We start from the raw sequence: 230,686 nt of genomic DNA, 5'->3' as shown, positions 1-230,686 counted from the left end.
CTCCATTTTTGCATTGCGAGTTCGAACAGCACCAAACTTGGTTAACATACGCGAAACTTTGGATTGGTTGATGCTTTCAAAACCTTCGTGTTTGAGGGCGTCAACAATTTCACCTTGCGAACCAAAACGTTCTTCTTTTAATAGAGCTTTAAAAGCGCGAACTAAGTTGTCTTGTTTTTCTGTATTGCGCATATGTCATTCTTATTCATTAACAAAGATATTTGCATATTCTCGCATACATATTCAATTTTAGCCAAAGTATCCCAGTAATTTGTTAGTCATATCACTGTAAATTTTTAATAGAATAATGTGTTATTTGCGACGAGTTATTTTGTTATTTCAGTCGATTATCGCCATAATGCGAACTCGCTGTGTAGCACGGTTTTATTGACTTGCGCGAAGTCGCAAAGCTGGCGTTAATTGATTGTAATCACTTTGTGATTAATATAGTTTTTTAACGATAATTTAGCTTTTTAGCCTTAATCTAGCTCAAGAACTACCCTACAAAGAATTTATAAGAGAAAGCTCTCAAGGAGAATAACAATGAAAGTAGCTGTTATTGGTGCCGCTGGTGGCATCGGTCAAGCCCTAGCCCTATTACTTAAGAACCGTCTACCTGCTGGTTCAGATCTTGCACTTTACGACATTGCACCGGTAACACCGGGTGTAGCTGCCGATCTTAGCCATATCCCAACCCCTGTTTCGATCAAAGGTTATGCGGGCGAAGATCCAACACCAGCACTAGAAGGTGCGGATGTTGTACTTATTTCTGCGGGCGTAGCTCGTAAGCCTGGTATGGATCGTGCGGATCTTTTCAATGTTAATGCTGGCATTGTTAAGTCTCTAGCTGAGAAAATTGCAGTTACTTGTCCTACAGCTTGTGTTGGTATCATTACTAACCCAGTAAACACAACAGTGCCAATCGCTGCTGAAGTACTTAAGAAAGCGGGCGTTTACGACAAGCGTCGTTTATTCGGTATTACGACTCTTGATGTGATTCGTTCTGAAACGTTCGTTGCTGAGCTTAAAGATAAAGATCCAGGCGATGTTCGTGTTCCTGTTATCGGCGGTCACTCAGGTGTTACGATCCTTCCTCTTCTTTCTCAAGTTGAAGGCGTAGAGTTCACTGATGAAGAGATCGCAGCGCTAACGACTCGTATCCAAAATGCAGGTACTGAAGTTGTTGAAGCTAAAGCGGGTGGCGGTAGTGCTACTCTATCTATGGGTCAAGCGGCTTGTCGCTTCGGTCTTGCTCTAGTGAAAGCGCTTCAAGGCGAAGAGAACGTGATTGAGTGTGCATACGTTGAAGGCGAAGGCGAGCACGCACCATTCTTCGCACAACCAGTTAAACTTGGCAAAGAGGGCGCAGAAGCGATCCTTAGCTACGGTGAGTTGAGCGACTTCGAACGCAACGCACTAGACAGCATGCTAGAAACGTTAAATGGCGATATTGAGATTGGTGTTGAATTCGCTAAATAAGTGATAGATAACTAAACTCTGCTAAAAAGACAGTTAACGAAAGCCGATCATTGTGATCGGCTTTTTTGATCCTTTAGCTCAAGCGATTCGTAACGGTCTCTATAGCTAAGTTAGAGGAAAAGTTATGTCTAGTGTTCAAAAAGGAATGAATGTCGAATATTTAGGGCGTTTGGGGAAAATATTGGTTATTGATGAACAAGAACAATTTGCCCTAGTGGAGACTTACAGCGGACAATACCAGTACGCAGTGCCAATGGCTGAGCTTGAAGAAATTGAAACTGAGCAGCCGTTATCTCTAGAGTCGAGCAGATATTGATTGGCTTTAACTCGCACAAGACGCTAAAACCAAAAAAGAGCCCTGAGGCTCTTTTGTCTATTTATAGCGTGTCGTTATTCTACTGCTAATGACGTCGGAATCACTTACTACGTTTAACAGCAAGATGTGCGAGCGTAATTAATGCTTGCTTATATTCTGAGTCAGGAAGCACAGCAAGCTCAGTTATGGCTTTATCTGCTTCTTCATAAGCTTTATTTGTAGTGTACTCCAAAGAACCTGTTTCTCTCATAACAGCCATAATATCGTCAAGACGTTCCATGCCATTGGCTTTTTCAATAGCCTCACGAATCATACTTGCTTGTTCTGGAGAGCCATTATGCATTGCGTAAAGTAGAGGCAGTGTTGGTTTGCCTTCGGCAAGATCGTCACCAACGTTCTTACCCATCTCTTTACCATCAGCTGTGTAATCCATCACATCATCAATCAGTTGGAATGCGGTACCTAGATATTTACCGTAGTTCTGCATTGCTGTTTCGATTTCAGGTGACGACTCTGTGAGAATTGCGCCGATTTGTGTTGCAGCTTCAAACAGGCGAGCTGTCTTAGAGTAGATGACTTGCATGTAGCTTTCTTCTGTGGTGTCGGGGTTGTTACAGTTCATCAATTGTTGAACTTCACCCTCGGCAATCACGTTTACCGCTTCACTCATTAGCTCGAGGATCTTTAAAGATCCTAGCGTTGTCATCATCTGGAATGAGCGAGTGTAAATAAAATCTCCAACTAAAACGCTAGCGGCATTACCGAAAGCAGCATTGGCTGTCGCTTTACCACGTCGCATGTCCGATTCGTCGACGACATCATCATGAAGCAAAGTTGCTGTGTGAATAAATTCAATAAAGGCCGCAGAGGTGATATGAGCTTCACCTTGATAACCAAGAGCACGAGCAGATAAAAGAGCAAGCAAAGGACGTAGGCGTTTGCCACCGCCGCTAACGATATAAAAACCAAGCTGGTTGATTAAACTTACGTCAGAATTAAGTTGGGCTTGAATTGTTTCATTCACTTTTGCCATATCATTGGCAGTAAGCGTTTGGATAGCTTTAAAATCCATTGTTCATCCGGCTGAAGTTAGACCCTGTAAGGCTTATACGTTGTATTTAATTGTTGAATAATACACTAAAAAACGTTGATTAATACATCACTTAAGGGCATCATTGCCGCACTTTTCTTTGGCGAACATGTTTTCGCCAATATTTTAAAAATATGGCTTGTCATAGCGCCATGATTCCCGTAGAATCTGCGCCCTATTGATTAGTTTAGCGCACACCCGAGTTGTACAATTAACAACCATAGGCTGTGCGGAAAAAGCGGAGTAAAATATGTACGCTGTTTTCCAATCTGGTGGCAAACAACACCGAGTAAGCGAAGGTCAAACACTTCGTTTAGAGAAATTAGACGTTGAAACTGGTGCAACTGTTGAATTTGATAAAGTTCTTCTTGTTGCTAACGGCGAAGAAATCGCTGTTGGTGCACCTCTTGTAGAAGGTGGTAAGGTTACTGCGGAAGTAGTACAACACGGTCGTGGCGATAAAGTAAAAATCGTTAAGTTCCGTCGTCGTAAGCACTCTCGCAAGCAAGCTGGTCACCGTCAGTGGTTCACAGAAGTGAAAATCACTGGCATTAACGCTTAAGTATTAGGAGAGTTTAACAATGGCACATAAAAAAGCTGGCGGTTCTACTAATAACGGCCGCGATTCAGAAAGCAAACGTCTTGGTGTTAAGCGTTTTGGTGGTGAATCTGTTCTTGCAGGTAACATCATCGTTCGTCAACGTGGTACTAAATTCCACGCTGGCACAAACGTTGGCATCGGTAAAGACCATACTCTTTTCGCTCTTACTGAAGGTAAAGTGAAATTTGCAGTAAAAGGTCCTAAAAACCGCAAGTTTGTAAGCATCGAAGCTGAGTAATTTAATCTTTAACTAGATTATTTATACTAGCTTTCAAGCTGAATTCAAAAGCCCTGCCGATTCGGCAGGGTTTTTTATTTATAGCGAGAATAAAAAAGTAGACGCTCTGGCTTGGGTTTTGAGAAGCTGTATGCCTTTTTGATAAACAGTTCGGTTTTTAAAAAGTAGCTTGGTTTTTAAAACACTTAAAGCAAAGAACCTCTCCTTATTTGTTCCTTGATTGCAGATCGATCTAGATCTTAGGTGATCGATCTAAACTCGGATCTGCTAGAATTTATATCACTCCTTGATGAGTGGTAACGCAACGTAAGTGCGGAGTTAAAAAATGAAATTCGTTGATGAAGCATCAGTAAAAATAGAAGCCGGTGATGGCGGTAATGGTACAGTCAGCTTTTGGCGCGAAAAATTCGTTGCTAAAGGTGGTCCTGATGGCGGTGATGGTGGTGACGGCGGTGATGTTTACATCCAAGCTGATGAAAACTTAAATACACTGATCGATTATCGTTTCCAACGTTTTTACAGCGCTGAACGTGGCGAGAATGGCCGCGGTGGCAACTGTACTGGTAAACGTGGTAAAGATATTACACTGAAAGTACCTGTAGGTACTCGTGCTGTTGACATTCACACTAATGAAATCGTTGCTGAAGTTGCTGAACACGGCAAGAAAGTAATGGTTGGTAAAGGTGGTTGGCATGGTCTTGGTAACACCCGCTTTAAGTCGTCTGTTAACCGTGCTCCTCGTCAAAAGACAATGGGTACTAAAGGCGAAGTTCGCGAACTACGCTTAGAGCTTCTTCTATTGGCTGATGTTGGTATGCTTGGCTTACCAAATGCAGGTAAATCTACCTTTATTCGCTCAGTATCTGCTGCGAAACCAAAAGTGGCTGATTACCCATTTACTACGTTGATCCCAAGTTTGGGTGTGGTGAGTGTCGTTCCTGAGAAGAGTTTCGTTGTTGCCGACATTCCTGGTCTAATCGAAGGCGCAGCTGATGGCGCAGGCCTTGGTATTCGCTTCTTGAAACACCTTGAGCGTTGTCGTGTTCTTCTGCATATGATCGATATTCTGCCGATTGACGGCTCTGATCCTATTCAGAATGCATTGACGATCATTGATGAGCTTGAGCAATACAGTGAAAAAGTTGCACAGAAACCACGTTGGTTAGTGTTTAACAAAGTTGACTTAATGCCTGAAGAAGAAGCTGACGAAAAAATTCAAGAAATCGTTGAAGCTTTAGGTTGGGAAGGCGAGTACTTCAAGATTTCTGCAGTGAACAAAATCGGCACTAAAGATCTTTGCTTTAAACTGGGTGAGTTCATGGAGAACCTACCTCGTGAAGTTGAAGCAATTGAAGAAGAAGAAAAAGTTAACTTTATGTGGGATGACTACCATAAAGATGCAATGAGCGGTAAGAACGTCGTAACTGAAGATGACGACGACTGGGATGATTGGGATGACGAAGAAGATGACGGTCATGTTATCTACGTTCGTGACTAATCCTCGCTGTTTCTTATGCGCACTTTAGTCACTTTTTCTAAGATACGCTGATAGTTTTATTAAACCGCAATGAAAATTGCGGTTTTTTTGTATCTAAATCATGACGTCTCGCTATTTTTTATGCAAAATTTATCTTTAGATAATTAACGCCTATGGGAAGGAAATCATGGCATCGAAGCAAAGAGCGATCTCAAGACTCGTCGCTCAATCAGGACAAATGTTATTAGCACATGGTGCAGAGAGCACATTAGTCGGCGATATTATGCGCCGTATCGGTATCGCTTGTGGGGTGAATGAGGTTGAAGTTGCACTGTCAGCCAATGCGTTGGTCGTGACAACAGTAATGGATGATCATTGTATAACGACAACTAGAAGCTGTGCTGATCGTGGCATTAATATGCAGGTGATAACAGAGATTCAACGTGTTTGTATCATGATGGAGAAAGGGATTCTTGATTATGATTTAGCTTACAAGAAGATCCAAGGGATCAGCCCTGAACGTTATAACCGTTGGCTGGTTGTAGTGATGATTGGATTATCATGTGCTTCTTTTAGTCATCTTGCTGGCGGCGATTGGCACGTGTTCATCATGACCTTTATTGCATCCGCTTGCGGCATGATCGTAAGACAAGAGATTGGTCACCGTCACTTTAACCCACTACTAAATTTTGCCATTACGGCATTCGTTACTACGACCATCTCTGCTCAGGCGGTGCTCTACAATATTGGTGGTCAACCCACCATCGTGATGGCTTCGTCAGTATTGATGCTAGTGCCCGGTTTTCCCTTGATTAACTCTGTTGCGGATATGCTTAAAGGCCATATCAATATGGGTTTGGCTCGTTTTACCATGGCCAGTCTATTAACCCTAGCGACAAGCTTAGGTATTGTTGCAGCGATGAGCCTTTCAGACGTGTGGGGGTGGGCAAGCTAATGACTATCTTTGAATTATTGGTAGGCCTTCTGAACGATATGTTTTTTGCGGCGATACCTGCCGTCGGCTTTGCATTGGTCTTTAACGTACCACAACGTGCGTTGATCTACTGTGCTCTCGGAGGGTCTATTGGCCACGGTAGCCGTTATTTAATGATGCATTTCGGCATACCTATTGAATGGGCGACGTTCTTCGCGGCTACACTGGTAGGGATGATTGGAGTCCATTGGTCACATAAGCTCTTGGCACACCCTAAAGTGTTTACCGTCGCAGCGCTGATTCCCATGGTACCTGGTGTGTTTGCCTTTAAGGCGATGATTGCCATGGTTGAAATTAACCGGGCAGGATACAACCCGGAGTTATTGGCTTTGTTGATGGAGAACTTTTTGAAATCGATGTTTATTATCGCAGGGCTTGCGGTTGGCTTAGCGGTGCCAGGGCTGCTCTTTTATAGAAGAAGACCGATAGTATAATCGCATAATGATTTACCCTATGAGGGAAATCGGTATAATCTGTGTCTCAGAAATTACAGAGGTATAGAGTTGTGAAAATTAGCTTAATTGCAGCTATGGCTCATGGTGGGAAAATTGACAAGGAAAATGGTTTTTATTTACCTGAAGCTGGTGACAGAATTATTGGTAAAGAGAATGCCATGCCATGGCACTTACCTGCTGATTTTGCTTGGTTTAAAAAACACACTCTAGGAAAACCAGTAATTATGGGGCGCAGAACTTATGATTCTATAGGTCGCCCTCTTCCTGGAAGACAGAATATAGTTATCAGTCGTGATCCTGGGTTATCCATCGACGGGGTAACAACAGTTACATCTACAGAGGAAGCTCTGAAAGCTGTTGGAGACGTTGAAGAGGTAATGGTTATAGGTGGTGGTTCTATATATGAATCTTACCTTCCTATAGCAAATAAACTATATTTAACATTTATTGAAGCTGAAATTGAAGGTGACACTCGCTTTCCTAGCTGGGGAAGTGAAGGTTGGACTTGCGTATACAGTAAAGATTATATGAATGATGATAGAAATAGCTTTGATATGCACTTCGTTATTCTAGAGCGTTAATTATAATGAATGCTTGCTATCAATTGGTAGCAAGCATTTTAGTAGCTAACAAGTTATAACGCTTTCTGTGTGAAAAACTGTCTGTCTTCCCAGCGCAGTGCCGTCAATTGTCCTCCCCAAACACACCCTGTGTCTAAACCAATCACATCTTTCCCTGAGTAGCCTTCTAATGCAGCCCAGTGTCCAAATAAAACCGTCTTATCCAGTTCTATACGTTGTGTAAGGTCAAACCAAGGTACCAAAGGCTCAATGGTAATTTCGTTTGGTGGAAGTTTACAGGCCATATCAAGTCGACCATCAGTAAAGCAAAATCGCATTCTAGTCAGACTGTTGATCGCATAGCGATAGCGCTCAATGCCTTCTAAATCTTGATGCCATAAATCAGGCGTATTGCTGTACATATTCTCGATAAGCCATTGCCATTGTTCTGATTTTAATAAGTCAGCTATTTCTCGGCTTTCGATACGTGCTCGTTCTAAATCCCATTGCGGTGAGATACCTGCATGAGACATTACGAACTCTGAATGTTCCTGAATTAAAGGTTGTTGCCTTAGCCACTCAAGTAACGTCTCCCTATCTTCTGCATCAAGGATCGTTTGAGTTTTATCTTTTGGCTTAGCCGAAAATAGCCCTAAGGAAACCGCAAGTAGATGCAAGTCATGATTGCCTAATACAACCTTAGCTGCGTCACCAAGGTTGCGAATAAAGCGTAGTGTCTCCAATGATTTAGGACCTCGAGCGACTAAATCACCAGCGACCCATAAAGTATCTTTGTGTTTATCAAAACTGATAGTTTCAAGCAGCAACTGAAGTTCGTCGAAGCACCCTTGAATGTCTCCGACAATGTAATTCGACAAAATAATTTCCTGTAAGTAGTAGAGGTGTGTACTAATTAAGAATGTTAGGGATGGCGAGCCTGAACGGGTCGACTTCAGTTATGAAATCGATGCCTTTGTGATCAGTCATAACATAATGACCTTGCATAACACCCACAGGAGTTTCGATGACGGTACCACTGGTGTAAGTATATTCATCGTTGGCTTCAATCACAGGTTGTTGCCCAACCACACCATCACCTTCAATAGTGAGTTGTTTACCGTTGGAGTCAGTAATTAGCCAGCGACGTGACATAAGTTGTACCGTTGTTTTACTGAGGTTTTTGATGGTAATGATGTAAGCGAAGACGTAGCGGTTCTTCGTAGGTTCAGATTGTTCCTCTATGTATTTAGAGTGAACCTGACATTTGATACAAGGCGTAGATATATCCATATTCGCACCTTTTGTTGTTGGTATGCTAAGGGCAAAAGACCCTATAAAAGTTTTACATAAAAAACAGGCCCCTCACCGTAGTGTAGGAGCCTTTTGACTTATTTTTCAGTGCTGTGACTGTCATGCAACCAGTTCGCCATATCGACAAACTGTTCGAGCGTCAGGTTTTCAGGGCGCATGCCAGGGTTTACCCCTAACTCTTCAAGCACCTCTTTACTGATTAAGCTTTTGTAGCAGTTACGTACTGTCTTGCGACGTTGGTTAAAACCTTCGCGACATACGCGGTCCAACCATTTAAGATCTTTTGCCGGATAAGGCAGCACTTCATATGGCTGAAGGCGTACGACAGCAGAATCTACTTTTGGTGGCGGAACGAATGCTGTTGGTGGTACTTCTAGCACTGGTGTCACTTTACAGTAGTATTGAGCCATGACTGTTAGACGGCCATAAGCTTTAGTGCCAGGGCCTGCTGCTAGGCGGTTCACCACTTCTTTTTGAAGCATAAAGTGCATGTCTTGCACATCTTTATGGAACTCAAAAAGATGGAACATCAATGGTGTAGAGATGTTGTATGGCAAGTTACCGAAGATACGTAGCTTGTTGTTTGGCTTAACAAGTTGTTCGAAATCGAACTTCATTGCATCACCTTCATAGATCGTTAACTTCTCAGCAAGATCAGGGTGATTACGCAGACGTTCAGCAAGATCTCTATCCAGTTCAATTACTGTGAATTTATCGACAAGTTTGCCAACAGGCTCTGTAATAGCACCAAGACCAGGGCCAATTTCTACCAAGTTTTGGCCTGGTAGTGGGTTAATACTCGATACGATGCCATCTATAATGTATGGATCGTTAAGGAAGTTTTGACCAAAACGTTTACGCGCTTTGTGCCCTAAGTGGACATCATTTCTCATTGCTTTTTCTCTACTAATTCAATGGCGTGCGTGAGCGCTGTTCTAAAGCTCCCTGTATCGGCTTGGCCTTTCCCTGCCAAGTCTAAGGCGGTACCGTGATCGACTGATGTACGAATAAACGGTAAGCCTAGTGTGATGTTCACTGAGCGACCAAACCCTTTGTATTTCAATACAGGGAGTACTTGGTCGTGATACATACCTAAAACAGCATCTGCATCTTGCAAATATTTTTCATTAAAGATGGTGTCTGCTGGCAATGGGCCAACTAAATTGATGCCATCTTTCTGGCGAATTTTTTCTAGCGTAGGGGTGATGGTTTCTATTTCTTCACGGCCTAAACAACCATCTTCACCTGCATGTGGGTTTAAGCCACACACGTAGATAGTTGGTTTCTCTATTGCAAACTTTTCGACCAAATCTTTATTCAGAATCGCAATAATTTGCTCTAATCTGTCTTCGGTCACAGCTTGAGATACATAAGCTAGTGGGATGTGCGTTGTGACTAATGCAACACGCAGCCCTTCAGTTGCCAACATCATCACCACGAGTGGTGTATTGGACTTCTCTGCAAAGAACTCGGTATGACCGCTAAAAGCAACGCCAGCTCGGTTAATTACACCCTTGTGAACAGGGCCGGTGACAATAGCATCAAATTCGTCATTCATACAGCCAATTGCGGCGGTTTCTAAAGTATTTAATACGTAATGACCGTTAGCTTCGTTGAGTTGGCCTGCGATGGCGCTTTCAGCTAATGGAACGTGTTTCACTACTAAAGTACCAGAGCGTTGGGGTTGCTTAGGCGCCATTGGGTCGTAATCCAACAGCTCAACTTCAATCCCTAACATTTCCGCTCGCTGCGCGAGTAAATTTTTATCGGCACACACCACGAGTTGATGAGGCCAACTTTCTTGAGACAAAGCCAGAGTTAAATCTGGACCTATCCCTGCGGGTTCACCTGCGGTAATGACAAGGCGTTTAGTTGTCATTTTGGTCGTCCTCAACCATTTCAACAAAGGCACTTGCTCTTACTTCTTGTAGCCAAGCGCCAGCTTCTTCATTGAACTTGCGGTTAAATAGTATTTGGTAAGCTTTGTTCTTCAAAGCAGAATCCGTACGATCAACTTCTCTGCGGTCTAATACTTCAACAATGTGCCAACCGTGAACCGTTTTAAATGGTGCGCTGATTTTCCCTTCAGGAAGAGTTTCTACTTGGTGTTTGAACTCTGGAACATATAAATCAGGCGTTTGATAACCTAGTTCGCCATCTTGAACTGCAGAACCTGGGTCTTGGCTGTACTGCTGAGCAAGCTCTCCAAAGGTCGCTTCACCAGCGTTCACGCGACGAGTGATTTCTTCAAGTTGTTCTTTGGCACCGTCATCACTCAGGATTACGGTAGGTTTAATCAGGATATGACGTGCATTAACTTCGGTAACAGCAACGGTTTCTAAGCCTTTTACGTCTTCAATTTTTAAAATATGGAAGCCAACACCGCTGCGGAAAGGACCGATAATGCTGCCTTTGTTTTGCATTTTGATTTGGTCTGCAAAAATGGTTGGCATCTCTTCTTTTCGCATCCAACCCCAATCACCACCTTGTAGTGCTTTCGGGCCTTTAGAGTAAGTATAAGCCATGGTGCTGAAGTCTTTACCTGAGTTTAGCTCTTCAACTAAATCGTTAGCTTGAGCTTCTAGCTCTTCCTTTGTTTGGTCATCGTTAAAGCGAAGTTGAATGTGTCCAATTTTGTATTGAACGGTCGCGTTAGTTTCTTGCGCTAAGATGTCTGCTAGGTTATCGACTTCAGCTGGAAGAATGTTGATGCGGCGACGAACTAAGGCGTTACGAGCTTCACTGGCTGCAATTTCTTTTCTTACTTGCTCACGGAATGCATTGTAGCTAAGGCCCTCTTCTGCAACCGATGCGGTAAGTTGCTCTACCGTTTGATTGTTGTCTTTCGCGATACCTTCAATTGCCTGGTCAAGTCGAGCGTCATCGATACGAACGCCAATACGTTCCGCTTCTTGAGTTTGAATCGTATCAATGATTAATTTTTCTAGAACTTGTTCATTCAACACGTCTTGTGATGGTAATGTTTGACCGCTTTTCTTCGCGTTTGCACGTAACGTCTTCATTGAAGCGTCGATATCGCTTTGTAAAATTACGCCTTCGTTAACGATCACTTTTACGCTATCGAGTTCAACTGGCGCAGCATAGCTTACAGATAAAGTACAAGCCGATGCGATAGCGATTAATGTGCGTTTCCACAATGTCATGTGTAGTCCTTTAAATTTACTGATGTTTTATCAATAAAGAGAATTAATTATTTAAGAAGAATGGGCGACCGTAACTTAGAGAGTTGTCTGAACTACTATCCCCAACTGCGCCTGAATCAGAGCCTAGATTAGTACCAAAGCCAACAATACCGAAATTCACACCAAAGTTATTTTCATATTCAGGTGTAGTATTTGGATCACTAATATTATTTGTCAACTGGTTGCTATACGTAAATCCGATATACCAACAATCCGATTTATAGTTCAAGCGAGCCAACCACTCTAGATTCTCTTGTGTCGTTAAATCATAGAAGTATTGAGCACTGGCATTCCACTTCCGCGAAATTTGATAAGCACCAAGCAAACCGGCTTGAGAGATACCATCACGAGTTATTGACCCAACATCGATACTTTCGCCTACATTATCCTCAATATATTCTTCCGTAACATAGCGATAGTTGGTTTGTATATAACCACCAGCAAAGCGGTATTCAAGTGTACTGTTGGCAAGTTGCATTGAAGCTGAGTCAATGTCGTATTGCACGCCACCATGGTAGAACAGATAATCATCGTAGTTGAAGTCCATTTCAATAGCCCAAGATGAATAATTGGTTTTTTCGCCCGAGTCTTCGCTGCTGCTCAGAGCTTGCTTTGTGTCTTTGTCGAAATAAAAAATTTGACCAAAAGAGATATTAAGACGTTCTTTATATTCGTCATCAAAGAATCGAGATGACGCGCCATAACTTATCTGGTTTGCCGCTGCAATACGATCTACACCACTGTATTTACGGCTTCTGAATAGGCCGTAGTAATCGGTCTGTAGTAGCGTTGTATCGTAAAGGCCAATATCGCTTTGATCTTGTTCGGGAACATACAGGTACTGTACTTGTGGCTCGAGTGTTTGAGTGTAGTTGTTGACTATCTTGGTATCTCTTTCTAGAACGATACCAGCGTGACTTCTAAACTCAGGAATCACTCGACTTACCGATTCCTCTAGGCCTTCGTAATCGGAACCAGAACCAGTGTCAACACCATCAAGATCCTGTTGATAATAAGTACCAAGTAATCGAGCTTCTGTTGTCCACGTACCCCAGGTGTTGCCGACAGGAATCGTAATACCAGGTTCAACGTGGACACGAGTTGCGGATGGCTTGCCCGAGGCGTCTGTATCGAATAATGAAACATGACTGATTAAATCGAAGTCTAGGTAATCCATCACCTCAGGAGCATAATAGTTATACTCAAGTTGTGGCATTAAGCGATAAGGCAAGTTATTACTTGTTGTGAGGACTTGGAAGTCTCGGACCAATACTGATGCATCCCAGTTTTGAGAACGGTAAGTTGCTTGCCCTTCTTGAAGTAATTGTCCGTCTTCACGACTACCGATTCCTGAACTCATATCCGTAAAATAATCAATATCACTGACTTTAGAGTAATCGACTTCGAACAACCAAGATTGCTGAAATATTCCTGAATGTTCTAGTTGGAAACCCCAACGATCGCCTTTGTCTGTGTACTTTTGATCGTCTGGTAAATATTCAGACTCGAGGCTGCCTGAACCGAAGTCACTCAAGTATCTGAATTTACTGTTAAGTTGAGTGCCACGCTCTTGCATATACTTGAAGGTGGTTTCCAAGTCGTAGTCTGGAGCTAAGTTCCAATAAACAGGAATCTCCGCTTCAAAACCATCGCTAGAACCGTATGACACGGTTGGATACAAGAAACCGGTTTTACGTGTATCACCGACTGGTACGGTTAAATACGGTAAGTAAAAAACAGGGACACTTTGGATCTCAAAGCGTGGATTATAAAAAGTAGCTTGTTCTTCGTTCTGGTCGACGCTGATACTTGATGCTCTTAGGCGCCAGGCGTTGTCGCCAATAGGGCAAGAGGTAATGGAACCGTCTTCGATTTCATAAACTGCTTTGCCCGTCTTAGATACGTAGACTGCATTACCGCGCCCTGGCTCGCAAAGAAATTCGTAATCGGTATTTTCTAGCGTCATTTCATCTGTAGTCAGATTATTCGTTGCTCTGTCTGACACTGACTTGATTTGACCATCACTAAAGTTTACGTTGCCTTCAGCTACAACGATGTTTTCTTGTTGGTGTAGAGTTACATTGTCAGCAAGAATGGTTTTATTTCCTTGCGTAACTCTTACATCTCCTGAATATATTGCTTTGTCACCATTGATAGCTTCTAAGCGATCTGACTCAACATGAGCGGGTAGCTGTGTCTCGTTTTCTGCAGCGGGCTCGATCAAGCATTGATCTATAGAGGGCATTTCCTGCACACTACTATCGGTAATTGTTTCAGCTTGAGTTGTCGACACGTATAACGCTGTCGTTATCGACGCGGCTAACAAGGTGCGGGAAAAACATTGCATGAAGTTGAACTATCCTGTGTCACTAGATGAAGGGTTGATCTAGTATCAATCCAATTAATAAACCATTTTCCTTATGATAAAGGAAATATTAGCATTCAGCATCATCAGACAGCATTACTCAGACAAAATTCATAGATAGAGAACACATAATGCAAATATTTGGCAAAATTTTGGGCGCTTTTTTTGGCTTTCTATTTGGAGGGCCGCTTGGTTTAGTTTTTGGCCTATTTTTAGGGCACCAATTCGATAAAGCTCGCCGATTGAACCAATCTGGTTTCAATAGTTCTGGTTTTGGTCGAGGTCCAAGCCAAGCAGAAAGACAGAACGAGTTTTTTAAATCCGCCTTTGCGGTTATGGGGCACGTTGCTAAAGCGAAAGGGCAGGTAACGCCGGAAGAGATTCAACTCGCTTCTACCATGATGGAACGCATGAACCTGCATGGCGAACAGCGCAAAGCGGCGCAAGATGCATTCCGAGATGGAAAAGAGAGCGACTTCCCTCTGAGCGACGTACTTGAGCGTGTAAAAATCTCATCGGGTGGTCGTTTTGATCTTTTGCAGTTCTTTTTAGAGCTACAAGTCTCTGCTGCGTTTGCTGATGGAAGCTTGCACCCGAGTGAGCGTCAGGTTCTGCATAAGATAGCTCAAGGCCTAGGGTTTTCGGCAGAGCAACTAGAGCGCCGCTTGCAGATGCAGGAAGCAGCGTTCCGTTTCCAACAGCAAGGTGGAAGCTTTGGGGGGCATCAAGGCCATGGGCAATCATCAGGTTGGCAACAGGCTTCGCAACAGAACCAGCTTGGCGATGCATATAAGGTTCTTGGTGTGAGTGAAAGTGCTGATGGTAAAGAGGTGAAGAAAGCCTACCGTAAATTGATGAATGAGCATCACCCAGATAAACTGATGGCGAAGGGCTTACCGCCTGAGATGATGAATGTTGCGAAAGAAAAATCGCAAGAAATTCAAAATGCTTATGACCTGATAAAGAAGGTCAAAGGTTTTAAGTAATCGAACACCAAACCGAGTAATAACAAAGTTACTCGGTTTTTTATTGAAGGGAATTATATGACGTTAACGTATCAGAATGTTCTAGAGTTTTGGTTCGATGAATTGACGCCTAAAGATTGGTTTACTGGCGGCGCCGAAATTGACGCTTTGATAGCGTCTCGTTTTTCTGAACTGCACAAAGCCGCCATTCAAGGTGAGTTATTTGAATGGCGTCAGACAGCAGAGGGTCGCTTGGCTGAGATTATCGTGCTTGACCAGTTTTCTCGGAATCTTGGTAGAAATAGTCCAGATGCGTTTACTGCAGATCCTATGGCGTTGGTTCTAGCTCAAGAAGCGGTAGCGAGTGGCTTTGATCACCAACTCAATCAACAACAGAAAAGCTTCCTCTACATGCCTTATATGCACAGCGAATCTTTGCTGATGCATGAACAAGCGGTGCTGCTTTTTTCCCAGACAGGGCTAGAGAATAACCTTGATTTTGAGTTTAAGCACAAGGTGATCATTGAGCGTTTTGGTCGTTACCCCCACCGCAATGAAGTACTAGGTCGAACTTCGACTCCTGAGGAAGTTGAGTTCTTACAGCAACCAGACTCAAGCTTTTAATTGTTGATATACGGTCAAAGAATTGATAAGAGGCTAGTGGTTAATAAAACCTCTAGCCTCTTTTTTTGTTTAGCTTTAGTGATTAACTTTCGCGTTAGAACTAGTTTGCTTGGTTAAGTGACCAATCATAGTCATAACTTATTTTTCCCGTGTACGTTACCGGCTTTGTTCTGTATTTATCTAAGTGTTTAATCAGTTGTTGTTGGTTGCCAAAATCAACAGCAAACCATTCGTAAATCGATGACAATTGAAGCTGGTTGTTGTTAACCAATACACCCTTATCACTATTGATATACTCAGCTGCAGCGAGTTCTAGCAACATTTCTGTATTATCAGAAGTAAATGCTTGAGATTGTAGATTAGGACAACCTAGACTTGCACAGTTCACCGCGTAATGAGTGCGAGGGTCTTGCCAAATCGGTCTTAAAATTCGATGTTCGATATCATTGAGTGTCAGTGTCTTTCCATTAACTGCAACTACATCATCTCCCCAAGGTCCAAAACTGAATAGTCCGCCGAGCTTAGTGATAGATTTAATTGGGTATGCATTAAGAATCAAATCAACAGTCACTGCATTGTATAGGTTAACCCAATAAGCATACTGTTCAGCTTTTGGATAGTCGAGAGGGTCAATCTGTTCAAGTCGGCTTATGTACTGCTTCAGTTTGGTTTTGTCTGAAGAACTCACCGTTTGATATCTAACTAAGGCGTGTTGACCTTGTTTTACTAAATAGTTATCGAGGAATTGTTGCCAATCTTGATGAGAAACTTGCTCAGAGTTGGCTTCATTACTTTGATTCCAGTAAGGCCAAAGTTCGGACTTAGGCGCAGACCACGCGAAGGTTGAGAAAAGTAGGCTGATAATAACAAGTAGTTGTTTCATGGCATTCTCCTGATGACTGACTACTAAGACCTTGTGGCTTACTATTTTCTTTCATAGCTCTTCAGTTAAACCACAGAGTTGAGTTAAATGAAGAAGTTGAATCGAATAAAAAAGGTTGGCACTGGGCCAACCTTTAGGTGTTATTGAAAACGCTTACTCTATTTCTAGACTGTGCTATTTCATGGTTCTTTATTTCAGGAAGCTAGGAATCTTTGCTTCAAATTCTGAGATTTTATCGGCGTGCTGAAGTGTAAGGCCTATGTTGTCTAAACCATTCAGTAAGCAGTGACGACGAAACTCATCAATTTCAAACGAGTATTCTTTACCATTAGCACTGACTTTCATCGCTTCTAAATCAACAGTGATTTCAGCGCCTTCATTCGCTTCTACGAATTGGAATAGCTCATCTACCTCTTGCTCAGTCAATCGAACTGGCACCATTTGGTTGTTGATCGAGTTACCATAGAAGATGTCTGCGAAGCTTGGCGCGATCATCACTTGAATACCATAATCAGCAAGCGCCCAAGGTGCATGTTCACGAGATGAACCACAACCGAAGTTTTCACGAGCTAGGAGAATTGAAGCACCTTTGTAGCGAGGAACGTTCATTACAAACTCTGGGTTTGGTTGTTGGCCTGCATCATCTAGGAAGCGCCAATCGTGGAATAAGTGCTTACCAAAACCGATGCGGTTTACTTTCTGTAGAAACTGCTTTGGAATGATCGCATCCGTATCGATGTTGGCCGTATCTAGAGGAACGACTAATCCGGTGTGTTGTTGAAAACCTGACATGTTAAATCCTCTAATTAAAGTTCACGAATATCGACAAAGTGACCAGCGATTGCTGCTGCGGCTGCCATTGCTGGGCTAACTAGGTGCGTACGACCATCACGGCCTTGGCGACCTTCAAAGTTACGGTTTGATGTAGAAGCACAGCGTTCTTGTGGACCAAGGCGGTCGTTGTTCATTGCAAGACACATCGAACAACCTGGCAAGCGCCATTCGAAGCCGGCTTCTTTAAAGATTACATCTAAACCTTCAGCTTCTGCTTGTGCTTTAACTTGCTCTGAGCCCGGAACGATCAATGCTTGAACATGTTTCGCTACTTGTCGGCCTTTCGCTACCGCAGCGGCTGCGCGCATATCTTCGATACGAGAGTTAGTACAAGAACCCACGAAGACCTTATCGACGTTGTATTCAGATAGAGATTTACCTGCTTCTAGCCCCATGTAAGCCAACGCTTTTTCAGCCGATGCTTTTTCAACAGGATCTGCGAAGCTTTCTGGTGCTGGGATTGGAGTGTCTACTGAAATAACCTGACCTGGGTTAGTACCCCAAGTGACTTGTGGTTTGATTTCAGCTGCTTCTAGCGTGACAACTGCATCGAATTCTGCGTCAGCATCGGTTTTCAATGTGTTCCAGTATTCGATTGCCGCTTCTAAGTCTTCGCCCTCTGGAGAGAACTTACGACCTTTTATGTACTCGTATGTGGTTGCATCTGGAGCGATTAGACCCGCTTTCGCGCCTAGCTCGATTGCCATGTTACATACTGTCATACGACCTTCCATTGTAAGGTCTGTAATTGCCTCACCACAGAATTCAACTACATAGCCTGTTCCGCCTGCAGCTGTTGTCTTGCCGATGATCGCGAGCACGATATCTTTGGCTGTAATACCTTCTGCGACTTTGCCTTTTACTTCGATCTTCATGGTTTTAGCGCGCGCTTGTTTTAGCGTTTGAGTCGCTAGAACATGCTCTACTTCTGAAGTACCGATACCGAATGCTAATGAACCAAATGCACCGTGTGTCGCCGTGTGTGAGTCACTACATACGATGGTCATACCCGGCAGAGTAATACCTAGCTCAGGCCCCATTACGTGCACAATACCTTGGTATTTGTGGTTTAGGTCGTAAAGCGTGACACCAAACTCTTCACAGTTCTTCGATAGCGTTTCCATTTGGATACGAGCCATCTCACCAGAAGCGTTGATGTCTTTGGTTTGTGTCGATACGTTGTGATCCATGGTCGCGAAGGTTTTGCCTACTTGGCGAACTTTACGACCTTTTTCTCGCAGGCCATCAAAGGCTTGTGGCGACGTTACTTCGTGGACTAAGTGGCGATCGATATAAAGAATTGGCGTTTCGCCCTTCGCTGCAACTGCAACGTGAGCGTCATAAACTTTTTCGTATAAGGTTTTTGCTTGCTGGTTTGTCGACATAGCTTTTCTTCCTTGGGAGCATCAGTCCCAGTGTTTGTTTCGAGCCAAGTCATGCGGTTTAAGCAGACTTGGCTTGATATTATTCTTATGTACTTGCTTCTAATCTAAGCATCTCGCTTATGAAGCTAAGATGTACTCAGCGATCTTGTCACCCATTTCTGAGGTAGTCAGTGCTTGGTTCTTACCTGCAAGGTCTGCCGTTAGCTCGCCTGCAGAAAGTGCTTTCGATACCGCTGCTTCGATGTCTTGTGCTGCTGCTTCTTCGCTTAGGCTGTAACGAAGCATTAGTGCTGCAGAAAGAATTTGCGCGACTGGGTTTGCAATGTTCTTACCTGCGATATCTGGTGCGCTGCCACCTGCTGGTTCATATAGGCCGAAGTTGCTTTCGTTTAAGCTTGCAGAAGGAAGCATACCCATCGAACCCGTGATCATTGCACACTCATCAGAGATGATGTCACCAAAGATGTTTGAACATAGCATTACGTCAAACTGAGATGGATCTTTGATTAGCTGCATGGTCGCGTTGTCGATGTACATATGGTTTAGCGTAACATCTGGGTAATCTTTTGCGATCTCTTCAACCACTTCACGCCATAAGATAGAGCTCTGCAGAACGTTCGCTTTGTCGATTGAGTAAACATTTTTGTTACGTAGACGTGCAGATTCAAACGCAATCTTTGCAATACGTTCGATTTCGTAACGGTGGTAAACCTCTGTATCAAAAGCTTTCTCAGTTGAGCCTTCGCCTTCACGACCTTTAGGTTGGCCGAAGTAGATACCGCCGGTTAGTTCACGAACAACAACGATGTCGAAACCATTACCTGAAATGTCAGAGCGTAAAGGAGAGAAAGACTCTAAACCCTTGTGGATTTGCGCAGGACGTAGGTTACAGAACAGTTGGAAGTGCTTACGTAGAGGAAGTAGGGCACCACGCTCTGGTTGATCGTTTGGTGGAAGGTGTTCCCACTTAGGACCGCCAACCGAGCCAAATAGTACTGCGTCAGATTCTTCACAGCCTGTTACTGTCGTTTCTGGAAGTGGACAGCCGTGGTTATCAATGGCGATACCACCAACATCATACTCTTCACGAGAAAAGCTAATCGCGTGCTTCTTTTCAATCGCGTCTAGCACTTTGTGTGCTTGCTGCATTACTTCTGGGCCAATGCCATCACCAGGTAGTACGGCAATTTTGTATGATTTATCTGTCATGTTAATCCTTTAATTCTTGTTACTGAGCGGTTTGGCTCGTTTTAAATTTTGTCCCTAAAGCCAACAACATCGGCTCTAGGGCTCTGTTATTGGGTATTAAACTGTTGCGAATTTTTGTTGTTTCATTTCAGCGATAGTGTCTGCACGTTGAATACTATTGATAACATGCAGTAACGCTTGACCAGAAGCTTCAACGATATCTGTTGAAACACCTGTGCCGTGGTACTTACGGCCTTTATAATTCGCAATGATATCCGCTTGGCCTAAGCCATCTTCGCCTTCACCTTTTGCAGTAAGGTCGAATTTATCCAATGCAATTTCGTAACCCGTTAAGCGGTAGATACATTGGTATAAAGCATCAACAGGGCCGTTACCTACAGCCGCTTCGCATTTTTCTTCATCACCACATTGCAATTTGATGCTGGTGGTAGACATAACACTACCAGATTGTACGCTTAGGTAGTTAAGTTTATAGAAGTCATCTTCGTCACGTAGATTGGCGAAGTGCATTAATGCTTCTAGGTCGTAATCGAATACTTGACCTTTACGGTCAGCTAGCTTCAAGAAGTCTTCGTACAATGAATCTAGGTTGTACTCATTATCTTTATAACCCATTGCGTCCATATGGCTCTTAACAGCCGCTCGGCCACTACGACTTGTTAGGTTCAATGCCTTGTTTTTCAAGCCAATAGACTCAGGTGTCATTATCTCGTAAGTGTTCTTATTCTTAAGCATGCCATCTTGGTGAATACCTGAAGAGTGACTGAATGCGTTGGCACCGACGATAGCTTTATTGTCTTGAATTGGCATGTGGCAAAGCTGGCTCACCAACTTACTTGTACGGTGAATCTCTTTATGATCTAAGCCGGTATGAACCCCCAAAAACTCTTGGCGAGTTTTGATGATCATTGCGATTTCTTCTAAAGAACAGTTACCCGCACGCTCACCAATACCATTGATTGTGCCTTCAATTTGTCGAGCACCCGCTTGAACGGCAGCGATTGAGTTAGCAACCGACATACCCAAGTCATCGTGACAGTGAACAGAGATGATTGCTTTATCGATGTTGGGTACGCGATCAAATAGTGTTTGGATAATGCCACCGAATTCATTCGGTACTGTGTAGCCAACGGTGTCTGGAATGTTGATGGTTTTTGCGCCTGCGTTAATCGCGGCCTCAACCATACGACATAGGTTGTCGATAGGGGTGCGACCAGCATCTTCACAAGAGAACTCAACATCGTCGGTGTAGTTACGTGCATGTTTTACTGCTTTCACTGCCATCTCTACGACATCATCGTAGCTACGGCGTAATTTGTCTTGTACGTGAACCGTTGATGTTGAGATGAAGGTATGAATACGGAACTGGTCAGCTACTTTTAGTGCTTCTGCAGCGGCGTCTATATCTTTTGCAACGGCACGAGAAAGCGCACAAATACGGCTACCTTTAATGTGTTTAGCGATGGTTTGTACGGACTCAAAATCACCTGGAGAAGAGATAGGGAAGCCAGCTTCGATAACATCCACACCCAGTCTCTCAAGAGCGTAAGCGATCTGTAACTTCTCTTTTACTGTCAGGCTTGCAGCCAATGCTTGCTCGCCGTCACGTAAGGTCGTATCAAAAATTATTACTTGATCGTTCATGGGTGCTTCCTTATATCGATAATGAATCGATTGCTATCCAAATTATTATTAAGAATGATGTTCTTTTAAAAGTGCCAGTTACAAAAAAACCCGCTCAGCGCGGGTTTTAATATTTGTGTAGTTCTTGACCCACAACTTACCCGCGCGATTGGTTCACGATAAGGAGAAGTTTCAGCAGTCGAGAAGAAGAAAAAATCATTACACAAATATCCGTAAATAAACTGTTAACACCATATTTACCGCAATTTATTCTAAGCGTCAAACAAGAAAATCCAATATCAGTGTGCATCGCTGGTGTTTTTGTTTGGTTTATGCTGTTTTTGTCCCTTATGTTGGTTTATTCATTTGTTTGTTGGTTTTGTGTTGGCGGGTTAGTTTATCGATTGGCTTATGTATAGGTTAAAACTTTGTAGTAAATCTTTTTGTTGGAACGATTCACCAGCAAAATCGAATGTGCGGCGAAATTAATTAATCAATTGATTAAATAATGAGTAATTAATCTTCTACAGTTGTGCTTGTTTATCTCTATAATTAATCAAACGATTAATTATAGAGCAGGTCAAAGCAATGACAGTACGTAAAGCCGGGCGACCTCAGCAGAACCTTGATGTGCGGCAACTACTCATTGAACACGCTCGGGATCTGTTCGTTGTTCAATCCTACGATAAAGTATCGACACGCCTAATTGCAGAGCGTGCTGGAGTAAACATTGCCATGATCCGTTATTACTTCGGTAATAAAGCGGGGTTGTTCGAGGCGATGCTGCGGGAAACGCTTCGTCCGATGCAGCTACAAATGCAGAAGTTAGTTGAAGAAAGCAGTCATGAGAACTTTCTCGATTTAATGCGGACTTACTACAAAGAGATGGTTAAAGTGCCCAAGTTTCCTCGGTTGATTGCCCAGGTAATGAATATGCCGCCATCGGAAGTGCAAAGAGAGTTGCTCGAAAAGGTCTTCCTCGATGTTGCCAAACCGGCGCAAGACGTCATTTTTGAAAAGCTTGTTGAACAGGGAATATTGAAACAAAACATGGATCCAAAACTGTGTCGTGTTTCGTATATAAGCTTGATGGTTTTCCCCTTTATTGCACCACCTCCTTTACTAGCGATTCATGGTATTGAGCTTAATGAAGAGTTTCTAAATCGTTTAATCGAACACAACATCCAATTGATGAGCGAAGGCTTTATTAATGTAGAGAGCACTTCGACCTTGCAGGAACCAAGATAATGAAAATAAGTAAAAAACTCCTCTTTTTTCCAGCGTTGGCAGTTGGTGTTATTGGTCTGGTGGTTGCGATTAATTTGAAGCCGGATCTTCCAACTAAACCTGCGGGTGACCGAGCTCGTTTAGTGGAAACTCTAAGCTTAGAACAGCAACTGATAGCGCCATTAGCGGTTGGCTTTGGCAAAGTGGTGCCAAAAGTCGAATGGAAAGCGATTGCTGAGGTGACAGGACAGATTGTGTATCGACATCCGGATCTTGATAAAGGCCAAGTGATCCCTGCTGGGACGGTTGTACTCAAGGTCGATCCTTTGGATTACGAGCTGAAGCTGATACAAGCGGAAGCGGATCTTAAATCAAGCCAAACTTCGCTAGCAAAATTGAATCAAGAAGAAGACAACCTGAATCAGACTCTAAAGATCGAAAAGAATCGCTTAGTGATCAGCAATAAAGAGCTGCAACGTAAACAAGATCTACGTAAGAAAGGGCTGACATCTCAATCGGATGTCGACCTCCAACAACAAAGCGCGTTGTCTCAACAGAAGTTAGTGTTAGATATTGCTAACCAAATTACCTTGATGCCTGATGAAAAACGCGTCGCGGAGGCCGTGATTAAGGTGAACGTGTCTAAGGTGAAAGAGGCACAACGCTCTTTGGATAAGACGACCATCACTTTGCCAAGAGCGATGCGAATTGCTCAAGTCGATATAGAACAAAACCAAGTAGTTAATCTTCAGCAAGAAATGTTTGTTGCTCATGGGATTAATATTATGGAAGTTGAGGCACAACTTTCTATTCACGACATGCAAACTTTAGCTTCAAGTTTTACTCAATTCCCTCGCGATGCTGCTGGAATTCCAACCCCTGACCAAGCACCGATCAACGCGAGTGTTCAACTGAATAGTGGCAGTTTGAATCTGAGCTGGCCTGCAAAGGTAGCGAGAATTAGTGAAACCGTTGATGAAAACCAAGCGACGGCGGGGATTATTCTCGAGATCGCTCAAGACTATTCACAACTGCAGCCAAGCAATGCGACCCCTTTGGTCAACGGTATGTTTGTAAAAGCTGAGATTGAAGGTGTAGCAAATCTAAGTTGGGTGTTGCCTGAACGAGCGCTACATGGTGACAAAATTTATCTAATGGACGATAACTCTCGTCTGAAAATGGTGAATGTTGAAGTGCTTTATCGTAGAGACAACCAAGTGGTTGTGAACGGGGAGCTTCAAACGGGCGACAAACTGGTTCTCAATGACTTATTACCAGCCATTGAAGGCATGTTACTCAAAGAATCGGGCTCAAAAGAAGTGGCACTTGAACCTGATACTCAGGAGAGTGCGTCATGATCAAGTTTTTCTCTAGGCACCCAACAGCAGCGAACCTGTTGATGCTTGGGTTGTTGATTATGGGCTTAACCTCATTATCAACCATTAAGCGTGAGACTTTCCCTGCCTACGACCCACCTTACATCATGGCGGCCATTGTTTATCCCGGAGCTTCCCCACAAGAAGTGGAAGAGAGCTTATGTGTACGAATGGAAGATGCTGTTGATGGCCTAGCCAACATTGAAGAAACTCAGTGTGAGGCGATTGAAGGCAGCGCGCGTTTAATTCTGAAGCTCAATGAGAAAGCAGACATCGGTCGAATGCTGGTGGACGTGCAAACTCAGATCAATTCGATCAATGATTTTCCGAGCGAGATTGAATCTCCGGTTGTTCAAGAGCTGGATTGGAATGAACCGGTTGTTGATATCGCGATTACAGCAGAAACGTCATGGCCGGAACTTAAGGCCTATGCGGAAGACTTAAAACGTACCATGAAGCTCGATTACGACGTTTCATTGGTCGAAGTCAGTGGATTCTCGGATCACCAATATCGTGTGGAACTGGATACCCAAGCCATTCGTCAGTTAGGTTTGAGTGTCGGTGATATTGCGGACCAAATCGGTCGTCAGAATGTAAAGCTACCGAGCGGCAATGTTGAAACGCCAGACAAAAACTTCCTGATTCGTTTTGATGAGAGACGCATCACTCCGGTTGAATTAGAGAGTATCGTGGTGGGTTCTGCGCCGAATGGTTCAGTGATCCGTTTGAGGGATATTGCCAAGATCACCGATCGCTTTGAACTGGATGAACAGAAGGTTCTGTTTGATGGTAAGCCTTCTGCGCTATTGAAGATCAGTAAAAACAAAGAAGATGATGCGCTACGAATCAAAGAGAACGTTACTCGATTCGTGGAAGATCAAAGCACGATTGCACCCGATGGCGTGACGCTACAAATGACCAATGATCTATCATCGGTACTTTGGGATCGTCTAACCATGATGGTACGCAACGGCTGGCAAGGTATTGTGCTGGTGTTTGCTACTATGTGGTTGTTCTTCAGTTTGCGATATTCATTCTGGGTTGCGGCAGGTTTGCCCGTAGCCTTCCTTGGTGGCTTGTTCTTAATGGCGAACCTTGGCCTATCGATCAACATCATGTCACTGGTCGGCTTATTAATGGCGATTGGTATTATGATGGATGACGCCATCGTGATTGCCGAATCGATAGCCTCCCATTTAGATAGGGGGCAAAACGTTGATGATGCGGTGTACAACGGTGTTAAGAAAGTGCTCCCCGGGGTGTTATCTTCTTTTTTAACCACGGTGTGTATTTTCGGTAGCTTACTATTCCTTGATGGGGAAATGGGCGCGGTGCTTAAAGCGGTGCCTCAGGTACTTATCTTGGTGTTGTCTCTGAGTTTAATCGAAGCGTTTCTTATTTTACCCAATCACTTATCTCATTCATTACACAAAGAAAAAAATGATAAGCCAGCGCTGCGCTTCAAAGTGGTGTTGCTTGAAAAATTTGAGAACTTCCGCAATACAACTTTGATGAACATGGTCGAGAAGGTCGTGACGTTCCGCTATGCATTTATGGGCGGAGTACTGACACTGTTGTTGCTTTCTATTGCCTTGATTGCGGGTGGTGCTGTTAAGTTCCAACCTTTTCCCGAGTTGGATGGAGACATTGCTGAAGCGCGTATCATTCTTCCGCCGGGGGCGTCATTGTCTCAAACCGAGAGAGTCGTCGATAAAATAGTCGCGTCTGCTGAGCGTTTGAACGTGCGGTGGAGTGAAGAGGTCGAAGAGGGCAATGAGTTGGTGGAACACATCACGAGCCAATTTAATGCTAATGCTGATGCCAGCGAATCTGGACCGCATCTCGCGACTGTCCGTTTAGATCTGCGTGGTGCAGAAAGTCGAAACACGGTGATCGATGATTTCATTGATGCATGGCGAGAAGATATCGGTGACTTGGCAGATCCTATCTCGTTAGTTTTTAAACAACCCACCATGGGGCCTGGCGGTCGTGCTATTGAGATCCGCGCTAAACATGATGATCTTGCAGCGTTGAAATCGGCTTCTTTGGATATTCAGGAATACCTCAATCAGTTTGATGGCGTGCATGGTGTTCTAGATGACATGCGCATGGGTAAAGAGGAGATCTTAGTGAAGCTGCGCCCAGGAGCCGAAACCTACAATGTGAATGGGCAGATGATTGCTTCTCAGTTGCGTGCTGCATTCTTCGGGCAAACGGCGGATGAGATTCAAATCGGTGTTGAGAATATCTCGATAGAGGTGCGTCTTGATAAGGAACAAGCGGGCGACATACAGCAGCTGGCTAACTTCCCGATCATTACCGCCGACGGCAGTCAGATCCCGTTAGCAACGTTGGCGACATTAGATTTCCAACGTAACTACGTGCGAATTCAGCGTATTGATGGACTGAGAACTATCAGCATCTTTGGTGATATTGATAATAAGAAGGCGAGCTCGTCGGCGATTTTGGCTCAGTTCCAAAAAGAAGAAGCAGCCAAGCTCATTCAAAAATACCCAGGCTTGCGCTTTGATTTTGAAGGTGAAGCCAAAGATGCCGCTAAGACAGGAGCATCAATGGGTAAAGGGTTCTTACTCGGCTTATTCGGTGTGTTTGCGATTCTTAGCTATCAGTTCCGAAGCTACTTAGAGCCTGTGGTCGTGATGTTAGCCATTCCACTCGCCTTTATTGGCGTGGTTGTTGGTCACTGGATACTTGGGCACGCTTTGAGTATGCCAAGCATGATGGGCTTTGTGTCGCTGGCCGGAATCGTGGTCAATGATTCTATTTTGTTAGTGCAATACATTCGCCATCACGTCGATGAAGGCGATAGCGTACATGACTCAGTGGTGAAAGCGAGTCGCGAGCGTTTCCGAGCAGTATTTTTGACTTCAATGACCACAGCAGCAGGTTTGCTACCACTGCTAACAGAAACCAGCTTGCAGGCTCAGGTTATCCAACCGCTGGTGATATCAATTGTGTTTGGTATTTTTGCTTCGACCTTGCTAGTGCTGTTTATGATTCCGGCGGCTTACGCGATACTGGCGGACTTTGGTTTAGTGAAAAAGCACGAGCCACTCGAATTATAGACGTTGTATTGACTCCTTTATAAAGGAGCGAAATCGATTTAAAACAAAGCGACCTAGTGTCGCTTTTTTATTGGTTGAGTCTTTGTCTATCTGAGTTAACTTGCTGGGTGCGATTCTTCGTGTACATCCTTGGCCTTTCGGATGGGACAGTGGCAACACAGTCTCTAGAACAAATTTCATTTTACTTCATTCAAAACGTCACTTAACTGTCATTTGTGAGGCATAACTTGAGCCTTAACTGAATAAGGATTGTTAAGGAGATCGTATGCGTACTATCGAACCTATTGTCCGCTGGGATGTGGCATTTTCTGTTTTCTGTTTGAAGAGTCGTTATAGCGGGCAACATGCAACGCTGAGTAAAGCGATATCTCATACTGGAGATGGACACCTTTACATTTTGATTGCTCTGGTCGCGCTGTTGGTGGATAGCAATGCTGGCCGAGATTTTCTCTTGGTGGGCTTAACTGCCTTTGCAATCGAGTTACCTATTTACTGGTTTGCCAAAAATACCCTCAAGCGTCGCAGACCAGCTGAGTTCTCTTCACTGCTTTACTCCCATATCGTTCCATCTGACAAATACAGCCTTCCATCTGGACATTCGGCTGCTGCTTTTGTTATGGCGACCTTAATCGGACATTTCTATCCAAGCTTGTATCTCTTTAGTTTGATTTGGGCTGCAGCGATTGCGGGATCGCGAATCTTGCTTGGTGTGCACTTTTTAACGGATGTGCTAATTGGCGCTGTCTTGGGGATAGCTTGTACTAGCCTAGCCATCAGCTTCATTTTGTAATCACTTTTGTCAGTCGTTGCCGAGCTTAAGCTCAAACCTAAAGGAACACCCATGAAAATATTATATGGCGTACAAGGTACAGGGAATGGTCATATCGCTCGTGCAAGAGCAATGGCGGTGGCTTTTCGCCAACAAAATATCGATGTCGACTTCCTATTCTCAGGACGAGATGAGAGCAAGTACTTCTCAATGGAAGAGTTTGGGAACTATCAAACCCGCGATGGCTTAACTTTTTTCAGTGAGCAAGGGCAGGTTAAGTACGGTAAAACATTCATCAAGAATAATATCTGGCGATTTATGCGTGAAATTAACCAGATCGATTTGATGCCTTATGACTTAGTGCTTAATGACTTTGAACCTGTGACTGCATGGGCGGCTAAGAGACAGGGTGTACCATGTATTGGCATAAGCCACCAAAATGCGTTCCGCTACGATGTGCCTAAAGAAGGAGGAAACTGGATTGAACACTCAGTGATTCAGTACTTCGCGCCAACAGAGCACTCTATTGGTCTTCATTGGTATCACTTTGAGCAACCCATATTACCTCCTATAGTTCACACGCTGACTCACCATGAACAAACGACAGCGCCACAAAATTTCACTTTGGTTTATTTACCGTTTGAAGATCTTGAGGCGATTTCGGAGTTGTTGATGAAGTTCATTTCTCATCATTTTATCTGTTATCACCCCAATGTTATTGAGCACAGTCGAGTCGAAAATATTGAGTTCAAACCACTCAGTCATGCAGGCTTCCAATTTGACCTGAATCAGTGCTCTGGTGTGGTCGCTAACGGTGGCTTCGAATTGCCATCAGAAGCCTTAACTTTGGGTAAAAAGTTGCTTCTCAAACCGCTTGATGGGCAGTTCGAACAACAGAGCAATGTCGCCACGCTAGAAGCCCTGGGGTTGGCACAAACGATGAGCTTTTTAGATGCGGCTATTTTACGTAGCTGGCTCAATGAAAAACAGGCAGAAATAGTGACCTATCCCGACGTGGCAAGTGCACTCGTTGAGTGGGTTTTAGCGGGGAATTGGTCTGACCAAGATGCCTTAAGTAAACAGCTTTGGGATAAGGTGGATTTTCCTAGTTATGCATCGTTAACCTGATTCATAAGTGGAGTTTTTGAATTAACTAGCTAAACAATTCATGAGTTCAATAAATTGTAACAAATGTAACTGAACGATAGAACAGCTAAATAAGTCGAAATGAAACTCATAAATGTCTTATTTTATGTTTTTTTATAACTCCATAAATGCATGATTTTAAAGTGTTATTTAATCATTAAGGTAAAATTAAATTATTCTTTATCAATCTTGTTGGTAGCTCGAGATGTATTGGTTAATAGTAATGGCAATCCGAAAAGTATCGGTCTGGTAAATATAAGAATTAGTGGTTATCTATTGCCATACCATTACCAATTTAACGCTGTCGAAGCGACTAGAGGCAACTTGAATGTTAGAGAAAAAAGACGCAATGAGTGCAATTGCAAGCTACAGAATGGAAAGCACACTTCGTGGAGTCGACTTAAATCTTTTGACTGTATTTGATGCAGTTATGCAAGAGCAAAACATTACACGTGCAGCTCACAACCTGGGCATGTCTCAGCCTGCTGTAAGTAACGCTGTTGCTCGTCTAAAAGTGATGTTTAACGACGAACTATTCATGCGTCAAGGTCGTGGTATTCAACCAACTCAACGTGCTCGTCAACTGTTTGGCCCAATCCGCCAAGCACTGCAGTTAGTACGCAACGAACTACCAAGTTCTGTGTTCTCGCCAGAGTCGTCTTCTCGCCTGTTCAAACTTGCGATTTGTAGCCCTTGTGATATGCGTTTTGCTCCTAAGATTATGTCGACAATCAACGACCAAGCACCTAGCGTTAAGCTGCATATGGATGCAGAGTTCGATCGTCAGCTTTCTGAGCGTATGCGTTACCAAGAAATCGACTTCGTGATTGATTACGCTCGTTTTGATGAGCAAGGTTTCTCAAGCACTGAAATCTTCCAAGATGAATTGGTTGTGGTTGCTTCTGCTTCTCACCCTCGAATTAATGGTGAAGTTTCAGCAAGTGAGTTGTTGAATGAAAAGCACGCAAAATTGTCTCGCATTCACGGTCAACGTAGCTTCTCTGAGCAAGCTTACCGTGACCTAGATTGCACGCCTTTCTACGAAGGTACGAGCTTGAGCAACGTTCTTTACGTTGTTGGTCAATCTGAATTAGTGACGATTGCACCTCGTTGGATGGTAGAACATGCAGCAAATAAAGAGCAGCTTCAGATTCTAGATTTCCCATTCGATAATGCGGCAATTTCAGGCTTCCTAAGCTGGCACGAATCAAGTGAAAAGGATAAAGGACACATTTGGTTACGAGATCAGTTAATGATGATCTGTGGCGAAGTAGTGGCACTTAACTAGACACTAATCCCTATGATTTATAAGCCCTGAGCTGGGAGTCTGGCTTAGGGCTTTTTTGTACCTGCTATTTTTGTTGATAGAAAACTTAGCGTGAGACGTACTATTACTTATAACTTTGAGCTTCGTCAGTTGCCTTTTCTATGATCGGAGGTACACTTGTGCGCTCAAAAAAGCTTACAGGTGTAAGCCAAAGGTAAAGAGATGGCCAATTTAGATTTTCATATCGTAAAAAGACTTCGTGACCAAATTGCCCAAGGCGGCAACCGTACAGCTTTGAAGCACAAAGTCGACAATGTATGGCAAGGTATTAGCTGGGAGCAGTTTGGACAGCAGATCGATACGCTTTCATTAGCACTATTGGCTCAAGGATTGAGAGTTCAAGATAAGATCGGTATCTTTTCCAACAATATGCCTCAGTGGACTGTGGCAGATTTCGCATCTTTGCAGGCTCGTCTTGTCACTGTGCCGATTTATCCAACTAATACTGCTGCGCAGTCTTCTTACATTATCCAAAATGCGGATGTGAAGATCTTATTCGTTGGTGAGCAAGCTCAATTCGATGCTGCAGTTAGCCTCTTTGAAGAGTGCGAACAGCTGGAAGTTGTTGTGGCGATGTCTAATGATATCAACATTCAAGAACACAGCTTTGCCGTATCGTGGCAAGATTTCATGGCACGTGGTGTTGAAGCTCAACAAGTTGAACTTGACGTTCGTTTGGCTGATGCAAGCATGGATGACTTACTGACCCTTATTTATACCTCTGGCACGACAGGCCAACCAAAAGGTGTGATGCTTGATTACACCAATATTGGCTATCAATTAAAAGGTCACGATGAACGTCTCAGCTTGACTAAAGATGACGTATCACTGTGTTTCTTACCTTTGTCACATGTGTTTGAGCGCGCTTGGACTTTCTATGCCCTCTATAAAGGTGCAACCAACTGTTACCTACAAGACACGATGCAAGTGCGTGATGCTCTAAGCGATGTGAAACCGACAGTAATGTGTGCAGTTCCACGTTTCTACGAGAAGATTTTCTCAGCGATTCACGAGAAGGTATCAAAAGCACCGTTTATCCGTAAGGTGCTGTTTACTTGGGCGGTGAACATGGGAGCAAAGCTTTCTGTTTGTCACCAAGAGGGTCGTACTCCATCGTTTATGCTGAAGAAGAGTCATGCTTTAGCCGATAAACTTGTGCTATCTAAATTGAGAGCTCTGCTGGGCGGTAATATCAACTTCATGCCATGTGGTGGCGCGAAGCTTGATGAAACCATTGGTCGCTTCTTCCATGCTATCGGAATCAACGTAAAACTTGGCTACGGCATGACAGAAACCACAGCGACAGTATCGTGCTGGGATGACCGTTGTTTCAATCCTGACTCTATTGGTATGTCGATGCCAGGCGCAGAAGTAAAAATTGGTGCGAAGGATGAGATCCTAGTTCGTGGTCCAATGGTGATGCGTGGTTATTATAAGATGCCAGAAGAGACCGCTAACACGTTTGACGAGCATGGCTTCCTGAAAACCGGCGATGCGGGTCATTTTGATGAAAATGGTAACCTGTTCATTACTGATCGTATCAAAGAATTGATGAAGACCTCTGGCGGTAAGTACATTGCCCCACAAGTGGTTGAAGGCGCGATTGGTAAAGATCATTTTATCGAACAGATAGCCGTTATCGCTGATACACGCAAATTCGTTTCAGCTCTGATTGTTCCTTGTTATGACTCTCTAGAAGAGTATGCCAAAGAGCTTAATATCAAATATCATGACCGCGTTGAGCTTGTTAAGCATCATCAAATTATCGAGATGCTAGAGAAACGTGTGAATAACCTACAGCAAGAACTGGCTAAGTTTGAGCAAGTAAAGAAATTCAAACTGCTGCCAAAAGCATTTTCTATGGATGATGGTGAACTGACACCGACTCAGAAATTGCGTCGTAAAGTTATCAACGATAAGTATCAAGACGAAATCGAAGAAATGTACAATGAAAAGCCTAAAGATAAGTAGTTTTCTGCTTAAATAAATTTTCAGTTGTTCAAAAATCCCCCTACGAATGTGATTGCATTTTTAGGGGGATTTTTTGTGTCTAGCGATCCAACACAATGTGCGAAAGCGCACACTGATTAAGCTGTTATTTATAGATAAATAGCGATTCATTTAAATATTAAGTGCTTTTTTTGTTGGTCAATCTAGTTGTTATAGCTATTTAATGGGCTTAGTTTAGGTTTTATTTAATGCTTTGAGCTGATAGTTGGTTTTTTACCACGATTGTCAGATAACAGGTGTTAGACCAGATGATAATAAAGCGTTAAAGTTGTTTCGTATTACTGTTTGTTGTTATCACTACAGACAGCCATAGCCGAAAAAGTGGAAGTATTTCGAATTAGGCTACGAATAAGCCCTAGACTATGAAAAATCAGCCCAACATGTTCACCAAATATGATTGGAAACTGATGAGGAGAGCAATATGACAACAAAACCTGAAACAGCAATGTTATCCGGCGCTGAGATGGTGGTGCAGTCTCTAATTGAAGAGGGTGTAGAACAAATCTTTGGTTACCCAGGTGGTTCTGTACTTGATATCTATGATGCACTGCATGCTAAAACTGCTGAAATTAAACACGTATTAGTAAGACACGAACAAGCCGCGACCCATATGGCCGATGGCTATACTCGTTCTACCGGTAAACCTGGTGTAGTACTGGTATGTTCTGGTCCAGGCGCAACCAATACCGTTACTGGTATCGCAACAGCCTACATGGACTCAATCCCAATGATTGTTATTTCTGGTAACGTACCAAATAACCTTATTGGTAACGACGCCTTTCAAGAGTGTGACATCGTGGGCGTATCCCGTCCGATCGTTAAGCACAGCTTCCTCGTGAAGAAAGCGGAAGATATCCCTGAAGTCGTTAAAAAAGCATTCTATATTTCAACGACAGGACGTCCTGGTCCTGTGGTTATTGATCTGCCTAAAGACATTTTAAACCCACAAATCAAGCTTCCTTATGAATACCCAGAAACGCTGAAGATGCGTTCGTATAACCCAACGGTTACGGGTCATAAAGGCCAAATCAAGAAAGCATTAAAAGCACTCCTTGAAGCGAAGAAGCCAGTACTTTATGTCGGTGGTGGTGCGGTTATTTCTGAGGCTGATAAGCCACTGTTAACATTAGCAGAGGCATTGAATTTACCCGTGGTTAGCACCCTAATGGGGCTTGGCGCTTTTCCGGGCACCCATAAAAACTCTTTGGGTATGTTGGGCATGCACGGTTTGTATGAAGCCAACATGGCAATGCACAACGCAGATTTGATCTTTGGTATTGGCGTGCGTTTCGATGATCGAACGACCAATAACCTGGATAAGTACTGCCCTGATGCGAAGATCATGCACATTGATATCGATCCATCTTCTATCTCTAAGAACGTGAAAGTGGACCTACCGATTGTAGGCTCAGCGGAGAAAGTTCTAGAGAGCATGGTCAACCTGCTTGTTGAACAAGGTGGAAGTAACGATGCGCAAGCGATGGAAAGCTGGTGGAGTGAAATTAAACAGTGGCAAGAACGCGACTGTTTAGCTTATGAAAAATCATCTGAGAGAATTAAGCCACAACAAGTTATTGAAACACTGCATAAAGTAACCAATGGCGATGCTTATGTTGCTTCTGATGTAGGCCAACACCAAATGTTTGCTGCTTTGTATTACCCGTTTAACAAGCCACGCCGTTGGATTAACTCCGGTGGTCTAGGCACGATGGGTTTTGGTCTACCTGCAGGTATGGGCGTTAAGTTTGCTAAACCAGATGAAGAGGTGGTTGTAGTAACTGGTGACGGCAGTATTCAAATGAATATCCAAGAGCTGTCGACTGCACTGCAATACAATATTCCAGTTAAGATTATTAACCTTAACAACCGTTTCTTAGGCATGGTAAAACAGTGGCAAGACATTGTTTATCAAGGTCGTTACTCTAATTCATATATGGACTCTGTTCCTGATTTCGCTGCAATTGCCGAGGCTTATGGCCATGTTGGTATGCGTATTTCATCTCCGGATGAACTGGAATCAGGTTTGGAAAAAGCACTAGCGATGAAAGACCGTTTGGTATTTGTCGATATCAGTGTGGATGACACCGAGCACGTATACCCAATGCAGATCAAAGGCGAGGGTATGGACAACATGTGGCTAAGTAAAACGGAGAGAACATAATATGAGACACATTATTTCACTATTAATGGAAAACCAACCTGGTGCACTTTCTCGAGTGGTTGGTCTGTTTTCTCAGCGTGGCTATAACATTGAGTCTTTGAATGTATCTCCGACCGATGATCCAACACTTTCTCGTTTGAACGTCACCACTAATTCAAGCGAAATGCAGCTTGAGCAGATCCAGAAACAGCTACATAAGCTTATCGATGTACTGAAAGTACAAGAAGTCTCTGAACTTGAGCACATTGAACGTGAATTATTGATGGTAAAAGTACGTGCGAGTGGTTTTGCTCGTGCTGAAGTTAAACGTACCGCAGATATTTTCCGTGGACAGATTGTGGATGTAACCGCGTCTCAGTACACGGTTCAAATGGCTGGTACTAGCGAGAAACTTGATGCCTTCATTCAGGCATTGTCTGAAGTAACAGAAGTGCTTGAAGTCGCTAGAAGCGGTGTTGTTGGTATTGCTCGCGGTGAGCGAGCGTTGAAAGCCTAAACAATAAATCTTTTAAAAACAGCTTTTAAGCCGCTTTTTTAGGCGGCTTTTATTTTGTTAATTTTATAGAGTGCTATAATCCTCCGCTCTATTTTTCCTCCTGAGCTAGTAATGAGAAATAAAAAATCAATAATTACATTACTAATTATCTCAATCACACTCTGTTCTGCCGTTGCCCTTTATTACTTACAGCGCTACAAAGAAGTTAAACAGCAGAGCTTCGACTACTCAGCGAAACAAGCTGTCCATCAACTCGTTTATGCCAAGCGAGATTACGCTCTGCTTAAGACTCAATTAGTTTCAGTAATGGGGCTGCTCAGCCAAAGCCAAAGCCTTGTCAATTTTGCAGAATCTCCGTCGGAACGAACCAAAGATCTACTCGAAGAGGTCTGGCAATCTGTTCTCGTCAATCAGAAATGGTATACCCAGATTCACTTATTGGATATCACTGGTAAAGAGCTAGTTCGAGTGAATTACTCGTCAGACACTGGAAAGGTGACAATCCCAGAAGAGTTACAAAACAAGTCTGATTCAAGCTATTTCCAACATGCTCAAAATTTAGAGGCCGAACAAATTGGCGGCTGGGGAATTGAGCTTGAAACGGAGCACGGTGAGCTAACTTTCCCTTATATGCCAGTAATCCGCGTATTTACGCCTGTGGAAACACCAGAGAAGCGAGTTGGCTATCTTGTTATCAACCTCGATGTATGGGGATTATCGTCACGTCTTAGTTTTTCACCAGACAATGACTTAAGAGCCGAAGTCATTAATGAGGCGGGCTACTACATCGCAAGCAGCAATAGTAATAAGCTATTTGGTGATGCTATTTCTGAAAGGAAAGGGCACAACCTGAAAAATATTGCCCCGAAAACGTGGCAAGCAATCAGTAGCGATCAGATAGGGTACGTTTTCGAAGATGGTAATTTGTTTGCGTTTAACACCGTTATGCTCGCCAATAATCAAAAAATCCATCTACTGATCCATCTTGATCAGAAGCAATTGATAGATAGGGCTGAACAAAGCCTAAGTGACCTCTCTCAAGAAGAGGTGTTTGTGTTACTGACGGTACTGGTTTTTGCGTTCCCGTTTGCTTATTTAGTGACTCATTATCGACGTCGTAGTTTAGAGAGTAAGTTGGCGCGCGCCGCTTTGAATGGTATGTCCGCTGTGATGATCTCAGATAGGCACCACCGTACTATGATGATCAATAACGAATTTGAGAACATGACTGGGTACAGCAAAACTCAAGTTATCGGAAAGAATGCATTGCAGCTATTGCTTGAGAATACCGACCAAGTGCTCTCAAGTTCTGATATCTGGAGTCATTTAGAGCAAGAAGAAGTCTGGGAAGGTGAAGTAGAGTGTAAGAACAAACTGCGTATTCCTTTCACCGCGATCATGAGAGTCCAAGCGGTTAAAAATAGCTCTGGAAAGGTCAGCTATTATATTACTTCCTTAGTCGATATTTCTGTCAGAAAAGAGCTTGAAGTGCGTTTGCGTGTACTCAGTGAGAGAGACTCTTTGAGTAACCTTTGGAACCGACGTAAGTTCGAAGAACAGCTCGCGTATTATTCTCGTTTGGTCGAGCGTTACCCTAATGAAGCGACCACTTGTTTAGCCTTAGTCGATATCGATAACTTTAAGCGAATTAACGACGAGCTTGGCCATGATGAAGGTGACCGTGTGATTGCTTGTGTTGCTAAGATTCTGCAAGACAGTCTTCGTAGTACTGACTTTGTTGCTAGGGTCGGTGGTGAAGAGTTTGCCCTTCTGATGCCACACACTTCATTATCTGAAGCTCAACGTGTATTGGATCGCTTGCGAATAGAGATAGAACTGTCTGTTGGTACTAAAGTGACAGTGAGCGTTGGCTTTACGGATTTAACGAGTAACAGCACTCGTTCATATAAATGCGCTGATGTCGGGCTTTATGACTCAAAATCGTCTGGGCGTAATACTGTTTCAATGTGTCCAAGTCATGCTGATGTGGCGTAGTTATCTTATTGGTTCAGTAGACCAAACAAGTAGATAATCGCCTACTCTCGATCTGTCTAACGCCTTAACGCCGCTCTTAAACCCTACATGAGATCCACGCTTTGATCCCAACTTTAACTCGACTTTTTCTCGTCATAACCAGCACTTTGGTAGGTGCTATTTCTATGAATCTCACTTTTGAGCGATCTGTGTCACGAAATCCTTACAGTTAGACTAAAGTCTAATGTTGGTGATAATTTGAGCTAAACTGAACGATAAGTAAACTACCTTGCTTCGAATTGGACCGTATAGAGCGGAACAGTAAATTAAAGTGTTTACCAGATGTAAAGGACGACACCGTTAACGTAATTCAACTGGTTATCTAGCCTTATCAATTAATTGATTGGCAGCAGTAGAATTAGGTTAGCAGGAGCAAGAGTTTGGGGATCATACTGTCTGGTTAAAAGAGGCGTGGTATGTTTGTCGATTTTTTAGTGAGATTAACTATAGGTGCATTGGCCATTCTTGGTTTTCAACTCAGTGCGTTGTATTTTTTACCTATGGTTGTGCTGCTCAATACTCATCATAAAGAGTTTTTTGGGTGGTAGTTCAGTTGTAATGCTGGAAACAAAAAACGGAGCTATTAGGCTCCGTTTTTATATGATCAAAGCTTATTTTTGTATTATGCGGCTTCGATAATCTCTTCAATACGTTTCATTGAGCCTAGTAAATGCTGATCGAGTAGTTCTGTCGCTTGTTCAATATTTTTAGCCAATACTAACTTCATGATCATTTCGTGTTCATCAATATTGAACAGATCATCAGCGACAGTTTCTGCTGACATAGCTAGAAAACGGTAGCGCTTTACTTGGTTAATCAGGTCGTCAAAGAACTTAAACATGTTCTCTGAGTCTGCACCTTCGAGCAATGCTGCATGAAATCGTTGGTGGCGTTCTTCCCACTCAACACAATCAAACTCTTCTGATACATGTTGGACGCGTGACAGTTTATGGTAAGACGTCAGTACTTCTAGTTCCCAGCTTTCATCGCCTGCAGAAATCGCTTTCTTAAGTAAAACAGAAGAGACAACACGAAGGCTTTCGTAAAGATCATTGAGTTCTTTCTTTGAAACAGGAGAAACCCAACAGCCTTTTTGTGGCTCTAGTTTGACGTATTTACTCCAAGACAATTGCACTAGGGCTTCACGAATTGGAGATGCACCAACGTTGTATCTATTTTTTAGATCAGCAACAACGAGCTTTTGACCTGGGGTTAATTCACCGTTGAGAATATCTTGGCGAATCATCTTTGATACTTTGTCAGTGAGAGTAGGACTAGACATTACAAACCTCATGTATATTTGATTTCTAGTCTGCTAATCCATCTCTTGGAAAGAGCCATTGGATATTAACAGTACGTAGTTCTATCTTGTTTGATAATATAGCGTACTGAAAAGTTAGGCAAGATTTGTTTCATAAAAAAAGAGGGCCGAAGCCCTCTTTTATATTTTTATGCGAATCGGTTCATTCTTATAGAACGTGAACAGATGCCGTGTTTGTAGTACCAGAAGCTACTAGAGCGCCAGAAACCATTACTACGATATCGCCTTTGTTACCTAGGCCAGATTGTAGAGCGATTTCTTTACCGTTGATGTAGAACGTGTCTGTGTTCTCGATAGAGTCAACAAGAACTGGTTTAACACCTTTAGTAAGAACTAGCTGTGCAGCTGTCTTTTCGTTAGTTGTTAGAGCAAGGATGTTTGCTGTTGGGAAGTACTTACGTACTGAACGTGCAGACTTACCGCCTTCAGTTGCAACAACGATTAGAGGAGCAGCTAGCTTCTCTGCTGTGTCTACAGCGCCTTTACATACTGCTTCAGTGATGCGTAGACGTGGGCTGTCTAGACGAGAACCTAGCTCAGCTTTAAGAGCTGAATCAGTGCGGTTCGCGATTTGAGCCATGATAGTAACAGCTTCAACTGGGTACTTACCTTTAGCAGTTTCACCAGAAAGCATTACAGCATCAGTGCCATCCATGATTGCGTTCGCAACGTCACCCGCTTCTGCACGAGTTGGACGTGGGTTGCTGATCATAGAGTCAAGCATTTGAGTTGCTGTGATAACCATCTTACGTGCACGGTTACACTTCTCAATCATCATTTTCTGAGCGAAGATTACTTCTTCTGCTGGGATTTCAACACCTAGGTCACCACGTGCAACCATGATGCCATCAGAAGCTTCAAGGATTGAATCGAAGTTATCTACACCTTCTTGGTTTTCAATCTTAGAAATGATGTGGATGTTTTCGCCACCGTTAGCGTTTAGAAGCTCACGGATTTCTTTAACGTCGTCTTCTTTACGGATGAAAGAAGCAGCTACGAAATCAACGCCTTGCTCACAACCAAACTTAAGGTCAGCTTTGTCTTTCTCAGAAAGAGCTGGAAGTTGAACAGATACGCCAGGAAGGTTAACACCTTTGTTTTCGCCTAGAGCACCGTTGTTAAGAACTTTACACTTAACTTCAGTTTCTGTTGTTGCGATAACTTCCATTTCGATTAGGCCGTCATCAACAAGGATTGTGTTACCTGCGGTTAGGTCTTTAGCGAAACCTAGGTAAGTTACTGCTACTACGTCTTTGTTACCAACAACTGTTGCGTCAGTTGTGAAAGTGAACTCTTGACCAGCTACTAGATCTACGTCGTTACCATCTTCAAGCTTGATAGTACGGATTTCAGGACCTTTAGTATCTAGAAGGATAGCAAGTTGCTCACCTTTGTTTTCCATTACTGTACGGAAGTTCGCGATACGAGTGCCGTGCTCTGCGAAGTCACCGTGAGAGAAGTTAAGACGCATAACGTTCATGCCAGCATCTACTAGTTCAGTTAGCTTCTCTACAGATTCAGTTTTAGGGCCAATCGTACATACGATTTTGGTCTTTTTCATGGAAGGTACTCTCCGGTAAGTATTGTTACAATTTGAAATTTATTTAAGTTCTGAAGATTGGCCCGCTACATCAACATTTTGTGCCTGTTGTGTAAAAGCGTGGGACTTCCAATATGTCCTTCAGAGTTGTAAGTCTTTCATCAATTTTAGTCATTTTATGACTAAAAGATTTTGATTCAACGTCGTGTTTCTGTGACTTACACCAACATATCAGGTGAAAGTTGCAGAAAAATAACGGTCAGTTCTGTAATTTTTTTTCTTTTCGGGTGCGGATTCTACCACCTAATGACTTCAATATCACTGCTTAACAATTGTCTTAGGACAAGGTTTCATCGCTATTTATTAATTTTTTGGATCAAAATAAATGGACTAAATAGTTTCGTTGTAACTATAATGTGTTTCATATCGAAACTTATTGGCCTTTTTTAAATGTCGAAACGAAACACCCAGCTCAGAAGACATGCAATTTCTAACCTAGTGAATGAAAAGGGGGAGGTTAGTGTTGATGAATTATCCGCTAAGTTTGAAACCTCAGAAGTCACTATTAGAAAGGACTTAGCGTCTTTAGAGAAAAACGGTCAGCTTTTACGCCGTTATGGTGGTGCGATTTCATTGCCGAAAGAGGTTGTGAACGAAGAACTGGGTCAAAAAGTTTCGACTCGAAAGATTTCACTAGCAAAAGCCGCTGCAGATTTGATTCGTGACCATAATCGTATTGTGATTGATAGTGGTAGTACGACAGGTGCCTTAATCCAGCAACTTAATACTAAGCGTGGTTTGGTTGTTATGACCAACTCGTTGCATGTGGCTAATGCGCTTAATGAGCTTGAAAGTGAACCGACATTATTAATGACGGGTGGTACTTGGGATACCCATTCGGATTCTTTCCAAGGCAAGGTCGCAGAGTCGGTACTTCGTGCTTACGATTTTGACCAATTGTTCATCGGTGCTGATGGTATCGACCTTGATAGGGGAACGACTACTTTCAATGAATTGATTGGTCTGAGCAAAGTTATGGCTGAAGTGTCACGAGAAGTCATCGTGATGGTTGAGTCTGAAAAAGTGGGACGAAAGATCCCTAATTTGGAACTAGCGTGGGAACACATCGATATTTTGATAACAGATACAGACTTGGGTAAAGAATCCCAAGCAAGTATTGAATCACATGACGTTCGAGTGATCCTAACGGATCCAACCTAAACTTAATTTAAATTATTGTGCATTTAACTTCCTATAATTGATCTATTGAAGATATGGCCTTTGCTTGCTGCCAGTAGGAATAAACGAAATTGATGGAGTAAAACTATGTGTGGAATTGTTGGTGCAGTAGCACAACGTGATGTAGCTGAAATCTTAGTAGAAGGCCTTCGCCGCTTAGAATACCGAGGTTATGATTCAGCAGGTGTTGCTGTGGTTGATAGTGAATCGAACCTAACTCGTGTACGCCGCCTAGGTAAAGTGCAAGAGCTAGCAGACGCAGTAGACGAGCAACATGTGATTGGCGGTACTGGTATTGCTCATACTCGTTGGGCGACACACGGTGAGCCATCTGAAGCGAACGCACACCCACACATGTCTGGCGATATTGCCGTTGTACACAATGGCATTATCGAAAACCACGAAGCACTGCGCGTTCTATTGCAAGAGCGTGGTTACGTGTTTACTTCACAAACGGATACTGAAGTTATTGCTCACCTAGTTGAGTGGGAATTGCGCACATCAGACTCTTTGGTTGAAGCACTGCAAAAAACAGCAAAACAATTAGACGGTGCATACGGCACGGTAGCTGTTGATCGTAAAGATCCTAGCCGTATTGTTGTGGCTCGTTCTGGTAGCCCGATTGTTATCGGTTTCGGTGTTGGTGAGAACTTCCTAGCATCTGATCAATTGGCACTACTAAGTGTAACTCGTCGCTTCATGTACCTTGAAGAAGGTGATGTTGCTGAGGTAACTCGTCGTGATGTTACGGTATTTGATGTAGCGGGTGAGCGTGTTGAACGTGACATCGTTGAGTCAAATGTAGAACACGATGCGGGTGATAAAGGTCAATACCGTCACTTCATGCAGAAAGAGATCTTTGAACAGCCAACAGCGTTAATCAACACGATGGAAGGTCGCATCTCTGAAACGTCTGTTATCACTAATGCAATTGGTGTTAAGGCAGAAGAGATCCTAAGCAAGGTTGAACACGTGCAGATCATCGCATGTGGTACGTCTTACAACTCAGGTATGGCGGCTCGCTACTGGTTTGAATCTCTAGCTGGCGTGAGTTGTGACGTAGAGATCGCTTCTGAGTTCCGTTACCGTGACTTCGTTGTTCGCCCGAACAGCCTATTGGTGACTCTGTCTCAATCTGGTGAAACGGCGGATACGCTTGCTGCACTTCGTCTTGCAAAAGAAAAAGGTTACATGTCAGCAATGACTATTTGTAACGTTGCAGGTTCTTCGTTAGTTCGTGAATCTGATTTTGCCTTCATGACTCGCGCAGGAACAGAGATCGGTGTTGCTTCTACTAAAGCTTTCACAACTCAACTAGCTGCAATGCTGATGATGGTAACGTCAATTGGTCGCCTGCAAGGTCGCATCAATGAAGAGAAAGAAGCAGAGATCGTTCAAGCACTGCATCAACTGCCTGCTGATATCGAGAAAGCATTAGCGTTTGATAAAGAGATCGAAGCGCTAGCACCTGATTTTGCAGATAAGCACCACACACTGTTCTTGGGTCGTGGTGAGTTCTACCCAATCGCGATGGAAGCGTCTCTTAAGCTGAAAGAGATCTCTTACATTCACGCAGAAGCCTACGCGGCTGGTGAGCTTAAGCACGGTCCTTTGGCTCTTATCGATGCAGATATGCCTGTTGTGGTTATTGCACCAAGCAACGACTTGCTAGAGAAGCTGAAATCAAACGTTGAAGAAGTACGTGCTCGTGGCGGTCTACTTTACGTATTCGCAGATGAAGATGCAGGCTTTGAAAGCGATGAGAACATGAAGATCATCAAGATGCCTCACGTAAGTGAAGTAACAGCACCTATCTACTACACAGTACCAATGCAGCTGTTGTCTTACCACGTAGCGCTAATCAAGGGTACCGATGTTGACCAACCTCGTAACCTTGCGAAAGCAGTAACGGTTGAGTAATCGTTAGCCCATCTAAGAAAATTAGATAATAAGAAGCCCATCCTGTGATGGGCTTTTTTTGTGTCTGTTAATTAACGATCAGTGTTAGAGCTAGCGGTAGCGTCATTAAGCGCTAAGTGCTTGCTCTAGGTCAGCCAAGATATCGTCAATATGCTCAATGCCTACTGAGAGGCGAATCATCTCTGGTGATACACCAGCTTGCTTTTGTTCCGCTTCGCTTAATTGACGGTGTGTTGTAGAGGCAGGGTGACAAGCGAGAGATTTTGCATCGCCGATGTTCACCAAGCGCTTGAAGATTTGTAGAGCATCATAGAAACGAACACCTGCTTCATAACCATCTTTCAAGCCAAAAGATAAAATGGCAGACGGCTTACCTTGCATGTATTTCTCAGCCAGCGGATAGAACTCAGACGTTGGTAAACCCGCGTAGCTCACCCAACTCACTTTCTCATGTTGCTGAAGGTACTCAGCTACTTTCAGTGCATTCTCTGTGTGTCGCTCCATGCGTAGCGATAAAGTTTCTAGACCTTGCATTAGCATGAAGGCATTCATTGGCGACAGCGCAGTACCCGTATTACGCAGTGGAACCGTTCGAGCACGACCAATAAACGCGGCTTCGCCAAAAGCCTCGGTATAAACCACACCGTGGTAAGAAGGTTCTGGCTGATTAAACACGGGGAAGCGATCTTTGTGTTCTGCCCATGGGAATTTACCTGAATCGACAATAGCACCACCCAACGTTGTTCCGTGACCACCAACGTATTTGGTGAGTGAGTGAACCACGATATCGGCACCAAAGTCGATAGGTTTGCATAGCACTGGTGTCGCCACCGTATTATCAACAATCACAGGTACACCTTGTGCGTGAGCAAGCTCTGCCACACGTTCTAAGTCGATGATATTGCCTGCTGGGTTACCGATACTCTCACAGTAAACCGCTTTGGTTTTTTCATCGATCAGCGCGGCTAAGCTCTCAGGCTTGTCGTCTTTTGCAAAGCGAACTTCAATCCCTTGGTTTGGTAACATATGAGCAAATAGGGTGTAAGTACCGCCGTAAAGCTGAGGAGTTGAAACGATGTTGTCGCCGATTTGGGCCAACGTTTGAATCGCGTAGTTGATCGCAGCGCTGCCAGCACTCACCACTAATCCGGCAATACCACCTTCTAAGGCTGCCATGCGCTTTTCCAACACATCATTGGTTGGGTTCATAATACGAGTGTAGATATTACCTGGTACTGCAAGGTTAAACAGGTCGGCACCATGTTGTGCATCATCGAATTCATAAGCAACGGTTTGGTAAATAGGAGTAGCAACCGATTTGGTTGTTGGATCGGTTTCGTAGCCGAAGTGAATCGAGAGCGTTTCGTCTTTCATGAGTCTTCCCTGAACTATTGAATGATTTGTGTACTCTCATATTGCCGATTTTTTTATAAAAGAAAAGTAAGCTCAGTCACAGAGAGGCAATTGGAATTGTGTTCGGGACGATTCGCTATTTGTAGGAAATATAGCTATTGAGTTGTACTGCTTCAGAAAAGCAAAAAGCCAGAGCAGTATAAACTGTTCTGGCTTTTCTAATTTGGTGGCCCCTCCCAGATTTGAACTGGGGACCGAACGATTATGAGTCGTGCGCTCTAACCACTGAGCTAAGGGGCCGTAGGGCATAGATTATAGGGGAAGCGCTCAATGGTGTCTAGACACTATAGGGGCCAATTCCGCTTACATCTTAGCCACTTAAATCATGTAGGCACAAAAAAGGTGAGCCAACGCTCACCTTTTCTATTTTAAGCTTAAAAGCTAATCACATTAAAGCGTGTGATTACTCGTCTAGGAAGCTGCGCAGAGTTTCTGAACGGCTTGGGTGACGAAGTTTACGTAGTGCTTTTGCTTCGATTTGACGGATACGCTCACGAGTTACGTCGAACTGCTTACCCACTTCTTCAAGAGTGTGGTCTGTGTTCATGTCGATACCGAAACGCATACGTAGTACTTTAGCTTCACGAGGAGTTAGGCCCGCAAGAACGTCTTTAGTTGCACCGCGTAGGCTGGTTGCCGTTGCTGAGTCTAAAGGAAGCTCAAGAGTTGTATCCTCGATGAAATCACCTAGGTGCGAATCTTCGTCGTCACCGATTGGTGTCTCCATTGAGATAGGCTCTTTAGCGATTTTCAGTACTTTGCGGATCTTGTCTTCAGGCATTTGCATGCGTTCAGCCAATTCTTCCGGAAGTGGTTCACGACCCATCTCTTGTAGCATTTGACGAGAGATACGGTTTAGTTTGTTGATCGTTTCGATCATGTGAACCGGAATACGGATAGTACGAGCTTGGTCGGCAATCGAACGAGTGATTGCTTGACGGATCCACCACGTAGCGTAAGTAGAGAACTTGTAACCACGACGGTATTCAAACTTATCTACGGCTTTCATCAGACCGATGTTACCTTCTTGGATTAGATCCAGGAATTGTAGACCACGGTTTGTGTACTTCTTAGCAATCGAGATTACTAGACGTAAGTTCGCCTCAACCATCTCTTTCTTCGCACGACGAGCTTTCGCTTCACCGATAGACATACGACGGCTGATGTCTTTAATGCTTTGAACAGTAAGAGAGGTTTCGCGTTCGATCATATCCAGTTTTTGGATAGAACGACGAATGTCGTGCTCGTTACGTTTAATTTTTTCTGCGTATGGCTTATCTGAAGCAAGAACTTCATCCAACCATGCTTCGCTAGATTCGTTGCCAGTAAATAAGGCAATGAATGATTTCTTCGGCATTTTGCCGTACTCAACCGTTTGACGCATGATTAGGCGTTCTTGAGTACGTACACGATCCATTGAAGTGCGAAGTTCATTTACTAGGTAGTCAAACTGTTTTGGTGTCAGACGGAATTCTTTGAATACGTCTTGCATCATTGTTGTTGCAATCGTTGCTTTCGGGCTTTCGTGGCCGTATTCATTGATTGCTAGCTGACGGTTTTGGTAGCTAGTACGAAGCGCTGTAAACTTCTCAAGAGCAAGCTCAGGATCAATACCTGTATCTTCTTCTTCCTCTTCCTCGTCGTCTTCAGCTTCTTCTTTGTCTTCGTCTTCCAGATCAGTTTCAGCAAGTTCTGAACCGATGTGTGTTGCCGTTGGCGCAGCTGTGCCATCGTCGTCTGGGTCAACAAAGCCATTGATTAGGTCTGTTAAGCGAATCTCTTCTGCTTGTACGCGGTCAAACTGTTCCAAGATATATGGAATGGTGCCTGGGTACTCAGCAACGGATAGTTGAACGGTATTAATACCGTCTTCAATACGCTTAGCAATGTCGATCTCGCCTTCACGAGTCAGTAGCTCAACTGTGCCCATTTCACGCATGTACATACGAACAGGGTCAGTAGTACGGCCAATCTCGCTCTCTACGCTTGAAAGCGCAGCAGCAGCAGCTTCAGCTGCATCTTCATCTATATTGGCATCGTCATCATTAAGAGCTAGATCATCAGCATCAGGTGCAGTTTCTACTACCTTGATACCCATGTCGTTAATCATTTGAATGATGTCTTCTACCTGTTCAGAATCCACGATTTCTGCAGGTAGGTGGTCGTTTACTTCGGCGTAGGTCAGATAGCCTTGTTCCTTGCCTTTAATAACAAGTAATTTTAGCTGTGACTGCGGATTTTGATCCATAGATGATATCCAACTTCAGGTCTGGTGAAGGACGTTGCATTCTCAAATGCAAACCAATTATGTTAACAAATTTATTAAATGCTGACTAATCAAACAGGGTTACGCTTTTAGATCTAGCATTAAAGCTAGTAGCTCCCTTTTTTCTTCGGCTGATAAACCGACACTTCTTGCTTTGGCCTGCAGGTTTTCAATTTGTTTTTCAACGCACTGGGCAAGGATATTGTCCAATGAATCTAAAAATATGTCTTCTTGATTGTCTTCGTCGAGGGGGATTTCCCAGCTCGCGAGACGAGACAGAAGTGCCTCATGTTTATTATGTCGCCAATGCTCTAATAATTGGCCTGTGTTGATATGGGGATGCGCGTGGCATTTATCAAGTACTTCAACGAATAAACTTAGTCCAGGCAACTGTAAGCCTTTGACGCTTGATAAGTCCGGTACCATATCAGCATAGCTCGGATTTTGGATAAGCAAAGCGATAACTTCACGCATTGGAGTGCGCTTGAGCTCTTTATGCGGTTGAGGTGTCGGGTTTTTTGTATGAACGCGAGCACGTCTCAATTGGTTATCAAATCCAGTACGCTCATCGAGTAATTTTTCGAGCAGTTCTTGGAAGTAACTGTCAGGGATTTTATTAATCAGGGCACTGGCGTGTGCACGCAGGGCCGATTTTCCTTCGGTTGTTCCTAAGTTTAGCTTATGCAGTTCGATGAGGTTATCAAACAAGTAAGTCGAGAGCGGGGTCGCATTTTGTACCAGTTGTTCAAAAGCGTCTTTACCGTGTTCTCTTATATAGCTGTCAGGGTCTTCGCCATCAGGCAAAAATAGGAACTTCAGCGTATTACCTGTTTTTAGAAACTCTAATGCGTTTTCTAATGCGCGCCACGCCGCTTCTTTACCTGCTCTGTCGCCATCATAACAACAAACCACGGTACTGGTTTGTCGGAATAACATTTGAACGTGGTCACCTGTAGTTGAGGTGCCCAGTGAGGCTACTGAATAATCGACACCATATTGCGCGAGAGCGACGACATCCATGTAACCTTCTACAACAAGTATCTGAGGCGGTTCACGGTAGGCTTGCATCACTTCATAAAGGCCGTAAAGCTCTTTACCTTTATGGAAGATAGGCGTTTCTGGTGAGTTTAGATATTTCGGCGTGCCGTCTTCTAAAACACGACCACCAAATCCAATCACTCGGCCACGACGGTCACGAATCGGGAACATTACGCGTCCACGGAATCGATCGTATCGGTTGCCTTTATCGTTTTCTATTAACATGCCGCCAGTAACCAGCATGTCTTGGGCTTCTTTTTGTTGCCCGAAGTTTTTACGAACAAGGTCCCACTCGTCGGCAACGTAACCAATACCAAATTTCTGGACGATTTCACCAGACAGTCCACGATTTTTTAGGTAATCAATCGCAGGTTTGTTAGCTGAGATCTTCAGTTGAGAGCGGTAAAAATTACTGATTCCGCCCATCAAATCGTAGAGGTTACGTTTTTGTTCGCTGTTGGCTCTTGGTGTTGTTGATATTTCACCGCTGCGCTGTTCTCTTGGGACATCTAACCCGAGAAAGGAAGCAAGCTCTTCAATCGCTTCCACGAAATCGAGGCGTTCGAACTCCATCATGAAGTCGATGGCATTGCCATGTACGCCACAGCCAAAGCAGTGATAAAACTGTTTTTCTTGGCTTACGCTGAAAGAGGGGGTTTTCTCATTGTGAAATGGACAACAAGCACCATAGTTTTTGCCTTTTTTCTTAAGTTTCACGCGTGCGTCGACAATATCGACAATGTCGAGACGTGCTAGGAGATCATCGATGAAACTGCGCGGGATGTGTCCTGCCATAAAACCTTAGAAAAATGCACTAACTGAGAGTGTGGATAATAATAGTTTGAATGGGTTACAGATACAAACAAGCCGTGCGTTCCGAAGGATTGCACGGCTTGTTGCAATTTGATTTGGGATTAAGCGAGTTTAGAACGAACTAAACCACTCACTTTACCCATATCTGCACGCCCTTGAATTTGTGGTTTCAAGATAGCCATTACTTTACCCATGTCTTGCATGCCCGCTGGTTGAGCTTCGGCGATTGCGCTATCAAGTAGTGCAATAACTTCTTCTTCGGTTAACGGCTGAGGCATAAAGCCTTCAAGTACAGTAATTTCTGCTTTTTCCACATCAGCAAGATCTTGACGATTTGCCGATTCATATTGAGCAACAGAATCGCGACGTTGCTTAACCATTTTAACTAATACAGCAAGAATGTCGTCGTCGTTCAGAGTGATCCGTTCGTCAACTTCACGTTGCTTAATTGCTGAAAGAGCTAAGCGGATAGTGCCAAGGCGCGGTTTGTCCTTGGCTTTCATCGCTAATTTTTGCTCTTCTTTGAGTTGTTCAATAAGAGCCATAACTCAGTCCTTATGGATTAAGTTATTAGTACAGGCGAACGCGACGTGCGTTTTCGCGAGCTAGCTTCTTAGCGTGACGCTTTTGAGCTGCTGCTTTAGCGCGTTTGCGAACTGTAGTTGGTTTTTCGTAATGCTCACGACGACGCACTTCAGAAAGGATACCTGCTTTTTCACAAGAGCGCTTGAAACGACGTAGTGCAACGTCGAACGGTTCGTTTTCACGTACTTTAACTATTGGCATATGCCTTTCACCTCAGGGGTTATTCATTATCGCTGGTCACTCAGTACCAAATCAGAGAAGTTACCATCGAGCTAACTCTCTATTCGCGTTTGGCCATTAACCAGCTTGATCAAAAATGGTGCGGAATTTTAATCCGATCACAGTGGCTTTGTAAAGCACTTTGTCGATTATAGTCTGTACAATATTTGTTTGAAGAGCTTAGGCAGGGTAATATTGCGCTAATTTCCCATTTTAGACGAAAGCGTGCCGAGAAAATTATGCGCATTATTGGTATTGAAACCTCTTGTGATGAAACAGGAATCGCGATTTATGATGATGAGCAAGGGCTGCTTTCTCATCAATTATACAGCCAAGTAAAACTGCACGCCGATTATGGTGGTGTGGTGCCTGAACTTGCATCACGTGACCACGTGAAAAAGACCATTCCACTGATTAAAGCGGCATTAGCGGAAGCTAACTTGACCTCCAAAGACATTGATGGTGTTGCTTACACGGCTGGCCCAGGTTTAGTTGGTGCACTGCTCGTGGGTGCAACGATTGGTCGTAGTATTGCTTATGCGTGGGGCGTGCCTGCTGTGCCAGTGCACCATATGGAAGGTCACCTTCTTGCGCCAATGTTAGAAGATAACCCGCCACCATTCCCATTTGTGGCTCTGCTGGTTTCTGGCGGACATACCATGATGGTAGAAGTGAAAGGCATCGGCGAGTATCGAATTCTTGGTGAATCGATTGATGATGCGGCCGGTGAAGCTTTTGATAAGACCGCGAAGTTGATGGGTTTAGATTACCCAGGTGGTCCATTGCTGTCTCGTTTAGCAGAAAAAGGCACTCCAGGTCGTTTTAAGTTCCCGCGTCCAATGACCGATCGTCCAGGGCTCGATATGAGCTTTTCTGGTCTAAAAACATTTGCTGCGAACACGATTCGTGCGAATGACAACGACGATCAGACACGTGCTGATATCGCTTACGCGTTCCAAGAAGCCGTTTGTGCGACCTTGGTAATCAAATGTAAGCGTGCCTTGGCGGAAACGGGCATGAAACGTATAGTGATTGCTGGTGGTGTAAGTGCCAACAAACAGCTACGTATTGAGCTTGAAGCGCTGGCGAAGAAAATCGGTGGTGAGGTGTACTACCCACGCACTGAGTTCTGTACTGATAACGGTGCGATGATTGCTTACGCGGGTATGCAACGCCTTAAAAATGGTGAAACGGCTGATTTGTCTGTTCATGCCACGCCGCGTTGGCCAATTGACCAACTAGAGCCAATTGCTTAAGTAGTCGCAATCGTTCAACGAGAAAAAGTCGATCAACGAAAACAGTCGATCAACAAAAACTAAGCGCAGAATAAACCAGTGTGTTTCGATAAACGGTCGCCTCGTGCGGCCGTTTTTATATATCGTCGTTTCATAAGCTGAGCGATATTCGTAGAGAGATATTAGGGAAGAAAATGAACAAGTTTACTGTAGATAATCAGTCAATGACGTACCTCGATGAAGGTCAAGGCCCTGTCGTAGTATTCGGCCACAGCTATCTTTGGGATAGTGCGATGTGGAAGCCACAGATCGATGCGCTAAAAGCGCAGTATCGTTGTATTGTTCCAGAGCTTTGGTCTCATGGTGAATCTCAAGCTGCACCAAGTTCAATGCGTAACCTAAAAGATTACGCTCAGCACGTTTTGGCTCTGCTTGATCATTTAGAGATCGAAGAATTCTCAGTGGTTGGTTTATCGGTTGGCGGTATGTGGGGAGCAGAGTTAGCGGAACTTGCACCTGCACGCATCAAGTCTTTGGTTCTAATGGATACTTTCGTAGGCCTAGAGCCAGAAGTTGCTCATGCTAAATACTTCCACATGTTAGACACCATTACTCAAACCAAGATGGTGCCTCAACCGATTGTTGAAGCGGTGGTTCCATTGTTCTTTGCGAATGATGCTCAAACCAACACGCCAACTTTAGTGGACGGTTTTACTCAGCAGTTATCATCACTTGAGGGTGATAAGGCTGAAGAAGTAGCGCGAATCGGTCGAATGGTGTTTGGACGTCGCGATATGATTGAAGTGGTAGAGAACTTTGCATTGCCAGTTTTGATTGCCGTTGGACAAGAAGATAAGCCACGTCCAGCATTGGAATCTTACTTAATGCACGATTGCATTACAGGCAGTGAGTTAGTGGTGATTCCTGGGGCGGGTCATATTAGTTCGCTAGAGCAGCCAGAGTTTGTTAACGCTATGCTGAAGACGTTTTTAGATAAACATCTGCTGTAAGCTCTAAAATACTGAGTATGATTGATCGACTCATACTTACGTCGCTTTAAACGTATCTCGGTTTTAAAATGGTTCGGCTTAGACATGACAGTTTAAGCCGATTTTTTTTGCCCGAGTTTTGGTTCACTGCCATCGAGTAAGCGACGAATATTCTGATGGTGACGTAGAACGATTAAGCAACACAACATGGCTACTGGCAGTGTGTATTGAGGTTTGACTAACCAAGCGTAGAAAGGCGCAAGCAACACAGTAACCAATGCCGCTAAAGAAGAATAACGAAACAAAAATGCCACCACTAACCATGTCGCCATGATCATGCCTGTTAAATCGAATCCAATTGGTGCGATGGCTCCAAGTGCGGTGGCAACGCCTTTACCGCCTTTGAAGTGGAAGAATATCGGGTACATATGACCAAGGCATGCAGCAATAGCGACAACGCCTAAAATGATCGAGTCGATATTGAGGTAGTAGCCAAGCCAGACTGGAATGGTGCCTTTAAGCATGTCACAAAGTAGCACGGCTGCCGCGGCGCCTTTACCGCCCAAGCGGAGTACATTGGTGGCCCCTGGATTGTTGGAGCCTACCGTTCTTGGATCAGGAAGTCTTAAGACTCGGCATATCAAGACCGCACTCGAAATTGAACCTAGCAAATAGGCTGCAATGATCATGATAAGTGCCAAAGGGGTCATGTTTTTCCTTAAACGGTTGTAAGCCTAACGATGGGAAAATAATGCTCAATCCAAGAGTAATTGATATCATATCTGGAATTACACGAATAATACGTTTTTTTCCCCAATATGGGTATCCGACCTCTAAAAGGACAAGTCATGGCACTGGATAAAGTTTTCATTGAACAGCTAGAAGTAATTACAACGATCGGTGTTTACGATTGGGAACAAGAGATTAAACAAAAACTTGTACTTGATATTGAAATGGCTCATGACAACCGCCCTGCGGGAAAAAGTGACGATGTAGTCGATGCTTTGGATTATTCGACAGTGAGCACTGCGGTATTAGATCATATTGCTAATGGTCGCTTCTTATTGGTTGAACGTGTAGCAGAAGAAGTCGCTGAATTGATCATGACTCAATTCTCTGTGCCTTGGATTAAGATCCGTTTGGCTAAACCTGGCGCAGTGCCACAAGCGAAAGCTGTGGGTGTGATCATCGAACGAGGTCAGGCATGACAATAGCCTATGTTGGTGTCGGCACGAACATAGACCGCGACAAGCATGCAAGGGTGGCATGGACAGAGCTTCAATCGTTAGGGACTAACCTTAAATGCTCTAAAATCTATCACTGTGAGCCTGTGGGGTTTAAAAGCCACTCGTTTTATAACTTTGTGATAGAACTCGACACATCACTATCATTGACTGAATTTTCACAGCAACTGCGTAAGATTGAGTTTAAATGGGGTCGCTCTGAAGACGCTCATAAGCTTCAAGATCGAAAGCTCGATCTTGATATTGTGCTGTTTGGAGAGGTGGTTTCTGAGAGCGATCCAGAATTACCACGCAGTGATATTTATAAATATCCTTTTGTAACACAACCACTTTATGATCTCTGTCCTGCGAGAGTCATCCCGCAAGACGGACGAACCGTCGGTGAAATATGGCAGAAGATGCAGCAACTAGACTCGCTCTCTGTCGTAGACATAAAACTATAATTTTTAAGGTAAGTAATGAGTTATTTTGAAGCGTTTATATTGGCGTTGGTACAAGGCTTTACTGAATTTCTACCTATTTCCAGTTCAGCACACTTAATCCTTCCTTCCGCGGTATTGGGTTGGGAAGATCAAGGTTTGGCTTTTGATGTTGCAGTACATGTTGGTACGTTGGCTGCAGTGGTTATTTATTTCCGCAAAGAAGTGGTCTCTTTGTTGAGTGCGTTTTTTGGCTCGGTATTTAAGGGTGATCGCAGTAAAGAAGCGAAGTTAGCGTGGATGATCATTCTCGCAACGATCCCGGCATGTATCTTTGGCTTGTTGATGAAAGACATTGTTGAGCTTTACTTGCGTAGCGCGTGGGTGATTGCAACGACGACGATCATTTTTGGCCTATTGCTATGGTGGGTGGATAAGAATTCAAGCCTACGTGATGACGAATACCAAGCGGGTTGGAAAAAGGCTTTGTTTATTGGCCTGGCTCAAGCAATGGCGATTATCCCGGGAACGTCTCGTTCTGGCGCAACCATTACTGCAGCGCTTTACCTTGGCTTTACTCGTGAAGCGGCAGCTCGATTCTCTTTCTTGATGTCTATTCCAATCATCACTTTGGCTGGTGGCTACTTGGGTCTTAAGTTGGTGACAAGCGGTGACCCAATCCATGTTGGCACTCTGCTAACGGGTGTTGCGGTGTCTTTCATCAGTGCTTACATCTGTATTCACTTCTTCTTGAAGCTTATTTCACGCATGGGTATGACACCATTTGTTATCTACCGCCTAATTCTAGGTTGTGGTCTGTTTGCTTTCTTAATGATGCAATAACAGACGCTGATAACAGTCTCGTCGTAAAGATTGAAATAAAAAGCCCGCTGACTCGCGGGCTTTTTAATGCGTGTTTACTAATGGAGTGAAGACTAAGTATTAGTGAGCTCTGATAATGCGTTTTCAATGGCTGCAGCTCTGCGTTTCTCTTGCTCTTCTCGAATCTCTTTACCTTGAAAACCATCGGCAATAATCGATTTAACCTCGACTTGAAGCGCCGCTTGGTAAGCCACTTCAAAACGCGCTTTCTGAGGATAAGGCTGATCTTCTAATCCTTTACGACCTGCGTGATCAGCTTGGCAGCAAAGTAATATGTTATCTAGCCTATCTGGTTTACGCCAAACATCGAACTTATTGAGAATTTTGAGGAAAGTGGCTGGTTTGAGCTCACTTGCTCGATGGATATTAGAGTGTTGCTCGCATACCAGCAGTGATAAATCTCTAAACTCATTGGGCACTCGTACTCTTTGGCAAAGCCTTTTAATGATCTTTAAACCAGTGTGACAATGCATTTTGTGGCTTGGCCATTCTTTCTCTGGTGTGACGCCTTTGCCTAAGTCGTGCACTTGAGCAGCAAAGCGCACAGGCAATGACTGGCTTAAGAGTGCTGCTTGTCGAGCAACCATCAGAGTGTGAATCCCCGTGTCGATCTCAGGGTGCCATTTTTCAGGCTGAGGTACGCCAAATAGAGCATCAATTTCAGGTAATACAACAGCCAATGCGCCACATTCTCTTAAAACGGAAAGGAACACCTCTGGATGTGATGTACTAAGAGACTTATGCCACTCTTGCCAAACTCGTTCTGCGGTGAGGTGTGCGAGTTCACCGGATTGGACGATCTTACTCATCATATCCATGGTTTCAGGTGCAACCGTGAAGTTAAGATGGTGAAGTTTTGCTGCAAAGCGAGCGACGCGCAGCACTCGTAGAGGATCCTCTATAAACGCATCAGAAACGTGTCTTAGAATTCGATCAGAGAGATCTCTCTCGCCATGGTAAGGATCGTAAAGTTGGCCCTTGTCATCTTGAGCAATAGCGTTGATCGTCAAATCTCGACGCATCAGATCTTCTTCCAAACTTACGTCTGGCGCAAAGTAACATTCGAAGCCGGTGTAACCTGAGCCAGACTTTCTTTCGGTACGAGCCAGTGCGTGCTCTTCTTTGGTTTTTGGATGTAAGAAGACAGGGAAATCCTTCCCGACAGCGGTAAAGCCAAGGCTCTCCATCTCTTGAGGAGTACTTCCGACGACCACCCAATCTTTATCATAACTTTCAGTGTTGAGCAGTTGGTCGCGTACCGCACCGCCGACGAGATAGCGTTGTAGCCCATTCTCTTTTGGTAGGCTATCGAATATTTGCAACTTATCACCTCGAAATGTTTTATCACTGCTGGACTTTACTGCAAGCAATGGTACTTTCCATTAATCGTAATTATAGGGCAGCACATGTATAAGGAATATTTTGGCTTCGTTGAGATGCCATTTTCGATTGTACCAAATTCTCGCTATTTGTTTTTGAGTCAGCGTCACCAAGAGGCGATGCAGAACCTACAAGCCGGTTTAGGCGAAGGTGGGGGCTTTGCAATGCTCACCGGTGAGGTTGGTACAGGGAAAACTACGGTCGCCAAGGCAATGCTGTCCTCTCTCGATAGTCAGACTCAAGCTGGCCTTATACTTAACCCTACATTTTCCAATACTGATTTACTTGAAGCTGTCTGCGATGAGTTTGAGGTTGAGTACCCTGAGCAGGCATCGTTGAAACAATTGACTCAGGCGATTCATCACTTCTTACTCGATAGCCATGCCGAAGGCATTCAAACTTTATTGGTGATCGATGAAGCCCAACATCTCGCAGCCGATGTGCTGGAGCAGTTGCGTCTTCTGACTAATTTAGAAACTGACAGTCGTAAATTATTAAAAGTTTTGTTGGTTGGTCAGCCTGAATTACAGCAACACTTACAAACCACTCAGCTACGTCAACTAGCGCAGCGTATTACGGGGCGTTATCACTTGCTGCCACTCAATATTGAGGAAACTGGCAAGTACATCGCGTTTCGTTTGGAAACGGCGGGTGGCGAGCAGATGTTGTTTTCAAATCGCTCGGTTAAGTTAATTGCCCAATATACCCATGGCATCCCAAGGTTGATTAACTTGGTGTGTGATAAAGCGCTTCAGCTCTCTTTTCATGATGGTGAACGAGCTCCTTCGAATGACACGGTTAGCCGAGCTTGCCAACAGATCATGGCCTTTCAAGCCGAGGTTTATCACGTTGAAAAACCTCGCATGGCTTATGTGGCTCCAAAGTTAATCCAATACGCAAGTGTTGCTGTGTTAAGCATTGGTTTAGCATTCGCGACCTTTAATTTCGCGCCATCGTATATCGACTCCTGGTTATCTACTGAGCCTTTAAGCGAAGCGAGCATTGAAGCCTCTCCAACCGTTCAGCGCTCTTTGGTGGTAGGCTCACCAGAATTGGTCTTGCAACCTGAATCTTCAAAATTTGCATTACCACAACACATTCAGCAGCATTTGATGCAGGGAACCAACCGTTCTCTGGCGATTAAAGATCTCTATACTTTATGGGGTTATCAGTCTTCACTACGTGATGGCTTGTGTTTAAGTGAGCCGCAAAGTGTTTTCGTATGTGAGCAACACCAGTCCAATCTAGAGTCCTTATTAGAGCTTGGTGTGCCTGTTGTCCTTGAGTTAGATATTGAGCAAGAACCTGTGTTCGCGGTACTTTATGGTGCGTCCGAAGATTCGGTGGAATTATTAGTTAATGAAAAGCTTTTGGTAATGCCTAAGCGATCTCTAGAGCAAATATGGCAAGGTGATTATGTCGCGATTTGGAAACAGCCATTAAGAGAGACGCTTAAAGAAGGTTATCAAGGCGAGGCAGTTGCACTGCTTGATCTGTTACTTTCTGAAGTTTTGGATGATGTTGTATCTGGCAGTGATATTTTCGATAGCGAATTGAAAATGAAGGTCGAAGCCTTTCAAATTTGGCAAGGGATGTCGGTAGATGGTATCGCTGGAAAACGCACGCTAGCAAGACTTCAAAGGTTAGCTCAACTCGATTCTCCTAAGCTGATGTCACTGGATGGAGGTGCAAGCTAATGTCACGCATTATGCACGAGCTTAAACAATCTGAGCTTAGAGGTTATCAAAGTCATCATGTACCGAACTCTGCAATGGCGATCAGTAAAAAGAAAGGTTCCTCGGTTGCTATGGGCTTACTCTTTATGTTGGTTCCTTCCTTGATAGTGGGTGGAACTTTAGCTTATCAATCGTATAACGACCAACAACAGTCACCATCAGCAAAGCAACCCGTTGACGTCGTGCAACTAGAACAGGCACCTCAACCAGACGTTGAAGTTGAAATAGCTGAGGCTGGTACGCAAAGTGTGGATACTGCGTCAGAAGGAGTTAAAAACAAAGCGTTGTTTGCTGTTCGTGCTGCTCCGGTAAGTCAGACATTAGCAGCACTGCCACGCCAAGCGGTTTATGCACAGATTGACTCAGATAGCGGCAATCGTGCTGGTGGCTCAAACGTGAGTGCGGCAAACGCAGACAACCATACACAAGCGACAGCCAGCTCTGATTCATCAACGGTGCAATCATCAGCTCAACCTACAGCGAGCGATGAGAGCCGTGATTTGCAATCGGACAGTGATTTACTGCAAGGGCTAGACTTCAGTGAACTGCCTCCTGATCTGGCGTTGAAGCTTGAATCGATTATGGGAGAGCAGCAAGACGCGCCCGAACCAATGGATTCAAGACCAGCAACACAAACGGAATCTCAGAGAATAGAACTCGAGTCTCATAGCAATAGCTTATCTGGAGTGTTACCCAAGTTAGATCTACAAACTCACATGTACTCAAGCAGTGAAACGAAGCGTTGGGTCAAAGTGAATGGCCAAGAAGTGGCGCAAGGAGACTGGATAGGACAGGACATTCAGTTGCTTGAGATTAAGCCTCAATCGATAGTGATTGAATTCAATCAGCAGAAGATAGAAATTCCCGCGCTGTATGAATGGAAAGGCTAGCGAGTTCTAAAAGCATCTAGATAAAAGGCAAATAAAAAGGAGCACCTTGGTGCTCCTTTTTGATATTCGATACTGAATTTACTTTGATTCACGTACAACACGAGAAATCGACAAACGAATCGCTTACGCCCAGCCGTTTGGTGACTTTCTACGACGAGGCATAATGTGTGGTAGGACAAGGCCCAGAAGTAGACCAATACCAGCAACACCACCACCGTACATGAAGTACTTCAATAGTAGATCATCTTTTTGAGTGTCTAGTTTAGCGCGTAGTTCACGGTTCTCTGTTTGAGAGCTCGTTAGCTGTTGGCTAATTTCACTGTAGTTCTGTTCTAGTTCAGCAATCTGCTTGTTACGAGACTCTAGAGAGCTCGCTAGGCCTGCTTTTTCGCTGTCAGCACTCTGACGAGCATTCGCTAGCTTGCCTTTTACTTCAGCGAGTTCTTTTTCTAGCTTAGGCATGCGCAGTGCCATGCTTTCTTGTGTGCTTACAAACTTACTTTCAACCCAACCTTTACGGCCACGGCTGTCTTGAACCTGGGTGTAACCCGTGCTCTTGTTCGTTTGTAAGTAGGTAATCTTCTCACCAGCGTCAACACTACCGATGATACGGAACGTATTGTTTGGGCCAGAATGCATATAAGTAAATAGTTTGTCAGCAATATAACGGTCTTGTGCAAAGGCAGCTGGAGCCGCAAGCATTGCGAACAAAACTAAGCTAATCAGTTTTTTCACAGTAAATCCCTTAACGATTCAAATTGGGTAGGCGTATGAGTCAGCCTCAATCCACAAATAATATTTAGTTTCTTTATGCGGTGCAACAAAGAAGGGAGGCAAAGCCTCCCTTTCTGTGCGTTTGAGTCAATAATGACATGGCATTTACATATCGTTACTGAAGCTCACAGTATTCTGACGCTAGTATTCACTAACGAAATCGCTATTACACGCTAAACACAGCCTGAATTGCGTAGAAGAATACAACAGCAAGCAGAGCACCTGCTGGTAGCGTTACAATCCAAGATGCAACGATGTTACGTACAACACCTAAATTCAGCGCCGCGATACCACGAGCAAAACCTACACCCAGAACCGCACCAACTAATGTTTGTGTGGTTGAGATTGGAAGACCAGTACCAGAAGCCAATACAACTGTACATGCTGTCGCTAGTTGAGCTGCAAAGCCACGGCTAGGTGTTAGTTCTGTAATACCAGTACCTACGGTTGCCATTACTTTATGGCCCATGGTCGCAAGACCAACAACGATACCAATACCACCTAGAGGAAGAATCCACCATGCGATGGTGCTCTTACCTGAGATTTCACCCATGTGCTCAACCGTTGAAACAACCGCTGATAGTGGGCCAATCGCGTTTGCTACATCGTTTGAGCCGTGTGCAAATGCCATCGCACAAGCTGTGATAACCATTAGTACGCTGAAGATGCCTTCTACGCCAGTAAAGCCATGGTCTTCTTCGCGGTTAGCAAATTTCTTCTGAATGTATAGGTAGCCGCCGACCATGATCAGGCCAGATACGCCAGCAGACCACATCCACGCTTCAGAGTTGCTTAGGTGAAGACCTACGTGCTTAAGACCTTTCTTGATCGTTACAAGTGCAATGACCATTGTGGTAATGAACATGTATACAGGTACAAAACGTTTCGCATTGAATAGCGGGTTTTCTGTATCGAATATCAGTCGTTGAGCACTGACAAAAATGAGATAGGCGAAAATACCGGAAATCAACGGTGTGACAATCCAACTACCAACAATACCTTGAACACTGTTCCAGTCTACTGCTTCTGTACCTACAGACACACACGCAAAACCGATGATTGCACCGATGATTGAGTGAGTTGTTGATACTGGCCAGCCCATGTATGACGCTAGAAGTAGCCATGTACCAGCAGCAAGTAGTGCAGACATCATGCCGTAAACAAGTACGTCAGGTTGGTCTGCGAAAAGAGATGTTTCGATAACACCTTTACGGATTGTGTCAGTTACTTCACCGCCCGCAAGGTAAGCACCTGCGAATTCAAAGATCATTGCGATAATGATCGCTTGTTTTACGGTTAGAGCTTTAGAGCCTACTGAGGTGCCCATTGCGTTCGCAACGTCATTTGCACCAATACCAATAGCCATCAAGAAACCGAAAGCTGCTGCAACAATAATCAGGACAGTGCCGTAGTTAGCAAGGATATCCATCGTAATACCTAGTTGTTTGATAACAAGCGGAACAAATTTAGACGCAAAAAACCGCTCAGCGAGAGAAATACTCAGCGCATAAGTGGTTTGTTCAAAAAATGCTCTTCGTTATATGGTTAACGTATGATTTAAGATCGAGAAAGCATTACTTCAAGACGAGCGCCTACACGCTGTGCTTGATCTGCAATACCACCGACCCATTCAAGAATCTTGTATAAGAACATGATATCAACTGGATTCAGATCGCCTTCAATCGCCATTAGTTGTTGGCGTAGTTCGATCTGCATCGCATCCGTGTCATCTTCAATTACATCTAATTGATGAATCATTTCAGCAACGAGAGTTACTTCACGGCCTTTAAAGCCAGTCTCAAGTAATTCGTCTAATTCATTGATTACGTTTTGTGCTTGGTTCGCTGCATCTAAACAACGTTTAACGTAAGCGATGAAGTTTTCTTGCATAGGAGCTGGAATGACAAGTTGTCGACCATATACACGGCCAGCAATGTCTTTCGCTAGGTTTGCGAGTTTGTCTTGTTGCGTTAATAGCTCCAACATGTCGGTGCGATCAACTGGCATAAACAAACCACGAGGAAGTTTAAGGCGAATTTCACGTTTTAGTACGTCAGCTTCTTTCTCAAGGTGAGAAATTTGAGCTCGAATTTCTGATGCTTTTTCCCAGTCACCTTTTGAAGAAACTTCAAAGAAATTAACCAGGTGAGAACAACATTCGTTCACGCATACTACGTGACGCTGCAAAGGTTTAATTGGGGACTTTGCAAATAACCCCATAATTGTATTTACTGGCATGGTCATCCAACCTAATAAATAATAACCTTAAAACAACATACACCATATTCATGGTGAAATGTTAAGCGATGGCTACAAAGTCGCGCATGTTAACCTAATCAATGTCTCATTAAAACTGTTTTAGATCATCATAAGGGCGATATTTCTGACTTGCTGACTTTTGAAATTGGCAATATCCTGTCCCTATCTTCACAGAAAGGTATAACTATGGAAACCGAGATAGAACTGAAGTTTTTTGTTTCGCCTGATTTTTCAGAGACTTTACGCAATAAAATTGCTGAAACTAAAGTACTTCAGCACAGTTGTCGAGAGCTAGGTAACATCTACTTTGACACCCCTGACAACTGGCTACGTAAGCACGATACAGGCTTGCGCATTCGACGCTTTGATGACGTATTTGTACAAACCGTAAAGACCGCAGGTCGTGTGGTCGCTGGCCTGCACCAAAGGCCTGAATACAATGCTGAGCATGACAGCAACGAACCCAAGTTATCTTTACATCCAGAAGACATTTGGCCTGAGGGTAAAGATATTGAAACGTTGCAAGCTGAGCTGACGCCTCTATTTTCTACTAACTTCACGCGCGAGCAGTGGTTGATTGGTATGCCTGATGGTAGCCAAGTCGAGGTTGCGTTTGACCAAGGCTTTGTTGAATCCGGTGAGCTGCAAGAACCCATTTGTGAAGTTGAGTTAGAACTTAAATCTGGTCAAACGGATGCGCTGTTTACACTTTCTCGTCAATTTTGCGAGCAAGGAGGCATGCGCCTGGGTAACCTTAGCAAAGCGGCTAAGGGTTATCGTCTTGCCCAAGGTTATCAAGGGGATGAAGTCACTCCTTTGACCTTGGTTGATACTAGCAAAAGTGATACTGTTGAATCGTGTTTCATTCAATCTTTAGAGCACGCTCTCGCTCATTGGCATTATCACGAACAGATTTTCACGGAACGCCAATCGATTGAAGCGTTACATGAGATCAGTCATTCGCTGAGTTTCATTCGTCAAACTTTCACCATTTATGGCGGTATCGTGCCACGCCGTGCGAGTGCTATTCTGCGTCAAGAGTTGAAGTGGCTTGAGCAAGAACTCGATTGGCTTAAGAGCTATGACCATTTCGAGGATTTACTTGAAGACAAAGGCCATGTGCTGCGCAAATTGGACGCACGTAAATTCTTGGTAGCTGAGCTTAAAGAAATGCAAGATCAGCTTCCTGATCGTGAAGACTTACTCACTTTGCTAAGTTCGGCACGTTACACTGGTTTATTATTGGATTTGAGCCGCTGGATCTTGTCTCGTGGCTGGCAGCCGTTTCTTGATGATAAAGCGCGTGAGCAAATGGAACGTGGTATTGAATGGTTTTCAGTGCAGCAACTCGATCGAACGTGGGCAGAGTTGATGGAAGCCTTCCCACCAGAACGTGTCATGACCAGCCAAGCGTATATTGATCAGCAATACCGTTTGATGCGAAACCTATATTCTGGCGTTGGTTTCGCGAGTTTGTATGATGACGCTGAACGAAACAGCTTCCGCTTGCCATGGGCCGATATGGTGCAAGGCATTGATGACTTGCTAGCACTTAAAACATTAGAGCCTTTGACTGAGAAGCTGGAAGGCGACGAGAAGGTTCAGCTAGAGCGTTGGTTGGCTCGCCAAGAAGTGTCTATTCTGCATGCGATGGAGCAGACGCGCCAAATCAGTGTTGAGGTTGAGCCGTACTGGCAAGACTAAACCCAATACCGGTATCAATATTAATATGAATTTGAAAATAGGGCCTCGGCCCTATTTTTTTGTTTGTTGCTCGAGCTTTTCTAGTCGCTCTAGTATTTTTTGTTGTTGCTCTATGATCTTTTCAAGGTGTTTCTCTTTGTTTTCTGCTCGTTTATTTTCATGGTGAGTTGGAGAGGTGATCAAAGAAGTAATCAAGCCTGAAATCATACCGAACACACCCACACCACAGATGATCACCAGAGAGGCAACTAATTTGCCTGAGCTCGTCACAGGATAATGGTCACCGTATCCTACAGTACTGATGGTAACAAAAGCCCACCATAAAGCATCTTGGCCAGTGGTAATGTTGGCATTGGGATCTTTGTGCTCCAAGAGCAGGATAGTGCCTGCACCTATGGTCAATAAAATAACCAGCAGTAGAATGATTGAGGCGAGCGTGGTCTCTCTTCGATTACGAAAGAGCTCTCTGAAAACCCGTTTACCTGACCGCAAAACGAGAATGACACGCAGGATTTGAAAAATGCGAGCGAAACGAAGAGGTTCGATCATTGGGAGACTTGCTAAGAAATCGATCCAGTGTACTTTTAGATATTCTTTCTTGTTTTGTGATCTGAATAGATCAATTGTGAGCTGAAAAAGAAAAACACTACAGATTACAAAATCGAGGCCGATAAGGACTTGTTTTGATTCTTTATCAATCGGTGCAAACAATAAGCCTGAGATCACAAATAACGCTAAGAAAGAGAGAATCAGTGATAATAAGCTCATCGGCTTGGTTGCGTCTTTGGTACTATTCAACATTCATACGAGGCTCAAAATAAATCGCGACTTTGACTGACATAGCCACCTCGCGGATATAGAAGCCATCAATATATAAGAATTAATGGAGAACTGACAATGACTAAACTGTCATTCAAGCCGTGGGAAAGGGTAATCTCTGACGTTCGTCTCGTTCCGAAAATGGTCATGCTGATGATATTCAGCACTATTTTGATCATTTCAAAACAGCTATGGGACGCAAGTACGTTTTATGATTCATTGCTTGCAGTAACGAACAATGCGCAGGTTGCTCAGCAGCACTATGAGAGTTATCTAGTTCAAGTCGCATGGCAAACCGCTTTAATGATCGTCGTGTTTGTGGTTCTCTTATTAGCTGCCGCTCGCGTGATGTTGCGTCAAACTCAGTACCTAAACGATGCTATTAAAACCATGGCCGATAAGAACTTATCAGTACCGATTGAAATGGACTGTAAAGATGAATACGGTGATGTGGCACGCGAGCTTGAAAAAACTCGTGTTCAATTGAATGACATGATTAAAACTCAAGTGGCATCTTCAGACGAGCTATTCGCTTTGACCGAAGTGATGACCATAAGCATGTCTGAAACTAAAGATTCTGCTCAAGAAGAGTTCAACGAAATCGACCAGCTAGCAACTGCAATGAGTGAGATGACATCTACCGTGCAAACCGTAGCCGAGCATGCACAAAGTGCTTCTTCATTGACTGAGCAGGCTTCAGGCCAAGCTCTGACTGGTCAAAAGTTCGTTCAAGGTTCTGTTTCCAAGATGAGTGAGTTGTCTTCAGATATCGCAGCCTCTGCTGCTGCGGTAAACCAAGTTGAAGAGCGCGTTGACTCAATTGGTAGCGTTGTGGGCACTATCCAAGGCATTTCAGAGCAAACTAACCTACTGGCACTGAACGCAGCGATAGAAGCAGCGCGTGCGGGTGAAGCTGGACGCGGTTTTGCGGTTGTTGCCGATGAGGTTCGTAACCTTGCGCAGCGTACTCAACAAGCAACAGTAGAAATCCAAGACATGATCAGTCACCTACAAAGCAGCGCTAACTCTGCGGTAGAACTGATGGAAAAAAGCGTGGTGGAAGCGGCTGAAGGTGTTGAACTTGTTACTAATGCTGGGTCTGAACTCGATGGTATCGTGAGCCAAGTAAATCAGATTAATGATATGAACTTCCAAATTGCAACGGCTGCGGGGCAGCAGAGCAGCGTAGCGGAAGAGATGAGTGTCAACCTCACCAATGTTCGTGAGTTGGTTGAAGCATCTGTAGTTGTCGTTGGTGAGCTTCTTGAAACATCTCAGATCATGGAAACTAACGCGCAAGAACTGGACGGTAAGATTAAGCAGTTTAAGGTGTAAATTTTAGGTTCTAGCCTTTGTTCTCAGGGGGATATCCCTAGAGGTTTATTACGATAGACGAAGGCACTACTCGATAAGTTAACTGATAAAACGCCCACATTGCTAATGTGGGCGTTTTTTATTGGCGTAACTTTGGTATAACTTACTTTTGTTTTTCTAAACAGTCATTGAAACTCGTCTACTAGAACTCTTTATTAAAAACAAAACTGATTTTTCGGCTCGCAGCTAACACAAGGAAGAAACATGCCATTGCCTCCTCAAATCGTCACTCATTCCCAGTCTGCTTTTGAGCAATTGTTAGAGCACCAAAGTCAAGCTATTAGTACTTGGCCCGAGCCACTTATTGACGATCTTAAGCGTGTATTGGGCTTGAGTTGTTTTGTGGGTGATTGCTTACAACGAGACACGATACTATCCAGTACTTTACCTGATATGTTGGCATGCGAAGATCGTGCTGAAGGGTATCGTGAGCGATTGGCCGAGTTGCTTTCTGGTTGCACGGATGAAATGAGTGGCCAACGTGTGTTACGCCAATTCCGTAATCGAGAAATGACCTACATTGCGTGGCGCGATTTTATGGGGGCGTGGGAGCTAGAGCAGAGTCTAAACCATCTATCGATGTTGGCTGAGGCGATGATCTTCGAAACCTACCAATGGCAGTACGATATTTGTTGTGAAGAGTGGGGTACACCTTGCAATGAGCAAGGTGAAGCGCAGCCAATGTTGATCATTGGCATGGGCAAGCTCGGTGGTGGTGAGCTTAACTTCTCTTCTGATATCGATCTGATTTTTACCTACCCTGAGAATGGCGAAACCCAAGGAGCAAGACGCAGCATTGCCAACGCGCAATTTTTCACGCGTTTAGGGCAACGTATTATCAAAGCGTTGGATCAACAAACCTTTGATGGATTCTGTTACCGAGTCGACATGCGCCTTCGCCCGTTTGGTGAGAGTGGCCCATTGGTCATGAGTTACGCGGCTTTGGAAGATTACTACCAAGAACAAGGTCGTGATTGGGAACGCTACGCGATGGTGAAAGCACGGGTGATGGGCAGCGAAATGTACCCTGAATACCAAGAGCTTCGCCAAATGTTGCGTCCATTTGTGTTCCGTCGTTATATCGATTTCAGTGCGATTCAATCTCTGCGCCGTATGAAATCAATGATCAGCAGCGAAGTACGCCGCCGTGGCCTTTCAAACAATATCAAGCTTGGTTCTGGTGGTATTCGCGAAGTTGAGTTTATAGCCCAAGTCTTCCAATTGATTCGTGGTGGACGTGAACCAAGCCTTCGTGGCCGAGGATTATTAGAAACCTTGAGTGCGATTGAGTCACTTAACCTTCTGGAAGCTCAAGAGGTGGGACATTTACGTGAAGCTTACCTGTTTTTACGCCGCCTAGAAAACCTATTACAAGCGATGGCCGATAAGCAAACTCAAACCCTACCCGATGGTGAATTCGAACAGTTACAGCTAGCCGTCGCCATGCAGTTTTCCGATTGGGATGGTTTGATTGATGCGACCCGTGCTCATATGGCAAATGTACATACGGTATTTGAAGACTTGATTGGGGTCGATGAAGAAGATGCGAACCCAATCGCGAGCCACTTTAGCGAGTTGTGGGATATGGCCCATAAACCCGATGTAATTGAGCACGTGTTGGAACACGATATTGCGGTCGCGAGCCCGCCTGATGCGGCGAAAACGATCATTCAGTTTAAAGCCGATTTGGCTAAAAAGACCCTTGGCCCTCGTGGGCGGGAAGTCCTGAATCGTTTAATGCCTAAAGTATTTCAAGCTTTATATACGAATAAAGACGCCGAGTTTGGTTTGTCGCGAGTGCTACATTTACTGCAAAAAATAGTGACGCGTACCACTTACCTTGAGCTATTGGATGAACACCCAGCAGCGCTGACTCAGTTAGTTCGCTTATGTACAGCAAGCCCGATGATCTCGGAACAATTGGGTCGCTATCCTATTCTGCTGGATGAACTTATCGATCCTCAGCAACTTTATAACCCTGTGCCATTGGAATCTTACAAGACGGAGCTGCGTGATTACCTTGCTCGTATCCCAGAAGATGATATGGAGCAGCAGATGGAAGGTCTGCGTCAGTTTAAGCAGACTTGCATTCTCCGTATCGCAGCGGCTGATATTGCAGGTGTGCTTCCGGTGATGAAGGTCAGTGATCACCTGACGTATTTGGCTGAAGCGATAGTAGAAGCTGGTGTTAACCAAGCTTGGTTGCAGGTCTCGGCTAAGTTTGGCGAACCTACCCATGTCAAAGATCGCGAAGGGCGTGGTTTTGCGGTGGTTGGTTATGGAAAAGTTGGTGGTTGGGAGCTTGGATACAACTCCGACCTCGATATTGTGTTCATACACGATTGCCCGGTACACATCTATACTGATGGCAAAAAAGAGATAGATGGACGCCAGTTTTACCTAAGGTTGGCGCAGCGAATTATTCATATTTTCTCGACCAGAACGGCTTCTGGAATTTTATACGAGGTCGATACTCGCCTACGACCTTCAGGTGTCTCTGGCTTGCTTGTGAGCCCTACAGATGCTTTTGATGAGTATCAGCACAATGACGCGTGGACATGGGAGCACCAAGCGCTAACTCGTGCTCGTATGATTTACGGTGATGACTTATTGGCATCTGCGTTTAACAAAACTCGGCATGAGGTTTTGTGCTTGCCACGAGATGAGGCAACACTCAAAAAGTCAGTTGTCGATATGCGTGAAAAAATGCGTGGTCATTTAGGTGGCAAAAAAGTCGACCGGTTCATGCTGAAACAAGATGCTGGTGGTATCACTGATATTGAGTTTTTGGCGCAATATTTAGTACTTAGATACAGCAACGAGAAACCTAAGCTTACTCGTTGGTGTGACAATGTGAGAATCTTTGAAAGCTTGTTGTCGCAAGGAATAATGGACGAGCAACAAGGTATGGCATTGACCAATGCGTACACCACATTAAGGGATGAAATCCACCACCGTAATCTACTTAACCTTGATGCGGATGTGGCGATCGATAAGTTTGAAATGGAAAGAGAGCATGTCGTGCAAGCATGGAAGCAGTGGATGGAAGCGTAACCCAGCCATTGCGTAGTGGCTGCTGTGTCTATCTTGATAAGCTTTTACCCATTTATCTATAGTTTAGCCACTGTAATCAGTGTGCTAGACTCTAGCCAGATTTGATTTTTGGAGATCAATAATGAAACCAATTCTACCTGACTACAGCCAATCAGGTGTTCTTATTGTCGGTGACGTCATGCTTGATCGTTACTGGTATGGCCCAACTGGCCGTATTTCACCTGAAGCACCTGTGCCCATTGTTAAAGTAGAAAATAACGAAGAGCGTCCAGGTGGTGCTGCCAACGTAGCAATGAATATTGCGTCTCTCGGTGGTCACGCTCATGTTGTTGGTTTAACTGGCAAAGATGAGCCTGCTGAGGTGTTAAAAAATACCTTAGGCGCACTAAAGGTTAAATGTGATTTCGTTGAGTTAGAAGATTACCCAACCATTACTAAATTGCGTGTAATGAGCCGTGGTCAGCAGCTGATCCGTCTTGATTTTGAAGACAAGTTTGAGAATACAGACCCTGAGCTTATTTTGTCTCGCATGGAGCAAGCGCTTCCAAATGTACGTTCGGTCATTCTTTCTGATTACGCGAAAGGTGCGTTAGAGCATGTGCAAAGTTTTATTCAAAAAGCTCGTGCGGCAAAGGTTCCGGTATTTATCGACCCGAAAGGTGCTGATTTAGAACGCTACCGTGGTGCGACTTTGCTTACGCCAAATATGTCTGAGTTCGAGTTGGTTGCAGGTAAGGTTAAATCGGAAGAAGATCTTATCGAGAAAGGCATCGCCTTAATCGAAAAATACGACTTTGAAGCCTTGTTAGTGACTCGTAGTGAGCATGGCATGACCTTACTTCGTAAAGGGCAGGCGCCATTCCATTTGCCGACTCAAGCGAAAGAAGTGTATGACGTGACCGGTGCGGGCGATACGGTTATCTCAGTATTGGCTGCTTCGGTGGCTGCGGGCAAACCTCTAGATGAAGCGTGTGCACTCGCGAATGCGGCGGCTGGTGTGGTAGTTGGCAAACTTGGTACATCGACACTGTCTACAATTGAGTTAGCGGAAGCGATTCATGGAAGCCAAGATACCGATTACGGCGTGATCTCTGAAGCGGCATTAGTTGAAGCGGTGAAACGTGCTCGTGCGAAAGGTGAGAAAGTGGTTATGACTAATGGTTGCTTTGATATTCTGCATGCCGGACATGTTTCTTACATGAACCATGCCGCTGAGTTGGGTGACCGTTTGATCGTTGCCGTTAATACTGATGAGTCAGTGAAACGCTTGAAAGGCCCAGGTCGCCCAGTGAATCCAACCGATCGTCGTATGGCGGTATTGGCTGGTTTAGGTGCGGTTGATTGGGTTGTTCCGTTTTCTGAAGATACGCCTCAACGTTTGATCTCTGAAGTATTGCCAAGCATTTTGGTGAAAGGTGGGGATTATAAACCTGAAGATATTGCTGGCGGTGCGGAAGTGATTGCGGCTGGTGGCGAAGTTAAAGTACTTAACTTTGAAGATGGTTGCTCTACAACTGAAATTATCAAAGCGATTAAAGGTGGTCGAGGTTAACCCTTCGCCTTCGAGTATAAAACCTTTAGCCTCAAGCTCATAGTCAGATTGTAAATCTAACTTTTGATAGATAATAAAAATGCCGCTCAATGAGCCAACACCTATCATTTAAGGTGTTTAGATCGCACAGTGTAGCGAGTCTTACTAAAACGAACGGTCCTATCTTTGGGCCGTTTTTGTTTTTCGGGCAAAATATAACGTTTCACTCGTTCTCTCATAGCTCGCAGCTTTTTGGGAACCGAACCTGGGGAGGCGATAGCACACCACATTAGCTCATCTTGAATATCTCGAAGTGCCATCGTAAAGCTTATCCTAAGTGGTGAGACTTCAGCCTCTTTTGCTATTCGGCTAATCTCCAGACGGATTAAGTTATACGCGATAAGGATACCCCATATCTCTTGCTTTACACCCTCTACAGATTGACTGCGGAGCAGAATTTCATCTTCAAGCATGTCATGCTTAATCTCGCCATAACTATTCTCGATTTCCCACCTTTCGAAGTACACGTCTAATAATGATTTTAAACTGTATTTGCTATCTGTTAGAGAAGTCAGCAGCCCTTGTATATGATTGGGTTGTTGTTCACCATCATCGGGGTATAGAGCCAGCCGAGCTTTCCACGTTTCCGGGAGGCTCGGGTCTTGCTTTCTAGCTTGTGGAGAGACTTTCATCTCTACAATCAGATCTCGCCCATCATCATCGAGTTGCTCGATGATTTTATATTTCACATTCGACTTTATTGGCGTCATCCAGTGGCTTGTTCCATGTTCTTGTTGCCAGTTAAGCATAAGCTCTGCGCTCAGGTAGCAACGGTCAAAAATGGTCAATGAATTCGGGACAGCTGATGAAATTAAATCTTTTGCATAGCTAATTTCACCTTTAGAACTTTCCCCAAAAGCCACATCATGAATAAGCCGACTCCGTAGTGATGTGAGTGCGCACATTCGAACGATTGGATATTCAGTGTGCCTGTCTTTTCGGTAGTAAACATATTGATAATGCTCAGCTAAGCTTGGGTTATCGTGAGTTCTAAACTGTGTGCCATCAATTGAAAATAGGCTCAAACCATTCCATTTATCACCCGCATCTTCCGACTGTGTCCAGTGCTTTGCTGTAATTGAGAATAATGACTCTAAAGGTTTAGCGGTGAGGCGTTTTCTTGCCTGAGGAATTGCACTAGGTGCAATCGTTTCACCCAATGAATTAGACAATTTGAGGTCGAGTTTATCGAGTACATCAGTAATTGGTCTATCTCGATATAGACCAATACCAACGACTAACCATGCAACAAGTTCGGCAGGTAACTCTCTACGGCGCATACTCGCTTTGTTCGTTTCAGATAAAGCTTGGTTTATCCAATCTAGCGGAAGGTCTTTTTGGAACAAAGAAAGAGATTCTGGATTAGCAAAATCGTCAACATCGATTAACCAGTGTGACAACATAAAAAAATACCCTTAAACAAAAGTGCTTAAGGGTATTGTTAACCATCTGTAGGATCGTTCAACTGATCAGGAAAATGCTTAAATGATCAGTGTTAGCTCAATGAGCGGCATTTTTGTAACGGTAATCTAGTCGCTTTATTAAAGACTTTGATTAGAGTCTTTAACTAGGATTTAAGAATTACTTGCTTGCTACTTTTAGACCTGCGTTTACATCAACGATGTCTTGTTCGCTTAGTGTACCAACCGCTTGACGAAGCTGAAGAACACTTAGGATGTAGTTGTAACGAGCATCTGAAAGGTTTTTGTTCGCATCGTATAGACGGCGAGTCGAATCTAGTACGTCAACGATAGTACGAGTACCCACATCAAAACCAGCTTCTGTTGCTTCTAGAGCAGACTGAGCTGAAACAACAGACTGTTCGTAAGCGCGTAGAGCACCAATAGAAGCTGTGATGTTGTTGTTGAAGGCACGTACGTCTTTTACAACGCTACGGTAAGTTGCTTCTAGATCTTCACTTGCTGCAACGTAGTTGTATTCAGCCTGTTTAGTCAAAGAAGTTGTGCTACCACCCGTGTATAGAGGTACATTTAAGTTAACGCCAACATTGAAGTTGTTTGTGGTACCGTCAGAAGTAGCACTTGAACCAATATCAGTATAGTCGTATCCACCATCAAGAGTTAGAGATGGTAGATGACCTGAGCTCTGTAGTGAAATGTTGTCTTTAGCTATGTCTTGAGAGATACGAGCAGCAAGTAGACTAAGGTTTTTTTGCTCAGCTTGTTCAACCAGTGCAATCGCAGACTCAGAAGATTTGCTTGCTGAGAAACGGTCAGTGTCTAGGATGCTTAGGTTAGAGTGTTCTTGACCTGTAATCTCACGTAGACCTTCGTAGTTATTAATCAGAGTGTTCTCTGCTAAAACTTCATCAGCTAAAACGGCATCGTATTGAGCTTGCGCATCATGTACATCGGTGATTGCTGAAAGACCTACTTCAAAGCGCTGTTTTGTTTGTTCTAGTTGGCGCGCAACCGCTGCTTTTTCTGCACGAACGAACTCTAGGTTATCTTGAGCACGCAGTACTTCGAAGTATGCTGTTGCTACACGCAGGATCAAAGCTTGTTGCTCTGCTGCATACGCTGAATCAGATTGACGAGCTGTTTTTTCTGCTGTATCTAGCGTGATCCAAGAAGAACGTTGGTATAGTTCTTGAGAAAAGCTAATACCAGCTGTTAGAGCATTCTGGTCATTATCGCGAGTCGATGCTGAATCGAAATCTGTATCACCACGAGTAAGGTTGTACCCAGCTGTCAAATTGATTTGCGGTAATAAAGAGCTACGGCTTGACGTTACTGCTTCAAAAGCGGCATCGCGCTGCGCTGCTGAACGAAGAAGTTGTGGATCGTTCTGTTTTGCTTGGTCGTAAACTTCAGCTAGCGTATCAGCGAAAGCTGACGAACTCAGGCTGCCAATTGCTGCACTGATAAATAGTGGAAGCAGTTTTTTCATTTTCCTATTCCTGCCTTTAATAGAATTTTCTCTGAAAGAGTTTAACCCAGTTTGATGGTAATTTACTCGAAACTTTGCACTTTTTTACATTTAACTGTCCACTTGTGCAATATTTATTTTTCAAAACTTAACTTTAATTATAAAATTTATACAAAAAGTTGAACCTTATCCTTGGTAGTTAACTCGGACAATGAGTAAACTATAAAGATCACTTAGTGAGGTACCAAATGCAACAGTATGATAATCAACGACACGAGTTTACTCCTCAAGATGTGGAAATAGTCTCAAAAGAGACGCTGTTTCGTGGTTTTTTCAAAATGGTTAAATACACATTTAAACATAAGCTGTTTGAGGGGGGCTGGAGCCAACCTATAGAACGCGAGATGTTTGAACGTGGTCATGCTGCCGCTTTGTTACCTTATGATCCTATTCGTGACGAAGTGGTGATCGTAGAACAGATCCGTGTCGGCGCTCTAGAGCATGAGAACCCTTGGCAATATGAAATTGTGGCCGGGATCATTGATACGAACGAATCATCACAAGATGTTGCTCGTCGTGAAGCGATGGAAGAAGCGGGCGTTGAAGTCGGATCTGTATTGCCTATCACTTCGTATTACCCTTCATCTGGCGGTTGTTCAGAAAAGCTCGACGTCTTTGTTGGCTGTGTTGATGCAACCACAGCAAAAGGTGTACACGGTTTAGATTACGAAGGTGAAGATATTCGCGTACAAGTGATGACTCGCGATGCGGCTTATCAGTTAGTAAAAGAGGGTGTGTTTGAAAATGGGGCCACAATTATTGCGCTGCAGTGGCTACAATTGAACTACCAAGAATTACAGTCAGAGTGGATAGATTAACGTTATGCCAAATATAGCAGTCAAGAAACCGTATCATGTTGATCTTGCTGAACTGATGCGAGTTTACGAGACTAACTATGCCAAGCTTAACGCTCTGTTACCGGTAGGGCATGAGGTTGGTGATGTTCGCTGTTACCAAGCCGTTAATATGGTGTATCAATTGACAGTGAATGAGGTCACAAAATACACCACATTAATAGACATATGTCAGAGTGACGAGACGCCAGTGTTTCCTTTGCCAAAAATGTCTGTCAGGCTATATCACGACGCTCGAGTTGCAGAAGTGTGCGCTAGCGGGGATTTTTCACGAGTCAAAGCGAAATATGACTATCCCAACACTAAGCTTCTGCAAAAGGATGAGAAATTTCAGTTGAACAAATTTCTTGGAGAATGGTTAACGTTTTGTTTAAAAACGGGTATCAGCCGTTCGCCAATTCCTTTTTAATTGAGCCCCATTGTAAAAACACTTTAAAGTTTAAACAGTAACGTATCTGGATTTGGTATTTTGGAATTATCACACACTTCAAAATTTGATGAGAGCAGTATTAAGCTTGTACAGCTAACGGACACGCATTTGTTTGCGCCGAGCAATGGCAGCTTATTAAGCATCAATACTCAAGATAGCTTTCGTGCTGTAGTTGATGGCATTGTTAACCAAGGCTTCGATTATGAGGCGATCTTGGCGACGGGTGATATCTCTCAAGATCACAGTGCTGAGTCGTATCAAAAATTTGAATCAGGTATTCAACCTCTGGAAAAGCCATGTTATTGGTTGCCAGGAAATCATGATTTCAAGCCTAATATGGGCAGTGTCTTACCATCACCTCAAATACAGTGCGTTGACCATGTCTTACTGGGTGATAACTGGCAGATGGTGATGCTGGACTCGCAAGTGGTTGGTGTGCCTCATGGGCGTCTAAGCGATCAACAACTTGATCTGTTAGAAAAAAAATTGATCGAATTCCCTGAGCGTAATACCTTGGTTTTACTGCACCACCACCCGTTATTAGTGGGCAGCGCATGGCTGGATCAACATAACCTAAAAGATGCGGATCAATTTTGGGATGTGGTTCAGCAGCATACCAATGTCAAAGCGGTACTGTGTGGCCACGTTCATCAAGACATGAATCGAGATCATCATGGTGTGCAAGTCATGGCAACCCCGTCGACTTGTGTGCAATTCAAACCTAATTCAGATGACTTTGCCGTTGATACATTGTCTCCGGGTTGGAGAGAGATTGAATTACATCAAGATGGCACAGTAAGTACTCAAGTGCGCCGCTTGCCTAATGGGCAGTTCTTACCTGATTTTGAAGCGGGTGGTTATTGATGTTAGTGATTATTGTTGTAGGAGGCTATTAATGTCCGGTTCTAATCATCAAGTCGCTAAGCCATCATTGCTTCTCTATATTCATGGGTTTAACAGTTCATCTCGTTCTCATAAAGCGAATGTGATGGCTAATTACTGTGCGGAGCATCGGGCTGATATTAAAGTCGTCACTCCTCAACTGCCGAGTTTCCCTCAGCAAGCGGCACTTCATCTGCAACAGCTGGTGGAACAATATAAAGAGCAATATCAGATTGCATTGGTCGGTAGCTCATTGGGTGGCTATCTTTCAACATGGCTGAATAGTCATTATGGTTTTAAAGCGGTTGTTGTAAATCCAGCAGTGAAGCCGTATGAGCTTCTTGCCGACTATTTGGGTGAACAAGTAAACCCATACACACATGAGCGATATGTACTGGAAACAAAGCATATTGATGAACTGAAGGCGTTAGAGGTTCCGGCTCTTTCTCAGCCGAGTGATTTCTGGTTACTTCAGCAAACGGAAGATGAAGTTCTGGATTATCGACAAGCTGTCGAAAAGTACCAAGGTGCAACACAAACAATAGAAAAGGGTGGGGATCATAGCTTTGTTGATTTTGAGCGTTACCCACAACAAATCATTACTTTTTTAGATTTATAACCTGTTCCATTAACTGAGTAATTTTCTCTTGTTTGTCTGTTATTTCATCTATCAATGGTGAAATATCATAGTTTGATGTCTTAGTTTTTGAACTAGCTTGACATCATTACTCAGCTTCCAGACTATATTCCCCAATACTTCGCTCATTCGCTCTACTATGACGGTTCATAGTAATGATTCTGCTTTAGTGAAACTAGAGCCAGCGAACTGACGCAAACTTTTTGAGTAAACTCCGTATTATGACTGAACAATATAATGCAAAAGACCTCGAGGTACTTGAAGGTCTCGATCCGGTGCGACACCGCCCGGGAATGTATACCGAGACAGAAAGACCCAACCACCTTGCCCAAGAAGTCATTGATAACTCGGTCGATGAAGCATTAGCGGGACACGCTAAGAAAATCAAAGTTGTGCTTCATGCTGACCAATCGTTAGAAGTTACCGATGATGGCCGTGGTATGCCTGTTGATATCCACCCTGAAAAAGGGATCTCAGGTGTTGAGCTGATTTTAACTAAGCTCCACTCTGGCGGTAAATTCTCAAACAACAACTACAAGTTTTCTGGTGGTTTGCACGGTGTAGGTATCTCGGTCGTAAACGCGCTGTCAAAACGTGTTGAAGTAACGGTTCGTCGTGATGGTCAAGTGCATGAGATCGCCCTTGAAGGTGGTCATGCTGTTACTGACCTGACAGTGACAGGAACTTGTGGTCACCGCAATACTGGTACTACGGTGCATTTCTGGCCGGATCCAAAGTATTTCGATAGCTCTAAATTTTCGACACTTCGTCTTATCAATAACCTACGAGCAAAAGCGGTACTTTGCCCTGGTTTAGAAATTACCTTTGTTGATAAAGTTGGTGGTGAAGAGCATAAATGGTTCTATGAAGATGGTCTAAAAGACTATCTAGCTGAGGGCGTAAAAGGTTACACCTTATTGCCTGAAGACCCATATGTTGGTGAGTTCGTTGCGGAAACGGAAATGGCTAACTGGGCAATCATTTGGCAGCCAGAAGGCGGTGATATGATCACCGAGAGTTACGTGAACTTAGTACCAACCAAGCAAGGTGGTACGCACGTAAATGGTCTTCGTCAAGGTTTGCTTGATGCAATGCGTGAGTTCTGTGAATTCCGTAACCTACTACCACGTGGCGTTAAGCTAACGGGTGATGACATCTTCGATCGCTGTTCATACGTACTATCGGTGAAGATGCAAGATCCGCAGTTTGCTGGTCAAACAAAAGAGCGTCTATCTTCTCGTCAAACCGCAGCGTTTGTTTCTGGTGTTGTAAAAGATGCCTTCAGCCTATGGTTGAATGAAAAACCGCAACTGGCAGAGCAATTGGCTGAAGCTTGTATTGCCAATGCTCACCGCCGTATGCGCGCGAGTAAGAAAGTTGTTCGTAAAAAGATCGCATCTGGCCCAGCGTTGCCGGGTAAATTAACTGACTGCTCAGTTCAAGATTTAAGTCGCACCGAAATCTTCTTCGTGGAAGGGGATTCGGCGGGTGGTTCTGCTAAGCAAGCTCGTGATCGTGAGTTCCAAGCGGTAATGCCACTGCGTGGTAAAATCCTAAATACATGGGAAGTGTCAGCAGACCAAGTCTTGGCTTCACAAGAAGTACACGATATCTCGGTTGCTCTGGGTATCGACCCTGATAACGATGACTTGTCGGGCCTGCGTTACGGTAAGATCTGTATCCTTGCCGATGCGGACTCGGATGGTCTTCATATCGCGACACTGCTATGTGCACTGTTTACTCGCCATTTCCATGCTCTGGTTGAAGCGGGTCATATCTATGTGGCAATGCCTCCTCTGTATCGTATCGATTGCGGTAAAGAAGTGTTCTACGCACTCGATGACGCAGAGAAAGATGGTGTGCTTGAGCGACTATCGCAGAAGAAAGCCAAGATTAACGTGCAACGATTCAAAGGTCTGGGTGAAATGAACCCACTTCAGTTGCGTGAAACCACCATGGATCCAAACACTCGTCGCCTTGTTCAATTAACGATTGATGATAACGAAGCAACCAACGAGATGATGGACATGCTGCTTGGTAAGAAGCGTGCAGATGATCGCCGTACATGGCTACAGACTAACGGTGATATGGCCGAGGTATAATGGATGTCTAACGAAATTACATATGATGGTGTTGAACAACTGCCGATGCGCAAGTTCACTGAAGACGCCTATTTAAATTACTCAATGTACGTGATCATGGATCGTGCATTGCCATATATCGGTGATGGCTTAAAGCCAGTACAGCGTCGTATTATCTATGCGATGTCAGAACTCGGCTTATCAGCTGCATCGAAATATAAAAAATCAGCTCGTACCGTTGGTGACGTGTTAGGTAAGTATCACCCACACGGTGATTCTGCTTGTTACGAAGCGATGGTATTGATGGCACAACCTTTCTCTTACCGCTATCCATTGGTAGATGGTCAAGGTAACTGGGGTGCTCCGGATGACCCGAAATCGTTCGCTGCAATGCGTTATACCGAAGCGAAATTATCTAAGTTTGCTGAGGTTCTTCTAGGTGAGCTAGGTCAAGGCACCGTTGATTGGCAACCCAACTTTGATGGCACGATGAAAGAGCCTCAAATGTTGCCAGCTCGCCTGCCTCATATCCTGCTTAACGGCATCACTGGTATTGCGGTTGGTATGGCGACCGACATCCCCCCTCACAATGTCCGTGAAGTGGCGGATGCAGCGATTCATTTGATTGACACGCCGAAAGCAGAGCTTCCTGATGTGATGGGTTTCATTCAAGGCCCTGATTACCCGACAGAGGCTGAAATTATTTCGCCAAAGTCGGACATCGAAAAGATCTATCGCACTGGACGTGGCAGCATTAAGATGCGCGCGGTTTGGCACAAGGAAGGCTCTGATATTGTTATCACGGCTCTTCCTCATCAAGTGTCAGGTGCTAAGTTACTTGAGCAAATTGCTAACCAGATGCGCGCTAAGAAGCTGCCAATGGTTGACGACTTGCGTGATGAATCTGATCACGAGAACCCAACGCGTATCGTCGTGGTTCCTCGTTCGAACCGTATCGACTGTGATCAACTGATGAGTCACTTGTTCGCTTCGACGGATCTAGAGAAGAACTTCCGCGTTAACTTGAACATGATTGGTTTAGACAGTCGCCCTCAAGTTAAAGGCCTGGTTCAAATTCTGAAAGAGTGGATTGAGTTCCGCCGTACAACGGTTCGCCGCCGTCTTCAGTACCGTTTAGATAAAGTACTGGCACGTTTGCACATCTTAGAAGGTTTGCTTGCTGCTTATCTTAATATCGATGAAGTCATTGAGATCATTCGTACAGAAGACGAACCATGTCCTGTATTGATGAGCCGTTTCAATATTTCTGAAATTCAAGCCAATGCGATTCTTGATATTAAACTTCGTAACTTAGCTAAGTTAGAAGAGTTTAAGATTCGAGCTGAACAAGAAGAGCTTGAAGCTGAACGTGAAAAGCTTGAGAAGCTACTTGGTTCAGAGCGTCGCTTGAATACACTAATCAAAAAAGAGATCCAAGCAGATGCGGATAAATACGGCGATGATCGTCGTTCTCCGTTGATTGAACGTGCTGAAGCGAAAGCGCTAACAGAACGCGACTTAGTACCAAGCGAGCCAATCACGGTTGTGTTGTCTGAGAAAGGTTGGATTCGTCATGCTAAAGGGCATGAAGTTGATGCCGAAGGCTTGAACTACAAATCTGGTGATAAATTCTTGGCGAGCGCTAAGGGTAAGAGTAACCAACAAGCGGTATTCCTGGGCAGTGATGGTCGAAGTTACTCCCTTGAGTCTCATTCATTACCGTCGGCTCGAAGCCAAGGTGAGCCTATTACAGGTCGCCTGAACGTCAGCCCTGGCACTTCGATTCGCCAAGTGGTGATGGGAGAGAATGAGCAGCTATGGTTAGTGGGTTCTGATGCTGGGTACGGTTTTGTTTGTAAAGGCAGTGATTTATTGTCTAAGAACAAGAGTGGTAAAGCGTTAGTTAACTTGCCACAAGCTTCTGAAGTGATGTTGCCAAGCCCGATTGCTGACTTGGATACTAACCAGATTCTGGCGATTACTAATCAAGGCCGCATGTTGTTGTTCCCGATTAAAGACCTACCTCAGTTGAGTAAAGGTAAGGGTAACAAGATCATCAACATTCCTTCTGCGAAAGCAAAAGAGCGTGAAGAGTTTGTCTCGCATTTAATGGCTATCCCTGAGAATGCAACGCTAACTATCTACGCGGGTAAACGTAAGCTTGGCTTGAAACCTGCAGATCTTGAAAACTTCCGTGGTGAGCGTGGCCGTCGTGGAGGGTTGCTGCCAAGAGGTCTACAGCGAGTGACTCGCATCGATATCGAAGCTCCTAGCGAATCATAAAGACGTTTGTTCTAGGTTCTCGTGACTAGATAAAAGAAAACCCAGCCTGAGAGCTAACACTGATCATTTAAGCATTTTCCTGATCAGTTGAAAGATCCTACAGATGGTTAACAATACCCTTAAGCACTTTTGTTTAAGGGTATTTTTTTATGTTGTCACACTGGTTAATCGATGTTGACGATTTTGCTAATCCAGAATCTCTTTCTTTGTTCCAAAAAGACCTTCCGCTAGATTGGATAAACCAAGCTTTATCTGAAACGAACAAAGCGAGTATGCGCCGTAGAAAGTTACCTGCCGAACTTGTTGTATGGTTAGTCGTTGGTATTGGTCTATACCGAGATAGACCAATTACTGATGTACTCGATAAACTCGACCTCAAATTGTCTAATTCATTGGGTGAAACGATTGCACCTAGTGCAATTCCTCAGGCAAGAAAACGCCTCACCGCTAAACCTTTAGAGTCATTATTCTCAATTACAGCAAAGCACTGGACACAGTCGGAAGATGCGGGTGATAAATGGAATGGTTTGAGCCTATTTTCAATTGATGGCACACAGTTTAGAACTCACGATAACCCAAGCTTAGCTGAGCATTATCAATATGTTTACTACCGGAAAGACAGGCACACTGAATATCCAATCGTTCGAATGTGCGCACTCACATCACTACGGAGTCGGCTTATTCATGATGTGGCTTTTGGGGAAAGTTCTAAAGGTGAAATTAGCTATGCAAAAGATTTAATTTCATCAGCTGTCCCGAATTCATTGACCATTTTTGACCGTTGCTACCTGAGCGCAGAGCTTATGCTTAACTGGCAACAAGAACATGGAACAAGCCACTGGATGACGCCAATAAAGTCGAATGTGAAATATAAAATCATCGAGCAACTCGATGATGATGGGCGAGATCTGATTGTAGAGATGAAAGTCTCTCCACAAGCTAGAAAGCAAGACCCGAGCCTCCCGGAAACGTGGAAAGCTCGGCTGGCTCTATACCCCGATGATGGTGAACAACAACCCAATCATATACAAGGGCTGCTGACTTCTCTAACAGATAGCAAATACAGTTTAAAATCATTATTAGACGTGTACTTCGAAAGGTGGGAAATCGAGAATAGTTATGGCGAGATTAAGCATGACATGCTTGAAGATGAAATTCTGCTCCGCAGTCAATCTGTAGAGGGTGTAAAGCAAGAGATATGGGGTATCCTTATCGCGTATAACTTAATCCGTCTGGAGATTAGCCGAATAGCAAAAGAGGCTGAAGTCTCACCACTTAGGATAAGCTTTACGATGGCACTTCGAGATATTCAAGATGAGCTAATGTGGTGTGCTATCGCCTCCCCAGGTTCGGTTCCCAAAAAGCTGCGAGCTATGAGAGAGCGAGTGAAACGTTATATTTTGCCCGAAAAACAAAAACGGCCCAAAGATAGGACCGTTCGTTTTAGTAAGACTCGCTACACTGTGCGATCTAAACACCTTAAATGATAGGTGTTGAGCCTGAGAGCTGGGTTTTTTGTATCTATGTTCTTTTCTATGCGTACTTTAGTGGTTTGAATCTAGCGCCATGATTCGCTCTACAAGCGAGTATCTTCCGCTATCGTAACCTTGAGAGTTTTGTTCTCTCCTTGGCGCAATATACCAACCTCAATCACCGTACCCGGTCGAAGATCAGTAACAATATCCATCACGCTCTGTCTCCCGTTAATTTGGGTATTATTGATACTGATAATTATATCTTGTGCTTCAAAACCAGCATCTGCTGCAGGGCCGTTCGGGTCAATGCCTAATACGACAATGCCACCAATGTTCTTATTGCCAAGTAAGCGTGACGTTACTGAGTTGATGTCTTGCCCGTCAATACCAATGTAGCCACGAATTACACGACCATCTGCAATGATCTTTTCCATGATTTTATTGGCCAGTGGGTAGGGGATAGCAAATGAAATCCCGTAGGTTTCCATGTCTGTGGCTTGCTGGAAAGACGCGGTATTGATACCGACTAGTTCGCCTTGTGAGTTGACGAGTGCTCCCCCTGAGTTACCTTCATTGATCGCAGCATCGGTTTGGATAAAGGCTTGATGGCCGTCAGCACTGATCGAAGATCGGCCCGTAGCTGAGATAATGCCAAAAGTGGTCGTTTGACCTAGGTTGTATGGGTTACCGATCGCCAGAACCACATCACCGACATTGGCCTTGTAACTTGGATTGAGTGGAATCACGGGTAGGTTGTCACCACTGACTCTAAGTATTGCGATATCGGTGCGTTTATCAGAACCGACTAATTGCGCGGCAGCGACTCGTCCATCTTGAAGTGCTACTACAATTTGGTCAGCTTGAGCTACAACGTGGAAGTTGGTAATGATGTAGCCTTTTTCGCTGACAATGACTCCTGACCCTAAGCCTTGAGTCAGCAGTTTGTTGCGATCGCTCTCTGCGTATTTACGGCTATAGATATTCACAACAGCAGGTGCTGCACGGCGTACTGCTTGGTTAAATGAAATCTGAAGAGAGGCGATATTATCCACTTTAGGGGTGGTGACGTCAGAAACAATGCCTGATCTTAAACTCGGAAATGCGAGAAGAATAAGCGCCGCTGAAACAAGTCCAAGGGAAATAGAACGAAATAGAAAGGACAGCATGTTTCCCTCTTCAACAAGTAAGGTACGAAGCCATCAGCGAATGGATGGCTTAATTACAAGTGAAGCATAGCATTTTGATTCATCTAAAGAAAAGGGAGACTGAGTAAGTTTCAAGCAAACTTATGCGGCCTCCCTTTGGTTATACTGACAAATTATTAACGAATGACTAGGTAGATAGTTCTATTTCCTCGTTGGATATTCAATGCCAATACGCCAGGTTGTTTCTCTAAAATATCTCTGAACTGTGCAAGGTTCTTAACCGTTTGGCGGTTTACGCCGATGATGATGTCATCTTTCAGAAGCTGGTAGGCTTCTGCTGGTGAGCCTTTAGCCACATTTGATACCTTCACTCCTGTAGCTGCATCGCTATCGTTAGTGTTGGTCAACTCAGCACCCGCAAGTCCTTCATGGAGCTTTTCAGCTTGTGTTTTGTTATTGGTTGATTCGCCTAACGTGACATCAAAGGTTTTGCTTTTTCCGTCACGAACGATTCCAAGCTCAATTTGCTTACCTGCACCGAGAGTGGCCACTTTGGCTCTTAATTCGCTGAAGGTATCAATGCGTTTACCATTGATAGAGGTAATTATATCACCCGCTTTCAGGCCTGCTTTATCTGCTGCGCTGTCTGGTACAATTTGGCTAACAAACGCACCTTTACTTGATTCATAACCGAGCGCCTCTGCTAATTCAGAGGTCACTTCTCCACCTTGAACTCCCAACATACCGCGCTTCACTTCACCGAAATCGAGAATCTGTTCTGTCAGGTTTTTCATCATATTAGACGGGATGGCAAAACCGATACCGACATTGCCTCCGTTAGGGCCAAGAATGGCGGTGTTGATACCAATCAGTTCACCGTTAAGGTTGACTAGCGCGCCACCAGAGTTACCACTATTGATCGCGGCATCGGTTTGAATGAAGTTTTCAAAGTTCTCAAGGTTTAAGCCGCTTCTTCCTAGGGCCGATACGATACCTGATGTGACAGTTTGCCCGAGTCCAAATGGGTTACCGATAGCCACGCTAAAATCACCGACTCTTAATTGATCTGAGTCTGCGAGTTTTATCTGGGTTAGGTTCTTGGCTTCCTCTAATTTCAGAAGCGCAATATCAGACATTTGGTCGCCACCGATGAGTTCGGCATCATATTCTCGACCATCATGAAGTTTCACTTTGATATCGTCGGCGCCATTAATTACGTGATAGTTGGTGACGATATGGCCTTTTTTAGCGTCAATGATGACACCCGACCCCAAACCTCGGAACGGTCGCTCTCGAGTTTGCTCTGGGCCAAAAAAGAATTGGAATTGTTCAGGGATTTGCTGACGTTGTACTTGTTTGCCTTCTACAGCAATACTAACCACAGCGGGGGTAACTTGCTCAAGCATAGGAGCTAGGCTAGGTAATTGTTCATTACCCACACTTAGGGGAAGTGCGGCTGTCGCTTGAATTGGCGTGATGATTGAACTTAAGCTTAAAGTCAGTACCGATAAAGCAAGCAAAGGTTTTTTCATCATAAACTCCTCTCTAGTTAAGGTCTTAGCCTTCTCATATTTACTATAGATATGAGAAATTTCAAATGACCTGAGTGAAAGTTATGACTCAAAAACCTTTGTAAAGTTCACAGAAGTATTAAATGTTTACGATGCTTTTGCTGTAACGACATCCGGAGCATCAATAATTTCTTTCTTCTGCTCAGTAAATAACCCCGTTGCGCCATTGGCGTAATCTTTGGGTTGTTCCTCAAGTGTTGCCTCTTTAATAGAAGCTTTATCTTGTGGCTTGTCTGAGTGTGCAGCCGCTGTTTTCACAAATGGATTGTCTTGCTCAGGTAGATTAGGGATGAGTTCTGAGCTCGTTTTTTCCATGTGCTGATACAGTTTCGTGTAGTCCTTACCTAAGGTATCCAGCATTTCTGCTGATTTCGCAAAGTGGTCAGCCGGCTCTTGTCGCTGTTGCTCAAGGGCAAACTTTGCGCTATCTAATTCTTTCTGTACGTTCTTTTGTTTTTTGTATTCAGGTGTCATGAGACGAGAAATAGCGACCCCTAAAATAACTCCGACTAGTAAACCGGCAACGGCATACATCCAAGGCATAACAGCTCCTTATTATTGTTTTTTAACATGTTTGTTACTGCTTAGTTACACGTGGTACGGCTCCATGGTACTATGAGAAAGCCGCAGTATAAAGAGAAATGCGTGTGCGCTAGTTAGCAGTTTAGTGCTGCTTTATTCGCCGTATGGCATTAACTCTAGAATTGTTTAGGCTCATTTTTCTTCGCTGTCTGATATTGCTTTCATTGTGGAAATGTCGTCATGAATCCCATTAAAAAATACGAACAAGATATAAAAGAACATGGATTTCAAAGAGATCCAGCACAAGAGCAAGCCGTTAAATCTTTAGATGAACTCTTTCATCAGTTCCAAGAATATATGAATACTCCTATTCCTGAGTTGACTCGATTTCAGAAGCTACTAGGGAAAAAAGTTCAATCACCGAAACCACCCAAAGGTCTCTATTTTTGGGGCGGTGTAGGGCGCGGTAAGACGTATTTAATGGATACGTTCTATGATGCCTTACCGACCACAAATAAAATGCGAGTTCACTTTCACCGTTTTATGTATCGCGTGCATGATGAGTTGAAAGTATTAGGTAATGTGAGCGATCCATTGCCTTTGGTGGCAGATAAGCTAAAAGAAGAAGCGGACATTATCTGTTTCGATGAGTTTTTTGTTTCGGACATTACGGATGCAATGATTCTAGGGACTTTGTTCCAAGAACTTTTCGCACGAAACGTTATTTTAGTCGCGACCTCAAATATCCCACCTGCAGATTTGTATCGCAATGGTTTGCAGCGCGCGCGATTCTTACCTGCAATCAAGCTTATTCAAGACAACTGTCACATTCTTAATGTCGATAGCGGGATCGATTATCGACTGCGTACTTTAGAGCAAGCTGAAATCTATCATTACCCATTAGATAGCCAAGCGAATATCAATCTTGAAAAGTACTACGCACAGTTGGTGGGCGAAGATAAACAGAAGTTAAAGCAAATAGAGGTTAACCATCGTCAATTAGACGTAATAGAAGCAAGTGACGGCGTTCTACATGGAACCTTTGCTCAGCTTTGTCAGTCGGCCCGTAGCCAGAATGACTATATTGAACTGTCTAAGGTTTATCACACGGTATTATTGGCAAATGTTTTGCAAATGGGTTCCACCTCAGATGACGCGGCAAGACGCTTTATTGCGTTAGTCGATGAGTTCTACGAGCGCAATGTTAAGCTGATAATTTCAGCAGAGGTTGAGCTAGAAAGTTTGTATACTCATGGTCAGCTGGAGTTTGAATTTAAACGTTGTCAGTCGCGCTTAATCGAAATGCAGAGCCACGAATATTTGGCAAAAGAACACTTGAGTTAGCTTTGATTATCTCGAATAAGAAAGAGAATTAAAAAAATCGTGATTTTGTTCAAAAAGAGGTGATTTTTTCTTCGCTCTTCTCTATAATCCTGCGACCTACCGTTACTGCGGGCCTCTAGCGATGAGTAAAATCACGTTATGCCAAGAGTTTTCCAACACTCGAAGGGGTGATGAATGGTAACTCTTAGACAGTGGGAGTACGCGAGTATTCCTTAAGTGTAAATTTTTTAAATAGGTAATTATTAGCATGAAAACTTTCGTTGCTAAACCAGAAACTGTAAAACGCGACTGGTATGTTGTAGACGCTGAAGGCAAAACTCTTGGCCGTCTAGCAAGTGAAATCGCTTCTCGCCTACGCGGCAAGCATAAAGCAGAATACACTCCTCACGTAGATACTGGTGATTACATCATCGTTGTTAACGCTGAGAAAGTTGCTGTAACTGGTAACAAAGCTAAGGGTAAGGTTTACTACCGTCACTCTGAGTTCCCAGGTGGTCTTAAAACTATCACTTTTGAAAAGCTAATTGCTAAGAAACCAGAAATGGTTCTTGAACTAGCAGTTAAAGGTATGCTTCCACGTGGTCCTCTAGGCCGCGCGATGTACCGTAAGCTTAAAGTGTACGCTGGTACTGAGCACAACCATGTTGCTCAACAGCCACAAGTACTAGACATCTAAGGGGATTATGAAAATGGCAGAGAATCAATACTACGGCACTGGTCGTCGCAAAAGCTCAGCAGCTCGTGTTTTCATCAAACCAGGCTCTGGTGAGATCGTAATCAACAAGCGTAGCCTTGATGTTTACTTCGGTCGTCCAACTTCTCGTATGGTTGTTAAGCAACCTCTTGAGCTAGTTGAACTAACTGAGAAACTTGACCTTTACATCACTGTTTCTGGTGGTGGTATTTCTGGTCAAGCTGGCGCAATCCGCCACGGTATCACTCGCGCTCTTATGGAGTACGATGAAACTCTACGTCCTGCTCTACGTGCAGCTGGCTACGTTACTCGTGACGCTCGTTGCGTTGAACGTAAGAAAGTTGGTCTACGTAAAGCACGTCGTAAACCTCAATTCTCTAAGCGTTAATTTTTCTTTACGAAAAAGTACACGCTCCCAGTTTTACGACTGGAATTGTGGTTCAAAGCTCGGCTATATGCCGGGCTTTTTGTTTTTATACCACCTCTAAACGCTTTCCCTCCCTCGTTTTATTTCCAAATTCTTATATTTTGAAAGCTTTTGTAACCCAATGTGCGCTTTGCCTCATGATTGTTACAAAAAGGTAGCTTTATCTTGTCAAAAAGTAGGGTTTTATTTATCATTTGCCGTCAATAAATAGAACTAAATACATATTTTGTTAGCCATGCTCTTTATTCGGAATTATTTCAATCCATAAGGAGCAAATGGGAGAATGTTTGGATGAGCAACGCGCCTTTAAATAACGGTCGCAGGCGTTTCTTAACCGCAACAACAGCCGTTGTTGGTGGTTTAGGAGCAGCTGCTGTAGCCGTGCCTTTTATTAAATCATGGAATCCGAGTGCTAAGGCGAAAGCTGCAGGCGCCCCGGTGGAAGTGGAAGTCAGTAAGTTAGAACCGGGACAAATGGTTCGTGTCGAGTGGCAAGGTAAGCCTGTATGGGTTGTACGCCGAGCTGAATCGGTACTAGAAAACCTAAAAGCGATCGGTGGTCAACTTCGTGACCCTCAATCTGAAGCTGAACAACAACCTGAATACGCACAGAACGAGTTCCGTTCGATTAAGCCGGAATTCTTCGTTGCTGTTGGTTTCTGTACGCACTTAGGTTGTTCTCCAACTTACCTACCGGATTCTTTTGCAGAACAAGTTCAGGGTGTTAAGTCTGGTTTCTTCTGTCCTTGTCATGGTTCAAAGTTTGATATGGCAGGTCGAGTATTCCAAGGCGTACCAGCTCCATTGAACCTTGTTGTACCAAAGCATATGTATTTGAGTGACACTAAGATCATGATCGGTGTGGACGAGGGAGACGCGTAATGCAAGGATTGCTTGATTGGGTAGAGAAACGTCTACCTGCGATGAATGCTTATAAAAAGCATTTATCTGAATACCCAATGCCTAAGAACTTTAACTTTTGGTACCTTTTCGGTTCTTTAGCAATGTTGGTACTGGTTAACCAAATCCTTACGGGTATTTGGTTAACAATGAACTACGTACCGTCTGGTGAAGGTGCGTTCGCTTCTGTTGAATACATCATGCGTGATGTAGAATACGGTTGGTTACTGCGTTACATGCACTCAACGGGTGCTTCGGCATTCTTCGTGGTTATCTACCTGCACATGTTCCGTGGTTTAATCTACGGTTCATACCAAAAACCTCGTGAGCTACTTTGGATCTTCGGTATGTTGATCTTTTTAGTGCTTATGGCTGAAGCTTTCATGGGTTACTTACTACCATGGGGTCAAATGTCTTACTGGGGTGCTCAGGTAATCATATCTCTGTTTGGTGCAATCCCAGTTATTGGTGATGACCTAACGCTTTGGATCCGTGGTGACTACATCATCTCTGGTGCAACGCTGAACCGTTTCTTCGCACTGCACGTTATCGCTTTACCAATCGTACTATTGCTGCTTATCGTACTTCACGTACTAGCACTGCACGAAGTAGGTTCGAATAACCCTGACGGTATCGAAACCAAGCTTCCTAAAGGTACGATGGGCGACGACTACAAGACTCAGTTCCCATTCCACAAGGATTACACTAAGAAATACGACATCATTGACTCTATTCCTTTCCACCCATACGGGACGGTAAAAGATATGGTTGGTGTTGCTGGCTTCCTATTCTTGTTCTGTTACGTGCTGTTCTTTAACCCAGAAATGGGTGGGTACTTCCTTGAGCCGCCAAACTTTGAAGCTGCAAACCCACTGAAAACACCAGAGCACATTGCTCCAGTTTGGTACTTCACGCCGTTCTACGCTGTACTTCGTGCTGTTCCCGATAAGCTGTTAGGTGTAGTAGCAATGGGCGCCTCTATTGTCGTGCTCTTCCTACTACCTTGGTTCGATCGTTGCAAAGTGCGCTCTTACCGTTACCGTAGCAAACTGCATTTGATTAACATCATCCAATTCACAATAAGCTTTATTGCGCTTGGTGTCCTTGGTGCGCTTCCAGCAACGCCAACATACACGCTACTAGCTCAAATCTTTAGCTTAGGTTACTTCATGTTCTTCGTTCTGCTGTGGTTCTACAGTAAAAATGAAGCGACGAAACCATTACCAGAAAGGGTGACATTCAAATGAAAAAGTGGATTGTAATTTTATTTGCTATGTTGCCGTCACTGGCGATGGCAGCGGGTGCAAGCGTACCATTAGACAAAGCGAACAATGATTTAACAGACAAAGCCTCATTGCAAAATGGCGCTAAGATGTTCATTAACTATTGTTTCGCTTGTCACTCAACGCAGTACCAACGTTATGAGCGTGTTGCGAATGATTTAGAGATTCCTTTAGACTTAATGAAGGAAAACCTGATTTTCGACCCAGAAGTGAAAATTGGTAGTTTGATGGTTAATGCTATGCCTTCTGATCAAGCGGCTAGTTGGTTTGGTGCTCCGCCACCTGACTTAACTCTGGTTGCTCGTGTTCGTGGTGCAGATTGGCTATACACATATCTTCGTACTTTCTATGAAGACCCGTCTCGTCCATTTGGGGTGAACAACATCGTTTTCCCAAGTGTTGGTATGCCACATGTTCTTGAAGAGCTACAAGGAATCCCAACGCCAATCTACGATACTCACATGGTAGATGGTGAGGAAGTGAAGGTTGTTGTTGGCACTGAAACTGACGGTTCTGGTGAGCTAAGCACTGGTGAATACGATGAAGCGGTTCGCGACCTTGTAAACTTCCTTGTTTACTCGGGCGACCCGGTACAACTTGAGCGCCACGCTATGGGTTGGTGGGTAATGGCCTTCTTAGTAATCTTCACTATCATTGTGATTTTACTGAAGAAAGAGTATTGGCGTGATGTGCACTAATTGTGCTATAATACCGTGCTAATTCCCAAATTATGTTAATGTTCAATGGAGGCTTTTAGGCCTCCATTGTTTTTATTTAAAGTGTACTGGAGGGCTCCATGGCTGTAGCTGCCAATAAACGTTCTGTGATGACTCTTTTCTCAAGTGCTTCTGATATGTATAGCCATCAGGTGCGCATTGTTCTTGCTGAAAAAGGCGTAAGTGTTGAAGTTGAGTTGGTTGATGAAAAAAATCTACCAGCAGAGCTTGTTGAACTGAACCCGTACAAATCAGTACCTACCCTTATTGATCGTGAGCTTGCTTTATATGACTCAAAGATCATTATGGAATATCTTGATGAGCGTTTCCCTCATCCACCATTGATGCCTGTATACCCGGTTGCTCGTGGTAATAGCCGTCTAATGATGTACCGCATTGAGCGTAACTGGTATTCAGTTGCTGAGAAAATCGTTAAAAGCAACGCTGAAGAATCAGAAGCTGCTCGCGTTAAACTGCGCAATGACCTACTGACTCTTGCTCCTATCTTCGCTGAATATGAATACTTCATGAGCGAAGAGTTTAGCCTAATTGATTGTTACCTAGCTCCGCTGTTATGGCGTTTACCTGAGCTTGGTATCGAACTAATTGGTCCTGGTTCTAAAGAGCTTAAGATTTACATGAACCGCGTATTCGAACGTGATTCATTCCTAGCTTCTCTAACTGAAGCTGAGCGTGAGATGCGACTCGTTCGCTAAGCGTTATGGATATTTCTAATATGACCCCACGCCGACCATACATGCTTCGTGCATTTTATGAATGGCTGGTTGATAACGAATTAACGCCTCACTTGGTTGTTGAAGCAACATTACCCGGTGTGAGAGTTCCTGAAGAGTTTGTTCAAGATGGCCAGATCATTCTGAACATCGCGCCTCGTGCTGTTGGGCAACTTGAATTGGGTAACGAAGCAGTAACGTTTAGTGCTCGCTTTAGTGGCCGTCCACATTCTGTGATCGTTCCGCTTTACGCAGTACAAGCGATTTATGCTCGTGAAAATGGTGCTGGTACCATGTTTGAACCTGAAGAGGCATACATGGAAGCGTTTGAAGAAGGGATCGAAGAAAGTCCTTTTGAAGAACCAGAAAAAGGCCCATCTTTGAGCGTAGCAACGGCAGACGAAGACGCTGAAGAAGAGCCTGACTCAGATCCTGAGCCTCCTCGTCCTGCGAAAGGTCGCCCAAGCCTTCGCGTTATCAAATAACGTTAGTAAAATAACAACCAAATAAAAAAGCAGCGATCTATCGCTGCTTTTTCTTTTTGTGCTTTCTTATTCTGTCTTCAGTCAGTTACTGCCCAGCTTTTTGAACGGGCTACTGAGCATCTGCATTATCCAGTATTGAGCATATAGATTGATTCGTTAATTAACCGAAGTCTCTTCTTCTTCACCATATTCAAACGCTCGAATTACCTGCTTCACACCAGATATATTACGTGCAACTTCTGTTGCGATATCAGCGTGTTCTCGAGAAACCAATCCAAGCAAAAATACTTCTGAATCTTCAGTGATGACTTTTACTTTAATGCCGTTAAGCTCAGCATTGGCAAGTAGTGCAGACTTCACCTTGGTGGTAATCCAACTGTCTTTGCTAATAGCGCTAACAGATAGTGGTTCTTTAACTCGAACTTGATTGTGAATGCTCTTTACACCGGTAACATCCTTGGCTTGGTTTTCAAAAGCACGACGTTCAGAGTCTGTCATGGCTTGTCCCATCAGCACGACAGAACCTCGGTAAGAGCTGGCAGTGACACGAACATTGCCACGAAATGGTTGTTTATTGGTTATCGCCGCAACTTCAAATTCGATGTTGTTATCGTTCCAAATTTCTTTGGTGGTTCGCGTATCCGTGACTAGGTTTGCTGTGGTTGCCGCACCAGCAATGAAAATGCCAGCACAACCAGATAGGGACAGTGTAAGTAGCAAAACACTAATCAGCTTGAACAGCTTCATAGAGGTTAATGATTTCATTGTGATGCTCCGTATATCACTCTTCGTGAGCAGGGAAGAGTACTTGGTCGATTAGGTCACATAGGCAGTGTAGTGTCACCATGTGTACTTCATGAATGCGCGCTGTGCGGTGTGAAGGGATACGAATTTCAACATCGTGCTCACCAAGTAAGCCTGCCATTTCACCACCATCTTTACCAGTAAAGGCAATGATTGTCATGTCGCGTGTTACCGCAGCTTCCATCGCTTTGATGATGTTCTTGCTGTTACCGCTAGTCGAGATAGCCAGTAAGATGTCACCTGTTTGACCAAATGCTCGTACCTGCTTAGAGAAGATTTCTTCATAGTGATAGTCGTTTGCCACTGCAGTTAGCGTGGTGTTATCAGCCATGAGTGCCATCGCCGGAAGGCTAGGGCGTTCTGTTTCAAAGCGGTTGAGTAAGCATGATACAAATTGCTGAGCATTCGACGCCGAACCACCATTACCACAACAAAGAATTTTGTTTCCGTTGAGCAGGGTAGCAACCATAGCTTGAGCGGCATGCGTGATTGCGTCTGGCAGTGCTTCTGCAGCCGCAATTTGGATTTGAATACTTTCTGTAAAACTTTCTTTAATGCTGTCTAGCATGTTTATCCTTGGGTAATTGCGTTTTGAATCCAGTCGATATGTTCATTCGGCCCTTCAATGGCAACAATATCAAACCTGAAATCCGTAGAATGCACTGACAAGCCTTGCTGCATAAGCCAAACATTGGCTGTTTTGAGCAGCTTCTGTGACTTCTTTGCTGTTACCATTTCAGCGGCATGTCCGTAACGGGTTTGCTTACGGTATTTTACTTCGGCAAACACTACGGTATTGTTATGGCGCATTATAAGATCAATCTCGCCACATTTAGCTATGAAGTTTTGTTGAATTAACGATAAACCATGGCCAATTAAATAATTCTTCGCCACGGTCTCGTATTTATCACCCACTTGTTTGTGGGTGACGGTTGCTTTGGACAAAAACGTACGGCTAAAAAGCCCCATGCTCTGCCCAGCTGATTTCGCGTTGTACGACACAATTATTATCGATGGTTAACACACCGGTTTCACCCGGAATACTGTAACCTTGTACAGCTTTCATCTGTGGCAGTGCATCCATTAGGTAATAAGCATCCATTCCCAGAGCTTGCAAACGTTTTTGGCCGTTTGAATGTGCAGGCCATAAGTCGTTTAGCTCTTTGTTGAGCTCGTTCTTGTTCTCAACTAACAGTGGGATATCGCTGTAGAAAACACCGGTTAGGTCTTCATACTGTTTATCACCGCTGTTGCTGCGTGAATTTGAGAACAGTGCTGGTTGACTAGCATCTGGATTAATTGCGACTTCAATGAACGGTTTGATTAGCGTTAGCTCTGAGTTCTTAGCCACAATGTAGACAGAATCGATATCACGGCGACTGCGTGGTTCTGTTTCTAGGTCTAGGTTCAGTAACCCGTCCATTTGAGCGATACGCTGCTGGCTTTCTTGTAATCCGAAGACTTGGTTTACCGTGCGCTGCAGCTGACGTTTATCAGCGAAAAAACTCATCGCGACGTCGTTGCTACTGTATTTTTTCCACTCTTCCTTAAAAGCTTGCTCAACTCGATCACCCAAACGTCCTTTTGGCGCAAGGATTAGCGGGTACTTGTAACCTTGAGCAAAAAGGTGTTTCGCGGCCTGAGCGACTTCTTGTTCAGGCGATAGAGCGAGATAGCAAATATTGGTATCAGGTTCTAGTTGCGTTGGAATGTTCAGAGCTAAAGTTGGAATCGAGTTCTCGTGGTTTTTCTGTGCTTGCTGAAGCTTAGTGATGTTGCTCTTAATCAGCGGGCCAACGATGAAATCAACGTTGTTCTCTTCCAATGTCGCTTTGATTTCAGCAGCACTTTGCACGTTGGTATCCATAACGGTCAGCGTTGCATCTTCTTCGCGTTCTTTGTCGTTCATCATCGCAAAGATGAAGCCATCACGTACCAGTTGTGCTTGCTTACCATACTTACCCGTTAGCGGCAGCAACAGTGCTGTGCTAGTTGGCTTGCTGATCTCTAGTGTTAAAATATCGGTGATCGCTTGAGGTGTGTAAGTAGCCGCAGGGTGCTGAGGGTTCTCGGCTAACCAATCAGATAGAGTTTCCTGTAGGTTTGGAAGGTTCGAGTTGAGCGTCTTCATGTAGATAGCCAGTTGTAACCAACCTGAAAGCACATCTTCTGTCGGCGATGTTTTCAGTTCTAGAATCTCGTATTGAGAGTAGCTATTCAGATTCTGCCAAATACGGTCGGCAGTTTGCTGTTGAAGCTCGTCGTCAGTGTCTAGGTACTCTGAATAGAGCACTAACTCACGGCTTGCCTCGAAATACTCACTCTTCATCTCTGAGATGTTCGCGCGTAGCTCGTGATAATCTTTCCACTGTTCGTCAGGTAGCTTCCACCAAGGCTGAAAGTTCAGTTGGCTATAAGCTTGATCAGGCTGTGAGTTATTCACTAGCAGCTGAGCGCGAGCTAATTGCCATTCCGCTTGTTGAACTTCACTTAGTTCTTGTTTTGCTAAGCGTTTGATAAGCAGTGTTGCTTGATCGGTTTTTCCAGCTTGCACAGAAGATTTAAGCGCCATGATTAACCAGTCGTTTTGTAGACTTCCTTTACTACTATCCGCCTGCATCATGTAACTTTCAGTTGATTGCGCTGGATCTAGTGTAATATCAACGCTCGTTGGTGCTTGAGGACCTGAAGAACAAGCCGCCAATGTAATTGCTAATGCAATTGGAGTTAGTAAGCGTGGTACACTGAGTCTCTTATGGTTCATCGTTGCCATGAGTTCTTTAAATTCCGTATAAATTTGTATCTATATTAATCGTTGAAGTGATGGTAAACAAATGACAGATAACAAAACCTTGCTCACAGAGAGCCCAACTCTCTACATTGTGCCAACTCCAATCGGAAATTTGGGAGATATCACTCAAAGAGCAATTGAAATTTTATCAAGTGTCGATGTTATTGCAGCCGAAGACACACGCCACACGGGTAAGCTGCTTGCTCACTTCAATATATCAACCAGAACGTTCGCTTTACATGATCATAATGAACAAACTAAAGCACAAGTTCTAGTCGAAAGGTTATTAGAAGGTCAGTCTATCGCATTAGTCTCTGATGCGGGTACTCCTTTAATCAGTGACCCAGGTTACCATCTTGTCTCACAATGTCGTCAAGCGGGTGTGAGAGTTGTGCCACTTCCTGGTGCTTGTGCAGTGATTACTGCGTTAAGTGCTTCTGGTCTACCGTCGGATCGCTTCAGCTTTGAAGGCTTCTTGCCACCAAAGAGTAAGGGTCGCAAAGATAAGTTCTTAGAGATCGCAAAAGCAGAACGCACGTGTATCTTCTATGAATCACCGCACCGTATTACGGATTCTCTGCAGGATATGCTAGATATTCTAGGACCTGACCGTGAAGTTGTATTGGCGCGTGAGCTAACCAAAACCTTCGAAACCATCCAAGGGCTGCCACTTGGTGAGCTGATTGAGTGGATTGAAGAAGACGCTAACCGCAAACGTGGTGAGATGGTGCTGCTGATTCATGGTCACCGTGAAGAAGCGACCACAGAATTACCAGACGAAGCGACTCGCACGCTAGGTATTCTAACCAAAGAGCTACCCCTTAAAAAAGCGGCGGCGATGACGGCAGAAATCTACAATCTGAAAAAGAACGCTTTATATAAATGGGGCCTAGAGTATCTAGACAACTAGATACCTCTTTAAAGAGTAGCTAACCTGTATTGAAAAGCTTGTGAGGAATGATGGTATTGCCGTCATTCCTCTTTTTTTGTCTGGATTGTGTGAAATTCACGCAGTTGCTTAGAGGTTTGCACCATATTTGTGATCTCGCTAGACACTGCACACGAATCTCTATACAATCCGCCTTCGGAGTTGAACGGGTAATCGCTGCTTTGCTGATGTCCTTCGGGAGACTGACGTTGAGGTCCTTCGGGAAACTGACGTTGAAGTCCTTCGGGAGACTGGTAGAGGGGAGGAACGTCCGGGCTCCATAGAGCAGGGTGCCAGATAACGTCTGGGGGGCGCGAGCCCACGACAAGTGCAGCAGAGAGAAGACCGCCGATGGCCTCATTTCTTCGGAAGAGGCACAGGTAAGGCTGAAAGGGTGCGGTAAGAGCGCACCGTGCGACTGGCAACAGTTCGTAGCAAGGTAAACTCCACCCGGAGCAAGATCAAATAGGCCCTCGCATTGCGCTGCTCGCGTATGGGGGCGGGTAGATTGCTTGAGCCTGTGAGCGATTGCAGGCCTAGACGAATGGTTACCACCGCGCAAGCGGAACAGAACCCGGCGTATGTGTCAACTCCACCTATATAAAGAACCCATCATTACTTAACCGTAGTGATGGGTTTTTTGCTTTATATTGACGTAAATTATTTAGATTTCCTTAAAATCTTTCACCCTGATATAAGCTTGGGTCAAAAATTCCAAATGCCTATACACAATATGGTGGAGATACAGCGTGAAATCAGTACACTAAAACGTTAATAGAACAAATTATTGCCGAACTAATGGCTCAATCCACTCACTGAGAAGACTATGACAGAAGCATTCAAACATATTTCAGTATTGCTTAACGAATCTATTGACGGACTTGCGATCAAACCTGACGGTACCTACATCGATGGTACTTTTGGCCGTGGTGGGCACAGCCGTACAATCCTGTCTAAACTGGGCGAGAATGGAAGACTCTTTAGTATCGACCGCGATCCACAAGCAATTGCTGAAGCTCAGAAGATTGATGACCCCCGTTTTACGATTATTCACGGCCCATTCTCAGGTATGGCTGAATATGCAGAGCGTTATGACTTAGTGGGTAAAGTGGATGGTGTTTTACTGGATTTAGGTGTGTCTTCACCACAGCTAGATGATGCTGAACGTGGCTTTAGCTTCATGAAAGACGGCCCGCTAGACATGCGTATGGATCCAACGACGGGTATTCCGGTTTCTCAGTGGCTAGTTGATGCGGATCTTGATGACATCACATGGGTTATCCGTGAGTTCGGTGAAGATAAACACGCTCGTCGTATCGCGAAGGGCATCATTGCTTATCAAGAGAACGAAGAGAACGAACCGTTAACACGTACTGGCCAATTGGCTAAGCTTATCTCTGATGTCGCTCCAAAGAACTTTAAAGAGAAAAAGCACCCAGCGACACGTGCTTTCCAAGCATTCCGTATCTACATTAATAGTGAACTTGAAGAGATCGATACCGCACTGAAAGGCGCTGCAAGTATTCTTGCTCCCCAAGGTCGTATCTCTGTTATCAGTTTTCACTCTCTTGAAGACCGTATGGTGAAGCGCTTCATCCGTAAAGAGAGTCAAGGCCCTCAGGTACCTCATGGTTTACCATTAACAGAAGATCAAATTAAAGCTTTAGGCAGTGCCGATCTAAAACCAATTGGTAAAGCGATCAAGCCTTCTAAAGGTGAAGTGGATGAAAATACTCGTTCACGCAGCTCAGTACTACGAATCGCAGAAAAGCTGTAGTCAATGAAGACCTCCAAGCCTAACTTAGCCAAGATAATATTTTTTGATTTGATCTCCGTGGGTAAGGTCCCATTGGTGATTCTTATCTGTATCTTTGCGAGTGCGATGGGGGTCGTTCTTACGACACATATGTCACGTCAGGCGATTACGCAAAAAGACATGGCATTAGTCGAACGAGAGCAGCTAGATGATGAGTGGCGAAATTTAATGCTTGAAGAGACAGCTTTGGCTGAACACAGTCGCGTTCAAGCATCGGCAAAACGAGAGTTAGACATGAAACGTCCAGACTCTGATAAAGAAGTTGTGATCACACTGAAATGACCGGTAAAAAGGAAAAATCACCCGCGAAAACCGTTAATAAATCAACGAAAAAGCGTGTGAAGAGCGAAAAGGATTCGGATCCAGTTCTGATAAAATGGCGTTTTAACGTCGTTATTGCTTTCGTGTTTCTTGCCTTTGCTGCACTTGTTGGTCGTGTGGCTTATATACAAATCATTGAACCAGATAACTTAATTCGTCAGGGCGACCTTCGTTCGGTGCGTGTTAAGGCTATTCCTTCTGCTCGTGGCATTATTTCTGATCGCAATGGTGAGCCACTTGCTGTCAGTGTTCCTGTTGAAGCGGTATGGGCTGACCCGAAAACCATTTTCGATAAAAATGGTATGGCTCAAATTGATCGTTGGTATGCGTTAGCTGATGTACTTGGCCTAGAACGACAACCGATGATCGATAAGATCTCTAGTAACAAATCCCGCCGATTTATTTATCTTCAGAGACAAGTTAGCCCTGCGATGGCTAAATATATCCGCGATCTTAAACTCGTGGGTGTGGGGCTTAAAGCTGAATCTCGTCGTTACTACCCTGCAGGTGAAATCAGTGCTCATCTTATTGGTGTAACCGGTATCGATGGTCATGGTCTTGAAGGTGTAGAACGCAGTTATGATCAGTGGCTCACTGGTGAAGCGGGTAAACGTACCATTCGTAAAGATCGCTATGGACGCGTTGTCGAAAATATTGCCTTAGAAGAGCGTGAAGAAGGCAAGCCATTAGAATTAACCATCGACCAACGATTACAGGCCATTGCTTATCGAGCGATCAAGCAAGCGGTGGCCGATCATAAGGCGACTTCAGGCTCTGCGGTACTGCTCGATGTAAAAACAGGTGCCGTGTTAGCCATGGTCAATGCGCCATCTTACAACCCGAATAACCGTGCTGACCTACAAAGCTTTAAGATGCGAAACCGCGTATTAACCGACGCCATGGAACCTGGCTCTACCGTGAAACCTTTTGTGGTTTTAGCGGCGCTAGAGAACGGCACCGCAGACCCAGATGTCGTTATTGATACTGGCAACGGTATTATGCAGATCGGTGGTAGTCGTGTGCGAGATTCGTCTAAAGTGGGTAAGGCTGACTTAGCGTTGATCCTCAAAAAGTCGAGTAACATAGGTGTTGCGAAATTAGCGCTTAATATGCCACTCGAAGCCTTGCTTGGTATGTACAGCTCGGTTGGTCTAGGTGAGATGTCTGGGCTGAATTTGGTTGGTGAAACGAGCGGTATTTTCCCGAATCGCCGTCGCTGGTCAAAGTTTGAGATTGCGACCTTAGCGTTTGGTTATGGTTTGTCTGTTACACCGATGCAGTTAGCACATGCTTATGCGACGCTAGCCAACAAAGGCTTATATGAGCCAATTCATATTATTAAGAGCAACGACCAAGATTTTTCTAAGCAGATTATCAAGCGAGAAAATGCTGAACTGGTTTTGAACATGCTCGAAGGGGTGACTCAAAAAGGTGGAACGGCGACAAGAGCCGCCGTTCCGGGTTACCGCGTTGCAGCCAAAACGGGTACATCTCGTAAGGCAGAGGCTGGCGGATACAGTGATGAATACATTGCGATCACTGCAGGCTTTGCCCCAGTCAGTGACCCAAGAGTTGCGTTGGTTGTTGTAGTCAATGAGCCTCAAGGTGACCTTTACTATGGTGGCTCAGTCGCAGCCCCTGTATTTTCTGAGATCATGAAGGGTGCACTACAAATCATGAATGTCCCGGCTGATGAAAATAAGTTTCAAGAATAGAGTTAATCAGGATTCAATATGAGTAATAGCCTCACGCTGTCATCTTTACTTTCTCCTTGGGGGGACTTTGATTCAACAGAACTAGAGTCGATTGCTGTTGAGCAATTGGAGTTGGATAGTCGTGCCATCAAGAAAGGTGATATTTTCGTCGCCATTGTCGGACATGCCGTTGATGGTCGCCGTTTTATCGACAAAGCTGTCGCTCAAGGATCTAAAGCCGTCATTGCACAGGCTGGTGATGACAAAGCTCATGGCTTGGTTGAGTGGTTAAATGCAGTTCCTGTTGTTTATGTAGCGGAGCTAAATTCAATTCTCTCTGAACTGGCTGGTCGAGTTTATTCTTCTCAAGCGACCAAACTGATTGGTGTTACTGGCACCAATGGCAAAACCACCATCACCCAATTGATTGCTCAATGGCTTGATCTCGTCGGGCAACGTTCTGCGGTAATGGGCACCACAGGTAATGGTTTCCTAGATAATCTAAAAACAGCGGCTAACACCACAGGCAGCGCGATTGAAATACAGCGCACGCTGAGTGAGTTGGCTGAAGAAAAAGCCGTTTATACTGCGATGGAGATCTCTTCTCATGGTTTGGTGCAAGGTCGAGTAAAGGCTTTGGACTTTGAAGTTGGTGTCTTTACTAACTTGAGTCGTGATCATCTTGATTACCATGGCACCATGGAAGAGTACGCTCTGGCGAAGAAGAGCTTGTTTACTCAACACAAATGCAAGCATGCCGTCATTAATGTGGATGACGAAGTGGGTAAGGCTTGGATGACAGATTTATCCAAGGCCATTGCTGTTTCACTATCACCGCTAACGGGTTATCAACAATCGGTATGGGCGTCTGATGTCGCTTATGCAGAAACTGGTATTCAGATGTCTTTCGATGGTAACTGGGGGCAAGGCGATCTTTCGGTTCCTTTAATTGGTCAGTTTAACGCATCAAATGTATTGGTTGCTTTCGCGACTCTGCTTTCATTGGGCATCGATAAGCAAATATTAGTCGATACTGCACCTCAGCTTCAGCCTGTTATTGGTCGTATGGAACTGTTCCAAGTGCCGAGCAAAGCTAAAGTAGTTGTTGATTACGCTCATACACCAGACGCGTTAGAGAAAGCTCTGGCAGCATTGCGCGTGCACTGCTCGGGAAAATTGTGGGCTATCTTTGGTTGCGGTGGAGATCGTGACACAGGGAAACGCCCGATGATGGCAGCGACCGCAGAGCAGTTTGCCGATAAAATTATTATTTCAGATGACAACCCTCGCAGCGAAGATCCGGTTTTGATTGTCAAAGACATGCTTGCTGGTTTAAGTGAGCCGGAATCGGCGTTCGTCGAGCACGATCGCTACCAAGCGGTTAAGTTTGCACTTGAGCAGGCAGACAGCAATGACATTATTCTTTTGGCTGGTAAAGGCCATGAGGATTACCAAGTATTGAAAGACAATACGGTACATTACTCAGACCGAGAGTCTACGCTTCAACTTTTAGGTATTTCATCATGATTGATGTATCACTCGAACAAATTTGTTCAGCAGTCAGCGGCGAGTTGATTGAGGCTGTCAACTCCAGTCATAACGTAATTAATGCCGTTTCTACGGATACTCGCACCGTTGAAGAGGGCGCATTGTTTGTTGCTCTCGTCGGAGAACGTTTTGATGCGCATGACTTTTGTCATCAAGCCGTTGAGGCGAATGCGAGTGCGTTGTTAGTCGAACGAAAACTTGACTTAAATATTACTCAAGTTGTTGTTGAAGACACTAAACTTGCTTTAGGTCAGTTAAGTGCTTGGATCCATAAACAATGTGATGTGCCAACCATGGCGATTACTGGCAGTTGTGGCAAGACGACCGTCAAAGAGATGGTGGCGAGCATTCTGCAACAACGTGGCAAGGTGCTGTTTACGGCAGGTAACTTCAATAATGATATTGGTGTGCCTTTGACTTTGCTACGTAGTGAACCAAGCGATGACTATGCGGTGATCGAATTAGGCGCTAACCATATCGGTGAAATCGCCTACACCACCCAGTTTGTGAAACCACAGGTTGCCTTGGTAAATAATGTGGCAGCGGCGCACCTAGAAGGGTTTGGCTCAATTGATGGTGTGAAGCAAGCAAAAGGTGAAATTTTTCAGGGGCTTGCAGCTGGTGACACTGCTATTGTTAGTTTAGAGAGTAACGGTGGCGAATTTTGGAGTGAAGTTCTCGCAGATAAAGCGGTTCTGACCTTTTCAGAAAGTGATGATACAGCGGATTACTTTGCCAAAAATATTCGTATCAACGAGCAAGGTGAAGCGTGCTTTGATATGCAGACACCAAAAGGTTCTGTGCCCGTTGAACTTGGCATTATCGGCCAGCATAACGTAGCGAATGCCTTAGCAGCAGCAGCGTTGAGCATTCAGTTTGGCGCAACGCTCGATGAAATAAAAAATGGTTTAGCGAATCTTATCTCAGTCAAAGGACGAGTTGAGGTTCAACAATTAAGTCAGAATATCAAGCTGATAGATGACAGTTATAACGCCAGCGTGCCTGCAATGAAGGCGGCAGCTAAATTGCTATCGAGCTTCAAAGGTCAACGTTGGTTGATTTTAGGCAATATGGCTGAATTAGGCGACGAAAGCCTTGCACTTCACCGTCAAGTCGGTGAATATGCTGCCCCATTCGCTTTTGAGCATGTACTCACTTACGGTAATGATACTAAGGTGATTAGTGAGGTCTGTAATGGTACTCACTTTGCAACGCATCAAGCGATGATCGCGCACATAGAGCAGCACTTATGCTTGCCAGAAAACGCGTCACATACCTTGTTGGTAAAAGGCGCAAACAGTGCAGGAATGAGTAAAATAGCCGCTGCTTTAAAGGAGAACTTTTCATGATAATTTGGCTTGCAGAGCTACTACAGCCACACTTTTCTTTTTTCCGTTTGTTCGAATACCTATCGTTTCGTGCAATCGCGAGTATTTTGACGGCATTATGTCTGTCACTGTGGATGGGACCTCGTTTAATTGAGCGTCTGCAAATGCTACAAATTGGCCAAGTTGTTCGTAATGACGGCCCTGAGTCTCACTTCAGTAAGCGTGGTACACCAACCATGGGTGGCGTGATGATCCTAGCTGCGATCATTATTACGGTATTAGTGTGGGCTGACCTTTCTAACCCTTACGTTTGGGCGGTATTGGTTGTTCTTGGCGGTTACGGTGCGGTTGGCTTTGTTGACGACTACCGTAAAGTCGTTCGTAAAAATACAGACGGCTTGATTGCTCGTTGGAAGTACTTCTGGCAATCGGCGATTGCATTGGTTGTCGCATTCGCTCTATACGCTCATGGTCACGATACTGCGGCAACACAATTGGTTGTTCCTTTCTTCAAAGATGTGATGCCACAGTTAGGCTTGTTCTACATAGTGCTGACGTACTTTGTTATTGTGGGTACCAGTAATGCGGTAAACCTAACGGACGGCCTAGACGGTTTGGCCATTATGCCAACGGTGATGGTTGCGGCTGGCTTTGCTGTGATTGCTTGGGCGACAGGTAACGTTAACTTCGCCGCGTACCTACACATTCCATACATCCCATACACCTCTGAGCTGGTTGTTGTATGTACTGCTATCGTGGGTGCAGGTCTCGGCTTTCTATGGTTTAACACCTACCCAGCACAAGTATTCATGGGCGATGTTGGTTCTCTAGCGCTTGGTGGTGCATTGGGTGTGATTGCTGTGTTAGTTCGCCAAGAATTGGTACTGGTTATCATGGGCGGTGTGTTTGTAATGGAGACCTTGTCAGTGATTCTGCAGGTAGGCTCTTACAAATTGCGTGGTCAGCGTATTTTCCGCATGGCACCGATTCATCACCACTACGAACTTAAAGGTTGGCCGGAGCCGCGTGTAATCGTGCGTTTTTGGATCATCTCAATGGTATTAGTATTGGTTGGCCTAGCGACACTGAAAGTTCGTTAATCCTATGTGAGCCTCAGATTAGAGGCTCTTTAAAACTATTAAGAGCATCTTGTTTAAATGGAACGTTGGCAAAATATTCAAAATGTAGTGGTTGTGGGGCTCGGTATTACCGGGCTCTCTGTCGTTAAACATCTCGTAAAATATCAACCTCACATACATGTGAAGGTGATTGATACTCGCGAGCTACCACCGGGCAGAGAATCTTTGCCTGAATCTGTGGAACTGCATTCTGGAAGTTGGAATAGCCAATGGTTAGCGGGAGCGGATTTAGTCGTTGCTAACCCGGGTATCGCCTTAGCGACCCCGGAAATACAAGATGTTATTCAAGCGGGTGTTCCGGTTGTTGGTGATATTGAACTGTTTGGCTGGGCGGTAAATAAACCCGTTGTGGCAATAACAGGTTCAAACGGCAAGAGCACGGTGACTGATCTTACAGGTGTACTGGCGAAAGCCGCAGGTCTCAATGTTGGTGTTGGTGGTAACATCGGTATTCCTGCCTTAGATCTTTTAGAGCTTGATGCCGACTTATATGTCCTTGAGCTTTCAAGCTTTCAGCTAGAGACAACATCCAGTTTAAACCTTGCAGCGGCGGCCTTTTTGAACTTGTCAGAAGATCATATGGATCGCTATCAAGGCATGGCCGATTACCGTGACGCCAAATTAAGAATTTTTTACAACGCTCAGTACGCGATTGTAAACCGCGAAGACAAAGAGACTTATCCTGACCACAGTATGCCATTAGTGACATTCGGACTCGACGACCAAGAGTTTGGTGTGGCGACGATTGATGGTACTGAATGGTTGGTGGATAGCAGCAAGCCAGTACTTCCTACTCAAGATTTAACATTGGTTGGACGTCACAATGTGGCAAATGCGCTAGTCTCGCTAGCATTGCTTAAACAAGTCGGTATTGATTACAGCAAAAGCCTTGAAGCTCTGAAGACCTACAACGGTTTAACGCATCGTTGCCAAGTGGTAGCTGATAAGCGTTCTATCAAGTGGGTTAACGACTCGAAAGCGACCAACGTAGCCAGTACATTGGCGGCTTTGTCGGGGCTAGAGTGCCAAGGTACTTTGTATCTTTTGGTTGGTGGTGTAGGTAAAGGTGCTGACTTTAGTGAGCTCAAGCCTGTGTTGGCGCAACTGGAGCGTGTTCAGCTGTGTTGCTTCGGTGAAGATGCTGCGCAATTTATGTCGTTGCATCAATCGGCTAAGACGTTTGAAACCATGAGTGACATTATCGAAAGCATCTCAACGCAGTTGGTGCCCGGTGATATGGTGATGCTGTCTCCAGCGTGTGCAAGCTTTGATCAATTTAATAACTTCATGGCGAGAGGTGATGCTTTCACTGAACTCGCTCATGAATACGCCTAACGTGTTGAAGGACTAACATTCAGTGCAAAGAGTGAAAGAGATCAATCAATCTATTTGGCAATGGCTTAATCGTGCCACACCAGAGGCGCTTTACGACCGTCAATTAGTATGGATTGCTCTTGGACTGATGCTGACAGGCTTGGTGATGGTAACGTCGGCTTCGTTTCCTATCAGTGCTCGTTTAACCGATCAGCCATTTCACTTTATGTTTCGCCACGCCATTTTCCTTGTGTTGGCGCTAGGTGTATCCAGCGTAATATTGCAGATCCCAATGAAGCGATGGTTTCAATACAGTATGTATCTGTTGGGTTTGTCCTTCTTTTTGCTAGTGGTGGTGCTGGCCGTTGGTAAGTCGGTTAATGGTGCATCACGCTGGATTCCACTTGGACTGTTTAACTTACAACCCGCAGAAGTCGCTAAGTTATCGCTGTTTATCTTTATGGCGGGCTATCTGGTTCGTAAACAAGACGAGGTCAGAAAAACGTTTTTCGGCGGTTTCGGTAAGCCAATCATGGTGTTTGGTGCCTTTGCTGTTTTGCTTCTCGGCCAGCCCGATTTAGGTACGGTTGTTGTAATGTTGGCGACCTTGTTTGGCATGCTGTTTATTGCAGGTGCTAAGCTTTCACAGTTTATTGCCTTGATGGTGGCGGGCATTGCCGCGGTCGTCGGATTAATTGTTATAGAACCCTATCGTGTTCGACGTGTGACCTCATTCTGGGAACCTTGGAATGACCCGTTCGGCAGTGGCTACCAATTAACTCAATCACTAATGGCATTTGGTCGTGGTGATTGGATGGGACAAGGTCTTGGTAATTCGGTTCAGAAGTTAGAGTATTTGCCTGAAGCACATACCGATTTTGTGTTTGCTGTATTGGCAGAAGAGTTAGGCTTTGTTGGTGTAACTCTCGTGCTGATTCTTATCTTTAGTTTGGTACTGAAAGCGATTTTAATTGGTAAGAAAGCATTCGAGAACGACCAGTTATTCAGCGGTTATCTTGCTTTTGGTATTGGTATTTGGTTTGCATTTCAGACGCTTGTTAACGTAGGTGCCGCTTCAGGTATCGTTCCAACCAAAGGTCTAACATTGCCATTGATCAGCTACGGTGGTTCAAGTCTTATCGTCATGTCAGTCGCGGTTTCAATGCTATTGCGCATTGATCACGAATGTCGAATACAACAAGAAGAACAAGCCGACAATCAAAACGAATTAGTAGAATAAGAATCCAACGTTATGAAACAAAACAAAAAACTTTTAGTGATGGCTGGTGGTACTGGTGGTCACGTTTTCCCTGGCTTAGCCGTGGCTAAAAAGCTTCAGCAACAAGGTTGGGAAATTCGCTGGTTAGGAACCGCGGATAGAATGGAAGCGGACTTAGTGCCAAAACATGGTATTGAGATCGACTTTATCAAAGTGAAAGGCCTGCGAGGTCAAGGCATTAGCAAGTTAATTAAAGCGCCATTCCAGATTATTAATGCCATACTTCAAGCAAGACATCACATCAAAGCATGGCAGCCAGATGTAGTGCTTGGAATGGGGGGGTACGTGAGTGGCCCTGGTGGTATCGCGGCATGGTTATCCGGTATTCCAGTAGTTCTGCATGAACAAAATGCAGTGGCGGGTTTAACTAATCAATGGCTATCTAAAATTGCCAAAAAAGTATTCCAAGCTTTCCCAGGTGCTTTCCCTACTGCTGATGTAGTGGGTAATCCAGTACGTGAAGATGTGGTTGCCTTAGCTGAACCCGAGCAACGCATGGCAGAGCGCGACGGTGATATTCGTATCCTAGTGATGGGCGGCAGTCAGGGCGCTAAAATTCTGAACGATACCTTGCCAGTGACCATGGCCCAGCTTGGTGAAGGTTTTACTGTGGTGCATCAAGCCGGTAAGAACAATCAACAGCAAGTGATTGAACAATACAAATCACACTCTGTAGATAATGTTCAAGTAACTGAATTTATTGATGATGTGGCGCAAGCTTATGAATGGGCAGATCTATTAGTTTGTCGTTCAGGTGCATTAACCGTATCTGAAGTGTCAGCTGCTGGTGTTGGTTCTATCTTTGTTCCGTTCATGCACAAAGACAGGCAGCAAGCGTTGAATGCCGACCATTTAGTTGAATGTGGCGCAGCATTAATGATTGAACAGCCACAACTGACGGCTGATAAGCTAGCGAACGCTATCGCTCAGCTTGATAGAAATGAATTAAAAATGATGGCAACAAAAGCTCGTCAAGCAGCCAAGCTTGATGCTGATGTGACCGTCGCTGAAGCAATTAAAGCTTTAGCAAAATAACGAGACTGAATTGATGACGATTGAACATACCCAAGACTTAGCGCAAATCCGTGCAATGGTGCCAGAAATGCGCCGTGTTAAATCTATCCACTTCATTGGTATTGGTGGTGCTGGAATGAGCGGGATTGCTGAAGTCTTGCTAAATGAAGGCTATCAGATCACGGGTTCTGATATTGCTCAAAACCCAGTGACTGATCGTTTAGTTAGCAAGGGGGCGACAGTTTACATTGGCCACCAAGCAAGTAACGTTGCTGATGCAAGTGTAGTGGTGGTTTCAACCGCTATCAACGAAGAAAATCCAGAGATTGTTGCTGCTCGTGAAGCGCGTACACCGATTGTTCGTCGTGCGGAAATGCTGGCTGAGCTGATGCGTTTTCGTCACGGTATTGCCGTGGCTGGTACGCACGGTAAAACAACGACCACAGCGCTAGTTACACAGATTTACTCGGAAGCTGGCCTCGATCCCACTTTCGTAAACGGTGGTCTGGTGAAAAGTGCAGGCACTAATGCTCGCTTAGGTTCAAGTCGTATCCTTATCGCTGAAGCTGATGAAAGTGATGCGTCATTTCTGCATCTGCAACCAATGGTTAGTATTGTGACTAACATTGAAGCGGATCATATGGATACCTATGGCGGTGATTTTGAAACGTTAAAGCAGACGTTTATTGATTTCTTACACAACCTGCCATTCTATGGTCAGGCTGTGATGTGTGTTGACGATCCTGTTGTACGTGAGCTTATTCCTCAGGTGAGTCGCCAAGTGATTACTTACGGTTTCTCAGAAGATGCTGATATCCGTATTGAAAATTACGTACAAGAAGGGCAACAAGGTAAATTTACAGTTGTACGTGAAGGCAAAGCTAACCTTGATATTACATTGAACATTCCGGGCCGTCATAATGCGCTAAATGCATCAGCTGCAATTGCGGTTGCGACTGAAGATGACATCAGTGATGAAGCAATTCTAAAAGCGATGGCAGGAACGGAAGGCACAGGCCGTCGTTTCGATCACTTAGGTGAGTACGAAACCGGTAAAGGCGTTGCAATGTTGGTTGATGATTATGGTCATCACCCAACGGAAGTGGATGTGACGATTCAAGCTGCACGCAGCGGCTGGACTGACAAACGTCTTGTGATGATCTTCCAACCTCACCGTTATAGCCGTACTCGCGATCTGTATGATGACTTTGCTAACGTTCTTGAGCAGGTTGATGTTCTAATCTTATTAGATGTGTACTCGGCAGGTGAGAAACCTATTGCAGGTGCGGACGGGCGTTCGTTAAGTCGAACTATTCGTGGTCGTGGTAAGATAGATCCAATCTTTGTTGCTGATATCAACGCGCTGCCGTCGGCTCTTGCTAACGTAATTCAAGGTGGTGATCTTGTTTTAACGCAGGGTGCAGGTGATGTTGGCCGTGTAGCGAAGCAGCTTGAATCGTTACAATTAGACATTAATAAAATGCAGAACGCGTAACAGAATACCGTCTACAGACTGTGGTTGATCGCTCACTTCTTGCGATTGACCTAAAATTGACCAAAAATCTTATTATCAACGTTTGATAGTTTGATTTTGCTCAGTATAATTCATAGGTTAAAGTAAGTGCTTTTACCTCTATTACGAAGATAGGGAATAGAATTGCGAACCAACGACAGGGAATGCGGGCTTTGGTAGAAAGTACTTTTAGCGAAAACCGCCACCTATTCAGTTTACCGTCGCTCAAGAAACACGCCTTAGGCGGGTCTTTTTTTGTTGTGGTGCTGCTATTCATTGGGTTTCTTTTCTATACCACACTGACTTGGATGTGGGACGATCAGCGATTGCCTCTTTCCAAAATAGTACTTCAGGGCGACTTAACTTATGTAACGGCTGGTGATGTTCAGCATGCCTTTGGCGAGCTTGAGCATATTGGAACATTCATGTCACAGGACATTGGTGTGTTGCAAAACAGTTTAGAAGCATTGCCTTGGGTGTCTGTTGTCTCAATTCGTAAACAGTGGCCAGACACAATAAAAGTATTTTTGACTGAGTATCATGCAGCAGCAATCTGGAACGGTAACATGCTGCTTAATGACGATGGTCAGGTGTTTAATGGTGATATCGGCCTATTAAAGGGCGATCGAGTCAAGCTTTACGGCCCAGACGGCACCAGCCAAGAAGTGATAGAAAAATGGCGACAGATAACTCCTTTGATTAATAGTCTAGGGTTAACCGTTACCTCGCTCGTTCTCAATGAGCGTCGCGCGTGGCAAATAATCCTAGATAACGGTATCCGTTTAGAACTAGGTAAAGATTCTTTAGATGAGCGTGTTGAACGCTTCATTTCGCTTTACAACGAATTAGGTAGTAAGGCGAATCAAGTGAGCTACATCGACCTCAGGTATGATACGGGAGCCGCTGTAGGCTGGTTTCCAGAGCAAGAGTTAGAAGAGAGCACAGATGACTAAGACCGCAGATGACAACATAATCGTTGGTCTTGATATAGGCACTGCGACCATATCAGCTCTGGTTGGTGAAATATTGCCTGATGGTCAAATCAATATCATTGGATCAGGGCAAAGCCCATCTAGAGGTATGGATAAAGGTGGTGTAAACGACCTAGAGTCGGTAGTTAAGTCGGTTCAGCGAGCTATTGATCAAGCAGAGTTGATGGCGGAATGCCAAATCAGCAATGTGTTTATCTCGCTATCGGGCAAACATATCGCAAGCCGAATTGAAAAAGGCATGGGCACTATTTCAGATGAAGAAGTGTCTCAAGATGATATGGATCGAGCGATCCATACCGCGAAATCAATTAAAATAGGTGATGAGCAGAGAATTCTGCACGTGATCCCACAAGAATTTACCATTGATTATCAAGAAGGGATTAAGAACCCACTTGGCTTATCTGGTGTTCGAATGGAAGTCAGTGTTCACCTAATTTCTTGCCATAGCGACATGGCGAGAAACATTATTAAAGCTGTTGAACGATGTGGTCTTACAGTAGAACAGATCGTATTTTCAGGACTTGCCTCAAGTAACGCGGTAATTACTGAAGACGAGAGAGAGCTTGGAGTGTGTGTGGTAGATATCGGTGCGGGTACAATGGATATTTCCATATGGACTGGCGGCGCGCTTCGACACACAGAAGTATTTTCCTACGCAGGAAATGCAGTAACCAGTGATATTGCCTTCGCTTTCGGCACGCCAGTGAGCGATGCTGAAGAGATAAAAGTAAACCATGGTTGCGCTCTGAGTGAACTCGTAAGCAAGGATGACTCTGTTAACGTCCCAAGTGTTGGTGGTCGCCCATCGAGAAGTTTGCAACGACAAACTTTGTCGGAAGTGATTGAACCACGTTACACTGAACTTATGGGGCTCGTTAACCAAACTATTGATACGGTTCAATTACAGCTACGCGATGAAGGTATTAAACACCACCTTGCAGCTGGCGTCGTTCTCACTGGTGGAGCGGCACAAATTGACGGATTGGTAGAGTGTGCGGAACGCGTTTTCCGCAATCAAGTTCGAGTTGGTAAGCCATTAGAAGTTAGTGGCTTAACTGACTATGTTAAAGAGCCGTATCATTCTACGGCGGTTGGTTTACTTCATTACGCAAGAGATTGTCAGATAAGTGATGAAGGTGATTACAGCGAACCTAAGCGTTCAGCACCTTCTATGTCAGGCTTGTTTGGCAAATTGCGTAATTGGATACAAAAAGAGTTTTAACCTGAGTTGCAGGAAAAAACGGAGATAACACATGTTTGAACCGATGATGGAAATGTCTGACGATGCAGTAATTAAAGTCGTTGGAGTTGGTGGCGGTGGCGGTAACGCTGTTGAGCACATGGTACGTGAATCAATCGAAGGCGTAGAATTCATCAGTGTTAACACTGATGCCCAAGCACTTCGTAAAACAAGCGTGAGCAGCGTGATCCAAATTGGTGGTGATATCACTAAAGGTTTGGGCGCTGGTGCAAACCCACAAGTAGGCCGTGATGCAGCTCTCGAAGATCGAGAAAGAATTAAAGAAGTTCTAACTGGCGCCGATATGGTATTTATCGCAGCTGGTATGGGCGGTGGTACGGGTACAGGTGCTGCTCCAGTTATTGCTGAAGTTGCGAAAGAGCTAGGTGTGCTAACAGTTGCTGTTGTAACTAAGCCATTTAGCTTTGAAGGCAAAAAACGTTTAGCGTTTGCAGAGCAAGGTATTGAAGAGCTTTCTAAGCATGTGGATTCTTTAATTACGATTCCAAATGAAAAGCTACTTAAGGTACTTGGCCGTGGCGTAACACTGCTAGAAGCTTTCGCAAGTGCAAATGATGTGCTTAAAAATGCTGTACAAGGTATCGCAGAGCTAATTACTCGCCCTGGTATGATTAACGTCGATTTCGCGGATGTTCGCACTGTAATGTCTGAGATGGGTCATGCAATGATGGGTAGCGGTATCGCAAAAGGTGAAGACCGTGCTGAAGAAGCTGCTGAAACGGCAATTTCTAGCCCACTACTAGAAGACATCGACCTAGCTGGTGCGCGTGGCGTTCTTGTGAACATCACTGCAGGCCTGGACATGCGTCTAGATGAATTCGAAACTGTGGGTAATACAGTTAAGGCATTCGCTTCTGATAACGCAACTGTCGTGATTGGTACTTCTCTAGACCCTGACATGACGGATGAAATCCGTGTAACTGTTGTTGCAACAGGTATCGGAACAGAGAAAAAACCAGACATTACATTAGTTGCTGGTGGCAAGGCTAAAGTAGCGCCAACGCCTCAACCACAAGTTGCAGCTCAAACTGCACCAAAAGTGGAAGAGAAAATGGCACAGCCATTGCAAGAGAAAACTGAGGTTAAACCTCAAGTTAAGCCACAGCCAACAACGTCACCTGTTTCTTCAGGTACAGGCGCTAGCCAGAGTGCTGCACCTAAAGCTGAGAAAGAGAGTGGATACTTAGATATTCCAGCATTTTTACGACGTCAGGCTGATTAACAAATACCCAAAATTTGACTATCGTCGAATTAATGGTAAAATTTGCGGTCGGTAAATACTGACCGTGATTTGTAGCACTGATAACGAGGCAAGCAGATGATCAGACAACGTACTCTGAAAGAAATTGTGAAAACAACTGGTGTGGGTCTCCACTCTGGTCGTAAAGTCACACTTACTCTTCGCCCGGCAGCTGCAAATACAGGTATTGTTTATCGTCGTACTGATGTAAATCCACCTGTAGATTTCCCAGCTGATCCAGCATCAGTTCGTGACACTATGTTATGTACTGCTCTTGTTAACGACGAAGGCGTACGTATTTCTACAGTGGAACACCTTAACGCAGCTTTAGCGGGTATGGGTATCGACAACATTATTGTTGAGGTTGATGCACCAGAGATCCCAATTATGGATGGTAGCGCAAGCCCATTCGTATATTTGCTACAGCAAGCAGGTGTAGAAACACTGAATGCAGCGAAGCGTTTTATTCGAATCAAAAAGCCTATCCGTTTTGAAGATGGCGATAAGTGGGCAGAATTCGTCCCATTTAACGGCTTCCGCATGGACTTTGAGATCGACTTTAACCATCCCGCGATTGAATCTGATGAGCAACGTTTGTTGTTTGATTTCTCTTCACAAGGTTTTGTGAAAGAAATTTCTCGCGCTCGTACTTTCGGTTTCATGCGTGATATTGAGTATCTACAATCCCAAAATCTAGTACTTGGTGGTAGCTTTGATAATGCTATCGTACTTGACGAGTATCGAATTCTTAATGAAGAAGGTCTACGTTTTGACAATGAGTTCGTAACTCATAAAGTACTAGACGCGATTGGTGACCTTTACATGTGTGGACACGCTATTATTGGTGAGTTCCGTGCATACAAATCAGGTCATGGCCTAAATAACCAACTACTACGTGCAGTACTTGCTGACGCAGAAGCTTGGGAATGGGCAACATTCGAAGAAGAAGTAGGCTCTCCAGTTGCGTTTGCTGAACCAGGTATGGTTTTAGCGTAATTGTTGCTTACAACAATATAAGATTTCGAAAACCAGGTCATTGACCTGGTTTTTTTGTATCTATTTTCCAGATACAGTGTCGTCAACATCCGAAAGTTGTCTACCAATAGACTGCAGTCTGGCTAATCCGTCAGCAATTAGAAAGAAAAGTTCCAAGCACATCAAACAAATGGGGTTATAAATGGTCGTTAGTGTGAAAATTACTTACACTAGAGAGCATTAATTTTAACTCAAGCCTTGAAAACTCTACTCTCAAGTACAATATCAAAGATACTAGATTTATCTCAGTATCCTTGGTTAGTAACTGAAGACTAGTTCATAGCTAGTAGAGACTGACGGCATTTAAAATAGATCGCGGACGATCTGAGAACGAAGAGATTCCAAGCACATGATTACTAAGCTGCTGACAAAGGTAATTGGCAGTCGCAATGACAGAACACTGCGCCGCCTTAGAAAAATTGTAAAAGAAATTAATAACTACGAACCAACGTTAGAAGCACTTTCTGATGAAGAGTTAAAAGCTAAAACGGTTGAGTTTCGTGAGCGCTTAGATAAAGGCGAATCGCTAGATCAACTTTTACCTGAAGCATTTGCTACAGTACGTGAAGCGTCTAAACGTGTTTACGGCATGCGTCACTTTGACGTGCAGTTGATTGGTGGCATGGTTCTAAATGCTGGCCAAATCGCAGAGATGCGTACTGGTGAAGGTAAAACTCTTACCGCAACTCTACCAGCTTATCTTAACGCCCTACCAAGCAAAGGTGTTCACGTTGTAACGGTGAACGATTACCTAGCGAAGCGTGATGCGGAAACAAACCGACCACTATTTGAATTCCTTGGCATGACAGTTGGCGTGAACGTGCCAAATATGGCTCCGCCAGAGAAGAAAGAAGCGTACCAAGCCGATATCCTATACGGAACAAACAACGAGTTTGGTTTTGATTACCTGCGTGACAACATGGCTTTCCGTGCTGAAGATAGAGTTCAACGTGAACGTTTCTTCGCTGTAGTCGATGAAGTTGACTCAATCTTAATCGATGAAGCTCGTACTCCGTTAATTATCTCTGGTCCTGCTGAAGATAGCTCAGATCTTTATACGCGCATTAATACGCTGATCCCTTCTCTAGAGCGTCAAGATAAAGAAGATTCAGAAGAGTACCGTGGTGAAGGTCACTACACCATGGACGAAAAATCTAAACAGGTTCACCTGACTGAAAACGGTCAAGAATTTGTTGAAGAGTTAATGGTTAAAAATGGATTGATGGAAGAGGGCGATACACTTTACTCTCCAACCAATATCAGCTTACTTCACCACGTAAATGCGGCTCTTCGTGCGCACGTATTGTTTGAGAAAAACGTAGACTACATCGTTACTGAAGAAGGCGAAGTGGTTATTGTTGATGAACATACTGGTCGTACTATGCCTGGTCGTCGTTGGTCTGAAGGTTTACACCAAGCTGTTGAAGCGAAAGAAGGTGTAAAGATTCAAAACGAAAACCAAACGTTAGCATCGATTACCTTCCAGAACTTCTTCCGTTTGTACGAGAAACTGTCTGGTATGACAGGTACAGCCGATACAGAAGCTTTCGAATTCCAGTCTATCTACGGCCTAGAAACGGTGGTTATCCCAACCAACAAGCCTATGGTTCGTAACGATATGCCAGATGTGGTTTATCGTACCGAAGAAGACAAATTCAATGCGATCATTGAAGACATTAAAGATCGTGTTGCGGCTGGTCAGCCATCACTGGTTGGTACGGTTTCTATCGAAAAATCAGAACTACTGTCTAACGCACTGAAAAAAGCAAAAATTAAGCATAACGTTCTCAATGCTAAGTTTCACGAAATGGAAGCCGAGATCGTTGCACAAGCGGGTACGCCAAGCGCGGTAACTATCGCAACTAACATGGCTGGTCGTGGTACCGATATCGTATTGGGTGGTAGCTGGCAGGCTCAGGTAGAGAAGCTAGAAAACCCAACTCAAGAGCAGATCGATAAGATCAAAGCTGACTGGAGAGTTATCCACGATAAAGTACTTGAGTCCGGTGGTCTGCACATCATTGGTACTGAGCGCCATGAATCTCGCCGTATCGATAACCAGCTACGTGGTCGTTCTGGTCGTCAAGGTGATGCGGGTTCTTCTCGTTTCTACCTATCAATGGAAGACTCTCTGCTACGTATCTTTACGTCTGATCGTATGGCTGGCCTTATTCAAAGTGGTATGGACGAAGGCGAAGCGATTGAATCTAAGATGCTGTCTCGCTCAATTGAAAAAGCACAACGTAAAGTGGAAGGTCGTAACTTCGATATCCGTAAGCAGCTTCTTGAGTACGATGATGTAGCTAATGACCAACGTAAAGTGGTTTATGAGCTTCGTGACGAACTGATGAGTTCTGACGACATCAGCGAAATGATCGAACACAACCGTGAAGACGTGTTTACTTCGGTTATCGATGAGTACATTGCACCTCAATCTCTTGAAGACATGTGGGATATCGCTGGTCTACAAGATCGCCTGAAAAACGACTTCGATCTAGACTTTGATATTCAAGGTTGGTTGGACGAAGACGACAAGCTTTATGAAGAAGCATTGCGTGAGCGTATTCTTGGTATGGCGGTTGACTCGTACAAACAAAAAGAAGAAGTGGTTGGTGCTCAAGTACTGCGTAACTTCGAAAAGTCTGTGATGCTACAAACGCTAGACGGTCTTTGGAAAGAGCACTTGGCTGCGATGGATCACCTTCGTCAAGGTATACACTTACGTGGTTATGCTCAGAAGAACCCGAAACAAGAGTACAAGCGCGAGTCGTTTGAACTGTTTGAAGGTCTGTTAGATGTACTGAAAACAGACGTTGTTACCATTCTTTCTAAGGTTCGCGTTCAGCAACAAGAAGAAGTTGAAAAGATGGAAGCTCAACGTCAAGCTCAAGCTGAAGAAGCGGCGCGTCGTGCTCAAACACAACATGCAGTGGCTGAAAATCAGTTAGCTGACGATGAAGCGGTATCTCCACAAACGGTAGTACGTGATGAGCGTAAAGTGGGTCGTAACGAACCATGCCCATGTGGAAGTGGCAAAAAATACAAACAGTGTCACGGTAAAATTGACTAATGCTTTGCTGTAATGGCTGATAACTTCGTCGGCGATGCTCATTTACACTTGTAAACTCTGCGTCGCCTCCTCGTTCTCAACCAATACAGCTTTGCCTAAATATAGTTTTGATTAAAGAGTCGCTTAGGCGGCTCTTTTTGTATGTAAATTTCGTGGCTTATCTTTTGATGAAAGGGTAAGTCGTCATTCCCTCTAGCGAGGAACGAGCCTAGTAGGGAATCTCGTTTAATAGTTAGACTCATGCTCTTGTATTAGATCCTCAACTCAGTTGTTTGTCCTTCTTGAGGATGACGTATTGAGGGGGATGAGTGAGCAAAGCGTTTTATTAAGGAACACCATCATATGAAAAGAATCCATATTGTTGCGGGCATTATCTTCAACCAAGATAAATCACAGGTCTTTATTACTAAACGCCCAGACGATAAACACAAAGGTGGCTTTTGGGAGTTCCCTGGCGGCAAGGTTGAAGTAGGGGAAACCATTGAACAAGCAATGACTCGTGAGTTAGATGAAGAAATTGGCATCAAGGTAACTGAACAGTCTCTCTTCGAGCATCTTGAATTTGATTACAGTGATAAATCGCTTAAGTTTGATTTCATCCTTGTGACAGCCTTTGAGCAACAGCCTTATGGTAAAGAGGGTCAACAAGGTGAATGGGTAAACCTAGAATCTTTGAATCAATACCCCTTCCCAGAGGCAAATGTACCAATTTTAGAGCGAGTAATAAAAGAGTTTTCGTAATTGCTAGCCTGAGTTTGAGATTGTTGTTAGTTTAAAGGGATTAATCGATTGAACGTTGCCGCACGAGATAAGTGGCAACGGTAACCAAAACAATGGAGATATTCGCAGTGGTAAGAATTGCAATTGCAGGAGCAGCGGGCCGTATGGGTCGTAACTTGGTGAAAGCCGCTCATCATAATTCAGAAGCAAGTGTTGGTGCTGGTTCAGAGCGTCCAGAGTCATCTTTAGTGGGCGTTGATGTCGGCGAGTTATGTGGTGAAGGTCGTTTTGATGTCGCTTTAGTGGATGACTTGTCTAAAGCTATCGAAGAGTTTGATGTGATCGTCGATTTTACCGCACCTGTTAGCACATTAGCGAATATTGAACTTTGTAAACGTCATGGTAAAAAGCTGATCATCGGCACAACGGGTTTCTCTGAAGAAGAAAAGCAGGCTATCGATGCGGCGTCAAAAGAGATGCCAATTGTCATGGCACCTAACTACAGCGTTGGTGTAAACCTGGTATTTAAGCTGCTAGAAAAGGCCGCTAAAGTGATGGGCGATTACTGTGATGTTGAAATCGTTGAAGCTCACCATCGCCACAAGGTAGATGCACCTTCAGGCACGGCTATTGGTATGGGTGAAGCGATTGCTGGTGCGATGGGTAATGAGCTTAACGATGTAGCCGTATGGTCACGTGAAGGTATTACTGGTGAGCGAACTAAGGATGAGATCGGTTTTGCGACGATTCGTGCCGGCGACATTATTGGTGAGCACACCGCTATGTTTGCTGATATAGGTGAGCGAGTGGAAATTACCCATAAAGCGACCGACCGAATGACTTTTGCCAATGGTGCAATCAAGGCGGCAGTTTGGCTAAATGATAAACCAGCAGGCTTTTATACCATGACTGACGTCCTTGGTTTGAATGACCTATAAATAGATATTTATGCGCTGGCAATTGCCAGCGCTTTCTTTATTTGATACATTTTCCTTCGTAATATCCCTTTTACAAACCTCCTTCTAGTTTCTTCTTATCGTCGATTTTCTCTTATTTAACTGCGATTTTTAATGCTTATAGTGTGCTTTTTGTTTTAGATCTTTAAATTTCGACCTTTTCTCTTTGTATTTATCGATTGCGTTTTGTTGCTGATATTTTTATCACTCTATGATTGGCTAAAATGAGGGGTGAAAATTAGAAAATCGTAATATTCGGACAAAATGAGCATGAAAGTTAAACTTTTGAAGCTTTGATGGTGTAAATTGAATTAGTCCTTACAAATGTTTAATTTCTTTTGCGTTAAATGTTGACACGTATCACGCAGATCACTAAAATATCGCCAATTTGTCTAATTTCCATAAACACGCAGTTTCTGGTGTTAAAGGAAGGTAGATTTGCAAATTAAATCAATTTTAATGCATTTTTATTTCTGGAGGTTGTCTTGAAGAAGTCAGCACTACTCGTCCTAGAAGATGGGACAGTATTTCACGGTGAAGCCATTGGCGCTGTAGGTTCCGCAGTTGGTGAAGTCGTTTTTAATACCTCGATGACGGGGTACCAAGAAATCCTCACTGATCCTTCCTATTCTCAACAAATCGTTACCCTTACTTACCCTCACATTGGCAATACCGGAACCAATTCCGAAGACGAAGAATCTTCTTCAATCCACGCTCAAGGCCTTGTGATTCGCGATCTCCCTCTAATCGCTTCTAACTTCCGTAATGAACAATCCCTTTCTGATTACCTTAAGTCGCAAAACGTTGTTGGTATCGCTGATATTGATACTCGTAAGCTGACGCGTATTCTTCGTGAAAAAGGTGCTCAAAACGGTTGTATCGTAGCTGGCTCTTCAGTAAACGATGGAAACCTAGACGAAGCTCTAGCTCTTGCTAAAGCAAAAGAATTCCCAGGCCTGAAAGGTATGGACCTTGCGAAAGAAGTTACAACAAAAGAAGCGTATCAATGGAAACAAGGTTCGTGGACGCTTACGGGTGGACTTCCTGAAGCGAAAGCAGACTCTGAATTGCCATACCACGTTGTTGCTTATGACTTCGGTGCAAAACGAAACATCTTACGAATGCTTGTTGACCGCGGCTGCCGCCTAACGGTTGTTCCTGCTGAAACTTCAGCAGAAGAAGTACTCGCTCTGAACCCAGACGGTGTTTTCCTTTCAAATGGCCCTGGTGACCCAGAACCATGTACTTACGCAATTGAAGCGACAAAAGTGTTCCTAGAAAAAGGCTTACCAATCTTCGGTATCTGTCTAGGTCACCAGATTCTTGCTCTTGCGTCAGGCGCTAAGACAGTGAAGATGAAGTTTGGTCACCACGGTGCAAACCACCCGGTTAAAGATTTAGATCGTGATGTTGTGATGATTACTTCGCAAAACCACGGCTTTGCTGCTGACGAAGAAACCCTTCCAGAGACACTGCGTGCAACGCACAAATCATTATTTGATGGTTCTCTACAAGGTATTCACCGTACAGACAAACCAGCATTCAGCTTCCAAGGTCACCCGGAAGCAAGCCCAGGTCCAGAAGACGCAGCGCCGTTATTCGACCACTTTATTGAACTAATCAAACAGCACACAGCGTAATTCGGAGTAGTAGACAATGCCAAAACGTACTGACATTAAAAGTATTCTTATTCTAGGTGCTGGCCCGATCGTTATCGGCCAAGCATGTGAGTTCGATTACTCTGGTGCTCAAGCTTGTAAAGCGCTTCGCGAAGAAGGTTACCGAGTTATTCTTGTAAACTCGAACCCAGCGACAATCATGACTGACCCAGATATGGCCGATGCAACTTACATCGAGCCTATCCAATGGGAAGTTGTGCGTAACATCATCGCTAAAGAGAAGCTCGATGCAGTCCTACCTACTATGGGTGGCCAAACTGCATTGAACTGTGCTCTAGACCTAGAAAAGCACGGCGTTCTTGAAGAGTTCGGTGTTGAAATGATTGGTGCAACGGCTGACGCTATCGATAAAGCAGAAGACCGTTCACGCTTCGATAAAGCAATGAAAGCAATTGGTCTTGAATGTCCAACTGCTGATACAGCGAAAACCATGGAAGAAGCTTACAAAGTTTTAGACATGGTTGGCTTCCCTTGTATCATTCGTCCATCGTTCACGATGGGTGGTACTGGTGGCGGTATCGCTTACAACAAAGAAGAATTTGAAGAAATCTGTCGTCGTGGTTTGGACTTATCTCCAACTAACGAACTTCTTATCGATGAATCACTTATCGGTTGGAAAGAGTACGAGATGGAAGTGGTTCGTGACAAAAACGACAACTGTATCATCGTATGTGCGATTGAAAACTTTGACCCAATGGGTATTCACACCGGTGACTCAATCACAGTGGCGCCAGCTCAAACGCTGACAGACAAAGAATACCAACTAATGCGTAACGCTTCTCTAGCGGTACTGCGTGAGATTGGTGTTGAAACAGGTGGTTCAAACGTACAGTTTGGTATCAACCCGAAAGATGGCCGTATGGTTATCATCGAGATGAACCCACGTGTATCTCGCTCTTCTGCACTAGCTTCTAAAGCGACAGGTTTCCCAATCGCTAAGATTGCAGCGAAACTGGCTGTTGGCTTTACGCTAGATGAGCTAATGAATGACATCACTGGTGGCGCAACGCCAGCGTCATTCGAACCAACAATCGACTACGTAGTTACTAAGATTCCTCGTTTTAACTTCGAGAAATTTGCAGGTGCTAACGACCGTCTAACAACGCAAATGAAGTCGGTTGGTGAAGTTATGGCTATCGGCCGTAACCAACAAGAATCTCTACAGAAAGCACTTCGCGGCCTAGAAGTTGGCGCGACTGGTTTTGACGAAATGGTAGACCTAGACGCACCTGATGCGCTAACGACTATCCGTCATGAACTAAAAGAAGCTGGCGCAGAACGTATTTGGTACATCGCTGACGCATTCCGTGCTGGTATGTCGGTAGATGGTGTATTCAACCTAACGCAAATCGACCGTTGGTTCCTAGTTCAAATCGAAGACATCGTTAAGCTAGAGCAAGAACTTAAAGCGAAAGGCTTTGCTGGTCTAAACAAAGACGAGTTAAACAAGCTTAAGCGTAAAGGTTTTGCTGATGCACGCTTATCTAAGATTCTAGGTGTAGCGGAAAGCGAAATCCGTCGCATGCGTGACCAATACGATATACACCCTGTTTACAAGCGTGTAGATACGTGTGCTGCTGAGTTCTCTTCAGATACGGCGTACATGTACTCAACTTACGATGAAGAGTGTGAAGCGAATCCAACAGACAAAGACAAGATCATGATCTTGGGTGGCGGTCCAAACCGTATCGGTCAAGGTATCGAGTTTGATTACTGTTGTGTACACGCCTCACTAGCACTACGCGAAGATGGCTACGAAACTATCATGGTTAACTGTAACCCTGAGACAGTTTCTACAGACTACGATACGTCTGACCGCCTGTACTTCGAACCAGTAACTCTGGAAGATGTACTGGCGATCGCTCGTGTTGAGAAGCCAAAAGGCGTTATCGTTCAGTACGGTGGTCAAACGCCACTTAAACTGGCTCGTGCTCTTGAAGCTGCTGGCGTACCAATTATTGGTACTAGTCCAGACGCAATCGACCGTGCAGAAGACCGTGAGCGTTTCCAAGTTGCTGTAGACCGCCTAGGCCTGCTTCAACCACAAAATGCAACCGTAACAACAATGGAGCAAGCGGTTGAGAAATCTCGCGAAATCGGCTTCCCACTTGTTGTACGTCCTTCTTACGTACTTGGTGGTCGTGCGATGGAAATCGTATACGACGAGCAAGACCTGCGTCGCTACTTCAACGAAGCAGTCAGCGTATCAAACGAATCTCCAGTATTACTTGATAGCTTCTTAGATGACGCTATTGAGGTAGACGTAGATGCGATTTGTGATGGTGAGCGTGTTGTTATCGGCGGTATCATGGAGCATATCGAACAAGCGGGTGTTCACTCTGGTGACTCAGCATGTTCTCTTCCTGCATACACGCTAAGCCAAGAAATCCAAGACGTAATGCGCGAGCAAGTTGAAAAGCTAGCGTTTGAGTTGGGTGTTCGTGGTCTGATGAATACGCAGTTTGCTGTTAAAGATAACGAAGTATACCTAATCGAGGTTAACCCTCGTGCAGCACGTACTGTTCCATTCGTGTCTAAAGCTACAGGCGCACCGATTGCTAAGATTGCAGCGCGTGTAATGGCTGGTCAATCACTAGAGTCTCAAGGCTTTACGAAAGAAATCATCCCACCTTACTACTCAGTGAAAGAAGTTGTACTTCCATTCAACAAATTTCCTGGTGTTGACCCACTGTTAGGCCCAGAAATGCGCTCTACTGGTGAAGTTATGGGTGTTGGTGCGACATTCGCAGAAGCATACTCTAAAGCTGAGTTGGGTTGTGGCAATATCTACCCAGAAGGCGGCCGTGCACTTCTTTCTGTTCGTGAAGGCGACAAAGAGCGTGTTGTTGACCTAGCTTCTAAGCTATCTAAGCTTGGTTACCAGTTAGACGCAACTCACGGTACTGCAGTTATTCTTGGAGAAGCGGGTATTAACCCACGTCTAGTAAACAAGGTACACGAAGGTCGTCCTCACATTCTTGACCGTATCAAGAATAACGAGTACACGTACATCGTGAACACTGCTGCTGGCCGTCAAGCGATTGAAGATTCTAAAGTTCTTCGTCGCGGCGCATTGGCTGAGAAGGTTAACTACACGACTACGCTAAACGCTGCATTTGCGACTTGTATGGCGCACACTGCAGACGCGAAGACGTCAGTAACTTCAGTTCAAGAGCTACACGCTCAGGTTAAAGCTTCTCTAGCGTAATAGCCTAAAGCGTAACGCTGTTAAACAGATATAAATACTCAAAGCCTACTCTTCGGAGTGGGCTTTTTTATGTCTGTTATTCTGTAGTGGTTAAATGATGAATATTTGGAATAGGTTAAAATCTTGTGTTTCGTTATTGCTCACCTACAGTGAGTGGTAACTTGTCGTTACACAGGACTTTAAGGCGTTGGGTATATGGAAATCACTCTTGAAATATTGGCTATCTTGTTTGTTGTTGCAACGGCGGCAGGCTTCATCGATGCAATGGCTGGTGGTGGTGGCTTACTGACTCTACCTGCATTGCTAGCGGCCGGAGTGCCACCAACTCAAGCATTGGCAACCAATAAACTCCAAAGCTCATTTGGTAGCTTTTCCGCCAGTTGGTATTTCGTGCGCAACGGTATTGTCAGTATCAAAGAGATGCGCCTTGCTATCTTTTGTACCTTTATCGGCTCTGCTATTGGCGCCGAGTTAGTTCAGCACATTGATGCGAGCCTACTGACCAGTGTGATACCGCTGCTGCTTATCGCTATCTCTCTCTATTTCCTGTTGGCACCGCAAACTAGAGCGTCTGAAGGAAAACAGAAGATCTCTGAGGCGATGTTTGCTCTGTGTGTAGGTGGTGGAGTTGGTTTCTATGATGGTTTCTTTGGCCCAGGAACAGGTTCTATCTTCACAGTCTGCTTTGTTGCGATTGGTCACTTCTCGTTAGTCGATGCTACGGCGCGCACCAAGGTACTTAATTTCACCTCTAATATTGCCGCATTGATCTTCTTTATTTTGGCTGGCTTGCCTATTTGGGAGTTAGGATTAGTGATGGCGGTTGGCGGTTTTATGGGCGCTCAGCTTGGCGCTAAAGTGGTGGTGACAAAAGGGCAGAAATGGATTCGACCCCTTGTGATCGTTATGTCGATGCTAATGGCGTCTAAACTGCTTTGGGAACAGCATCAACAATGGATTCTATCAGTGTTCTAACTCGTGGAGACTGATAGCTATTTGGTCTTACACAGATATGAATCGGTCGAATTAAGCCTGCTAATTCGGTGAAGCTATACAGGTATTGAGGCTCAATATTGAGTGTTTTTACGATAGAGAGCGGGATTAACGCTGGCCCAGTCCCGCCCAATGCAAGTTGAGCCGCTGCGGTGTAGGCATCCATCTCCATCAAGGGCTTGATACCAAACTTCTCTAAGACAGAAAGTTGATAAGAGTTCGCGGGGTTGGTCATATCGTTGGTAATCACCAATGGAGGAAGCTCCGTTAGCGGTGACTTACTCACTATGTAAAACGGCTCATCAAACAGATGGAAGGTCATCAACCCATGATGCGGTGGTAATAAGCCTGCGCATAACCCTAAGGTCGCTTTGCCCGATTGCACTCTTTCTATGATTCGAGGTGTGTGGTTAGTGGTAATGGTGATGTATTTATCTTGCTGGATAAATTGGCCCATCATCTCACCTAGATAGCCCGCTATCAGAGATTTAGAGCTGTCTAAGGTGATAAGAGTCGTATCTTCCAACTCTTGCTGTTCATAAATAAGACCACGTAACTCATTGAATGTTGGGCCTATACTCTCGATCAATGCAATCGCATCTGGCGTCAGTTTTATCTGTCGGCCACTCGGTTCTATGAGTTTCTTGCTTAACTTCTTCTCTAAATTAGCAATCCGTTTGCTGACCGCTGATTGGCTGATATAAAGCAAACTGCCTGTGCGGCTCATGGTCTTTGCTTTACTCAATACCAGTAGAGTTTCGATTCCTTCGAGTAGCATTGGGTTATATTCATGAAAGTTGGGAATGATTAAACCAAATTACCTCAAACACTCTTCATTCTCTAGATTTGAAGCGAAAGGTTTGAACTCAGTTAGGTATTTTAAATTGGGAACGTAAAGTGTCACGAAAGATCATAATAATGGATTGGAGAGTGAGCAGGATTAAAAAAGCTCCGTTGCGGAGCCTTTCAATTTGTAACGATGGCCTATTTGATAGCAAAGGTTGGCAATGATAAATGCCAACGAATGGCACCAAGCCTAATCAATAGTGTTGAGAACACGCCAGCTAAAAATGCAGTTTCTGAGTCGTGTCCCATGCTGATCGCCATTGTATGGAAAGCGCCGCCAATGATGCAAGCGGTCGCGTAGACCTCACTTCTTAGAATCATTGGTACTTCACGGGCAAGTACGTCACGGATAATACCGCCACCGCAGCCGGTGATGACACCCATGATAATAGCAACCAATGCAGAGTCTTGATAAATCAGTGCTTTCTCGACACCAATGCCAACAAATACCGCTAAGCCGATCGCATCACATACTGGAAGGATCCACCAAGCCAAACGCTTTGGGCGTCTTACTATAATCATGGTCAGCAAACAGGTGGTGATGATGACCCAAAGGTAGGTGGTATCGGTGATCCAAAATACGGGAGTCGCACCTAATGCCATGTCTCGAATTGTACCGCCACCAATTGCAGTAACACTGCCTAGAACGGCGACGCCAAAGGGATCCATCTTAAGACGGCCAGCGACAAATACACCTGAGACGGCAAAGATGGCAGTGCCAAATAAATCGATAATATAAAGCAGCATGGAGTCCATGATACTGGTGCTCTTATAGTTAAAATTGTAGGGATAGGTCGGTGGCGAATTGTACGAAAAAACGCAGCAAATAGTTAGTGATTTTGCCTAGCTCTATCGAAGAAATCGCACACTTGTTGGATCGCTTTCAAAGTTCTCGTTGTCGGGCGATTAATCCAGTCAGAATTGAGGGACCAAATCTGATTTTGAGCGACAGCTGGGATCTCATCTTCCCATGTTTGCCACATGGTTCCATTCTCAATCGCGTGCTGAGAAGTGAAGATCACTTGCGGTTTTCTTAAGACAACTTGTTCAATTCCAACTTGCGGATAAGGGGATGCGCTGTCTTCAAAAATATTGCGGCCACCACAAAACTCAAACACCTCACTTGGCCAGTGCCCTTGAGCAACTGTGATGATCGGTTTCTCACTGAGTTGGTAGAAGTAGTTTACTGGCTCGGCATCTTTGTATTTTATTCTCAACGCCTTGAGCTGCTCTTTGTATTGCTGAGCGTTATTTTCGCCAATGCTTGGATCGCTAGCGTATTGGCTGAGTTGTTCAATATTGGTTGCGATACTGTTTAGGCTTTTGGTCTTGGAGTAGTAAAGATTAAAACCAAATTGCTCTAGTTTCGCCAGTTCTCTGGGCGGGTTTCCGGCTGGCCACGCAAGAATCAAATCAGGCTGAAGTGCAATGATCTTCTCAACCTTGATGCCTTGGTAATTCGCCACTTTCTCTAGCTTGTCAGCTTGTGGTGGGTAATCACTTCGCTCACTAACCGCGACAAGCTTATCACCTAAACCAGCGCTGTAGGCGAGCTCAGTGGCGTGAGGAGCAAGGCTTACTACGCGTTGAGCTGGCTGTACTTTTTCTGGAGTCAGCGATGTTTCTTCTGCAAATGATAAAGGCAGCCATAAGCTGGAAGATAAAAGAGTAAGTCTTGTAACAAGTGCTAAAGGTTTCACTCTAAATCCCTTGGTGAACAAATAGTAAGATTAGGCTTTGTAAAAATATCCAGATAGCGATACGGCCAAATAGTAGCTTCTGAACCTGCGACAAATGCAGGGCGGATGGGGCGATTCTGCCACCTAATTTGGCTCGAATGGCTTTGGTGTTGTCGTAAATCGCTGGGCCACCCAATGACAGCTCAAGCTTGTTGCCAACGGCCGTGATTAACCATGCAGGGCCGGGCAGTGGCCAAGAGCGACTTTGGACTAGCATCATTTTAAATGTGTGCGTGGCTTTATCACCACATACGATCATCAAAGCAAATAAACGCATCGGTATAAATTCGAGAATAGCGACGATCTTGATTGCCGTTGATCCAAATGGAGAAAATTGCTTGCGACTTGGCGACCAAGCTCGAGCTAACTCGACTACTAGACGATACATTAACGCGGCGATGCCACCACCAATGGCGTACCAGAACAACACACAAACCACGTTACGAGCGTAACCCATGATGATGGTTTCTACGGCGGCTTTACCTAGGCCAAGTGATGACAGTGATTCAGGTTGACGATTAACAATCGGCGCCAATAACTGGCGAGCCGTGGCTTTATCTTCTCGACCAAGTGCTTTGATCAGTTGGTTTGTTAGCTTTTCATTGTTGCGCCAATCAATCGCCAGTAATAACAGTGCTAATTCAAACAGTTGAGATTGCCAAACCAATGGTTGCAGTGCTAATAGAATTACTAGACTCGGCAGTACCATCAACCCCCAAGCTAATGTGCCCGAGATTAAGCTTTGGGAATAGTTTTGGTTGTTATTAACCTTGCTTGCTAAAAGCTCAGCAAACTTATGCCATAAGGTTGTGGGATGTGCGGCATGGGGGATAGGTAAAATCAAATGAAAAAGCAGTGCTCCCCACATTACAAGGAGCACGCCATTTGCAAATACCTGATCAAACAGTGTTTGCATGTCTAGTCGCTTAGTTTAGTAGGGCAACCATCTTGATAACCATTTCTGAAGAGCTTTGTGCTGCTAGTGGCAGAAACTCTTCGAAGCTCATTGGTGATTCTTTGTCTGCAACGTCAGAGATTGCACGAACAACCACGAATGGTACTTGGAATTGGTGACAAGCTTGAGCGATAGCCGATGCTTCCATCTCTACAGCTACGACAGATGGGAAGTGCTTGTGAATGAACGCTTGACGTTCTGCTGTGCAAACAAATGCGTCGCCAGTACAGATAAGACCGCGAACGGCGTGCTTATCTTCCATTTGTGCTAGTGCTTGTTCAGCGACAGCCATCAGCTTGTCGTCAGCTTTAAATGCTGCAGGTTGACCTGCCATTTGGCCGATTTCGTAACCGAAAGCTGTAACGTCTGCATCGTGGTGACGAACTTCAGTTGAGATCACGACATCACCAAGGTTCAGTGTTGAATCAAAACCGCCAGCAGAGCCCGTGTTTAGAACAACATCTGGTTGGTATTCGCTTAATAGGATTGAAGTCCCAACAGCTGCTGCTACTTTACCAATGCCTGATTGAAGTAAAACAACGTCAACACCATTTAGCTGACCAGAGAAAAAGGTACAACCGCCTTTATTAACTTCAGTAATGTCTGAAATTGCTGCTTTTAGGATCGCAACTTCTTGCTCCATTGCGCCAATGATGCCGATTTTCATGTGTAGTCTCTTAATAAATAATATTTAAACAGTAGAGCGAAATTGTAGCATGGATAAGAAGTGTCGAGCGACTGCCCAGAGGCACTTCTCATCCGAATAGCAGTGATTTATCTGCGGATTCTTTTATCTATTTGATTAGGCCTTCGCTTTTTAAGCTAGCACGAAGTTGTTCTGCACGTTTTCTGTTTACGCCAAAATCAGAATGGCCAGTGCGAGATTCTGAACGCACGATCAGTTTGTCATCAGTGATCTTAAGTTCTAAGTCATCGACAAAGCGCATGATGCGAGAAGTACATTCAATACGCAGATAATCTTCTGTTTTACTCGCGGTTTTCGATCCAGGTAAAGTTAGTGCAACCTGCTCAATCGCATCTAAGTTTGCTGAGTCAGATAACTCAAACGTGTCCAATGCATGCTGCTCACGGTCATCTTGAGTTGATACGCAGTTTGGTTTGTCTCCACAAGGTGATGAAGTTCTGTCTTTCATGTTCGTGATTCCTTGGCTGCATGCGGTTAAAGTTAAAAGAGATAGAGAAAGGAGAGCGGCTTTTTTCATGGTGTTTCCTATGGCTTGTTTTTAATTCTAATTGTAGTTATCGGCATTGGTTTATTTGTAATTGTTTTACGTATTTTCGTGATGCTTGTGATAAACGTATCTAATTTAAAAAAGGATCCATAATTGGATCCCTTTTTTATAGTAACGAACTGAGTAATAAAGGAAACCTAGTCACACTTCTAGGTAATCCAATATTCCTTCCGCGGCTTTACGGCCTTCATCGATAGCAGTCACCACTAAATCAGATCCTCGAACTGCATCACCACCTGCAAAGATCTTACTGTTGGTGGTTTGGTATTGAAACTCTTGCTGTCCGGGAGCCTTGATGCGACCCCATTGGTCGAGCTCTACACCAAATGGTTCTAGCCATTCCATTGCATGAGGTTGGAAACCAAATGCCATGATCACAGCATCGGCTTCTAGAACATGTTCACTGCCTTCAACGGGTTCCGGACGACGTCGGCCTGCTTCATCTGGTTCACCTAGCGCCGTTTTCACCACTTTGACGCCAGTAACATGACCTGATGAATCGGTTTCCAATGCTAATGGCTGAAGGTTGAACATGAACTTCACGCCTTCTTCTTTTGCATTCTTCACCTCACGGCGAGAGCCTGGCATATTGGCCTCATCACGACGATAAGCACAGACGACGTTAGCAGCATGCTGACGAATAGACGTTCGAACACAGTCCATCGCAGTATCACCACCACCAAGCACGACCACTTTTTTGCCTTTCATGTCGATGAATGGCGTTGGATTATCCAGCTCCATGACCTTGTAGGTATTGGAAACAAGAAAGGGTAGAGCATCATAAACGCCCGGTGCTTCTTCGTTGTCTAACCCAGCTCGCATGTTTTTATAGGTACCGACCCCTAAGAAAACGGCATCATAATCATCGACAAGTTGTTGTAGTTGAACATCTTTACCGACTTCGGTATTCATCTTAAATTCGACACCCATACCACTAAAGATACGGCGACGGTTTTCCATGATGCCTTTCTCGAGTTTGAACGATGGGATACCAAACGTTAGTAGGCCACCGATCTCCGGGTAGCGGTCAAATACCACGGCCTTCACACCGTTTCGAACTAAGATATCAGCTGCAGCAAGACCTGCGGGGCCAGCGCCAATGATCGCGACCTTTTTGTCGGTCCATTCAACGTGAGACATGTCTGGTTTCCAGCCCATCTCAAACGCTTTGTCATTGATGTATTTTTCAATGTTGCCGATGGTTACTGCGCCGAAATCGTCGTTGAGGGTACAAGAGCCTTCACATAGACGATCTTGAGGACAAACTCGGCCGCAAACCTCAGGCAAGCTGTTGGTTTGGTGAGACAGTTCAGCCGCTTCGATAATACGCCCTTCATTGGCAAGCTTGAGCCATTGAGGGATATAGTTATGGACTGGACACTTCCATTCACAGTAGGGGTTACCACAGTCTAGACAGCGGTCAGCTTGCGCTTTGGCTTGTTGCTTAGTGAAAGGTTCGTAGATCTCTACAAACTCAATCTTACGTATCTTGATTGGCTTCTTCGCTGGGTCTACGCGATTCACATCAATAAATTGGTATACATTCTGGCTCATTATTGGCTCCTTCCAATTATTGCGCTTGAACACGAAGTTCAGCAGAGCTACGACTTTGGTGGCCGAGCAAGGTGTTAAGATCCGCCGTCTTTGGCTTCACTAAGTAGAACTTCGGAATCCATTCATCAAAGTTCGCCAGAATAGCTTCAGCGTGTACTGAGCCCGTTTCTTCTAAGTGTTCTGCAATTAAGCCACGCAGATGTTCTTGGTGGATAAATAGGTCAGACAGAGAAAGTGCCTCGACCGACTCGTTGTTCACTCGGCCTTGGAAGTCTTCATTCTTATCCATCACATAAGCAAAACCACCTGTCATACCCGCGCCGAAGTTCACGCCCGTTGCACCAAGAATGGCAACAATACCACCAGTCATGTATTCACAGGCGTTGTCACCCGCACCTTCAATCACAGCAACCGTGCCTGAGTTACGTACACCAAATCGTTCGCCAGCAGTACCAGCAGCAAACAGCTTGCCTCCGGTTGCGCCATACAGACAAGTGTTGCCGATAATGGTCGCTTCGTTACAGGTAAATGCGGTGCCTTGGTGAGGCTTGATAACCACTTTTCCGCCAGCCATGCCTTTGCCAACATAGTCATTGGCATCGCCTGTTAGGTAAAGCTCAACACCACCTGCGTTCCAAACTGCAAAAGATTGGCCTGCGGTGCCGTCGAGGTACAACTTGATTGGTGAACCTGCCATGCCTTGGTTGCCGTATCGCTTAGCAATTTCGCCAGAGATACGAGCGCCAATCGAACGATCGGTGTTGATCACGTTGTAGTAAAGGCTGGTGGATTGACGTTTCTCAATTGCATCGATTACGTCATCAAGGATCTGTTGGTTGAGCTGAGCCTTATCAAACGGTGCGTTTGGTTCTGTCCAAAACAGTGGATGACCTTCAGTAGATACCGGAGCTTCCAATATCGATGAAAGATCCAATTTACTCTGCTTCGCCGTGAGACCTTGAACGGCTTCAAGCAAATCAGTACGGCCAATCAGGTCAGTAAGCTTTTCTACGCCAAGCTCTGCAAGGTATTGGCGAACCTCATCGGCTAGGCCGGTAAAGTAGTTCACCACCATGTCTGGTAGGCCTTTGAAGTATTCACGACGTAGGGTTTCATCTTGAGTCGCCACACCTGTCGCACAGTTATTTAGGTGACAAATTCTTAAGAACTTACAACCCATTGCTACCATTGGTGCAGTACCAAAACCAAAGCTCTCTGCACCTAAAATCGCACCTTTGATAACATCGAGGCCGGTTTTTAAACCACCATCGACTTGCAGGCGAATTTTATGACGAAGCCCGTTGGCGACGAGTGCTTGTTGAGTTTCAGCTAAGCCAAGCTCCCAGGGACAACCTGCGTATTTCACTGAGGTCAGTGGGCTTGCTGCGGTACCGCCGTCGTAACCTGAAATGGTGATCAGGTCGGCATAAGCTTTCGCCACACCTGTAGCAATGGTGCCGACACCCGGCTCAGATACTAACTTCACTGAAACCAAGGCTTTAGGATTAACTTGCTTAAGGTCGAAAATCAGCTGAGCCAGATCTTCGATAGAGTAGATATCGTGATGCGGAGGAGGGGAGATCAGAGTCACGCCTTGAACTGAGTATCTCAGCTTGGCTATTTCTGCGGTGACTTTATGACCCGGCAGCTGACCGCCTTCTCCTGGCTTCGCACCTTGCGCGACCTTGATTTGTAGAACATCCGCGTTGCTTAAGTAATGTGGCGTCACACCAAAACGACCGGAAGCTATCTGTTTGATGCGCGAGTTACGATCAGTCCCAAAGCGTCGTGGATCTTCACCGCCTTCACCAGAGTTAGAATAACCACCTAATCGGTTCATCGCCATGGCCAGCGCTTCATGAGCTTCGGGGCTCAAGGCACCAATCGACATCGCGGCAGAATCGAAGCGTTTAAAGAGATCGCTACTTGGCTCGACTTGCTCTAGCGGCAGAGGTTGTTCGGCTTTTTTAAGGCTCATTAAGTCGCGCAGCATAGCAGTAGGACGAGCATTAACTTGCTTCGCAAAAGATTGATAATCCGATGTTTCACCCGTCTTTACAGCGGTTTGCAAGGTACTGACTACGTCTGGGTTGTAGGCGTGGTATTCGCCGCCATGTACGTATTTGAGTAAGCCACCATGTTCCAGTGGTTTACGTTTTGTCCATGCTTTACGAGATAGGTTATAGATGTCTTGTTGGAAGTCGCTAAAGCTAGCGCCTTGGATGCGAGTCGTTACGCCACGGAAACACAGATCAACAACATCGGTATGTAAACCTACTGCCTCAAATAACTGCGAGCAGCGATACGAAGCAATCGTTGAGATACCCATCTTCGACATGATCTTATACAGACCTTTGTTGATGCCGTTTTGGTAATTTTGCAATGCAGTGCGATAGTCTTTATCTAATGAACCATCGTCCAACATTTTGCCCAGAGCTTCATAAGCGAGATATGGGTAAACTGCGGTAGCACCGAAGCCAAGCAGTACGGCAAATTGGTGCGGGTCACGTGCGGTTGCTGTTTCAACCACGATGTTAGCATCACAACGTAGGTTGTTGTCTGCAAGTCTGGTTTGTACGGCACCGACAGCCATGGCGGCAGGAACTGGCAGCCTACCTTTTTCTAAACCTTTGTCTGAAAGTACAATCAAAACTGCACCATCACGCACTTCTTCCACTGCACGATCACACAAGTCGTTGATGGCTTGTTCGAGATCTTTATCTGCCGGATCATAGTGCATGCTAAGAATAGCGTGACCATAATGCTTTTGACTTAACTGCAGAAGCTGCTGCATATCAGAGTAAAGCAGCACCGGTGAATCAAACGTCACACGATAAGCGTGGCCATCGGTTTCACAGAATACATTCATCTCTTGGCCGATACTGGTCGCCAAAGACATCACGTGTTTTTCACGCAGAGGGTCAATCGGTGGGTTGGTTACTTGGGCAAACTTCTGACGGAAATAATCCGTAATAAGACGTTCTTTAGAAGACAGAACGGCCATTGGCGTATCATCGCCCATCGAGCCGACCGCTTCCTGTCCCATATCACCGAGTACGCGAAGTACTTGGTCTGATTCTTCGTTACTCATCGCAAATTGTTTTTGATAAGTTTTTAGTGTGTCATCGTCAAAGCTACGCTTACCGACTTGATCATCTGACAATTCGGAAAACGGTGTTAATTTGTGAACGTTCTTTTCCATCCACTCTTTATAAGGGTGTCGACCTTTCAGATCATTGTCGATCTCATTAGATTGCCATAGCTTGCCGCGACGAGTGTCAATAACAAGCAGTTCACCAGGCCCAACGCGACCTTTCTCTGCTACTTCATCTGGCGCGTAGTTCCAAATACCCACTTCTGATGCCAAAGTGATCAGGTTGTCTTTGGTAATGACATAGCGTGCTGGACGTAAGCCGTTTCTATCAAGGTTACATGCTGCATAACGACCATCTGAAAGTACGATACCAGCTGGGCCATCCCACGGTTCCATATGTTTGGAGTTGAAGTCGTAAAAGGCACGTAACTCAGGATCCATATCTGGGTGGTTTTGCCAAGCGGGCGGCACAAGCATACGCATCGCTCTGAACACATCCATACCACCAGCAAGGAACAGGTCGAGCATGTTATCTAAGCTTGATGAGTCTGAGCCTGTCTCATTTACAAAAGGTGCGGCTGTTTGTAAATCAGGCAACAGTGGTGAGGAGAATTTGTAAGCACGAGCCTTAGCCCATTGACGGTTGCCTTCGATGGTATTGATCTCACCATTGTGCGCCAAATAGCGGAATGGCTGAGCCAATGGCCAACGTGGCTGAGTATTGGTTGAGAAGCGCTGGTGGAACAGACATATCGCCGATTCCATACGTAAGTCAGCGAGATCGAGGTAAAATCGCGGTAGATCGGCAGGCATGCACAAGCCTTTGTAAACCATGACTTGGGTCGACAGGCTACAAATATAGAAATCTTTGTCTTCGGTGATCTGCTTTTCAATTCTACGGCGAGCGATATAAAGGCGTCGTTCAATATCGCGTTCACGCCAGCCAGCAGGGGCTGAGATAAAGACTTGCTGAATATTAGGAACGGAATCTTTGGCGATTGGACCTAATACATCGGTGTTGGTCGGCACAACGCGCCAACCCGCGATGGTTAAGGTCTCGTGAGCGAGCTCTTTATTGACGATGTCTTGCGCGGATTGTGCTTTGATTGGGTCTTGGCTGAAGAAAACCATGCCGACAGCGTATTGCTTGCCGAGCTTGAAGTTATTCTCTTCTGCAATAATTCTGAGGTAGGAGTCTGGTTTCTGTAGTAATAAGCCACAACCATCTCCGGTTTTGCCATCCGCGGCGATACCACCACGGTGTGTCATGCGATCGAGGGCTGAAATAGCAGTTCGTACCAATTTATGACTAGGTTGGCCTTCCATTTGCGCTATTAAACCAAATCCACAGTTGTCTTTTTCAAGACTAGGATCATATAGAGCCATTGCAATTCTCCCTTTTGCTTCTCTGTCATCCAGACAGTAAATGACTAACTATTCATATACTTGTTGTTTTTTATAAACTTGTTCTTATATAAACTGATAGTTTGTTTTTAGCTAGTTAAAACGTTATTAGCTGTGTTAACAAAACCTATTGGTTTTATTTTCATCAGCTTTACAACGTATAGCTAATTGTGTTTAAGGTCAAGTTCATGGTTAAGTATCATGCGTAAACGCGATTAGCCACGTAATAACCTGAAATAATAGAACTATATCAAAGAGATATGAAAGCCAGTTGTTAACGGGATTTAACAGCTATCGTAGATGTATTGAAAGTGACAGGCAGAAAAAAGGCTAGCATCGAGTGCTAGCCAAATACAAAAGTTAGGAAGGGTGTTGCTTTTTCCCTAAGCTAACGTCAGCGACGTTAGCCCGAGAAATATTATGCGGAAAGCATGAGTGAATCAGCTTTCGCTTCTAAGTTTGAGTTACCCATTAAGAAGTCATCAATCGCAATTGCACATTCACGGCCTTCGTTAATACAACGTACGACTAGCGACTGGCCAGTACGCATATCACCAGCAGCGAAAACGCCTTTCTGGTTCGTCGCGTAACCTTCAGAGGCCACGTTACCGCGCTCATCCAGTTTAATGTCTAGCTGAGCCAGTACACCTGTTGGTTCTGGGTGTAAGAAGCCCATTGCTAGGAACGCCATATCACAAGGAATAACACGTTCAGAGTTAGCCACTTCATCAAAGCCTGGACGCTCGCCTGGTTTCGCGTCTTGCCAAACAATGTCTGCAATACGTAGACCCGTCACTTGACCTTTATCGTTGCCGATGAATTCTTTGGTCAGGATGTTCCAATGACGCTCACAACCTTCTTCGTGAGAAGTGGTGGTTTTCATGATCATTGGGTATTGAGGCCAAGGCATGTTCGCAGGACGTTTCTCAGGTGGGATCGGCATGATCTCAACTTGAGTAATGCTTGCTGCCTTATGGCGGTTTGAAGTACCCACACAGTCAGAACCTGTATCACCACCACCGATAACCACAATGTGCTTATCTTTAGCATGGATTTCTTCGGTCTTGAGATCTAAATCGTTGGCACGGCGGTTATTTTGACCAAGGAATTCCATAGCAAAATGCACACCTTCCAACTCACGACCTGGGATTGGCAAGTCGCGTGGAACCGTAGAACCACCCGTTAGTAATACTACATCGAACTCTTGACGTAGTTGTTGAGCATTAACATCAACACCAATGTGCTGGTTAACTTTAAACTCAACGCCCGCTTCAGCCATTAGGTTGATCTTACGATCGATGACGTCCATACCCAGTTTGAAATCTGGAATACCGAAGCGAAGTAGACCACCTACTTTTTCGTCACGTTCAAATACCGTTACTGAGTGACCAGCACTGTTTAGCTGTTCAGCAGCGGCTAGGCCAGCAGGACCTGAACCGATCACGGCTACCGTTTTACCTGTGCGAGAACGTGGCGTTTTCGGTTTTGCGTATCCTTCACGGTACGCAGTTTCAACAATTGTTTTCTCGATATTACAGATAGTGATTGGATCTTGGTTGATACCAAGAACACAGGCACTTTCACAAGGAGCAGGACAAACACGACCTGTAAACTCAGGGAAATTGTTGGTAGAGCTTAGAATGTTCCAAGCCTCTTCCCAGCTGTCACGGTAAACCGCGTCATTGAATTCTGGGATGATGTTACCAATCGGACAGCCGTTGTGACAGAAAGGTACGCCACAGTCCATACAACGAGATGCTTGAGTATTGATCTTTTCACCAAACTCTTCGTTAAGTACGAACTCTTTGTTGTCTTCGATACGAACCGATGGGTCGAGCTTCTTTGGAAGCTCACGACCGTGTTCTAAAAATCCAGTAGGCTTACCCATTATACTGCCTCCACTTCTTCCGTTTGTGCCTGTTGTGCTTCAGCTTTACGCTTCTCAAGAACTGCTTTGTAGTCACGAGGCATTACTTTAACTAGTGATGCAACGCTTGTTTCAAAGTTGTCTAGGAAAGACTGAGCAACTTCACTTCCTGTGAATTCAACATGCTTCGTTAGCATATCGAGTAGAAGATCTTTATCTTCTTGTTCAATTGGGTCTAGGTCTACAAGTTCTGCGTTGAGCTTGGTTTCGAAGTCACCTGCTTTATCCCAAACATAAGCGACACCGCCACTCATACCTGCAGCAAAGTTACGACCCGTTGAGCCAAGGATAATTGCCGCGCCACCTGTCATGTACTCACAACCGTGATCACCAACACCTTCAACTACAACCTTCGCACCTGAGTTACGAACACAGAAACGTTCGCCAGCCATACCGCGAATGAAAGATTCACCAGAAGTGGCACCGTAGAAACATACGTTACCCACTACGATGTTGTCTTCTGCAACGATAGAAGATTTCGCATCTGGGTACAGTACCAATGTACCGCCAGACAGACCTTTACCCCAGTAATCGTTCGCGTCGCCTTCGACTTCGAACTTAACGCCTTTCGCAAGGAATGCACCGAAAGATTGGCCCGCACTACCGTGGAACTTAACGTTCATTGGTTGTGGTAAACCTTGGTCTTTGTAAACCTTCGAGATTTCGTTCGACAGCATGGTACCTGCAGAGCGATCCGTGTTGATGATAGGGAAGGTCGCATTCACGGCTTCGCCTTTCTCAAGTGCTGGAATTGCAGCTTGAATCAACTTACGGTCTAGAACGTCTTCTAGGTTGTGATTTTGTTTTGTCTGGTTGTAGATACCGTCTTCAGCACGAGCCTGCTCAATGTGCAGTACTGGTGTTAGATCTAGGTTCTTGTACTTCCAGTGGCCGATGTCATCGCGAACTTTAAGTTTGTGTGATTGACCAACCATTTCGTCGATAGAACGGAAGCCAAGCTCAGCCATTACTTCACGTAAACCTTCAGCCATGTATTGGAAGAAAGTCACTACGTCTTCTACGCGGCCGTCGAAACGCTCACGCAGAGTTTTGTTCTGTGTTGCAATACCAACAGGACATGTATTTTTGTGACACTTACGCATCATGATACAGCCTTCAACAACCAATGCTGCTGTTGCTACGCCCCATTCTTCAGCGCCTAGTAACGTTGCGACTGCAAGGTCTCGTGGTGTTTTCATCTGACCATCAGACTGAACAACGATACGGTTACGCAGGCCGTTTTTCAGTAGTGTTTGGTGCGTTTCTGCTAGACCCAGTTCCCAAGGCAGACCTGTGTGACGGATAGAAGACATCGGAGATGCACCTGTACCACCATCAAAACCTGCGATAAGTACCACGTCAGCTTTTGCTTTCGCTACGCCTGATGCAATCGTACCTACGCCTGCTTCCGATACTAGCTTCACGTTTACACGGCCATTACGGTTAGCATTTTTCAGATCGTAGATTAGTTGAGCCAAATCCTCGATTGAGTAGATATCGTGGTGTGGCGGTGGCGAGATAAGACCTACGCCCGGAGTCGAGTGACGTGTTGCGCCGATCCAGTCATCAACCTTATCACCAGGTAGTTGACCACCTTCGCCAGGTTTCGCACCTTGAGCCATCTTGATTTGCAGCTCATCAGCGTTAGATAGGTAGTAAGACGTTACACCAAAGCGACCAGAAGCCACCTGTTTGATTGCTGAACGTTCCCAGTCGCCATTTTCTTTACGCTCGAAACGTGCTGGGTCTTCACCACCTTCACCTGAGTTTGATTTCGCGCCAATGCGGTTCATCGCAACAGCGAGTGTTGAGTGAGCCTCATGCGAGATTGAACCAAAGCTCATTGCGCCTGTTGCGAAACGCTTAAGGATGTTCTCGATTGGTTCTACTTCCGCTAGAGGAATAGAGCCTGCAGGGTTCTTGATGAAATCAAGTTGGCTACGTAGCGTTGCTGCGTTGTCGCCTTGGTCATCGACTGCTTTTGCGTACTTCTTGAATTGACCGTAATCTTTGTTACGCGTCGACTCTTGAAGTAGAGAAATCGTTTCAGGGTTGAACAAGTGTTTCTCACCACGTTGTTTCCACTGGTAAACACCACCAACGTCAAGAATTTGAGCTGGGATTTCACGAGCAGGGTAACCAACACGGTGACGAACCAGTACTTCTCGTGCGATATCGTCGATCGTTAGACCTTGGATACGAGAAACAGTACCAGTAAAGTATTTTTCAACCACCGATTTGCTAACACCAAGGGCTTCAAAAATTTGAGCACCATGGTAAGACTGTAACGTAGAGATCCCCATCTTAGAGAAGATCTTCAGTAGACCGCCGTTGACACCTTTACGGTAGTTATCGAAGAACTCACGTGGGTGTACGTTTGGATCTAGCTTCTTAGTACGTTGCAATTCAACAATCGTTTCAATAACTAGGTATGGGTTAACTGCGTTCGCACCGTAACCGATAAGTGTTGCAAAATGGTGAGTTTCACGAGCATCACCCGTTTCAACAACGATGTCACACTTAGCGCGTAGACCTTTACGGATTAGGTGGTGGTGAACCGCGCCAACTGCCAGCATTGCTGGAATAGCGGCGTGGTTAGAGTTAACGGCACGGTCAGTCAGTAGAATGATAGAGTAACCATCAATCACTGCGTCTTCTGCGTACTGACAGATACGCTTAAGTGCGCGCTCTAACTTGCCTTGATCTCCGTTTGCTTGGAATACGATATCTAGCGTCTTCGATTGAAGGTGCTCGTTATCGATTGCACGAAGTTTCTCTAACTCTGAGTTAGAAAGAACAGGAGACTCAAGTTCCACTTTTTGACAGTGTTCAGGTGTTTCAGCAAGTAGGTTCTGATCTTTACCTAGGTAAGTGTTCAGAGACATAACCATACGCTCACGAATCGGGTCGATCGGCGGGTTAGTTACTTGTGCAAACAACTGCTTAAAGTAGTTTGAAAGGTGCTGCGATTGATGAGACAGAATCGCTAGCGGCCAGTCAGCACCCATTGCAGAAAGTGGCTCGTAGCCTGTTTTTGCAAGAGGGAGAATGATTTCGTTTACTTCTTCAGAGCTCACACCAAACGATTGCTGTTTGTGAAGCAGTTTCTCTGGAGAAGGTTGGTTAAATTCGTTGCTCGCATCCGGTAGCTTTTTCAAGCTCAGAAGATTCTCTTCAACCCATTTTTCGTAGGGTTGCGATTTAGCGATACCGTCTTTCACTTCTTCATCAGAAATGATGCGGCCTTGCTCAAGGTCAGCAACGAAGATACGACCAGGCTGTAGACGACCACGGTATTCAACGTTTTCTGGTGCGATTTCTACTACGCCAGATTCAGACGCCATTACTAGGAAGTCGTCTTTGGTCACCGTGTAGCGAGAAGGACGCAGACCATTCCGGTCAAGTGTTGCACCAACTTGAACACCATCGGTGAAACATACTGATGCAGGGCCATCCCATGGTTCCATTACGTTCGCGTGGTACTGGTAGAACGCACGACGAGTTGGATCCATGTTTTTGTTTTCTTGCCAGGCTTCAGGGATCATCATCATCAATGCGTGTGGCAGAGTACGACCTGAAAGAACAAGAGGCTCAAGCGCCATATCGAAGTTTGATGAATCCGAGCTACCTTCCTGACAGATAGGAAGCAGCATGTCGATTTCAGCTTGTGTGAACAGATCCGATTCAAGGATCGCTTCACGCGCTTTCATCCAGTTTAGGTTACCGCGAACCGTGTTAATTTCGCCATTGTGTGCGATATAACGGAAAGGCTGAGCTAGACGCCAACGTGGGAATGTATTGGTAGAGAAACGAGAGTGTACCAGTGCTAGAGCTGTCACCATGGTTGGGTTTTGCAGATCTAGGAAGTACTGAGGAACTTGTTCTGTTGTTAGCTGACCTTTGTACACCAATGTCTTGTAAGACATAGAGTTGATGTAGAAGTCATCACCGATATTTGACACGCTTTCTAGGCAAACACGAACGGTGTAGTTACGTAGAACATACAGTTTGCGCTCCAGTTCTTCTGGAGTGATACCAGGGCCGCCAGAGATAAATACGTGTTCAAATTGAGGTTCAGTGCTTAGTGGGTCAGCACCAATCATTGAATTGTCAGTTGGAAGTTCACGGTAACCGATAACTTCTAACTCTAGGCGCTGTGCATTGCGTTCTAGAATGTCACGACACTGTGCACGTTTGTGTTCATCTTTAGGGAAAAGTACAACACCAACACCATATTTTTCAAAAGATGGCAGTTTAATTCCAAGCTTTACGGCTTCTTCTAGTAAGAATTCGTGCGGCTTCTGTAGCAGGATACCTGCACCATCACCAGAACACGGATCGCAGCCTTGGCCGCCACGGTGTTCCATACGTGCAAGCATATCGAGTGCTTGAGTTACTACATCATGAGATTTGCGATTCTTTAGATGCGCAACAAAACCGATACCACAAGCGTCATGCTCCAATTCAGGAGTATACAGACCCTGTGAGTTCTGCTCTTGATCTACCATAGATACATCCTTCCAGTTAAATCTAGGCGCAACTTATTTGTATAAAGTTAGCCTTGTCCTTTTATATTTATGGGTCTAAACCTGCCTATGCTGGCGGTTTGAATCCTTTCCGTATCTCGCAGGAAAAGTATTGCGAGAAAAACAATCCTTAGTGATATCCGTTTATTTTTAACCACAAACTAGTGGTTTATATAGGTGGGATATGGGTATCACCGACTTATCAGCAAGTTTTGGTTGTAAGTAAATACTCAAAAACAGCCAATATGTGTAAGTATCCTACAATTTTGTCTAGGCGAATTGCAATGAAAGTTGCCCCATGTAGACCATTTTTTTCGTTTTATTTTGAATTTAATGCACAACAAATGTGCAACATTAGGCAAATAGAGCTGATTTTTTGCATGTTTATTGATATTTGATAGGTTGCTCGCAAAAAGCTTTACGTAAACTATTTGGTCGAATTTTGCAGGGATGTAATTTTTTTTCAAAAAAGACTGATATTCATTCTTATTTACTGAGAACTTTGAAAATATGCAATTACATGAGTTGGTTAATACTATCGGCCAAGATCTTCAGCGTCGTTATGGTGAGAAGGTTCATAAGCTGACACTTCATGGTGGTTTTAGCTGCCCAAATAGAGATGGGACCATCGGTCGCGGTGGATGTACTTTTTGTAACGTTGCTTCGTTTGCGGATGAACAAACTCAAATTCAAAGTATTGCTGATCAGCTAAAAGATCGCGCCGGTGAGATCGCTCGTGCGAAGAAGTATCTTGCTTATTTTCAGGCATACACCAGCACTTATGCTGAAGTCCAAGTGCTCAAAAATATGTATGAAGAAGCGCTTAAAGCACCAGGTGCCGATATCGTAGGTCTTTGTGTTGGCACTAGGCCAGACTGCGTGCCTGATTCGGTATTGGAACTGCTAGCGGGTTACGTGGAACAAGGCTATGAGATTTGGCTAGAGCTAGGATTACAAACAGCCAATGATAAAACCCTTAAACGAATTAACCGTGGTCATGATTTTGCGGTGTATGAAACGATCACTCAGCGCGCACGGGCTTTAGGTATCAAAGTTTGTACGCACCTTATCGTCGGCCTGCCAAAAGAAACCAAAGTCGATAATCTGGAAACGTTGGATAAGGTATTAGCTGTTGGTACTGATGGTATCAAGCTTCACGGCCTTCATATTGTTGAGGGCAGTACCATGGCCAAAGCGTGGAAAGCTGGCAAACTCGAAGCGCCGACCCTGGAAGAGTATATTGATATCGCCAGTGAAATTATCCAGCGTACGCCTGCAAATGTGGTTTATCATCGTGTATCTTCAGCCGCTCGTCGTCCGACACTTCTTTCGCCATTGTGGTGTGAAAACCGCTGGTTAGCGATGACTGAAATTGGTCGTGAACTCGATAAAACAGGTGCGCAGGGCATCAAAACAGGTACGGCTTTCAAGTATACGCTCCCTGTATTAAATAGCGCCAATTTATAGAAATGCGTGGGAGTAGGTAACAGCAGATTAAACCAGCAAATAGTGGTAACATTTCCCTCACAGAATTTATGGTATAGATTGAGAGTAAATGGAACTGGTAATGACTTGGTTGTGGGACAAGGCGTATGGCTACGGTATATATATCGTGATCGTATTGCTAATTGCTCTCATCTGCTGGCATCTTTATTCGCGTTATCAGTCGCACATTGAAAAGCTTCTACTCTCTACTCCCTCACCACTTTACTTTGTCGATGTACGAAGTGGTGAAATCTTGTATGCCAATCTTCAAGCTATGCAATTATTGGGTATCCGCCAAATCGGTGTTAATTTTCGTTTTCCTACCGTGGAAAGTGAAAACAGTTTCCGTCACTACTTAACCAATCACATTAACTCTCGATCATTTGAGCAAATTTCGTTTTGGGCACTTTCCGAATTTGAGTCTTTTAAGGTCAATTTAGTCGGCCGTAAAATCCACTTTAGAAGCAAGAAAGCCTGGATGATCCATGCCTCGCCTTATAAAAATACCAATGAAGAACTGTCCCAAGAAGTTCGTGAGCTCAATGTCGCGCGCACGGCTTTAGATTCTTTGTCTGAGCTGATCTACGTGAAAGATCAGAAAGGTGAGTTAGTGACGAGTAATCGCTCGTTTAAAAAGTTTTGGCATGGTCGTGCTGAAGAGGGCACCCTGAGTGTTTCTGGTGGAGCATTAAAAGGTCGTGTAAGTGAACGCTCTTGGACCACAGACCAAGATGGAAAAAGCTGCTTGCTTGAAACCTACCAAAGTGTCTTGCTTTCACAAGATGGCTCAACCATAGGTACGCTCTCGATTAGCCATGATGTAACCGATTGGCACGACATGCAGCAAAAGTTGCGCGGAGAGATGGAAAAACGAAAAGACACCGAAGTCGCGCTTGCACAGCGTGATACCATTCTACAAAACATCCTGGAGGCCAGCCCGGACTCCATTGGTATCTTTAATGAAAACATGGTTTATCAAGCGTGTAATAAACCATTTGTGGCTGCGCTGGGAATCTCTGAAGTGAGTGACTTGATCGGTAAGCGTTTACAAGATGTGGTGCCACATAGCATCTATACGCGAATTTCAGAAACCGATCATCAAGTGCTTCATCAAAGTAAATCGCTGCGTTATATCGACAAAGTGGTCTCAAGTGATGGAGCATTTACTTGGTATGATGTAGTCAAATCACCATTTAGAGATCCAGCATCGAGCACTAATGGTGTGTTGATCATGGCGCGTGATATTACCGAGCGCTATCTAGCAGAACAAAAGCTTGAAGAGGCGAACCTTGAACTTGAACGCCTCAGCTTTATGGATAGCTTGACTAAAGTTTCCAACCGACGCCGCTTTGATGAACAGCTTTCGACACTATGGCATTACCATGTGCGTGAGAGGCTACCATTGACGATCATGCTGTGTGATATCGACTTTTTTAAAGGCTATAACGATTTTTATGGTCACCAACAAGGTGATGATGCTCTGATTCAAGTTTCGCAGGCATTCAAGCAAGTACTCAGTCGCTCGTCTGATTGCGTGGCTCGTTATGGCGGGGAAGAGTTCGGCTTTATTTTGCCAAATACGACTACGGATGGTGCGCTTCTTGTTGCAAGTCGTATTCATGATGAAGTACTTAAGTTAGGTCTGATACACGAAAAATCAGCGGTCTCTGAATTTATCACGGTGAGTATTGGCATTATTTCTTATATTCCATCACCTGATGACGAAATGGAGTCCGCAGTTGCGATGGCTGACAGTGCACTCTACCAAGCTAAATCTGACGGTCGAAATCGTTCAATGGTACATCCTTCTTCAATTAGCTAGTTCTATAAATTTATGGTTGGGTTAACCTGTCTTTTTGGTGTTGCTTAGCACTATCTTGATTGGTTACCACTATATTGATTGTTTGACCATGATATTGCTGTGGATCTCTTGCTGCGTGTGATGCAGCTAGCTTACCTCCTATCTTCAAACAGGGTAGAATGTTGCTAGTCTTATCGCATGGAGCGCTAAATGAAACCCATGAAAAATCTCGCTCAGTATTACGTAGATCTACTCGTAAAACTGGGGATTGTCCGCTTTTCTATCTTACTCGCCTTAGCGCTTGTTGCCCTCGCTGTTGTTGTGCAAGTCGGTATTACCCTCGCACTCAAAGGCAATGTTGATGACATCGACATTGTACGTTCGGTTTTCTTCGGTTTAGTCATCACGCCTTGGGCGGTCTATTTCTTGTCAGTAGTTGTTGACCAACTGGAAGAGTCCCGACAAAGATTGGCGAAGCTAGTATCTAAACTTGGCGATATGCGTGAGCGAGACCAAGAGCTCAACAATAAACTGCAGCTCAATATCGAGAAGCTTAACCAAGAAATTGAAGAACGTGAGAAAGCGGAAGAAGCGCGTGCTGAAGCTATGCATGATCTCGAAAATGAAGTCTTTCAACGTGAACGAACTCAGCTTGAACTCGCAGAGCGTACCGCACTACTGCGTTCGTTTATCGACGCTTCTCCTGACCTTATTTACTACCGAAACGAAGATGGTGTGTTCTCTGGTTGTAACCGCGCAGTAGAAGAACTTACCGGCAAAACAGAAAAAGATCTGGTTGGCTTAACGCCTTGGGATGTTTACAGCAAAGAAATCGCTCAGCAGGTTGTTGAAACTGATAAGAAAGTCTTTTCTGATAACCAAGCCCTGACCTACGACCAATGGTTGGAATACCCTGATGGTCGTAAGAGCTACTTCGAGCTGCGTAAGGTACCTTTCTACAGTAAAGATGGCCGCCACTTAGGCTTAGTCGGCTTTGGTCGTGATATTACCGAGCGTAAAGAGCATCAAGAATCGTTAGAGAAAGCCAGTCGTGATAAGACTACCTTTATCTCAACCATCAGCCATGAATTAAGAACCCCACTTAACGGGATCATCGGCTTGAGCCGCATGCTACTGGACAGTCAACTGACACCCGAGCAGCGTAAACACATGCAAACCATTAAGGTTAGCGCCGTAACGCTGGGTAATATCTTTAACGATATTATCGATATGGATAAGTTTGATCGCCGCAAGCTAGAGTTATTCCCAACCCCGATTAACTTTGAAGATTTCGTTGTCGAGATTGAGAGTATTTCTGCATTGATGGCAGAGCAAAAAGGGTTGAGGTTTGATCTAGAAAGGTTGTCCGATCTTCCTGCATCTGTCGAAGTCGATGGTACGCGCTTGAGACAGGTGCTGTGGAACCTTGTCAGTAACGCGATGAAGTTCACCAAAGGTGGTGGTGTAGTAATGACGGTCAGCGCCGATATCGATGGTGATTTTGCTGACATCACGATGGAAGTTGAGGATACCGGTATTGGTATTCCAGAGAGTGAAATCGAGAAGATCTTTGCAATGTACTATCAAGTGAAGTCAGGAGCCGACAACCTGCACGCTGTTGGTACTGGTATTGGTCTTGCTGTATCTAAGCAATTGATCAACATGATGGATGGCGACATTGATGTCACCAGTGAAGAAGGCTTTGGTAGCACATTTACCGTTTCGATTCGCGTGCCGGTGAATCACGATACTCAGGCACTGATTAAAACACCAAGAAAGCAGTCGAACCTTAAAATCTTTATGGTGGAAGATATTGAACTCAATATCACGGTTGCTCGCTCTCTACTTGAAAGCCTTGGCCATGAAGTGACGGTGGTGATGACTGGTAAAGAAGCGCAAATTGTCTTCAACCCTAAAGACTATGATTTGGTGCTTCTGGATATTCAGTTACCAGATATGACAGGTTTCGACATCGCTCAGTACTACCGAGAGAAATATAGCCAGTTACCTCCTTTAGTTGCTTTGACGGCGAACGTTTTAAGCAACAAGCAAGAATATTTTCAGAAAGGTATGGACGAGGCGATCAGCAAGCCGCTGTCGGTTCGCGCTATTCAAGATGTCATCAGCGAGCTTATTGAGGATGCCCCAGAGGTTAATGAGAAAGCCAAGGGTATTGATACAGTAAAGGATGTTGAGAAAGCTACTGGTGTTGAGAAAGCAACCGGTGTTGAAAAAGTAGTAGCGAGGAAGCCGGTTCTTTCTTCGGTTGATACGGCCCTGCTTGATATTGATATGCTAGAGTCTTATGTTGACATTGTTGGACCGAAACCGGTTTTGGATAGTATCGTGATGTTTGAAAATATGATGCCGGAGTATATGGAAATCTTGAACTCTAACATGGTCGCAAAAGATCAAGACAGCATCGTTTCTGAAGCTCATAAGATTAAAGGTGCGGCCGGTTCGATTGGTTTGAAGCGCATACAACAAGTCGCTCAGAAAGCTCAATCTCCAGATATGCCAGCGTGGTGGGAAAATATCTCAGATTGGGTCGATGAAATTAATAACGAATACCAGAATGATATTGAAGTATTAAAGAGTTGGTTAAATCAAAGGTAGAAGAATAATGAAAAAATTAGCATTCGCCGCATGCGTAGTGGCATTAGCGGGCTGCTCTGCCCCACAAGTAGAATGGCAGCAAGGTAACCAAGTTGAAGTCTCTGCGTCGACAGTCACAATGAAAAGTAACCTGTGGCACAACAAAATGCCAACGATTGGAGAGGCTCAAGATAAGACACTACACGGTTCCATCTACCTAGAGTCAGACTCACAATTGCCAGCAACGCTTGCAGTTGAGAGCGTCACGGTTAAGCAGGGTGCAGATACCTTGTTGGTAACGGCTGACGATCTTGATTTAAGAACTCACAGTGAAACTCAATGGGAAGTCGCTTTTGTATGGCAGCTAGAGATCGACAGTGACAAGCCGGTAGATGTAGCGGTTGAGCTGAAAGATGGCGAAACAGTTAAGTGGCTGGTGGAGAAAGACGTTAAAGTTGATACGGTTTACTAAAAACTCATTCAATTAAGAACAATAAAAAAGGGAGAATGCGTTGGCATTCTCCCTTTTTAATAATTATTGATTACGCTTCGACTGTTAGGAGTACTAGCTAGTTAGAAGTGCTCACCAACTACAGGAACTCAGCGTTCAGAAGCTTTATCGAATTAGTCTTCTAGGTCACCACAAAAGCGGTAGCCTTCACCGTGAATCGTTGCGATGATTTCTGGCGTACCAGAAACAGACTCAAAGTGTTTACGAATACGACGGATTGTTACGTCTACAGTACGATCGTGTGGCTTAAGTTCACGGCCAGTCATCTTCTTAAGAAGGTCTGCACGTGTTTGGATTTTACCTGGGTTCTCACAGAAGTGAAGTAGAGCACGGAACTCTGAACGAGGTAGTTTGTAGCCTTCGCCATCTGGGCTAACCAGAGAACGACTGTTGATATCGAGTACCCAACCGTTGAACTCGTACTTTTCAACGCTACGCTTTTCTTCTTGAACTGAGCTAGTGCTCATTGAACGGTTCAGAAGGTTACGTGCACGGATAGTCAATTCACGTGGGTTGAAAGGCTTAGTGATGTAGTCATCAGCGCCAATCTCAAGGCCAAGGATCTTATCAACTTCGTTATCACGACCCGTTAAGAACATAAGCGCTACATTTGCTTGCTCACGCAGTTCACGCGCAAGTAGTAGGCCATTCTTACCCGGAAGGTTGATGTCCATAATTACAAGGTTAACTTGGTTGTCAGATAGCACTTGGTGCATCTCTTCACCGTCGCTAGCCTCAAAAACAGCATATCCCTCTGCTTCAAAAATACTCTTTAGAGTGTTACGAGTTACTTGCTCATCTTCAACGATCAGAATCTGCGGGGTTTGCATTTGGCGGTACCTAAATTTGTGACGAAACTGTGCTAATAGAATAAATTCTAGGCAAAAACATAACATACAGGTAATGTAATTTTGATGATAACTTAAAGTTTTCAAAAAAACACTTACTTCCAGCTATCTGCCTTCCTTGAAGTATTGCCCAATAACGTAGATCCAGTACGCCTTTTAATCATTCTTTTAGTGATTGCAGAGGATTCTATAATGTTAACAGCATGCTAACAATGCGAGAATGTTAATTCCATTCACTTTGTTGATTTACATCAATTGCCGTATCGCAACAAACTTTAATAGTATGGCTACAACTTAACCAATGCTATGGTGATTATTTAGCAGCAAAACAAGAATGATTATTCGAGATGGCTCTCACATCTCACCTGCTAAAGGCAAGAATATGAACCAAGGAAGCTGAAAGCAGTCCTTAGAGTCTAGTAGATAAATATGCTCAATCAACTTTTTATTATTATTAGATTGAACATAGAACAATGAAAACAAAGGATTAATTTTAATAACATATAAAAGCATAGAGGTTCGCCTGACTTAACAGGTAACGCCTTACTCACGGAGGATATATGCACGATATAACACCCGACTTGTGTGATGAGTTTGAAAGCAAAGTCACATTACTTAACCTACCATTACAGAACTTCGGTCAACGTGGTGCGTTCTTTGGAAAAATTGTAACAGTTCGTTGTTATCACGATAATTCCAAGGTTCGCGAGGTTTTAGAGACTGATGGCATTGGTAAAGTGCTTGTTGTCGATGGAAATGGCTCGTGCCAGAAAGCGCTTCTTGGCGATCAGCTCGCCATTCTAGCAATAGAAAATGGATGGGAAGGCGTGATTGTGAACGGTGCCGTGCGCGATGTCGGCATGATGTCGCAAATGGACCTTGGGGTGCAGGCGCTTGGTGCATCTCCATTCAAAACAGAGAAACGCGGTGTTGGTCAGGTTAATGTCACTCTTTCTGTCCACAATCAGTTGATTCAACCTGGTGATTACATTTATGCGGATTGGAATGGTGTATTAATTTCATCTGAATTGTTAATTGAATCTTAACAGGTTTAAGTACAATAGGCTGGAATTATTGGATTGAGGAACGGTTTGTTGCGTGCACAGGTTGACGCTAAGATCTTGAGCTACTGAAAAATCAAAACGCATGCGAACTCATGAAGGACAACCGAATTCGATTAAAATCGAAATCCTAACCCCACTTCAACACCTTGCTGCCACTCTTCGTAATCAAGGGTGGCATGCAAATCCAAATTATCGGTAAGTTGTACTCGGCTTGAAACTTCTGCAGCTAATGACTTTTCGTTGTCTTCTTCTTCGTCTTTATAGGTGTGCAGAGAACTGTTAAAAGAGATCCTTTCTGAGAACTGATAACTGACACCACTTAAAAATCCGCTTTCATACTTAAGTGAATCGCTGTTGATTCGTGTACCTACATAAAGGTCAACATCAGCAAACAGACTGTATGAGTAACCACTGTCGATTTTCCAAGTGTCGAAGCTTTCACTTGAGGCATTTTGCGTTGAGATGAAGAATTTATGAGACGAACGATCGATTTGACTGGGAAGTAATGGTAAACCACTCAGTAGAGGCAAACTATTCGCTGAACAAATGACAGGCATAGCAAAGGCTAAAAGAATAAATAATCTCTTCACTTCCCACTCCTGATGTCATTATTATTGTTTTACGAACGTTATCGTTCAATTAAAGCACAGAAGTTGTGCGTTCGCTGTACAATCGATATAGCATTTTGTTATGACTATATATGCAACTTATGACTTCGCTTCATCTAGCAATCTAATTCCGCTTTTAAGTTGGGAGCTGTTTTAGGACGTTTTGTCGCTGAAATGGCTGTTTGCTCTGAAAAATGACGTGAATGTAAAAAAAACGCAACTTTTCATTGACGTCTAGTGGTAAAAATTGATACACGTAGAGTAAAGCACAAGCAGAGAATTTGATATGCAGCACCTAAGCCACCTAGTAATGACCACCACCATTATTATTACCGACATTCACATTGTTGGGGCAGGCTGCTAAGTAACGGATTTTAAAAAAAAGGCCTGTATCCCACAAGATACAGGCCTTTTTTTGTACCATTTTTATGACTTATGGAGAAAGGGATGCGCGTTTTAAAATTTGGAGGTTCATCATTAGCTGATGCAGATCGTTTTTTACGAGCGGCTGATATCATCGCTAATAATGCCCAGCAAGAAGAGCTAGCCGTTGTACTATCGGCTCCAGGAAAAACAACCAATAAGCTAGTTGCTGTTATTGAAGCGGCACTAAAAAATGGTGAAGCAGAAGCACAAATTGCAGAAATCGAATCATCATTTGCGAATCTGTTTACAGAGATTCAGGCTGTATTACCGGGTGTTGATGGTTCTGCATTTCAAGAGCAAGTGGATACGTCTCTTGCTCAACTAAAACAGTTTGTAAATGGCATTAACCTCTTAGGTATGTGCCCGAATCATGTTAATGCTCGTATCATCAGTAAAGGTGAGCGAATCTCCATCCAGTTAATGAAAGCGGTACTTGAAGCGAAAGGCCAACCAGCAAGCCTGATTGACCCAGTTCAGTACTTATACGCTAAAGGTGATCACCTTGAAGCGATGGTTGATGTGGATGTTTCTACTCAGAACTTCCGTCAATCACCCCTTCCACAAGGTCACGTAAACATCATGCCGGGCTTCACGGCCGGTAATGAAAAAGGTGAGTTAGTAACGCTTGGTCGTAACGGCTCTGATTACTCAGCAGCGGTTCTAGCGGCGTGTCTACGCGCGGATTGTTGTGAGATCTGGACAGATGTAGACGGTGTTTACAACTGTGACCCACGTTTGGTGCATGACGCTCGTCTTCTTAAATCGCTTAGCTACCAAGAAGCGATGGAGCTTTCTTATTTTGGTGCTTCGGTTCTACATCCGAAAACTATTGCTCCTATCGCGCAATTTCATATCCCTTGCCTAATCAAAAACAGCTTTAACCCACAGGGTGCAGGTACTTTGATTGGTCAAGACACTGGCGAAGATAACCTAGCGATCAAAGGCATCACAACTCTTAGTGACCTAACGATGGTTAACGTATCTGGCCCTGGTATGAAAGGCATGGTAGGCATGGCGAGCCGTGTGTTTGGCGCGATGTCTTCTGCGGGTGTATCTATTGTCCTTATTACTCAATCTTCTTCTGAGTACAGTATCAGCTTCTGTATTGAATCGGCTGATAAAGTAAGAGCAAAGCAAGTGCTATCAGAGGCGTTTGAACTTGAATTAAAAGATGGCTTGTTAGAGCCAGTCGAGTTCATGGACGACGTAGCGATTGTTACACTGGTGGGTGACGGTATGCGCACATCACGTGGTGTTGCTTCTCAGTTCTTCTCTTCTTTAGCTGAAGTAAATGTCAACATTGTTGCTATCGCTCAAGGCTCATCAGAACGCGCGATCTCTGCGGTTATCCCTGAAGATAAAATCTCAGAAGCGATAAAAGCGTGTCACGAGAATCTATTTAACTCGAAGCACTTCCTTGACGTATTCGTTGTCGGTGTTGGTGGTGTTGGCGGTGAACTTGTTGACCAGATCCAACGTCAACAAGGCAAACTGGCTGAGAAAGGTATTGTGATTCGCGTGTGTGGTTTAGCAAACAGCAAAGGTTTGTTGTTAGACAGCGATGGTCTGCCGTTAGAGCAATGGCGTGATCGTATGTCGAGCGCGACAGAAGAGTTCAGCCTAGCGCGTTTAGCGGCTCTAGTTCAACGTAACCACATCATCAACCCTGTGTTGGTTGATTGTACGTCTAGCGAAGGTATTGCTGCTCAATACGCGGACTTCCTAGCGGCTGGTTTCCATGTTGTAACACCAAACAAAAAAGCCAACACAGCAAGCATGGCTTACTACCATCAGCTTCGTGAAGTTGCACGTAACTCTCGTCGTAAGTTGATGTACGAGACAACAGTAGGCGCAGGTCTACCGGTAATCGAAAACCTACAGAACCTAATCTCTGCAGGTGATGAGCTTGAAAAATTCAACGGTATTCTTTCTGGTTCTCTGTCTTACATCTTCGGTAAGCTTGATGAAGGTATGACACTTAGCCAAGCAACAAACATTGCTAAAGATAACGGCTTTACTGAACCTGATCCTCGTGATGACCTATCTGGTATGGATGTCGCACGTAAGCTGCTTATTCTTGCTCGTGAAGCTGGTATGGCGCTTGAGCTTGAAGACGTTGAAGTTGACCAAGCATTGCCACCGGGTTTTGATGATTCAGGTACAGTGGAAGAGTTTATGGCTCGTTTGCCAGAAGCGGATGCTTATTTCAAAGAGCAGTCAGCTATCGCCGCAGAAGAAGGCAAAGTACTTCGCTATGTCGGTGAAATCACCGATGGTAAGTGTAAAGTTCGTATCGCAGCTGTTGATGGCGACGACCCAATGTTCAAGATTAAAGATGGCGAGAATGCGCTGGCATTCTACAGTCGTTACTACCAACCAATCCCTCTTGTACTTCGTGGTTACGGTGCGGGTACTGAAGTAACAGCAGCAGGCGTATTCTCTGATGTGATGCGTACTCTTGGTTGGAAATTAGGAGTTTAGGAATGAGTTCAAGTGATATGGATGTTGTCGTTTATGCTCCTGCATCAATCGGTAATGTCAGTGTAGGGTTTGATGTGCTGGGGGCCGCTGTGTCTCCAGTGGATGGCACATTACTTGGTGATCGAGTAATGGTTAAAGCTGGTGATCAAGCGTTTTCACTAAAAACAGCGGGTAGCTTTGTTTCTAAACTGCCAACTGAAACCAAAGAAAATATCGTTTATGACTGTTGGGTGGTGTTCTCTAGAGAGTTAGATAAGAAAGGCGTTTCGGTTAAGCCTTTGGAGATGACACTAGAGAAGAACATGCCTATCGGTTCTGGTTTAGGTTCAAGTGCATGTTCAATTGTAGCGGCGCTTGATGCTCTGAACCGTTTTCACGGACAACCACTGGATGAAACCGAACTCCTTGCCCTAATGGGTGAAATGGAAGGTAAGATTTCAGGCGGTATACATTACGATAACGTTGCGCCATGCTACCTTGGTGGTGTCCAGCTTATGCTTGAAGAGTTAGGCATCATTAGCCAAGAAGTACCGTGTTTTGATGATTGGTTCTGGGTAATGGCTTATCCGGGCATTAAGGTTTCAACCGCTGAGGCGAGAGAAATCCTACCATCTCAATACCGTCGTCAAGATGTGATTGCACATGGTCGCCATTTAGCTGGTTTCATCCACGCTTGCCACTCAGGCCAACCTGAACTGGCAGCTAAGATGATCAAAGACGTGATTGCTGAACCATATCGTGAGAAACTGCTTCCAGGGTTTGCTGATGCGCGTAAGTACGCAACTTCAGCCGGTGCACTGGCTACTGGTATTTCCGGTAGTGGCCCAACTCTGTTTAGCATTTGCAAAGAACAAGATGTCGCCGAGCGTGTTGCACGTTGGTTAGAACAAAATTACGTACAAAATGAAGAAGGATTCGTCCACGTTTGTCGTTTAGACAAACAAGGTTCGATCGTTACAGGAAGTGAGTTATGAAGCTGTACAACATCAAAGAAAACGATGAGCAAGTCTCTTTTGGCCAAGCCGTTCGTCAAGGTTTAGGTCGTAATCAAGGTCTATTTTTCCCATCAGAGCTGCCGAAGTTTGATGATATCGATGCGCTGCTAGCAGAGGACTTTGTCCCTCGTAGCTCAAAGATCCTATCGGCTTTAATCGGTGATGAATTACCAAAGGAACAGATTGATCAATTAGTGGATGCGGCATTCCAATTCCCAGCACCGATCAATCAAGTAAAAGACGGCGTCTACGCGCTTGAATTGTTCCACGGTCCAACACTGGCATTTAAAGATTTCGGTGGCCGTTTCATGGCTCAATCTTTAGCAGCGGTATCTGATGGTGGTCAAATCACAATCTTAACCGCGACATCTGGTGATACTGGCGCTGCGGTTGCGCATGCTTTCTACGGTATGAAAGACATCAATGTTGTGATCCTTTACCCGAAAGGCAAGATCAGCCCACTACAAGAAAAGCTGTTCTGTACGCTAGGTAAAAACATCCACACTGTGGCAATCGATGGTGATTTTGATGCGTGTCAGGCGTTGGTTAAAGACGCATTTGATGACGCTGAATTGCGTAAAGAGATTGGCTTAAACTCAGCAAACTCAATCAACATCAGTCGTTTAATGGCTCAAATCTGTTACTACTTTGAGGCTGCATCTCAGCTCACCAAAGAACAGCGTGAGAACCTCGTTATTTCAGTCCCAAGTGGTAACTTCGGTAATCTAACGGCTGGCCTATTGGCTAAAGCTCTTGGTTTGCCAGTGAAGCGCTTCATTGCAGCGACCAATGAAAATGATACGGTTCCTCGCTACCTTGAAACGGGGAAATGGGATCCAAAACCAACGGTTGCGACAACATCAAACGCGATGGACGTTAGCCAACCAAACAACTGGCCTCGTATCGAAGAGCTTTGCCAACTGAAAGGTTGGGGTTTAGATACACTAGGGAAAGGTAAGGTCTCTGACGAGCAGAGCGCTGAGTCAGTGCGCGACTTAAAAGCACAAGGTTACCTTTGTGAACCACATGGTGCGATTGCTTACCGCCTACTGGAAGAGCAACTGCAAGAAAACGAAACTGGCTTGTTCCTGTGTACTGCGCACCCTGCGAAGTTCAAAGAAGTGGTTGATGATATTTTAGGTACAGATATTGAGTTACCTGGTCCACTGGCTAAGCACGCGGCGATGGAATTGTTGTCTGAAGATCTAGACAATGATTTTGAAGCTCTGAAAACGGTACTACGCCGAGTTCAACCGTAACGTACATATGTATTGTTGAACAAATAAAAACGGCGCTCAATGAGCGCCGTTTTTGTATTCTAATTCAAGCTCTAAAAAATTATAGAGACTCAGTGAACGTACGTGCGATAACGTCACGTTGCTGTTCAGTAGTTAGAGAGTTGAAACGTACAGCGTAACCCGATACACGGATAGTTAGTTGTGGGTAGTTCTCTGGGTGAGCAACTGCATCTTCTAACGTTTCACGCTTAAGAACGTTAACGTTTAGGTGTTGGCCACCTTCGATGCGTGGTGCTGCTTCGATTGCAACTTCACGGCTTTCGTACTCGCCTAGGTCTGCAGCTGAGATAACTTGGTCAGCTTCGAAACCTGAAGTAGCAACAACACAACGAGCTTCATTCTTCTCGCTATCTAGTAGCCAGATTGAGTTTAGTAGGTCATCGTTCGCTGCTTTAGTAATTTGAATACCTTGGATCATAACTATCTCCTAGTCCACTGAATGTGGTTTGATTATGGTGTTAACTTTCGATTTTTATTGAGCTGGGTAATATATACCTAATATTAGTAAGGTTAACATTGATTTAAGTCAAAAAACAACCAAAAACCATATTTTTACAAAGGTAATTATATTGAGGTAAATCAATAAAACCTTTGAAAACAAAGTAATTACAAAATATTTTAAAGTATAAAAAATATTTAACAGTTACATATGTAGTAATTTTACTACATTTGTTGTGTTTTTATTGAACTACAACTGATACGACCCTTTATTTATTAAGCATTCTGAAAGTGTAAAGTGATTTAATGACAAACAATAATTCAGCCTCAAAGCCTCAAACAAATATCAAGTTTATTGGTGCTCATGTGTCTGCAGCGGGCGGTGTTGATCAAGCGCCAATGCGCGCTCGTGAGATTGGCGCCAATGCTTTTGCATTGTTTACTAAGAACCAGAGACAATGGGCGGCAAAGCCGCTAGAAGCCAAAACCATCAGCGCCTTTAAAGCCAACTGCAAAATGTTAGGCTTTACTGCTGAACATATTCTTCCTCATGATTCTTACCTTATTAACTTAGGGGCACCAGAAGAAGAGAAGCTAGAAAAGTCACGCGCGGCTTTTATCGATGAAATGGAGCGTTGTAATCAACTTGGTTTAACGCTTTTGAATTTTCATCCAGGGAGTCATTTAAAGAAGATCTCTGAAACCGAATGCTTGGCCAAGATCGCTGAGTCGATTAATTTGGCTCACCAAGCGGTGCCTGATGTGATTGCGGTGATCGAGAATACGTCTGGGCAAGGCTCTAATCTTGGTTGGAAGTTTGAGCACCTAGCAGAGATCATCGATCAAGTAGACGATAAGTCACGCGTCGGTGTGTGTTTAGATACTTGCCATACCTTTACTGCCGGTTATGACCTAAGAACAAAAGAAGCGTGTGAGCATACTTTTGCTGAGTTCGACCGTATCGTGGGCATGCACTATCTAAGAGCAATGCACATCAATGATTCAAAAGCTGAGTTCGCAAGCCGAGTAGATAGACATCATTCTTTAGGAAAAGGTGAGATTGGCTGGGACTGTTTTGAATATATTGCCTCGGATTCTCGTTTTAATGGTATCCCTCTTATCTTGGAAACCATTGATTCAACAATATGGAATGAGGAAATTCAACAACTTAGAATGTTTCATCACTCAGCAACGGCTATGAGTGAAGAAATGTAATATATAGAGGCGGAAATTAATTTCCTTCTATTTCTAATAATTGGCACCTTTCTTTCATAGTCTTAAAGTGAATATGTAGTTCACGAAGTCTTATAGGAGGTGCTTTTATGTATTCAATAGCCCAAACTCAAACTGTTTCTGTCGCAAGTCGTTTACCGACACCAAACCGTCATGTACATAACCATGGTCATCATCGTACACAGCAGAAAAGTGGTTAATAGAGATAAACACAACTTGAACTGATTATTATGATTCATCAACAAGTGAACCCTACACATCATGTTTATTGATAGCTGTATGAGGTATAACTAGATCCTTATTTAGGATAGTTAGCCGATACAGCTATTTTTTTGTGTAGCGAAAGGTCGGCAACCTCTAGAAACCTTGATGATTGGGAAGTAATACGATGAGCGCACCAAAGACATGGGAATCCATCATTAATGATGAACGTGAGAAAGAGTATTTCCAAAATGTTCTCACTTTTGTCGAACAGCAACGTAATAGTGGGAAAACTGTCTACCCTCCACAAGATCAGGTGTTCAGTGCCTTTGATATGACACCTTTTGAGTCGGTGCGAGTGGTTATCTTAGGTCAAGACCCTTATCACGGTGCCAATCAAGCGCATGGCTTAGCTTTTTCTGTACTGCCAGGTGTAAAAATTCCACCTTCGCTACGTAATATGTACAAAGAGCTTGCACAAGATATAAAGGGTTTTGAGGCTCCTAGTCATGGTTTTCTTGAATCTTGGGCATCGCAAGGGGTGTTAATGTTGAATACAGTCCTAACGGTAGAAGAGGCGAAAGCACACTCACATGCAAAGTGTGGTTGGGAGAGCTTTACTGATGCGATCATCGCTGAGTTGAATCAGCGTTCTGAACCTATCATCTTCTTGCTTTGGGGAGCGCATGCTCAAAAGAAAGGCCAAGTGATTGATGCCAAAAAACATCATGTGTTGGTTGCACCTCACCCATCGCCATTATCTGCACGTCGTGGTTTCTTCGGTTGTCAGCATTTCTCAACAACTAATCAGCTGCTTTCTTCTATTGATCAACAACCTATCGATTGGCGGCTACCAACAGAATTATAGATTGATGGTTTTCTGAGCAGGGTCAAACCATAAATAAGCATCTTCGTATACACTTGTAAATAGTAGGTGTAATGGAGTGCAATACTATGATGATTGAAAGGATAAGACGAGAGCATGGCTATATGGCTCGTTTGCTCGCGATTCTCAATAATAAGTTAGAGTGTCTAAAACAAGAGCGTGAAATAAACTACAGCCTGATCGCTGAGGTGGTTCATTATTTGATGAATCATTCGGAAAAGGTGCATCATCCTAAAGAAGATGTCATTTATCGGTATTACCTTAAGCAATATGGAAGTGACCAAGTGATTGAAGACTTGGAGCTAGAGCATCAATTGCTTTCGGAAAAAACCGCCGACTTTTTGGGGTTAGTCGATATGATCCTCCAAGATGCGGTAGTTCCTCAGCAAGTGTTTATTGAACAGCTTGAAGCTTTTGTAAAGGCGCAGAGAAAGCACATGGAATATGAAGAGAAGCATGTATTGCCAATGATTATTGAGGAATTTACTGTGAAAGATTGGCAAGAGGTTGAATCGCAATGGCTTCAACCTGAAAACGACCCTGTCTTTGGAGAGACGATTGCTGATCAATACCGCCAGCTTGCAGCTCGTGTACGACAAAATGAACAAGAGTGCGTTTAGTCTATCAGTACAGCTAATATGAGTTTTGAAGCACCTCTATGTTGAGGTGTCTTCTGTATTAGTCGCTTGATACTTGTTGACTCTTTATCTTCGGTCATAGGCGTTCAAAACGATGCTTTGAATTGGCGAGTAATCATATTTAGGACGGTACAAATAGAATAAAAAAGCACCTTTATAGGTGCCTTTTAGTTTTTATTCTATTGTCGTGCTGATTAAAGCTTTATATCGTCGAGGCTGAAGTCGAGGCCTAGGTTCATCTCTCTCAACTCTTTTTCAAGCTGTCTACGGTCGTTGATTGCTTCGATTTCACGCCATTTACGCTTGAGTGGTTTGGAGCGTGTTTTTTGAGTTGCACGAGGTATTTCTAGTTCTGATATTTCATCAAATTGAAAGCTATCCATAAGCCATATCTCCTTCCGTGGGACTCGTTCTTACGAACCATTAAATATCATATTTAAGTCTACAATAACCTTGATTTGTTTCTCATTTGTTTCAAATCCATGAAGCTTTTGTTCTATTTTTTTATGCATGCTCACACATTGTGGTGATTTTTGTGTACAAAAAATGAGCAAACAAACATGAGTAAACGATTAAATTAGTGGTTATTGAATGTTAATTCATTGTGCGAAAGGGATAGCATTCTGATAGTGGTGCATTCAGTTGCACACTGCGCTGCGCGGTATGGGAATCTCATTGTTCTAGAAAAATGCACATATCTTCACTATACCTTGTAAAGCCTAGGCTGACGGTATTTATATAACATGGCGTCCTTGTTTTGTTGGAGGACTGATTTTTGTTGATATTATGTCCCGGTAATGTGACTTTTATTGGGCTTAATTGTTGAGAATTGTGTTAACAAAAGGTGTGTTATTAGTGAAATGTCATTTAAATATAAACTCTATTGCATATTGATTTTTAGGCCGTCTCGCTGCATTATCCGCCCGTCAAAAAATACACTGATACGTAAAATGGATGCATGAAGCGACATTTACAATCTAGATCGCAGCAAATAAATATAAAACTAATGCCGACACAACTATTGACACTGGCATAGGTGATCTAGAGGAAGGCTCGGAAGCAAGATCAGTGCTTAAACTCAATTACGAGGTTCACGTGACAGACTTAATCAATTTGATGAACGATCTCCTTTGGGGATCTATCTTAGTTTACTTACTCGTTGGTGTGGGTATCTACTTCACTGTACGACTAGGCTTCATTCAATTCCGCCATTTCGGCCACATGTTCTCTGTTCTCAGAAACAGCCGTAAAGCAGACAGTGCTGGTATCTCTTCTTTCCAAGCTCTTTGTACTAGTCTTGCTGCTCGTGTCGGTACAGGTAACATGGCAGGTGTTGCTGTAGCACTAACCGCCGGTGGCCCTGGTGCTATCTTCTGGATGTGGCTAATCGCCATGCTAGGTATGGCAACATCATTTGCTGAAAGCACTCTAGCACAGCTATACAAAACGCGTGATAACGACGGTAACTACCGTGGCGGCCCTGCATACTACATGGAGAAAGGCCTAGGTATGCGTTGGATGGGGGTTCTATTCTCTATCTTCCTAATCATCGCATTTGGTCTAGTATTCAACGCGGTTCAAGCAAACGCAATTGCAAGCGCAATGAATACGGCATTCGACTTTGAGCGCGGCTACGTTGGTGTTGGTATCGTAATTATCTCTGCATTCGTTATCTTCGGTGGTATCCGTAAGATCGCTCGTACTGCAGAAATCATTGTTCCAATCATGGCACTGGCTTATTTAGCTATCGCTATCTACGTAATGCTAATGAACATTGAGAAAGTGCCTGAAGTTCTGGCTCTTATCTTCAAGAGTGCTTTTGGTCTGCAAGAAGCAGCCGCGGGTGGCCTAGGTTACGCGATCGCACAAGCAATGATTAACGGCATCAAACGTGGTTTGTTCTCGAACGAAGCGGGTATGGGTTCTGCGCCAAACGCAGCAGCTTCTGCTACGCCTTACCCACCGCATCCAGCATCGCAAGGTTACGTGCAAATGCTAGGCGTATTCATGGACACAATTGTTATCTGTTCAGCAACAGTAGCAATCATCCTAATGTCTGGTGAGTATGTACCACATGGTGAAGTAACGGGTATCGAACTCACGCAACGTGCACTAACGGCACAAGTGGGCGAATGGGGCGGCATCTTTGTAGCGGTAGCGATTTTCTTCTTCGCTTTCACTTCAATCATTGCAAACTACTCGTACGCTGAAACGAACCTTATCTTCCTTGAGCACAACAACAAGAAAGGCCTAGTGCTATTCCGTATCGTTGTTCTGGGTATGGTTATGTTCGGTTCTCTAGCGACATTGCCAACAGTATGGGCACTGGCTGACGTATCGATGGGCCTAATGGCGATTGTAAACTTGGCGGCAATTATCCTGCTATCGGGTATCGTGATTAAGCTAGCGAAAGACTACAACCGTCAACTAGACGCAGGTAAAGTACCAACATTTGATTCGAATGACTTCCCAGAGCTTAAGTCTCAGCTGGAAGACGGTATTTGGGACAACAACAAGAAGTAATCTTGTTGGAGCGATAAACAGCTCATCCTAAAGTGATTAGAAAGGCTAAGGTTTCGACCTTAGCCTTTTTCTTTGCCTGTCATTTGCCTAATTCTGTCTATCAAAGCTCATTCTCCCTATCGAAGTAATAGGAAGAGTCATAAAGACAAGTTGATGTTTTTTCTATACTCTAGCAGCATCCAGTTAGATAACCGATTAGGGTAAAGTTATGTTAGTTGTCGTTTCTCCAGCCAAAACACTTGATTACGAATCACCATTAGCGACTGAACGCTTTAGTCAGCCTGAGTTTGTTGAACACTCTGCTGAGCTGATTGAAGAGTGCCGTAAGCTGACGCCAGTAGATGTTTCTACACTGATGAAAGTCAGCGATAAAATCGCAGGGTTGAACGTAGCGCGCTTTGAGCAGTGGAGCGAGACTTTTACCCAAGACAACGCACGCCAAGCAATCCTAGCCTTTAAGGGCGATGTCTACACTGGCCTAGACGCTGAGACTTTATCGGATGAAGATTTTGACTACGCACAAAACCACCTGCGCATGCTTTCTGGGTTATATGGTTTGCTTAAGCCGTTAGATTTGATGCAGCCATACCGCCTAGAGATGGGGACACGCTTGGCGAATGCTCGTGGTACTAACTTGTATCAGTTCTGGGGTAACATCATCACAGACAAGCTCAATGAAGCGTTGAATGCTCAGGGTGATAATGTGCTGATCAATCTAGCGTCGAACGAATACTTTAAAGCCGTGAAGCCGAAGAACCTTGACGGCCAAGTGATTACCCCAGTATTTAAAGATTGTAAGAACGGTCAATACAAGGTGATCAGTTTCTACGCGAAGAAAGCGCGCGGCATGATGGCTCGCTACATTATCGAGAACAAAATTGATTCGGTAGAAGCGCTAACTCAATTTGATACGGCGGGTTACTATTTCGTTGAAGAAGAGTCGAATGCGAAAGAGCTTGTTTTCAAGCGTGAAGAGCAAAACTAGCAGCCCTTGGCTAACGAGTTAGTCTCGGCTTTAGCCTGTAATTAAAATTAGAGACGAATTATTTAGCCAGATAACAGGCCAGACAATAATAAGCTAGACAAAGAAAAGCCCCATGCAGCGAACTGCATGGGGCTTTTTTATGGAATCGTTGAAGCAGTTAGATTATTTCTTCTTTGCTGCTTTCTTTTTCTTAGCGATTTTTTTCTTCTTCGCGATTTTTTGTTTCTCTACCGCTTTCTTGTCTTCTTTCTTCGGTTTCTTCTTCTTAGTCACGGCCGCTTTCTTATGTGTTGGACGCATACCTTCGACAAAGCGCTCTTTGATCGGTTCTTCAGTGTAACGAGCTACACGCTCAATCATCAGCTGGTCGTGCGCTTCAATGATAGAAACCGCGTTACCTTTTTTACCAGCACGAGCAGTACGGCCAATACGGTGCAGGTAGACATCAGCAGTACGTGGCATGTCGTAGTTGATTACGTGGCTTACGTCTGGAAGGTCGATACCACGTGCAGCAACGTCAGTCGCGAGAAGTACGTTTACCGAACCGTCACGAAAACGAGCAATCGCATTGTTACGGCGATCTTGAGGCATTTCACCTTGGATCCATGCACATGGGATTTGCGCGCTTTCAAGTTGAGCTCGTAGATCACCTAGGCGATCACGAGTTTTCAAGAAGATGATGCTGCGCTCAGCTTGTTCAGTGATGATATGTTTTAGGATATCAAGTTTGTGTTTAGCTGAATCGGCACGGTGATACCACTGAGTGATCTTCTTACGCTCACGAAGCGATGATTTAGCATCGATCTCCGCTGGGTTTTTAAGTAGATCTTCAGTGAAGCCCTCAATACCTTTACCTTCTAGTGTTGCTGAGAACAGTAAAGTTTGTTTACGCCAGCGACACTCTGCTGACAAACGGTCAACGACAGGACCAAAGCCCATGTCTAGCATGCGGTCTGCTTCATCCAGAACTAACCATTCAATCGCACGACAATCGAAACGCTCACCTTCAATGTATTCCATTAAACGACCAGGTGTTGCGACTACGATATCTTGAGTTGTACTTAAGATATCTGCGTGCTCTTGGTACATCACACCGCCCGTGATCGTGAAGATGTTCAGGCTGGTGTATTTAGCAAGTTCACGTGCTTGTTCGGTGATCTGCATTGCCAGCTCGCGCGTTGGCGTTAGGATAAGCATACGTGCAGGGCCAGATTTCTTACGTGGGAAATCCAGTAGGTATTGCAGTGCTGGCAATACAAATGATGCTGTTTTACCAGTACCTGTTGGCGCAGAAGCCAAAACGTCTCTTCCATCTAACGCTTGTGGGATTGCTTCAGCTTGTATCTGTGTTGGGCGTTCGTAGCCCATTTCGTCAATTGCTTTAAGCAGCTCTTGGTTTAGATCGAGTTCTGCAAAGGTTCTGATCACTGTTGTTTCTCCACAAGCAATAAATGTTTCTGCCTCAAAAAGCAGACGATAAAAAAGAGTAGTCGGACATTATAGAAGCATTAGTGATTAGGATCACATGGTATTTGCTACATCTTGAGATAAAAATCTTTAGTAAGGGCAATAAATGCCTCGCTATAACCATTATTGTTGTGGATCGTGAGCGATTCACACTGCAAATCTTGCTCGCAAGCAGGATCTTTAGATAACTCAAACAAAATTCGGCTAGCGGGTTTTTTGTTTGTTGTTTTCACATCAAGGCGTTTTGCTAGATACCAACCACATTGCTGGGCAAGCTTGATGAAACCTTCTCCTTCTGGAGTCGGCAGTATGAAGCTTGCGGTTGCATTTTCTGTGGTAAGTTCGAAACAACGCATGGCAAGCTGAAGGTGATCCAAGCTTCCTGTATGTCTGGCCGTTGCTCTTTGGCTTTGCTGCGCCTGTTCACCAGAGTTGAAGTAGGGTGGGTTACAGATAATCGCATCAAATCTTTGTGAAAAATCCGCCGTTAACACACTGCCATGATGAAGAGAGATGCGATCTTGCCACTGCGACTGCTCAATGTTGATTGTCGCCGCATCAATCGCGTGCAGATCAATATCGATCGCAAAGATAGAGGCATCTTCATAGCGTTGTGCCGTCATCAAGGCTAATAAGCCTGTTCCTGTCCCTATGTCGAGTACCGATGATTTCGGTGCAAGGTTAGTCCACGCTCCAAGTAGTACGCCATCGGTGCTAACGGGCATGCCGCTTTGTCCACCGTAAATAGAGAATTTTTTAAAATTGAAGCTTTTGGTTTCTATTGTTTTGTCTTTCATGAATGTTCTGAGTATCGAGAATTTTTAAGTGATTAGCTCTAATGTTAATTAGTTGTATGAATCAATGTTCTGTTTGGAAAGCTATTGTTGTAAATTGTGGTTAGTTTATAATTGCGTCTATTTTTCTGTATCCAGTGGAATCCACTGCTTTTGGTTCTCATATGCAAATTTATATGGTGTTTTTTTGTGGTGACTTGCAGCTAGCCAAGTGTTTCGTCATTATGCGCGACTATTTTATAGATTGATTGGCAGCTTTGAGCTGTAACATTCATGTAAGCACAACATAAACTCATAAATATAATTAAGGATTATCTGTGAAACAGAGTCTAAAACTAACAGATATAATGGCATTGGGCTTTATGCTTTTTGCGTTTTTCTTAGGTGCGGGTAATATCATCTTCCCACCTCTTGCTGGTCAATTAGCTGGTGACCATTTCCTTCCAGCGATGTTTGGTTTCTTGCTGACCGCCGTTGGTCTGCCATTAATCACTATCGTTGCTGTGGCTGTGGCTGGTGGCTCTTGGGGTCATCTAACCAAAGATCTTCCTAAGCGAGCAGCTACCATTATGGCTGTGCTGATCTTTATTATCATTGGTCCTGCATTTGCTGCACCGCGTACCGGTCTTGTTGCTTATGAGATGGCGGTGAAACCGTTCTTCATCGATGCCTCTCAAGCTCACCTTACGTTCTTTTCGATTGCATTTTTTGTTGTAGCGATGTTCTTCTCATGGTCTCAAGGTAAGCTAATCGACGTTATTGGTAAGGTGCTTACACCTGTACTATTCGTTGGTTTAGTTGTATTGGCGATTGCTGTGTTTGTTAACCCTCAAGGCGACATTTTTGCGGCACACGGAGAATATATCACTCAGCCACTAACCAAAGGTTTCCTTGAAGGTTACAACACCATGGATACTTTTGCTTCTTTGATGTTCGGCATGCTGATTGTTGATGCGATTCGCAGCAAAGGAATTACTGATCGCGCGGCAACGACTAAGTATTTAATCAGCGCAGGTTGTATTGCTGCAGCTGGTCTAGCGTTTGTTTACATCTCTTTGTTCTTCTTAGGCGCAACGAGTGCAACAGTAGCTGCAGGTGCTGACAATGGCGGTGCTATCCTAAGCCTTTACGTTCAATCACTATTTGGCCCATCTGGTCAGCTAGTACTTTCAGTGATCGTATTGCTAGCATGTCTAACAACGGCAATCGGCCTTGTTTCAGCATGTTCTGATTATTTCAGCTCGCTAACGCCTCTGTCTTACAAGACTTGGGTAATCATCAATGGTGTAGCTTGTGCAACCGTTGCGAACGTTGGCCTTTCTCAGCTGATTTCTCTATCTGTTCCAGTACTGTTTGCACTGTACCCAGTAGCAATCGCATTGGTAGCACTGACGTTCTTGCGCAGCCGCTTCCCTAATCCAAAAGCGGCTTACCGTGTGGTTGTTTTAGTGTCACTGATGTTTGCTCTTATTGATGGCGCTAAAGTTGCGGGTATCGATGTATCTGCACTTAACATGCTTCCGCTATTTGAGTTCGGTATGGGTTGGTTATTGCCAACGACTGCAGCAATCATCTGTATGTTCTTTGTTGGTAAAGCAACAGAGCAAGAGATGGCTGAAGAGACTGTTTAATCTTCCGTTAAGATTAAATCGTTAGCCCGTATTCAATATAAAGTTGAATAGAAAAGGCCTCATTACTTTGCAGTGATGAGGCCTTTTTGTATCTAATCGATCATGTTTTTTCGGCTTAGGGTTAGAAACTCGCGCTTAATTCTTAACGCTTAGCTTTAAGAAAACTGAACTTAAAGCTTTTCGCTGTACTCGACGAGTACTTGTTCAACCCAAGTTGCGATGCGTTCGTCGCTGAGTTCGTACTGTGAATCTTCATCCAGAGCTAAGCCGACGAACTGAGATTTGTCTTCCGTTAACGCTTTAGATGCTTCAAACTCGTAGCTGTCATCGTTTGGCCAGAAGCCGACAAATTCAGCGCCTGCGGTTTTCAGTTCATCATGCAATAGTCCCATCGCATCTAAGAACCATTCACCGTAGCCCTCTTGATCACCTAGACCAAACAGAGCCACAACCTTGCCTTTCATTGGCGTGGTTGCGATGTCTTCCCACAGCTCATTCCAATCTTCTTGAATTTCACCGAAATCCCAAGTAGAAATCCCTAGCAACAAAAGGTCGTAGTCCGCCATCAATGAAAGAGGGGTTTCTTTCACGTTATGGATATCAACTAGGTCTTCACCAATTATGCCGCGAATTTTTTCTGCTGCCATTTCTGTGTAGCAGGTGGTTGAGCCGTAAAATAATCCAATTTTCATAGCAAACGTTCGATTTTAATTTCAGATGGCGAATTCTAACCATAAATCGACTTCGATTGCAGCGATTATCCGCTCAAGTCGTAATTTTTATGGCATTCATATTTGCTCTGGCATACTCTCAAAACAGTTTCCAATATTGTGAGTAACACTATGCAGTCGCCTCAAGGGCAGAGCGCAGACCACGGTCTCGTTGAGCAGTTTTTAGATGCTATGTGGATGGAGCGAGGATTATCTGAAAATACCCTCGTCTCGTATCGTACTGATTTATCCAAGTTATTAGCGTGGATGGAAAAGAACAATTATCGCCTCGACTTCATTAGCCTTTCTGGTTTACAGGATTATCAAGGCTGGTTAGCTGACGCTGATTTTAAGCAGACTTCTCGTGCTCGCATGCTGTCGGCAATTCGTCGCTTATTTCAATATTTACACCGCGAGAAAATTCGAGGAGATGATCCCAGTGCCTTGTTGATCAGCCCTAAGTTGCCGCAACGCTTACCGAAAGATTTGAGCGAAGAACAGGTTGATGCCTTGCTTGAAGCGCCTGATCCGGACGATCCTATTGAGCTTCGTGATAAGGCGATGCTTGAATTACTCTATGCGACGGGTTTACGTGTTACGGAACTGGTCAGCTTAACCATGGAAAACATCAGCTTAAGACAAGGCGTAGTACGTGTTATCGGTAAAGGCGGTAAAGAACGCTTGGTTCCCATGGGCGAAAATGCCGTGGATTGGATAGAGACTTTTATTGAACAAGGTCGCCCACAACTACTCGGCGACAATAGCTCTGATGTGGTTTTTCCGAGCAAGCGTGCCAAGCAAATGACCCGTCAGACGTTTTGGTATCGTATTAAGCACTATTCAGTTGTGGCTGGTATTGATACTGAATTACTGTCACCACACGTATTAAGACACGCTTTTGCCACGCATTTACTGAACTATGGCGCAGATCTCAGGGTCGTACAGATGTTGCTGGGGCATAGTGACTTATCGACAACCCAAATTTATACTCACGTGGCGACCGAGAGGCTGAAGCAAATTCACGCTCAGCATCATCCACGTGCTTAAATCCATTTATTTTTAAGGTGAACTTAATGAGCGTATTACGCCGTCTTCCTCTATTAGCGTTTCCTCTTATGATTACTGCATGTAATGCATCAGAAGCGAAAGTAGAACCAACATCAACAGCCGTAGAAGTTGCTTCAGCTCAAGCTATTGATACCGCTGCGTTAACTAAGCGCTTTGAAAAAATCGGTATTAAAGTCGATAAGATCGTTCCTTCAGATATTGATGGCCTGCTGGAGGTTCAAACGAACAGCGGCATTATCTTTTCTTCTCCAGAAGGTGATCATTTTATCGCGGGTACTCTTTACTCTTTGGACGACAACGGCAAGTTCAGTGATGTTTTGGCTGAGCGTCAAGCGCCGTTGAATGCTGAAAAAGTCGCGGCAATGTCAGATACGGTTATCGAATATAAAGCCGATAATGAAAAGTACTTTGTGACTGTATTTACTGACATTACGTGTGGTTACTGTGTTCGTCTGCATAGCCAAATGCAAGGCTATAACGACTTAGGAATTACTGTTCGCTACATGGCTTACCCGCGCCAAGGCGCAACTGGACAAGTTGCCGACCAAATGGCGGCAATTTGGGCTTCTGACGATCCAAAAGAAGCCATGCACGATGTGAAAGTCAATCGTCAAATGCCAGCTTCTGGTAAAAACCTAGCAGAGCAAAAGCAGATCATCGCTAAGCAATACCAATTAGGCCGTGAGCTTGGTATTAATGGCACTCCAGCTATCGTGCTAGCAAGTGGTGAATTGGTGAGTGGTTACTTACCACCAGCACAACTGCTTCAACGTTTAGAGCAGTAATCTTCATTTCTGTATTACCAACATATTCCCCATGTTTTTGATTTAAGGAGTGGCCTGATTGATATCGGGCCCATTTTTATATGATAGAGATCCAACGCCGTCCTGAGGTCGATACTTCAGTTTTACCTGCTCATTTACCTGACTTGTTAAAGCGCATCTATGTGAGTCGCGGAATCAACAGTGCCGACCAATTAGAGACAGCAGCGAAAGGCCTACACTCTTATCAAAAACTGGGTGGTATCGATGCTGCGGTTGAATTATTGTTCAAAGCCATTCAGCAGCAAAAACGCATTATCATCGTTGGTGATTTTGATGCTGATGGTGCGACCAGTTCTGCTTTGTCGGTATTGGCACTGCGCATGCTGGGTAGTTCGAATGTTGATTATCTGGTACCAAACCGTTTTGAAGATGGCTATGGTTTGAGTCCTGAAGTTGTCGTACAGGCTATCGAACTTGGCGCTGAGGTCATCATGACGGTCGACAACGGTGTCTCTTCGATTGAAGGGGTTCGTTTTGCTAAAGAGAAAGGATTAGAAGTTTTAGTTACTGACCATCATTTACCGGGTCATGAGTTGCCCATCGTCGATGCGATGGTCAATCCGAACCTTGAAAGCTGCGCTTTTCCATCAAAGGCTTTAGCGGGGGTTGGTGTCGCCTTTTATTTGATGATGGCGCTTTGTGTTCATATGCGTAAGTTGAATTGGTTTGCAGAACGCGGCATGACAGAACCTAAGTTGATGGAACTGATTGACCTTGTGGCTCTGGGCACCGTTGCCGATGTAGTCCCGCTTGATGAAAACAACCGAATTTTGGTACATCAAGGGTTGCAGCGTATTCGTGCAGGTAAAGCTCGTCCGGGTATTCAAGCTTTGATTGAAATTGCCAAGCGAGACGCTAAGCGTTTAGTCGCATCTGATTTTGGCTTTGCACTTGGTCCTCGCATTAATGCGGCCGGCAGACTGGACGATATGTCTTTTGGTGTTGAGTTGCTAATGAGTAACAACATCCATGCTGCACGTCGAATGGCGAGTGAGCTGGATGGTTTGAACCAAACACGTAAAGAGATCGAAGAGGGTATGAAGCAAGAAGCGATGGCTTTTTGTGAGCGCCTTGAGTTTGGTAAAGACGATCTGCCTTCGGGTTTAGCGTTGTTCCAGCGTGATTGGCATCAAGGTGTGATTGGTATCTTGGCTTCGCGCATCAAAGATAAATACCATCGTCCAGTGATTGCTTTCGCTGATGGTGGGGAAGGGAGCATAAAGGGCTCTTGTCGTTCGATTCCGGGTTTACATATGCGTGATGCGTTGGACCGAATCGACACTCAAAACCCAGGTTTGATCTTGAAGTTTGGTGGCCATGCGATGGCGGCAGGCTTAACCATCATGGAAAAGGACTTTGATCGCTTCAGTAAGCTGTTTAACGATGTCGTGAAGAATGAGCTTGGAGAAACAGCACTGAAGGGCATTATCTTGTCTGATGGTGAGTTGTTACCTGAAGAGTTCTCAATGCACACCGCCGAAACGCTTCGTTCAGGTGGTCCGTGGGGACAAGCTTTCCCTGAGCCAATCTTCGATGGTGAATTTAAAGTACTGCATCAAAAGTTGGTGGGTGAAAAACATCTTAAGTTGATGTTGGAGCCGCTCTACAAAGGTCACCCGACCAATGTGATGATTGATGGTATCGCCTTTAATGTGGACCTACGCCGCTGGCCTGATGCTTCGGTGAAAACTGTGCACCTTGCATTTAAGCTCGATATTAACGAGTTTCGTGGCAACCAATCTTTGCAGCTGATGATTGATTACATCGAGGCCAAATAGTTCTTTTTAGACTCAACAATTCTCATCATATAGCGCCAAATTCAACAAGCTTTGTTCAAAAACAGAGCTTGTTCTCTTCCCTTCCCTTACAAATTTTACGTGTTTTTTCTGCCTGTCAATTTTATATCCCATTAAGTTATTGAATCTTGGTTCACCGCTCTAAAAAATTCTGTATCTCCGTCACACTTTTGAGTACAATTCTTCGGTTAAATTCTACTCATAAATGATGAGCTAAAATGTTTGAAATCAATCCTATAAAAAACCGTCTGCAGGATGTGTCTGAGCGCACAAATATCCTGAGGGGGTATCTTTGACTATGACGCTAAGAAAGAGCGTCTAGAAGAAGTAAACGCAGAATTAGAACAACCGGATGTATGGAACGAACCTGAGCGTGCTCAAGCGCTAGGTAAAGAACGTTCTGCATTGGAAGCGGTAGTAGAAACAATCGACCAACTTGACCAGGGCGTTGAGGATGTTGATGGCCTATTAGAGCTTGCGGTTGAAGAAGAAGATCAAGAAACGTTCGATGAGATTGAACCAGAACTCGCCGAGCTTGAAGCTAAGCTAGAGAAGCTGGAATTCCGTCGTATGTTCTCTGGTGATCACGATGCATCAGATTGCTACATCGATTTACAGTCAGGCTCGGGCGGTACAGAAGCTCAAGACTGGACTTCAATGATGTTGCGTATGTACTTACGTTGGGCTGATTCGAAAGGCTTCAAGACTGAAGTTATCGAGGTGTCTGATGGTGATGTTGCTGGCCTTAAAGGTGCAACGGTACGTATCTCTGGTGAGTACGCTTACGGTTGGTTACGTACAGAGACTGGTGTTCACCGTCTAGTTCGTAAGTCACCATTTGATTCAAGTGGTCGTCGTCATACTTCATTTGCCTCTGCGTTTATCTATCCTGAGATTGATGACAACATTACGATCGACATTAATCCTTCTGACTTACGTATTGATGTATACCGTGCCTCTGGCGCTGGTGGTCAGCACGTAAACACCACGGAATCAGCGGTACGTATTACTCACGTTCCGACTAACACCGTGGTTCAGTGTCAGAATGACCGTTCGCAGCATAAGAACAAAGATCAAGCGATGAAGCAGCTACGTGCTAAGCTTTTTGAACTTGAGATTCAAAAACAAAATGCTGAAAAACAAGCGAGCGAAGAAACGAAATCAGACATCGGTTGGGGCAGTCAGATCCGCTCTTACGTACTGGATGATTCTCGTATCAAAGATTTACGCACCGGCATCGAAAACCGTAACACTCAAGCGGTTCTTGACGGTGACTTAGACAAGTTTATTGAAGCTAGCCTGAAATCAGGTCTGTAAGCTTTATCAACTATTAAGCTTTACCAATAATATTGGTAAAAATGCCTATATTTGAAAAAATATAGCTGTCCAAATTATAAAAGCAGGGTACATCTCTAATGACTGATGCTGTTCAAAACGAAAACGCACAAGAAGCTTCTTCACCTGAAGAGAACAAACTAATCGCTGAGCGCCGCAGCAAGCTGGATCACATCCGCCAAAACTGCAAAGCTAACGGTCACCCAAATGACTTCCGTCGTGAGCACCTAGCTGGCGACCTTCAAGCGGAATTCGGTGAGAAGACTAAGGAAGAGCTCGAAGAGCTTAACCACATCGTTGCGATCGCTGGTCGTATTATGGCGAAGCGTGGTCCATTCCTTGCGATTCAAGAAACTTCTGGTCGTATCCAAGCATACGCAGCGAAAGATGTTCAAAAAGTACTAAAAGAGAAGTACCAAGGCCTAGATATCGGTGACATCATCGGTGTTAAAGGTGCGCTTCACAAATCAGGTAAAGGCGACCTTTACGTGAACATGGAAGAGTTTGAATTGCTAACGAAAGCACTTCGTCCTCTGCCAGAGAAGTTCCACGGTCTAACTGACCAAGAGATGCGTTACCGTCAGCGTTACGTTGATCTAATCGTGAACGAAGACTCTCGTAACACATTCATCGTGCGTTCTAAGCTTGTGTCTTCAATCCGTAACTTCATGAGCTCAAAAGGCTACCTAGAAGTTGAAACGCCAATGATGCACGTGATCCCAGGCGGTGCAACAGCACGTCCATTCATCACTCATCACAACGCACTAGACATCGACATGTACCTACGTGTTGCACCTGAGCTTTACCTTAAGCGTCTAGTGGTTGGTGGTTTTGACCGTGTATTCGAGATCAACCGTAACTTCCGTAACGAAGGTCTCTCTCCACGTCACAACCCAGAATTCACAATGATGGAATTCTACCAAGCGTACTCTGACTACAAAGATCTAATGGATCTAACGGAAGAGATGCTAAGCACAGCAGCAATGGACGTTCTTGGTTCTACTTCTATGCCTTACGGTGAGGAAACAGTTGAGTTCGGTGGCACTTACGCTCGCATGAGCATGTTCGATGCAATCAAACACTACACTCCTGAAAATGCAAACATTCAAGCTTTGACTGAAGATGATCTTCAGAACAGAGAATTGATGGTTAAAATTGCAGAAGAAGTAGGTCTGTACGTTGAGAAGTTTTGGACGTGTGGTCAGCTTCTTGAAGAGATCTTTGGTGAAACGGCTGAGCCTCAGCTAATTCAACCAACGTTCATCACTGGCTACCCAGCGGACATCTCTCCTCTAGCACGTCGTAGCGATGACAACCCATTCTTCACAGACCGTTTTGAGTTCTTCATCGGTGGCCGTGAAGTCGCGAACGGTTTCTCTGAGCTTAACGATGCACAAGATCAAGACGAACGTTTCAAAGCGCAAGTTAACGCGAAAGACGCGGGTGATGATGAAGCTATGTACTACGATGCAGACTACATTACAGCACTAGAGCACGGCCTACCGCCAACAGCGGGTCAAGGTATCGGTATCGACCGTCTAGCGATGCTATTTACAAACACGCACACAATTCGTGATGTGATTTTGTTCCCGGCAATGCGCCCACAAGCGTAATTTTCGCTTACGGTTTGTAACAAACGCGTTAATTGAAAAGCCACCTTCGGGTGGCTTTTCTGCTTTTATGACTTTAAAACCTTGCTTGCACCGCACTCTTGATTCGAAAAATCACTATTTCTGACATAGTCTTACTATTGAGACGAAAAATCTAAGATAGTCTCATTATTATACGCCTCGGCGCTGAATACGATCTCGTGGCATTTTGTAGAGTTATCAGCATTAAACTCGTATTAGTCTGATTTAAATAAAAATAGAATAAGGAAGAAGGATGGGAACTCAATTTAAGATGGATTCCTTACCAGGTTCTCTTATCGTGGTTGGTGGTGCGTACGAACCCTGGTTATCAGTGTTAGAACAAGTGGGTTGGCAGTGTACCCAGTGTGCAGATCTACGAAAAGCCGATGCCTTGATTGCTGACATTGGTCCATGTATCGGTATTGTTGATCTTAGCCATGATGAGTTTAGTCTTAACGGTATTGCTAACCTCGTAAGCAATAACAAGCAGGTGCGATGGCTCGCCTTTATTCGTGAATCTCAATTGAGCTCTGATACGATCTGCCAATTTATCGTTAACTTCTGTATCGACTTTTTCACGGCACCAATCCCTGATGCTCAGCTACTGAGTACTATTGGTCACCAGTTGGGTATGCTCAAGCTTGAGCAGAAAGTATGGCCAAACTACGGCATTAACAACAATATGGGCCTATTGGGTGACTCTGTGGCTGTGAAGCGCTTGAGAGACCAAGTAAAGCGCATTGGGCCTACTGATGTCAGTATCTTAATTTACGGAGAGAGTGGGGCAGGTAAAGAGACGATCGCACGTTCTATTCATCAAAACTCTTCGCGAGCACAGAATCCATTTCTAACGGTTAATTGCCGTGCCTTGTCTGAAATGAGAATAGAAGCTGAAGTGTTTGGTATTTCAACACAGCAAACTTCGGCACCGTGTATATTAGAAGAAGCAGACGGCGGAACTATCTTACTCAATGATGTGTTGGCGATGCCCCGTAATCAACAATTGAATCTACTTCGCTTTTTACAAGAAGGCAAAATTGAAACTGCGGCAGGGCCAAAATCTATCGATGTACGTATTCTGGCGGCGAACTCTTCTGATATCGAAAAAGCATTGATTGAAGGTGACTTCAATGAAGAATTGTATCATTACATTAATGTGTTGCGTATTCATGTTCCGAGTCTGAAAGAGCGTGTGAGCGATATTTCTGTGTTAGCGAATCATTTCTTACGTGAGTACTCGAAAGAGTTTAATGCTCAGGCTAAGAGTTTCTCAGAGGATGCTATTCGTTCAATGAATCGCTACCACTGGCCAGGCAACGTTCGTGAGCTGATGAATCAGATAAAGCGTGTTGTTCTGATGTCGGATGCCGTGATCATAGAAGATCACCAACTTGATTTACCAAAACAGAATGATGAACGTCGCAGTTTGAAAAGCATTCGTGAGCGTTCAGAGCGCGATGCATTGTTGATTGTATTGGAATCTTACGGTGGACAGGTCTCGTTGGCTGCTAAGGAGCTCGGAGTATCACGAGCAACGATGTACCGTTTATTGAATAAACACAGCCTTATTTCTGAGGGCGTTATTTAGAATTCTTTGCTAAGTGATTCAATCTGTTAGTGTAAATTTAAGAGCGACGCATCATGCGTGGCTCTTTTTGTTGTTAGTCGCTGTGTTCACATTCGAACAATTGAGAGATGCCCCCTAGGTCACTAAGAGATATGTTCTGTGATTTTATATAATAATAGTGAATATCTTATATATAAATGAATATGCAACTGATATTCCAGGTGAATGCATTGTTTTAAAAATGTGAGCCAATTAGCGGTTGAATAATATACTCACTTGGTTAGACTTTAACCGTAAAAGCAGCGTTTTAACAAAGACTTGTCTGCTTTCACTACCCCATTTCTTTTTGGATTTTTTAGTTAGCTTGGAGGCGCAAATGAAACATTTCGATTTTATACAGCATATTTGCGCTTCGTTTGATCCGTGTTCTGACATGGTGACTGTTATGTCACAAACATCAGCCATGGCCGATCGAAACACCCAAGATAAACCTAACTAATAGATCCGTATCCTTATTTGGCTGCGGAAAAATAGCAGCTAAGTGAGAAACCCTCATACGATCTAACACGCTATTTTTCCTCAGTTTATTCAACAACTGGAGAGTTATTATGCGTCACTCAGTATATTTAAAATTAGCAACAGTCCTTATCCGTGCAGACCTTCGTCGTGAAGAGCGTGAATGGCAACGAAAAGTTCGTCGCAGTTCATATGATCTACCATGGAACAATACTCACTTACTAAGAGATATTGGTCTTGAAGCCGATGGTCGACCTATTGGTTTTTCTGAACCCGAAGTTGTTACGATTGAACGTCGAGTACGTCACCTTCGTCGTGTCTTAAGTGCGCGAATACCGACGTAATCTGCGGGGTTGATAGCACCTTTCAACCCCTAGGATAAATCACAGTGATAGTTATGGCGTCGAAAGTGCAAACTTTTGAATTAGAACTGGCCAAAAAAGAGAAGCACTTACTTCTCTTTTTTGCTTTTTTAAGTCGTTACCTAGTAAAGGAAAAGAGTTCTACTACTCTTTAAAGAGCAGGGGAGGACGGTTATGCAAAAGCATCAATTAGACATGTGGTTACATGGAGAGCACAAAGACTCTTATCAAACACCCAAAGTGTACGTTATTGGTTGTTCTGATATCTCAGAGTATCTATTGGCGGTGGAGTACAAACACAAGCTAGAACCTGTAAAGCAAGACGGCGAGCCGCTTCACTTTGGATCCTTGGATCAAGTGAAAGAGGAGTTACTCCGGCTCGGCTTTGAAAAGGCTTACCTTCGCTTGCACAACGCGTATGATGAGTTTGGTAATGAACCTAGCCAGAGTTACTGCGATATTGAATTAGCGCTTAAACCTCATTAGAGGGAATTTACAGCGTACTTATAATCAGTATGTTCGACTTTCGTTCTCGACAGTTATGCATAGTGTGCAGTCAGCAGTTTATGGGTGAACTGGGTTCTTAAGTAAAAACCACGAGGTTTGGTTTTTATGGGTTTACCGCTTGCACCGTAAGCTTCCGTTAACACACGACTGTTTGCGGCCTTAGGGCGTAAATGGAGTGCTTCACCGTGCCTTGCTGTTATCTGTTCAACATTGCCTAAAACAATCAACTCCATCAGCTCTTCCCAATCTCTTTTTAGAAGTTCATCTTCTTCTTGGCTTGGCGTCCATAATAAAGGTGAACCAACATGCCTTTCTGCCAACGGGATTTCTCTTTCTCCTTCAACTGGGATCCACAGCACTTTAGACAGTTTATTTCTAACGTGGCTAGTTTCCCATGTTATGCCTTGTACGCCCATCAGTGGCGCAACACAAACAAACGTTGTTTCGAGTGGCTTTCCAGAATAACCAATCGGAATGCTTTTAAGTTCGATGCCCAGCTTTGCAAAATCCTGTTCTGGCTTACTGCCAGCGGGTGCACCTAAATGCCATTCTAACAGCTGCCCAACCCAACCTTTATCACGCTTAAGGTCGCTTGGCATCACCATCTCGGCTTCATCGGAGAGCTCTTTGAAGGTCATCCCTGCAATAGTATACGCTCTGTCTAATAGCTCTTGTTGTGTTTGTGGTTCTGGTTTCATAATAAAAAGCATAATCAAAAAAACGATTTTACCAGAAGTTATCACCATATGACGACTGGTTAAGAAATGATCTCCTTACTTAAAAAGGGATCAAACTCGTGGTTATCCACAGGACATAAAGGTAATTAATTGAAATATTAATTTAGTGTATAAATAAACAGGGGTTTGTGGTGGATAAAATGCTTGCTAAATAGGGGGCAAAATGAATCTTTCAGTTGCTAGTGTGGATAAACACCTGAGTGGTTGATCTTTAACCACGTTCGATTTTTGAAAGATCTTTTGCTTTCTAAATGTTTTTAAAATTATGATTATGATTTTAATTTGTTGATTTTTAATGGTTTAAAATGTTGATAATTGATTTGTTGTTTAAGGTGTTGATGAATCTATGGATTAAAAAAAACGATTGCGGGGAATTCTTCACATAGTTATTCACAGAAAAGGTGAATAAATGTGGTCTATGTCTCACTATTGTGTGGGTAACTAGAATTTGAGCAAAACTTATCCATATTCGTAGTTAATATTCATAAATATAGCGCTTATCACGTCACTAAGTTTGCTCCGATTGGGGATATGTGGAAAAATCAGAGTAATTAAAAATTTAGATAGAGGTTGGCCAGTGATAGATGGCGATGGTTACCGATTAAATGTTGGTATTGTAATCTGTAACAACCATGGTCAGGTCTTCTGGGCTAAACGATACGGGCAACATTCATGGCAATTCCCTCAAGGGGGAATAGATGAAGGTGAAACTCCGGAACAGGCAATGTACCGTGAGTTGTATGAAGAGGTTGGCCTTACTAAAAAGGATGTAAAGATCGTCGCGACAAGTCGTCATTGGTTACGCTATAAGCTACCCAAACGACTGGTTCGGTGGGATTCTAAACCTGTCTGTATTGGACAAAAACAGAAGTGGTTCCTTTTACGCTTAGATTGCGATGAATCGCAGATCAATATGCAGCGTGGAAGTACACCTGAATTTGATGGTTGGCGTTGGGTGAGTTACTGGTACCCTGTTCGACAAGTTGTTTCTTTTAAGCGAGATGTGTACCGTCGAGCGATGAAAGAATTCGCATCTTTGGCAATGCCGTTTAAAGAGCGAAAAACAAAAGGAAAACGCAAATTGCGTAGAGGTTAAGCATGCTCAGTCAACTAAGGGAAATAGTTGAACACGTATCAAGAGTTGAAGATGTGTCGACGGCTCTTGATATTTTAGTTAAAGAGACATGCAGTGCGATGCAGACGGAATGTTGCACCGTGTATTTGGCAAATAATGATATGCAGCGCCTTGAGTTGATGGCAACTCAAGGCCTGATCTTCAAAGGCAATAGTATTCACATTGGTTTTGACGAAGGCCTGGTTGGCCTTGTTAAAAGAAGCGCTGAACCTATCAACCTTGCACAAGCGTCTGCTCACCCTGCTTATAAATTTTTTCCGGAGTTGGGAGAAAAGGTTTATCACTCTTTTCTCGGTACTCCGATTATCCATCGCAAGCAAGTGCTTGGTGTTTTGGTTATTCAACAGAAATCTCCTCGTTTATTCAGTGAAATGGAAGAGTCTTTCCTTGTCACTCTTTCAGCACAACTTGCGGTTATTGTGGCGCATGCCCAAACCCAAGGTCATTGGTTATTAGAACAACAAAAGTTGCCGGCGACGAAAGGTATCGCAGCGTCATCAGGTGTAGCGATTGGTGATTTGTGGTGGGACAACACGCAACCTGAATTAACCGATGTTTATCCGGCTTCGACGCTTAATGTTGAAAGAGAGCATGAGTTGCTGGCGGTTGCTGTCGAAAATGCTCTGAATGACTTTAAGCGCATGCGCAAGCGTTTGGATAGCGAAATAAACAAAGATGCGTTGGCGATCTTTGACCTGTTTACTCACTTACTCAACGATCCCATGTTGCGTAAGGATCTGAAAAGCCAAATTCAGAAGGGCGATAAAGCTGATTGGGCACTAAGACAAGTTGTTGAAAGTTACTCTAATCGCTTTGCTCGTATGTCTGATGTCTATCTTCGCGAGAGAGCACAAGACATTCGAGAGCTCGGACAAAGGCTGCTGTATTTCCTTCATAACTCTGAGCATGAACTCCGCACGTTAGACAAGCCCATTATTCTGGTGGTACGTGAACTAACGGCCTCTGTTTTGGCGTCTATTCCAAAAGAAAAATTGTTGGCGGTCATTTCCTTGGAAGGGGCGGCGAACTCTCACGCAGCGATCTTATCTCGTGCGCTTGGCATTCCTTCGGTGATGGGGGTCAATTTCAACCTTGCCCAAGCTAATGGTAAGCAAGCGATTGTCGATGGGTATAGCGGTGAGATTTTTATTGAGCCGAGTCATAACTTACTTAGTGAATACCAAGGGCTGATTCTAGAAGAAAGTGAACTCTCTTCTATGGTCAACCGAGAATTATATTTACCAGCAAGAACGCAAGATGATCAGCAAATAGAGATCTTGCTCAATGCTGGTTTGAGTGCGGATACTAATATAGCGATTAACCAAGGGGTTGACGGCGTAGGCTTGTATCGAACGGAAATTTCTTTCTTGTTACAGCAGAGATTCCCGTCAGAAGACGAACAGTTCAAGCAGTACCGTTCTGTATTATCGAGCTATCCCGAGAAGCAAGTGGTGATGCGTACGTTGGATATTGGTGGTGATAAGGCATTACCTTATTTCCCGATTGAAGAGGACAATCCGTTTCTTGGCTGGCGTGGTATTCGTTTTACACTCGATCACCCAGATATCTTTATTATTCAACTACGCGCCATGTTGCGTGCGAGCTGTGATAGTCAGAATTTAAGTATCCTATTACCAATGATTTCGGGTGCTCAAGAGCTGGATGATGCGGTTCAGCTTATAGAACAGGCTTACGATGAAGTACACGAGCTTGATAATAGAGTACGCATGCCTCGCATTGGTATCATGATCGAAGTGCCATCAATGCTGTATTTGCTGCCGTTAATCGCAGACAAGGTCGATTTTGTTTCTGTGGGTACCAATGACTTAACCCAATATTTATTGGCGGTTGATCGGAACAATTCCCGCGTATCTGATGTCTATGAATCCATGCACCCTGCGGTGATCATGGCATTAAAACAAATTCATGATACATGTAAGCAATATCAATTACCTGTGTGTATTTGTGGCGAGCTAGCTGGTGATCCTATGGGCGCATTACTGTTGATTGGGCTAGGGTACGAAACGTTAAGTATGAATACCTCAAATGTCGCTAGAACCAAATACTTGATTCGCCAATCTAACCTGAGTGAATTACAGGATTTAGCAAATAAGGCACTTTCAAAACCGTATGGTCGTGACATCTATAGTATGATGCTCAACTATTTCGAAGAGCGTGAATTTACAGGCTTCATTCGAGCAGGTAAAAAATAGGATTTGACGTGTCATATGAACTAATAGGCTTGTTAGCAGGTCTTGGTGCTGTTGTTGGTGTTTTAGCGGGTTTGCTGGGCATTGGCGGTGGCTTGCTGGTGGTGCCTGCCTTATTGTTTTTGCTTCCTAAAGCGGGCATCCCTCAAGAGTTTGCGATGCAGATGGCATTGGCGACTTCGTTATCAACCATTATTGTTACGTCAGGATCGTCTGCGATTAACCACTTAAAGTTGGGTAACGTAGAGATATTTGTCGTTAAATGGTTGATGCCAGGTGTGGTCGTGGGTGGTTTTCTCGGTTCTTTTGTCGCCGACATCATTCCAGCTCAATATCTACCGAAAGTCTTTGGTGTGATTGTATTGGTATTGGCATTACAAATGCTGTTATCGATTCGTTCTACGAGTCAGAAAGCGATGCCAGGCTCTGCAAAAACGATGTTATGTGGTGGCGGTATTGGCTTAGTCTCAAGCTTGGCTGGTATTGGTGGTGGATCTTTATCTGTGCCTTTTCTTAACCATCATGGTGTAGAAATGCGCAAGGCCGTGGGTTCCTCTTCGGTGTGCGGCTTTGTTATTGCTATTTCAGGAATGCTCGGGTTTATTTGGCATGGTTCGTCTGTAGATGATCTTCCAGCGTTTAGTTTGGGCTATGTTTACCTACCAGCTTTGGTCGCAATATCTTGTACTTCAGTTCTAACTACTCGAGTTGGTGCGAAACTGGCGACGCAATTGCCAACTCCCGTGCTAAAGAAATTCTTTGCAATATTTTTAATGTTTATAGCAGCTACAATGCTGCTGTAGTGTCTTTTTTGTCAGCTGCTGAGCTGACCGTTATTCAATTTAGATAGAGAGCCACGTATGTCTCAGGGTTTTATCGAATTCCCAAATATCGATCCTGTTCTTATCGAACTAGGACCAATTTCAGTTCGCTGGTATGGCTTAATGTACCTTGTTGGCTTTATGTTTGCTCTTTGGCTAGCAAATCGCCGAGCTGATCAACCAGACAGTGGTTGGACCCGAGAGCAAGTATCAGATTTGTTATTTGCAGGCTTTCTAGGTGTAGTACTTGGCGGTCGTATTGGCTACGTACTTTTCTATAACTTTGACCTTTTCCTAGCAGACCCTCTTTACCTCTTTAAGGTATGGACGGGTGGTATGTCTTTCCACGGTGGTTTGCTTGGTGTTATCACTGCGATGTTCTGGTATGCGAAAAAGAACGGTCGAACCTTCTTTGGTGTAGCTGACATGATCGCGCCATTGGTTCCATTTGGTTTGGGCATGGGGCGTTTAGGTAACTTCATGAACAGCGAGCTTTGGGGCCGTGTGACTGATGTGCCATGGGCAATCGTATTCCCTAATGGTGGTCCACTTCCTCGTCACCCATCTCAACTTTACGAGATGGCGCTTGAAGGTATTGTGCTGTTCTTCATCTTGAACTGGTTTATCAAAAAGCCGCGTCCTCTTGGTTCTGTGTCAGGGTTATTCCTCGCAGGATATGGTACATTCCGCTTCTTAGTAGAATACGTACGTGAACCTGATGCTCATCTAGGTTTGTTCGGTGGATTTATCTCTATGGGACAAATTTTGTCACTGCCAATGGTTATCATCGGTGTGCTGATGATGGTGTGGGCATACAAGCGTGGTCACTACAAAGATGAATTACCACAACAAACGAAGTAAGGAACTGGTGTGAAACAGTATTTAGACCTCTGTCAGCGTATCGTTGATGACGGTACTTGGATTGAAAATGAACGCACTGGCAAGCGCTGCCTAACTGTGATCAATGCTGACCTTGAATATGATGTTGGTAATAACCAATTCCCACTGGTAACAACGCGTAAAAGCTTTTGGAAAGCGGCAGTTGCTGAACTGCTTGGTTATATCCGTGGTTACGATAATGCTGAAGATTTTCGCAAGCTAGGGACTAAAACCTGGGATGCGAATTCGAACCTGAACGAGGCATGGCTGAATAATCCTTACCGCAAGGGTGAAGACGACATGGGCCGTGTTTACGGCGTTCAAGGACGTGCATGGGCAAAACCTGACGGCGGTCATATCGACCAACTGAAGAAGATTGTTGATGATTTAACTAACGGTATTGATGACCGTGGCGAGATTTTAAACTTCTACAACCCAGGCGAGTTTCACATGGGTTGTTTGCGTCCGTGTATGTACAGCCACCACTTCTCTCTGCTTGGTGACACCCTGTACTTAAATAGTACTCAGCGCTCTTGTGATGTCCCTTTAGGTTTGAATTTCAATATGGTTCAAGTGTATGTGTTCCTCGCTATCATGGCGCAGATCACCGGCAAGAAGGCGGGCGTGGCTTACCACAAGCTTGTTAACGCTCATATCTATGAAGATCAACTTGCACCAATGCGCGATGTTCAGTTGAAGCGTGAGCCGTTAGCTGGCCCTACATTCCATATCAATCCTGAGATTAAGTCTCTAGAAGATTTAGAAACATGGGTAACGATGGATGACTTCTGGGTTGAAGGTTACGAATGCCACGAGGCGATTAAGTACCCATTCTCGGTTTAATGCAATCCGTTTTATTTGATTAAAAGGCTGCCATTGTGCGGCTTTTTTTGTACCTGTAGCTCGGTAACGAGATACGAAGAGCGTGTTTAGATTTGAGTCAGTGATATACGAAATATCAAACGCAGATAATGAGGGGAGTCGCTTTTTTTTTACTCGTTTACTCGAATCACGCATCTGCTTTTGCTTTTCGTCACTCGCTACTCGAATCCCACACCTTCTTTTTCTTCCCTCATCGGCTCCTAAAAAGAAAAAGCCCGCAACCTAGGAAGTTGCGGGCTTTGCTATAAGCGATGTGTCTTTCTAGCGGTTAAGCTATCTAATTCTTTAGCTATCAAGCAGTCAGTGCTAACACAGTACCAGGCAGTACAAGGAATACTGCAACAAGGTAACCAGCGACTACAGACTTATTCTTCACAGCCATATCAGAAATGATGTCAGAAGCTTTCACTGGAAGTTCACGTAGGAACGGAATACCGAAGATGAATACCGTTGCCATGATGTTGAACACCAAGTGTACTAGAGCAATCTGTAGTGCGAATACTGCAAACTCACCAGATACTGCTGTAGCTGCAAGTAGAGCGGTAATACAAGTACCAATGTTTGCACCCAGAGTGAATGGGTAAACGTCACGTACTTTAAGAACACCTGAGCCTACTAGCGGAACCATCAAGCTTGTTGTCGTAGAAGATGACTGAACAAGGATAGTCACGATAGAGCCAGAAGCGATACCGTGGATAGGACCACGACCGATTGCATTCTTTAGAATCTCACGAGCACGACCAACCATCAGGCTCTTCATTAGCTTACCCATTACAGTGATAGCTACGAAGATTGTTGCGATACCAAGAACGATAAGCATGACGCCGCCTACAGTGTCGCCAAACGTTGATAGTGGTTCTTTAATCGCACTGACTACTGGTTTAGTGATTGGCTTGATGAAGTTAAGACCACCCATGCTCATATCACCTGTTGCTAGCATCGGTGATACTAACCAGTGAGAAATTTTCTCTAGAATACCAAATGCCATCTCTAATGGTAGGAAGATAGCGACGGCTAATAAGTTAAAGAAGTCGTGAATGGTCGCACTTGCGAATGCACGTTTGAATTCTTCTTTACAACGAACATGACCAAGACTAACAAGTGTATTGGTTACTGTTGTACCAATGTTTGCACCCATGATCATAGGGATTGCTAGCTCAACAGGTAAACCACCTGCCACAAGGCCAACGATAATTGAAGTAACTGTACTTGATGATTGAATAAGTGCTGTTGCCACTAAGCCGATCATTAAGCCTGCAACTGGGTGTGAAGCAAATTCGAAAAGAACCTTTGCTTGTTCGCCTGTTGCCCATTTGAAGCCTGTACCAACCATTGAAACTGAAAGTAATAGTAGGTAAAGCATGAATGCCAAGTTAGCCCAGCGTAGCCAACGAGTAGTGCTCGAAATCGGCGCTGCTGCAGTAGTAGCTTGGTTCATAATGTTTTCTCCATTGGACCGTTTAAGTCTGTGTTTGGTCTGTTTGTTTAATCTGAGCGTGATGTTAGAGGGGAAATATTTCAGTAATATTACATTTTGGTTTAGGTGAGACTTTTTTGTGATGATTTGCTGTTTAAATATCAAAACTTTAAATGGTGGTTGGTTAAATTGTTGTTTTTAAATGATTTTATTTTGATTTTTGAGAGGTGATATAGATCTTAAAAGTTAGAAAAAAATTGAAAATAATCGCTTAAATATTACATTATGAAATTAGACACTTCGAAAAAATAAGTAGTAATCGATGTATAAGTTAGGTTTTTCCGAGTTTGTTGAGTGAGTGCGTCATATTTGATATAAAGGATATCTTCTCTTTTATTATTACGGCACATCTATGTCGCACCTCAACTACAACCACCTCTATTACTTCTGGATGGTTTGCAAGCAAGGTTCTGTTACTAAAGCTGCAGAAGCCCTATTTCTCACACCTCAAACGGTTACAGGTCAGATTAAAGCGTTAGAAGAGCGCATGGATGGCAAGTTAACTAAGCGCAATGGTCGCAGTGTTGAACCTACTGAGCTTGGTCAGCTGGTGTTTAAGTATGCTGATCGTATGTTTGGCTTAAGTTATGAAATGTTGGATATTGTGAATTACAGCCAGCACTCAAATATTCTGTTTGATGTGGGTGTAGCGGATGCGCTGTCAAAAAGGCTCGTGAGCAAGATCTTGATGTCGACGATTCCAGAAGATAACAGTATCCACCTTCGCTGTTTTGAATCGACTCATGAAATGCTTCTTGAACAACTCTCTCAACATAAGCTCGATATGATCTTGTCTGACTGTCCGGTGGATTCTAGTCAAAGCCCTGGCTTGTTTAGTAAGAAGCTGGGTGAGAGTGGTATGACTTTTTTCTGTTCTGGTAATGTAGAAGATGTGAGTTTCCCCGCTGTATTGGAGCAAAGGAAGCTTCTTATCCCCGGAAGTCGAACTTCTATGGGACGAAAGGTACTACAGTGGTTTGATAGGCAGGGTCTAAAGCCCGATATTTTAGGCGAATTTGATGATGCGGCACTGATGAAAGCTTTTGCTCGTTATCATCATGACGCTATTTTTTTAGCACCTACTCTCTATATATCTGAAGTTGAAGAAGACACATCGTTACAGCTGTTGGGTGGCATCGAAGAGTTAAAAGAAGAGTACTACGTCATATTTGCTGAGAGGATGATCCAACATCCAGCAGTAAAAAATGTATGTGACGCAGATTTTAGCAAATTGTTCGAGTGAGGTTGTTTGTTAATGAATTGATATCGATTATCATAACCCTACCATATGCCGGAAATTCTGATAGCCCGTAGTTGGCGTAAAGGTTGTAGGGAGCCAAACTATGAACTTAAAAGAGATGGAGAAGAACTCAGCGCAAGCTGTGATTCTACTTAAAGCCATGGCCAACGAGCGTCGCTTACAAATCTTGTGCCTGTTACATGGTACTGAGCTGTCGGTTGGGGAGTTGTGTGGCAAGTTAGAACTGAGTCAGTCTGCTTTATCTCAGCACCTTGCGTGGTTGAGAAGGGATGGCTTGGTTGATACTCGTAAAGAGGCTCAAACTGTATATTACACATTGAGTAGCGAAGAAGTAAAAGCAATGATTAACCTACTGCACGGTATGTACTGCAAGTAGCTTGTTGTTGGTAGGAGGGTAATCTCTTATCAGGAATAAGGTCGACACAAGGAAGTGTCAATATTTCACGTCGAACGTTAGTACCTATCAGTTATCTTTTATCAATCTACTCTCTTTGATCGATTTGTTAGACGTTTGTTTGTCTACTTATTTGTCTATCGGTCAACGAAACAATTTTTAGTAAGAAAAATATTTTGTAATAAACCAATAGCTGTTAGTAAAAAAACAACGTTCAGCGAGAAAAATAACAGCGTTACTCAAAATTTAGATATAAAAAAACCGGCCAAGGCCGGTTTTTTTCGTTTTGCGTTGTAATCAAATTTCTATTAAAGAGCTTTGATTGCAGCAGCGAAACGAGACTTATGACGTGCAGCTTTATTCTTATGAATAAGGCCTTTAGTCGCCATACGGTCTAGAAGTGGTGTAACTTCTACAAGAGCAGCAGTTGCAGCTTCTTTATCACCAGCTGCGATAGCTGCGATAGTCTTTTTCATGTAAGTGCGCATCATAGAACGACGGCTAGCATTGTGCTGGCGACGTTTCTCAGCTTGGATAGCGCGCTTCTTAGCAGATTTACTGTTTGCCAAGGGTCTAACTCCCAAAAACTTAGTTCGGTGACAATTTAAGGGCGAGGACTATCCCTCATTAGCGCTTAATTGTCAAATGATTTGTGCAAAAACCAATCGTAGCCAAACAAACTTTGGTATGGAAAGGTCATCGCGGTTAAGATGGCGGGGATTCTAACAGCATTTTTAGACCAATGCTAATAAATATGCTTCTTAGGACAGGATAGTATTTATCCTCGCTTGAAAGTAATCAACCAGTGTCAGAGGTTTCTGTGAGTAAAAGACTATTAAAGTCAGGCCTGATTGTCAGTGCAATGACTTTTGTTTCCCGTGTATTGGGGCTAGTACGTGATGTAGTAGTAGCAAATTTAATGGGAGCAGGAGCGAGTGCCGACGTATTTTTCTTCGCTAATAAAATTCCTAATTTTTTACGTCGACTTTTTGCAGAAGGTGCTTTTTCTCAAGCGTTTGTACCGGTACTAACGGAATATCACGCTGCAGGTGACAAAGATAAGACACGAGATTTAATTGCTAAGGTGTCGGGTACTCTCGGAGTTTTAGTATCTATAGTAACCGTTATTGGGGTATTGGGCTCCGGTGTGATCACTGCGATGTTTGGTGCCGGTTGGTTTATCGACTGGCTGAATGACGGACCTGCAGCCCCAAAATTCGAACTTGCGAGCTTTATGCTTAAGATTACCTTCCCTTATTTATGGTTTATCACCTTTGTTGCTTTATCTGGTGCGATTCTCAATACATTAGGTAAGTTCGCCGTCTCTTCTTTTACACCTGTGTTCTTGAATGTGATGATCATTGGCGCAGCATGGTTTATCTCTCCTAATTTAGATCAACCAGAAATTGGATTAGCTATCGGTGTATTTCTCGGTGGATTAGTCCAATTCCTTTTCCAAATGCCGTTCTTAATAAAAGCAGGTGTGTTGGTTAAACCTAAGTGGGGTTGGAGAGATCCGGGTGTCGTTAAGATCCGCACACTAATGATCCCTGCGCTTTTTGGTGTATCGGTCAGCCAAATCAACTTACTGTTTGATACCTTCATTGCTAGTTTCCTAGCGACAGGTTCTATCAGTTGGTTGTACTACTCAGATCGATTGCTTGAATTTCCATTAGGGTTATTCGGGATCGCGATTGCGACGGTGATTCTTCCTGCTTTGTCTCGTAAACACGTAGACGCTCAAGGAGAAGGATTTGCGCATACCATGGATTGGGGCGTACGCATGGTTTTACTGCTTGGTATTCCTGCTATGTTGGGTCTGATTGTTTTGGCTAAACCCATGTTAATGGTGCTGTTTATGCGTGGTGAGTTTTCTCCCCACGATGTACAACAGGCGTCGATGTCGCTAGTGGCTTATGCATCAGGTCTGCTTAACTTCATGTTGATTAAAGTATTAGCTCCGGGTTATTACTCTCGCCAAGATACCAAAACACCAGTTAAGTACGGCATTATCGCTATGGTGACTAACATGGTGTTCAACGCGATCTTTGCTTACTTCTATGGTTATGTTGGTTTGGCGATTGCGACGGCCTTGTCTGCCTTTGTGAATATGGCCTTGCTATATCGGGGTTTGCATCTTGCGGGTGTCTATCAATTAACTAAGACAACCTTGTTGTTTAGTGCCAAGTTGCTTGTCTCCGGTGTAGTGATGGTCGCAGCCATTTTATGGCAGTTGGATAATATGCAACAGTGGCTGGATTGGGGCTTCAGTCAGAGAGCACTGACATTAACAGGCTTGATCGGACTTGGTGGCTTTGTTTATATTGTTTCGGTACTGATTTTAGGTATCCGAGTAAAACATTTAAAAGCAGCGACAGATTAATGCTGATTAGTATATAATCCGTCGGTTTCACACAATAAATGATGCAAATTACAGGTTTTAGCTGATCATAATGGAACTGATCCGAGGTATACATAATATTAAAGCGCAGCATCATGGCTGTGTATTAACCATAGGTAACTTCGATGGTGTTCATTTAGGGCATCAAGAAGTTCTGAGTCAGGTTTCTAATCAAGCTGCAGCATTAGGGCTCCCTTCTGTTGTTATGACGTTTGAGCCGCAACCTATGGAGTTGTTTGCTAAAGGTCGAGCGCCAGCGCGTTTAACTCGTTTACGAGATAAATATGTGCAATTGAGTAAGCTAGATATCAGTCGTTTATTGTGTGTTAATTTTAATCAGTATTTTGCTAGTTTATCCGCGGAAGCATTCGTTAAGGAGCTTTTGGTTGATAAGCTTGGTGTGAAATTCTTGGTGGTTGGTGACGATTTTTGCTTTGGCAAAGGCCGAACAGGTAATTTCGCTATGCTTAAAGAAGCGGGTGAAAAATATGGTTTTGAGGTGGTGAGCACCCAAAGCTATTGCTTAAACCAATTACGAGTAAGCAGCACTGAGATACGAAATGCGTTAGCGGCCAATGACTTGGCTTCTAGTGCTACTATGCTTGGGCGTGACTACAGTATCAGTGGTCGTGTTTCTCATGGTCGTAAACTAGGGAGAACTATCGGTTTCCCTACCGCTAATATTCCATTAAAACGTTGTGTTTCTCCTGTGTCGGGAGTGTATGTTGTTGAAGCATTAGATATCGACGGTGTTCCTGTCGGTGGTGTTGCTAACATTGGACAACGACCAACAGTTAATGGGGTAAGGCAGCAATTAGAAGTACATTTTTTTGACTTTAAAGCCAATTTATATGGTAAACAGTTAGAAGTGCGACTTTTGCACAAACTGCGCGACGAGATAAAGTTTGAGTCGTTCGACGCATTAAAAAATCAAATAGAATTGGATGCTGAAGCCGCAAGGGTGTGGCTGCTTCAGCTAAAGAATTAGTCGGATGATTCCACCGATTAACATAATGTCTAACTTCGCCCAATATAACGGAATTAAGAATCGATGAGTGATTATAAAGATACCCTGAACTTACCAGAAACAGGGTTCCCAATGCGCGGCAATCTGGCAAATCGTGAACCAGAAATGCTTAAGCGTTGGTACAAAGAAGACCTTTACGGTGAAATCCGTAAGGCAAAGAAAGGCAAAAAATCTTTCGTGCTGCATGACGGCCCTCCATACGCGAACGGCGACATTCACATTGGCCACGCGCTGAACAAGATTCTTAAAGACATTATTATTAAATCTAAGACCCTTTCTGGTTTTGATGCACCGTACATCCCAGGGTGGGACTGTCACGGTCTTCCAATCGAGTTGATGGTTGAGAAGAAGAAAGGTAAGCCTGGTCAGAAGATTTCGGCTGCTGAATTCCGCGAAGAGTGTCGTAAGTACGCTGCGGGCCAAGTTGAAGGTCAGAAAGAGAGCTTCAAACGTCTTGGTATCATGGGCGAGTGGGATAAACCTTACCGCACTATGGATTTCGGCACAGAAGCGAACATCATTCGTTCTCTAGGCAAAATCGCAGACAAAGGTCACCTTCTTAAAGGTTTCAAACCAGTTCACTGGTGTACTGACTGTGGTTCTGCTCTGGCTGAAGCTGAAGTTGAATATAAAGATAAGGTTTCGCCATCTATCGATGTGAAATTTACTGCAGCTGACGAAGCGGCACTTCTAGAGAAATTTACTCTAGCGGAAGGTCACGCGGGTCAAGGCGAAATCTCAATCGTTATCTGGACGACAACACCATGGACTCTGCCAGCAAACCGCGCAGTATGTCTACGTGATGATCTTGAATACGTGCTTATCCAAGTTGAAGCGAATGGCGAACAACCTGCTCAACGTATCGTTGTTGCTTCTGAATTAGCAAAAGACGTAATGGATCGTGCAGGTATTGAGCACTTCCATAATCTTGGTTTTGCGACTGGTGCTGATCTTGAGCTTTCTCAGTTCAACCACCCGTTCTACGATTTTACTGTTCCTGCCGTTCTTGGTGACCACGTTACTACTGATTCGGGTACTGGTGTCGTTCATACTGCGCCTGGTCATGGTCAAGAGGATTTCGTGGTTGGTAAGAAGTACAACCTAGAAATCGCTAACCCAGTAGGTTCAAACGGCGTTTACCTGCCAGATACTGAGCTATTCGCTGGTCAGCATGTATTCAAAGCGAACGATTCTGTTTTAGAAGTTCTAAAAGAGAAAGGTGCACTATTGCATCACCACGCTTACGAGCATAGCTACCCACACTGCTGGAGACACAAAACGCCAATCATTTTCCGTGCCACACCACAATGGTTCATCTCTATGGATCAAGCAGGCCTACGTGCAAAAGCACTAGAGTCAACAAAGAGTGTTGAATGGATGCCAGAATGGGGTCAAAGCCGTATCGAAGGTATGATCGAAGGTCGCCCTGAGTGGTGTATCTCTCGTCAACGTACTTGGGGCGTGCCAATTGCTCTCTTCGTTCATAAAGAAACATCAGAACTTCACCCAGATAGCCCAGCTCTTATTGAAAAAGTAGCGAAGCTTGTGGAAGAAAAAGGCATTCAAGCTTGGTGGGATGTAGACGCTGCTGAACTGATGGGTGCTGAAGACGCTGACAAGTACGAGAAAGTACTTGATACGCTAGACGTATGGTTCGACTCAGGTGTAACTCACTTCTCTGTTGTGGACTCTCGTGAAGAGTACAACTTCCCAAATGAAGAAAGAACGCACAGTGCTGATCTTTACCTTGAAGGCTCTGACCAACACCGTGGCTGGTTCCAGTCATCTTTGATTTCATCTATCGCGATGAAAGACGAAGCACCATACAAGCAAGTGCTAACGCACGGTTTCGTGGTTGATGGTAACGGCCGTAAGATGTCTAAATCTATCGGTAACGTTGTTGCTCCTAAAGATGTAACGAACAAGCTAGGCGCAGATATTCTACGTCTATGGGTTGCTTCTACGGATTACACTAACGAAGTTGCGGTTTCTGACGAAATCCTTAAGCGTTCTGCTGATGCATACCGTCGTATTCGTAACACGGCTCGTTTCTTCCTAGCGAACTTGAACGGTTTCAATCCTGAAACTGACCTAGTTCCAGCTGAAGAAATGGTTGCACTTGATCGCTGGGCTGTTGGCCGTGCTCAAGCTGCACAAGAAGAGATTGTTAAAGCATACGGTGAGTACAACACTCACGGTGTGACTCAACGTCTAATGCAGTTCTGTTCTATCGAAATGGGTTCTTTCTACCTAGACGTAATCAAAGACCGTCAGTACACAGCAAAACAGGGCAGCCATGCTCAACGTAGCTGTCAAACGGCGCTTTACTACATCGTAGAAGCTTTAGTTCGTTGGATGGCGCCTATCATGTCGTTCACTGCAGATGAAATCTGGAACGAGATGCCAAGCTCTTTACCAACTGGAGAGCAGCGCGACACGTTTGTATTCACTGGCGAGTGGTTCGAAGGCCTATTTGGTCTTGCTGACGACGAAGAGCTAAGCAACGAATTTTGGACTGAAATCCAGTCAGTTCGTGGCGCAGTGAACAAGCTTCTTGAAGATGCTCGTAAAGAGAAAACAATCGGTGGTGCACTGCAGGCTGAAGTTACTCTATACGCTGACGATGCACTAGCGGCTAAAATCAACAAGCTAGAAGATGAGCTACGTTTCGTACTTATCACTTCTGCTGCTGTTGTTAAGCCACTTAGCGATAAGTCTGATACAGCTCAAGCGACAGACGTTGAAGGTCTGTACGTTGAAGTTGCAGCAACTGAAGCTGAGAAGTGTGACCGTTGCTGGCACCACACTCCAGATGTAGGCACAATTGAAGGTCACGAGAAAATTTGTGGTCGTTGTGTGTCGAACATCGACGGTGAAGGCGAAGTGCGTAAGTTCGCATAACGACTCAGAGAAAGACTGAACTTTTTGTAAAAATCATAGCCCCAGTATCAACTGGGGTTATTTTTAATTATAGGAAATGTGTTTAACCAAGCTGACTTCTCGTGTTCATCCATTGAGAATGGATAATGAGATGATTTGACTGAGTAGATACTAGGAATAGAAATGAGTGAAGTTTCGTTAAAACAATCTGGTGTGCGTTGGTTATGGTTGGCTCTGCTGGTTTTCGTTGCAGATATCGGCATCAAACTTTTCGTCATGGACAACATGGGTTATGGCTGGGCAAACCGTATTGAGGTGCTGCCATTCTTTAATTTTTTGTATGTTCATAACTACGGCGCGGCATTTAGCTTTCTGAGTGATCAGAGTGGCTGGCAGCGTTGGTTGTTTACTGGTATCGCCTTTGCGGTAACTGGCATGCTGACATACTGGATGAGTAAACTACCTGCGGCAGAGAAGTGGAATAACATTGCTTATGCGATCATCATTGGTGGCGCTGTTGGTAACGTATTTGACCGAGTAGTACACGGCTTTGTTGTCGATTACTTAGATTTCTACTGGGGTACTTACCACTGGCCTGCGTTTAACTTAGCGGATATGGGGATCTGTATCGGTGCAGCGATGATCATCTTAGATGGTTTCCGTAAGAAAGACGAAAGCAAATAGGCGACTCTAATAGTAATGAGTATAAAGTAAATTGCTTTGAACTAGATGGCCTTAAAGTCAGTCTATGACTCACAGATTAGAATAGCCCTAAGCGCTGTCGGTTGATTCCGACGGCGCTTTTTTTTATGCTGCTCTTAATAAGGAAGCAAAACAGAATGCCCCTTCAAATAATAAAGAAATCTAAGGAAAGTAACGTGGCAACAATTAAAAATGATTCAGCAGTAACCTTACATTTTACGATTAAAATGAAAGATGGTTCAGTTGCCGATAGCACCGAAAATATGGGCAAACCTGCGAAGTTCGTTATGGGTGATGGCAGCCTAAGTGAGAACTTTGAACAGTGCCTGATTGGTCTTGAAACGGGGACTGAAAAGTCTATCGAATTGAAGGCGCAAGATGCGTTTGGTATGCCGAATCCTGATCATATTCACTATATGGATCGCGCGAAGTTTGTTGGTGACTCTGAAGTTGAAGTGGGCACTATCATGGCTTTCTCCGGTCCTGACGGTATGGAAATCCCTGGGATTATCACCGAGATCGCGGGTGATTCAGTGACGGTTGATTTTAATCACCCATTAGCAGGTCAAGACGTTACTTTCGATGTCAACATCTTAGCGGTTGAATAATTATCTTTACGGTGGAGTAGCTATCTTAACGGTAGAATAACCATCTTAACGTTAGAGTAGCACCGCCTACAGCTGTGATGTAACCCAGAGCTTCACTGTCTAGACGCTTCACTGTAGAATGCGAACCTCGCTGACGGCGAACTCTATAGAAACAACCTTAGTTCCGCGGTAAATGATGAGCAATGAAATGAAAATAATGTTAGCTAACCCTCGTGGCTTTTGTGCCGGTGTCGATCGTGCGATCAGTATCGTAGAGCGTGCACTTGAAATGTATCAGCCACCGATTTATGTTCGCCATGAAGTGGTACATAACCGCTTTGTTGTTGAGGGGCTCAAGCAGCGTGGTGCTATTTTTGTCGAAGAACTGAGTGAAGTGCCAGACGACAACATCGTGATATTCTCGGCTCACGGTGTTTCTCAAGCGGTTCGTAAAGAAGCGAAAGAGCGTGAGTTAACGGTATTTGATGCGACGTGTCCTTTGGTGACTAAAGTTCATATGGAGGTTGCTCGTGCGAGCCGCAAACATATGGAAGTGGTACTGATTGGTCACGCGGGCCACCCTGAAGTGGAAGGCACCATGGGTCAATACGCTAGCCAAACCGGTGGTATGTACTTGGTTGAAAGGCCAGAAGACGTACAGAACCTAGTAGTGAACGACCCGAGTAATCTGCACTACGTTAGCCAAACAACGCTATCAGTTGATGAAACAGCAGATGTGATTGAAGAGCTACGTCGCGTGTTCCCTGAGATCCAAGGTCCACGTAAGGACGATATCTGCTACGCGACTCAAAACCGTCAAGACGCAATTCGTGAAATGGCAAACGATGTAGACGTTGTAATTGTCGTTGGTTCTAAGAACTCATCGAACTCAACTCGTTTAAAAGAGCTGGCTGAGAAGCTAGGCACGCCAGGTTATCTAACAGACTGCCCTGAAGACATTCAAACTGAATGGGTTGAAGGGAAAAAGAAAATAGGTGTAACAGCCGGAGCCTCTGCTCCTGAAGAGCTAGTAAACCAGATCTTAGATCGGATTCGTGAGTTGGGTGCTACCGAGGTTGAAGAGATTCAAGGTCGCGAAGAGAACATGTTCTTCGAAGTACCCAAAGAGCTACAGATTAAGCAAGTCGACTGATCTCTAGTGATTCGTAAACACTATTGATTTGTAAACAGCAGTAAGCCAACGTGATACGTTGGCTTTTTTGATCGTGCTTTGGAACAGGGCGTCGAACTTCTAACGGGTTACTGGAGACCGAGTTGCTCTTTTAACGTCTTGAGATAACGACGACTGACAGGTACTTCAAAGCCGGTCAGGGTAATGATCTCTGCTAATCCATTTTCTAATAATTTGATTTCTTGGATCGATTTTATGTTGATCAAATACTGTCGGTGACAGCGGATCAAGTCGGTTTTTTCTTCGAGGATTTTTAGTGTTAACTGTGAGGTTGCGGTTTGCGATGAGCTACGTACGTGGACACCGCTGATATCGGAATACGCGCACTCGACCGTTTGACTTGCCATTATCACAATACGGTTATGTCCAATACATGGAATCTGCTCTAAATGACAGGGAGCAATCGCTGAGATGTTCTGGTCTGGTGCTTTCTGATTTTGTTTTATGACCTTATTTAGGCGACAAACGCTCTTGTTTAATCGACAAGGCTCGACTGGCTTAAGTAGGTAATCAAAAGCGTTATCTTCAAAGGCTTGAATAGCATATTGGTCGTAGGCGGTAACGAATACCACGTAAGGCATTGTGTCTGGGTCAAGCATACTCAGCAGTTCGATCCCGGTAACCTGAGGCATTTGAATATCCAAGTACACCACATCTGGCTTGAGAAGATTAATCTGCTTAAGCCCTTCTATCGCGTTGCTCGCTTGGCCGATGACTTCCACTTCTCCGGTTTCGGTTAGTAGTTCAATCAGTTCTTCGCGAGCAAATAGCTCATCATCGACAACTAATGCCTTTAACATCCTACAATCTTCATCTTGATTTCATCCCTGTTTTATTCACGTTATGTTTTTAAATGTTAGCTTTAAATATGTCTACTCGGAGCTATTCGTCTTCGCAAATATCATTATTTTAATTTAGGTATGATAAAGCTCATTCGAGTAAATTGCTGTGGTTGAGATTCTATTTTTAGCGCTGAATCTTGTCCAAAGAAATTAGTGAGTCGTTTATCAACAATTTCCATTCCTAAACCGACATGGTCTGGTGACGGCTTTTGATAAGTCCCGGCATTATCCTCAACAACCAACTTGAAGCCACCTTTGAAAGCCTCGCTGTAAATCTTAACTTGACCACCTTCGAGCATATTGGAAATCCCATGTTTTATCGCGTTTTCAACTAATGGCTGCAAGGTAAAGCTTGGTAGCTGTGACTCATACAGTTGCGGATCGATATCCCATTCCACTTCCAGTCGGTCGGTAAAGCGTGCTTTTTCTATGGTCAGGTAAGCGTTGACGTGTGCAAGTTCATCTTTGAGCTTTACGGTGTTGATGTTCTGCTTTAGGTTACTTCTAAAGAAGTGGGACAGATGCTGAATCAACTCCCGAGCTTTATCTGGGTCGCGACGTGTCACTGCGCTGATGGTGTTAAGCGCATTGAACAAGAAGTGTGGATTCACTTGAGCGTGCAGCAGTTTTATTTCTGCTTGGGTAAGTAGCGTTTGCTGTTGCTGATAGTTACTAAACAGGATTTGGCTCGACAAGAGTTGAGCGATACCTTCACCCATCGACATGTTGATAGTCGAGAATAGTTTTAGTTTTGGCTCATACAGTTTGATGGTGCCGACGACCTCGTTACCCGCGCGCAGTGGGATAATTAGAGCAGAGCCTAATTTACAATCCTGCGACAGTGAGCATTGGTATGGATTCTCTTTGCCATCAAGGTAGATAATGTCGTTCTTTTCCATCGAAGTGAGTGTGCTTTGTGATGAAATCGGCGTATTGGGAATATGGTGTTCATCACCAATGCCGACGAACGCGAGAATTTTTTCTCGGTCGGTAATCGCGACCGCCCCAACATTGGTCTCTTCATAAACGATACGTACGATTTTTTGTGCGTTATCGGAATTAAACCCACCATGCAGAATACCTACCGAACGTTCGGCGATGGTTAATGCGCGACGTGAGAAGGTCGCTGAGTATTTTTCGAAGATGGTTTTACGGTCTTGGATGATACTCATAAACAGCGCAGCACCGACTGAGTTAGCAATGATCATTGGAGCCGCAATATCGGAAACCAGAGCATAGGATTGCTCAAATGGTTTCGCGACAGCAAGCAGAATCAGCATCTGAATAATCTCTGCAAACAGGGTTATCGAGAAAACCACCATCGGATTAAACAACTGGCTGGCTTTGTTTTTTCTGACTAAGTAAACGTGTAATAGGCCACCAATTAAGCCTTCTGCCGTAGTGGAGATAGCACAAGCTAGATCGGTGAATCCACCCAAAGAGTAACGATGGATACCGCCAGTAAAACCGACCGCAAAGCCGACAACCGGACCACCAAACAAGCCACCCATGACCGCTCCCATCGCACGTGTGTTGGCAATGGCATCATTGATCTGCAATCCAAAATAGGTGCCCATAATACAGAACAGAGAAAACAGAACATAACAGCTGACTTTATGGCTTAAGCGTGAAGATATGCTCAACAAAGGCAGAATCAGTGGAGTTTTACTTAGCATGTAAGCAATCACTAAGTAGACACAGGTTTGTTGCAGCAGAGAGAGAATGAGTTCCATATTTTCACCTATTGAGACGCGTGTTAAGTGTAAAGCTCATTGCGTAGTAACGGTAGCTTTGCTTGTGTTTTCGTTGGTTATATTGCTTGGTTATTGCTTCAGAAAGCTGAAGTATCCAAGTTGATGTACTAATGTTGATTGAACTAAGTTGAGATACAGTAAAGCCCATCACGGTGGATGGGCTTTAGTCTTATTTTCCACGAATCAGCGAGTGATTACGGGAGCAAGCGAAGTATGTTTGGCTTGTTCTTTTGTCTTTCTATGAAGACTTGTCTCTTCTTAAAAGAGCTTTCAAGAACTAGGCGGTTTTAGTCACGCCCTTTGCTTCTTTCTCTTCTTGTTCATCAGCAAGATCGATATCGCCTTTGCCTTTCGAGATTTTGATAACGTAAGCCGCAACACCGAATGCACTCACCACACCGATGATGGTTGAAAGCTGCATTGGTAGATCAAAGCCTAGTTGGCTGTTGTTGAGGATGAATGTGATACATACAGACGTCATGAAGATAGCTGGAACCGTTGTTACCCAGTGCAGTTTGTTGTGACGAAGTAGGTAAGCTGAAGCGGTCCATAACATCATTACTGCCGTTGATTGGTTAGCAAAACCGAAGTAGCGCCAGATGATACCGAAATCTACTTGAGTCAGGATGCCACCAAGAACGAACAATGGTAGAGCCATTAGTAGGCGGTTACGCAGAGTTTTCTGTTCCATGTTGAAGTATTCAGCAAGGATAAGACGGCTTGAACGGAACGCAGTGTCACCAGAAGTGATAGGTAGGATAACCACGCCAAGGAAAGCAAGGATACCGCCGAACACACCCAATAGACCAAATGAAGCGCTGTATACCACGTTACCTGGGCCGCCGTTTGCAATCGCGTCAGACAAAGACTCAACTGAACCGAAGAATGATAGAGCAAGTGCACACCAGATTAGAGCGATGATGCCTTCACCAATCATTGCACCGTAGAATACGAAGCGACCGTTCTTCTCGTTTTCCATACAACGCGCCATCAAAGGGGACTGAGTTGCGTGGAAGCCAGAGATAGCACCACATGCGATGGTGATGAATAGAGCTGGCCAAAGTGGTAGGTCATTCGGGTTCATGTTGGTGAACATGTCTTTGATCTCGAAGCCACCCATAATTTGGTGCTCGTCAGATAGACCAATCGCAGTGATTAGGCCAACAGACATAAAGATAAGCAGTGCACCGAACAGTGGGTAGAAGCGCCCAATGATTTTATCGACAGGGACAATCGTTGCGATGATGTAGTAAGCAAAGATGATAACAACCATAGTGCTTGTCGACATTACAAAATCAGTTTGGTCGTTTACTAGGTTGGTGATCATGCCTGCTGGAGCAGAAACGAATACCACACCAACAAGAAGCAGTAGAACAATGGCAAAGATGTTCATAAAGTGTTTTGCGCCATTGCCTAGGTAACGTCCAGTGATGGTTGGAACCGAAGCACCGCCATTACGGATAGATAACATACCTGAGAAGTAGTCGTGTACTGCACCTGCGAATATACAACCTAGTACAATCCAAAGCATTGCTGCTGGGCCGTAAAGGGCACCCATGATAGGGCCGAAGATTGGACCGACACCTGCAATGTTAAGCAGCTGAACTAGGTAAACCTTTGGGGTCGACATTGGAACGTAGTCCACGCCGTCTTGCTTGGTATGAGCAGGTGTTTGACGCTTTTCATTGATACCGAAAATTTTCTCGATAAAGGCACCGTAAATAAAGTAGCCACCAATGAGTGCTGCAACACAGGTAAGAAACCACATCATAATTTGTTATCCCTGAATGTATTAATTAAGTCAGGGTGTATATTAAAGAAGTCGAAGAGAAGAAACTTCCGCTTCCTGAGTGAGTGGTCGAATAGCAAATTTAGTGGTGCTATGACTGATTGAATGGTTTGTTATTGGACGAAAGTGGCGAAGATTAGACAATGAGTGGACATCGACTGGTGTTCAGCGGAGAATCACAAACAAAGCAATGCTTCGTCAGGAAGTGGCTCTGTAAAAATAAAGGATTGAAATGAAAAAAATAATCGCACTATTCACTGTGGCATTTAGCCTTGCAGGATGCAGCGCTAATGTTCAAGATTTAGCCGCTGAAGGCAATTGGCAAGAGATCGGCTACCGTGATGGCATCAAAGGCCACACTCAGCGTTCGTATTCAGATATGACTGCGCTTGGTGCTGTTGATCAAGCGAGTTACACAGAAGGTTACCACCTAGGTGTGACTGAATATTGTAATCCGAACCATGCTTATCAGATTGGTTTATCTGGTCAGGTATATGAAGGTGTGTGTTCTGGTACGGAAGACGCTCAACGTTTCCGTATGGAATGGCAACGCGGCTGGGATGAGTTCTCAAACGACTATTAAGCCCAAGCTAGCAATAAGAAAATTAGATATAAAAAGACCAGTACTTTATGTGTGCTGGTCTTTTTATATGTAGCGAGAGTAACTCTCAACAGCATAAGCATAAGCCGATTATTGATTATTCTCGACGGCTTTTCTCAAGAAGCCATTTTGCTTATCAAGTTGAGCCTTGGCTAACTCTAAATCTAGCCCTGTTAGAATTATCAAAATAGATAACTTCACATCGTAATCAGTCGTTTTAAGTGTCGATACTGCCAGTGCTTTATCACACTCCGTTGCTTGGATAACGATACGAGCAGCGCGGGCAACCAACTTTTCATTGGTCGCTTTTACGTCGACCATCAGATTTTGGTAGCTTTTACCGATACGAATCATGCTGGCAGTCGTTAGCATATTAAGTACTAGCTTTTGTGCCGTACCTGACTTCAGTCGTGTTGATCCCGTTAAGGCTTCTGGGCCAACCACTGGGCTAATTGCGATTTGAGCAATCTCAGCAATTGGAGAACCTGGGTTACAAGACAGCGCAACTGTAACCGCGCCAAGCTGATTGGCATAGTTGAGTGCACCTATTACGTAAGGAGTGCGACCACTGGCTGCTATGCCAACCACAACATCATTTTCTGAAAACTGAATCGCTTTGAGATCTTCAATTCCGAGAGTCAGTGAATCTTCTGCTCCCTCTTTGGCTTTCAAAATTGCTTCTGGTCCGCCTGCAATTAGGCCGATAACCATTTTGTCTGAAACGCCGAAAGTCGGTGGGCATTCTGATGCGTCTAACACACCTAATCGACCACTGGTGCCTGCGCCCATATAAATCAGTCGGCCACCGTTTTGAAAGGCGTAAGCGATCTTATCAACCGCTTTCGCGATCTGTGGCAGTTCCGCCTCGATCGCCAGTGGTACCTGTTTGTCTTGTTGGTTAATCTTTTCAACCACTTCGAGAGAGGTGAGCAGATCAATATCCATAGTGTCAGGGTTTCTCCCCTCCGAAACGAGGTGCGAGAGCGCTGATATGAGAGCGTCGTTACTCATAATGATCCTTAAATGGTGATTCTAAAATGATGGTTCTAGATTTGTTTAGTCAGCACGATATAGAACGCCTAGAGAGGCCGCTCTGCTTGCGCCAGTCACTTCTGGTAAATTGCTTGGCAGTTGATGAACATGACGTTGAGCAAGCCACGCAAAGGCCATCGCTTCCATGTAATCAGCATCAACACCTTTACTGGTTGTCGACTCAACCTCCCAACTTGTAAGCAGTCCAGACAGTCTCTTCATCAACAATGGATTTCGTGTACCACCGCCACACACATACAGTGCAGCTTGGCTACCCAAGCGATAAGTCTCTACTTCATTGGCTATCGTCAATGCGGTGTATTCACAAAGCGTGCGCTGAACATCTTCTGCTGCAAGATCTTTAAATTCTGTTAATTGTTGCTCTAGCCACGGTAGATTAAACAGTTCTCTGCCAGTGCTTTTCGGTGGCATTTGAGATAGATAAGGTTCATTTAGCAACTGTTCGAGCAAGGCTTGATTAAGTTGGCCTTTAAGCGCGAATCGCGCATCACGGTCAAATTTCTCACCGATGTGTTTATCTACCCAAGCGTCCATTAACATATTGCCGGGGCCTGTATCATAACCAAAAGTTGGCTGATTCGGGCGCAGCACTGAAATATTCGAGATACCACCAATGTTCAACACCACAACCGAGCTGTCTTTTGGGTGAAAAATCGTATGGTGAAACGCTGGTACTAACGGCGCCCCTTGTCCGCCAAGCGCCATGTCTTTGCGTCGGAAATCTGCGACTGTTTGAATCTGTGTTTTAGCGGCAATGATATTGGCATCACCCAGCTGCATGGTAAATGGCGAATCACCGGTTGGCTGATGGAATACTGTTTGGCCATGGTTACCAATCGCAGTCACGGATGATGCAGGCGTATCTGACTTGTTGAGAAGTTGTAGAACCGCATCAGCAAATAGATGACCAAGCTGGTGGTCGAGTTCGCCAATGGCAATCAAATCGGTTTTCTGACCAATACAGACTTCAAGCAGACGCGCTTTGAGACCATCTGGCATAGGGAACTCATCATGAGCAAGCAATGTAATGCTATCGTCTTCAATCGAGACTAACGCAGTATCAACACCGTCCATACTCGTCCCCGACATCACACCGATATACAGTTCTTTATGATCCATTCCTAAGCTCTTACCCTGCATTCTTAAAGTCTTCCACAGATTGTTTTAAAAACATTGTAAAGCAAATTTAAAGAGAATAATCTCGGGAAGTTTATGAAATTAGGTTTAATAAGGAATAAATATGGGACCGTTGTGGGTTGATGTTGCAGGCTACGAACTGACAGCTGAAGACAGAGAAATTTTAGAGCATCCAACCGTTGGTGGTCTCATCTTATTTACTCGAAACTACCACGATAGCCAACAGTTGTCGGCGTTAACTAAAGAGATCCGCAAGGTAGCGAAACGTCCTATTTTGATTGGTGTTGACCAAGAAGGTGGTCGAGTTCAACGCTTTCGCGACGGCTTTTCAATTATCCCTGCCGCTCAAGAATTCGCGACTAAGAATAATGGTGAGCAGTTAGCAGAACAAGCTGGTTGGTTGATGGCTGCGGAATTGATTGCCCATGATATCGATCTGAGCTTTGCGCCTGTATTAGATAAAGGTCACGAGTGTAAAGCGATTGGTAGCCGAGCGTTTGGTGAAGATATTGATACCATCGTTCGCCACAGTAGTGCTTTTATTAATGGCATGAAATCGGTTGGCATGGCTACGACAGGGAAGCACTTTCCAGGACACGGCGGCGTGATTGCTGACTCACACCTTGAAACGCCTTATGATCCTAGAAACGACATCTTTGAAACTGATATGGCCATTTTCAAGGCTCAAATTGAAGCTGGAATATTAGATGCGATGATGCCTGCACATGTGGTTTTTTCTCACTATGATGATCAGCCAGCGAGTGGCTCTGAGTATTGGTTGCAGAAAGTATTGAAGCAGCAGCTTGGATTCAAAGGCTTGGTATTCTCTGATGACTTAACAATGGAAGGAGCTGCCATTATGGGGGGGCCGGCAGACAGAGCAAAAGCGGCCTTAAGTGCGGGTTGTGACATGGTGCTGATGTGTAATAAACGAGATGCACAAATAGAGGCTCTGGACAACTTAACGATTCAAGAGGTGCCTTTAGCTAACTCATTGCTTAAAAAACACAGCTTCGATTTATCGACGCTTCACTCGGATAGTCGGTGGAAAGAGGCCTCAGAGCAAATTAAGCGAATTTTAAACGCTGGGTGATAAATAAACACTCTATAAGTTTGAAGAAGGCGATATGAGAAATATCGCCTTTTTTGTATGTATAGGGTGTGGTTTTGGCCGCTATGTATCTTCTAACTAGCCAAATAGTAAGTGTAAATTATAATTTACATCAAATGTTTTTTATTGTTTACACTTGCAATCGTTTTTGTAGCTGTTATTGTGTTTTTAAAGATTGTTAGCCCAAATGGAAATGTTGGGTGTAAAAATAAATATACAGGTTGAGTTATGCAGAAAAGTGAATTAAGCAATGTCAATATCATCGACGAACAGGTACTGATTACTCCTGAAGAGTTAAAAGCAAAACTGCCTTTGAGTGATAATGCTCGTCGTTTCATTCAAGAGTCTCGTCAAACTATCGCAAACATCATTCACAAGAAAGATCATCGCATGCTTGTAGTATGTGGCCCATGCTCTATCCATGATATTGAGGCGGCGAAAGAGTACGCGAAACGTCTAAAAGCCTTATCTGAGCAACTTAGCGATCAACTGTATATTGTTATGCGTGTTTACTTTGAAAAGCCTCGTACTACTGTGGGTTGGAAAGGCTTGATCAATGACCCACATCTAGATGGTACGTTCGATATTGAGCATGGTCTGCATGTTGGTCGTGAGCTTTTAGTTGAGCTAGCTGAGATGGAAATTCCACTAGCGACAGAAGCACTAGACCCAATTAGTCCACAATACCTAGCAGATACCTTCAGCTGGGCTGCGATTGGCGCACGAACTACTGAATCTCAAACTCACCGTGAAATGGCAAGTGGCCTTTCAATGCCAATCGGTTTTAAGAATGGCACTGACGGTAATTTAGGCACTGCAATCAATGCAATGCAGGCGGCTTCTTCGAGCCACCGTTTCATGGGTATCAGCCGCGAAGGTCAAGTTGCGTTATTAACAACGCAAGGTAATCCAAATGGTCACGTAATTTTACGTGGCGGCAAGCAGACTAACTACGATTCAGTGTCAGTACATGAATGTGAGCAAGAGCTTGGTAAGTCTGGATTAGAGGCGGCATTGATGGTTGATTGTAGCCATGCAAACTCTCGTAAAGACTTCCGTCGTCAACCACTGGTGGCTGAAGATGTGATTCATCAAATTCGCGAAGGCAACAAGTCGATTATCGGCTTGATGATTGAGAGCCATATTAACGAAGGAAATCAATCCTCGGATATACCTCTCAATGAGATGAAATACGGTGTTTCTATTACCGACGCGTGTATCAATTGGGATTCAACTGAGGCACTATTGAAGCGTGCACATACGGAATTAGTCCCGTTCTTAGAGAACCGCTTGAAAGGTTAGTCAGAGTTTAAAATTTAAGTGCCTCATCTAATGGGGCATTTTAAGATCTGTTGCTAACAAATCTGCGCCAGGTGGGCTTATAGATTAGTACGGGTTTATAGATTTAGTAAGGAATAAAATGGCCGTTGAACTGAACGAATTACGCGACCAAATCGATGTTGTCGATAAACAAATGTTGGATTTACTGGCTCAACGTCTCGCTCTAGTAGAGAAAGTGGGCGAAGTAAAAAGTGAACATGGTTTACCTATTTATGTACCAGAGCGCGAAGCTGCGATGCTGGCGTCTCGTCGTCAAGAAGCCGAGAAAATAGGGGTTCCACCGCAGTTAATCGAAGATATTTTGCGTCGTACGATGCGTGAGTCTTACGCTAGTGAAAAGGATTCTGGTTTTAAGTGTCTTAACCCAGAGTTACGTTCAGTGGTTATCGTTGGTGGTAATGGTCAACTTGGTGGTCTGTTTGGCCGTATGTTCAAGCTTTCTGGTTATGAAGTGAAAATCCTTGGCAGCCAAGATTGGGATAAAGCCGATGAGATTTTAGATAATGCCGGACTTGTGGTTGTTACGGTTCCAATTCACTTAACTGAAGGTGTGATTGCGAAGCTAGGTAATCTGCCAAGCGATTGTATTCTTTGTGATTTGACGTCGATTAAATCAAAGCCTCTGCAGGCCATGATGAACATGCACCAAGGCCCAGTTGTTGGATTGCACCCAATGTTTGGTCCTGATGTGCCAAGCCTTGCTAAGCAGGTTATTGTTTACAGTGATGGTCGCGACTCTGAAAGCTACCAATGGCTATTGAATCAATTTGGTATTTGGGGTGCGAGCCTTTGCCAGATGGATGCAGCTGAACACGATCACGGTATGACTCTGATTCAAGCACTACGCCATTTCACCTCTTTTGCTTACGGCTTGCACCTAAGTAAAGAGAACCCGAATATTGATCAGCTTCTGAAGCTAAGCTCGCCAATCTACCGACTTGAGATTGCGATGGTTGGCCGTCTGTTTGCTCAAGACCCGAACTTGTATGGTGATATTATTCTTTCTTCGGATGAGAATATTGAGATGATTCGACGTTTCCATAGCTGTTTCGGCGAAGCATTAGAAATCTTAGATGGCAAAGATAAAGCTAAATTTGTTGATAGCTTTAACCAAGTGAGCGATTGGTTTGGCGACTACTCGCAACAGTTCTTGCAAGAGAGCCAAAATCTTTTAAAGCAAGCGCATGACTCGATTCATCGTGGCTAATACTGATTTGAAATCATAAAAAAGAGCGACCTGATGGTCGCTCTTTTTTTATCTAATTCAGAACTAAAAGTAGTTGGCCTACTGTAGGCTAAAAGCAATTAGATCTTCATAGGCCAAACCAACAGGTCTTAGTCATTAACAAATAGTTAGCCACTAACAACTAATTAGTCGTGATTGGTTTTTTGTTATCTTCACTCGATACAGTGTCTATGGTCGAGCTAATGTAAGGCACGTTCGTTAGGTTGATCTGCAAGCGAACCACATTATCAATCAACTGAACCAGTGGGCCCCACTTAACTTTCTTTTCTTTTTCAAACACGTAGTTGAAGTTCTCTGGTGTCCAATCCATCAAGTATTGAGGGTTCAATGAACGGCCAAGGAAACGTACCTCATAATGCAAGTGTGGTCCGGTAGAGTTACCTGAGTTACCACAATTCGCAATTACGTCGCCTTTACTGACGAATTGACCGCTGCGTACTTTGAATTTCTGAAGGTGTGCGTAAGAGCTCATGAAGCCAAATGAGTGACGCATGGTTAGGAAGTTACCAAACCCTTTGTTACTTGGACGAACGGTTTCAATGACACCATCAGCAGGTGCTAGGATCTCTTCACCTCGCTTACACGTTAAATCGATACCGGTATGGTTATGGCGCTTACCTGAAATAGGGTTTGTGCGACGACCATAAGACGAAGAGATTCGTTGATAAGTCATTGGACTGTCGTTTGGAATCAAACGGAACATTGTCGCTCTTACTGCTGAATCTATCGCAGCAGCATCAATGCGATCTTCTAAAGAGACATCGTCTGTAAGCAGTTCTTCATCGGCAAGGCCAAGCACGGATTCAACATCGAAAACACGCTTACCAAGTAATTGAATCGCACCTTCTTTCTCAGTCAATGTTTGTGACAGCGAGTGGTTTGTTTCTACCTGTTCAGCGTAAAGAAACTCAGTTTGCTCTTTTTCAACAATCAGCGTTTCGATCAACTGCTGTGCATCACCAGCTTGTGATGCCAGCTCTTGCTGACTTTCAAAGTGTATGTAGGTTGCTCCGCCGATCAAGGCTGGAACAGAGAAAAGAGCAGTGGTGCATAAGAGCACGGCTTTTCGGCCAAAGTAAAACGTTTGTTCCCCTTGGCTTGAGGGGATCGTAATGGCAATTTTTTTAGACATGGTTCTGTATTAACTAAATGCTTCTAATAGAAAAAGGATTATGGAGATATTATTCTTTACCCAAATCGGTAAGGTGCTCAATCTCTCTATAAAGCAGTTCATCGTCACCAACGTTAAGTTCTATAAGACGCTTAAGGTGGCTGATACTATCAATATCTAAATGCTCTATGCGTAAACGCATTGAGGTATTGATGGTAGAGACTATCGTTGCTTCTAACTGAATATTGATATCACTGTTTGCGAGCGTAAAGCTGACTTGAACAGGAATATCATGGCTGAGTTGCTGAAAGTCATCGCACTGAATGAGTAAACCATGAAGAGATAAGTCTTGTACCGAACCGGACACATTTACTGGTCCTTGTAATAATTCAGTTGGCACTTGATAAACAACTCGTGAAAACTGACGTCTTTCAATCATAATTCATCTCTCTATATCGATGCGTAACGTGTAAGCTAGATATATCAAAGGCCGCTATTATTGCGGCCTTTGTTCAAAATGCAAGCGAATTTACTTAGCGATACGCTTGTACTTGATACGGTGCGGTTCTGCTGCCTGTGCGCCCAGAGTTTTCTTCAACCACTCAGTGTACTCAGTATAGTTACCTTCGTAGAAGTTAACTTGACCTTCATCACGGTAGTCTAAGATATGGGTCGCAATACGGTCAAGGAACCAACGGTCATGCGAGATAACCATTGCACAGCCAGGGAACTCAAGCAGTGCCTCTTCAAGTGCACGTAGAGTTTCGACATCAAGGTCATTGGTTGGTTCATCGAGTAACAGTACGTTACCGCCCGCTTTTAGCAGTTTAGCTAGGTGAACACGGTTACGTTCACCACCAGAAAGCTGACCGATGATTTTCTGTTGGTCGTTGCCTTTGAAGTTGAAGCGAGAGCAGTATGCACGTGCAGGGATTTCGAAGTTGTTGATCTTAATGATATCAGCGCCTTCAGAGATCTCTTGGAATACTGTTTTTGTATCGTCCATGCTGTCACGGAACTGATCAACAGAAGCAAGTTTTACCGTTTCGCCAAGTTCAACTGTCCCTGAATCTGGCTGTTCAGCACCACTTAGCATCTTAAACAGTGTTGATTTACCTGCACCGTTGGCACCAACGATACCAACGATAGCGCCTTTAGGCATGCTGAATGATAGATCATCGATAAGAACGCGATCACCAAATGACTTAGTTAGGTTCTTAACTTCAAGTACCTTGTCACCTAAACGCTCACCCGGTGGGATGAACAGTTCGTTGGTTTCGTTACGCTTCTGGTATTGGCCAGTCGTCATTTCTTCAAAACGAGCCATACGAGCTTTAGACTTCGCTTGACGACCTTTAGGGTTTTGACGAACCCATTCAAGTTCTTTCTCAATCGTTTTTTGGCGTGCGCTTTCGCCTGCTTTTTCTTGCTTCAAACGCTCATCTTTCTGCTCTAGCCAAGATGTGTAGTTACCTTCCCATGGGATACCTTCACCACGGTCAAGTTCTAGAATCCAGCCAGCAGCGTTGTCTAGGAAGTAACGGTCGTGGGTAATTGCCACAACAGTACCGCTGTAATCAACAAGGAAGTGCTCAAGCCATGCTACTGATTCTGCATCCAAGTGGTTGGTTGGTTCATCAAGTAGCAGCATGTCTGGTTTTTCAAGAAGTAGACGACATATCGCAACACGACGACGCTCACCACCTGATAGAAATTCGATTTTCGCATCCCATTCAGGAAGACGAAGTGCGTCAGCAGCGCGCTCTAGAGCTGTTTCTAGGTTGTGACCATCTTTTGCTTGGATCAGTGCTTCAAGCTCGCCTTGTTCTTTAGCAAGAGCATCAAAATCTGCATCTGGTTCTGCGTAAGCTGCGTAAACTGCATCGATACGCTTAAGCGCGTCTGCAACATCAGAAACCGCTTCTTCTACGATTTCACGCACGGTTTTTGATTCGTCTAGTACAGGTTCTTGCGGTAGGTAACCGACTTTAAGGCCTTGTTGTGCACGAGCTTCACCATCAATATCAGTATCAATACCAGCCATGATACGTAGTAGGGTAGATTTACCTGAACCATTTAGACCCAAAACACCGATTTTAGCGCCAGGAAAAAAGCTAAGAGAAATGTCTTTAAGAATTTGACGCTTAGGTGGAACAGTTTTGCTCACCCGAGACATGGTATATACGTATTCAGCCATTGCCGATCGATCCTAATTTATTGTTCAAAATTGTCTGCTATTTTATACCAATATCCCCAAAGATGTTACTCCTTGGGTAGAAAAGCCAATCTTGGATAAATTCTTACCAGTTATTGTCACAATAATCAGTAAAGCCTTATTTAATAGGCTTCTGAGGCGAAGTGTTAAATATTAATAATATTTACACTCAAAACCTTTACATTTGATGTGATGTCGGGCGTAAATAGACTTCACGTATTCATACACGCACTAAGGAAAGAGCGAATGTTTTTCCGCATTGGTAATACGAAGGTTGCTGTGGCTGCAGCAGCAATTTTGTCTTCATTTTCACTGGCTCCGACGGTTATGGCTAGCACTGCCTCTGAGCTTGAAATGCAGCGTGAGGTTTATGACAGAGCGCAAGAGGTTTTAGACAACCGAGACCTAAAAGCTTACTCGGCGCTACGTAATAAAATTCAAACATACCCTTTAACTCCATACACAGATTATCGCGCCTTTCTTATTGGCTTAGGCGATCGTACACCTGCTGAAGTGGATACTTTTATAGAAGAAAACAAAGCCCTGCCATTTTCGAATCGTATGCGCGCACCTTATCTGGATTCACTAGCCTCTCAAAAGCAGTGGCAAACGATATTGGAATTTCAAACCCAAGAGCCGACTGGCGAAAAATACCAATGTATCTATTACCGAGCTCATTATGAGCAAGGTAATCAAGAAATCGCGTTTAAAGGTGCGAAGCAACTTTGGTTAAGCGGCAGTGGTGTTGATGACGCATGTGACCCGCTTTTTGAAGAGTGGGATAAAGCTGGCTTAAGAACCGATGAGTTGATACTAGAAAGGATGTTGTTGGCGTTTGAAGGCCGTAACGGTAAGTTGATGACTTATCTAATTAAACAATTAGATTATGATGAGGCAATTGCTCAAGCCAAGCAGATGAAGGCGTTGTTCAACAAGCCTGAAGATGTTCTCGCGTTTGCCAAGAAGCACCCTGCGAATGAATTTTACCAAGCTCAAACCGAGTTTGGTTTTGAGAAACTGGCAAGGAAGTCAGCAAGCAGCGCTCAAGAGGTTTTTGATGATGTTGTGAAAGCTCAAAAGTTTTCGAAAGAAAAATCCCAAGAGTTAGCGGACTACCTAACGTTCCGCTTGATCAATACCGACTCTGAAGAGTTGATGGCGTGGCGAGACAAAATGCTCGCGAGCTCATCGAAACAGGTCTTGCTGGAGCGACGTGCTCGCTTAGCTATTCAGCATGCCGATTGGACTGGCTTGAAAGAGTGGATAGCGCGCTTAGATGATAAGCATCAGGCTTCGCTTCGCTGGCAGTATTGGCAGGGTCGAGCTGAGATAGCGACGGGGGATAGCGCTCAAGGTAACAAGAGACTATCCGATATTATGGGGCAGCGTAACTTTTACAGTGTAGCGGCAGCTAAGCAGTTAGATGAGCCTATCCAGTACCCAACATCCACGTTGAAATACAATGCTGAAACAGTGAAACCTTTTAACACATCATTGACTCGTATTGGTGAGCTGATTGAACGCGATAAAATTGCGGCAGCTAAGAGTGAGTGGCGTTGGTTATTAGCCAATGCAGACAAAGACCAAAAATCGATGCTTGCGGCTCATGCTGCGACAAAGCGTTGGAATCATCTAACGGTCACGGCCAGTATATCAGCGAAGATGTGGGACAATATTACTTTACGTTTCCCAGTTGCGCACAAGTGGTGGTTCAACTTCTATGCCGAAAAACACGATATTGACCCAATCACTTTGATGTCTTTAGCGAGACAAGAAAGCGCGATGGATTCAGAAGCTCGCTCTCCTGTTGGCGCACGTGGCATCATGCAAATCATGCCGAAGACAGCTCAATACACGGCTAAAAAGCATCAAATTAAGTATCAGGGAAGCGACGACCTTTATAATGTCAGCAAGAATATTGAGATTGGTAGCCACTATTTAGATGGTTTGCTTGCTCAATATGACAACAACCGTATTTTTGCTTTTGCCGCTTACAACGCAGGGCCTAGCAGAGTAAAACAGTGGCGTTTACGTAGTGATGAAAAGTTAGATGCGTATGCCTTTATTGAAATGATTCCATTCAAAGAGACGCGCGGTTACGTTCAGAATATCTTGATGTTCGAGACGTATTATCGAGATATTCTAGGTGAGAAAGGCGCGTTTTTGGCCCCTAATGAACTAGCCACTAAATATTAGTGGCTCGATGCTTTTTGTTTAAAGCTGAGTAATATAAAAGGCAGTGAGTTCGAACCATTTCCACTTACTGCTTTTTTGCATTGGATCAAAGTTAGTGTTTCGGTATAAAGTGTTAAACGCTTTCAATCGTTAAGCGGCTACTTCAAGCCAAAATTTAAAAGTAAGTGTAGATATATGGCATCACAACCTGAATATGATAATTGGCAACAACTAATGGATTTGGTAAAAACAGCGGCTGAAAAAGATCAGCATGAGCTGTTGTTGACCATGATGATGACATCTGATGAGCGAGATGCTTTGGTTGCTCGAGTGAATATCCTTTGTGAACTCATGAAAGGTGAAATGTCACAGAGACAGGTGAGTCAAATGTTAGGAGTGGGTGTGGCGACTATCACGCGCGGTTCAAACGAACTAAAAGCTAAATCAGAACAAGAGAAAGCTGCTATTTCGGGGTTGCTACTCAAGTAAGCCCTTAAAACAGCACACTTTAAGAATTCGATAAAAACGCTAACCACAAGTTAGCGTTTTTTGTTTCTGACTCACTCACTTTTTATCTATCGAATCTAAATGTTTGATAAAAATGCTTTCAATGAAATCTAGCTAGGGAAGTGTTCTGGGTTAACAAATGGGATCAGCGCTAAGATCAAAGCTTGATGATACACAGAACTTCGAGATAGTTGATTGTGTGTAAGTAAGCCAATTGCGCCGCCCTTTTGTTTTATGTTATCCGTTCCGAAGACTTCATCCATTACGTCTCCTAATTCATTCGCATGCTGGAGTTTATCAAGCACAACAGGTGGTAGCATTAAGCTTGCAGAGCGAGACTCGCCACGTTGACCATTTGCTTCAATTATCATCCAAGCAAAGGTAACGTTGCCTTCAATTCCAGATTCTAACCCAACATGAAAATCTGCATTTGGCAGTGCTTGGATTGCATTGTTAACGCGATTTAGAGCGCCTTGATAAGTCTCATCATTGCTCATCGGTTGATCGGACACTCCACTAGGGACGCTGATACCTTTGAATTCGAATTCAGAATCAGGAAAAGCAGAAAGGAATGCACTTGTAACGGCGTTTATTTTAGCTGGGTTCAGCGACGCAATGACGACGGATTTCATGTATTGGATTCTTTTTGTTGTCGATTAAATTGAGTTGGTGTAGTCGATACCATTCGTTCAGTTCTTCCAATGGCATCGGTTTACCGAAGTAATAGCCTTGCAGCATATCGCACTGCGCATCTTGCAACCAGTGATGCATGCTTTCGGTTTCGATGCCTTCGGCTGTGACCTTTTTGCCTTGAGCATGGCATAGTCCGATAATCGGTTTTACTATGTTCTGATTATCGGTTTCAATTAAGGTGTCTAAAAAGACTTTATCTAGTTTGATTTTTTGAGTCGGATACTGCACCAGTTGAGTGATCGAAGTATATCCAGATCCAAAGTCGTCAATCGCTAATCGATAGCCCATTAGCGAGAGTTGGTTGAGCAACGGAAAGCCTTGTGAATCTGAGTAAAATGTTTCGGTTATTTCGAAATCAATCAAGCTAGGTGGAATTTGATTAATATCAGCATGTTCTTTAATGAAGTCAGCAAGGTGCGTCGTTTCTATCCCTGCAGAAGATAAGTTAATTGATAGCTGTACCGAGTGATCAAATTGAGCCTGAAGTCGATGAAAAGACATGAATGCATTTTGAATTACCCAACGGTCAACTTGTTCGAACAATCCAGTTTGTTCAGCAATTGGAATGAATTCATCAGGTGGAACTAAACCAAGTTGTTTCGAATCCCAGCGCAATAAAACCTCAACACCAATAATATGGGCTCCGGTTGAATCCATATAGGGCATATAGACGAGTCTAAATTCATCATCAAAGTTCTTGTCTCTGAGTGCTCGCTCGATGTTTGCTTGGCGTTGAATTACTTTGTCTAAATCTCTTGAATAGTCAGCAAATTGGTTTTTCCCCGCACGCTTGGCTTGGTACATCGCCGTGTCAGCATGTGAGATTAACTTCTCAATTGAGTGACCGTCGTTAGGGTATGTTGCAATGCCGATACTGGCTGTAATTGGAAAACTTCCAGATTCGGTGGTAAAGCCTTTTTGAAGTGGTGTCAGCAAATCGTCCGAAAACTTATGGGCGATATTTCCTCTCTGAGTGGGAGCATTGATGTACACGACAAATTCGTCTCCAGAGAGGCGAGCAGGCATACAGTGAGCGTCGTATTTTGTTTGATAATGGGCACAAATATCGGAAATACGCTTGGCGAAAGAGACCAATATTGAATCACCAATTTGATGTCCGTATTTGTCGTTAACAAACTTGAAATTATCCAGGTCAAAGTAGAGAACCCATGTTTCGGTATTTGAGCTAGGCTTTGGTAGCGATTGTTGAACAAAGGTTTGAAATTGATGCCTATTGGCTATTTGTGTTAATTGATCATTCTCAGCCAAAAGCTTAGTTTGCTGATAGGTATTATCTAACTCTTGGTACATGTCATAAAAACGCTGCGATAGACGACCAATTTCATCACGAGTACCCAAGCGTTCAATATTCTTACGTTGTTTTTTCTCTACTTGTTGTAGCTGTCTATCGAGTCGTGTTATCGGAGTAATAACACTGCGTGACAAAAGCATGAGCAATAAAATGACGGTAACTAAGGCAGAAAGTGCAAATGATAAACTTAGTTTGTTCCAAATGGAGTCGAGTTTGTTCTCTAATAGAAACTGTGCAGGGTCTACTGTGGCGTAAAGCTCTGGTGCAAGCTTTACTGAGTGAGTGACACTGTTGTCCATCGAAACCGCGATAGGTGTGAAAAACAGACTTGTTTGATAGTCGAACTCTATCTGTTTTCTCAGTGCATTAAATTTGTCGAGAGAGACCGAGACTACAACAAAAAAAACATCATTGAGTGGGCTGTTTGTGGATGGAGCAACGGCTTTTTTACCTAGCATATCATAGTGAACCAACATTCCTTCTCCTTGAGAGTTTTGGATATAGTTGGTGCTCGATGTTGCTAATGTCTCTTGGTAATGTTGATCAACAAATTCTAATATCTTAGTGTCAATCTGAGCTCTAACATCATTGCTATTGTCTGCGTAGTAATTGAGCTTTCGATCACCATTGAGGATCGCTAAGCCAGTATAACTTTCATCACCATCCTGCAATACATGTATGGCTTTTCGAAGATTACTAACCAATTCAAGATCGCGAGATAAACTCTGTTCGGTGAAAAAGTACCGCTTAACCATATCACTTTGAGTCAATGTGTAAGAGTAGCTATTGAGGAAGGCGCGAGACTGTCGAAAATGCCCGGCTAACTTTTCCATATTCAGTTGAAGTGCGTTGTCTTCGCGTTTGATGAAGCTGCTTTTCTGCGTTGAATAGATAATATAGTTAGAAGCCGCGGTACTGATCAGTATCACAGGAGTTATCAGTAGTAATATTTTAGTACTTAGCTTCATAGTTAATGACAACACTATTTATAAATTAAGCAGATGATTTTATGTTACTTAATGCTTGCTCGCTATTAATTGCACTTAGTTCGATGCGTTCCTGTGAAGGGAATTAGATTTTCGATTTATTGTTGGAAGTTTTATCAATGAAGATGGAGTGAATGAAGCTGTTGATTTGGTGAAGCTAGAAAGGTTTGATAGCTGACAATAACCTGCTAACGAATAACTAATTGAGATATAACAAAATATTTTTGTACGTCATTTGGTCGAATCGTTATTACGTTAGCAGTGATGTTATTTTACTTAGTGGTCTATCATAGGCCAAATGCTAGTCACGTCATGCTCACGACAACTTAACTTGAGTCGCCTTAATGTTTTCACTTGGGTAGCATCCCAGTACTTTCAGGTGACGGGTAATGGCCGTTAGTTCAGTTATCGCTTGTTGCATGTTATCTGAATCTAGGTGCGCCTCTAAATCAACATAGAACATCTCTTCCCAAGGGTTTCCCATGATAGGACGAGATTCCAGCTTGGTCATGTTGATACCTAGACGTTGCAAAATAAGTAGTGTCTCCACTAGGGAGCCAGCTTCTTGAGATGTCGACATAATCAACGTTGTTTTAGCTGGAATTTGAGTTGAAACCTCAACGGGTTTGCGAGCTACAACGATGAAGCGAGTATGGTTCTCTGTTTGGTTTGCAATATTGCCTTGGATAGGTTGCAGGCCGTAAAGCTTACCACTAGACGCATTACCAATAGCGGCAACATCATCACCATCCAGTTCTTTTACTTTCTTCATTGCATCTGCTGTGCTTGCACAAGATTCAAGACTCACGCCTTTTAAGCGACTCAAAAACTCACTGCATTGTTGATGTGGCTGTGGGTGTGAATAGAGTGTTTTGATGTCTTCTAAACGGATATCACTTTTCGCAACAAGGCAGTGCTCAATAGGCTGAGAAAGTTCACCAACGATGTAAAGAGTCGTGTGTTGTAGTAGGTCGTAGACTTCGTTAATTGACCCTGAGCTGGTGTTCTCAATAGGCAATACACCGTAGTCAGCATGGCCAGATTCTACCGTTGATGCTACTTCTTTGAAGTGATTACAGTTTAATTCAATCAACTCCATATTCTTACGGCTAAAATATTCACGGCTCGCCAGATGAGAGTAGGAGCCTTTAGAGCCTAAGAATGCAACGCGAGCCAGTGGCTTACGGCTTTGTGGATTCGCCAAATTTTGCAAGTATGACTGTTGCAGTAGAACGGAATCTTCAATGATTGTGTGAAACAGTTTAGTGATGTACTGCGCATCAAGCTCATATTTATCTTTACCATTGTTAATGAGCTTAACCAGAAGCTGCTGCTCACGAACAGCATCGCGTACAGGCTTTGATGTTTCTACTTTGCTTTTCGCAACTTCGATACTGAGTTTGCGACGTTCGGAAAGTAAACTCAGCAGTTCGTCATCTAAATCATTAAGACGAAGGCGGATATCATCCAGTGAAATTGAGCGGTCAGTCATAAATGTGTCCTTATAAAAAAGCCTCCCTAGTGTGGGAGGCTTCTTGTTCGTTTTTGACTTGTTTTTCTAAAACGACTCAGCCTCCGATTTACGGAAGAAAAAAGAAGTCAAAAATAAACAAAGATTGAGAGTGCATAAAAAGTGATTGTTTTATGAATGTTTAAACACAATAAGCAAGCGAGCTACGAGCGTCAAGCAAAAAAATAGCGCCTTGAGGCGCTATTTTTTAATCTGTTCTCTTTCCTTATTCTACTTCAGCTTCTAGCTCTTCAATTTCAGGCTTTTCAGCGCGGCGCGCTTCTGGTTTATGGCGTAGCTTGTTGAGTTGACGCTCTAGTTTTTGTTCTACTTCGTTGATAGCTACGTAGAGGTCGTCATGGATTGATGAAGCAACAAGTTGGCCTTTCGGTACGGTTAGAACCGCTTCAAATTTCTTTTTCTTGTTTGGTTCTTCACTAAAGCTCGCTTGGCAACCAATGATGTCTACTTGCCATTTATCAAGCTTTTTAAATTTGCTTTCTATGTGATCACGGATTGCAGAGGTAATGTCGATGTTTTTACCAGTGATGTTCATTTTCATAGAAGTTTTCCTCTGTTGTATCCCTCATGGGTTAACTTCAGATTACGACTTTTAGGAATTTAGAGTGTGATCTAGATCTCATTTTTATTAGGTGGGATGAGCATTAAAATCAAATGTGATCTTACGCAAGTCTTGATATATTTTTGGCGAAAAATGCTTGTTATCCTTATGAAAAACGATAACTTGGAGGCAAGGCTTCGCTAAAAATTACATCAGTTTTTAGGGGCGTTTTACAGCCTTTTTAAAGTGCGTGATGAAAATTCACTCAATAAGATTATGTGAACTAACGCACACTTAGCTTCTGCTTTAATGGAATATTGAAAGCCCGCACCGGTTTCCTTGTGCGGGCTTTTTAGTTTTTCGTTGCTTCGCGATTTCGCAATCGGAAAGTTTCGTATGGACTCAATATGACTTTTTGAGTTTGTACGTTAATCGCTGGTTTGTAGTAATCTCGCTGTACCGTTCTCTCGGATGGTATTAATTGCCTGTAATTGTTTGTAAATAACGAAGTAGCGGTTGATATTAGTGACGTAAGTAACGGGTTCTTTACTCACATACTTACGCGTGATGATTTCTACATTCTTGAACCAGATGTTGGGGTTATAACCTTTTTCCTTGGCTATAGCTCTCATCTTTCTAATTTTAGCGGGTCCGGCGTTGTAAGATGCCAACGTAAAGTAGATTTGGTTATCAGGAGATATTGCCGGGTCATCAAAATACCGATCTTTGATAAAACGCATGTATTTCACGCCCGCGTGGATATTGTTATCCACTTTGTGAATGTTTTTAATATTGACGTTTTTGTCTCTAGCAGTACTCGGGAGTACCTGCATTACGCCAATTGCACCTCGGTGAGAAACCCTGCTCTGATCAAGTCCTGATTCTTGAAAGCCTTGAGCTGACATCATTAAAGGGTCAAATTCATACTTGCTTGAGTATTTTTCAAACACATCAGCGAGTTTAGCCACTTTGTCGACTTTGTTAGGATTGAGAGCTCGGCCTAGCCAGCGAGTATTATCGATATACTTTTGATATATCACGTTGCCGAGTAAGGTGCCGCTGCGAGAGGTTTTAACGTATTTATTGATCTCTTTCTTTAAAATTGGACTGTCTTTTCTTAATGCCCAAGCAATGCGACCATTTTCTCGTAAAGGCAAGTCGGTATGGACTTGAATATTTTCCATTACGTCAGTCCATAGTTTTGCTTTGTGACTATCGAGTATCGTGCCTTGTATATAACCTTGGTTAACTAACTCGATCAGTTCGTAGTCTTGTAATGATTCTTCGACAAAGTGGACGTGAAGTGGGGATAAATCTAATCTGTTGAGTTCTTTGTTCACTCTCTGCACACTCTCGAAATAACTTGAGCTTGCACGAATCCACACCTCTTTGTCGCTTAGTTGTTTGATATCGGTAATAGGGGGAGACTTTTTCCCAGTGATAATGAGTTCTTTGACACTTGTTATCATTGGGTCTGAAAAATCGATGGCTTGTAAGCGTTTATCGGTGACCGTTAGGTTTGCTACGGCGATATCGCCATAACCAGATTGCAACGAGGGGAGTAGGTCATCTCTTTGTATGGGGATGATTTGAACATTGAGGTAAGGGTGTTTCTTACGAAGATTTTTCTCAAAGTGATAGAGCATCTCTGCCACTATACCCTTTGGTTTGCCATCTTCTATGTAATAAAATCCAAGATCGGCCGACACGAGTACTCTAACCATTCCTTTGGTTTTAAGTACATCCAAGTCGCCCATGTAAGGCTTATTGCTTAATGGGGATAACTCCAATGAGTGGGAAATTTGGCTAAATAGCATGATCCCAATAAATAATAACAACCTACTCACATCCACACTCCATGTTGATGATTTGTTAAAAGTTATTTATTGAAGATACCGTGTATTATGCGATTCATCAAGTTTACGAAATGTGGTTAAAAAAAAGCGCGCTAATAAATTAGCACGCTTTTTTATATTGATATGTAAGTAGTTGATTAAGGTAGTGGGTTTAGCTCAATTAACTGCTCTGTTCTTGCTACCGCATCTTCCAGACCTAGTTTTTTGTAGGCTTCTAACTGTATGTCTAAAGATTTACGAGCCGCAATGGTATCAGGGTAGGTTTTTTGTAGTTCTTGTGTACGGTTCACTGCAGCAATCCAAGCTTCACGTCGTAGGTAAAAGTCAGCCGTTGCTAAGTCATACTCTGCTAGGCGGTTTTTAAGTGCGAACATGCGTTTTTGTGAGTCTTCGGCATAAGGGCTGCTAGGGAAGCGTTCGAGCAGTCGCTTGAAGTCAGCAAAAGCAAGCTTCACGGGTTCTGGATCTCGGTCACTTCGGTCGATATTAAAAATATCGTGCATGAAGTTTCTATCTTGAGCCATGTGCGTTAAGCCACGCATGTACAGTACCCAGTCTTGTTTCTCATGGGTTGGGTTCAAACGTAAGAATCGCGAAATAGTTGCAAGGCCAAGTGCCAAGTCATCATTTTTGTAGTACGCGTAAATTAGATCCAGTTGTACTTGTTCTGAATAGGCGCCGAATGGGTAACGAGAGTCTAAGGCTTCTAGCTTTTCGATTGCTGAAAGCCAACTACCACTCTGCAGTGATTGTTGAGCGTCAGAGTAAAGAACCGATGGCGGTACATCCGGTACTATTTCTTCACTACTTGAACAGCCAACTAAGAGTGATACGGCTAATAGACCCGATAAAGTAAGGTGTTTCATGTCAGGCGTCGATTCCTTGAATTAAATATTTCGTAAGCTTCCGTTACTTTCTAACCAGTAACAGATACAATGATGCAATTATTCTATTTTATCCATACTAATGGGTATTAGTCTCACGGTTTTTAAAAAAGTTCGATATGGCTCAGCAGATAACATTAACAGACACAGTAAAAAGCAGCCAGTTAGGTCAACGTTTAGACCAAGCTGTCGCTGAACTATTTACTGATTTTTCTCGCTCTCGTATTAAAGAGTGGCTTCTTGACGGCAAAATCCAAGTGGATGGCGAAGTTATCACTAAACCGCGCACTACAGTTTTGGGCGGTGAAGCGATCATCTTACAAGCGGAGCTTGCGGATGAAGAACGCTGGGAAGCACAAGATATTCCGTTAGACATTGTCTATGAAGATGATGATTTATTGGTTATCAATAAACCTCGTGACCTGGTTGTACACCCAGGCGCAGGTACGCCGGATGGAACCATACTAAACGCATTGCTTTTCCATTACCCTCAGATTGCCGAAGTACCTCGTGCTGGTATTGTGCACCGTCTTGATAAAGACACAACTGGTCTTATGGTTGTGGCTAAAACGGTTCCAGCTCAAACTCGCCTTGTACGAGCTCTTGCCAAGCGTCGTATTACTCGTGAATATGAAGCAATTGCTATTGGTAAAATGACTGCGGGCGGTGTAGTAGAGAAAGGCATTAGCCGTCATGCAACGAAGCGTACGTTAATGGACGTCAATGAATTGGGTAAGCCTGCGGTAACTCACTACCGTGTTGCTGAGCATTTCCGCGAACATACTCGTATTCGTCTGCGTCTAGAAACCGGTCGTACTCACCAAATCCGTGTTCACATGTCATATCTTCAGCATCCGCTGTTAGGTGATATAGCGTACGGTGGTCGTGCACGTATTCCAAAAGGTGCATCTGAAGAACTAACGACAATGATTCGTTCTTTTGATCGCCAAGCACTACACGCGGTTATGCTGAAGTTTGTTCACCCGATTACTGGTGAAGAAGTTGAGTTCCATGCACCTGTGCCAAATGACATGGTTGTGATGGCTGAAGCATTGCGTGTTGATGCTCGCGAAAACATAGAAGACGACATTTAATCGTGTCAATGATCATCCCTGACTGGAATGCACCACAAAACGTAAAAGCATTTGCTTCGACTCGTTTTGATGGTTGTTCTACAGGTGCTTATCAAGGGTTAAACCTTGGTATGCACGTTGGGGATGATGCTTTACTTGTTGAAAGTAATCGAACATGGCTAAAGCAACAATCTAAGATGCCCACGGCTCCGGTATGGCTAAATCAAACTCACTCAACTGATGTTGTTACGGTTTTAGAACCTGCGGTGAATGTGCTTGATGCGGATGGTACATTTACCACTGCAAAGGGTGTTGTGTGTTCTGCGATGACAGCCGATTGTTTACCGGTCATCCTTACCGATACCAAAGGTACTCAAGTTGCTGCAGTTCATGCAGGTTGGCGTGGTCTTGCTGGTGGTATTCTTGAAAATGCCGTCGCAAAGTTTTCAAACCTAGATTCAGATAACCAGATTATTGCTTGGCTTGGCCCTGCAATTGGTAAAGAGGCATTTGAGGTTGGCAACGATGTGTTGGACGCTTTTGTTCGTTTTGACGCTCAAGCGAAGTTAGCATTTAAAGCCAAATCCGAACCTGGCAAGTGGTTAGCAAACATGTCTCAGCTAGCAACCCAACGACTCAATAAGGTTGGCGTTACTTCGGTGACAGATTCGAATTTATGTACTTATACTGATTCCGATGCTTTCTATTCTTATCGTCGTGATGGCATTGCTGGGCGTCAGGCTACCTTTATTTGGTTAGAGTAACTTCTAATTAATGTAATTACCCATCGAGCTCATTTATATTTCCATATAAGCTCTATTCTTCATTTTTATCCCTTGAAAATCTTCGTTACCGTATCCATCTTCTAAACATAAGATAAACATATCTAAGAGTAGGAAGGTTGGCATGCGTCTCGATCGATTCACTAGTAAATTCCAAATTGCGATATCTGATGCTCAGTCGCTCGCATTAGGTCGTGATCACCAATATATAGAACCAGTACACCTAATGGTGTCGTTGCTTAATCAAGATGGTAGTGCAATTCGTCCATTGCTTACTATGTTGAATATTGATGTGGTTCAACTTCGTTCTAAATTGAGTGAAATGTTAGACCGTGTACCGAAAGTAAGTGGTATCGGTGGTGACGTTCAGCTTTCTAGTGCGATGGGTACGTTGTTCAACCTATGTGACAAGGTGGCGCAAAAGCGTCAAGACAGTTATATATCCTCAGAAGTCTTCTTACTTGCAGCTATTGAAGATAAAGGACCTTTAGGTAACTTGCTTAAAGAGCTAGGTCTTACAGAAAAAAAATTATCTCAAGCTATCGAACAAGTTCGCGGTGGGCAGAAAGTCGATGACCCGAATGCAGAAGATCGACGTCAAGCACTCGAGAAGTTCACCATTGATCTGACTGAAAGAGCAGAACAAGGCAAGCTTGACCCTGTGATTGGTCGAGATGATGAAATTCGTCGCACCATCCAAGTTCTTCAGCGTCGAACCAAAAACAATCCAGTTATTATCGGTGAACCTGGTGTTGGTAAAACCGCAATTGTTGAAGGCTTGGCGCAACGCATTATTAATAACGAAGTACCTGAAGGTTTAAGAGGCCGTCGCGTGCTGTCGTTAGATATGGGTTCTTTGATTGCGGGCGCTAAATATCGTGGTGAATTCGAAGAGCGTTTGAAATCAGTTCTCAACGAATTATCTAAAGAAGAAGGAAACATCATCCTCTTCATTGATGAAATTCATACTATGGTAGGTGCGGGTAAAGGCGAAGGCTCTATGGATGCCGGTAATATGCTGAAACCAGCATTGGCTCGCGGTGAGTTGCACTGTGTCGGAGCAACAACTCTTGATGAATATCGTCAATATATTGAGAAAGATCCTGCTTTAGAGCGTCGATTCCAAAAGGTGATAGTCGATGAACCAACCGTAGAAGATACCGTTGCTATTCTCCGCGGTTTAAAAGAACGCTATGAACTTCATCACCATGTAGAAATTACCGATCCAGCTATTGTGGCTGCGGCAACATTATCTCATCGGTACGTTTCAGATCGTCAGTTACCAGATAAGGCTATTGATTTGATTGATGAGGCTGCTTCGAGCATTCGTATGCAAATAGACTCAAAGCCTGAGTCATTGGACAAATTAGAACGCAAGATAATCCAACTGAAGATCGAGCAGCAAGCGTTAACTAACGAAAATGACGAAGCCAGTGAAAAGCGTCTTCGTACATTGCAATCTGAGCTTTCCGATAAAGAACGAGACTTCGCGGAACTTGAAGAAGTGTGGAATGCAGAAAAAGCGGCTTTGTCTGGAACGCAACATATCAAATCGGAATTAGAACAAGCTCGAATGGATATGGACTTTGCAAGACGAGCTGGTGATCTTAACCGAATGTCAGAGCTTCAATATGGTCGAATTCCAGAGTTGGAGAAGCAGTTAGATCTTGCGACTCAAGCTGAAATGCAAGAAATGACGTTATTACGTAACAAAGTCACCGATGCAGAAATAGCAGATGTTCTATCGAAGCAAACGGGCATCCCTGTTTCTAAAATGCTAGAAGCTGAGAAAGAGAAGCTTCTTAAAATGGAAGGTGTTCTGCACAAGCGCGTTATTGGTCAAGCAGAGGCGGTTGAAGTGGTATCGAATGCGATTCGTCGTAGCCGTGCTGGTTTATCAGACCCAAACAAGCCGATTGGCTCTTTCTTATTTCTTGGCCCTACTGGCGTAGGTAAAACCGAACTTTGCAAAACACTCGCTAACTTTATGTTTGATAGTGACGATGCCATGGTGCGTATCGATATGTCTGAGTTTATGGAGAAACACTCTGTTGCTCGTTTAGTTGGCGCTCCTCCGGGCTATGTTGGATATGAAGAAGGTGGCTATTTAACAGAAGCTGTACGCCGTAAACCTTACTCAGTGATTTTGTTGGATGAAGTTGAGAAAGCACATCCGGATGTTTTCAATATCTTATTACAGGTTCTCGATGATGGACGATTAACTGATGGACAAGGTCGTACGGTAGATTTTAGAAATACGGTCGTGATCATGACATCTAATCTAGGCTCTTCGAGAATTCAAGAAAACTTCAATACACTTGATTATCAAGGAATCAAGAATGAGGTGATGGAAGTGGTCAGTAAGCATTTCCGTCCTGAGTTTTTGAACCGTGTTGATGAAAGTGTTGTGTTCCATCCTCTAGGCCAAGATCACATTCAGTCCATAGCCTCTATTCAGCTTGAACATCTTAAAAAGCGAATGGAAGAAAATGGTTATGAACTTGAAGTATCCGACAAAGCACTTAAGTTGATTTCTCAGGTTGGTTTCGACCCAGTGTATGGCGCACGACCATTGAAAAGAGCGATTCAACAGAGTGTCGAGAATCCGTTAGCGAAAGCGATATTGGCGGGAAAAATCAATCCTGATAAGAAAGTGCAGCTATTAGTGAATAATGACCGAATTATTGCTCATCAATAATCAAACTATGAATAATAGGTACGATTAGCCGAAATTAAGGTTTAATTGTACCTATTTTGAACGCTTTGTGTGAATAGTGTCCGAACGGTCGCTTGCGACGGTTTTTTTTCATTTTTGCCCTTGTGCAAAGGATTATTCTCTCTATAATGCGCCTCCGTTGCCAAGGATAACCAAGCGGTTTGAACTAAGTAACGAGACGCCATTAAGCATTTAAGATGCTTTGAAAAATTAGCGAGAAAAAGTGTTTGACACTGGAATCCAATTCGCTAGAATGGCCGTCCACTTCGAGAGGCTCCTTACTTAAAGGAACGCTTAAGAAGTAAAGCTCTTTAACAATTTAAACCTATCAATCTGTGTGGGCACTCGTTGATGAATATCAAAACGTTATTGGTTCTTTTTCGAAAGAGCGTAATGACAGTTACTTCGGTAACACAATGATTTCAATGAACTGAGTGACCAATACAAAATTAAGTTTACTTAATTTTGGCACAGTCAATTCATTACCATTCTGTTGGAATGGTAATAGCTTTAGAATTACTTTTTACTTTCGAGTAAGAATAGATTTTGAAGTCAGTATTCGTTGAGTCACACCTATTAATTTAGGTAATCAAAACTTTAAATTGAAGAGTTTGATCATGGCTCAGATTGAACGCTGGCGGCAGGCCTAACACATGCAAGTCGAGCGGAAACGACACTAACAATCCTTCGGGTGCGTTAATGGGCGTCGAGCGGCGGACGGGTGAGTAATGCCTAGGAAATTGCCTTGATGTGGGGGATAACCATTGGAAACGATGGCTAATACCGCATGATGCCTACGGGCCAAAGAGGGGGACCTTCGGGCCTCTCGCGTCAAGATATGCCTAGGTGGGATTAGCTAGTTGGTGAGGTAATGGCTCACCAAGGCGACGATCCCTAGCTGGTCTGAGAGGATGATCAGCCACACTGGAACTGAGACACGGTCCAGACTCCTACGGGAGGCAGCAGTGGGGAATATTGCACAATGGGCGAAAGCCTGATGCAGCCATGCCGCGTGTATGAAGAAGGCCTTCGGGTTGTAAAGTACTTTCAGTTGTGAGGAAGGGTGTGTAGTTAATAGCTGCGCATCTTGACGTTAGCAACAGAAGAAGCACCGGCTAACTCCGTGCCAGCAGCCGCGGTAATACGGAGGGTGCGAGCGTTAATCGGAATTACTGGGCGTAAAGCGCATGCAGGTGGTTCATTAAGTCAGATGTGAAAGCCCGGGGCTCAACCTCGGAACTGCATTTGAAACTGGTGAACTAGAGTACTGTAGAGGGGGGTAGAATTTCAGGTGTAGCGGTGAAATGCGTAGAGATCTGAAGGAATACCAGTGGCGAAGGCGGCCCCCTGGACAGATACTGACACTCAGATGCGAAAGCGTGGGGAGCAAACAGGATTAGATACCCTGGTAGTCCACGCCGTAAACGATGTCTACTTGGAGGTTGTGGCCTTGAGCCGTGGCTTTCGGAGCTAACGCGTTAAGTAGACCGCCTGGGGAGTACGGTCGCAAGATTAAAACTCAAATGAATTGACGGGGGCCCGCACAAGCGGTGGAGCATGTGGTTTAATTCGATGCAACGCGAAGAACCTTACCTACTCTTGACATCCAGAGAAGCCAGCGGAGACGCAGGTGTGCCTTCGGGAGCTCTGAGACAGGTGCTGCATGGCTGTCGTCAGCTCGTGTTGTGAAATGTTGGGTTAAGTCCCGCAACGAGCGCAACCCTTATCCTTGTTTGCCAGCGAGTCATGTCGGGAACTCCAGGGAGACTGCCGGTGATAAACCGGAGGAAGGTGGGGACGACGTCAAGTCATCATGGCCCTTACGAGTAGGGCTACACACGTGCTACAATGGCGCATACAGAGGGCAGCAAGCTAGCGATAGTGAGCGAATCCCAAAAAGTGCGTCGTAGTCCGGATTGGAGTCTGCAACTCGACTCCATGAAGTCGGAATCGCTAGTAATCGTGAATCAGAATGTCACGGTGAATACGTTCCCGGGCCTTGTACACACCGCCCGTCACACCATGGGAGTGGGCTGCAAAAGAAGTGGGTAGTTTAACCTTTCGGGGAGGACGCTCACCACTTTGTGGTTCATGACTGGGGTGAAGTCGTAACAAGGTAGCCCTAGGGGAACCTGGGGCTGGATCACCTCCTTATACGAAGATACTTACGATGAGTGTCCACACAGATTGATTAGGTTTAGAAAGTTTAAGAGTAGAAATACTTTTCCAGATGGGGCTATAGCTCAGCTGGGAGAGCGCCTCGCTGGCAGCGAGGAGGTCTGCGGTTCGATCCCGCATAGCTCCACCATCTTTAAGTGTTTTTCTTTGAAAATATTTAAAAATGGTTTTGAAAGTTTAATTCTTTAAAAACTCTTGCTCTTTAACAATTTGGAAAGCTGACTGATTAGCTTAATTATTTTTACTTTTTAAAAAGTAAAACAAAACGGCCAAGGCTGTGATTAAGTTAATCAAATTTAAAAGTTCTCAATGTTTATCTGCTCTTATTTAATAAGAACGGTATAAACACAACAAACACATTCAAGTGTCTTGTATTCGAATGATCAGAAATGATTGTTCATTTTTTGATTCTACTTTTTATTAAAAAGTGGAAACAAAAAGTAAATTGAGTCCGGCAAACAGTTATCAAGAATTAACCCTTCTTGATGACAACCAAAAACCTTGGTTAGTTGCCATACGCTTATTTGTCTTCACTCCTGTTTGTCTTCACTTTTTAAAAGTGAAAATAAAAAGGAAAGTGAAAGCAAATAGAAACCCTTTCGGGTTGTATGGTTAAGTGACTAAGCGTACACGGTGGATGCCTTGGCAGTCAGAGGCGATGAAAGGCGTAATAACTTGCGATAAGCCCAGATTAGGTAGTAATAACCTTTTGAGTCTGGGATTCCTGAATGGGGAAACCCACTTACATAAGTAAGTATCCTGTTGTGAATACATAGCAACAGGAGGCAAACCGGGGGAACTGAAACATCTAAGTACCCCGAGGAAGAGAAATCAACCGAGATTCCGAAAGTAGCGGCGAGCGAAATTGGATTAGCCCTTAAGCTTTTAATGATGCAGGTGAAGAGTCTGGAAAGTCTCGCAACAAAGGGTGATAGCCCCGTAACCGACACATCATAATCAGTGAAAACGAGTAGGGCGGGACACGTGATATCCTGTCTGAATATGGGGGGACCATCCTCCAAGGCTAAATACTACTGACTGACCGATAGTGAACCAGTACCGTGAGGGAAAGGCGAAAAGAACCCCTGTGAGGGGAGTGAAATAGAACCTGAAACCGTGTACGTACAAGCAGTAGGAGCACCTTCGTGGTGTGACTGCGTACCTTTTGTATAATGGGTCAGCGACTTAATTTTAGTAGCAAGGTTAACCGTTTAGGGGAGCCGTAGGGAAACCGAGTCTTAACTGGGCGTACAGTTGCTAGGATTAGACCCGAAACCAGGTGATCTAGCCATGGGCAGGTTGAAGGTTGAGTAACATCAACTGGAGGACCGAACCGACTAATGTTGAAAAATTAGCGGATGACTTGTGGCTAGGGGTGAAAGGCCAATCAAACCTGGAGATAGCTGGTTCTCCCCGAAAGCTATTTAGGTAGCGCCTCGGACGAATACTACTGGGGGTAGAGCACTGTTAAGGCTAGGGGGTCATCCCGACTTACCAACCCTTTGCAAACTCCGAATACCAGTAAGTACTATCCGGGAGACACACGGCGGGTGCTAACGTCCGTCGTGGAGAGGGAAACAACCCAGACCGCCAGCTAAGGTCCCAAAGTATAGCTAAGTGGGAAACGATGTGGGAAGGCTCAGACAGCCAGGATGTTGGCTTAGAAGCAGCCATCATTTAAAGAAAGCGTAATAGCTCACTGGTCGAGTCGGCCTGCGCGGAAGATGTAACGGGGCTAAGCTATACACCGAAGCTGCGGCTACGTACCTTAGGGTATGTGGGGTAGGGGAGCGTTCTGTAAGCCGTTGAAGGTGGTCTGTAAGGGCTGCTGGAGGTATCAGAAGTGCGAATGCTGACATGAGTAACGATAAAGGGAGTGAAAAACTCCCTCGCCGGAAGACCAAGGGTTCCTGTCCAACGTTAATCGGGGCAGGGTAAGTCGACTCCTAAGGCGAGGCCGAAAGGCGTAGTCGATGGGAAACGGGTTAATATTCCCGTACTTCTTACAATTGCGATGGGGGGACGGAGAAGGCTAGGTGGGCCTGGCGACGGTTGTCCAGGTTCAAGTATGTAGGCGGGTGGTTTAGGTAAATCCGGACCGCTACTAACGCTGAGATACGATGTCGAGCTACTACGGTAGTGAAGTCATTGATGCCATGCTTCCAGGAAAAGCCTCTAAGCTTCAGATTGTAAGGAATCGTACCCCAAACCGACACAGGTGGTCGGGTAGAGAATACCAAGGCGCTTGAGAGAACTCGGGTGAAGGAACTAGGCAAAATGGTACCGTAACTTCGGGAGAAGGTACGCTCTTATCAGTGAAGTCCCTTGCGGATGGAGCAGACGAGAGTCGCAGATACCAGGTGGCTGCAACTGTTTATTAAAAACACAGCACTGTGCAAAATCGTAAGATGACGTATACGGTGTGACGCCTGCCCGGTGCCGGAAGGTTAATTGATGGGGTTAGACTTCGGTCGAAGCTCTTGATCGAAGCCCCGGTAAACGGCGGCCGTAACTATAACGGTCCTAAGGTAGCGAAATTCCTTGTCGGGTAAGTTCCGACCTGCACGAATGGCGTAATGATGGCCACGCTGTCTCCACCCGAGACTCAGTGAAATTGAAATCGCTGTGAAGATGCAGTGTACCCGCGGCTAGACGGAAAGACCCCGTGAACCTTTACTACAGCTTGGCACTGAACATTGAACCTACATGTGTAGGATAGGTGGGAGACTATGAAATTGCGTCGCTAGATGTGATGGAGTCGTCCTTGAAATACCACCCTTGTAGTTTTGATGTTCTAACGTTGGTCCCTGAATCGGGATTACGGACAGTGCCTGGTGGGTAGTTTGACTGGGGCGGTCTCCTCCCAAAGAGTAACGGAGGAGCACGAAGGTGGGCTAAACACGGTTGGACATCGTGTGGTTAGTGCAATGGCATAAGCCCGCTTGACTGCGAGAATGACAATTCGAGCAGGTGCGAAAGCAGGTCATAGTGATCCGGTGGTTCTGAATGGAAGGGCCATCGCTCAACGGATAAAAGGTACTCCGGGGATAACAGGCTGATACCGCCCAAGAGTTCATATCGACGGCGGTGTTTGGCACCTCGATGTCGGCTCATCACATCCTGGGGCTGAAGTCGGTCCCAAGGGTATGGCTGTTCGCCATTTAAAGTGGTACGCGAGCTGGGTTTAGAACGTCGTGAGACAGTTCGGTCCCTATCTGCCGTGGGCGTTGGAAAATTGAAAGGGGCTGCTCCTAGTACGAGAGGACCGGAGTGGACGAACCTCTGGTGTTCGGGTTGTCATGCCAATGGCATTGCCCGGTAGCTAAGTTCGGAATCGATAACCGCTGAAAGCATCTAAGCGGGAAGCGAGCCTTGAGATGAGTTTTCCCTGGCACTATAAGTGTCCTAAAGGGTTGTCGTAGACTACGACGTTGATAGGCAGGGTGTGTAAGTGCTGCGAGGCATTGAGCTAACCTGTACTAATTGCCCGTGAGGCTTAACCATACAACACCCAAGGGGTTTTGTGGACTCAATAGAAAGACAGACCTTGAATGCGTTTGAAGAGATACTTTTATAGCTCTATTAAATAGAGAAGCAGCTTTCCAAATTTTAAAATTTGCTTGGCGACCATAGCATTGTGGACCCACCTGATTCCATGCCGAACTCAGAAGTGAAACATAATAGCGCCGATGGTAGTGTGGGGCTTCCCCATGTGAGAGTAGGACATCGCCAGGCTTTAATTTAAATCTTTAGGTTGACCAACCTGGAGATATGGACGCTCACTTAGTGAGTTGACCACTGCGGAGTGGTAGTTCAGTTGGTTAGAATACCGGCCTGTCACGCCGGGGGTCGCGGGTTCGAGTCCCGTCCACTCCGCCACTTATTCAGAGTTTCAGCTCTTTAAAACTGAAAATAGGGGTGTAGCTCCAATTGGCAGAGCAGCGGATTCCAAATCCGCGTGTTGGGAGTTCGAATCTCTCCACCCCTGCCATATTTAAGGCTCTAGCAGAAATGCTAGAGCCTTTTTGCTTTCTGAATCTAATATACGCAATTAGCAAAGCAGCGGATTCCCCGACTTACCAAAACAGCGCGTGTTGGGAGTTCGAATCTCCGGGGTGCCGGCTCAGTCCACCCCTGCCATA

Annotated in this window: 183 protein-coding genes, 4 tRNA genes, 3 rRNA genes, 1 other RNA gene and 2 other annotated features (1 of these 193 running past the window's edge); of the genes, 120 read left to right on the top strand and 71 right to left on the bottom strand. The window is 44.2% G+C overall.

Features of this window, described 5'->3' with window-relative positions; all coding sequences use genetic code 11:
* Positions 1-192, bottom strand: partial view of a transcriptional regulator ArgR gene (argR, locus tag OCW38_RS12900; RefSeq protein ID WP_010434411.1) — the 5' portion only. The gene continues 279 nt to the left of window position 1, outside the view; the window shows 192 of its 471 coding nt (coding positions 1-192); its start codon is at positions 190-192; its stop codon lies beyond the left edge, outside the window.
* Between the two features lie 351 nt (positions 193-543).
* Between argR and mdh the strand changes: the two genes are divergently transcribed.
* Positions 544-1,479, top strand: a complete 936-nt coding sequence (gene mdh, locus OCW38_RS12895; RefSeq protein ID WP_010434414.1) for a malate dehydrogenase — start codon at positions 544-546, stop codon at positions 1,477-1,479.
* A 124-nt stretch (positions 1,480-1,603) separates the two neighbouring features.
* Positions 1,604-1,795, top strand: a complete 192-nt coding sequence (locus OCW38_RS12890) for a hypothetical protein (RefSeq protein ID WP_010434417.1) — start codon at positions 1,604-1,606, stop codon at positions 1,793-1,795.
* Positions 1,796-1,895: 100 nt separating this feature from the next.
* Here OCW38_RS12890 and ispB read toward each other — a convergent pair whose 3' ends face one another.
* The gene (gene ispB / locus OCW38_RS12885; RefSeq protein ID WP_261894315.1) at positions 1,896-2,867 is read right to left on the bottom strand and encodes an octaprenyl diphosphate synthase; all 972 of its coding nucleotides are present in this window, start codon (positions 2,865-2,867) and stop codon (positions 1,896-1,898) included.
* 268 nt (positions 2,868-3,135) lie between these two features.
* On the opposite strand from ispB, the gene rplU reads away from it, so the two are divergent.
* From rplU to folA, 6 genes are all read left to right on the top strand, one after another.
* The gene (gene rplU, locus OCW38_RS12880; RefSeq protein WP_004740823.1) at positions 3,136-3,447 is read left to right on the top strand and encodes a 50S ribosomal protein L21; all 312 of its coding nucleotides are present in this window, start codon (positions 3,136-3,138) and stop codon (positions 3,445-3,447) included.
* A 19-nt stretch (positions 3,448-3,466) separates the two neighbouring features.
* Positions 3,467-3,724 carry a 50S ribosomal protein L27 gene (gene rpmA, locus OCW38_RS12875; protein WP_004735905.1) on the top strand — a complete coding sequence of 86 codons (258 nt, stop codon included), beginning with the start codon at positions 3,467-3,469 and terminating at the stop codon, positions 3,722-3,724.
* Between the two features lie 325 nt (positions 3,725-4,049).
* Positions 4,050-5,222, top strand: coding sequence for an Obg family GTPase CgtA (gene cgtA, locus OCW38_RS12870; protein WP_010434429.1), 1,173 nt, complete (start codon positions 4,050-4,052; stop codon positions 5,220-5,222).
* Between the two features lie 166 nt (positions 5,223-5,388).
* Positions 5,389-6,156 (top strand): threonine/serine exporter family protein, encoded by a 768-nt coding sequence (locus OCW38_RS12865; RefSeq protein WP_010434431.1) that lies wholly within the window; start codon positions 5,389-5,391, stop codon positions 6,154-6,156.
* Positions 6,156-6,629 (top strand): threonine/serine exporter family protein, encoded by a 474-nt coding sequence (locus tag OCW38_RS12860; protein WP_016767785.1) that lies wholly within the window; start codon positions 6,156-6,158, stop codon positions 6,627-6,629. Before OCW38_RS12865 ends, OCW38_RS12860 begins: the two co-directional genes overlap by 1 nt.
* Before the next feature lie 71 nt (positions 6,630-6,700).
* Complete coding sequence (gene folA, locus OCW38_RS12855; protein WP_016789715.1) at positions 6,701-7,231, top strand: type 3 dihydrofolate reductase; 531 nt, start codon at positions 6,701-6,703, stop codon at positions 7,229-7,231.
* 53 nt (positions 7,232-7,284) lie between these two features.
* On the opposite strand, the gene OCW38_RS12850 is transcribed toward folA, so the two are convergent.
* The 6 genes from OCW38_RS12850 to lptD form a co-directional block, all read right to left on the bottom strand.
* The gene (locus OCW38_RS12850) at positions 7,285-8,088 is read right to left on the bottom strand and encodes a symmetrical bis(5'-nucleosyl)-tetraphosphatase (RefSeq protein ID WP_016789714.1); all 804 of its coding nucleotides are present in this window, start codon (positions 8,086-8,088) and stop codon (positions 7,285-7,287) included.
* A 31-nt stretch (positions 8,089-8,119) separates the two neighbouring features.
* Complete coding sequence (gene apaG / locus OCW38_RS12845; RefSeq protein WP_016767783.1) at positions 8,120-8,500, bottom strand: Co2+/Mg2+ efflux protein ApaG; 381 nt, start codon at positions 8,498-8,500, stop codon at positions 8,120-8,122.
* A gap of 98 nt (positions 8,501-8,598) precedes the next feature.
* On the bottom strand, positions 8,599-9,414 hold the full coding sequence (gene rsmA / locus OCW38_RS12840) for a 16S rRNA (adenine(1518)-N(6)/adenine(1519)-N(6))-dimethyltransferase RsmA (RefSeq protein ID WP_016788302.1): 816 nt from the start codon (positions 9,412-9,414) through the stop codon (positions 8,599-8,601).
* Positions 9,411-10,400 (bottom strand): 4-hydroxythreonine-4-phosphate dehydrogenase PdxA, encoded by a 990-nt coding sequence (gene pdxA / locus OCW38_RS12835; protein ID WP_016767782.1) that lies wholly within the window; start codon positions 10,398-10,400, stop codon positions 9,411-9,413. The genes rsmA and pdxA overlap by 4 nt, the downstream gene beginning before the upstream one ends.
* On the bottom strand, positions 10,390-11,685 hold the full coding sequence (surA, locus tag OCW38_RS12830; protein ID WP_010434450.1) for a peptidylprolyl isomerase SurA: 1,296 nt from the start codon (positions 11,683-11,685) through the stop codon (positions 10,390-10,392). The genes pdxA and surA overlap by 11 nt, the downstream gene beginning before the upstream one ends.
* Before the next feature lie 43 nt (positions 11,686-11,728).
* Positions 11,729-14,071: an LPS assembly protein LptD gene (lptD, locus tag OCW38_RS12825; RefSeq protein ID WP_081323873.1), complete on the bottom strand. Its 2,343-nt coding sequence runs from the start codon at positions 14,069-14,071 to the stop codon at positions 11,729-11,731.
* A 149-nt stretch (positions 14,072-14,220) separates the two neighbouring features.
* Between lptD and djlA the strand changes: the two genes are divergently transcribed.
* Together djlA and OCW38_RS12815 are read left to right on the top strand one after the other, a co-directional pair.
* Positions 14,221-15,075: a co-chaperone DjlA gene (djlA, locus tag OCW38_RS12820; RefSeq protein WP_010434455.1), complete on the top strand. Its 855-nt coding sequence runs from the start codon at positions 14,221-14,223 to the stop codon at positions 15,073-15,075.
* Positions 15,076-15,132: 57 nt separating this feature from the next.
* The gene (locus OCW38_RS12815; protein ID WP_016792094.1) at positions 15,133-15,678 is read left to right on the top strand and encodes a DUF924 family protein; all 546 of its coding nucleotides are present in this window, start codon (positions 15,133-15,135) and stop codon (positions 15,676-15,678) included.
* Positions 15,679-15,778: 100 nt separating this feature from the next.
* Here OCW38_RS12815 and OCW38_RS12810 read toward each other — a convergent pair whose 3' ends face one another.
* From OCW38_RS12810 to leuA, 5 genes are all read right to left on the bottom strand, one after another.
* Entirely contained in the window at positions 15,779-16,561 is a 783-nt protein-coding gene (locus OCW38_RS12810; protein ID WP_010434460.1) for a DUF547 domain-containing protein, read from the bottom strand.
* A 189-nt stretch (positions 16,562-16,750) separates the two neighbouring features.
* Positions 16,751-17,353 carry a 3-isopropylmalate dehydratase small subunit gene (gene leuD / locus OCW38_RS12805; RefSeq protein ID WP_261894308.1) on the bottom strand — a complete coding sequence of 201 codons (603 nt, stop codon included), beginning with the start codon at positions 17,351-17,353 and terminating at the stop codon, positions 16,751-16,753.
* Positions 17,354-17,367: 14 nt separating this feature from the next.
* A complete protein-coding gene (gene leuC, locus OCW38_RS12800; RefSeq protein ID WP_261894306.1) occupies positions 17,368-18,780 on the bottom strand; it encodes a 3-isopropylmalate dehydratase large subunit in 1,413 nt (470 codons plus the stop codon).
* A 117-nt stretch (positions 18,781-18,897) separates the two neighbouring features.
* Positions 18,898-19,989, bottom strand: coding sequence for a 3-isopropylmalate dehydrogenase (gene leuB, locus OCW38_RS12795; RefSeq protein WP_261894304.1), 1,092 nt, complete (start codon positions 19,987-19,989; stop codon positions 18,898-18,900).
* Positions 19,990-20,085: 96 nt separating this feature from the next.
* Positions 20,086-21,633, bottom strand: coding sequence for a 2-isopropylmalate synthase (gene leuA, locus OCW38_RS12790; RefSeq protein WP_010434490.1), 1,548 nt, complete (start codon positions 21,631-21,633; stop codon positions 20,086-20,088).
* A 567-nt stretch (positions 21,634-22,200) separates the two neighbouring features.
* Between leuA and OCW38_RS12785 the strand changes: the two genes are divergently transcribed.
* From OCW38_RS12785 to OCW38_RS12740, 10 genes are all read left to right on the top strand, one after another.
* Positions 22,201-22,860 carry a TetR/AcrR family transcriptional regulator gene (locus OCW38_RS12785; RefSeq protein ID WP_010434492.1) on the top strand — a complete coding sequence of 220 codons (660 nt, stop codon included), beginning with the start codon at positions 22,201-22,203 and terminating at the stop codon, positions 22,858-22,860.
* Positions 22,860-24,197 (top strand): efflux RND transporter periplasmic adaptor subunit, encoded by a 1,338-nt coding sequence (locus tag OCW38_RS12780; RefSeq protein WP_261894302.1) that lies wholly within the window; start codon positions 22,860-22,862, stop codon positions 24,195-24,197. The genes OCW38_RS12785 and OCW38_RS12780 overlap by 1 nt, the downstream gene beginning before the upstream one ends.
* A complete protein-coding gene (locus OCW38_RS12775; protein WP_261894300.1) occupies positions 24,194-27,301 on the top strand; it encodes an efflux RND transporter permease subunit in 3,108 nt (1,035 codons plus the stop codon). Before OCW38_RS12780 ends, OCW38_RS12775 begins: the two co-directional genes overlap by 4 nt.
* Positions 27,302-27,566: 265 nt before the next feature.
* Entirely contained in the window at positions 27,567-28,091 is a 525-nt protein-coding gene (locus tag OCW38_RS12770; RefSeq protein ID WP_010434498.1) for a phosphatase PAP2 family protein, read from the top strand.
* A 51-nt stretch (positions 28,092-28,142) separates the two neighbouring features.
* Positions 28,143-29,198: an MJ1255/VC2487 family glycosyltransferase gene (locus tag OCW38_RS12765; protein ID WP_016767771.1), complete on the top strand. Its 1,056-nt coding sequence runs from the start codon at positions 28,143-28,145 to the stop codon at positions 29,196-29,198.
* A 346-nt stretch (positions 29,199-29,544) separates the two neighbouring features.
* Entirely contained in the window at positions 29,545-30,504 is a 960-nt protein-coding gene (leuO, locus tag OCW38_RS12760) for a transcriptional regulator LeuO (protein WP_261894298.1), read from the top strand.
* A gap of 201 nt (positions 30,505-30,705) precedes the next feature.
* A complete protein-coding gene (locus tag OCW38_RS12755; RefSeq protein ID WP_010434506.1) occupies positions 30,706-32,514 on the top strand; it encodes an AMP-dependent synthetase/ligase in 1,809 nt (602 codons plus the stop codon).
* A 460-nt stretch (positions 32,515-32,974) separates the two neighbouring features.
* Positions 32,975-34,714, top strand: coding sequence for an acetolactate synthase 3 large subunit (locus OCW38_RS12750; protein ID WP_010434509.1), 1,740 nt, complete (start codon positions 32,975-32,977; stop codon positions 34,712-34,714).
* 1 nt (position 34,715) lies between these two features.
* A complete protein-coding gene (gene ilvN, locus OCW38_RS12745; protein WP_008219984.1) occupies positions 34,716-35,210 on the top strand; it encodes an acetolactate synthase small subunit in 495 nt (164 codons plus the stop codon).
* 111 nt (positions 35,211-35,321) lie between these two features.
* Positions 35,322-37,205 (top strand): sensor domain-containing diguanylate cyclase, encoded by a 1,884-nt coding sequence (locus OCW38_RS12740; protein ID WP_261894296.1) that lies wholly within the window; start codon positions 35,322-35,324, stop codon positions 37,203-37,205.
* A gap of 661 nt (positions 37,206-37,866) precedes the next feature.
* On the opposite strand, the gene OCW38_RS12735 is transcribed toward OCW38_RS12740, so the two are convergent.
* Complete coding sequence (locus OCW38_RS12735) at positions 37,867-38,490, bottom strand: GntR family transcriptional regulator (protein WP_010434520.1); 624 nt, start codon at positions 38,488-38,490, stop codon at positions 37,867-37,869.
* A 223-nt stretch (positions 38,491-38,713) separates the two neighbouring features.
* Positions 38,714-40,126 carry a pyruvate kinase PykF gene (pykF, locus tag OCW38_RS12730; protein ID WP_010434521.1) on the bottom strand — a complete coding sequence of 471 codons (1,413 nt, stop codon included), beginning with the start codon at positions 40,124-40,126 and terminating at the stop codon, positions 38,714-38,716.
* A gap of 429 nt (positions 40,127-40,555) precedes the next feature.
* Between pykF and OCW38_RS12725 the strand changes: the two genes are divergently transcribed.
* Both OCW38_RS12725 and glmS read left to right on the top strand, forming a co-directional pair.
* The gene (locus OCW38_RS12725; protein WP_010434523.1) at positions 40,556-41,326 is read left to right on the top strand and encodes a DeoR/GlpR family DNA-binding transcription regulator; all 771 of its coding nucleotides are present in this window, start codon (positions 40,556-40,558) and stop codon (positions 41,324-41,326) included.
* Positions 41,327-41,431: 105 nt separating this feature from the next.
* Positions 41,432-43,264, top strand: a complete 1,833-nt coding sequence (glmS, locus tag OCW38_RS12720) for a glutamine--fructose-6-phosphate transaminase (isomerizing) (protein ID WP_261894293.1) — start codon at positions 41,432-41,434, stop codon at positions 43,262-43,264.
* Positions 43,265-43,369: 105 nt separating this feature from the next.
* Here the strand turns inward: glmS and OCW38_RS12715 are convergent, their stop codons facing one another.
* The 6 genes from OCW38_RS12715 to rpsU form a co-directional block, all read right to left on the bottom strand.
* Positions 43,370-44,638, bottom strand: coding sequence for an O-acetylhomoserine aminocarboxypropyltransferase/cysteine synthase family protein (locus OCW38_RS12715; protein WP_261894291.1), 1,269 nt, complete (start codon positions 44,636-44,638; stop codon positions 43,370-43,372).
* Positions 44,639-44,841: 203 nt separating this feature from the next.
* Positions 44,842-44,917 (bottom strand) — tRNA-Ile (locus OCW38_RS12710).
* Between the two features lie 163 nt (positions 44,918-45,080).
* Positions 45,081-46,925: an RNA polymerase sigma factor RpoD gene (gene rpoD, locus OCW38_RS12705; protein ID WP_010434608.1), complete on the bottom strand. Its 1,845-nt coding sequence runs from the start codon at positions 46,923-46,925 to the stop codon at positions 45,081-45,083.
* Positions 46,926-47,024: 99 nt separating this feature from the next.
* Positions 47,025-48,776 carry a DNA primase gene (dnaG, locus tag OCW38_RS12700; RefSeq protein ID WP_010434609.1) on the bottom strand — a complete coding sequence of 584 codons (1,752 nt, stop codon included), beginning with the start codon at positions 48,774-48,776 and terminating at the stop codon, positions 47,025-47,027.
* Positions 48,777-48,895: 119 nt separating this feature from the next.
* Complete coding sequence (locus OCW38_RS12695; protein WP_010434610.1) at positions 48,896-49,339, bottom strand: GatB/YqeY domain-containing protein; 444 nt, start codon at positions 49,337-49,339, stop codon at positions 48,896-48,898.
* 25 nt (positions 49,340-49,364) lie between these two features.
* Positions 49,365-49,580 carry a 30S ribosomal protein S21 gene (gene rpsU / locus OCW38_RS12690; protein WP_004396009.1) on the bottom strand — a complete coding sequence of 72 codons (216 nt, stop codon included), beginning with the start codon at positions 49,578-49,580 and terminating at the stop codon, positions 49,365-49,367.
* A gap of 257 nt (positions 49,581-49,837) precedes the next feature.
* Between rpsU and tsaD the strand changes: the two genes are divergently transcribed.
* Both tsaD and OCW38_RS12680 read left to right on the top strand, forming a co-directional pair.
* Positions 49,838-50,854 carry a tRNA (adenosine(37)-N6)-threonylcarbamoyltransferase complex transferase subunit TsaD gene (gene tsaD, locus OCW38_RS12685; protein WP_010434613.1) on the top strand — a complete coding sequence of 339 codons (1,017 nt, stop codon included), beginning with the start codon at positions 49,838-49,840 and terminating at the stop codon, positions 50,852-50,854.
* Between the two features lie 173 nt (positions 50,855-51,027).
* Complete coding sequence (locus OCW38_RS12680) at positions 51,028-51,843, top strand: alpha/beta fold hydrolase (protein WP_010434616.1); 816 nt, start codon at positions 51,028-51,030, stop codon at positions 51,841-51,843.
* A gap of 92 nt (positions 51,844-51,935) precedes the next feature.
* Here the strand turns inward: OCW38_RS12680 and plsY are convergent, their stop codons facing one another.
* The gene (gene plsY, locus OCW38_RS12675; RefSeq protein ID WP_016767764.1) at positions 51,936-52,532 is read right to left on the bottom strand and encodes a glycerol-3-phosphate 1-O-acyltransferase PlsY; all 597 of its coding nucleotides are present in this window, start codon (positions 52,530-52,532) and stop codon (positions 51,936-51,938) included.
* A 138-nt stretch (positions 52,533-52,670) separates the two neighbouring features.
* Here plsY and folB point away from each other — a divergent pair, with 138 nt between their 5' ends.
* The 3 genes from folB to OCW38_RS12660 are packed head-to-tail and all read left to right on the top strand — an operon-like array spanning position 52,671 to position 54,328.
* The gene (gene folB / locus OCW38_RS12670) at positions 52,671-53,030 is read left to right on the top strand and encodes a dihydroneopterin aldolase (protein WP_004735969.1); all 360 of its coding nucleotides are present in this window, start codon (positions 52,671-52,673) and stop codon (positions 53,028-53,030) included.
* Positions 53,027-53,509, top strand: a complete 483-nt coding sequence (folK, locus tag OCW38_RS12665; protein WP_010434622.1) for a 2-amino-4-hydroxy-6-hydroxymethyldihydropteridine diphosphokinase — start codon at positions 53,027-53,029, stop codon at positions 53,507-53,509. Before folB ends, folK begins: the two co-directional genes overlap by 4 nt.
* Before the next feature lie 15 nt (positions 53,510-53,524).
* Positions 53,525-54,328, top strand: coding sequence for an undecaprenyl-diphosphate phosphatase (locus OCW38_RS12660; protein ID WP_010434624.1), 804 nt, complete (start codon positions 53,525-53,527; stop codon positions 54,326-54,328).
* 92 nt (positions 54,329-54,420) lie between these two features.
* Here the strand turns inward: OCW38_RS12660 and OCW38_RS12655 are convergent, their stop codons facing one another.
* A complete protein-coding gene (locus tag OCW38_RS12655) occupies positions 54,421-55,737 on the bottom strand; it encodes a multifunctional CCA addition/repair protein (protein WP_261894285.1) in 1,317 nt (438 codons plus the stop codon).
* 36 nt (positions 55,738-55,773) lie between these two features.
* On the opposite strand from OCW38_RS12655, the gene OCW38_RS12650 reads away from it, so the two are divergent.
* Positions 55,774-57,444, top strand: coding sequence for an ExeA family protein (locus OCW38_RS12650; protein WP_186706792.1), 1,671 nt, complete (start codon positions 55,774-55,776; stop codon positions 57,442-57,444).
* Positions 57,444-58,373, top strand: a complete 930-nt coding sequence (locus tag OCW38_RS12645; RefSeq protein ID WP_261894281.1) for a general secretion pathway protein GspB — start codon at positions 57,444-57,446, stop codon at positions 58,371-58,373. Before OCW38_RS12650 ends, OCW38_RS12645 begins: the two co-directional genes overlap by 1 nt.
* A 123-nt stretch (positions 58,374-58,496) precedes the next feature.
* On the opposite strand, the gene OCW38_RS12640 is transcribed toward OCW38_RS12645, so the two are convergent.
* The 3 genes from OCW38_RS12640 to OCW38_RS12630 form a co-directional block, all read right to left on the bottom strand.
* Complete coding sequence (locus tag OCW38_RS12640; RefSeq protein ID WP_010434638.1) at positions 58,497-59,108, bottom strand: TIGR04211 family SH3 domain-containing protein; 612 nt, start codon at positions 59,106-59,108, stop codon at positions 58,497-58,499.
* Between the two features lie 205 nt (positions 59,109-59,313).
* Positions 59,314-60,576 carry an inorganic phosphate transporter gene (locus OCW38_RS12635; RefSeq protein ID WP_016783976.1) on the bottom strand — a complete coding sequence of 421 codons (1,263 nt, stop codon included), beginning with the start codon at positions 60,574-60,576 and terminating at the stop codon, positions 59,314-59,316.
* Between the two features lie 128 nt (positions 60,577-60,704).
* Complete coding sequence (locus OCW38_RS12630) at positions 60,705-61,385, bottom strand: TIGR00153 family protein (protein WP_010434644.1); 681 nt, start codon at positions 61,383-61,385, stop codon at positions 60,705-60,707.
* A 207-nt stretch (positions 61,386-61,592) separates the two neighbouring features.
* Here OCW38_RS12630 and OCW38_RS12625 point away from each other — a divergent pair, with 207 nt between their 5' ends.
* Entirely contained in the window at positions 61,593-63,110 is a 1,518-nt protein-coding gene (locus OCW38_RS12625; protein ID WP_010434654.1) for a CYTH and CHAD domain-containing protein, read from the top strand.
* Positions 63,111-63,161: 51 nt separating this feature from the next.
* Here OCW38_RS12625 and OCW38_RS12620 read toward each other — a convergent pair whose 3' ends face one another.
* Positions 63,162-63,911, bottom strand: a complete 750-nt coding sequence (locus OCW38_RS12620; RefSeq protein WP_010434656.1) for a potassium channel family protein — start codon at positions 63,909-63,911, stop codon at positions 63,162-63,164.
* A 96-nt stretch (positions 63,912-64,007) separates the two neighbouring features.
* Between OCW38_RS12620 and OCW38_RS12615 the strand changes: the two genes are divergently transcribed.
* The 3 genes from OCW38_RS12615 to hldE all read left to right on the top strand — a co-directional run bounded on the left by OCW38_RS12615 (position 64,008) and on the right by hldE (position 69,909).
* Entirely contained in the window at positions 64,008-65,264 is a 1,257-nt protein-coding gene (locus OCW38_RS12615; protein ID WP_261894277.1) for a methyl-accepting chemotaxis protein, read from the top strand.
* 243 nt (positions 65,265-65,507) lie between these two features.
* Positions 65,508-68,357, top strand: coding sequence for a bifunctional [glutamate--ammonia ligase]-adenylyl-L-tyrosine phosphorylase/[glutamate--ammonia-ligase] adenylyltransferase (gene glnE / locus OCW38_RS12610; protein ID WP_261894275.1), 2,850 nt, complete (start codon positions 65,508-65,510; stop codon positions 68,355-68,357).
* A gap of 121 nt (positions 68,358-68,478) precedes the next feature.
* Entirely contained in the window at positions 68,479-69,909 is a 1,431-nt protein-coding gene (hldE, locus tag OCW38_RS12605) for a bifunctional D-glycero-beta-D-manno-heptose-7-phosphate kinase/D-glycero-beta-D-manno-heptose 1-phosphate adenylyltransferase HldE (RefSeq protein ID WP_261894273.1), read from the top strand.
* 104 nt (positions 69,910-70,013) lie between these two features.
* Here hldE and OCW38_RS12600 read toward each other — a convergent pair whose 3' ends face one another.
* Positions 70,014-71,351 carry an IS4 family transposase gene (locus OCW38_RS12600; RefSeq protein WP_261894271.1) on the bottom strand — a complete coding sequence of 446 codons (1,338 nt, stop codon included), beginning with the start codon at positions 71,349-71,351 and terminating at the stop codon, positions 70,014-70,016.
* A gap of 178 nt (positions 71,352-71,529) precedes the next feature.
* Positions 71,530-72,858 carry an outer membrane channel protein TolC gene (gene tolC / locus OCW38_RS12595; protein WP_016787597.1) on the bottom strand — a complete coding sequence of 443 codons (1,329 nt, stop codon included), beginning with the start codon at positions 72,856-72,858 and terminating at the stop codon, positions 71,530-71,532.
* Positions 72,859-73,085: 227 nt separating this feature from the next.
* Here tolC and nudF point away from each other — a divergent pair, with 227 nt between their 5' ends.
* From nudF to OCW38_RS12560, 7 genes are all read left to right on the top strand, one after another.
* Positions 73,086-73,715 (top strand): ADP-ribose diphosphatase, encoded by a 630-nt coding sequence (gene nudF / locus OCW38_RS12590; RefSeq protein WP_016783973.1) that lies wholly within the window; start codon positions 73,086-73,088, stop codon positions 73,713-73,715.
* Between the two features lie 4 nt (positions 73,716-73,719).
* On the top strand, positions 73,720-74,160 hold the full coding sequence (locus OCW38_RS12585; protein ID WP_010434670.1) for a DUF1249 family protein: 441 nt from the start codon (positions 73,720-73,722) through the stop codon (positions 74,158-74,160).
* A gap of 60 nt (positions 74,161-74,220) precedes the next feature.
* Complete coding sequence (gene cpdA, locus OCW38_RS12580; RefSeq protein ID WP_261894268.1) at positions 74,221-75,045, top strand: 3',5'-cyclic-AMP phosphodiesterase; 825 nt, start codon at positions 74,221-74,223, stop codon at positions 75,043-75,045.
* 31 nt (positions 75,046-75,076) lie between these two features.
* Positions 75,077-75,682, top strand: coding sequence for an esterase YqiA (gene yqiA, locus OCW38_RS12575; RefSeq protein ID WP_261894266.1), 606 nt, complete (start codon positions 75,077-75,079; stop codon positions 75,680-75,682).
* A gap of 239 nt (positions 75,683-75,921) precedes the next feature.
* Positions 75,922-77,802 (top strand): DNA topoisomerase IV subunit B, encoded by a 1,881-nt coding sequence (gene parE / locus OCW38_RS12570; RefSeq protein ID WP_010434676.1) that lies wholly within the window; start codon positions 75,922-75,924, stop codon positions 77,800-77,802.
* A 3-nt stretch (positions 77,803-77,805) separates the two neighbouring features.
* A complete protein-coding gene (gene parC, locus OCW38_RS12565) occupies positions 77,806-80,064 on the top strand; it encodes a DNA topoisomerase IV subunit A (protein WP_010434678.1) in 2,259 nt (752 codons plus the stop codon).
* Between the two features lie 149 nt (positions 80,065-80,213).
* Complete coding sequence (locus OCW38_RS12560) at positions 80,214-81,551, top strand: IS4 family transposase (RefSeq protein WP_261894263.1); 1,338 nt, start codon at positions 80,214-80,216, stop codon at positions 81,549-81,551.
* An 89-nt stretch (positions 81,552-81,640) separates the two neighbouring features.
* Here the strand turns inward: OCW38_RS12560 and degS are convergent, their stop codons facing one another.
* From degS to zapG, 3 genes are all read right to left on the bottom strand, one after another.
* Complete coding sequence (gene degS, locus OCW38_RS12555; RefSeq protein WP_010434680.1) at positions 81,641-82,705, bottom strand: outer membrane-stress sensor serine endopeptidase DegS; 1,065 nt, start codon at positions 82,703-82,705, stop codon at positions 81,641-81,643.
* Between the two features lie 155 nt (positions 82,706-82,860).
* Positions 82,861-84,216, bottom strand: coding sequence for a DegQ family serine endoprotease (locus tag OCW38_RS12550; RefSeq protein WP_010434682.1), 1,356 nt, complete (start codon positions 84,214-84,216; stop codon positions 82,861-82,863).
* Between the two features lie 126 nt (positions 84,217-84,342).
* Entirely contained in the window at positions 84,343-84,798 is a 456-nt protein-coding gene (gene zapG / locus OCW38_RS12545) for a Z-ring associated protein ZapG (protein WP_261894260.1), read from the bottom strand.
* 219 nt (positions 84,799-85,017) lie between these two features.
* On the opposite strand from zapG, the gene zapE reads away from it, so the two are divergent.
* From zapE to sspB, 8 genes are all read left to right on the top strand, one after another.
* Positions 85,018-86,121 (top strand): cell division protein ZapE, encoded by a 1,104-nt coding sequence (gene zapE / locus OCW38_RS12540; RefSeq protein ID WP_261894258.1) that lies wholly within the window; start codon positions 85,018-85,020, stop codon positions 86,119-86,121.
* Between the two features lie 247 nt (positions 86,122-86,368).
* Entirely contained in the window at positions 86,369-86,797 is a 429-nt protein-coding gene (rplM, locus tag OCW38_RS12535) for a 50S ribosomal protein L13 (RefSeq protein ID WP_010434689.1), read from the top strand.
* Between the two features lie 13 nt (positions 86,798-86,810).
* Complete coding sequence (gene rpsI, locus OCW38_RS12530; RefSeq protein WP_004740758.1) at positions 86,811-87,203, top strand: 30S ribosomal protein S9; 393 nt, start codon at positions 86,811-86,813, stop codon at positions 87,201-87,203.
* Between the two features lie 330 nt (positions 87,204-87,533).
* Positions 87,534-88,124, top strand: a complete 591-nt coding sequence (gene petA, locus OCW38_RS12525; RefSeq protein ID WP_010434692.1) for a ubiquinol-cytochrome c reductase iron-sulfur subunit — start codon at positions 87,534-87,536, stop codon at positions 88,122-88,124.
* Positions 88,124-89,389 carry a cytochrome b gene (locus OCW38_RS12520; protein WP_009848941.1) on the top strand — a complete coding sequence of 422 codons (1,266 nt, stop codon included), beginning with the start codon at positions 88,124-88,126 and terminating at the stop codon, positions 89,387-89,389. Before petA ends, OCW38_RS12520 begins: the two co-directional genes overlap by 1 nt.
* Complete coding sequence (locus OCW38_RS12515) at positions 89,386-90,123, top strand: cytochrome c1 (RefSeq protein ID WP_261894254.1); 738 nt, start codon at positions 89,386-89,388, stop codon at positions 90,121-90,123. Before OCW38_RS12520 ends, OCW38_RS12515 begins: the two co-directional genes overlap by 4 nt.
* A gap of 98 nt (positions 90,124-90,221) precedes the next feature.
* Positions 90,222-90,857, top strand: a complete 636-nt coding sequence (sspA, locus tag OCW38_RS12510; RefSeq protein ID WP_261894252.1) for a stringent starvation protein SspA — start codon at positions 90,222-90,224, stop codon at positions 90,855-90,857.
* A 20-nt stretch (positions 90,858-90,877) separates the two neighbouring features.
* Positions 90,878-91,360, top strand: coding sequence for a ClpXP protease specificity-enhancing factor (gene sspB / locus OCW38_RS12505; RefSeq protein WP_016767758.1), 483 nt, complete (start codon positions 90,878-90,880; stop codon positions 91,358-91,360).
* 156 nt (positions 91,361-91,516) lie between these two features.
* Here the strand turns inward: sspB and OCW38_RS12500 are convergent, their stop codons facing one another.
* The 4 genes from OCW38_RS12500 to OCW38_RS12485 are packed head-to-tail and all read right to left on the bottom strand — an operon-like array spanning position 91,517 to position 94,937.
* Entirely contained in the window at positions 91,517-92,125 is a 609-nt protein-coding gene (locus tag OCW38_RS12500) for a BON domain-containing protein (protein WP_261894250.1), read from the bottom strand.
* 16 nt (positions 92,126-92,141) lie between these two features.
* Complete coding sequence (locus OCW38_RS12495) at positions 92,142-92,732, bottom strand: phosphoheptose isomerase (protein WP_010434705.1); 591 nt, start codon at positions 92,730-92,732, stop codon at positions 92,142-92,144.
* Positions 92,733-92,734: 2 nt separating this feature from the next.
* Entirely contained in the window at positions 92,735-93,133 is a 399-nt protein-coding gene (locus OCW38_RS12490; RefSeq protein WP_010434707.1) for a YraN family protein, read from the bottom strand.
* The gene (locus tag OCW38_RS12485; protein ID WP_261894247.1) at positions 93,120-94,937 is read right to left on the bottom strand and encodes a penicillin-binding protein activator; all 1,818 of its coding nucleotides are present in this window, start codon (positions 94,935-94,937) and stop codon (positions 93,120-93,122) included. Before OCW38_RS12485 ends, OCW38_RS12490 begins: the two co-directional genes overlap by 14 nt.
* Positions 94,938-94,998: 61 nt before the next feature.
* On the opposite strand from OCW38_RS12485, the gene rsmI reads away from it, so the two are divergent.
* The 22 genes from rsmI to OCW38_RS12375 all read left to right on the top strand — a co-directional run bounded on the left by rsmI (position 94,999) and on the right by OCW38_RS12375 (position 123,985).
* Positions 94,999-95,865 (top strand): 16S rRNA (cytidine(1402)-2'-O)-methyltransferase, encoded by an 867-nt coding sequence (gene rsmI, locus OCW38_RS12480; protein WP_010434711.1) that lies wholly within the window; start codon positions 94,999-95,001, stop codon positions 95,863-95,865.
* A gap of 176 nt (positions 95,866-96,041) precedes the next feature.
* Positions 96,042-96,481, top strand: an RNA gene (rnpB, locus tag OCW38_RS12475) — RNase P RNA component class A.
* Between the two features lie 228 nt (positions 96,482-96,709).
* The gene (rsmH, locus tag OCW38_RS12470; RefSeq protein ID WP_010434714.1) at positions 96,710-97,660 is read left to right on the top strand and encodes a 16S rRNA (cytosine(1402)-N(4))-methyltransferase RsmH; all 951 of its coding nucleotides are present in this window, start codon (positions 96,710-96,712) and stop codon (positions 97,658-97,660) included.
* Positions 97,661-97,663: 3 nt separating this feature from the next.
* Positions 97,664-97,981, top strand: a complete 318-nt coding sequence (gene ftsL, locus OCW38_RS12465; RefSeq protein WP_010434716.1) for a cell division protein FtsL — start codon at positions 97,664-97,666, stop codon at positions 97,979-97,981.
* Positions 97,978-99,735, top strand: coding sequence for a peptidoglycan glycosyltransferase FtsI (locus OCW38_RS12460; RefSeq protein WP_010434717.1), 1,758 nt, complete (start codon positions 97,978-97,980; stop codon positions 99,733-99,735). Before ftsL ends, OCW38_RS12460 begins: the two co-directional genes overlap by 4 nt.
* 18 nt (positions 99,736-99,753) lie before the next feature.
* Complete coding sequence (gene murE, locus OCW38_RS12455; RefSeq protein ID WP_261894244.1) at positions 99,754-101,241, top strand: UDP-N-acetylmuramoyl-L-alanyl-D-glutamate--2,6-diaminopimelate ligase; 1,488 nt, start codon at positions 99,754-99,756, stop codon at positions 101,239-101,241.
* Positions 101,238-102,611: a UDP-N-acetylmuramoyl-tripeptide--D-alanyl-D-alanine ligase gene (locus tag OCW38_RS12450; RefSeq protein ID WP_261894242.1), complete on the top strand. Its 1,374-nt coding sequence runs from the start codon at positions 101,238-101,240 to the stop codon at positions 102,609-102,611. The genes murE and OCW38_RS12450 overlap by 4 nt, the downstream gene beginning before the upstream one ends.
* Positions 102,608-103,690: a phospho-N-acetylmuramoyl-pentapeptide-transferase gene (gene mraY / locus OCW38_RS12445; RefSeq protein ID WP_010434722.1), complete on the top strand. Its 1,083-nt coding sequence runs from the start codon at positions 102,608-102,610 to the stop codon at positions 103,688-103,690. Before OCW38_RS12450 ends, mraY begins: the two co-directional genes overlap by 4 nt.
* Positions 103,691-103,747: 57 nt before the next feature.
* Complete coding sequence (murD, locus tag OCW38_RS12440; protein WP_261894239.1) at positions 103,748-105,064, top strand: UDP-N-acetylmuramoyl-L-alanine--D-glutamate ligase; 1,317 nt, start codon at positions 103,748-103,750, stop codon at positions 105,062-105,064.
* 22 nt (positions 105,065-105,086) lie between these two features.
* Positions 105,087-106,283 carry a cell division protein FtsW gene (gene ftsW, locus OCW38_RS12435; protein WP_261894237.1) on the top strand — a complete coding sequence of 399 codons (1,197 nt, stop codon included), beginning with the start codon at positions 105,087-105,089 and terminating at the stop codon, positions 106,281-106,283.
* 12 nt (positions 106,284-106,295) lie between these two features.
* A complete protein-coding gene (murG, locus tag OCW38_RS12430; protein ID WP_016793009.1) occupies positions 106,296-107,357 on the top strand; it encodes an undecaprenyldiphospho-muramoylpentapeptide beta-N-acetylglucosaminyltransferase in 1,062 nt (353 codons plus the stop codon).
* A gap of 13 nt (positions 107,358-107,370) precedes the next feature.
* The gene (gene murC, locus OCW38_RS12425; RefSeq protein WP_010434743.1) at positions 107,371-108,831 is read left to right on the top strand and encodes a UDP-N-acetylmuramate--L-alanine ligase; all 1,461 of its coding nucleotides are present in this window, start codon (positions 107,371-107,373) and stop codon (positions 108,829-108,831) included.
* A gap of 191 nt (positions 108,832-109,022) precedes the next feature.
* Entirely contained in the window at positions 109,023-109,802 is a 780-nt protein-coding gene (locus OCW38_RS12420) for a cell division protein FtsQ/DivIB (protein ID WP_010434745.1), read from the top strand.
* The gene (ftsA, locus tag OCW38_RS12415) at positions 109,795-111,063 is read left to right on the top strand and encodes a cell division protein FtsA (protein WP_010434747.1); all 1,269 of its coding nucleotides are present in this window, start codon (positions 109,795-109,797) and stop codon (positions 111,061-111,063) included. Before OCW38_RS12420 ends, ftsA begins: the two co-directional genes overlap by 8 nt.
* A 31-nt stretch (positions 111,064-111,094) precedes the next feature.
* Positions 111,095-112,324: a cell division protein FtsZ gene (gene ftsZ, locus OCW38_RS12410; RefSeq protein ID WP_010434749.1), complete on the top strand. Its 1,230-nt coding sequence runs from the start codon at positions 111,095-111,097 to the stop codon at positions 112,322-112,324.
* Between the two features lie 96 nt (positions 112,325-112,420).
* Entirely contained in the window at positions 112,421-113,338 is a 918-nt protein-coding gene (gene lpxC / locus OCW38_RS12405; RefSeq protein WP_010434751.1) for a UDP-3-O-acyl-N-acetylglucosamine deacetylase, read from the top strand.
* Between the two features lie 388 nt (positions 113,339-113,726).
* Positions 113,727-116,447, top strand: coding sequence for a preprotein translocase subunit SecA (gene secA / locus OCW38_RS12400; protein ID WP_065100592.1), 2,721 nt, complete (start codon positions 113,727-113,729; stop codon positions 116,445-116,447).
* Between the two features lie 342 nt (positions 116,448-116,789).
* A complete protein-coding gene (gene mutT, locus OCW38_RS12395) occupies positions 116,790-117,188 on the top strand; it encodes an 8-oxo-dGTP diphosphatase MutT (protein ID WP_010434755.1) in 399 nt (132 codons plus the stop codon).
* A gap of 92 nt (positions 117,189-117,280) precedes the next feature.
* The gene (dapB, locus tag OCW38_RS12390) at positions 117,281-118,105 is read left to right on the top strand and encodes a 4-hydroxy-tetrahydrodipicolinate reductase (RefSeq protein ID WP_016783966.1); all 825 of its coding nucleotides are present in this window, start codon (positions 117,281-117,283) and stop codon (positions 118,103-118,105) included.
* A gap of 503 nt (positions 118,106-118,608) precedes the next feature.
* Positions 118,609-119,763 (top strand): glutamine-hydrolyzing carbamoyl-phosphate synthase small subunit, encoded by a 1,155-nt coding sequence (carA, locus tag OCW38_RS12385; protein WP_010434758.1) that lies wholly within the window; start codon positions 118,609-118,611, stop codon positions 119,761-119,763.
* 16 nt (positions 119,764-119,779) lie between these two features.
* On the top strand, positions 119,780-123,010 hold the full coding sequence (gene carB, locus OCW38_RS12380) for a carbamoyl-phosphate synthase large subunit (protein ID WP_261894232.1): 3,231 nt from the start codon (positions 119,780-119,782) through the stop codon (positions 123,008-123,010).
* Positions 123,011-123,205: 195 nt separating this feature from the next.
* Complete coding sequence (locus OCW38_RS12375) at positions 123,206-123,985, top strand: TSUP family transporter (protein ID WP_010434762.1); 780 nt, start codon at positions 123,206-123,208, stop codon at positions 123,983-123,985.
* Here OCW38_RS12375 and OCW38_RS12370 read toward each other — a convergent pair.
* From OCW38_RS12370 to gltB (OCW38_RS12325), 10 genes are all read right to left on the bottom strand, one after another.
* Positions 123,936-124,781: a LysR family transcriptional regulator gene (locus tag OCW38_RS12370; protein WP_010434764.1), complete on the bottom strand. Its 846-nt coding sequence runs from the start codon at positions 124,779-124,781 to the stop codon at positions 123,936-123,938. The two genes, OCW38_RS12375 and OCW38_RS12370, sit on opposite strands and share 50 nt — an antisense overlap.
* A 206-nt stretch (positions 124,782-124,987) precedes the next feature.
* On the bottom strand, positions 124,988-125,605 hold the full coding sequence (locus OCW38_RS12365; RefSeq protein ID WP_016789753.1) for a TRIC cation channel family protein: 618 nt from the start codon (positions 125,603-125,605) through the stop codon (positions 124,988-124,990).
* Between the two features lie 74 nt (positions 125,606-125,679).
* Positions 125,680-126,549, bottom strand: a complete 870-nt coding sequence (gene btuF / locus OCW38_RS12360; protein WP_010434768.1) for a vitamin B12 ABC transporter substrate-binding protein BtuF — start codon at positions 126,547-126,549, stop codon at positions 125,680-125,682.
* 1 nt (position 126,550) lies between these two features.
* Entirely contained in the window at positions 126,551-127,504 is a 954-nt protein-coding gene (locus OCW38_RS12355; protein ID WP_261894228.1) for a cobalamin biosynthesis family protein, read from the bottom strand.
* Positions 127,505-127,514: 10 nt separating this feature from the next.
* The gene (gene mtnN / locus OCW38_RS12350) at positions 127,515-128,210 is read right to left on the bottom strand and encodes a 5'-methylthioadenosine/S-adenosylhomocysteine nucleosidase (RefSeq protein ID WP_261894226.1); all 696 of its coding nucleotides are present in this window, start codon (positions 128,208-128,210) and stop codon (positions 127,515-127,517) included.
* Positions 128,211-128,337: 127 nt separating this feature from the next.
* A complete protein-coding gene (locus OCW38_RS12345; RefSeq protein WP_010434771.1) occupies positions 128,338-128,766 on the bottom strand; it encodes a DUF1499 domain-containing protein in 429 nt (142 codons plus the stop codon).
* Between the two features lie 171 nt (positions 128,767-128,937).
* Positions 128,938-130,350 carry an FAD-dependent oxidoreductase gene (locus OCW38_RS12340; protein ID WP_016787584.1) on the bottom strand — a complete coding sequence of 471 codons (1,413 nt, stop codon included), beginning with the start codon at positions 130,348-130,350 and terminating at the stop codon, positions 128,938-128,940.
* Between the two features lie 16 nt (positions 130,351-130,366).
* Positions 130,367-134,830 carry a glutamate synthase large subunit gene (gltB, locus tag OCW38_RS12335; protein ID WP_261894223.1) on the bottom strand — a complete coding sequence of 1,488 codons (4,464 nt, stop codon included), beginning with the start codon at positions 134,828-134,830 and terminating at the stop codon, positions 130,367-130,369.
* Positions 134,831-135,266: 436 nt separating this feature from the next.
* Complete coding sequence (locus OCW38_RS12330; RefSeq protein WP_010434774.1) at positions 135,267-136,736, bottom strand: glutamate synthase subunit beta; 1,470 nt, start codon at positions 136,734-136,736, stop codon at positions 135,267-135,269.
* Positions 136,736-141,283 carry a glutamate synthase large subunit gene (gene gltB / locus OCW38_RS12325; protein ID WP_261894220.1) on the bottom strand — a complete coding sequence of 1,516 codons (4,548 nt, stop codon included), beginning with the start codon at positions 141,281-141,283 and terminating at the stop codon, positions 136,736-136,738. The genes OCW38_RS12330 and gltB (OCW38_RS12325) overlap by 1 nt, the downstream gene beginning before the upstream one ends.
* A gap of 528 nt (positions 141,284-141,811) precedes the next feature.
* Here gltB (OCW38_RS12325) and OCW38_RS12320 point away from each other — a divergent pair.
* The 4 genes from OCW38_RS12320 (at position 141,812) to OCW38_RS12305 (ending at position 147,654) form a co-directional block, all read left to right on the top strand.
* On the top strand, positions 141,812-142,768 hold the full coding sequence (locus tag OCW38_RS12320) for a TIGR01212 family radical SAM protein (protein ID WP_010434776.1): 957 nt from the start codon (positions 141,812-141,814) through the stop codon (positions 142,766-142,768).
* A gap of 88 nt (positions 142,769-142,856) precedes the next feature.
* Positions 142,857-144,608: a diguanylate cyclase gene (locus tag OCW38_RS12315; protein WP_016786557.1), complete on the top strand. Its 1,752-nt coding sequence runs from the start codon at positions 142,857-142,859 to the stop codon at positions 144,606-144,608.
* Positions 144,609-144,797: 189 nt separating this feature from the next.
* Positions 144,798-147,203: an aerobic respiration two-component sensor histidine kinase ArcB gene (gene arcB / locus OCW38_RS12310; protein ID WP_261894216.1), complete on the top strand. Its 2,406-nt coding sequence runs from the start codon at positions 144,798-144,800 to the stop codon at positions 147,201-147,203.
* A 7-nt stretch (positions 147,204-147,210) separates the two neighbouring features.
* The gene (locus OCW38_RS12305; RefSeq protein WP_016767742.1) at positions 147,211-147,654 is read left to right on the top strand and encodes a hypothetical protein; all 444 of its coding nucleotides are present in this window, start codon (positions 147,211-147,213) and stop codon (positions 147,652-147,654) included.
* A 152-nt stretch (positions 147,655-147,806) separates the two neighbouring features.
* Here the strand turns inward: OCW38_RS12305 and arcA are convergent, their stop codons facing one another.
* Together arcA and OCW38_RS12295 are read right to left on the bottom strand one after the other, a co-directional pair.
* Entirely contained in the window at positions 147,807-148,523 is a 717-nt protein-coding gene (gene arcA / locus OCW38_RS12300) for a two-component system response regulator ArcA (protein WP_004741534.1), read from the bottom strand.
* Positions 148,524-148,895: 372 nt separating this feature from the next.
* Entirely contained in the window at positions 148,896-149,054 is a 159-nt protein-coding gene (locus tag OCW38_RS12295) for a ribonuclease activity regulator protein RraA (RefSeq protein WP_261894213.1), read from the bottom strand.
* Positions 149,055-149,101: 47 nt separating this feature from the next.
* Between OCW38_RS12295 and OCW38_RS12290 the strand changes: the two genes are divergently transcribed.
* The gene (locus OCW38_RS12290; protein WP_010434787.1) at positions 149,102-149,587 is read left to right on the top strand and encodes a putative 4-hydroxy-4-methyl-2-oxoglutarate aldolase; all 486 of its coding nucleotides are present in this window, start codon (positions 149,102-149,104) and stop codon (positions 149,585-149,587) included.
* Between the two features lie 131 nt (positions 149,588-149,718).
* Here OCW38_RS12290 and OCW38_RS12285 read toward each other — a convergent pair whose 3' ends face one another.
* Positions 149,719-150,195, bottom strand: coding sequence for a DUF7840 domain-containing protein (locus tag OCW38_RS12285; RefSeq protein WP_010434788.1), 477 nt, complete (start codon positions 150,193-150,195; stop codon positions 149,719-149,721).
* A 317-nt stretch (positions 150,196-150,512) separates the two neighbouring features.
* Positions 150,513-150,631, top strand: a sequence feature (Thr leader region).
* 29 nt (positions 150,632-150,660) lie between these two features.
* On the opposite strand from OCW38_RS12285, the gene thrA reads away from it, so the two are divergent.
* From thrA to thrC, 3 genes are read left to right on the top strand one after another with little or no spacing between them, the layout of a single operon-like run.
* Positions 150,661-153,120, top strand: a complete 2,460-nt coding sequence (gene thrA / locus OCW38_RS12280; RefSeq protein ID WP_010434791.1) for a bifunctional aspartate kinase/homoserine dehydrogenase I — start codon at positions 150,661-150,663, stop codon at positions 153,118-153,120.
* 17 nt (positions 153,121-153,137) lie between these two features.
* Positions 153,138-154,094, top strand: coding sequence for a homoserine kinase (gene thrB, locus OCW38_RS12275; protein ID WP_032544909.1), 957 nt, complete (start codon positions 153,138-153,140; stop codon positions 154,092-154,094).
* Positions 154,091-155,374: a threonine synthase gene (gene thrC, locus OCW38_RS12270; protein WP_010434795.1), complete on the top strand. Its 1,284-nt coding sequence runs from the start codon at positions 154,091-154,093 to the stop codon at positions 155,372-155,374. The genes thrB and thrC overlap by 4 nt, the downstream gene beginning before the upstream one ends.
* Positions 155,375-155,453: 79 nt before the next feature.
* On the opposite strand, the gene grcA is transcribed toward thrC, so the two are convergent.
* A complete protein-coding gene (gene grcA, locus OCW38_RS12265) occupies positions 155,454-155,831 on the bottom strand; it encodes an autonomous glycyl radical cofactor GrcA (RefSeq protein WP_009848415.1) in 378 nt (125 codons plus the stop codon).
* Between the two features lie 326 nt (positions 155,832-156,157).
* On the opposite strand from grcA, the gene nfo reads away from it, so the two are divergent.
* From nfo to OCW38_RS12250, 3 genes are all read left to right on the top strand, one after another.
* Positions 156,158-157,066 carry a deoxyribonuclease IV gene (gene nfo, locus OCW38_RS12260; protein ID WP_010434798.1) on the top strand — a complete coding sequence of 303 codons (909 nt, stop codon included), beginning with the start codon at positions 156,158-156,160 and terminating at the stop codon, positions 157,064-157,066.
* 406 nt (positions 157,067-157,472) lie between these two features.
* On the top strand, positions 157,473-158,153 hold the full coding sequence (ung, locus tag OCW38_RS12255) for a uracil-DNA glycosylase (RefSeq protein ID WP_010434799.1): 681 nt from the start codon (positions 157,473-157,475) through the stop codon (positions 158,151-158,153).
* Between the two features lie 86 nt (positions 158,154-158,239).
* The gene (locus OCW38_RS12250) at positions 158,240-158,791 is read left to right on the top strand and encodes a hemerythrin domain-containing protein (protein WP_010434801.1); all 552 of its coding nucleotides are present in this window, start codon (positions 158,240-158,242) and stop codon (positions 158,789-158,791) included.
* 212 nt (positions 158,792-159,003) lie between these two features.
* Here OCW38_RS12250 and OCW38_RS12245 read toward each other — a convergent pair whose 3' ends face one another.
* Positions 159,004-159,192 (bottom strand): DUF3545 family protein, encoded by a 189-nt coding sequence (locus OCW38_RS12245; protein WP_010434803.1) that lies wholly within the window; start codon positions 159,190-159,192, stop codon positions 159,004-159,006.
* A 712-nt stretch (positions 159,193-159,904) separates the two neighbouring features.
* Between OCW38_RS12245 and OCW38_RS12240 the strand changes: the two genes are divergently transcribed.
* Entirely contained in the window at positions 159,905-161,332 is a 1,428-nt protein-coding gene (locus OCW38_RS12240; protein WP_010434805.1) for an alanine/glycine:cation symporter family protein, read from the top strand.
* Between the two features lie 208 nt (positions 161,333-161,540).
* Complete coding sequence (gene yaaA / locus OCW38_RS12235; RefSeq protein ID WP_016767738.1) at positions 161,541-162,317, top strand: peroxide stress protein YaaA; 777 nt, start codon at positions 161,541-161,543, stop codon at positions 162,315-162,317.
* A 162-nt stretch (positions 162,318-162,479) separates the two neighbouring features.
* On the opposite strand, the gene srmB is transcribed toward yaaA, so the two are convergent.
* Together srmB and OCW38_RS12225 are read right to left on the bottom strand one after the other, a co-directional pair.
* A complete protein-coding gene (srmB, locus tag OCW38_RS12230; protein ID WP_261894202.1) occupies positions 162,480-163,745 on the bottom strand; it encodes an ATP-dependent RNA helicase SrmB in 1,266 nt (421 codons plus the stop codon).
* A gap of 107 nt (positions 163,746-163,852) precedes the next feature.
* A complete protein-coding gene (locus OCW38_RS12225) occupies positions 163,853-164,581 on the bottom strand; it encodes a tRNA1(Val) (adenine(37)-N6)-methyltransferase (protein ID WP_016785651.1) in 729 nt (242 codons plus the stop codon).
* A gap of 314 nt (positions 164,582-164,895) precedes the next feature.
* On the opposite strand from OCW38_RS12225, the gene brnQ reads away from it, so the two are divergent.
* The gene (brnQ, locus tag OCW38_RS12220) at positions 164,896-166,209 is read left to right on the top strand and encodes a branched-chain amino acid transport system II carrier protein (protein WP_010434813.1); all 1,314 of its coding nucleotides are present in this window, start codon (positions 164,896-164,898) and stop codon (positions 166,207-166,209) included.
* Between the two features lie 170 nt (positions 166,210-166,379).
* On the opposite strand, the gene fldB is transcribed toward brnQ, so the two are convergent.
* Positions 166,380-166,901, bottom strand: a complete 522-nt coding sequence (gene fldB, locus OCW38_RS12215) for a flavodoxin FldB (protein WP_016767735.1) — start codon at positions 166,899-166,901, stop codon at positions 166,380-166,382.
* A gap of 150 nt (positions 166,902-167,051) precedes the next feature.
* On the opposite strand from fldB, the gene xerD reads away from it, so the two are divergent.
* The 8 genes from xerD (at position 167,052) to OCW38_RS12175 (ending at position 176,504) form a co-directional block, all read left to right on the top strand.
* Positions 167,052-167,966, top strand: a complete 915-nt coding sequence (xerD, locus tag OCW38_RS12210) for a site-specific tyrosine recombinase XerD (protein WP_261894199.1) — start codon at positions 167,052-167,054, stop codon at positions 167,964-167,966.
* A 26-nt stretch (positions 167,967-167,992) separates the two neighbouring features.
* Entirely contained in the window at positions 167,993-168,772 is a 780-nt protein-coding gene (locus tag OCW38_RS12205) for a thioredoxin fold domain-containing protein (protein WP_261894194.1), read from the top strand.
* Between the two features lie 80 nt (positions 168,773-168,852).
* Positions 168,853-170,589 carry a single-stranded-DNA-specific exonuclease RecJ gene (gene recJ, locus OCW38_RS12200; RefSeq protein WP_010434818.1) on the top strand — a complete coding sequence of 579 codons (1,737 nt, stop codon included), beginning with the start codon at positions 168,853-168,855 and terminating at the stop codon, positions 170,587-170,589.
* Positions 170,590-170,825: 236 nt separating this feature from the next.
* Positions 170,826-171,924, top strand: a protein-coding gene (gene prfB / locus OCW38_RS12195) for a peptide chain release factor 2 (protein WP_100208942.1) whose coding sequence is annotated in 2 segments (ribosomal slippage) — positions 170,826-170,900 and positions 170,902-171,924 — 1,098 coding nt in all. Because the reading frame shifts where the segments join, the coding sequence is not laid out codon by codon here.
* Positions 171,925-172,022: 98 nt separating this feature from the next.
* Positions 172,023-173,555, top strand: a complete 1,533-nt coding sequence (gene lysS / locus OCW38_RS12190) for a lysine--tRNA ligase (protein ID WP_010434820.1) — start codon at positions 172,023-172,025, stop codon at positions 173,553-173,555.
* Positions 173,556-173,826: 271 nt separating this feature from the next.
* A complete protein-coding gene (gene vpsR / locus OCW38_RS12185) occupies positions 173,827-175,161 on the top strand; it encodes a cyclic-di-GMP-binding transcriptional regulator VpsR (RefSeq protein ID WP_010434821.1) in 1,335 nt (444 codons plus the stop codon).
* 587 nt (positions 175,162-175,748) lie between these two features.
* Complete coding sequence (locus OCW38_RS12180; RefSeq protein ID WP_004735015.1) at positions 175,749-176,000, top strand: hypothetical protein; 252 nt, start codon at positions 175,749-175,751, stop codon at positions 175,998-176,000.
* A gap of 192 nt (positions 176,001-176,192) precedes the next feature.
* Positions 176,193-176,504 (top strand): DUF6482 family protein, encoded by a 312-nt coding sequence (locus OCW38_RS12175; RefSeq protein WP_004735016.1) that lies wholly within the window; start codon positions 176,193-176,195, stop codon positions 176,502-176,504.
* Between the two features lie 53 nt (positions 176,505-176,557).
* On the opposite strand, the gene mutH is transcribed toward OCW38_RS12175, so the two are convergent.
* On the bottom strand, positions 176,558-177,223 hold the full coding sequence (gene mutH / locus OCW38_RS12170; protein ID WP_010434822.1) for a DNA mismatch repair endonuclease MutH: 666 nt from the start codon (positions 177,221-177,223) through the stop codon (positions 176,558-176,560).
* Between the two features lie 616 nt (positions 177,224-177,839).
* Here mutH and rppH point away from each other — a divergent pair.
* The 5 genes from rppH to OCW38_RS12145 are packed head-to-tail and all read left to right on the top strand — an operon-like array spanning position 177,840 to position 183,150.
* Positions 177,840-178,358 carry an RNA pyrophosphohydrolase gene (rppH, locus tag OCW38_RS12165; protein ID WP_004735018.1) on the top strand — a complete coding sequence of 173 codons (519 nt, stop codon included), beginning with the start codon at positions 177,840-177,842 and terminating at the stop codon, positions 178,356-178,358.
* A gap of 2 nt (positions 178,359-178,360) precedes the next feature.
* On the top strand, positions 178,361-180,610 hold the full coding sequence (gene ptsP / locus OCW38_RS12160) for a phosphoenolpyruvate--protein phosphotransferase (protein WP_010434823.1): 2,250 nt from the start codon (positions 178,361-178,363) through the stop codon (positions 180,608-180,610).
* Positions 180,611-180,618: 8 nt separating this feature from the next.
* On the top strand, positions 180,619-181,410 hold the full coding sequence (locus OCW38_RS12155; protein ID WP_010434824.1) for a sulfite exporter TauE/SafE family protein: 792 nt from the start codon (positions 180,619-180,621) through the stop codon (positions 181,408-181,410).
* A 57-nt stretch (positions 181,411-181,467) separates the two neighbouring features.
* Positions 181,468-182,289, top strand: coding sequence for a prolipoprotein diacylglyceryl transferase (lgt, locus tag OCW38_RS12150; protein ID WP_010434825.1), 822 nt, complete (start codon positions 181,468-181,470; stop codon positions 182,287-182,289).
* A 9-nt stretch (positions 182,290-182,298) separates the two neighbouring features.
* Positions 182,299-183,150 (top strand): thymidylate synthase, encoded by an 852-nt coding sequence (locus OCW38_RS12145; RefSeq protein ID WP_010434826.1) that lies wholly within the window; start codon positions 182,299-182,301, stop codon positions 183,148-183,150.
* A gap of 331 nt (positions 183,151-183,481) precedes the next feature.
* Here the strand turns inward: OCW38_RS12145 and OCW38_RS12140 are convergent, their stop codons facing one another.
* The gene (locus tag OCW38_RS12140; RefSeq protein ID WP_010434827.1) at positions 183,482-184,627 is read right to left on the bottom strand and encodes a Na/Pi symporter; all 1,146 of its coding nucleotides are present in this window, start codon (positions 184,625-184,627) and stop codon (positions 183,482-183,484) included.
* 391 nt (positions 184,628-185,018) lie between these two features.
* Here OCW38_RS12140 and nhaR point away from each other — a divergent pair, with 391 nt between their 5' ends.
* Positions 185,019-185,909, top strand: a complete 891-nt coding sequence (gene nhaR / locus OCW38_RS12135; protein WP_010434828.1) for a transcriptional activator NhaR — start codon at positions 185,019-185,021, stop codon at positions 185,907-185,909.
* A 100-nt stretch (positions 185,910-186,009) separates the two neighbouring features.
* Positions 186,010-186,303 (top strand): ArsR/SmtB family transcription factor, encoded by a 294-nt coding sequence (locus tag OCW38_RS12130; protein WP_010434829.1) that lies wholly within the window; start codon positions 186,010-186,012, stop codon positions 186,301-186,303.
* A gap of 326 nt (positions 186,304-186,629) precedes the next feature.
* Here the strand turns inward: OCW38_RS12130 and rpsT are convergent, their stop codons facing one another.
* Positions 186,630-186,890 (bottom strand): 30S ribosomal protein S20, encoded by a 261-nt coding sequence (gene rpsT, locus OCW38_RS12125; RefSeq protein ID WP_004739529.1) that lies wholly within the window; start codon positions 186,888-186,890, stop codon positions 186,630-186,632.
* 251 nt (positions 186,891-187,141) lie between these two features.
* Here rpsT and murJ point away from each other — a divergent pair, with 251 nt between their 5' ends.
* The 6 genes from murJ to ispH all read left to right on the top strand — a co-directional run bounded on the left by murJ (position 187,142) and on the right by ispH (position 195,071).
* Entirely contained in the window at positions 187,142-188,704 is a 1,563-nt protein-coding gene (gene murJ / locus OCW38_RS12120; protein ID WP_010434830.1) for a murein biosynthesis integral membrane protein MurJ, read from the top strand.
* Positions 188,705-188,774: 70 nt separating this feature from the next.
* Positions 188,775-189,710 carry a bifunctional riboflavin kinase/FAD synthetase gene (ribF, locus tag OCW38_RS12115; RefSeq protein ID WP_261894186.1) on the top strand — a complete coding sequence of 312 codons (936 nt, stop codon included), beginning with the start codon at positions 188,775-188,777 and terminating at the stop codon, positions 189,708-189,710.
* 63 nt (positions 189,711-189,773) lie between these two features.
* Entirely contained in the window at positions 189,774-192,650 is a 2,877-nt protein-coding gene (gene ileS / locus OCW38_RS12110; protein WP_010434836.1) for an isoleucine--tRNA ligase, read from the top strand.
* A 162-nt stretch (positions 192,651-192,812) separates the two neighbouring features.
* Positions 192,813-193,313: a signal peptidase II gene (gene lspA, locus OCW38_RS12105; protein WP_010434837.1), complete on the top strand. Its 501-nt coding sequence runs from the start codon at positions 192,813-192,815 to the stop codon at positions 193,311-193,313.
* A gap of 194 nt (positions 193,314-193,507) precedes the next feature.
* Positions 193,508-193,939 (top strand): FKBP-type peptidyl-prolyl cis-trans isomerase, encoded by a 432-nt coding sequence (gene fkpB, locus OCW38_RS12100; protein ID WP_016767727.1) that lies wholly within the window; start codon positions 193,508-193,510, stop codon positions 193,937-193,939.
* 175 nt (positions 193,940-194,114) lie between these two features.
* Complete coding sequence (gene ispH / locus OCW38_RS12095; RefSeq protein WP_029189243.1) at positions 194,115-195,071, top strand: 4-hydroxy-3-methylbut-2-enyl diphosphate reductase; 957 nt, start codon at positions 194,115-194,117, stop codon at positions 195,069-195,071.
* Positions 195,072-195,178: 107 nt separating this feature from the next.
* Here ispH and btsR read toward each other — a convergent pair whose 3' ends face one another.
* From btsR to OCW38_RS12080, 3 genes are all read right to left on the bottom strand, one after another.
* Positions 195,179-195,910 (bottom strand): two-component system response regulator BtsR, encoded by a 732-nt coding sequence (gene btsR, locus OCW38_RS12090; protein WP_010434840.1) that lies wholly within the window; start codon positions 195,908-195,910, stop codon positions 195,179-195,181.
* Positions 195,911-196,014: 104 nt separating this feature from the next.
* A complete protein-coding gene (locus tag OCW38_RS12085) occupies positions 196,015-197,685 on the bottom strand; it encodes a sensor histidine kinase (protein ID WP_261894183.1) in 1,671 nt (556 codons plus the stop codon).
* Positions 197,686-197,983: 298 nt separating this feature from the next.
* Positions 197,984-199,477: a carbon starvation CstA family protein gene (locus OCW38_RS12080; protein WP_261894181.1), complete on the bottom strand. Its 1,494-nt coding sequence runs from the start codon at positions 199,475-199,477 to the stop codon at positions 197,984-197,986.
* Positions 199,478-199,727: 250 nt separating this feature from the next.
* On the opposite strand from OCW38_RS12080, the gene OCW38_RS12075 reads away from it, so the two are divergent.
* Positions 199,728-200,078, top strand: coding sequence for a DUF2799 domain-containing protein (locus OCW38_RS12075; RefSeq protein WP_010434845.1), 351 nt, complete (start codon positions 199,728-199,730; stop codon positions 200,076-200,078).
* Positions 200,079-200,186: 108 nt separating this feature from the next.
* Here OCW38_RS12075 and murQ read toward each other — a convergent pair whose 3' ends face one another.
* Both murQ and OCW38_RS12065 read right to left on the bottom strand, forming a co-directional pair.
* A complete protein-coding gene (murQ, locus tag OCW38_RS12070; protein WP_010434846.1) occupies positions 200,187-201,107 on the bottom strand; it encodes an N-acetylmuramic acid 6-phosphate etherase in 921 nt (306 codons plus the stop codon).
* Positions 201,108-201,152: 45 nt separating this feature from the next.
* The gene (locus tag OCW38_RS12065) at positions 201,153-202,268 is read right to left on the bottom strand and encodes an anhydro-N-acetylmuramic acid kinase (protein ID WP_016797240.1); all 1,116 of its coding nucleotides are present in this window, start codon (positions 202,266-202,268) and stop codon (positions 201,153-201,155) included.
* A gap of 121 nt (positions 202,269-202,389) precedes the next feature.
* On the opposite strand from OCW38_RS12065, the gene nagZ reads away from it, so the two are divergent.
* The 3 genes from nagZ to tyrA all read left to right on the top strand — a co-directional run bounded on the left by nagZ (position 202,390) and on the right by tyrA (position 205,945).
* Complete coding sequence (nagZ, locus tag OCW38_RS12060) at positions 202,390-203,379, top strand: beta-N-acetylhexosaminidase (RefSeq protein WP_016783941.1); 990 nt, start codon at positions 202,390-202,392, stop codon at positions 203,377-203,379.
* A gap of 246 nt (positions 203,380-203,625) precedes the next feature.
* Positions 203,626-204,699, top strand: a complete 1,074-nt coding sequence (locus tag OCW38_RS12055) for a 3-deoxy-7-phosphoheptulonate synthase (RefSeq protein ID WP_016767721.1) — start codon at positions 203,626-203,628, stop codon at positions 204,697-204,699.
* Positions 204,700-204,817: 118 nt separating this feature from the next.
* Positions 204,818-205,945: a bifunctional chorismate mutase/prephenate dehydrogenase gene (tyrA, locus tag OCW38_RS12050; RefSeq protein ID WP_261894176.1), complete on the top strand. Its 1,128-nt coding sequence runs from the start codon at positions 204,818-204,820 to the stop codon at positions 205,943-205,945.
* 160 nt (positions 205,946-206,105) lie between these two features.
* On the opposite strand, the gene OCW38_RS12045 is transcribed toward tyrA, so the two are convergent.
* The 3 genes from OCW38_RS12045 to ettA form a co-directional block, all read right to left on the bottom strand.
* On the bottom strand, positions 206,106-207,116 hold the full coding sequence (locus tag OCW38_RS12045; RefSeq protein WP_016786106.1) for a M23 family metallopeptidase: 1,011 nt from the start codon (positions 207,114-207,116) through the stop codon (positions 206,106-206,108).
* Positions 207,117-207,165: 49 nt separating this feature from the next.
* On the bottom strand, positions 207,166-207,534 hold the full coding sequence (locus tag OCW38_RS12040; RefSeq protein ID WP_016767719.1) for a PilZ domain-containing protein: 369 nt from the start codon (positions 207,532-207,534) through the stop codon (positions 207,166-207,168).
* Between the two features lie 90 nt (positions 207,535-207,624).
* Complete coding sequence (ettA, locus tag OCW38_RS12035; RefSeq protein WP_009848459.1) at positions 207,625-209,292, bottom strand: energy-dependent translational throttle protein EttA; 1,668 nt, start codon at positions 209,290-209,292, stop codon at positions 207,625-207,627.
* Between the two features lie 264 nt (positions 209,293-209,556).
* Here ettA and sltY point away from each other — a divergent pair, with 264 nt between their 5' ends.
* On the top strand, positions 209,557-211,506 hold the full coding sequence (gene sltY, locus OCW38_RS12030; RefSeq protein ID WP_261894173.1) for a murein transglycosylase: 1,950 nt from the start codon (positions 209,557-209,559) through the stop codon (positions 211,504-211,506).
* Positions 211,507-211,680: 174 nt separating this feature from the next.
* The gene (gene trpR / locus OCW38_RS12025; RefSeq protein WP_010434864.1) at positions 211,681-211,974 is read left to right on the top strand and encodes a trp operon repressor; all 294 of its coding nucleotides are present in this window, start codon (positions 211,681-211,683) and stop codon (positions 211,972-211,974) included.
* Positions 211,975-212,102: 128 nt separating this feature from the next.
* Here trpR and yjjX read toward each other — a convergent pair whose 3' ends face one another.
* The 6 genes from yjjX to OCW38_RS11995 all read right to left on the bottom strand — a co-directional run bounded on the left by yjjX (position 212,103) and on the right by OCW38_RS11995 (position 219,777).
* On the bottom strand, positions 212,103-212,624 hold the full coding sequence (gene yjjX / locus OCW38_RS12020) for an inosine/xanthosine triphosphatase (RefSeq protein ID WP_046209294.1): 522 nt from the start codon (positions 212,622-212,624) through the stop codon (positions 212,103-212,105).
* Positions 212,587-214,965, bottom strand: a complete 2,379-nt coding sequence (locus tag OCW38_RS12015; protein ID WP_010434868.1) for a putative bifunctional diguanylate cyclase/phosphodiesterase — start codon at positions 214,963-214,965, stop codon at positions 212,587-212,589. Before OCW38_RS12015 ends, yjjX begins: the two co-directional genes overlap by 38 nt.
* Positions 214,966-215,299: 334 nt before the next feature.
* On the bottom strand, positions 215,300-216,475 hold the full coding sequence (gene pheA / locus OCW38_RS12010; RefSeq protein WP_010434870.1) for a prephenate dehydratase: 1,176 nt from the start codon (positions 216,473-216,475) through the stop codon (positions 215,300-215,302).
* Between the two features lie 12 nt (positions 216,476-216,487).
* Positions 216,488-216,608 (bottom strand) — a sequence feature (Phe leader region).
* 111 nt (positions 216,609-216,719) lie between these two features.
* Positions 216,720-217,055 (bottom strand): ribosome hibernation-promoting factor, HPF/YfiA family, encoded by a 336-nt coding sequence (gene hpf / locus OCW38_RS12005; protein WP_004735034.1) that lies wholly within the window; start codon positions 217,053-217,055, stop codon positions 216,720-216,722.
* 428 nt (positions 217,056-217,483) lie between these two features.
* The gene (locus tag OCW38_RS12000; protein ID WP_315897589.1) at positions 217,484-218,908 is read right to left on the bottom strand and encodes an MltF family protein; all 1,425 of its coding nucleotides are present in this window, start codon (positions 218,906-218,908) and stop codon (positions 217,484-217,486) included.
* Between the two features lie 140 nt (positions 218,909-219,048).
* Entirely contained in the window at positions 219,049-219,777 is a 729-nt protein-coding gene (locus tag OCW38_RS11995) for an outer membrane protein assembly factor BamD (protein WP_010434874.1), read from the bottom strand.
* A gap of 137 nt (positions 219,778-219,914) precedes the next feature.
* Between OCW38_RS11995 and rluD the strand changes: the two genes are divergently transcribed.
* From rluD to OCW38_RS11950, 9 genes are all read left to right on the top strand, one after another.
* Entirely contained in the window at positions 219,915-220,889 is a 975-nt protein-coding gene (rluD, locus tag OCW38_RS11990) for a 23S rRNA pseudouridine(1911/1915/1917) synthase RluD (protein WP_010434876.1), read from the top strand.
* Between the two features lie 8 nt (positions 220,890-220,897).
* A complete protein-coding gene (gene pgeF / locus OCW38_RS11985) occupies positions 220,898-221,632 on the top strand; it encodes a peptidoglycan editing factor PgeF (protein ID WP_261895671.1) in 735 nt (244 codons plus the stop codon).
* Between the two features lie 142 nt (positions 221,633-221,774).
* Positions 221,775-224,348: an ATP-dependent chaperone ClpB gene (gene clpB, locus OCW38_RS11980; RefSeq protein WP_010434880.1), complete on the top strand. Its 2,574-nt coding sequence runs from the start codon at positions 221,775-221,777 to the stop codon at positions 224,346-224,348.
* 617 nt (positions 224,349-224,965) lie between these two features.
* A 16S ribosomal RNA gene (locus OCW38_RS11975) occupies positions 224,966-226,520 on the top strand.
* A gap of 78 nt (positions 226,521-226,598) precedes the next feature.
* Positions 226,599-226,674 (top strand) — tRNA-Ala (locus OCW38_RS11970).
* A gap of 480 nt (positions 226,675-227,154) precedes the next feature.
* Positions 227,155-230,048: ribosomal RNA gene (locus OCW38_RS11965) — 23S ribosomal RNA — on the top strand.
* A 115-nt stretch (positions 230,049-230,163) separates the two neighbouring features.
* Positions 230,164-230,279: ribosomal RNA gene (gene rrf, locus OCW38_RS11960) — 5S ribosomal RNA — on the top strand.
* Together the 16S, 23S and 5S rRNA genes with 3 tRNA genes alongside form the textbook arrangement of a ribosomal RNA operon.
* A gap of 67 nt (positions 230,280-230,346) precedes the next feature.
* Positions 230,347-230,423, top strand: a tRNA-Asp gene (locus tag OCW38_RS11955).
* A gap of 35 nt (positions 230,424-230,458) precedes the next feature.
* A tRNA-Trp gene (locus OCW38_RS11950) sits at positions 230,459-230,535 on the top strand.
* Positions 230,536-230,686 lie beyond the last annotated feature (151 nt).

This window comes from Vibrio cyclitrophicus (assembly GCF_024347435.1).
GTDB lineage: Bacteria > Pseudomonadota > Gammaproteobacteria > Enterobacterales > Vibrionaceae > Vibrio > Vibrio cyclitrophicus.
Note: the sequence above shows the minus strand (reverse complement) of the source record. Positions and strands in the feature narration are given on the sequence as shown.

Bases quoted from the DNA above. Each gene is read 5' to 3' on its own strand.
- mdh (WP_010434414.1), top strand. From the start codon at position 544: ATGAAAGTAGCTGTTATTGGTGCCGCTGGTGGCATCGGTCAAGCCCTA.
- OCW38_RS12890 (WP_010434417.1), top strand. From the start codon at position 1,604: ATGTCTAGTGTTCAAAAAGGAATGAATGTCGAATATTTAGGGCGTTTG.
- ispB (WP_261894315.1), bottom strand. From the start codon at position 2,867: ATGGATTTTAAAGCTATCCAAACGCTTACTGCCAATGATATGGCAAAA.
- rplU (WP_004740823.1), top strand. From the start codon at position 3,136: ATGTACGCTGTTTTCCAATCTGGTGGCAAACAACACCGAGTAAGCGAA.
- rpmA (WP_004735905.1), top strand. From the start codon at position 3,467: ATGGCACATAAAAAAGCTGGCGGTTCTACTAATAACGGCCGCGATTCA.
- cgtA (WP_010434429.1), top strand. From the start codon at position 4,050: ATGAAATTCGTTGATGAAGCATCAGTAAAAATAGAAGCCGGTGATGGC.
- OCW38_RS12865 (WP_010434431.1), top strand. From the start codon at position 5,389: ATGGCATCGAAGCAAAGAGCGATCTCAAGACTCGTCGCTCAATCAGGA.
- OCW38_RS12860 (WP_016767785.1), top strand. From the start codon at position 6,156: ATGACTATCTTTGAATTATTGGTAGGCCTTCTGAACGATATGTTTTTT.
- apaG (WP_016767783.1), bottom strand. From the start codon at position 8,500: ATGGATATATCTACGCCTTGTATCAAATGTCAGGTTCACTCTAAATAC.
- rsmA (WP_016788302.1), bottom strand. From the start codon at position 9,414: ATGAGAAATGATGTCCACTTAGGGCACAAAGCGCGTAAACGTTTTGGT.
- pdxA (WP_016767782.1), bottom strand. From the start codon at position 10,400: ATGACAACTAAACGCCTTGTCATTACCGCAGGTGAACCCGCAGGGATA.
- surA (WP_010434450.1), bottom strand. From the start codon at position 11,685: ATGACATTGTGGAAACGCACATTAATCGCTATCGCATCGGCTTGTACT.
- lptD (WP_081323873.1), bottom strand. From the start codon at position 14,071: ATGCAATGTTTTTCCCGCACCTTGTTAGCCGCGTCGATAACGACAGCG.
- djlA (WP_010434455.1), top strand. From the start codon at position 14,221: ATGCAAATATTTGGCAAAATTTTGGGCGCTTTTTTTGGCTTTCTATTT.
- OCW38_RS12815 (WP_016792094.1), top strand. From the start codon at position 15,133: ATGACGTTAACGTATCAGAATGTTCTAGAGTTTTGGTTCGATGAATTG.
- OCW38_RS12810 (WP_010434460.1), bottom strand. From the start codon at position 16,561: ATGAAACAACTACTTGTTATTATCAGCCTACTTTTCTCAACCTTCGCG.
- leuD (WP_261894308.1), bottom strand. From the start codon at position 17,353: ATGTCAGGTTTTCAACAACACACCGGATTAGTCGTTCCTCTAGATACG.
- leuC (WP_261894306.1), bottom strand. From the start codon at position 18,780: ATGTCGACAAACCAGCAAGCAAAAACCTTATACGAAAAAGTTTATGAC.
- leuB (WP_261894304.1), bottom strand. From the start codon at position 19,989: ATGACAGATAAATCATACAAAATTGCCGTACTACCTGGTGATGGCATT.
- leuA (WP_010434490.1), bottom strand. From the start codon at position 21,633: ATGAACGATCAAGTAATAATTTTTGATACGACCTTACGTGACGGCGAG.
- OCW38_RS12785 (WP_010434492.1), top strand. From the start codon at position 22,201: ATGACAGTACGTAAAGCCGGGCGACCTCAGCAGAACCTTGATGTGCGG.
- OCW38_RS12780 (WP_261894302.1), top strand. From the start codon at position 22,860: ATGAAAATAAGTAAAAAACTCCTCTTTTTTCCAGCGTTGGCAGTTGGT.
- OCW38_RS12775 (WP_261894300.1), top strand. From the start codon at position 24,194: ATGATCAAGTTTTTCTCTAGGCACCCAACAGCAGCGAACCTGTTGATG.
- OCW38_RS12770 (WP_010434498.1), top strand. From the start codon at position 27,567: ATGCGTACTATCGAACCTATTGTCCGCTGGGATGTGGCATTTTCTGTT.
- OCW38_RS12765 (WP_016767771.1), top strand. From the start codon at position 28,143: ATGAAAATATTATATGGCGTACAAGGTACAGGGAATGGTCATATCGCT.
- leuO (WP_261894298.1), top strand. From the start codon at position 29,545: ATGTTAGAGAAAAAAGACGCAATGAGTGCAATTGCAAGCTACAGAATG.
- OCW38_RS12755 (WP_010434506.1), top strand. From the start codon at position 30,706: ATGGCCAATTTAGATTTTCATATCGTAAAAAGACTTCGTGACCAAATT.
- OCW38_RS12750 (WP_010434509.1), top strand. From the start codon at position 32,975: ATGACAACAAAACCTGAAACAGCAATGTTATCCGGCGCTGAGATGGTG.
- ilvN (WP_008219984.1), top strand. From the start codon at position 34,716: ATGAGACACATTATTTCACTATTAATGGAAAACCAACCTGGTGCACTT.
- OCW38_RS12740 (WP_261894296.1), top strand. From the start codon at position 35,322: ATGAGAAATAAAAAATCAATAATTACATTACTAATTATCTCAATCACA.
- OCW38_RS12735 (WP_010434520.1), bottom strand. From the start codon at position 38,490: ATGATTCGCCAAGATATTCTCAACGGTGAATTAACCCCAGGTCAAAAG.
- pykF (WP_010434521.1), bottom strand. From the start codon at position 40,126: ATGAAAAAGACCAAAATCGTATGTACGATTGGCCCTAAAACTGAATCT.
- OCW38_RS12725 (WP_010434523.1), top strand. From the start codon at position 40,556: ATGTCGAAACGAAACACCCAGCTCAGAAGACATGCAATTTCTAACCTA.
- glmS (WP_261894293.1), top strand. From the start codon at position 41,432: ATGTGTGGAATTGTTGGTGCAGTAGCACAACGTGATGTAGCTGAAATC.
- OCW38_RS12715 (WP_261894291.1), bottom strand. From the start codon at position 44,638: ATGAAAGACGAAACGCTCTCGATTCACTTCGGCTACGAAACCGATCCA.
- rpoD (WP_010434608.1), bottom strand. From the start codon at position 46,925: ATGGATCAAAATCCGCAGTCACAGCTAAAATTACTTGTTATTAAAGGC.
- dnaG (WP_010434609.1), bottom strand. From the start codon at position 48,776: ATGGCAGGACACATCCCGCGCAGTTTCATCGATGATCTCCTAGCACGT.
- OCW38_RS12695 (WP_010434610.1), bottom strand. From the start codon at position 49,339: ATGGCTCTTATTGAACAACTCAAAGAAGAGCAAAAATTAGCGATGAAA.
- rpsU (WP_004396009.1), bottom strand. From the start codon at position 49,580: ATGCCAATAGTTAAAGTACGTGAAAACGAACCGTTCGACGTTGCACTA.
- tsaD (WP_010434613.1), top strand. From the start codon at position 49,838: ATGCGCATTATTGGTATTGAAACCTCTTGTGATGAAACAGGAATCGCG.
- OCW38_RS12680 (WP_010434616.1), top strand. From the start codon at position 51,028: ATGAACAAGTTTACTGTAGATAATCAGTCAATGACGTACCTCGATGAA.
- plsY (WP_016767764.1), bottom strand. From the start codon at position 52,532: ATGACCCCTTTGGCACTTATCATGATCATTGCAGCCTATTTGCTAGGT.
- folB (WP_004735969.1), top strand. From the start codon at position 52,671: ATGGCACTGGATAAAGTTTTCATTGAACAGCTAGAAGTAATTACAACG.
- folK (WP_010434622.1), top strand. From the start codon at position 53,027: ATGACAATAGCCTATGTTGGTGTCGGCACGAACATAGACCGCGACAAG.
- OCW38_RS12660 (WP_010434624.1), top strand. From the start codon at position 53,525: ATGAGTTATTTTGAAGCGTTTATATTGGCGTTGGTACAAGGCTTTACT.
- OCW38_RS12650 (WP_186706792.1), top strand. From the start codon at position 55,774: ATGTATAAGGAATATTTTGGCTTCGTTGAGATGCCATTTTCGATTGTA.
- OCW38_RS12645 (WP_261894281.1), top strand. From the start codon at position 57,444: ATGTCACGCATTATGCACGAGCTTAAACAATCTGAGCTTAGAGGTTAT.
- OCW38_RS12635 (WP_016783976.1), bottom strand. From the start codon at position 60,576: ATGGATATCCTTGCTAACTACGGCACTGTCCTGATTATTGTTGCAGCA.
- OCW38_RS12630 (WP_010434644.1), bottom strand. From the start codon at position 61,385: ATGCCAGTAAATACAATTATGGGGTTATTTGCAAAGTCCCCAATTAAA.
- OCW38_RS12625 (WP_010434654.1), top strand. From the start codon at position 61,593: ATGGAAACCGAGATAGAACTGAAGTTTTTTGTTTCGCCTGATTTTTCA.
- OCW38_RS12620 (WP_010434656.1), bottom strand. From the start codon at position 63,911: ATGTTGAATAGTACCAAAGACGCAACCAAGCCGATGAGCTTATTATCA.
- OCW38_RS12615 (WP_261894277.1), top strand. From the start codon at position 64,008: ATGACTAAACTGTCATTCAAGCCGTGGGAAAGGGTAATCTCTGACGTT.
- glnE (WP_261894275.1), top strand. From the start codon at position 65,508: ATGCCATTGCCTCCTCAAATCGTCACTCATTCCCAGTCTGCTTTTGAG.
- hldE (WP_261894273.1), top strand. From the start codon at position 68,479: ATGAAACCAATTCTACCTGACTACAGCCAATCAGGTGTTCTTATTGTC.
- OCW38_RS12600 (WP_261894271.1), bottom strand. From the start codon at position 71,351: ATGTTGTCACACTGGTTAATCGATGTTGACGATTTTGCTAATCCAGAA.
- tolC (WP_016787597.1), bottom strand. From the start codon at position 72,858: ATGAAAAAACTGCTTCCACTATTTATCAGTGCAGCAATTGGCAGCCTG.
- nudF (WP_016783973.1), top strand. From the start codon at position 73,086: ATGCAACAGTATGATAATCAACGACACGAGTTTACTCCTCAAGATGTG.
- OCW38_RS12585 (WP_010434670.1), top strand. From the start codon at position 73,720: ATGCCAAATATAGCAGTCAAGAAACCGTATCATGTTGATCTTGCTGAA.
- yqiA (WP_261894266.1), top strand. From the start codon at position 75,077: ATGTCCGGTTCTAATCATCAAGTCGCTAAGCCATCATTGCTTCTCTAT.
- parE (WP_010434676.1), top strand. From the start codon at position 75,922: ATGACTGAACAATATAATGCAAAAGACCTCGAGGTACTTGAAGGTCTC.
- parC (WP_010434678.1), top strand. From the start codon at position 77,806: ATGTCTAACGAAATTACATATGATGGTGTTGAACAACTGCCGATGCGC.
- OCW38_RS12560 (WP_261894263.1), top strand. From the start codon at position 80,214: ATGTTGTCACACTGGTTAATCGATGTTGACGATTTTGCTAATCCAGAA.
- degS (WP_010434680.1), bottom strand. From the start codon at position 82,705: ATGCTGTCCTTTCTATTTCGTTCTATTTCCCTTGGACTTGTTTCAGCG.
- OCW38_RS12550 (WP_010434682.1), bottom strand. From the start codon at position 84,216: ATGAAAAAACCTTTGCTTGCTTTATCGGTACTGACTTTAAGCTTAAGT.
- zapG (WP_261894260.1), bottom strand. From the start codon at position 84,798: ATGCCTTGGATGTATGCCGTTGCCGGTTTACTAGTCGGAGTTATTTTA.
- zapE (WP_261894258.1), top strand. From the start codon at position 85,018: ATGAATCCCATTAAAAAATACGAACAAGATATAAAAGAACATGGATTT.
- rplM (WP_010434689.1), top strand. From the start codon at position 86,369: ATGAAAACTTTCGTTGCTAAACCAGAAACTGTAAAACGCGACTGGTAT.
- rpsI (WP_004740758.1), top strand. From the start codon at position 86,811: ATGGCAGAGAATCAATACTACGGCACTGGTCGTCGCAAAAGCTCAGCA.
- petA (WP_010434692.1), top strand. From the start codon at position 87,534: ATGAGCAACGCGCCTTTAAATAACGGTCGCAGGCGTTTCTTAACCGCA.
- OCW38_RS12520 (WP_009848941.1), top strand. From the start codon at position 88,124: ATGCAAGGATTGCTTGATTGGGTAGAGAAACGTCTACCTGCGATGAAT.
- OCW38_RS12515 (WP_261894254.1), top strand. From the start codon at position 89,386: ATGAAAAAGTGGATTGTAATTTTATTTGCTATGTTGCCGTCACTGGCG.
- sspA (WP_261894252.1), top strand. From the start codon at position 90,222: ATGGCTGTAGCTGCCAATAAACGTTCTGTGATGACTCTTTTCTCAAGT.
- sspB (WP_016767758.1), top strand. From the start codon at position 90,878: ATGACCCCACGCCGACCATACATGCTTCGTGCATTTTATGAATGGCTG.
- OCW38_RS12500 (WP_261894250.1), bottom strand. From the start codon at position 92,125: ATGAAATCATTAACCTCTATGAAGCTGTTCAAGCTGATTAGTGTTTTG.
- OCW38_RS12495 (WP_010434705.1), bottom strand. From the start codon at position 92,732: ATGCTAGACAGCATTAAAGAAAGTTTTACAGAAAGTATTCAAATCCAA.
- OCW38_RS12490 (WP_010434707.1), bottom strand. From the start codon at position 93,133: ATGGGGCTTTTTAGCCGTACGTTTTTGTCCAAAGCAACCGTCACCCAC.
- OCW38_RS12485 (WP_261894247.1), bottom strand. From the start codon at position 94,937: ATGGCAACGATGAACCATAAGAGACTCAGTGTACCACGCTTACTAACT.
- rsmI (WP_010434711.1), top strand. From the start codon at position 94,999: ATGACAGATAACAAAACCTTGCTCACAGAGAGCCCAACTCTCTACATT.
- rsmH (WP_010434714.1), top strand. From the start codon at position 96,710: ATGACAGAAGCATTCAAACATATTTCAGTATTGCTTAACGAATCTATT.
- ftsL (WP_010434716.1), top strand. From the start codon at position 97,664: ATGAAGACCTCCAAGCCTAACTTAGCCAAGATAATATTTTTTGATTTG.
- OCW38_RS12460 (WP_010434717.1), top strand. From the start codon at position 97,978: ATGACCGGTAAAAAGGAAAAATCACCCGCGAAAACCGTTAATAAATCA.
- murE (WP_261894244.1), top strand. From the start codon at position 99,754: ATGAGTAATAGCCTCACGCTGTCATCTTTACTTTCTCCTTGGGGGGAC.
- OCW38_RS12450 (WP_261894242.1), top strand. From the start codon at position 101,238: ATGATTGATGTATCACTCGAACAAATTTGTTCAGCAGTCAGCGGCGAG.
- mraY (WP_010434722.1), top strand. From the start codon at position 102,608: ATGATAATTTGGCTTGCAGAGCTACTACAGCCACACTTTTCTTTTTTC.
- murD (WP_261894239.1), top strand. From the start codon at position 103,748: ATGGAACGTTGGCAAAATATTCAAAATGTAGTGGTTGTGGGGCTCGGT.
- murG (WP_016793009.1), top strand. From the start codon at position 106,296: ATGAAACAAAACAAAAAACTTTTAGTGATGGCTGGTGGTACTGGTGGT.
- murC (WP_010434743.1), top strand. From the start codon at position 107,371: ATGACGATTGAACATACCCAAGACTTAGCGCAAATCCGTGCAATGGTG.
- ftsA (WP_010434747.1), top strand. From the start codon at position 109,795: ATGACTAAGACCGCAGATGACAACATAATCGTTGGTCTTGATATAGGC.
- ftsZ (WP_010434749.1), top strand. From the start codon at position 111,095: ATGTTTGAACCGATGATGGAAATGTCTGACGATGCAGTAATTAAAGTC.
- lpxC (WP_010434751.1), top strand. From the start codon at position 112,421: ATGATCAGACAACGTACTCTGAAAGAAATTGTGAAAACAACTGGTGTG.
- secA (WP_065100592.1), top strand. From the start codon at position 113,727: ATGATTACTAAGCTGCTGACAAAGGTAATTGGCAGTCGCAATGACAGA.
- mutT (WP_010434755.1), top strand. From the start codon at position 116,790: ATGAAAAGAATCCATATTGTTGCGGGCATTATCTTCAACCAAGATAAA.
- dapB (WP_016783966.1), top strand. From the start codon at position 117,281: ATGGAGATATTCGCAGTGGTAAGAATTGCAATTGCAGGAGCAGCGGGC.
- carB (WP_261894232.1), top strand. From the start codon at position 119,780: ATGCCAAAACGTACTGACATTAAAAGTATTCTTATTCTAGGTGCTGGC.
- OCW38_RS12375 (WP_010434762.1), top strand. From the start codon at position 123,206: ATGGAAATCACTCTTGAAATATTGGCTATCTTGTTTGTTGTTGCAACG.
- OCW38_RS12370 (WP_010434764.1), bottom strand. From the start codon at position 124,781: ATGCTACTCGAAGGAATCGAAACTCTACTGGTATTGAGTAAAGCAAAG.
- OCW38_RS12365 (WP_016789753.1), bottom strand. From the start codon at position 125,605: ATGGACTCCATGCTGCTTTATATTATCGATTTATTTGGCACTGCCATC.
- OCW38_RS12355 (WP_261894228.1), bottom strand. From the start codon at position 127,504: ATGCAAACACTGTTTGATCAGGTATTTGCAAATGGCGTGCTCCTTGTA.
- mtnN (WP_261894226.1), bottom strand. From the start codon at position 128,210: ATGAAAATCGGCATCATTGGCGCAATGGAGCAAGAAGTTGCGATCCTA.
- OCW38_RS12345 (WP_010434771.1), bottom strand. From the start codon at position 128,766: ATGAAAAAAGCCGCTCTCCTTTCTCTATCTCTTTTAACTTTAACCGCA.
- OCW38_RS12340 (WP_016787584.1), bottom strand. From the start codon at position 130,350: ATGAGCCAGAATGTATACCAATTTATTGATGTGAATCGCGTAGACCCA.
- gltB (WP_261894223.1), bottom strand. From the start codon at position 134,830: ATGGCTCTATATGATCCTAGTCTTGAAAAAGACAACTGTGGATTTGGT.
- OCW38_RS12330 (WP_010434774.1), bottom strand. From the start codon at position 136,736: ATGGGTAAGCCTACTGGATTTTTAGAACACGGTCGTGAGCTTCCAAAG.
- gltB (WP_261894220.1), bottom strand. From the start codon at position 141,283: ATGGTAGATCAAGAGCAGAACTCACAGGGTCTGTATACTCCTGAATTG.
- OCW38_RS12320 (WP_010434776.1), top strand. From the start codon at position 141,812: ATGCAATTACATGAGTTGGTTAATACTATCGGCCAAGATCTTCAGCGT.
- OCW38_RS12315 (WP_016786557.1), top strand. From the start codon at position 142,857: ATGGAACTGGTAATGACTTGGTTGTGGGACAAGGCGTATGGCTACGGT.
- arcB (WP_261894216.1), top strand. From the start codon at position 144,798: ATGAAACCCATGAAAAATCTCGCTCAGTATTACGTAGATCTACTCGTA.
- OCW38_RS12305 (WP_016767742.1), top strand. From the start codon at position 147,211: ATGAAAAAATTAGCATTCGCCGCATGCGTAGTGGCATTAGCGGGCTGC.
- arcA (WP_004741534.1), bottom strand. From the start codon at position 148,523: ATGCAAACCCCGCAGATTCTGATCGTTGAAGATGAGCAAGTAACTCGT.
- OCW38_RS12295 (WP_261894213.1), bottom strand. From the start codon at position 149,054: ATGCTTTTATATGTTATTAAAATTAATCCTTTGTTTTCATTGTTCTAT.
- OCW38_RS12290 (WP_010434787.1), top strand. From the start codon at position 149,102: ATGCACGATATAACACCCGACTTGTGTGATGAGTTTGAAAGCAAAGTC.
- thrA (WP_010434791.1), top strand. From the start codon at position 150,661: ATGCGCGTTTTAAAATTTGGAGGTTCATCATTAGCTGATGCAGATCGT.
- thrB (WP_032544909.1), top strand. From the start codon at position 153,138: ATGGATGTTGTCGTTTATGCTCCTGCATCAATCGGTAATGTCAGTGTA.
- thrC (WP_010434795.1), top strand. From the start codon at position 154,091: ATGAAGCTGTACAACATCAAAGAAAACGATGAGCAAGTCTCTTTTGGC.
- grcA (WP_009848415.1), bottom strand. From the start codon at position 155,831: ATGATCCAAGGTATTCAAATTACTAAAGCAGCGAACGATGACCTACTA.
- nfo (WP_010434798.1), top strand. From the start codon at position 156,158: ATGACAAACAATAATTCAGCCTCAAAGCCTCAAACAAATATCAAGTTT.
- ung (WP_010434799.1), top strand. From the start codon at position 157,473: ATGAGCGCACCAAAGACATGGGAATCCATCATTAATGATGAACGTGAG.
- OCW38_RS12250 (WP_010434801.1), top strand. From the start codon at position 158,240: ATGATGATTGAAAGGATAAGACGAGAGCATGGCTATATGGCTCGTTTG.
- OCW38_RS12245 (WP_010434803.1), bottom strand. From the start codon at position 159,192: ATGGATAGCTTTCAATTTGATGAAATATCAGAACTAGAAATACCTCGT.
- yaaA (WP_016767738.1), top strand. From the start codon at position 161,541: ATGTTAGTTGTCGTTTCTCCAGCCAAAACACTTGATTACGAATCACCA.
- OCW38_RS12225 (WP_016785651.1), bottom strand. From the start codon at position 164,581: ATGAAAGACAAAACAATAGAAACCAAAAGCTTCAATTTTAAAAAATTC.
- fldB (WP_016767735.1), bottom strand. From the start codon at position 166,901: ATGAAAATTGGATTATTTTACGGCTCAACCACCTGCTACACAGAAATG.
- xerD (WP_261894199.1), top strand. From the start codon at position 167,052: ATGCAGTCGCCTCAAGGGCAGAGCGCAGACCACGGTCTCGTTGAGCAG.
- OCW38_RS12205 (WP_261894194.1), top strand. From the start codon at position 167,993: ATGAGCGTATTACGCCGTCTTCCTCTATTAGCGTTTCCTCTTATGATT.
- recJ (WP_010434818.1), top strand. From the start codon at position 168,853: ATGATAGAGATCCAACGCCGTCCTGAGGTCGATACTTCAGTTTTACCT.
- lysS (WP_010434820.1), top strand. From the start codon at position 172,023: ATGACTGATGCTGTTCAAAACGAAAACGCACAAGAAGCTTCTTCACCT.
- vpsR (WP_010434821.1), top strand. From the start codon at position 173,827: ATGGGAACTCAATTTAAGATGGATTCCTTACCAGGTTCTCTTATCGTG.
- OCW38_RS12180 (WP_004735015.1), top strand. From the start codon at position 175,749: ATGCGTCACTCAGTATATTTAAAATTAGCAACAGTCCTTATCCGTGCA.
- OCW38_RS12175 (WP_004735016.1), top strand. From the start codon at position 176,193: ATGCAAAAGCATCAATTAGACATGTGGTTACATGGAGAGCACAAAGAC.
- mutH (WP_010434822.1), bottom strand. From the start codon at position 177,223: ATGAAACCAGAACCACAAACACAACAAGAGCTATTAGACAGAGCGTAT.
- ptsP (WP_010434823.1), top strand. From the start codon at position 178,361: ATGCTCAGTCAACTAAGGGAAATAGTTGAACACGTATCAAGAGTTGAA.
- lgt (WP_010434825.1), top strand. From the start codon at position 181,468: ATGTCTCAGGGTTTTATCGAATTCCCAAATATCGATCCTGTTCTTATC.
- OCW38_RS12140 (WP_010434827.1), bottom strand. From the start codon at position 184,627: ATGAACCAAGCTACTACTGCAGCAGCGCCGATTTCGAGCACTACTCGT.
- nhaR (WP_010434828.1), top strand. From the start codon at position 185,019: ATGTCGCACCTCAACTACAACCACCTCTATTACTTCTGGATGGTTTGC.
- OCW38_RS12130 (WP_010434829.1), top strand. From the start codon at position 186,010: ATGAACTTAAAAGAGATGGAGAAGAACTCAGCGCAAGCTGTGATTCTA.
- ribF (WP_261894186.1), top strand. From the start codon at position 188,775: ATGGAACTGATCCGAGGTATACATAATATTAAAGCGCAGCATCATGGC.
- ileS (WP_010434836.1), top strand. From the start codon at position 189,774: ATGAGTGATTATAAAGATACCCTGAACTTACCAGAAACAGGGTTCCCA.
- lspA (WP_010434837.1), top strand. From the start codon at position 192,813: ATGAGTGAAGTTTCGTTAAAACAATCTGGTGTGCGTTGGTTATGGTTG.
- ispH (WP_029189243.1), top strand. From the start codon at position 194,115: ATGAGCAATGAAATGAAAATAATGTTAGCTAACCCTCGTGGCTTTTGT.
- btsR (WP_010434840.1), bottom strand. From the start codon at position 195,910: ATGTTAAAGGCATTAGTTGTCGATGATGAGCTATTTGCTCGCGAAGAA.
- OCW38_RS12085 (WP_261894183.1), bottom strand. From the start codon at position 197,685: ATGGAACTCATTCTCTCTCTGCTGCAACAAACCTGTGTCTACTTAGTG.
- OCW38_RS12080 (WP_261894181.1), bottom strand. From the start codon at position 199,477: ATGATGTGGTTTCTTACCTGTGTTGCAGCACTCATTGGTGGCTACTTT.
- OCW38_RS12075 (WP_010434845.1), top strand. From the start codon at position 199,728: ATGAAAAAAATAATCGCACTATTCACTGTGGCATTTAGCCTTGCAGGA.
- murQ (WP_010434846.1), bottom strand. From the start codon at position 201,107: ATGAGTAACGACGCTCTCATATCAGCGCTCTCGCACCTCGTTTCGGAG.
- OCW38_RS12065 (WP_016797240.1), bottom strand. From the start codon at position 202,268: ATGGATCATAAAGAACTGTATATCGGTGTGATGTCGGGGACGAGTATG.
- nagZ (WP_016783941.1), top strand. From the start codon at position 202,390: ATGGGACCGTTGTGGGTTGATGTTGCAGGCTACGAACTGACAGCTGAA.
- OCW38_RS12055 (WP_016767721.1), top strand. From the start codon at position 203,626: ATGCAGAAAAGTGAATTAAGCAATGTCAATATCATCGACGAACAGGTA.
- tyrA (WP_261894176.1), top strand. From the start codon at position 204,818: ATGGCCGTTGAACTGAACGAATTACGCGACCAAATCGATGTTGTCGAT.
- OCW38_RS12045 (WP_016786106.1), bottom strand. From the start codon at position 207,116: ATGTCTAAAAAAATTGCCATTACGATCCCCTCAAGCCAAGGGGAACAA.
- OCW38_RS12040 (WP_016767719.1), bottom strand. From the start codon at position 207,534: ATGATTGAAAGACGTCAGTTTTCACGAGTTGTTTATCAAGTGCCAACT.
- ettA (WP_009848459.1), bottom strand. From the start codon at position 209,292: ATGGCTGAATACGTATATACCATGTCTCGGGTGAGCAAAACTGTTCCA.
- sltY (WP_261894173.1), top strand. From the start codon at position 209,557: ATGTTTTTCCGCATTGGTAATACGAAGGTTGCTGTGGCTGCAGCAGCA.
- trpR (WP_010434864.1), top strand. From the start codon at position 211,681: ATGGCATCACAACCTGAATATGATAATTGGCAACAACTAATGGATTTG.
- yjjX (WP_046209294.1), bottom strand. From the start codon at position 212,624: ATGAAATCCGTCGTCATTGCGTCGCTGAACCCAGCTAAAATAAACGCC.
- OCW38_RS12015 (WP_010434868.1), bottom strand. From the start codon at position 214,965: ATGAAGCTAAGTACTAAAATATTACTACTGATAACTCCTGTGATACTG.
- pheA (WP_010434870.1), bottom strand. From the start codon at position 216,475: ATGACTGACCGCTCAATTTCACTGGATGATATCCGCCTTCGTCTTAAT.
- hpf (WP_004735034.1), bottom strand. From the start codon at position 217,055: ATGAAAATGAACATCACTGGTAAAAACATCGACATTACCTCTGCAATC.
- OCW38_RS11995 (WP_010434874.1), bottom strand. From the start codon at position 219,777: ATGAAACACCTTACTTTATCGGGTCTATTAGCCGTATCACTCTTAGTT.
- rluD (WP_010434876.1), top strand. From the start codon at position 219,915: ATGGCTCAGCAGATAACATTAACAGACACAGTAAAAAGCAGCCAGTTA.
- pgeF (WP_261895671.1), top strand. From the start codon at position 220,898: ATGATCATCCCTGACTGGAATGCACCACAAAACGTAAAAGCATTTGCT.
- clpB (WP_010434880.1), top strand. From the start codon at position 221,775: ATGCGTCTCGATCGATTCACTAGTAAATTCCAAATTGCGATATCTGAT.